The organism is Ruegeria sp. BHSC223 (assembly GCF_059613025.1).
In genome coordinates this window covers 497,910-716,441 of the sequence record NZ_JBXWRR010000002.1, presented here as the reverse complement: position 1 = coordinate 716,441, position 218,532 = coordinate 497,910, and the positions used below count along the sequence as shown (strand labels likewise).

Below are 218,532 nucleotides of genomic sequence, written 5' to 3'. Positions count from 1 at the left end.
AGAGAACCCGGGCACCGGACTGGGACTTAGCATCACCCGGCGGCTAGTCTGGGCCTTGGGGGGCGAGATTGAGGTCGAGAGTATAGAGCATGAGGGGAGCCTGTTCCTTATCCGCCTCCCGTTGGAGCCGGGTGAACCGGTCGAAAACGCAAGCGAGAACGAGAAGGAGGAAACTGGATCGCTTTCGGGAAAGCGGGTGCTTGTTGTCGAGGATAACGACATCAACGGGATGCTGCTTTTGGATATGCTGGAAGAGTTCGGTTGTCAGGTCAAGCTGGAGCGCGACGGGTTCGACGGTGTCGCCGCTGCCACAAGCACTCACTACGATCTGTTGCTGGTCGATATCAGCATGCCGGGCAAGGACGGGCTGGCGACTTTGCGAGAGATCCGCGCGCAAGAGGACCCGGCAACACATGTACCTGCCATCGCGATAACGGCCCATGTACGAGAGCAGGACAAGAAAAGATTCGTTGACGCCGGTTTCGACGGGTTTCTGGCCAAGCCGATTTCGATGGCTCAGTTGCAAAAAGAAATGAGCGCACTGCTTTTGTTGCCAGAGGAGGCAGCGGCTGCAGAACCGTCGATTGCTCAGGATTTCATCCAACGGTTCGGAGATGCAGAGTATCGCCGCTATCTGGTCGAGATGGTCGACGAACTAAGCGCCATTTCCAATGATCTCGCCCGTGGTGATCTGACAGATGCGCTCAAGGCGCATGTTCATAAACAGGCCGGATCAGCGGCGATTCTGGGCCAGATCGATCTGCACGCAGTTCTGCAAGAAATCGAAGCGGCAAGCCCGGGCGACTGGGCCGCGTGCATGGATGGTGTTCTGGGTCGGCTCAAGAGCGAACTGGCAGCTATCAGGGTCGTCGCCTCGGGCGGTTAGAGCCCCAGACCGGTCTTGCGGCCTTCGTGGATCGCGGCGGCGGCAAGCCGGGGGGCCGCGGCGTCGCCAATGCTGGTGGCTTCGATCCGCATGGTCTGCAAATCTTGCGACAAGCTGATTTCTGGGGTGTTGGCGGTGGCCAGAACGAGGCTGTCGGCGGCGATCACCTCCGCCTCTCCGGTCAGCAGCGATCGGACTTCGGCGCCCGCGCCGCTCCACTCCGTCAGGGCGCTTTCGGTGACGAAGCGCACGCCCAGACCTGCCAGCGCGGCGCGGGCAGGGAAATCGGTGGCGGACCGCACCAGTTCGCGCCCGACCATGGCGTCTGGGGTGACGATGGTGACCTTGTGCCCCTTTTCTGCCAGGTGCCAGGCGGTGCCGATACCGCGCCAGTTGCCTGCCTCGTCCAGCAGAACGACATGATCCCCCAGCCGGGCGGCGCGGGTCATCACGTCTTGGATGGACCAGACCTGCCCTCGTTCGATCCCCGGCAAGCGGGCCACATGCGGCAGCGCCTTTTGGAACCCCGTTTCCGGCGGGGCGGAGCCGGTGGCCAGTATCACGTGTTCGGCACCGATGGCGGCGACCTCTTCGGCATCCAGATAGGTGTTATAGCGGATCTCGACCTGAAGCTGGCGAAGCTGCCGTTCGTACCAGCCGATCAGGTCGGTGATCTGGGCCCGGCGCGGTTGCAGCCCGGCAAGCCTGAACTGGCCACCCAGTTCCGGCCCCGCTTCGGCCAGGATCACCCGGTGGCCGCGCTCGGCGGCCACCCGGGCGCATTCTAGCCCGGCAGGGCCGCCGCCTACCACCAGCACGGTCTTAGGAGCCTGCGCAGGTGTGAACCGGTCGCCGCCCCAGAGGTATTCATGCCCGGCCGAGGGGTTCACCAGGCAGGAGATATAGTAATCGCGCCCGCGCCGGCCCCAGCATTGCTGGTTGCACGAGAGGCATCCACGGATGTCTTCGGGTGCGCCGCGTTCGGCCTTGGCCACCAGATGCGGGTCAGCGATCTGGCCGCGCACGATCGACACCAGATCGGCCCGCCCTGCTCCCAGCACCGTATTGGCGTTGTCGGGAGTGCGGATATTCGCCTCGGCCGTGACCAGCGCGGTCAGGTTCGCCTTTTTCAGCCGTTCGGCCAGATCGGCGCCGAGGTTCTCGGCATACTGGAAGCTGGGCAGAAGCTTGTAGAAGTCGAAATAGCTGCCCGCGCCGACGGTGACATAGTCCATCAGCCCTTGCGCGTCATGCAGCGCCACGATCTCGACCATCTCATCATGGCTGAGGCACACGGGCTTGTCGGAATCGTCGTTCACCGACAGGCCGATGATGAAATCAGGGCCGCAGGCGGCGCGGATGCGCGCCATGATTTCGCGCGAAAGCCGGGTGCGGTTTTCAAGAGAGCCGCCCCATTGGTCGCTGCGCTGGTTGGAAAACGGGGTCCAGAACTGGTCAAGCAGGCAGTGATAGGCGGCCCAGACCTCGACCCCGTCGAAACCCGCTTTCTGGCACCTGATCGCGGCATCGACAAAACCCTGAATGGTTTCCTCGATCTCGTCTTCGGTCATCGCATGGCTGCCATCGTTGTCGTGATAGCTGGGCCCGCCCGAGGGCGACCAGTTGGCGTGCCAGGAATTGTCCCAGTCGCCATGCGCGCCGACATGATAGAGTTGCTGGATCATCACCGTGCCATATGCCTTGCAGGCCTGGGTGATGCGGGCGAAATGCGGAATCACGTCATCGCTGGAGTGGCGGAAATTGCCGCGCGTCAGCACGGCGGCGGCATGGACCGGCATCGGCTCGACCACGATCATCGCGGCGCCGCCCATGGCGCGTTCCTCGTAATAGGCCAGGTGCTGGTCACCCGGCAGACCGTCACGCGCCATGTTGGTGGTATGAGCACCGAACACGATCCGGTTCTTCAGCTGTTTGTGGCGCAGCTGAACCGGGGTAAAGACATGTTTGAAATTCATGCACCGGTCTCCAGGTGGTCGAGGCCCGTGCGCAGGCTTTCGCCCATGCCGGTATCCTCCATATGCAGCCGTAGCCGCTGGTTATAGCCGCCCGGCGTGTTCAGTGCGGCGATCAGGCTGGCGCAATCTGTATCGGCCAGACTCGAGGAAACCAGCGCGCGCAGAAATGCCTCGCCCTGTTCAGGGTCCGAAACGCGTTCGCCCAGCCAGCCCGCCGCGTCATGCACCATCCGGGTCACCGGTGACAGCACCGCCTGGGCGCAGAGATAGGCCGACATTTCGGCGGCATCCCTGACTGCGAAGATCCGGTTACGGGCACCAAAGAGCGCAGTGATCAGATCGGTGTCACCCTGCATCATGATAGCCGAACCACCCTGTGCGATACTCGGAAAGGGCATCATGATCGCCACCGCGCGGGCGGGGGCGACCATGCTGTCCACCTCCTCCAGCGTGGCGCCGGCCATCAGTGTGATAACTTGTTGTCCGTCACGGAAAGTGAGCGCGCCGAGGATCTCGACCGCCTGTTCGGCCATCAGACCCAGGATGATGATATCGTTCTGGTTCACGACTTCCTGATTGGCTGCGACCGAGACATCAGGATAGGCAGCGGCCAGTGCCTGAGCATTGGCCGCGTTGCGTTCCGACACGGTGATCGCATGTCCGTCGCCTGCGAGGCCGTGCACGACGGCGGTTGCGATGGTTCCGGTTCCGAGCACCCCGATCCGCATGTCAGATATCCTTCACCAACCTCAGCGCATCATAGATTGCCGCATGAGTGTTGCGGGCGCTGACCGCGTCGCCGATGCGGAACAGCTGGAATGCGCCGTCGTGGTTGGTTTCGACCCTCTGCGGGGTGCCTGCGATCAGCGCGTCATAATCGATCTCGCCCCCGTTGCGGGACAGAGGCTTGAGATCGAAATAGAGATCGGCATTCGGCATGGTGCCATAGTTGACGACCACCTGATCATAGGTCTTGTCGCTGGTGAAGCTGCTGTAATCGGTGCCGATCCTGGCGCGCAGCTGGTTGCCGTCACGGGTTACGTCCAACAGGCGGCGGGTCACCGTAAAGGTGGTGTCCTTATCCTGAAGTGCACGCATATACGGCACCAGGTTCATGCCCATGATGTCGGGCGCGAACATGCGGTCTGGGGTCATCACCTCGACCTTTGCACCGGCATTGGCAGCGACCTCGGCCGCCATCAGCGCCGGGTGGTCACCGCTCTCGTCATAGATCAGAACATTCTGCGCCGGTTTCACATCGCCCGAGATCAGGTCCCAGGCACTGACAACCAGATTATTCTCGCGTCCGGTCTCAAACAGTTCGGTATTGGGCAGACCGCCGGTGGCGATGATCACCACATTGGGGTTCAGCGCGGTTACATCCGCCGCCTCGGCCCAGGTGTTGAAGCGGAACTCGACATCGCGGGCGGCGCATTGGGCCATGCGCCAGTCGATGATCCCGATCATCTCGCGCCGGCGCGGGTTCTGCGCGGTCAGGCGGACCTGGCCGCCGGGATCGGGCTGGGCCTCGAACACGGTGACATGGTGGCCACGTTCGGCGGCGACACGGGCGGCCTCGAGCCCTGCTGGACCGGCGCCAACGACAACCACGCGTTTGGGCGTTTCGGCGCGGGCAATCGTGTGCGGCATGGTCAATTCGCGACCGGTGGCCGGGTTGTGGATGCACAGCGCCTCGCCCGCCTGATAGATACGGTCGAGGCAATAGGTGGCCCCGACACAGGGGCGAATGTCGTCCTCGCGCCCCTCGACGATCTTCTGCACGATATGGGGGTCGGCCATATGCGCACGGGTCATGCCCACCATGTCCAGCAGCCCCGAGGCGACCGCGTGGCGCGCGGTCGCCACATCGGGGATACGCGCGGCATGGAAGGTCGGCATGCCTGTCGCCTTCTTCACCTCGCCCGCGAAATCCAGATGCGGGGCGCTTTTCATGCCCTGCACCGGGATCACGTCGGTCATCGCCGGATCGGTGTGGATGCGGCCCCGGATCACGTTCAGGAAATCGACCATGCCCGTATCTGCCAGCCGTTTCGAGATTTCGATCCCCTCTTCGGGGCCGATGCCGCCCTCTGCCGCCTCGTCGGCGGTATAGCGCAGGCCGACTATGAAATCATCGCCGACCCGCGCCCGCACGGCGCGCAGCACGTCCAGCGGCATCTTCATCCGGCTCTCAAGGGATTGCCCGCCATAAGGCCCGTCCAGATCGTTGGTCAGCGGCGACCAGAACTGATCCAGCAGGTGGCCATAAACCTGCAACTCGATCCCGTCCATGCCACCCTCTTTCATCCGTTCGGCGGCGTCGGCGAAATCCGAGATGATGCGGGCGATATCCCAGTCCTCGGCCAGTTTCGGAAAGGCGCGGTGCGCCGGTTCCCGGTGCCGGGACGAGCTGACCGAGGGCAACCACTCGCCCTTGTTCCAGCCGGTGCGGCGGCCCAGATGGGTCAGCTGGATCATCACCGCGCAGCCATGGTTGTGGCAGGCATCGGTCAGTTGCCGGATCCACGGCACCACCTCGTCCTTGTAGGCCAGGATGTTGTTGAAGACCGGCGGGCTGTCGCGCGATACCGCCGCTGATCCGGCGGTCATCGCCAGCGCCACGCCCGCGCGCGCGCGTTCGGCGTGGTAGGCCGCATAGCGCTGTTTCGGCATGCCGTCTTCGGGATAGGCCGGTTCATGCGCGGTGGTCATGATCCGGTTCTTCAGGGTCAGGTGTTTCAGCTGAAAGGGTTGCAGCAGCGGATCACGGCTCATGATATGTCCTCAATACCAGGCGTCGGGCATGGATGCTTTCTTGCGGTCAATGAAATCGCGCAGCGCCTCGTCGGTGGCGTCGTCCATCGGCGGCGCCTCGTAGGTGTTCAGGATATCCTTCCACCGCTGATTGGCGCGCTGGGCATAGTCGGCGCTGCCCTGTTCCGACCAAGTTTCGTGGGTCTGGTCGTCGTTCAGGCCGCTGTCCCAATAGGCGGTTTCATAGTGGCGCAGGGTGTGGTCGGTGCCGAACAGGTGTTCGCCCGGCCCGTTCTGCGCCAGTGCCTCAAAGCCCAGCGTATCCTCGTTAACCTCGATTCCGGCAAGGTAGGAATGCAGCGCGCCGCACATGTCGGTGTCCATCACGAATTTCTCATAGGACATGCTGAGCAGACCATCGACGAATCCCGCGGAATGCAGGATGTAGTTGGCGCCGCCCTGAACCGCCGACATCATCGACATCATCGCCTGTTGCATGGCCTGCCCGTCGGGCGCCTTGGAGGTCGAGAAGTTGCCGGCGCAGCGCAGCGGCATGTTCAGGCGGCGTGCCAGCTGTCCCATTACCAGCGAGCCCAGCGCCGGTTCGGGCGTGCCAAAGGTTGGGCTGCCCGAGCGCAGGCTCATCGACGACAGGAAGCCCGCCAGGATCGCGGGTGCACCGGGGCGCACCAGCTGTGTGAGCGCGCTGGATGCCATCGATTCGGCGAGGCATTGCGCGACGGCTCCGGCCATGGTCAGCGGCGACACCGCACCCCCCAGCAGGAACGGCAGGTGGATCGACCCCTGCCCGGCCTCGGCATAGGTGCGGATACCTCCGGTGGTGACACCGTCCAGCACCAGTGGCGAAGTGGTGTTGAAGTTGCCCATGATCACGCAGTTCTGGTCGACAAACTCCGCGCCGAACAGAATGCGGCACATCTCGATACTGTCGGCGGCCCGTTCCGGTGCGGTGATCGAGCCCAGGAAGGCGCGATCGGAATAGCGCATGTGCGAATAGACCATGTCGAGGTGCCGTTTGTTCACGGCGATGTCCGTGGGCTCGCAGATGGTGCCGCCGGAATGGTGCAGCCAGGGCGAGGACTGGCCCAACTTGATCAGGTTCTGGAAATCCTGGATGGTGCCGTAGCGGCGGCCATTGTCCATATCCATAACGAAGGGCGAGCCATAGGCAGGTGCGAACACCATCGCGTCGCCGCCGATTTCGACCGTGTTGGCCGGGTTGCGTGCATGCTGGGTGAAGCGTGCAGGCGCGGTTTTCAGGATCTCGCGCAGCATCCCCGGCTCGAACCTGACATTCCAGGCATCGGCCCGCAGCTCGGTGACCTGGGCCCCGGCCTGTTTGTAGAGCCGCATCGCCTCGGCATCATCGCGCAGTTCGATCCCGATCTCGGCCAGGATACGGTCGGCGGTTGCCTCGATCTTGGCCAGCGACTCCTCGCCCAGCAGATCGTAGGTCGGGATCTTGCGGGTGATGTAGGGCACGCGCAGATGGAGGTTCTGGCCGGGCTCGGCGGAGCGGCCTGCCTTGCCAGAGGCGCGGCGGGACCGGCGGGGCCGAAGGGATGTCTGTTCGCTCATGTGAAACTACCTGCCGAAATCGGGTTGGATGGATATTCTTGGCCGAGACTCGACACATGTGTCAAGATACTTGTGCATAGGTGTCAATCCTGCTACCTCATCGGTCATGTCACTGGCACCCAAACACACCGGATCCGAAAGCGCCTGGTTGGACGCGGCCTATGAATTGTTGACCGAAAACGGCGTCGAGGCGGTCAAGATCATGCCGTTGGCGCAAAAGCTGGGTGTGTCACGCACCGGCTTCTATTGGTATTTCAAGGATCGCGAGGCCCTTCTGGAGGCGATGATCCAGCGCTGGGAAGAGAAGAACACCGGTAATCTGGTGGCCCGCGTGAACGCATTTGCCGAAAGCATTGTCGAGGCGATGTTCAACCTGTTCGACTGCTGGCTGGATGACGGGCTGTTCGATGCGCGTCTGGATCTGGCGATTCGCAACTGGGCGCGCAACGATCCCGCGTTGCAACTGCGACTGGACCGGGCCGATCAGGCCCGCCAGGACGCGGTGGCGGGTATGTTCCAGCGCTTTGGCTATCCCGAGAATCAGGCCCGGGTACGGTCGCTGACCGTGATGTATACGCAGGTCGGCTATATCTCGATGCAGATCGAGGAACATCCCGATATCCGCATCGCCAACATGCCCGATTATGTCGAAGTGTTTACCGGCGTCACTCCGGATCAGGCGGATGTGGACCGGTTCCTGTCGCGGCACGCGGCCAAATGGCGGGCTGCTGCTAACCAGATGTAAACTTGGCGGGCGATAGCCTCTGGGGAACTGGAAGAATCCCCGGACAGGCAGAATGCCCTTGAAACTGATTTACCGCTTGGCCGCGGTGGTGTGGCTCACCGCACTGCTTGCGCCAGCACCGGCACAGGCAAAGCTCGATCCCGGTGTGTCGTCCCTTTGTGACCAGGCCGCGCGCCGTGCGGCCAGCCGCCACGGAGTCCCGCTCGACGTTCTGCGTGCGATCACGCGGGTCGAGACCGGTCGCCGCAGTGACGGCCAGTTGGCGCCCTGGCCCTGGACAGTCAATATGGAGGGGGCGGGGCATTGGTTTCCAACCGAATATGCCGCCCGCAAATTCGTGTTCGAGCGGTTCAAATCCGGCGCCCGCAGCTTTGACGTGGGGTGTTTCCAGATCAATTACCGCTGGCACAGCCAGGGGTTCTCTTCGATCGAGGAGATGTTCGACCCCGAGCGGAACGCCGATTATGCTGCCCGGTTCCTGAACGACCTGTTCGGCGAACTGGGGTCCTGGTCGGCGGCGGCGGGGGCTTATCACTCGCGCACGCAATCCCTGGCCGATGCCTATGCCTCGCGGTTCGACCGGACACGCGCGGCGCTGGGTGAGGGGCCGCTGCCTGGACCAAGGCAAGGGTCTGACTCTCGCGGGCCTCAACCCTTGCTCGCCCGGCAGGATGCGTCATCTGGCCCGGCTCGGCTGGGATCGCTGTTTGCAACCGGATCGGGCGCCCGCCCCTTCATTTCGTTCAACTAGGATCGCGCCGTGCCCAAGCTTTCCACCGAAACGCTGTTCAGCCCCACGGTTCTGCTGGCGCTTGCCCTGATGGCGATCATCGTGATGATGATTCTGCCGATGCCGGCCTGGGTTCTGGATATCGGCCTCGCTGCCTCGTTTGCGCTGGCGATCCTGATCTTTACGCTGACCCTGTTTATCGAGCGGCCGCTCGATTTCTCGGCCTTTCCGACCATCCTGCTCGCCTCGCTGATGCTGCGGCTGTCGCTGAACGTGTCCTCGACCAAGCTGATCATCGGTCAGGGTCATACCGGCCCGAACGCCGCCGGAGACGTGATCGAGGGGTTTGCCCAGTTCGTGATGGGCGGCAGCGTGTTTCTGGGCTTGGTGGTCTTTGGCGTTCTCCTGATCGTCAACTTCATGGTGATCACCAAGGGCGCCGCCCGCATGGCCGAAGTTGGCGCACGCTTTGCACTCGATGGCATGCCGGGCAAGCAACTGGCCATCGACAGCGACATGTCGGCAGGCGCTATCGACCATCAGGAGGCGAAGGCGAGACGCGAGTTGGAGCAGCAGGAAACCACCTTCTTCGGCTCGCTCGACGGTGCGTCGAAATTCGTCAAGGGCGATGCCATCGCCGGGCTGCTGATCACCCTGCTGAACCTGATCATGGGCCTGATCATGGGCGTCATCGTACATGGCATGCCGATGAGCGCCGCGTTCGAGACCTATGCCATCCTCACCGTGGGCGACGGTCTGGTATCGCAGATCCCGGCCGTGATCATTTCGATCGCCTCGGCGCTGCTGCTGGCGCGCGGCGGTACCCAGGGCGCCACCGACAATGCGCTGTTCGCGCAACTGGGCAAGCACCCGGCGGCACTGGCCACGGTGGCGCTGTTGATGGTTCTGTTCGCGCTGGTGCCCGGCCTGCCGTTCCTGCCCTTCATCTCGGGCGGGGCGGTTCTGGGATATGCTGCCTGGCGGATGCGCCTGAAACAGAAACAAGAGGCTGACAGCGCCGCCCGGATCAGCGAGGAACAGACCCCGGTGGCGCGTCAGGGGATCGGCGATATCCTCGATCTTGACGATGTGCACCTGGAATTCGCCCCCGATCTGGTGGGAATGGCGCTGGATCCGGGCACCGGGCTGGACGCGCGCATCGCCAATATGCGAACTCACGTGGCTTCGATCTATGGGCTGATCCTGCCAGATATCCGCCTCACCGATCAGGCCGAACTGCCCCAAGGCACCTATGTGATCAAGGTGCAGGGGGTCGAGCAGGTGCGCGGCGTGCTGCATCCCGATCTGGTGCTGGCGTTGATGACCGACCATCCCGATGCGCTGCCCGCGGGCGAGGACGTGACCGAGCCGGTCTATGGCGCCCCCGCCCGCTGGATCCTGCCCAAGGACCAGGAGGCGGCGGCGCTGTCCGGCGCGACCATTGTCAGCCCGCCCGAGATATTGGCCACCCATCTGCTGGAAGTGATCAAACAGAACTTTGCTCGCCTGCTGTCACTGAAATCGCTGCGCCGCCTGTTGTCCGAGATGACCCGACTGTCCGATCCGGTCCGGTCCGAGGCCAATCAGAAACTCTTGGACGAACTGATCCCCGAAAAGGTGCCGATCGACACGTTGCACGCCGTTCTGCGCCTGCTGCTCGAGGAACGCGTGTCGATCCGAAACATGCCCCTGATCCTCGAAGCGGTGGCCGAGGCGCGACTGGCCACCACCCAGCCCGAGGCGATCTGTGAACATGTCCGCCAGCGGCTGGGCTTTCAACTGGTGGCCGAGATGAAACGCGCCGACGGGTCGATCCCGCTGGTTCAGCTGGCGCCGGAATGGGAGGATGCCTTTGCCACCTATCAGGTCGATGGTGCCGGCGGTGGCCTCGATATCGCGCTTCCGCCCGACCTTTTCAACAAGCTGGCCGATGGCGTTGCCAAACGCCTGTCGCAGACGGCGGGGCAGGGGATATTCGCGGCGCTGGTGACTTCGACCCGCCGCCGCCGTTTCCTGCGCACCATCCTGCGGGCGCGCGGCATTTCGAACCCGGTCCTCTCCTTCGAGGAAATCGGGATGGAAGCGCGCCCGGCGCTGGTGGGACAGGTGCCCGCATGATCGCGCTGCCGCCCGAGTTGCTGGCGCTGATCTCGGGCGAGCTGTGGCAGCTTTTTGCCGTGTTCCTGCGGGTCTCGGCCCTGGTTTCGGTTCTGCCCGCCTTTGGCGAGCAGTCGATTCCGATGCGGGTCCGCCTTGGGGTCGCCACCGCCTTTGCCATGATCGTGGCCCCAGCTGCGCCGGCTGCCCCCGAGGTCACAAATGTCCCGCAATTCACCGCACTTACCGGAACCGAGATATTGGCTGGGCTGGTCATGGGGCTGGGCATCCGCCTGTTTGCAATTGCACTTCAGGTGGCGGGCATGATCGCGGCGCAGGCCACATCGCTGTCGCAGCTGCTGGGCAATGCAGTGGCCGAGCCGACGCCCGCCATGGGCCATCTGCTGATGATGGGCGGGCTGGCGCTGGCGGTGATGTCGGGCCTGCATGTACGGGTGGCCGAATTCCTGATCCACTCCTACTCGATCTTTCCGATCGGCGAACTGCCCCATCCCGGCGATCTGAGCCAATGGGGTGTCGCCCAGGTCGGACGCATGTTCGCGCTGGCCTTCGGGCTGGCGGCGCCGTTTGTGATCGCCTCGCTGATCTATAACCTGACCCTTGGGGCGATCAACCGGGCGATGCCACAGCTTATGGTCGCCTTTGTCGGGGCGCCCGTGATCACACTTGGTGGTATGGCGCTGCTTCTTGTCGGCACACCGCTTTTGCTGTCGGTCTGGCTCGATGCGCTGTGGAGCTTCTTTCAGGATCCGGTTGGGGCACGCCCATGAGCGGACAGGACGACGACAGCGACAAGTCATTCGATCCGACCCCGCAAAAGCTCCAGAAAGCGCGGGAAAAGGGAGAGGTTGCCAAATCCGCCGACCTGTCGGTGGTGGCGGCCTATGCCGGTTTGTTGCTGGCACTGTCAGCGCTGGGCGCGGCGAGCGTGACCAAGCTGGGCACCGCGCTGACGGTGTTGATCGGCCAGGCGGATGGCCTGTCGCGCCTTGTCTTCGAGGGGCGTGCTGGTGGGCCGGTCGGCGGGCTGATCGGAACGGTGGGGGCCGCGATCCTGCCCTGGTTCCTGGTCCCGGCGGCGGCGGTGATCCTGTCGGTGGTGGCTCAGCGCGCCTTTGTCATGGCGCCCAGCAAGCTGGTGCCCAAGATCTCGCGCATTTCGATCCTGCAGAACGCCAAGAACAAGTTCGGGCGCGGCGGCCTGTTCGAGTTTGCCAAGAGCTTTGTCAAATTGCTGCTCTATTCGGTCTGCCTGGGCTTCTTCATCAAGCTGAACCTGTCCGACATCGTCTCGTCCGCAGGGATGGAGGCGCGCCAGTCGGTGCTGCTGATGGCGCGGCTGTTGATGCGGTTCATGTTTCTGGTGGCGACGGTGGCGCTGGTGATCGGGGCCATCGACTATCTGTGGCAGCATGCCGAGCATATCCGCAAGAACATGATGTCTCGCAAGGAGCTGATGGACGAGACCAAGGATGCCGAGGGCGATCCGCATATGAAGCAGAAGCGGCGCCAGAAGGGGCAGGAAATCGCGATGAACCAGATGTTGGCCGATGTGCCGGGGGCCGATGTGGTGATCGTGAACCCGACCCATTACGCGGTTGCGCTGAAATGGTCGCGTCTGCCAGGCGCGGCGCCGATCTGCGTGGCCAAGGGAGTCGACGAGGTGGCTGCCGCGATCCGCCGCAGCGCGGCCGAGGCCGGGGTGCCGATCCACTCCGATCCGCCCACCGCGCGGGCGCTGCATGCCGGTGTCGAGATCGGGCAGGAGATTTCAGAAGAGCATTATCGCCCGGTCGCAGCCGCGATCCGCTTTGCCGAGGCGATGCGCAAACGGGCCAAGGGGAGGGCATGGTGAAACGGTCGGTGCTGAACCAGATGACACGCGTGGGAGAGGCGCTCTATCTGCGCGAATACGAGCGGATTCGAGCCGTTCTGGAGGAAGAGGCGCGCATCGCCGCGCAGATCGCCCGGCTTGATGACCAGGTCGTCCGCACCCGTGCCGAAGGATCGGGAGATCATGGCTATCGCTCGGTCGGCGCCGACATCCTGTGGCAAAGCTGGGAGAGCCGGACTCGCCGCCAGCTGAACTCCGATCTGGCGCGCGCGCGCGCGAAACGGTTGTCGATGATGGATGATCTGAAACGCGCCTTTGGCCGCAAGCAGGCCATCGCGCAGATCGCGCAGGACGACAAAACGGCCCGGGCAAAGGCCCGTCGCAAGGCGCAGCTTGATGCGCTCACCCGTGACGCCACGCTGCGTTAGGCCCGTTTAACCGGTACAGACGCAGAAATGCCCCGCCAGTCGGCGGGGCTTTGGCTTCCGGTCGGGGAAAAGGTTGGCGGTTTGGGCACCGCTCAATACGAATCCTGACGGGCGATATCGACGATCAGCACGCTGACGATGTTGTCGCCAAAGGCCTTTTGCGCCGATTCAAGCAAGGCGACGCGCAGCGGGTCGAGATTGCCGGGGCGGGTGAAGGCACCGTCGAAACCGCCGATATTGGCATGGTCGAACAGGACCTGAAGGAAGCCGTCGCGCAGCTTGGGTTCCTTGGCGTAGAAATTCTCGCTGAAACCCGGCTGGACCTCGAGGCTGAGCGACACCGTGGCCAGGCCGCTGATCTGGTCCTTGTGCACCAGCGGCACCACAAAGGGTTTGTTCATCTTGACGTATTCGTTGCCTAAATCCTCGGCGCCGTGATCCTCGGACGGTTTCGATTTGGCGGAATCGGCAGGTTTGGCCTTGGACGGTTTCTCTTCGCCATGGTCACTGGCCTGATCGCTTGCCTGCGCGGCGTCCTGCGACGGTTTGGGGCCAAGGAACACCCCGGCGCCCACCCCGGCGCCAAGGCCCACAACAAGGAAAAGGACCGGAAGCAGTTTTCCCAACATGGCCGACCTCAGAACGGCAGGACCATGTCCAGCACCTGCTGGCCATAGCGCGGTTGCTGCACATCGGTGATCTGGCCGCGGCCGCCATAAGACACCCGCGCCGAGGCGATCTTGTCATAGGTGATCTCGTTCTGGCGCGAGATATCCTCGGGTCGCACATAGCCCGAGACCAGCAGCTCGCGCAGTTCGAAATTCACCCGCAGCTCCTGCGAACCGGTGATCGACAGGACGCCGTTGGGCAGCACGTCGACCACGGTTGCGGCCACCCGCAGGGTCAGCTTTTCCTTGCGCTTCACCGATCCCTTGCCGCCCGAGGCGCTGGTGGAATCCACCGCGACCGCGTTGCTCATCGACGCGCCTTCGGGGAGTTTCTCGTCGATCCGCTGCGGCAGGCCCAGAAGATGCGGCACGCCCAGGCTTTCCGAACCCGAACGCGACCGGTTGGTGTCGTTCGAGATCTCGGCCTTTTCGTCGATTTCGATGACCACGGTCAGAATGTCACCCTTCTTCATCGCCCGCTGATCGCCCAGCAGCGAGTTCTGGCCGCCGCTCCACAGCGACGCGCGATCGACCGAGCGTTGCGGCTGTGTGTGCAGCGGCAGGCCGGGCCAGAGCATGGCCACGTGCTCGGGCGACTCGGTGTTCGGGGTAAAGCTGGGCGCCTTGCCCAGATGGTCGGCGCGGCCACAGGCCGACAGCACCACCAGCGCGGCAATCAGGGTTTTGGGGGAAGGACATTTCTGCATCATTTTACCTCGATGGAGCCATTGGGCCGAATCTGGCCGGAAACGGTGGTGCGGGACGTCAGGTTCATCACCCGGATGACATCGCCCGCCGCACCGCGGCCCAGCGCGCGGCCTTCGGTGGTGATGACCAGCGGGCCATTGTCGAAAAAGAGCGTCACCAGATCATTGCGGTCGACGATGGCGGGAGGGCCGACATCGTCGTACCGGATCGGCCGCCCGGGATAGAGCGCGACGCGCGCCTCTTGCCCGACCACCTCGGCGGGGTCGGTATAGCTGCCCGGGACCTCGGCGGATTTCAGCATCAGATCCTCGGCGCCGATGATCTCCTTGGCGCGGATGGTGCGGGTGGGCACCAGCACCTCGGCTGCTGCCGTCTGCGCCAGGACAAGGGCAAGGATCGGGCCAAGATACCGCATCAGCGTACCTGCGTGGTGGCGCTCATCATCTGGTCCACCGCCGAGATGACCTTGGCGTTCATCTCATATCCGCGCTGGGCCTCGATCAGCTCGGTCACCTCGCGCACCGCGTCGACCGAACTGTCCTCCAGATATCCCTGGCGCAGGGTGCCCAGCCCGTCCTCGCCCGGGTTGCCGGTGATCGGAGAGCCCGAGGCCTCGGTCTCCTTGAACAGGTTGCTGCCGATCGCCTCCAGCCCCTTGGCGTTGGTGAAACCGGCCAGCGTGATCTGGCCCAGCAACTGGCCCTCGGCTGCATCGTCGAAATAGGCATACACCTCGCCCGATGCGTTGACCGAGAGCGACCGGGCATCGCTGGGAATGGTGATTTCGGGGGCCACCGACAGCCCGTCCGAGGTGACGACCAGCCCCTCGGCCGAGCGTTTCAACGACCCGTCACGGGTATAGGCCGATTGGCCCGAGGGCAGCGTCACCTCGAAATAGCCGCGCCCCTCGATGGCCAGGTCCAGATCGTTGCCGGTGGCCGACAGCGCACCCTGTTCCAGATGAACCGTCACTGCCGCCGGGCGGACCCCCAGGCCAAGCTGCACGCCGGTCGGCAATACGGTTCCGTCGGCGGCGTTCACCGTTCCGGCACGCGCGATCTGCTGGTAATGCAGGTCGGCAAACTCGGCGCGGCGGGCGTTGTAGCCGGTGGTGTTCATGTTGGCGAGGTTGTTCGAGATCGTCTCGACCCGCATCTGCTGGGCGGACATGCCGGTGGCGGCTATTTTCAGGGCGCGCATTCTTGGGCTCCTTCAGGTTGGGATCAGCGCAGCAGGCTGTTCACGGCGTTGCGGATGCGTTCGTCTTCGGACTGGAGGAAGCTCTGGCCCAGCTCGTAGGCGCGCTGGACCTCGACCAGCCGGGCGACCTGGTCGATCGCATTGACATTTGATCCTTCGAGGAACCCTTGCATGATGCTGGCGCCCTCTATCGGTTCGGTGCCGTCATCGGCGCGAAAGAACACGCCGCCCTCGCGGATCAGTCCGTGTGGATTGGTGGGTTTGAACAGGCCGACCTGACCCAGCAGCCGTCCGCCGCCGCTGATCGTGCCATCTGGGCCGATACGGATACCGTCAATATCTGGTGGTACAAAGATCGGCGCGCCATTGGCATCCATCAGCCGATAACCGTCCGGGTTGACCAGATCACCCTGAGCGTTTGGCGTAAAGCTGCCGGCGCGGGTCAGCCGTTCGCCGCCCGGGGTCTCGAGCATGAAGAACCCCTCGCCGTCGATGGCCAGATCGAAATCACCGCCGGTCTGGGTCAGCACCCCTTGTTCCTGCGAGGTGTTGCGCACCTGACCGCGCGCCATGGACAGCGACGAGGTTCCAAGCCCGCCGCGCACGAATTCGGAAAACACCAACCCCTGTTGGCGATAGCCCGAGGTGGCGGCATTGGCGATATTGTTGGCCACGACGCGGGTTTCGTTCAAAAGCCCCGATTGTCGCGACAGGATGGCATAGCTGGGCGTTTCCATCAGACACCTCCCGATATCAGCGGAATGAGGGTTGTGGTGAAATAGTTGATCAGCGTCTGGGTCATGAAGCCCATCGAGATCCAGAACACGATCACGATGGCGGCCAGTTTCGGCACAAAGGTCAGCGTCATTTCCTGGATCGACGTCAGGGCCTGGAACAGACCCACTGCCAGACCGGCGATCAACGCCACCGACAGGATCGGAACCGAGGTGATTACCGCGATCCACAGCCCCTGTCGAACCGTGTCATAGAACAGGCCTTCGCTCATCATGGCTCAGACCGGCATCCGAAGGATTTCCTGATAGGCCTCGACCACCTTGTTGCGAACGGTGACGGCGGTTTCGACCGCCAGTTCCGACTGCGCCAACGCCTGCACCAGCGCATGCGGGTCGGCCTTGCCGATCATCGCCGATTGGGCCAGGTCTTCGCTGTGCTGCAGGGTGGCGGCAAAATCCTGGAAGGTGCCGCGCAGGCCCAGGGCGGCGCTGTCGTCCTTGGGGTCCGCCTGGGTGGCGGGGCGGGCCGAGGCATAGGCCTGGGCTGCGGAGAGGCTGCGGATATCCATTCTAGCTGTCCTTTATTTGCGGAGAAGTTCCATCAGGCTTGCGGACATCTGCCGCGCCTGGTCGAAAAGCTTGAGATTCGCCTCGTAGCTGCGCTGTGCCTCGCGGGCGTCGGCGATCTCGATCATCAGGTCGACATTCGACCCCTTGTAGTGGCCGGTCTCATCGGCCAGCGGGTGCGAGGGGTCAAAGATGTCGGGCAATTGCCGCCGGTCGAGTTTGACCCGGCCGGTGGTGACGCGCTCGACCCCGTCGTCACGGCCGCGCTCTACCTCGAACGGGACCGTCTTGCGGCGATAGCCCGGCGTGTCGGCGTTCGAGATATTCTCGGACACATGGCGCAGGCGGGTGGCCTGGGCGCGCAGGGCGCTGGCGGTCACAGAGAGGGATTTGGAAAATTCGCTCATCTCAGCCTCCCTCACCCACGACCCAGGCCGACGCGCAGTATGTTCATCGAGGATTTGTAGATCGCGAGCGCGCGGTCATGCTGACGCTTGACCTCGACCGCCTTGAGCATCTGTTCCTCGACGCTGACATTGTTGCGGTTCGGGTCGCCCGGACCGTCGGTTTCGAAAGGTGTCCAGCTGGTGGTCGAGGCCGCGGTGCCATTCAGATGGCCCGCCCGACTGGCCTGCATGGCGGTCCCGGCGCTCTCGCGAGCAAAGGTTTCAGCAAACGGGGCGATATCGCGTTCGCGGTATCCGGGCGTATCGGCATTGGCCATGTTCTGGGCGATCACGGCCTGCCGTGTGCCTGCATGCGTTGCCATGGCGTACGCCAACTTAAAGACGTTCAAGTCCGAGAACATCGGGGCTTCTCCCTCGATCAATTTCAATCAAGGCTTAACCCCGATTCGTTTAGAAACCGTTTTCAGGAAATTGTTGGAGATATCCCGATGACGGCCCCGGACCCCCTCGCCCTGAAAGCCGAGTTCGACAGTCTCAGCCTGGTTCGACATGTCGGGCGCGTGACCGGCGTGGCAGGGGGCGTGATTCAGATCCAGGGACTCGCCAATCAGGCGAAGATCGGTGATCGCGTTGAATTAAAACGCAATTTCGGCCCGCCCTTGGGCGGCGAGGTGTTGCAGGTCGAAGGCAGCACGATCAACATGCTGCCCGACAGTGCGCCCGAGGGCGTGTCACTGGGCAACCGCGTGGTGTTGCATCCGATGCCGGGATTCGCGCCCGGACGTCATTGGCTGGGACGGGTGGTCGACCCGTTCGGTCGGCCGCTGGACGGGCGCCCCCTGATGCGGGGGGCCAAGGTGCGCGATCTGATGCGCCCGCCGCCGCCTGCCGTGCAGCGCAAACCCCTGGGTCAGCGCATGGCAACCGGGCTTTGTGCACTGAACACATTGTTGCCCATTGTCCAGGGCCAGCGGGTCGGTCTTTTTGCCGGGTCGGGGGTTGGCAAATCCAGCCTGCTCGCCACGCTGGCCAAGTCGATGCAGGCGGATGCGGTTGTGGTCGCGCTGATCGGGGAACGGGGGCGCGAGGTCAACGAGTTCGTGGCCAAGGCGCTGGGCCCCGAGGGGCTGGCGCGCTCGGTCATCGTCGCGGCCACTTCGGATCAATCCGCATTGGTTCGCCGCCGCTGCGCTTGGGCCGCGATGACAGTGGCCGAGAGCTTGCGCGACGAGGGGTTGAATGTTCTCTACCTGGCGGACTCGATCACCCGTTTCGCCGAGGCGCATCGCGAGATTTCCGCCGCCATGGGCGAGGCTCCGGCGCTCAGGGGGTATCCGCCGTCGGTCACGCCGCTGATCACCGGCCTGTGCGAACGCGCCGGTCCGGGGACCGAGAAACAGGGCGATATCACAGGTGTTTTCAGTGTCCTGGTCGCAGGGTCGGACATGGACGAACCGGTCGCCGATATCCTGCGCGGTGTTCTGGACGGCCATATCGTTTTGAACCGAGAGATCGCCGAACGTGGTCGCTTTCCCGCCATCGACATCAGCCGTTCGGTCTCGCGCAGCTTGCCGGACGCGGCCACGCCCGAGCAGAACGCACTGATCGGCGAGGCGCGGCGCCTGATTGGCGCCTACGAGCAATCCGAAGTGATGATCAAGGCAGGGCTGTATACAGAAGGAGCTGACCCGTTACTGGATCAGGCGGTGCGGGTCTGGCCCGAGCTGGATGCTTTTCTGGCCCGACCCGATGCTCAGGGGGTCGAGCACAGTTTCTCGCGCCTGCAACTGCTCTTGCGCCGCGCCAACTCCGGCCCCCGCCACTAGACGTGGGCCGGACAGGTGTCAGTCGGCGTCAGCCACGCCCTCGGCCCGCAGCCGCGCGCGGCGAGCGCGATAGCTGGGCAGCAGTACCAGAATCACCGCCAGTGCCAGAAGCCCCATAGTCATCGGCCGTTCCAGAATGAATCCCAGCCCGTCATAGAGCTGCATCGCACGGGCAAAGTTGTTTTCCAGCATTGAACCGAGAATGAAACCGATAAGAAGCGGCGCCAGCGGATAGTCCGCAAATCGCAGCACCGTGGCGCAGAGGCCGAGCCCCACCAGGATCAAGAGTTCGGTGGCGTTGTTCTGACCGATATATGCCCCCATCAGGGTAAAGAACAGGATGAACGGTATCAGAAAGGTCCGCGGCACCGTAAGGATCTTGGCGATATAGGGGATCAGCGGCAGGTTCAGGACCAACAGGATCAGGTTGCCCAGATACATTGAAATGATGACTGCCCAGAAGATCTGTGGATCGTCCACCATAAGGCGTGGTCCGGGCGTGACGTTCAGCGCGATCAATGCGCCGAGGAGAATCGCGGTGGTCCCCGACCCTGGAATGCCCAGGGTGAGAAGCGGAACGAAGGATCCGGTGCAGGCGGCGTTATTGGCGCTTTCGGGTGCAGCCAATCCCTTGAGCGACCCCTTGCCGAACTCCGCCTGCTCGGCCTTGGGGGCAATGTTGCGTTCGACCGCGTAACCGAGGAAACTGGCGATTGTCGCGCCTGCGCCGGGCAGAACACCAATCAGGAAACCCTGCACCGATTGCCGCCCGATCACTGGCGCGATGGATTTCGCCTCGGCCCTTGTGATGCGCAGGTCCTTGATCGCGTTGCCATCACCTCCCTGGCTGGACCGCGAGGGATCGAGCACGAGATAAAGCGCCTCGGGCAGGGCGAACATCGCCATAGCCAGCGTGATGAACCCAAACCCTGATTGCAGATCCATCACTCCCATGGTGAAGCGCGGCATATTGAAAAGCGCGCCCTCGCCCACGGTGGCCATGATCAGACCGAGAAGCGTCATCAACAGCGCCTTGCCGACCTGTCCTGATCCGGCAAAGGCGGCGATGGCCGACAGGCCCACCACCATCAGTGCGAAATACTCGGCCGAATGAAACAGCAGCGCGACCGAGGCCAGCGCGGGCGCGAAAACCATCAGCAGGATCGCCCCAATGGTGCCGCCGCAAAAGCTGGCGATCGCGGCTACCGTCAGCGCCTTGCCAGCCTTACCCTGCCGCGCCAGGGGATAGCCGTCGAAACTGGTCGCAACGGTCGAGGCCACGCCGGGCGCGTTGATCAGGATCGACGATGTGGACCCGCCGAAGATCGCGCCATAGTAGACGCCGGCCAGCAGGATCAAGGCCGCTGACGGATCGCCAATGGTGATCGCGACCGGGATCATGATCGCGATGATCGACATCGGACCAAGCCCAGGCAGCATGCCGATGAATGTTCCGATCAGACAGCCACCGATGACCATCAAAATATTTGTGAGCGAAAAGGCTGTCGCCAACCCGATCATCAGACCTTCGAGCATATCAGCCTCCGTTTGCCATGAATGCGGGCCAGGGGCTGAGGAAGATCCCCAGAACCACCTGGACTAGGTACCAGACCAGCCCGGCGGCGATCGCAGCCACCGGCAGCAGGATGTGAAGCCGGCGTTCGCCAAGGATCAGCGAGCCGATTGTCAGAAAGGCGAGAGTTGAAAGCAGAAACCCAAAGGGCCGCAACAGCAACGCATAGGCCACCATGAGCGCAAGCAGCATGAGCGCTTGGCCAAGTTTGTACTCGGTCAACCGACGATAATTGATCTCCATCGGTTTTGGCTCAGCCGCGCCCCTTTCGATACCCAGGAGAACAGTCAGCGCAGTCAGAACAGCAAGAACTGACAGGATCTTGGGAAAGGTGCTTGGCCAGATCGGGTTGCGTTTCATGAACGGGGCAAGGCCCGCGTCCATGGTGAAGAAGGCGGCGTAGCCATAGGCGAGGCAGATCATCAGAATGACCAGTGCGATCCAGCGGTCGAGTGCCATAAGATCCTCCGGGGCGTGTTGGGTTGAGGCTGTCAGGGGGGCGCTGCCCCTGCCGCCCGTTCCGGGCGCCTCCCCCGGGATATTTTCAGCAAGAGGAAAGACGATGTTAACCTTGTTTCCCTAGGTTTGGATCACGGTACAGGCTGGGAAGCCGATGACCGTGCAAGGGGAAGGTTATGCTTCTTCGGTGGAGGGGAGGGTCGGTCGCTCTCCCCTTTCTCTTGCTTCAAATATCCCGGGAGCGCGAGGGTGGAACCCTCGCACATCACAGACGAGCGCGGCGTAGCCGCACCTTTGGATTAGAGAAAACCCAGCTTGCGCATCAGATCCCCGATCTGCTGTTCCTGTTTTTCCAGGAAGGCACGGAAATCGTCACCGCTGTTGTGGATGTTGACCCAACCGTTGCGGGCGCGCACGGCTTCCCATTCGGGAGTGTCATACATCTTGGCAATCGCGTCCTGATAGGCGGCAAGCCGGTCCTCGGGCAGACCGGGGGCGCCGAAGAACCCACGCCAGTTCACAAAACTCGTGTCGATCCCCTGTTCCTTCATCGTCGGGGCGTCGGGATAGGCGGCGACCCGATCATCCGAGGTGACGCCGATGATCTTGACCTCGCCCGCATTCGCCAGATCCACCGCTTCGGAGAAGCCGGTGCTGAGCGCGGCGATCTCTCCCGAGAGGAGCGCCGCCATCGCCTTGCCGCCCGCGTCATAGGGGATGTATTTCACTGCCAGTGCGTCCTTGCCGGCAGCCTCCATGACCATTGCGGCGACCAGATGGTCCATGCCACCTGGCACCGAACCGCCACCGATGGCGGTGCCACCCGGGTCGGCGTCAAAAGCTGCGAGAAGGTCGTTCATCGAGTTCACCGGGCTGTCCTTGCCCACCACGATGGCGGCATAGTCGCCGATGGTTCCGGCGACCAGGGTCAGGTCGCGAAAATTCTGCGGGAACACGCCGGTCAGCGAGCGGATGATGATCGGGGTTGAATTGACCATCAGCGTGCCGTGGTTCGAGGCGGCGTTTTCGATCAGGTAGCCGATTGCCTTGCCGCCGCCGCCGCCGGACATGTTTTCATAACTGGCAGTGCCTACGAGGCCCGCTGCGGTCAGTGCCTCGCCGGTGCCGCGTGCGGTGCCGTCCCAACCGCCACCGGCGCCGCCGGGGACGAGGAAATGGATGCTGTCGACCACCGGTTCGGCCATGGTCGGCGTGGAAAAGGCAAATGCCGCCGATGCGGCGGCCATCATGACCCGGCGGGTCAGGTTCAGTTTCGTCATTGTGTCCTCCCGTTTGACAAAGCGGGTTTCGCTTGCCCATGTGAAAGGAAAGCCATGCAAAGCTGACACCAACCTGTCGCATCCGGTTGAAGAGGAGAGGTACCCCATGCGGTTCCTACTGGTCGAAGACAATCTGAGCCTGGCTGCGGCTATCCTGGATCGACTGCGCCTGGACGGACATGTGGTAGATCATGCAGAGAACATCTCGGTTGCCGAAGAGTTTGTGGTAACGGCAGATTACGATTTGATTTTGCTGGATATTATGTTGCCCGATGGGGATGGCCGCACCTTTCTCAAGACGCAGCGCGATCATCTCAGCGAGACCCCGGTCATCGTTCTGACCGCGCGATCCGAGGTGTCCGACCGGGTCGGTGTTCTGGACCTCGGCGCCGATGATTATCTGACCAAACCTTTCGACTTTGCCGAGCTGGAGGCACGCTGCCGGGCGGTTTTGCGGCGGCGCGGGGGGCGCCCATCGAACCAGAAACGAATCGGGGCGCTGATCTTTGATCCACTCTCGGGAGTTCTGGAAGTCGCTGGTGTCGATGTGCCCCTGCGAAACAAGGAACTGCGGCTGTTGGAGATCTTTCTGGCCGCGCCGGATCAGATCTTTTCCAAGGCACGATTGGTGGACCGGCTGTTTTCTTACGACGAGGAAGTGTCGGAGAATGCGATCGAGGTCTATGTGGCCCGGCTGCGCAAGAAGATCAGCGGTTCGGGGGTCGAGATTCAGACGGTGCGCGGGTTGGGGTACCGGATGCGGACGCAATGAGTGACAGTTTGCGCATCAGCGGTTCGATCCGCCGGCGGCTGACGATACAGCTGGTCGGCAGCGCGGCGGTGCTGGCGACGCTGCTGTTTCTGATCGTACAGACCTTTACCCGAGACCTGGCTGAAGAGACTCACGACCGCATCCTGCTGGCCTCGGCCACCTCGATCATGGACGCAATCTCGGTCCGGGCGGGAGAGGTGACCGTGGACCTTCCTTATGCTGCGCTGTCGATGCTGAGCAATGTCAGCGATGACAGGGTGTTCTATCGGGTCATGCTGGGGGCCGAAACACTGACCGGTTACGACGATCTGCCCGTACCCGAACCCGGGTCACGAGAAACCGGAGCAAGGTTCGACACGCTGGTCTACAAAGGCGAAACCGTGCGGATGGCGACGACGGTACGCTGGCTGTCGCGCAATGGGGTTTCCACGCCCCTTATCATCTCTGTGGCGCAGACCCGGACTGGACAGACCGAACGGCTGGCGGCCCTGACCCGGACCGCATTGTTGCTGGGGGCGGGCTTCTTTGCCGTGGCCGTTCTCTTGGCTGTCTGGACGGCGCAATCCTCGATCCGGCCGCTTCGGCAACTGGCGGGTATGGTGTCGCGTCGGGGGCCAACCGATCTGCGCCCGGTCACGCGCCCGGTTCCGGCTGAAATGGCGCCACTGGTCCGATCCCTCAACAGCTTTATCGACCGGTTGGGCCTGTCTCTCTCGAGATCCGAGGATTTCATTGCCGAAGCGGCGCACCGGGTGCGGACTCCGCTGGCAACAGTGCGGACCCAGGCAGAGAATACCCTGCACCGGATCGAGCGACCGGAAAACCGGACTGCACTGCGCGAGATGATCCGTGCCATCGACGAAAGCTCGCGTGCGGCAGGGCAACTGCTGGATCATGCTATGGTGAGCTTTCGCACTGACAGTCTTGAACGCAAACCCTTCGATCTGGCCGAGCTGACTGCCGAGCTGGTGAATCGGTTGCGGCCGGTCGCCGACCTGAAGGATATCGATCTGGAACTCGAGATGACGGGCGCGCATGCCATGGCGGGTGACCCGATCCTTGTCCAGAACGCGGTACGCAACCTGCTTGACAATGCGATCAAATATGCGCCCGAGGAAACCCGTATCACGGTATCGGTTCGGGGTGATGCGGCGGCTCATACCCTGTGCATCCGGGATGCGGCGGGCGGGTTTCCCGAGGATGAGATGGGCAGCCTGACCGAACGTTTCGTTAGAGGCCGCAATGCCGAGGGCACGGTCGGGTCCGGTTTGGGCCTGACCATCGCCCGCGAGGTGGCCGAGGCGCATGGCGGGCGGCTCGAGATCGCCAACACAAAGGATGGAACCGGCGCATGCGTCTGTCTGCACTTTCCCTCTGCTTGACCCTTTGGGCGGCTGTCGCCTGCGCTTTCGAGGTCGAGGAACACGCGCGTTTCGGTCCTGCCGAGGCGCGCGTTCTGCGCATCCTGTCAACGACGGATATCGATATCCTGCGCCCGCTGATCGATAGTTTTCTGCGGAGCCGTCCAGGGGTCGCGGTCGATTATACCGCAGCCAGCAGCGCTCAGGTGATGCAGGCCATTGTCACAGAGAATGCGCGGTTCGATCTTGTCCTGTCCTCGGCGATGGATTTGCAGATAAAGCTGGCCAATGATGGGTTTACCCGACCCCATCGTTCGGCCTGGACGCCGCTTGTCCCGGATTGGGGCAACTGGCGGGACCATGTCTTTGCCTTTTCACAGGAAACGGCCTCGGTTGTGCTGTCTCGCGCGGCCTTCGCCGGTGAAGAGCCGCCGCGCACCCGGCAGGATCTGATTGACCTGCTCAGACGCGACCCGGACCGGTTTCAGGGCCGGGTCGGCACCTATGACGTTACAGTCAGCGGTCTGGGATATCTGTTCGCGACCCAGGATGCACGAACAGCCGAGAGTTACTGGCGGCTGATGGAGGTTCTGGGCGGCTTACAGGTCAGGCTGTATTGCTGTTCTGGTGAAATGATCGAGGCGGTGGCCGAGGGCCGTATCGACCTGGCCTATAACGTGTTGGGCAGCTATGCGCGGGCACGCACCGATCTGGCCGAGCGTATTCTTGTGGTCGAGCCCGAGGAATACACAAACATGATGATGCGCACTGCGGTCATCCTTGGCGAGGCGGCCGAGCCCGATCTTGCCGGTGCATTTGTCGACCACCTGATCGCGGCGGCCTGGTCCGACCCGCCTGCGCCTGACTATCCTTTTCTGGACCCGCCCGAGACCGCTCGCCCGGTTGGAGCGTCTCTGCGTCCAATTGCGCTGGGGCCCGGATTGCTGGTGTTTCTGGATCGGCTCAAGAGGCAGCGGTTCCTGGAGGAATGGCGTAACGCGGTTCAACAACACTGATCGCCGTGGGTGTGATAACCCGACAATCTTATATGTTATGCCTCTGTTAACGCCTCGCCTGATATCCCTGATTTCGGGTGATAAGGAAGGTGGTGGAGATGGGTGCGCATTCCAATGCGGCGCCGATCATCATCAAGAAAAAGAAATCGGGTGGTGGCGACGGTCACCACGGCGGCGCGTGGAAGGTGGCCTATGCCGACTTCGTAACCGCCATGATGGCTTTTTTCATGTTGATGTGGCTGCTGAACGCAACGACGGAAAAACAACGCAAGGGTCTGGCCGACTATTTCTCGGATTCAATTCCGATCAACCCGGTTTCCGGTGGTGGTGACGGGTCCTTTGGCGGCGACAGCATGTTCTCGGAGAACGCGCTGGTCACTTCCGGGACCGGAGGTGTCAATCGCCGGCGCGCGGATGCGGACCGCTCGCGTGGGTCGACCGGGGTCGACCGCCAGGGCGGCGAGGGAGAGCCGTTCGAAGACTTCAAGACACTGGAGGCGACCTTGCAGGGGCGGGCGGGGGAAAGCCTGGTATCCGAGCAGTTGCGTAAGCATATCGTGACCCGTGTGACTGACGAGGGGCTGATCGTCGAGCTGATCTCTACAGACGAATCGCCCTTGTTCGACACCGGGTCGGACCGCCCGACCCAGTTGATGAAAGATCTGGCCAAGGTGGTGGTGCGGGCATCGGGAATGGTCACGAATGGTATCGCCGTGGGAGGGCATATTCGGGCACATCCGGTGGTGTTGGTGCGGAGCCCAGTTTGGGAACTGTCCACCGCGCGAGCCGAGCGAACTAGAGTTCTATTTGAAAGCCTGGGAATGAAAGAAGAACGTATTCAGCGCGTTACTGGATTCGCCGACCGGAAGCTCACCGATTTGAATCCGATGTCTGCGCGCAACGACCGGATCGAAATCATCTTTCTACGCAATTGAGATCACAGAGATGAATGGCATTTTATTTGTTAGCGGGCTGTTAAGCGGTCAGGCGTTAGCTGTTGCAACAGTTTTTCATGATGCAGCAGAAAGGCGTATCCATGACCATTTCATCTTCGCTCAACGCCGGGGTTGCGGCGCTGTCCGCAAATGCCAGCCGCCTGGCGACGATCTCGGACAACATCGCGAACTCGTCGACCTATGGCTACAAGCGGGTTGAAACGGATTTCCATGCACTGGTGAATGCTGGCGGACGCGGGAAATACTCGGCAGGTGGGGTTCGTACGACCACACAGCGCCTGATCGACCAACGCGGTTCACTGGTATCTACCTCGAATTCGACTGACCTTGCCGTGCGCGGGCGCGGTATGCTGCCAGTGATGCGTAGTTCGCAACTGGCCTTGCCTCAACAAGATATGCTTCTGGCGACGACAGGTTCCTTTCGCACAGATGAAGAAGGTTATCTCAAATCAGAGGCTGGCCTGGTTCTGATGGGCTGGCGGGCCAATCCCGATGGGTCGATCCCGAACTTGCCGCGCGATACCTCTGATGGGCTGGAGCCGGTGCAGTTGAGCGTTAATCAGCTATCGGGAGCCCCGACAACCGAAATGGTTCTGCGCATGAACCTACCGGCAACCGCAACGGAGGCTGGGGCAGCAGGAGACCCACAGCCCCTTTCGGTCGAGTATTATGACAATCTAGGTAAATCCGAAAACCTCCAGATCGAGCTCGTCCCAACCGTGCCTGCAACAGGCGTCAGCAACGAATGGACGTTGGTTATGCGGGACACTGCTTCTGGTGGCGCGATTGTCGGGGAGTACACGCTGACCTTTTCTGACGCGCGGACCGATGGCGGTACGCTAGCTGCTGTCTCTGCGACAACAGGCGGGGCATACGATCCGGCAACTGGTTCGGTTGTTGTCAACGTGGCTGGCGGCCCGATGGAAATCAATATCGGCCAGATCGGAGCGTCGGATGGTATCACTCAGCTGTCCGACAAATTTGCGCCGGTATCGATTACAAAGGACGGAACCGCCGTTGGTACGATGAGCCGTGTTGAGATTGACGAGAACGGCTATGTCTATGCCTTTTTCGACAATGGTGTCAGCCGAAGAGTGTTCCAGATTCCGCTCATCGACATGCCAAATCCCAACGGCCTGATGGCACTTGACAGTCAGACTTATGAACCCTCGCGCGAAAGCGGCACTTATTTCCTTTGGGATGCGGGTGATGGTCCGACCGGTGATCTTGTTTCCTTCGCACGAGAGGAATCGACTACCGATGTTGCGTCCGAACTCACCGCGATGATTCAGACCCAAAGGGCGTATTCGTCGAGTGCCAAAGTGATCCAGACAGTGGACGAGATGCTGCAAGAGACCACCAACATCAAGCGATAAACCGGTCATTCGCTGTATCTTGATCAAGGAGGCTTGTCATGACCATCTCGGCCGCACTTCACTCGGCTCTCAGCGGCTTGACCGCAGCGAGCCGTGCAACGGGGGTCACAACCGACAATATCGCAAATGCTCTGACACCTGGATATGCGCGAAGATCACTGGAAGTGACCGGCAACACGAATGGAGGAACAGGAGTTCGTATTGTTGGAGTGACTCGACACGCTGATCCGGTCCTGGTGGCGAACCGGCGCGGCGCCGATGCTGCGCGGGGTTATGCAGATACAGTATCAGACTTTCAAAACCGGTTGTTACAGTTGGTCGGAGGCACGGACGATCCTCGTTCGGTTCCAAACCTGATCGCTGAATTCGAAAGCAGCCTGATCGCAGCGGCCAGTAACCCTTCGGCCCAGACTCGTCTGGATGCCGCTGCGACCGCGGCTTCCGACCTGACGGCAGCACTCAACTTCGCATCGGATGGTTTGCGAGACGCCCGCAACGATGCGGATCGCAGTATCGGGCAGCAGGTCGATCGTCTCAACACGGTGTTGCAGAACATTGAAACTCTCAACGGGCGCATCCAGTCAGTCAAGCTTTCAGGCGGAGACACTGCTTCCCTCCTCGATCAACGACAAGAGATGATCGATGAAGTCAACACGATGGTACCGGTCAACGTAGTTACTCGCGATCATGGCAGCGTGGCACTGTTCACCGATGGCGGCGCCATCCTGCTAGACGGGCCGGCTGCTCAACTGAGTTTTTCCCCGACGACACAGACGATGCCGCATATGACATTGGACAACGGTATGTTGTCAGGTTTGGAGCTGAACGGAACGCACCTGCGAATAAGCGGCCCAACTTCGGCTATTCGGGGTGGTACACTTGCCGCAGCGTTCGATATTCGCGACGAACTTTCTGTCGAGGCGCAGAAGGACCTTGATTTGGTCGCGCGCGATCTTGTGGAACGTTTCGAGGCCCCGGCTTTGGACCCGACAGCGGCGCCAACCGACCCTGGGCTATTTACCGACAACGGTGCCCGGTTCGCAGCAACGGCGCAAACCGGGCTAGCAGGCCGATTGGAACTGAATACAATCGTCGATCCGAAACAGGGGGGGCTAAGTTGGCGCTTACGCGACGGTCTGGGGGCGGTTGCCCCCGGGGCACCTGGAAACGCAACGCAGATCAACGCGTTTCTTAAAGCTCTGACGGTCGCGCGCACGCCGCTTGATACTCGGTTCGGGACCGGCGCGATTACTGCGAGTGGTGTTGGCACGGCTCTGTTGTCCAGAGTGACGCAAAACGACAGCCTGGCGGCTGAACGGTTGGCCTTTGCATCAGCCAGCCAGACAGAGATGCAAAAGCTTGAACTGGAACAGGGCGTCGATACGGACTCTGAACTGCAGACACTGATGCAGCTCGAACAGGCATTTGCCGCAAATGCCCGCGTCATCGAGACGGTTGGCGAGATGATGGACACATTGTTGAGGTTGTAACCGATGGCTATGAATTCACTGGGAGATTTGGCTCAGAACCTGATGCTGCGCAGCTATGGCACGCGCATCCGGAACGACATCAACACCCTGACCCGTGAACTGAGTACGGGCGAGGTTGCCGATGTTTCTGGTCGTCTACGCGGAGATTTTTCGCATCTTGCCGATATGGATCGGTCCCTGCGACGGCTTTCGGCGCTTTCAGCTGCAAATGGCGAAGCCAAACTTATGGCGTCGGCAAGCCAAGCTAGCCTTGCCACTGTGGAAGAGACGGTCACCGACCTGTCGGATTCGCTGTTGTCGGTCGCGCTCTCAAACCAGGCTGTCAGCCATGCGCATGCAGGCGTCAAGGCGCGTGGGGCGCTAGGAACGATGATATCCTCGCTGAACACTTCGGTCGGCGGGCGCAGCTTGTTTGCCGGTGTTGCGACGGACCAAGCTCCACTCTCCTCGGCTGATACAATCCTTTCTGGATTGCGTACGGCCCTTTCCGGTCTGTCCACTCCCGGTGATATCATGCAGGCTGCGCGAGACTGGTTTGATGATCCCGCAGGTTTTGTCGCAACTGTCTATACCGGATCGGATCAGTCTCTAGCGCCCGTTCAGGTGTCGGAAAATACTCAGGTCTCGCTGACACGTCGTGCCGACGATTCTGCATTTCGCGATGCGTTGCGCCTTGCTTCGGTCTCTGCGCTGGCAGAGGATCCAGCACTTGGTTTGTCTGCAGATACCAAGACTGCGCTTTTCAAGCAGATCGGTGTAGACCTTTTGGGCACCAGAGACGGTATCGTCACGCTTCAGGCCGAGATCGGAGATGCAGAGGCCAGAATCGAAAAGGCCGCAGCCAGGAATGGCGCCGCCAAGAGCGGCCTTGAACGTGCGCGCGGTGAACTCGTGGGCGCCGACCCTTACGAAACCGCTATTCGCCTAGAGGCAGTGCAGTACCAGTTGGAAAGCCTCTACACGACGACCGTGCGCAATTCGCGCCTCTCATTAGTGAATTTTCTGAGATGATAATGATCCGCCTTTTTGTCTTTCTCCTTCTGCTTCCTGGCCTGGCTCAGGCAGGGGCGGTTCGTCTGAAGGATCTCGTCGAATTTGATGGAGTCAGGGGAAACGACTTGGTTGGCTACGGTCTGGTGGTAGGCCTGAACGGGACGGGCGACGGGTTGCGCAACGCCCCCTTCACCGAAGAGATCATGTCGAACATCCTCGAGCGGTTGGGTGTCAACGTAACCGGCGAGGATTTTCGGCCAAAAAATGTTGCTGCGGTTTTCGTCACCGCCGCGCTACCGCCTTTTGCCCGGGTGGGCAGTCAGATAGATATAACTGTATCCGCGATCGGTGATTCCAAAAGCCTGCTTGGTGGCACCTTGATCATGACTCCGCTGAACGCGGCGGATGGGCAAATCTATGCGGTTGCGCAGGGTACGGTTCTTGCTGGCGGCGCTTCGGCCGAAGGTCAGGCGGCTTCGGTCGTACAGGGGGTGCCGACCTCCGGAGTGATCCCAGCAGGCGCGCGGGTGGAGCGGGAGATCGAATTCGACTTGAGGTCCTTGACCCGACTGCGCCTGGCGCTGCGTGAACCTGATTTCACCACCGCTGGGCGGATTGAGGCTGCGGTGAATACGGTGTTCAACGGTCGAGTCGCGGTGATGCGCGATTCAGGTACTGTCGAGTTGGATATCACGGCCACCCAGACCAAGTCGCCAGCCCATGCGATTGTCAGAATCGAGAACATACTTGTTGAACCGGAGCGGAAGGCGAGGGTGGTAGTGGACCAGCGTTCGGGAACAATCGTTATGGGAGCAGATGTGCGGATCTCGCGCGTGGCAGTGTCGCAAGGTAGCCTGACTTTGCGGGTCGAAGAGGCGCCGATCGCGGTGCAACCCAACCCGTTTGCCGAAGGCGACACCGTGATCGTTCCAAGAACAACAGCGGAAATCGAACAGGAACCCGGGATCAAACTGGCCGAAGTGCCAGAAAGCGCCTCGCTATCGGATGTGGTGGCGGGTCTCAACGCGCTGGGCGTGTCACCGCGCGACATGATCGACATCCTCAAAACAATCAAGGCAGCCGGTGCTTTGCACGCCGAATTCGTCGTACGCTGAGCAGTCGTCGCATACAGAACTGGGGTCGCCCTGTTTTTCTACCCACCGTTTCTGAATGTTGGGTCGTTAGTACGCCGGATATCAACCATATGCTGCAAACGTTTCGCCCCGCCGAAGGGCGGGGCGGATCTGGAGAGGTGTTTCGGATACTTGCTCAGGGAATGTAGCTACGAACCAGCGCGCTAGCGATAAGTGACCAGCCATCCGCAAGCACAAAGAAGGCCAGCTTGAAAGGGAGAGAAACGGTCGCTGGCGGCACCATCATCATGCCCATCGACATCAGCACTGCGGCCACCACCAGATCGATGATCAGGAAGGGTAGAAACACCAGAAAACCTATCTGAAACGCGCGTGCAATCTCGGAGAGCATGAAGGACGGCACCAGAACCGAGAGTGGAGCGTCAGGAGTCGCCGCCATCGCCGCACCGTCAGGCCGTAAACTGGCCATGGCAAAAAAGGTGTCCGCATCTAGCCTGGCGGCCATGAACCCTTTGAAGGGCGCGATTGCGTTTTCCAGCGCTGGTTCCAGTGACAGTTCTTCGGCCATCATAGGCGCGATGCCTGTTGTCCAAGCTTCCGTGAACACGGGCTCCATTACGAAATAGGTCAAGAATAGCGCCAAGCTGACAATCAGCATGTTGGGTGGCGACTGTTGCAATCCGATTCCCTGACGCAGGATTGCCAGAACTGTTACCAGAAAGGGGAAACAGGTGATCATGATGGCCAGCCCGGGCGCCAGGCTGAGCACGGTAATCAGCAGGATTAACTGTATCGTTCGGGCGGACACCGAGCCACCTTGGTCCAGCGAAAGGGAAATGTCCTGCGCGACCGCCGGCCCCGCAAGAAATGCACCGGTCAGCAGCGTTATGACCAACAAAACAGGTATGACGGGCCTCATCCCAAGTCGTAGGCCAGATCCGAGATTTCGATCAACCGCACGGCAAGCTGACCCGCTTGTTCTCCGGTTAACTCTTCGAGCTGGCCACGCGCCACCAGCCGGTCGCCGACATAGAGATCGACCGGATCCTCCACACGTTTGTCGAGGGTGAGGACGGCATTCTCGCCAAGTCCGATCAGATCCCGGATCAGCGGTCGCGCGCGCCCGACCGAAACGGTGATCTCGATCGGTACCGAATTGAAGGGGTTCTTTGGTTCGGTCGGTTTTTGCGGGTCGCTCATGTCACGATACCTCTTTGGCCTGATGCAGGAAGGACTTTATTGCCTCGTTGATCGAACTCAGAAGTGCCGAACAGTCGATGTCGCGCTCGGCAGTCCCGATTCGTAGACAGGCCTGCCCGGCGGGAAGCGATGATTCTTCGACCAGTTGAACGGGGAAAGAGAATTCCTCTGAAAGGATTGGTTTGAGCGAAGCGCTCACCCCTGATGGAACGATGAGGAGCGCCGGTTGCGAAACCTGCTCGCGAGCCATGGCTTTCAGCTGTTCGACGATATGGTGGGTATAGCTGCGTTTCATCGTTTTCGGTAGCACCGTTCCAACCAAGCTCTCGAACATCGGTTCCAGACTGTGGGTCATCTGGCTCAGCGCTTCGTGATAGGTAAAAGACAGATCCTCGAGATTGCGCACCAGGGTGGCGTTTAGCTGATCCTGCGCCTCGGATCGGGCGGATACGGCATCGTCCCAACCGGCAGAGTAGCCTTGCTCGAAGGCCGCAAGGCGGTACTCTTCCAACGTATCCTCGTCCATAAGCCGAACTCTGCTGGGATCCATCAGATTGACTTCGAAGTCTTCTAGAAGATGCGCGATGGTCATCAGACTTTTTCCTCATTCTCTTCAAGCCAACCGCGAAGAATCTCTATCGTCTCTTCCTGTTTGTCACCGATCATCGCGCGGAGGCGCTCCACAGGAGTGTTCCCAACCCCCGCTAGGGCAGGTACCCCGCCGCGCGTCTTTGGATTCGCGTTGGAAAGCTGAGCCAGCCCTGGGCTCCCGTCGTCGATCTCGCCGGTCAGTGTAGGGATCGCAGCTTCCGCGGTGGCTCCATCCGAAGGCTGTGCCACCGCTAGAAGTTGCGGCGAACCAACAGGTTTGCTCAGGATCGGTCGAACAACGAAGAGGCCTAAAACCAGCGTGACCAATGCTAGAGTTGCCATCTGGATCAGCGACATCATGTCAAATCTCAACCCTTGCATCATCGAACTGCTGGCCAGAGTTCCCTGCGGTTCAATCTCCGGGAGTTCCATGGATTTAAGTGTGATCACGTCGCCACGAGTTTCGTCGAACCCTACCGCCGATTCCACCAATTCCCGCAGAGCGGACAGCTCTTCCTCTGGGCGTGGCGTGAACTGGCTGCTTCCATTTTCCGCGGCGCCTGGCAAACCGTTGACCAGGACAGCCACGCTCAGCCGTTTGATGGCGCCGGGCGCGCGTAGGATCTCTGTTTCGGTTTCCGAGACCTCGTAATTCACCCTTTCGCGCGTGGCGCTGGTGCTCGAGTTGGATTCGTCGCCAACCGATCCGTCTCCGTCCGGTAGATTGGAGGCAACCGTGACATCTGAGGATTGATTCTTGGACGCGTCAGATCGCTCCTCGATATCGGTACTGATGGCGATACGGCCATTGGGGTCCAGCCGGCGCTCGCGGATCGATTCCGTTTCGGTCACCGCATCAACGCTCACTTCGACAATTGCATTGCCGCGTCCGACCCGTGCTTCGACCAGTCGTAGAACCCGCTCTCGCATCTGCTGCGAGCGCTCCTCGAAGTTACTTGAGTTCGGGGTTTCAAGCGGGCCGATAACGTTTCCGTTTGAATCGATCACGGTAACCCCGTCGGCGGCCATCCCAGAAATTGCCGAGGCGACAAGATAGCGAATCGCGTTTGCCTGTGCCGGCGTCACCTCTGAGCCCGAAGGGACGATCGATACGGATGCGGTCGGTGCTATGTTGCGTTGGAACGGGCTGGACGAACTGTTGGCGATATGTACCCGCGCCTGAGCTACATGTGGGCTAGCCACGATGGTACGGGCCAATTCACCTTCCTTTGCGCGCCAATAGGCAGCATCGAACATCTGCGATGTGGTACCAAAACCGCTGAGCGAATCGAGCAACTCGTACCCTCGACCACCGTTTGCAGGTAGCCCCTCGGACGCCAGAGTCAGGCGCAACTCGTCCCTCTGTGCAACCGGTACATAGATCGATCCGCCGCGCACCTCAAATAAAACACCTTGTTGCTCCAGCGAACGCACGACCTCCCCCGCCGAGCCGTTCTCAAGCCCTGCGTAGAGCAGCTGCATGTTCGGTGTCCCGGCAATTCTGGTCAGCCCCATAACGCCGAGAAACATCGCCAGAACAGCACCGATGACGATGAATTGTCTCTTCTTGTCCAAACTTGCCCAGACATTTCTTATCTGCTGCACGTCTACCTCCGTCTCGCCGACTTTCTGCGCGGTACTCCTCCTGTTTCACCGATTGGCCTTAACAATCGGTTAGTTCCTGTCGGGCTAGTAAGGTTCTTGAACCAAGAACGAGGACGGCATGACGGACACAACCGCCGATGAAGTCGAACTAGAAAAGAAACCGGGTAAGAAAAGCCTAGTTATTGGATTAGTTCTGGCACTTGCCGGATCAGGCGCTGGGTACTTCGCCACGGCTTCGGGGACGATTCGCTTGGGCGCCCATCCTGTCGAAAGTGATACTGAGGCGGGCGTTTCCTATGGTGCCCAGTTGCCAGATCAGCTGCCGGATATCGCTTTTGTCGATTTGCAGCCGATCATGGTATCGCTGCTCAGAGAAAACGGGCAGCGGCACCTTAGATTTCATGCGCAGTTGGAAGTTCCCGAACATTATCTGGCGGATGTCGAGAAAATCAGGCCCCGCATTGTTGATGTGCTGAACGGTTATTTGCGCGCCGTTGAGATCGATGATCTTAGCGATCCGCTGGCCCTGACGCGCCTACGCGGGCACATGCAGCGGCGGATCAACATTGTCGCGGGCGAAGGGCGTGTCAACGACGTGCTCGTAATGGAATTCGTACTGAACTAGGAGAGTGCCTTGGAACTGATTGCGGATATTCTTCTGGTCGCCGGTGCGTTGGGTGCCGGTCTGTATTGCTTTGTGCTCGGTCGCCGCTTGAAACGGTTCAACAACCTTGAAAAAGGTGTTGGGGGTGCGGTTGCGGTTCTTTCGTCGCAGGTGGACGAGTTGAACAAGACCCTCGCGTCGGCCCGAGACGCGTCAGATAGTTCTGGTGCTGCCTTGAGTGCGCTCAGCGAGCGCGCCGAAGCGGTTGCACAACGGCTTGAGTTGATGATGGCGTCGTTGCATGACGTCCCGCCAGCTTCGACGGTACCTCCGCCAAAAACTGTAGAAAAGGAACTGAAACCTGTGCGTGCAGACGAGGAGAAACAGGCGCCTGCGGGGGTCATGTTCAAGCGGCATGGCCGAAACAATAGTGGAGCCGCACCATGAAACGTAAAAAACGCGAGACCTCTGGTCGCGGAAGCGCGCTGCTGCTGATTTCGGTGCTGATGATTGGATCCGCACTTATCCGGATCGGTCTCGAGGCTGGGCCCGCCCTTGCTCGCGACGTGGTTGAGGAACCAGTTCAGAATGCGGGTGTCAAAGAAAAGCGCAGCGCACTGGCCGAGTCGGATCTTCATGCGCTGCTGGCTACGCTGCGACAGCGCGAAAAAGATCTGAACCAACGTGAGTCACGCGTTTTGGAACGCATGCGCGCGCTGGAAATAGCAGAAGTGGCAATCGAGCGGAAATTGGCCAAGTTGGCCGAAGCCGAAGAAGATTTACGCGAAACTGTTGCCGCAGCAAGCGTCGCTGCCGAGAGCGATCTGAGCCGACTGACCGAAGTTTATGAAAAGATGAAACCCAAGGAATCTGCGGCATTGTTTGAAGAGATGGACGCAAGCTTTGCCGCGGGTTTTCTGGCCCGGATGCGACCTGAGGCGGCGGCGGATATCATGGCGGGTCTAACCCCCAAAGTAGCCTACACCATCAGTGTCGTTCTGGCAGGGCGAAATGCCAATGTACCTACTGAATAAAAACGAGAAATTAGGAAACTCCTGCTTGAATCGTGTTTCAACCGGAATGAGTGGAGCGCGGAAATGATCGGCATTCTTGGAATCGTTGTGATCTTTGCGATGGTTTTCGGTGGCTATTTGGCCGCCGGTGGAAAGATGACGATCATCCTCAAATCTCTGCCATTTGAGATGATGATGATTGGTGGAGCGGCGACGGGGGCGTTTCTCATTTCCAATGATATGGGTGGAGTAAAGCACACGCTCAAGGATTTAGGGAAGGTATTCAAGGGCCCGAAATGGAAACCTGAGGATTACCAGGACCTGCTATGTCTTCTTTTTTCGCTCATCCGCATCGCGCGACAGAATCCGGTCGAGGTAGAGCAACATATCGAGGATCCTGCGAATTCCACGCTGTTCTTGAAATATCCTCGCATCCAGGCCGACCGCGAAGCTGTGGATTTGATCTGCGACACAATGAGGTCGGCGGCGATGAACTATGACGATCCACACCAGGTCGAGGAAGTCCTGGAAAAACGGATGGAAGCGAACCTGCATCATGCGATGCATTCCAGCCATGCGCTTCAAACTGTTGCGGATGGGTTGCCGGCATTGGGAATCGTTGCGGCCGTGCTGGGTGTGATCAAAACCATGGGCTCGATCGATCAGCCGCCCGAGGTACTGGGTAAGCTGATCGGCGGCGCGTTGGTCGGAACATTTCTTGGGGTGTTCCTCGCCTATGGTCTCGTTGGTCCATTTGCGTCCAAGGTCAAAGCCGTCGTTGAAGAGGACAATCATTTCTATCTGCTGATCAAGGAGGTGCTGGTCGCCAATCTGCACGATCACAATGCGGCCATGTGTATCGAAGTGGGTCGGCAGAACACGCCTTCGCACATCCGCCCTGGTTTCGCCGCTCTCGAGCAGGCGTTGAAAGACGTCAAGCAGGATGCTGCCTGATGGCTAGGGTGCTGTTGGCTTTGTTGTTCTTTCTTGCGGCGTTGCCGGTGGATGCAACTGAGGTTGAAGTGCGCTCAGGAGAACATGGGGATTTCACGCGGCTCGTGTTACGCATCCCCGTTCGGACTGAATGGAACCTGAAAAATGCGGTGCGATCGTCGCAATTGACAGTCGCGCTGCCCGACCTGAAGTTTGAGTACGATACTGTTTTTGAACGCGTGCCACGCAAGCGGCTAGAAGAATTGCGCCAGTCAGAAATTGGCGCTCCTCTTGAGATGCTATTTGCCTGCGATTGTGAGGCGCGAGCCTTTGTACAGTCTGGCACATTGCTTGTGATCGATATTCGTGACCGGCCTGCCGACAGCCCCCGGCTCAGGCTTCCGTTGGTGCGGGATCAGGTGTTGGATGTACGGGCGGAGGGCGCCGTCTCCGCGCCGCAAGATCACGCTGTTGAGGATCGGGTGGCAGAAATCGCGCTTACTGAGGACACCGAACTGCTCATCGCTGACGCGCGCCGTCATCAAGCGTTCCTGGATATCCCGGTTCCACTGGCGGGAGAGAGAGCTGTGGAGAACAGGCTTTACTCTCGTATTTTGCGGGGGGTCGATCAGGAAGTGTTGGCGCTGAGGTTTCGAGACGAGCCGGGGACCGAAAGAGGGTCGACAGAAGCCCAAGCGGCGTTGACCGAAACACTTACCGAAGGACTAGGATTGCCGAACTTGCGAGTCACGACAGTTGTTGATCGTGATTTGCATGCGGCGCGTGAGGGGCACACCAGCCTGCCCGCGGTTCAACATTGCATCGAAGACGAGCAGTTGGCGGTAGGGGAGTGGGCGGATAACAGGCCGTTCAGCACCCAACATGCAGATTTGCGCGATGGGCTATTTGGTGAGTTTGACAAGGTCGATGCTCGGGCCGCGCTTGCGCTTGCGCGATTCTACCTTCATTTCGGGTTCGGCGACGAAGCCTCTGTCACCCTTGAGCTTCTGAAGCCTTCGTACTCGGAGCACAAGCTCCTTGCTGCGCTCGCCGCTGCGGTAGAAGGGCGCCAGGAACCCGAGGGAAATCCCTTGGCGGGCCTTCAGGGTTGCGACAATGATGTGGCGATGTGGTCGGTGCTCAGCGAAAAAAGTGCATCTGAGGCAACGGATACCAACGCGGTATTGCGCAGCTACGGGCGACTACCTTTGCATCTGCGAGCTTATCTGGGCCCGGTTTTGGCAGAATATCTAGCCAATGCCGGTTTTGCAGACGCTGCCCATCAATTGGTTCGTGCGGCTGAACGGATAAATGAAGGGGACCAAGCGGCCATCGCTGTTGTCGAGGCCAAGATTGCTGGGCTGAACAACAAACCCGACATACGAGAGCAGAAGCTGAAGGCGGTTATCGAGGACGCATCCGCTCCGACCCACGCCCCGCTTGCGTTGGTCGACCTGATTGAAAAGCGTTGGTCCGAAGGTGGCGATATCACCCCGCAGGAGTTGCTGTTGGCCGCCTCGTACTTGCACGAATTCCGCAGATCAGAGATCGGGCCTCGAGTTCAAACAGCATATGTGATCGCGCTCGCTCTCTCTGCGCAATTCGATGAAGCAATTGGGGCGCTAGCTGAACCCGGTCAGGATCGCAGATCCGAAATCTGGCAGGAAACGGTTGATCGTATCGTCAAGCGGATCATGTCCCATGCAAGCAATATCACGTTTCTGCGCCATGTAGTGATGCTTGATAGCGATCTATTTATCGCCGTGAAGGCGGATACCGCGACTTTGGTTGCGCAGCGATTGATCGAGTTGGGCTTTTTTGAGGATGCACTCCGATATGCCGATCGACCGCAGGACCGCAAATCTCGAGGAGCCCGTGCGGAAATCATCGCTCGCGCCACGCTTGGTATGGGACGCCCCCATCGAGCGCTGTTGGAGCTTGAAAGTACCAGCGGGGCCGAAGCCGAACGATTGCGTGCCGAAGCGATGAGCGAGGCGGGAGCGCTGGAACAGGCGGCTGAGGCGCTGTTGAGAGCTGGTGATCTTGATGCGGCGAGCCGGTACATTTGGCTGGCTGGCGCCGATGCGCCCATCGCAGGAGGTGAAGAAACTCGATTTGGCGGGATCCATCTGATGGGGCAAGCCCTGCTGGAAGAGAGAAAACCATCCGCCGCAACGCCTCTTGCCGCTGCGCGCGAACTGGTCGATGACAGTACGCGGATACGCGATCAGATTGGTATCTTGTTGGATCGCCTTCAGTGAATGCGACCGGTCGTGGATACTTGGCCCGATATCTGAGTTCTTCGCTATGCAGAGGCAGCGCCCGACAAAGCCGTGTCTTCTGGTAAATAGGTTAGCGTGCGTTTTTTCCGGGGATAAGGGTTCTCTAGTGACGTTGTTGTTGGGGGCTTGACCCCAAGAAATCTGACAGATCCCTTGAAGCATCCATAATTATTGGCGTCTCTCCAAATTGAGACATATCGTACAATGAAAGCTAGCGGCAGGGCTTGGCCTCCCTGACCTCCGGCTGCACAAAATAGCTTGGGCGTTTCACGCTGCGAAAACAATGTCTGAATTTAACCTTCCTTCTGCAGGTGGTTTAGCCAATCGGATCGAACAGATGCTTCATCACGTCGGAGAACCGGCTTTGAGGATCAGTGAGGGCGAGAGTAGCGTCGCGCAACGCCGCGGATCGCTCAGCTCCGAGGCTCGGCGCGGCGAATTCCATGAACTTGTCAACGAGCTCTGCCCGGGGCATCGGTGCTTCGGGTCCACCTCTAGCATTGATATCGCCAGATTTCAGTATGCGCCCATCGGTCGTAGTGATCTCGACATCTGCCCATCGACCGGCTGGAAACCGGCTGCTGTGACGCGGGTCTTCGCTCACCGTGATCCTTTGCATGATTTCAGCCACTAGTGGATCGGTCAAACCGGTTCCGGCGACATGTTCGGCCCCGATACGCCCATAGGCGATATGCACAGCGACCGGAAAGGGCAGGGAGTATTGCGCGATCGCGGTGGTTGGTGGCAGCCCCTGATAGAGGCAGGCCGCCTGATGAAAGCTGTTCACATGGACTTGCGCGATATCGGGGTGCGAGAGCTGGTGGTCCAGCATCACCTGCCTTACCCCGTCAATGGCCGCATGCGCCCAGCGGCAGATCGGATAGGGCTTCACATATTGGCGCTCCATCTGCCAGAATTGGCCCAGGTCCTCCCAATAGGGCGTGGCCTCAGGCGCCTCCATAGTGATCGCGGGTGCGCCGGTGAACCCGTGCTCGGCAAGGATCATCGACGACATCCCGACCATCGCGCCCCAGCCCGAGCCGTCATGCAGCATCGTGGGTGTCGCGATCTCGCGCATCATCTGGCTGCGGGGGCCATGATACTCGGCAATGCCCAGCGCCTGCCGCATCGCCTCGCGCCCCTGCCCGCGCAGCCGCGCCGCCATCGCCACCACGCCCAGGCAGTTCCACGCGCCCGAGGTGTGATAGTCGCTGACCGTGGCATGCAACGCGATGCCCGCGCGCCCGGCCACCTCGTATCCCACGGTGATTGCGGCCAGCGCCTCGGGCCCGGACAGATCAGGCAGATGCTGCGCCAATGTCGCCAGGGTCGGGATCACCACGACACCGATATGCCCCTTAGTCGGGTTGTACCCGTCATGTCCATCCAGATTGTCGGTTTGGGTGGCGGCGGCATAGGCCGCGCCCGCCAGACTGACGCGCCGCCCGTCGAACATCATGCGCGCGCTATGGGCCGGATCGGAGCTGCCATAGAGCAGGGTCGCGGTCTGCCGCGCAATCACGCCCGCCTCCATAGGGCTCGCCGCAGCAACGATCCCCAGCGTATCCAGCGCCATCAGTGCGGCGGCCTCCAGCGTGCTGGCAGGTATGTCACCGGGAGCGCGGTCAAGCGCGAAATCGGCGATCCGGTCAAAGGTAGAGAGGGGTTTGCTCGTCAGTGCGGTCATCGGGCCTCCTTCGCCCATAGGGGCGTCTCCGACGCCAAGGCTAGACGCTTGCCTGCCCCACCACACGCAAAAATGCCGGGGCCTTTGCCCCAAATATTTTATTGCCCCGTATGGTTTTGCTTTGAACACGGCCGGGCAGGACAGGGCTTGCCGCAACCGGGCCAACCGGCAATAGACTGGTGCCATGAAACACCTGCCGCATCTCACCTTCCTGCGCTCGTTCGAGGCCGCCGCCCGCCACCTGAGCTTCACCGCTGCCTCCGAGGAACTGAACTGCACCCAATCGGCAGTCAGCAACCATGTCCGCTCACTCGAGGAATATATCGGCCGCCCGCTCTTCGTCCGCCTTCCCCGCGCGCTGGCCCTGACCGAGGTGGGAGAGGCCTATCTCCCCTCGGTCCGCCACGCCCTTCAGGAAATCGACGTCGCGACGGAGGCGCTGCTGTCCCAGAAGCGGCGGCGCGAGGTGGTGATCTCCTGCCCCACCAGCCTGGCCTCGGTCTGGCTCGCCGGCGTGCTGCGCGACTTTCACCTCACCCATCCCGATATCCTGGTCACCGTGCATGGGACCGTCTGGACCGATGTGGAACAGGACGTGTCCGACATCTCGATCACGATGGACCACACCGATGACATCCCCGATGGCGCGGCGCAACTCTGGGACGAACGGCTGGCTCTCGTCTGCGCCCCCGATTTCCGGGTTGAAGGCAAGCCCCTGACCGACCCGGCGCAGCTGGTGCGCGCACGCCGGATCCAGGTGCTCGGCCGCCCGATCTACTGGGAGCTGATGGCGCGCCATTTCGGCATCAAGATCTTCGAGGCCACCGGCGGGCACAAGACCGATGTCTCCTCCCTCGCCGCCCGCCTGGCGGCCGAGGGCCTCGGCTGCGCCGCCCTGCCGCGCGTGCTTGCCCGCCCCTATCTGGATCAGGGCGAATTGATCGAACCGTTCCAGACCGACATCCGCAACCCTTGGGTCTATTGCGCCCGGTTCAAAAGCCGCACGCCAACGCCCTCGGTCCGCCTGTTCAAATCCTGGTTGCTCGACGCGGCCGCCCGGATGGAGGGCTGACCGCCGCCTGCGCAAAAACCGATCCAGCTTCTTTCTGGTCGAAAATACTCAAATTCCGACCCGGCCACTTGCGCACCGGATCGGCACAAGGCTCACCCGCGCAACCGCGCCCCCGCCGGATCGAATGGCGGTTCGGCCAGCAACACCGCCTTGTGCGGCTTGCCCAACAGGAACACTTCCAGCACGTCGCCCGGTTTCGCCACCGCCGGGTTGGCATAGCCGATGGCCAGCGACTTGCCCACCGAATAGCCATAGGCGCCCGAGGTCACCCGCCCCACCGGCCTTCCGTCTGGGGTAAAGATCGGCTCACCGCCACTCGCGTCCGCCCCATGCGCGGCCTCGATCTCGAAGACCGACAGCACCTCGCGCACCGGATTGTCCTTGATCTTCAGCCAGGCCGCCTTGTTCAGGAACTCCTTGTCCGCCTTGATCAGCCGCTCCAGTCCCACTTCCTGCGGCCAGTATTCCGGGCTGTATTCCCGGCCCCAGGACCCATAGCCCTTCTCGATGCGCAAGGACCCGAGTGCGCGGCTGCCCACCGGCCCGCCGCCGATCTCGCGCGCGGCCGCAACCAGCGCGGTGTAAAGCCTCACCTGATCCCCCTCGGCGCAATGCAGCTCCCAGCCCAGATCGCCGGTGAAACTGACCCGGATCGCCAGACAGGTCACACCCGCCACCTCGATCGTGGCCGAGCGCATGAAGGGGAAGCCCTCGTTCGATAGGTCGGCATTGGTCAGGCGCTGCAACATGTCGCGCGCCTTGGGTCCGGCCACGTTATAGCCCGCGATGCGGTTGGTCGCGACCTCGCACGTGGTGCCCGCGGGCAAATCCACCATGTTGAAGAACCGCTGGTGATAGCGTTCGGCCATGCCCGAGCCCACCATCATATAGGCATCCTCGCCCGTCATGGTGATGGTGAAATCGCCCGCGATCCCGCCCCGGACGCCGATCAAAGGCGTCAGACAGGATCTGCCCACGACAGTGGGCACCCGGTTGGCCACCAGCCGGTCCAGCCAGTCGCGGGCACCCGGCCCCTTGATCTCGTAATTGGCAAAGTTCGAGATGTCGATCACGCCCACCTGTTCGCGCAGCATGCGAACCTCGCGGCCCACCGGCTCCCACCAGTTCTGGCGGGTAAAGCCCACGGTCTCACTCACGCCGGGGCGGTCGGCGAACCACAGCGGATGCTCCCAGCCGCAGTTCAATCCAAACACCGCGCCCATCTCCTTTTGCATCTCGTATGCCGGGCGCACCCGCGCCGGGCGCCCGGCGCTGCGCTCTTCGTTGGGGAAATGGATGGCAAAGCGATGGGTATACTGGTCCTGCACCCGCGCCTTGGTGAATTTCTTGTCGGCCCAGTCGCCGAACCGCGCCAGGTCCCAGGCGAACATGTCGTATTGCGGCTCGCCCTCGATCATCCATTGCGCCGCCAAAAGGCCCAGACCCCCCGATTGCGAAAAGCCCGGAATGATGCCGCCGCAGACGAAATAGTTGCGCAGTTCCGGCACCGGTCCCCACAGGGCGCTCGAATCCGGCGACCAGATCATCGGCCCGTTGATCACCCGCTTGACCCCCGCCGTTGCCGCCACCGGAACCCGCTCGGTGGCGCGGATGACGTTTTCCATGATCCGGTCCAGATCGTCGGGGAACAGGTCATGGGCAAAATCCAGCGGCGTGCCGTTTTCGGCCCAGAACTTCATGTCCTTTTCATAGGCGCCGATCAGCAACCCGTTGCCTTCTTGCCGGAAGTAGTATTCGCCGTCCCGATCCGCGATCGACGGCAGGCGACGCCCCAGCGCCGCCACCTCGGGGATGGCCTCGGTCACGAAATACTGATGTTCGGTCGGTTGCAGCGGCAGGGTGATCCCCGCCAGCGCCGCAACCTCGCGCCCCCACAGACCCGCCGCATTGACCACCCACTGGGTGTGAATGTCATCCTTCTCGGTGCGCACGATCCAGCTGCCATCGGGCTGGGGCTCGGTGCCGATCACCGGGCAGAATCGCTCGATGGTGGCGCCCATGGCGCGGGCTCCGGCGGCATAGGCATAGGTCACGCCCGACGGGTCCACGTTGCCGCCATCGGGCTCGTACATGATGCAGCGGATATCGTCGAACTGCGCCAGCGGGTGCAGTGCCTTGGCCCGGTCCTTGTCGATCTCGTAAAAGTTCAGCCCGTAATACCGCGCCTTGGCCTCTTGCAGCCGAAGCTGATGTTCCCGCGCCTCGGTCTGCGCCAGATAGAGCGAGCCCGCCTGAAACACGCCGCAGCCCTGCCCGGTCTCCTTCTCCAGCTCCTTGTACAGGTTCATCGTGTAATGCTGGATACGGGTAATGTTGTTGTTGTCATGCAGCCCGTGGATATTCGCGGCCGCATGCCAGGTCGATCCGCTGGTCAGCTCGTCCCGCTCCAGCAAGACGACATCGCGCCATCCCAGCTTGGCCAGGTGATAAAGGATCGAGCAACCGACAAGGCCGCCGCCGATCACGACGGCCTGAGCATGGGTTTTCATGGGGCGGATCTCCGTTCTGCCAGTTCAGAAACCCTAGCCGGAGGCGACGCGCACCACCCGCCAAATTTTTGATGTGCAGGAGCCGGTTTTCGTTTTGCTTGCTCAGACAGCGGTCGCCCAAAACACCGGGCGCAGCTTTGGTGCAGGTCTATGGGCCCTTTGCAGGACGTTGAACCAAAACGATTTTTTCAGGGAAGATATGGTGCCCAGGAGAGGACTCGAACCTCCACGACCTTGCGGTCACTGGCACCTGAAGCCAGCGCGTCTACCAATTCCGCCACCTGGGCAGGTGTCGTGAGGGGGCGTTTAAGCCTAGCCGCGAGGAGCGTCAACCGGATTTTTTCGGTTTTGCAAAAGTTTTTTGAACCGCCCCCTGCAGCCCCATGCCGAAACCAGGGTGGACTCGGGTTGCGCGGCACTATTGCGCCTTGTTTGGCGCGCCTTGGGACGGTAGATCGGAGCAACAGCCAAGTCAGCAGGAGCCACTCTGATGTCCAAACTGGTCACGATTTACGGCGGATCGGGATTCGTGGGCCGCTATATCGCGCGGCGCATGGCAAAGGAGGGCTGGCGCGTGCGCGTGGCGGTGCGGCGCCCGAACGAGGCGATGCATGTCAAACCCTATGGCGCAGTGGGCCAGGTGGAACCGGTCTTGTGCAACCTGCGCGACGACAATTCGGTCGCGCAGGCAATGCGCGGCGCCGATGCGGTGGTTAACTGTGTCGGTGTCCTGAACGAGCTTGGCCGCAACAGCTTTGACGCGGTGCAGGCCGAAGGCGCCGAGCGCATCGCGCGGATCGCTGCCGAACAGGGCATCACCCGCATGGTGCACGTTTCGGCCATTGGCGCGGATGCGGACAGCGACAGCGACTATTCCCGTACCAAGGCGCTGGGCGAGACGGGCGTGTTGCGCCATATGCCCGATGCCATGATCCTGCGGCCTTCGGTGATCTTCGGATCCGAAGATCAGTTCTTCAACCGCTTTGCCGGCATGACCCGGTTCGGGCCGTTCCTGCCCGTGGTCGGGGCTGATACCCGGTTCCAGCCGGTCTATGTGGACGATGTGGCGCGTGCCGCGGTCAAGGGCGTGCTGGGCCAGGCGCCCGGCGGTGTCTACGAGCTTGGCGGGCCGGATGTCGAAACCTTCCGCGCGTTGATGCAGCGGATGCTGGGTGTCATCCATCGCAAGCGGATCATTCTGGGCTTGCCCTTCTTTGCCGCACGGATCATGGCCGGGATTCTGGATGTGGCCAAGTTCGTCAGCTTCCAGCTGTTCCCGAACGGTATCCTGACCCGCGACCAGCTGAAGAACCTGCGCCGCGACAATGTGGTGAGCGAAGGTGCCAAGGGCTTTGCGGACTTGGGTATCATGCCCGAGCCGATGGATACGATCCTGCCGACCTATCTGTGGAAATTCCGCCCCAATGGCCAGTATGACGAGATTCAGGCCTCGGCCCGGAACCTGCGTGCCTGATCAGGTATAGGCGATCGCCAGCAACACGATCCCCAGCGCCACGCGGTAGATAACATAGGGTGTAAAGCTTACGGTGCGCAGCAGGCGCATCATCAGGCTGAGCGCCAACAGGGCCGAGACAAACGCGAACACGGCGGCGATGGCGCCGTCGCGCGCCGTCTGGGCATCGGCGGTGACCGCCACTTCGGCCCCCAAGAGCACACCCGAGGCGATGATCGTCGGGATCGACATCAGCATCGAGATTCGGGCGGCGTCGCCGCGCGCATAGCCCAGCCGCCGGGCGCCGGTGATGGTAATGCCCGAGCGTGAAGTGCCGGGGATCAGCGCCAGAACCTGCCACAGACCCATGACTAGCGCGTCGCGGATACCCCAGTCGGCCGTGTGTTTGAGTTGCGGGCCGGTGCGATCCGCCCACCACAGCACGAGCCCGAAGCCCAGCATGGTCCAGCCGATCACGGCGACCGAGCGCAAGGCATCGCTGAGCCCGGTGAAGTGCAGCAGCGCGCCCGCGATCACGGTGGGAATCGTCGCCACGATCAGCCCCATGGCCAGCCGGGCGCCCGGTGTGTCGGTCTTGCCCGTCAGGGCGCGGGGCAGGCCCGAGAGGCCGTCGCGGACATCGGCCCAGAAATAAAGGACCACGGCACAGAGCGTGCCGACGTGAACCGCAACGTCGATGGTCTGTCCCTGGTCCTGCATGCCCGAGAGTTGCGGCAGCAGAATCAGGTGACCTGAGGAAGAGACCGGAAGGAACTCGGTTATGCCCTGGATGAGAGCGACCAGAATCAAGTGAAACAGGGACATGGGTGTTCGGTGATTTCCGTGCGATCCGGTTGGCCAGAATGGGTATAACTATGGTATTGGAAAAGGAAAGTTTCTATTTAGGTCCGGGTCGATACCTAAAAATCCTCGTTTCTGACCGCAGCGGCGCTACCGAAAGCAAAAAAATTAAAAATAGGTCAGCAAAAGTGACTTTTATTTCGATCCACGCTAGGATACGAAAACGCCGAATAGCGAAAACGTGGAGTCCGACCCGTGGCCAAGCAACCGATGCTCAAATTTGTGCAGATCGAACGTGACATGCCGGAAAAGCGTGCAGCCACTGTACGCAAGGAGGATTTTCACGAGATCTATGCCGAGTATGCCGCCGCCAAGGCCGCCGAACAGGCCAGCCGGTGCAGCCAGTGCGGCGTGCCCTATTGCCAATCGCATTGCCCGTTGCACAACAACATCCCCGACTGGTTGCGTCTGACGGCGATGGGGCGTCTGGAAGAGGCGTACCAGACCAGCCAGGCCACCAATACCTTTCCCGAGATCTGTGGCCGCATCTGCCCACAGGACCGCCTGTGCGAAGGCAATTGCGTGATCGAGCAGTCGGGCCATGGCACCGTGACCATCGGCGCGGTCGAGAAATACATCACCGACACCGCCTGGGACATGGGTTGGGTCAAGCCCGCCTCGCCGGTGGCCGAGCGCAGCGAAAGCGTGGGCATCATCGGGGCGGGCCCCGGTGGTCTGGCCGCCGCTGACATGCTGCGTCAGGCAGGTGTGCAGGTGACGGTTTATGACCGGTACGACCGGGCCGGGGGCCTGCTGATGTACGGCATCCCGGGCTTCAAACTGGAAAAGGACATCGTCGAGCGCCGCAACCGGTTGCTGGCCGATGGCGGGGTTCGGTTCGAACTGAACTGCGATGTGGACGCCGCCAAGTTCGCCGAGATCCGCGCCGCCCATGATGCGGTGATCATCGCAACCGGCGTCTACAAGTCGCGTGACCTGTCGCTGCCGGGCAGCGGTCTGGGCGGGATCGAAAAGGCGATCGACTATCTGGCGGCCTCGAACCGCAAGAGCTTTGGGGACGAAGTTGCCGATTTCGACAATGGCCGGTTGAATGCCGATGGCAAGCGCGTGGTGGTGATCGGCGGTGGCGATACCGCGATGGACTGTGTCCGCACCGCGATCCGTCAGGGGGCTGTCAGCGTCAAATGCCTCTATCGCCGGGACCGGGCCAACATGCCGGGCAGCCAGCGCGAGACCCAGAACGCCGAAGAGGAAGGCGTGGTCTTTGAATGGCTGTCGGCGCCCAAGGGGTTCACGGGTGATGACAAGGTCACCGGCGTCATGGTGCAGAAGATGCGCCTGGGCCAGCCCGACGCCAGCGGCCGCCAGTCGCCCGAGGTGATCGAGGGCGCCGATTATGTCGAAGAGGCCGATCTGGTGATCAAGGCGCTGGGATTCGAGCCCGAGGACCTGCCCACCCTGTTCGGTCAGCCCGACCTGCCGGTCACCCGTTGGGGCACGGTCAAGGCCGCGTTCCGCACCGGCGCCACCGACATGGAGGGCGTCTATGCGGTGGGCGACATCGTGCGCGGTGCCAGCCTTGTGGTCTGGGCGATCCGCGACGGGCGCGACTGTGCCGCGGCGATCCTGGAGGGCTTTGGCGCCAAGACCGCCATGGCGGCTGAGTAAGCCGCCGCGGCAGCAAACGAAGCGACCCATTCACGACACCTGGCGAGGCCCGCGATGACGGAACTTCACGGAGAATGCATGTGCGGCGCGGTGACCATCACCGCCACCCCCGCGCGCGACGCGCTGGGCGCCTGTCATTGCGACATGTGCCGCCGTTGGACCAGCAGCGCCTATGTCAGCTTTCCGGTCGAACCGGGTTATGCGGCGCTGGGTCCGGTCAAGGTCTACGGCTCGTCCGACTGGGCCGAGCGCGCGTTCTGCGGCAGATGCGGATCGGCGCTGTGGTACCGGATCACGCTGGCCGGAGAGATGCACGGCCAGACGCAGATGGCGGCCGGCCTGTTCGACAATGCGGGCGGCAACGCCCTGAAACTGGAACTTTATATCGACAAGAAGCCCGAGGGCTATGCGTTCGCGGGCGAACGCCGGCAGATGACCCAAGCCGAGGTCGAAGCCATGTATGCCCTTCCTGATCAAGGAGACAGCCAATGACCAAATATGACGCAGATTGGGTGCGGGCCGAAGAAGCCAAGCGCAAGTGGATGGCCGAAAACGGTCTCTATTCCGAAGAAGAGGAGCATTCCTCCTGCGGGGTGGGTCTGGTCGTTTCGGTGAACGGCAAGCGCAGCCGCAAGGTGGTCGAGGCCGGGATCGACGCGCTCAAGGCGGTCTGGCACCGTGGCGCGGTTGACGCCGATGGCAAGACCGGCGACGGCGCCGGCATTCATGTGCAGATCCCGGTTCCGTTCTTTTACGACCAGATCCGGCGCACCGGTCACGAGCCGCGCATGAACGAGCTGGTGGCCGTGGGCCAGGTTTTTCTGCCGCGTACCGATTTCGGCGCGCAGGAACGCTGCCGGACCATCGTCGAGACCGAGATCCTGCGGATGGGCTATTTCATCTATGGCTGGCGCCATGTGCCCGTCGATGTGACTTGTCTGGGCGAAAAGGCCAACGCAACCCGGCCCGAGATCGAGCAGATCCTGATCTCGAACTCCAAGGGCGTGGACGAGGAGACCTTTGAGCGCGAGCTTTACGTCATCCGCCGCCGCATCGAGAAGGCGGCGCAGGCTGCGGGTATTGCCGGGCTCTATCTGGCGTCGCTCAGCTGCCGGTCGATCATCTACAAGGGTATGATGCTGGCCGAGCAGGTGGCGGTGTTCTATCCCGACCTGATGGACGAGCGGTTCGAATCCGCCTTTGCCATCTATCACCAGCGCTACTCCACCAACACCTTCCCGCAGTGGTGGCTGGCTCAGCCGTTCCGCATGCTGGCCCATAACGGCGAGATCAACACGCTCAAGGGCAACCTGAACTGGATGAAGAGCCACGAAATCCGCATGGCCTCGTCCTATTTCGGGGAAAAGGCCGAGGATATCAAACCCATCGTTCCGGGTGGGTCGTCGGATTCGGCGGCGCTGGACGCGGTGTTCGAGGTGCTGGTGCGCGCCGGGCGCAACGCGCCCATGGCCAAGACCATGCTGGTGCCCGAGAGTTGGTCCAAGCAGGCGGTCGAACTGCCGCAGGCCTGGGTCGACATGTATTCCTATTGCAACTCGGTGATCGAACCCTGGGACGGCCCTGCCGCGCTGGCGATGACCGATGGCCGCTGGGTCTGTGGTGGTCTCGACCGCAACGGGCTGCGCCCGATGCGCTATGTTGTGACCGGTGATGGCCTGCTGATCGCAGGGTCCGAGGCGGGCATGGTGCCCACCGACGAGGCAACCGTGGTCGAAAAGGGCGCGCTGGGTCCGGGCCAGATGATCGCCGTCGACATGGCCAAGGGCAGGCTCTACCACGACCGCGAACTCAAGGACAAACTGGCGGGTTCGCGCCCGTTTGGTGATTGGGTCGGCAAGATCAACAATCTCGAAGACCAGCTTGGCGATGTCGAGGAGAAGCCGCTGTTCAGCGGTGAGGAGCTGCGCAAGCGGCAGATCGCGGCCGGTTACACCATCGAGGAACTGGAGCAGATCCTTGCGCCCATGGCCGAGGATGGCAAGGAGGCGCTCGCCTCGATGGGCGATGACACGCCCGCCGCGGTGCTGTCGAAACAGTATCGTCCGCTCAGCCATTTCTTCCGGCAGAACTTCAGCCAGGTGACCAACCCGCCCATCGACAGCCTGCGCGAATACCGGGTGATGAGCCTGAAGACGCGGTTCGGCAACCTCAAGAACGTGCTGGACGAGGATAGCAGCCAGACCGAGATCATCGTGGCCGAGAGCCCCTTTGTCGGCAACGCCCAGTGGGAGACGCTGAAAAAGAACTTCAATGCGCCGCTGGTCGAGATCGACTGTAGCTTTGCTCAAGGCTCGGGCGGGCTGGGCGATGCGCTGGCGCGCATCCGTTCCGAGGCCGAAGAGGCCGTCAGTTCCGGCGCCGGGCACCTGCTGCTGACCGACCAGTATTCCGGACCGGGCAAGGTGGCGATGCCCATGATCCTGGCCACCAGCGCGGTGCACAGCCACCTGACGCGCAAGGGTCTCAGGACCTTCTGCTCGCTCAACGTCCGGTCTGCGGAATGTATCGACCCGCATTATTTCGCGGTGCTGATCGGCTGCGGTGCAACCGTGGTCAACGCCTATCTGGCCGAGGATTCGATTGCCGACCGCATCAATCGCGGCTTGCTGGATGGCAGTTTGACCGAAAACATGGCGCGCTATCGCGAGGCGATTGACCAGGGTCTGCTGAAGATCATGGCCAAGATGGGGATCTCGGTCGTGTCGTCCTATCGTGGCGGTCTGAACTTTGAGGCCGTGGGCCTAAGCCGTGCCATGGTGGCCGAGTATTTCCCCGGCATGACCAGTCGTATTTCGGGCATCGGCATCAAGGGCATCCAGACCAAGGCCGAAGAGATCCATGCCAAGGGTTGGGACAGCGGTCTGGACGTGCTGCCCATCGGCGGGTTCTACAAGGCGCGCAAGTCGGGCGAGACCCATGCTTGGGAAGCGACCTCGATGCACATGATGCAGATGGCCTGCAACCGCGCCTCTTACGAGCTGTGGAAGCAGTATTCGGCCAAGATGCAGAGCAATCCGCCGATCCACCTTCGTGACCTGCTGGACATCAAGCCGCTGGGCAAGCCGGTGCCGATCGAAGAGGTCGAAAGCATCACCTCGATCCGCAAGCGGTTCGTGACGCCGGGCATGTCGCTGGGCGCGCTCAGCCCCGAGGCGCACAAGACGCTGAACGTGGCGATGAACCGGATCGGTGCCAAATCGGACAGCGGCGAGGGTGGCGAGGATCCGGCGCATTTCGTGCCCGAGTCCAACGGTGACAATCCGTCCGCCAAGATCAAGCAGGTGGCATCGGGCCGCTTTGGCGTGACCGCCGAATACCTCAACCATTGCGAAGAGCTGGAGATCAAGGTCGCGCAGGGGGCCAAGCCCGGCGAGGGTGGTCAGTTGCCCGGCATGAAGGTCACTGACCTGATCGCGCGGCTGCGCCATTCGACCAAGGGCGTGACGCTGATTTCGCCGCCACCGCACCACGATATCTATTCCATCGAGGATCTGGCGCAACTGATCTATGACCTGAAACAGATCAACCCGCGCGCCAAGGTGACGGTCAAGCTGGTGGCCTCGTCCGGGGTTGGCACCATCGCCGCCGGCGTGGCCAAGGCCAAGGCCGACATCATCCTGATCTCGGGCGGCAATGGCGGCACCGGTGCATCACCGGCCACCTCGATCAAGTTCGCGGGCCTGCCATGGGAGATGGGCCTGACCGAGGCGCATCAGGTTCTGTCGATGAACAACCTGCGCGACCGGATCACGTTGCGTACCGATGGCGGTCTGCGCACCGGGCGCGACATTGTCATGGCCGCGATGATGGGGGCCGAAGAATACGGCATCGGCACCGCCGCGCTGATCGCGATGGGCTGTATCATGGTGCGTCAGTGCCAGTCGAACACCTGCCCGGTGGGCGTCTGCACCCAGGACGAATCCTTGCGTGCCAAGTTCACCGGCAATGCCGACAAGGTGGTGAACCTGATCACCTTCTATGCCCAGGAAGTGCGCGAAATCCTCGCCTCGATCGGGGCGCGGAGCCTTGACGAGGTGATCGGGCGTGCCGACCTGCTGGCACAGGTGTCGCGTGGCTCGGCCCATCTGGACGATCTGGACCTGAACCCGCTGCTGATCACGGTCGATGGGGCGTCCGAGATCGTCTATGACCGGGCCAAGCCGCGCAATGCGGTGCCCGACACGCTGGATGCCGAGATCGTGCGCGATGCCGCGCGCTTCCTGGAGGATGGCGAGAAGATGCAGCTGAGCTATTCGGTGCAGAACACGCACCGGACAGTCGGCACCCGCGTGTCGAGCCATATCGTCAAGCGGTTCGGCATGCGCAACGATCTGCAACCCGACCACCTGCATGTCAAACTGCGCGGCTCGGCGGGCCAGTCGCTGGGTGCCTTCGCGGCGCCGGGCCTCAAGATCGAGGTCTCGGGCGATGCAAACGACTATGTCGGCAAGGGTCTGTCGGGCGGCACTATCGTGGTGCGCCAGCCGCAGATCAGCCCGCTCAAGGCAGACGAGAACACGATCATCGGCAACACCGTGCTGTACGGCGCGACCGATGGGTATCTCTTTGCGGCGGGTCGTGCGGGCGAGCGGTTTGCCGTGCGCAACTCGGGCGCCAAGGTGGTGATCGAGGGATGTGGAACCAATGGCTGTGAATACATGACCGGCGGTGTCGCGGTGATCCTGGGCGGCATCGGTGCCAACTTTGGCGCCGGGATGACCGGCGGTATGGCCTATCTTTATGATCCCGAGGGTCAGGCCCAGCTTCTTATGAACATGGAAACACTGGTCACCTGTCCGGTGACGGTGGCCCATTGGGAAGCGCAGCTGAAAGCGCTGATCGAGCGTCACGCCGAGGAGACCCGCAGCGCCAAGGCGGCCCATATCCTGCAACATTGGGACATCGAGAAGGGCAATTTCCTTCAGGTCTGCCCCAAGGAAATGCTGAACAAGCTGCCTCACCCGCTGAGCCTCGACAGCCTGGCGATGCCCGCCGAGTAATCGGTAAGCGGCCCTTTGGCGGGCCATACCGGAACGAAAAACGATACGACCGGGCTGTTGATGCGGCTCGGTCGTTTTTGTTTGCACCGGAGTCCTTGTTAACACTTGAGGCAGCCGGTCACATTTCCGCCCCAATTTCTCCTTAATCTTATCGGCGAGGCAGACCCGCGCTCGGGCGTGTGGTGAACAGACCCGGAAAACGGGCAGGGTGAAAATGGCGAATATCACGTTGATCGCGCAGAACGTGAACGGTGATCCGTTCATTGACGACGGTAGAATCAACATCGTGAACAACTCGACAAGCGTTTTGACCTTTGTCGACGTAGATACGCTGTTGAATGATCCGCTATCGGGTGAATACGTGTCTTTCGACGGCGGAACGACACTTTTGACCTATCAATATCTTGGGGTCGGAGACGTTCGCGGCGATCCCGGTCAGCGGGCCTCGTTCATCCGGATCGATCTGGGCGACGGCGATTTCATGACCGTGGCCATGGACATGAATGCCGATTTCGATGATCTGCCGGATCTTCAGAACGGCAATACGCAACTGACCATCGGCACGCTGGATACAACCTCGCCCAACTGGTTTCCTGGGTTTGCGTGTTTTGCGGCCGGGACGCTGATCGAGATCGAAAGTGGCCCGATTCCGGTTGAGGCCCTGCGCCCCGGCGATCTGGTGAGAACGTTGGACAGCGGCTTTCAGCCGCTGCTGCAATTGGCAAAGGCAACCGTTCGCGGTGACGGGGCCCTGGCACCTGTTCTGTTCAAGGCCGGTGTGCTGGGCAATTACCGTGATCTCTATGTCAGTCAGCAACACAGGATGCTGATCACCGGCTGGCGGGCAGAACTGGCCTGCGGCGACAGCGAGGTGTTCGTCCCGGCGCATCTGCTGGTCAATGACAGCACGATTCGCATCGTCCCTCGCCACAAGGTCACATATTATCACCTGCTGCTGGCCCGACATGAAATCGTGTTCTCAGAGGGCATGCCGACAGAGAGCTACTTCCTGGGTGCTTTCGAAGACTTTATGGGCTCAGCCGATGAAACCACCGAAGCGTCCCTGTTCCCTGATCTTTCGGTCCCCGAAGGGCATGGGTGGCAGACCGCCAGACGGGTGGCCAAGTCCTCGGAGGCACATTTCTTGTCGGCGGCATGAGCATGATGGCTTTGTGCGTTCAGATCGACACGGAACTGCGCTAAAAGGCGTTCATGGCCAAGCGGACTGCGAATTCCAGAAACAAAAAGGCCCGTAAGGCCAAGAGCGATAGAAAGCCCATGAAATGGGCGCTGCGCTGGGTTGGTCGCGTGTTTCTGGCCGGGTTTGCGCTGCTGATGGCGTTGGTGCTGCTCTTTTCGGTGATCAATCCGCCGATCACCCACACGATCTGGTCCGAGTATCGCCGCCTGGGCAAGGTGGAACGCGAATGGGTGCCGCTGGAGCGGATTGAGCCGGTGATGGCGCGGTCGGTTGTGGCGGCAGAGGACGCCAACTTTTGTCTGCATTGGGGATTCGACGTCAATGCGATCCGTGCGGCGATTGGCGAAGGGTCGGGTCGTGGCGCTTCGACCCTGTCGCAACAGGTGGTGAAGAACGTGTTTCTGTGGCAGGGTCGCAGCTGGATCCGCAAGGCGCTGGAAACCGCGATCACGCCGCTGGTGGAATTGACCTGGTCCAAGCGCCGCATCGTCGAGGTTTATCTGAACGTGGCCGAGATGGACGAGGGCGTGTTCGGCGTGGCGGCGGCGGCCGAGGGCTATTTCGGCGTAACCCCTGACAAACTGTCGGCGCAGCAGGCGGCGCGGATTGCCGCCGTTCTGCCCAACCCGCGCGAGCGTTCCGCGTCAGATCCATCACCCAGGCTGCGCAAGCGCGCGGCGGCGATCATGGATGGCGCGGCAACCATCGCGGCCGACGGACGAGCGGACTGTTTCGAATAGGGCGCGTTTGCGTCACGCGGTGTCGAGGCGGAATTTCAGAAACCGGTGCCCGGCATGATCGACTTCACCCATCGGGCGCGCACCGAGGCGACGCAGTGCGCCCAGATGGCGGCGCGAGGGCGGTAGCAGAAAGGTAACGAAGGGAATACGCGGATCGGTATGGGCAAAATCCAGTGCCTTGCGTGCAATGGGCAGGCCCAGCCCGAAATGCTCGGGACAGAGGACCAGGCCGAAATCCCATTCCCCTCCTTCGCGCTGAAAGCCGCCCCAGCCCACATATCGGCCCTGATGCAAAAACGCCCAATGGCCCAGTCCGTCCCGGTCCCAACAGGCCTCCTTTGCCTGGATGAACCCGGCGGTCTGCGCATCGCTCCAGCTGGCAGGCATCAGCGGCATGTGAACAGCCAGACGCGGATCGCGCATATGGGCGGTGATCAGATCGGGGTCGACCTGTGACAGCCGTGAAAAGGTGAATGTCTCAGGGATTGTTGCGGTCATCGGTCGGGCTCGTTCAGCGGTTCGGTATCTGCCCCCGCGTAGTGGTCGGCGTCAATCCGCGCAGCGTCACGATTGCGTGTCGCCCTGCCGCTCTTCAGGGCCTGTTTCGTCCGGGGGAACTTGCACTTGCACCGCTGCCGGGGCTATTGCTGACGGGCAAGACCTCATTTGATCCGGATCCCCATGGCGCGCCTGTTTCACGTCCCCCTGTCCCCGTTCTGCCGCAAGGTCCGTCTGTTGCTGGCCGAAAAGAAGATCGAGGTTGAACTGGTCGAGGAACGCTATTGGGAAGGCGACCCGGATTTTCTGCGCCGCAACCCGGCAGGCAAGGTGCCGGTGATCAAGCTCGACGGCAAGATGTTGGCGGAAAGCGGGGCCATTTGCGAGTATATCGAAGAAACCCGCCCCGAACCGCCGCTGATGCCCAAGGATGTTGACGGACGGTACGAGGTGCGCCGCTTGGTCAGCTGGTTCGACGACAAGTTTCATAACGAGGTGACCGCGAACCTGCTCTATGAAAGGGTTAACAAGAAGGTGACCGGGCAGGGCTATCCAGACAGCCGCAATGTCAAGGCCGGGGCCAAGGCGATCAAGTATCATCTCGACTACATGGGCTGGCTGCTGGATCATCGCCGCTGGCTGGCAGGTGATCAGATGACGCTGGCCGATTTTGCCGCCGCCGCGCATCTGTCCTCGCTCGATTACATCTCGGATGTGGACTGGAACCGCAGCCAGGTGGTCAAGGACTGGTACGCCAAGATAAAATCGCGGCCCTCGTTCCGGTCGATCCTGGCGGACCAGATCCCCGGTTTCCGTCCACCGCCGCATTATGCGGATCTCGATTTCTGACCCGGTTTGGGGGCGCTGCCCCCGTCGCGCCAAGGCGCGCCTCCCCCGGAGTATTTTGGACCAGAAAGAAGCATGAGCGGGGAGTTGAAAGACAGATTGGTCGCGCGCGCCCTGGAAGAAGGGTTCGTGGCCTGCCGCATCTGCCGCCCCTGGGATGTGCCGGAGGTGCCCGAGCGGCTGGCCGCTTTTGTCGGGGCGGGGTACCACGGGCAGATGGGCTGGATGGCCGAGCGGATGGAATGGCGCGGCGATCCGGCGGCACTCTGGCCCGAGGCGCGTTCGGTCATCATGCTCGCCGAAAGCTATACCCCTGAAACTGATCCGATGGAGGTGATAGGCCAGCCTGACCGTGCCGCGATCTCGGTCTATGCGCGGGGCAAGGACTACCATGATCTGGTCAAGAAGCGGTTGAAGCGGCTCGCACGCTGGCTGATCGAGACGGGCGGCGGCGAGGTCAAGGTGTTCGTCGACACCGCTCCGGTGCCGGAAAAGGCGCTGGGGCAGGCGGCGGGGCTGGGCTGGCAGGGCAAGCATACCAACCTGGTCAGTCGGGACTGGGGCAATTGGGCCTTTTTAGGCTCTGTTTTCAGCACGCTTGATCTGCCGGTGGATGAGGCCGGGCGCGACAATTGCGGCTCCTGCACCGCCTGCCTGACAGCTTGCCCCACCGATGCCTTTCCGGCGCCCTACCGGCTGGATGCCCGGCGCTGCATTTCCTATCTGACCATCGAGCACAAGGGACCGGTGGACGAGGAGTTGCGCAGCAAGTTGGGCAATCGCATCTATGGCTGTGACGACTGTCTGGCGGCCTGCCCATGGAACAAGTTCGCCGTGGCCGCCAGCGACCTGCGCTATGCCGGGCGCCCCGAACTGGAGGCGCCCGCCCTGGCCGATCTGGCGCGGCTGGACGATACCGGGTTCCGGGCGATGTTCTCGGGATCGCCCATCAAGCGGATCGGACGCGACCGGTTCGTGCGCAACGTGCTCTATGCCATCGGCAATTCCGGTCTGCCGGCTTTGCGCCCGGTTGCGCAGCGTTTGACCAGTGATCCCGACCCGGCGGTGGCGGACGCGGCGCGCTGGGCGGCGGCGCGGCTGGCCTGAGCGCCGCAAACAGGCGGGACATGTCGCTGCAAAGCGGTATTGAGGCACAAGCGAACAGGATGGAGGGGACCCGATGACGCTGTCCTTGGGTGTGGATACGGGCGGAACCTATACCGACGCGGTGCTGATCCGCGACGAACGCGACGTGATCGCGACCGCCAAGGCGCTGACCACGCGGTCGGACCTGGCGATCGGGGTCGGCAACGCCATTCGCGCGGTGCTGGATCAGGCGGGCGTGGCGCCCGGCGATATCGGGCTTGCCTCGCTGTCGACGACACTGGCCACCAACGCGCTGGTCGAGGGGCAGGGCGGGCGCGTGGCGCTGGTCTATGTCGGGTTCGGCGAGAGTGATCTGGACAAGCACGGGCTGCGGGAGGCGCTCAAGGGTGACCCGGCGCTGGTGATCGCGGGCGGACATAGTCATACCGGGGCCGAGGCGGCGCCGCTCGATTTGGGCGCATTGCAGTCGTTTCTTGTCTCTAACAAGGGAATTTCGGGTTTTGCGGTGGCGGGCCTTTTTGCCACCCGCAACCCCGAACACGAACTGATGGTGGCCCGCGCGATCACCGAGGCGACCGGGGCGCCGGTGACCTGTTCGCACCAATTGTCCGCCAAGTTGAACGGGCCGAAACGGGCGGTCACGGCGGTGCTCAACGCCCGCCTGATCGGCATGATCGACCGTCTGATCGGCCGGGCGCAGGATACGCTGGTCGAGATCGGTATCGACGCGCCGATGATGGTGGTGCGCGGCGATGGCGCGCTGATGAGCGCCGAGCAGGCGCGCGAGCGGCCGATCGAGACCATCCTCAGCGGTCCGGCGGCCTCGATCGTGGGCGCGCGCTGGCTGACCGGGGTCGAGAATGCGCTGGTCTCGGACATTGGCGGCACCACTACCGATGTGGCCCTGATCCGCGATGGAAGGCCCAAGATCGACCCGGCCGGCGCCCAGGTCGGCGGGTTCCGCACCATGGTCGAGGCGGTGGCGATGCGAACCTATGGGCTGGGTGGGGACAGCCAGGTGCATGTGATCACCGAGGGTTTGCAAGGCGGGGTCCATCTTGGTCCGCGCCGGGTTCTGCCCTTGTCGCTGATCGCAGCAGAGGCGGGCGAGGTTGTGCATGCGGCGCTGGACGCGCAGCTGCGCTCGGCCAGTACCGGGGAATATGACGCCCGGTTTGCCCGGCGGGTTCTGGGGGTGCCGGCAGAGGGCATCGGCCCGCGCGAGACGGTGCTGCTCGACCGGTTGGGCACTCGGGTTTTGCCCCTGTCCGATCTGCTCAGGACGCGGATGGAGCAGGGCGCGCTGACCCGGCTAGTGGACCGGGGCATCGTGCAGGTCTCTGGCCTGACCCCGTCGGATGCCAGCCATGTGTTGGGGCGTCTTCACGCGTGGGATGCGGAAGCGGCCCAAAAGGGGATGGAGCTTTTTGCGCGTAAGCGAACCGGCAATGGCGAGCGTCTGGCAAAGGATGCCGAAACACTGGCAACGATGATCATCGACCAGTTGACGGAGCAGACCGCACAGACCTTGTTAGAGACTGCATTTGCCGAAGAGGGCGCTGATTTCGGCCTGCCGCCAGAGCAGCTTGCCCGCCATGTTCTGACCCGCATGGGGCTGTCGGGGCATCGCGGCCTCTTGGCGCTGGATGCTTCGTTGAATCTGCCTGTCGTGGGGTTGGGGGCGTCGGCGGCCAGCTACTATCCGGCGGTGGGCGCGCGGCTGCGCTGCGACACGATCCTGCCGGAACATGGCGGTGTGGCCAACGCCATCGGGGCGGTGGTGGGCCGGGTGACCCTGCGCCGGGCGGGCAGCGTGACAGCCCCCGCCGAGGGGCGTTACCGCGTGCATCTGGTCGACGGGCCGCAGGATTTCGGCGATCCCGAGCAGGCCATGACCTTGTTAGAGACTGTTTTGCGGGGCGAGGCGGAGCAGGCCGCGCGTGCGGCGGGGGCCGAGGATATCCGTATTCTGGTGAACCGCGACATCCGCCAGGTACCGGTCGAAGGGCGCGAGGTGTTTATCGAGGCCGAGGTGACTGTCGAGGCCAGCGGCCGCCCCCGTATCGCGGCAGAGTGATCCGGGCGCGCAACAGGCGCACCCGGATAAGATCAGGCTCTATTCCGCGGCATCCGCGCGTTTCGGCAACACCCAGTCGGCGCGGGGGAAGTGGCAGGTATAGCCGTTGGGATGCTTTTCCAGATAGTCCTGGTGGTTCTCTTCGGCCACCCAGAAGTCACCCACCGGCTCGACCTCGGTCACCACCTTGCCGGGCCACAGGCCCGAGGCATCGACATCGGCGATGGTGTCGAGTGCGACCGCCTTTTGCGCCTCGTTCACATAGTAGATGGCCGAGCGATAGCTGGTGCCCAGATCGTTGCCTTGCCGGTTCACCGTGGTCGGGTCGTGGATCTGGAAAAAGAACTCCAGCAATTGCCGGTACGAGATGCGCGCCGGATCGAACCAGATCTCGATCCCCTCGGCGTGGGTGCCGTGATTGCGATAGGTGGCGTTGGGCACGTCACCGCCGGTATAGCCGACGCGGGTGCGGTCCACCCCGGGCATCTTGCGGATCAGATCCTGCATGCCCCAGAAACATCCTCCTGCCAGAACGGCGCGTTCAAGGCTCATGCGATATCCTCCACCTGATCGAGATAGTCAGCGTACCCCTCTGCCGCCATGTCATCACGATGGACAAACCGGAGGGAGGCCGAGTTTATGCAATAGCGCAGTCCGCCGCGATCGCGCGGACCGTCGGGAAAGACATGGCCCAGATGGCTGTCCCCATGTTTCGAGCGGACCTCGGTGCGGATCATGCCATGGGTGCGATCCTCGAATTCCAGCACATGGGCGGTTTCGATCGGCTTGGTGAAGCTGGGCCAGCCGCAGCCCGATTCGTATTTGTCCGACGACGCAAAAAGCGGTTCGCCCGATACGATGTCGACATAGATGCCCGGTTCCTTGTTGTGCAGCAGCTTGCCAGTACCGGGACGTTCCGTGCCGCTTTGCTGGGTGACATGGTATTCTTCGGGGCTTAGCGCGGCGATGGCCTCGGGAGATTTCGTGTAACGGGTCATGGAGCCTCCGTTCAGGGGTATTCATGCGCAGTATTTGAGATCGGATTGCCGAAAGCAAAGGGTTGTTTCGCAGCCCTCGCGAAGACGTGCATTGATCCGTATCACCTTGCCGTACGTAACCTGAGGGAAAGGAGAGCCAAGATGTACCGCATCGTTTTTCTGATCTTTCTACTGCTTGTCGGCCGCTCGGTGCAGGCAGGACCTGTATCCGGCGTGTTTCCTTCGATCGACGGCGGTTCGTTGTCGATGGAGGATTGGCGCGGACGACCGGTGCTGGTCGTCAACACCGCGTCGCAATGCGGGTTCACTGGCCAATATGCCGGTTTGCAAAACCTTTGGGAAACCTATCAGGATGCCGGGCTGGTTGTTCTCGCCATCCCGTCGGATGACTTTAATCAGGAATTAGCAACCGCGGCCGAGGTCAAGGAGTTCTGCGCTCTAAACTATGATCTGACGCTGCCGATGACCGATATCCTGCATGTGAAGGGGACACAGGCGCATCCGTTCTACAAAGCGGTCAAGGCCGAAACCGGGTTCGAACCGGCCTGGAACTTCAACAAGGTCCTGGTGGCGCCGGACGGATCTGTTGCGGCGACCTTCGGGTCGGCTGTCAAACCCGACTCCGCGCGGATGCAGCGTGAGATCGAGGCATTGCTGAACTAGGGTTTGCGCGCGCTTGCCTGACGCGACAGCTGGACTGCAAGGATACCAGCGGTAGTGATCGCCACGCCGATAGCGTCGAGCGCGCCCAACCGCTCGCCCAATAGGGCGGCGGCGATGGCCACGCCAAACATCGGGTTGAGAAAGTGGAAGGTGGCCGCCCGGATCGCACCGATCCTGTTGAGCAGCAGGACCCAGACAAAGGTGGCGGTTAGGCCGGGCACCAGCGTGGTATAGGCAAAGGCCAGGGCCAGCGGCAGCGTCGGCGTGACATGCACGGTCTCAAAGATCGGGGTGGCGAGAAACAGGACAGCGGAGCCAACCAGCATCTGCAAGCCCACCACCATCATGAAATTTCCGCCCGAGGTCGCCCCGCGCAGGGCGAGCGTGGCGGTGGCCAGCGCCAGCGCGCCCAGACCGCAGAGCAGCACTCCGAACAGATCGACACCCGCGCCGATGCGCGCGCCCATGATCAGGGCAACACCGACAAAGCCCGCCATCAGTCCGACGATTCCCAGCGCCGGAAGCCGCTCGCCGAACAGCAGCCAGCTGGCCAGCGCCACGAGGAGAGGCATGGTAGAAGCGATGATCGCGGCGACCGAGGCCTCGACCGTCTGCATCGCATAGAAGTTGAGGCCTAGGTAGAGCGCGTTCTGGCAGATGCCAAAGACGATGGTCGCCTTCCATTGGTTGCGGGTCAGGTTCCAGCTTTGCCCCATGGCGCGAGCGATGATGACGCCGAGAAGGCCCGAGATCAGGAAGCGGCAGGCGAGAGAGAATAGCGGCGAGGCATCCGCCACGATGATCCGGGCCGAGGTGAAGGCCGAGGACCACATGAAGGCAAAGGCCAGCCCCATGACGATGGCGCGGATATCCACGGTGTGTTCTCTCCCGTCGGTCAACGCGGCGACAGTTTCGGAAATCGCGGGCCGGTGCAAGGGGGCTCTGCCCCGTCGCCGCAGGCGGCGACTCCCCCGGGATATTTCGGGCAAAAGGAAAGAGGGTTGTGAGGTCAGTTGCAAGCAAGGGACAAAAATGCAAGGGCCGCCCTGAAAGGCGGCCCAGGAAAACGCTATCCCGTTGGGATCAGCCGTTCACGCTGTCTTTCAGTGCCTTGGCGATGGTCATCTTGACCACCTTGTCGGCTGCCTTGGTGAAGGTCTCGCCGGTGGCGGGGTTGCGCACCTGGCGCTCGGGACGCTCGCGGCAGTAGATCTTACCGACACCCGGCAGGGTCACGGCACCACCGCCCGACACTTCGCGGGTAATCAGCGCGCAGACCGCATCCAAAGCGGCACTGGCAGTTTTCTTGTCACTGCCCATCTCCTCGGCCAGTGCGGCAACGAGCTGAGTCTTGGTCATAGGCTTTGCCATTTCTTGGTCTCCTTTTTCGTGCCCGATCCATAGGGCCTCATTGCGGCAATCTAACTTTATCTTGTGAATGAACACAACGAATAGTAGCGCAAAAAAACCCAGAAATAGGGGTTTTTCGGCGTTTTTTCGCAGTCAGAGGAAGGCTGTTTCGTCAAATGACCGCAATTTGCGGCTGTGCAGCCGTTCCAGAGGCATGCCGCGCAAGGTTTCCATGGCTCGGATTCCGATGCGTAGATGACGGCTGACCTGGGTTGTATAGAAGGATGACGCCATGCCGGGAAGCTTCAATTCGCCATGCAAGGGTTTGTCGCTGACACAAAGAAGCGTGCCATAGGGCACCCGGAACCGATAGCCATTGGCAGCGATGGTGGCGCTTTCCATATCGAGCGCCACGGCGCGCGACTGGCTGAGGCGCTGCACCGGGCCGGACTGGTCGCGCAGTTCCCAGTTGCGGTTGTCGATGGTGGCGACGGTGCCGGTGCGCATGATCCTTTTCAGGTCATAACCGCTGAGTTCGGTCACTTCGGCCACGGCCTGTTCCAGCGCGATCTGGATCTCGGCCAGCGCCGGGATCGGAACCCAGACCGGCAGATCGTCATCCAGCACGTGATCCTCGCGCAGATAGGCATGGGCCAGCACGAAATCACCAAGCGCCTGGGTGTTCCTGAGGCCGGCGCAATGGCCCACCATCAGCCAGGCATGCGGACGCAGAACCGCGATATGGTCGGTCGCGGTCTTGGCGTTTGAAGGGCCCACGCCGATATTGACCAGGGTGATGCCCGAGCCGTCGGCGCGTTTCAGGTGATACGACGGCATCTGCGGCAGCTTGGCGGGCGTATCCAGCGTGGCGTCGGCCGTGGTGATCTCGACATTGCCGGTGCTGACAAAGCTGGTGTAGCCGCTGTCGGGATCGGCCAGCTGGGCGCGGGCATAGGCCTCGAACTCGGAGACATAGAACTGGTAGTTGGTGAACAGGACGTGGTTCTGGAAATGCGCCGGGTCGGTGGCGGTGTAATGCGCCAGCCGGGCCAGCGAGTAATCCACCCGCTGCGCGGTGAACAGAGACAGCGGGCCCGAGCCGTCCTCGGACACATGGGTGCCATTGACGATATCGTCATTTGTGGTGGCCAGATCCGGCACGTCGAACACGTCGCGCAGGGTAAATCCGGCGGCGCCTTCGTGTGGGACAACCAGATCGGGGGCGTTGGCCACCGCGAAATGCAGCGGGATCGGCGTGGTCGACGCGCCGATCTGCACCGGCTGGCCATGGTTGCGGATCAACAGGCCGATCTGCTGGGTCAGGTAGGACCGGAACAGGTCTGGTCGGGTGATGGTGGTCGCATGGGTGCCGGGATGCGAAACATGGCCAAAGCTGAGCCGGCTGTCCACCTGCGCATAAGACGAGGTTGAAAAGCGGATCTCGGGGTAATAGGCGCGAAATCGGGTGCCCGGGTCCAAACCCTGCATTGCGCCGGTGAACCTGTCACAGAGGAAACCGGTCGACTGGCTGTAGAGCGCTTCGAGCCGCGCGACAGCCTGGGCCGCGTCGGTGAAAAAGGCTGGTTCGGGGGTTTCGGGAGTGATCAGCTGCGTCATGCAAGCGGCTCCAGAAGGTCGATCCGCTGAAAGCTGCGCACATCGATAAGGCCAAGATCGGAAATACGCAGTTCGGGGATCACCACCAGCGCCAGCAGCGAATGCTGCATATAGGCGTTGTTGAGAGTGCAGCCGCAGGCGGCCATCGTCTCGACCATCTTCTGCGCCTTGGCGGCGACCTCGGCGGCGGGGCTGTCGGACATCAGGCCCGCGATGGGCAGTTCCACCAGCGCCAGTTCCTGGCCCTCGCGCCAGATGGTGATGCCGCCGCCGACCTCGGCCAGCCGGTTCGCGGCCAGCGCCATCTGCTCGCGATCGGTGCCGACCACTATCATGTGGTGGCTGTCATGCGCCACGGTCGAGGCCATGGCCATGCGGCCCTGATAGCCGAAACCGGAGACAAAGGCATTGGTGACACCACCGGTGGCGCGGTGGCGTTCGACCAGCGCGATCTGGCAAACATCTCCTTCGCCTTCGACCAGCCCGCCGATGATCGGCAGCTCCGCCTTGAGCGCCTTGGTGGGCGCCTGGTTTTCCACCACGCCGATCACATTGGCGCGCACCCGGTTGGCGCCGGTTGGCGCCTTGATCTCGAAATCCGTCGCGCTGAGCGTATGGCCCAGATGCACGGTGTTGCGGGCGGTGTCGGGCCAGTTGTAATGTGGGCAATCGACGGTGATCTTGCCGTTCTCGGCCACCACCTGCCCGCGTGCGATCACCAGTTCGATGGGGAGTTCCCGCAGGTCCGAGGTGAGGATCACATCGGCCCGGCGACCGGGTGCGGTTGAACCCAATTCGCGCTCCAGCCCGAAATGGGTGGCGGTGTTGATCGTTGCCATTTGCAGCGCCACCAGCGGGTCGCAGCCACAGGCGATCGCATGGCGCACGACCCGGTTCATATGCCCGTCGTTTACCAGCGTGCCCGAATGGCAATCGTCGGTACACAGGATGAAGTTGCGCGGGTCGAGCCCCTTTTCCGTCACCGCGGTGATCTGGGTTTCCACGTCATACCAGGCGCTGCCCAGCCGCATCATGCTGCGCATGCCCTGACGTACGCGGGCGATGGCATCGGCCTCGCAGGTGCCCTCGTGATCGTCGGCCGGGCCACCCGCCACATAGGCGGCAAAGGCGGGGCCAAGGTCGGGCGAGGCATAGTGCCCGCCCACCGTCTTGCCCGCGCGCTGGGTGGCGGCGATCTCGGCCAGCATCTTGGGGTCGGCATTGGTGACACCGGGAAAGTTCATCATCTCGCCCAGACCGATGATGCCGGGCCATGTCATCGCCTCGGTCACATCCTCGGGCGTGATCTCATACCCGGTGGTTTCCAACCCCGGCGCCGAGGGCGCGCAGGAGGGCATCTGGGTAAAGATGTTGACAGGCTGCATCAGCGCCTCGTCATGCATCATCCGCACACCTGCGAGGCCAAGGACATTGGCGATCTCATGCGGGTCGGTGAACATGGTGGTGGTGCCATGCGGGATGACGGCGGCGGCAAATTCCGCCGGGGTCAGCATGCCGCTTTCGATATGCATATGCCCGTCACAAAGACCGGGGATCATATAGCGGCCATTCGCCTCGATGATCTGGGTGTCGGGTCCGGTGCAATGGCTGGCATCGGGGCCGACAAAGGCGATGCGCCCTTCGGCAATGGCGATGGAGTGGCCGGGCAGTGCCTCGCGCGTGTGCACGTTGATCCAGATACCATCTCGGATGATCATGTCTGCCGGTTCGCGGCCTGCGGCGACGGCGACCAGACGGGGGGCCACATCGGCCCAATCGGGGAAAGTCTTGTGTTCCATGGCGCAGCTTTTCCGAAACCGCGACCGGGTGCAAGCCCCGCCGAAAGGGTTTCATCAAAGCTTCGTCATTGCCCGCTTGACAGCGGCAGGCGGTCGGCGTGACCCTGCCGGAATGGATTATGATACGATAGATGCAGATGGGTTCGGGCGGTCGCTCAGGGGGATCGGGCTGAACCTGTTGGTGCGGGATGTTCCCGCAGAATGTGCTTTTCTAGAGGCTGTTTTCGCGATGAGGTCGCATCAGGTGACAGCGGATTTCGCCATTGTCACCTATGGTGCGCAGGTGTTCCAGCTGCACAGCGACGGCACCTATCATGCGAACCCGCTGTTGGGGCTTTTGCCAGAGAACCCGCCGCGCGGCGGGGGCCTCGAAATCAGGCTCTATGACAGCGATCCCGATGCGTCGGTGGTGCGGGCAGCGGATTTCGGCGCGACCATCCTGCAAGCGCCGACCGACAAGCCTCATGGCCTGCGCGAGGCCTATATCCTTTGTGACAATGGCTATGCATGGGTGCCGAGCCGGCCCAAGGACAGCGCGTGACCGCAGCGCGCCCTCGGGCGCGCTGCCCGGCCCAACGGGAGGAGGGGCCGCGCCAGCGGCATCGACGACGGGCGGGAGCGCCCCTTTCCCGGATCACCCAGCCTCGCGGGCGATTTCGGCGCGGATCCAGTTGGCAAAGGCCACCGCACCGGGGGTCTCCTCGGCCTGGGGTGACAAGAGCAGGTAATAGGCCTCGGGCATCAGCACGCTGTGATCGAAAGGGGCGATCAGGCGACCCTCGGCCAACAGGCGCGACACGATCACCTTGTGCCCCATGCACAACCCGCCCCCGGCCATCGCCACGGAAAGCCCGACCATATAGGTGGTGGCATAGGTGATCGGTGGATTGGGCCAGGGCAGGCCCACGTCCTCGGCCCAGCTTGCCCAGTTCGACAGCAGGTTCGAGCAGTCGTAGAGCGGCTGTTCATGCAGGTTGTCCAGAGTGACCGGATAGCCCGGAGCACAGACCGGGAAATAGCGATCGGTTGTCAGCAATTCGGTCCGCACCGTATCCGCCGGTCGCAAGGAATAGCGGATCTCGACCGCCGCGCCCTCGGCCATCTCGCGCGGCTCCCAAAGCTCGGTGAAGATGTTCAGATGCACATCCGGGTGCAGCGCGCGGAACCGGGGCAGGCGCGGGCCCAGCCAGTTGACCGCGAAGGTGATGTTGCATTGCACCTGCACCGTGTTCTGGTGATCGCCGGTCACCGCGCGCGTGCCCCGGATCAGGGTGCGGAACGCCTCGCGCACCACCGGCAGATAGGTGATCCCGGCCTCGGTCAGTTCCAGCGCCCGGGGCCGCCGGTGAAACAGCGGCTGCCCAAGGTGCGATTCCAGCGCCTTGATCTGCTGGCTGACCGCGCTTTGCGTCATGTTCAGATCACGCGCGGCGCCGGTAAAGGACAGGTGGCGGGCGGCGGCCTCGAAGGTACGCAACCAGCCCAGCGGGGGGAGGGGGTTCTGCATCCCATAACCTTGCCATAAGTGTTTCTAATGCGAAATGGGCGAATTTTTCGTTGGTCAAACCTGATGTCTAAAGGCAGGTTTTGGACAGTCACACCGCCAGCCCGAGATCAGGAGAACCCCATGTCCGTCACCAGCCTGCGCCCCAATATCGACCATTGGCAGGAGCGCGTCGATCTGGCGGCCTCGTTCCGCTGGATCGAGCGGCTGAACATGCATGAAGGGGTTGCCAACCATTTCAGCCTGGCGGTGAACCCCGAGGGGACACAGTTCCTGATGAACCCCAACCAGATGCATTTCGCGCGCATCCGCGCCTCGGACCTGCTGCTCTTGGATGCCAATGACCCCAAGACGATGGAGATGCCCGGCGCCCCTGATCCCACCGCCTGGGGCCTGCATGGCTCGATCCACCGCCGCTGTCCGCATGCGCGCTGCGTGATGCATGTGCATTCGATCTTTGCCACCGTGCTGGCCAGCCTTGCCGACAGTTCCCTGCCGCCGATCGACCAGAACACCGCCACCTTCTACAACCGCTATGTCATCGACGATGAATTCGGCGGGCTGGCGTTCGAAAGCGAGGGCGAGCGCTGTGCCTCGATGCTGAGCGACCCGAAGAAGCGGGTGATGATCATGGGCAACCATGGCGTGCTGGTGATCGGCAGCGACGTGGGCGATACGCTCAACCGGCTCTACTATTTCGAGCGCGCCGCCGAGACCTATATCCGCGCCTTGCAGACCGGCCGCCCGCTCAGGGTGCTGAGCGACGAGATTGCCGAAAAGACGGCGCGGGAGCTTGACGACTATCCCGGCCAGGCCGAGGCGCATCTGCGCGAGGTCAAGGCGGTGCTGGACGATGAAGGCTCGACCTACGCCAGCTGACACTTTGAAAACCGCAACCTGCCTGCACCGACCCCGGGGGCGCCGGAGGATGGCGCTTGCCCAGAGACGAGGAAAGACGATGACCGATTTCAGTCAGGACGCCGAAGCGGCTCGCTGGAATTATCGCCCCGAAAATCCCGTGGGGCTGAATCCGCTGTTCAGCTGGCCGCCCCGTCCGGCGGCGGTTCTGCGCTGGTATCGCGGGGCGTGGCTGCAACTGACCTCGCTGACACTCTGTTTGGCGCTGGCCGTTGCGGCCTATGCCTGGTTCCTGCCGCCGCTTGAAGCGATGCAGAGCTTTGCGCCCGGCTGGATGTTCCGGGTGTGGCTCTTGAACATGGTGCCGCAGATCCTGGTGGCGGGCGGTCTGCACTGGTGGCTCTACATGCGCAAGGGCCAGGGCATGTACAAGAAGTTCGACCGCCGCGACCTGACCCGCGATAACGGTACCTTTACCTTTCGCAACCAGGTCTGGGACAATATCTGGTGGACGCTGGGCAGCGCGATGACCGTCTGCACGGTCTATCAGTGGCTGATCTACTGGGTCATGGCCAATGGCTGGGTGCCCACCGTCTCCTGGGCACAGGCGCCGGTTTGGTTTGTGGTCTGGATGTTCTTCATCCCGATGTGGTCGGGGCTGCATTTCTACTGGGTGCACCGGCTGGAGCATCACCCGAAGCTCTACAAGCATGTGCACGCGGTGCATCACCGCAACGTCAATATCGGCCCGTGGTCGGGCATTTCGAACCACTGGTACGAGAATATCCTCTACTTCACGACCTATTTCATTCATCTGCTGGTGCCCTCGCACCCGCTGCACCTGCTGTTTCATATCTATTTCCAGCAGGTCAGCCCGATCCTGTCGCATTCGGGGTTCGAGAAGATCAAGGCGGGCGAGACCGAGGCCGCCAAGACCGGGGATTTCTTTCACCAGCTGCATCACCGCTATTTCGAATGCAATTACGGCACCTCCGAGATCCCGTTCGACAAGTGGTTCGGCACATTTCACGACGGCAGCGCCGAGGCGACCACACGCACCCGCGCCTATAAAAAGCAGATGTATACCTGACCCGGTCGCCAGGTTTGGCAGGGCCGCCCGCTTGGGCGGCCTTTCACGTTCTTGAGGGCGCGCGCACCGGGTCTTTACCTTCCCCCCGCGCCTCTGCTACAGGCGCGGCGTCCGGATCATCCGGGCGCCGGTCGCAGCCTACCCGGCTTATGAAAACAAGGGACCCGAACGTGAAGACACTTGTCATCTGCTCCGGCGGATTGGATTCGGTATCGCTGGCTTACAAGGTGGCCGCCGAACACGATCTGATCGGCCTTATCTCTTTCGACTACGGTCAGCGCCACCGCAAGGAACTGGACTTTGCCGCGCGCTGTGCCGCGCGGCTGGGCGTGCCGCATGACCTGATCGACATGCGCCAGATCGGCGCGCATCTGTCGGGCAGTGCCCTGACCGACGATGTGGACGTACCTGACGGGCATTATGCCGAGGACACCATGAAGATCACCGTGGTGCCCAACCGCAATGCCATCATGCTGGCCATCGCATTCGGCATCGCCGCGGCCAAACAGGCCGATGCGGTGGCGACCGCCGTGCATGGCGGCGATCACTTCATCTATCCCGATTGCCGCCCCGGTTTTACCCAGGCCTTCGAGGCGATGCAGGCCCAGGCACTGGACGGCTATGCCAGCGTGCGGCTCTACACGCCCTTCGTACACGAACCGAAATCGGCCATTGTGAGCGAGGGCGCGCGCCACAACACGCCCTTTGCCGATACCTGGTCCTGCTACAAGGGGGGCGAGGTGCATTGCGGCCGCTGCGGCACCTGTGTCGAGCGGCGCGAGGCCTTCCATCTGGCCGGCGTCGAGGACCCGACCGTCTATGCCGACCCCGAGTTCTGGCGCGCGGCGGTGGAGGGGCGCTGATGTACCGGATCACCAAGGAGTTCCATTTCTCGGCCTCGCACCAGCTGTGCCACCTGCCCGACGACCACCCCTGTGCCCGGCTGCACGGGCATAACTATATCGTCGAGGTCGAACTGGCCGCTGCCGATCTGGATGCCAACGGGTTTGTCCGCGATTACCGCGAGTTGAAGCCGCTCAAGACCTGGATCGACGACGCGCTGGACCATCGACACCTGAACGAGGTGTTCGGCCATGACATGGTCACGTCCGAACGGCTGGCGAAAGAGGTCTATGACTTCTGCAAGGCGCGCTGGGCAGAGACCAGCGCCGTGCGGGTCAGCGAGACGCCCAAGACCTGGGCCGAGTACCGGCCATGACCACGCTGCGCATCGCCGAGATCTTTGGCCCCACGATACAGGGTGAGGGCGCGGTGATCGGCGCACCGACCGTATTCGTGCGGGCGGGGGGCTGTGACTATCGCTGTTCGTGGTGCGATAGCCTGCATGCGGTGGACAGCGCCTATCGTGATACATGGGCGCCTATGACCACGGAACAGGTCTGGGTCGAGGTTGAACGCCTGTCCGGTGGGGTGCCCCTGACGGTCTCGCTCTCGGGCGGCAACCCGGCAATTCAGGATTTCGGACCGCTGATCGAGATGGGCAAGGCGCAGGGCTATCGCTTTGCGCTGGAAACCCAAGGATCGGTCGCGCGCGGCTGGTTTCGCGAACTGTCGCCCCTGATCCTCAGCCCCAAGCCGCCTTCGTCCGGTGAAACGGTCGATTGGGACCGGTTCGCCGACTGTATCGCGCGGGCGCGCGATGCCGTGACGGTGATCAAGATCGTGGTGTTCGACGAGACTGATTACCTTTGGGCGCGCGAGGTGGCGGCGCGCTATCCGACCCTGCCGGTCTATCTGCAACCGGGCAACCACACGCCACCGCCGCCCGATGCCGAGGATGCCGCCATCGACATGGACGGTATCATGACACGCTATGAATGGCTGATCGGTCGGGCCCTGGCCGACCGATGGTTCACCCCCACAATCCTGCCGCAGCTGCATGTGCTGGTCTGGGGCAACAAACGCGGCGTCTGAGACGCCGAGAGGAGCAAGACAATGGCCAATCAGGACATCTATGCGAACCTGACCCAACTGGGTGGCAAGACGGAACTGCCGAACTCGCCCGAAGAGGCGGTGCTGGAAAAGGTGCCCAACCCGCAGGCGGGCACCGAATACGCGGTGCGCTTCACTGCGCCCGAGTTTACCTCGCTCTGCCCGCTGACGGCGCAGCCCGATTTCGCCCATATCGTGATCGACTATGTGCCGGGCGACTGGCTGGTGGAAAGCAAGTCGCTGAAGCTTTATCTGGGCTCGTTCCGCAATCACGGTGCGTTCCACGAGGATTGCAGCGTCTCCATCGGCAAGCGGCTGGTCGAGCTGCTAGCGCCCAAATGGCTGCGGGTCGGGGCCTATTGGTATCCGCGCGGCGGCATTCCGATCGACGTGTTCTATCAGACCGGGCCGGAATTGCCGGGTGTCTGGATCCCCGATCAGGGCGTGCCGACCTATCGCGGACGGGGCTAGGTTCAGGTCCCTAGGACTTCTCGAACAGCGCGATGAACGCCATGTCGTCCTTGTGCGGGCCTGCGGCCAGATCGCCATAGATCCGGACCTGGGGCAGTTTGAGGTTCTCGATCTGCCCCCGCTCCATCTCGCGCAGCGCGGTGGCAAAGCCTTTCTCGTCGAAATGCGCGGCGTTGATCGACAGCGCGAATTGCGCGCCGGGCCGGGCGACGCGCAAAAGCGCGGGAAAAACCTCGGGGCCGAGATGGCCATGGGTGAAGGTACCCGAGGACACGATACCGGAGTAACTCTCGCGCGGGGCGGGGATACCCTGGTTCAGGTCGGTCTCGATGGCGTCGCGATAGATGTCCTTGCGCATGGCGCGGTCCAGCATCTCGGCGCTGATATCGGCGGCGTCGATCGGGCCGACGCCAAGCCCCGCCAGAATGGCACCGCAGAGGCCGGTTCCCGCGCCCACATCCAGCACGGGGCCCTGGCCACCGGCACCCACAAAGGCGCGGGCAGTGAGCGCGGGCAGTTGATAGTCTTCGCGCGCGGCAAAGCCGTCGTCATAATCGCCCGCCCATTCGGCATAGAGCTGCCGGTTGTCCTCGGGCGATTGCAGGCGATAGGCCGCGTCCAGATCGGGTGTTTTGATGCTCATCCCCAATTGAAGGCCCAAGAGCGGATTCGAATCAAGTGCGTCGATCAAGCGCTTGCACATCGCGCATGGGCGCCGCATCTAGGATCCCATGACTGGAACACTGCTTTCTTTTGGACATGGCTATACCGCCCGGGTGCTGTCGCGGGCGCTGGCGCCGCAAGGCTGGCGCATCATCGGGACCAGCCGCAACCCCGACCAGCTGGAGGCGATCCGCGCCTCGGGCGCCGAGCCGCTGCTGTGGCCGGGCGAAGAGCCTTTGCTTGACGGTGTCACGCATCTGCTGATCTCGACCGCGCCCGATGCCGCGGGCGATCCGGTGCTGGCGGCGCTGGGGGAGCAGATCGCGGCGCGCGCGGCGCAGTTCCGCTGGGTCGGTTACCTGTCGACCACCGCCGTCTATGGCGACCATGGAGGCGCCTGGGTTGACGAGACGACGCCGCTCAGCCCCTTGGCCGCACGTGGGCGCTGGCGGGTGATGGCGGAACAGCAATGGCAGGCGATTCCGGGTCTGCCGATTCACATCTTTCGGTTGGCCGGTATTTACGGCCCGGGGCGCGGGCCGTTCTCGAAACTGGGCAAGGGCGGCATTCGCCGGATCATCAAGCCGGGACAGGTCTTCTCGCGCATCCATGTCGAGGATATCGCCCAGGTCCTGGCCGCCTCGATGGCGCGGCCCAACCCCGGATCGGTCTATAATGTCTGCGATGACGAACCGGTGCCGCCACAGGACGTAATCGCCTATGCGGCCGAGTTGCAGGGCCTGCCCCTACCGCCCGCGGTGGATTTCGACAAGGCCGACCTGACCCCGATGGCGCGCAGCTTCTACAGCGAGAACAAGCGGGTACGCAACGACCGGATCAAGGACGAACTGGGCGTGCAGCTGAAATACCCCAACTACCGGGTGGGGCTGGAGGCCTTGCAGGCCGAAAGCGGGGATTGACCGGGAAAGGGCTTGTTAGGGCCGCGTCCGTTGTCACGACCGCTCTGGCCCGTCAGCCTCTTCAGGTCCATGCAGCACGATATTGAACCCTTCCTCTGCCGTGGGTTCTGCGAAATACTTGGAAAACAGCTGAAACTGGGCTTCGGTCGCGGCAAAGGGGTGATCCCCCTTTGCATTGCGGGCATGCAGCCGTTCCAGACAGATTTCATCCGGGGTCGCCATGACGTGCAATTGGTGCGACGCATTCGATGCGGCAAGGATGCTGCGCATCCAGGCGCGGTTCTCGGTCGTGTTTGCCGGGAAATCGAGGACAACCGAAACCCCGGCTTTCAACAGCGAAACGACATGTGGTCCCATGATCGCCCGCAGCTTGGCCGCGCAGCGCATGTAGTCCTTTGGCGACGACATCTCTTCGGAAAACAAGGCGCTCAGCCAATCGTCTTCGGCAATCAGCACCGTTCCTTCGACGCGCCCCAAACGGGCAGCAAGGGTCGATTTCCCGGATCCGATCTTGCCGCAGAGCATATGCAGGGTTGGTGCAGAAGGTGGCATTCGGGTATCCATTCTTTCTAGCCGACGGATTGATCCTTCGGGCCTGACGGCGGGCAGCCAACGTCGCAGCGGAACTCAGAGAGAGACCACATTTGATAACCAGGTGGTCAAGCCCGCTTCTCCCCGATCTTCGCCACGCCCAGCACTTCGAGCACCTTGGCCTCGATCTGGGGGGCGTTCATGCCTGCGATGGCGTACATGTCCTCGGGGCTGGACTGGTCGATGAACGTATCGGGCAGGACCATCGAGCGGAACTTGAGCCCGTGGTCGAAGACGCCCTCGTCCGAGAGCAGTTGCGCCACGTGGCTGCCGAAGCCGCCGACGGCGCCTTCCTCGATGGTGATCAGCGCTTCGTGATCGGCGGCCAGTTGCAGGATCAGGTCGCGGTCCAGCGGTTTGGCAAATCGGGCGTCGGCGATGGTGGGGGCGATCCCCTTGGCCGCCAGCGCCTCGGCGGCCTTTTGCACCTCGGCCAGCCGGGTGCCGAAGGAGAGAAGGGCGACGCGGGCGCCTTGCTGGATCATCCGGCCCTTGCCGATTTCCAGCACCTTGCCCTGTTCGGGCATCTCGACGCCCACGCCTTCGCCGCGCGGATAGCGGAAGGCGATCGGACCGTCGTCATGGGCGGCGGCGGTGGCGACCATATGCACCAGTTCGGCCTCGTCGGCGGCGGCCATGACCACCATGCCGGGCAGGTTGGCCAGAAAGGCGATGTCGAAACTGCCCGCGTGGGTGGCGCCATCGGCGCCGACCAGACCAGCACGGTCGATGGCGAAGCGGACCGGCAGGCGCTGGATCGCGACGTCATGCACGACCTGATCGTAACCGCGTTGCAGGAAGGTCGAGTACATCGCGCAGAAGGGTTTCAGCCCGCCCGCCGCGAGGGCGGCGGAGAAGGTCACGCCATGCTGTTCGGCGATGCCCACGTCGAAACAGCGCGAGGGGTAGCGTTCGGCAAAGAGGTTCAGCCCGGTGCCGTCGGGCATGGCGGCGGTGACGGCGACGATCTTGTCGTCGCGGGCGGCCTGATCGACCAGCGCCTTGCCGAAGACCGAGGTATAGGAGGGCGCGTTCGAGGGCGCCTTTTTCTGCTTGCCCGTCACCACGTCGAATTTCGCGGTGGCATGGCCGCGGTCGCGGGCGCGTTCGGCGGGGGCATAGCCCTTGCCCTTTTTCGTCAGCACATGCAGCAGGATCGGGCCGGTGGCGCGGGCCTTGATGGTGCGCAGGACCGGCAGGAGCTGGTGCATGTCATGCCCGTCGATGGGGCCGATATAGGAAAACCCCAGCTCCTCGAACAAGGTGCCGCCGACAGCCATGCCCTTGAGCATTTCCTTGGCGCGCTTGGCGCCCTCGCGGAAGGGTTCGGGCAGCAGCGAGACCGCGCCCTTGGCGGCGGCTTTCAACTCCTGAAACGGGGCCTCGGCATAGAGGCGCGAGAGATAGTTCGACAGCGCGCCGACCGGCGGGGCGATCGACATTTCATTGTCGTTGAGGATGACGATGAGGCGCTTTTTCAGGTGGCCCGCGTTGTTCATCGCCTCGAACGCCATGCCGGCGGACATGGAACCGTCGCCGATCACGGCGATGGCGTCGCCCAACCCCTCGGGCGTCACGCCACCCAGGTCGCGCGCCACGGCAAAGCCGAGGGCTGCACTGATCGAGGTGGAGCTATGGGCGGCGCCGAACGGGTCGTAGGGCGACTCGGAGCGCTTGGTGAAGCCCGAAAGCCCGTCCTTCATGCGCAGGGTACGGATGCGGTCGCGGCGTTCGGTCAGGATCTTGTGCGGGTAACACTGGTGGCCGACATCCCAGATCACCTTGTCGCGCGGCGTGTCGAACACCGCGTGCAGCGCCACGGTCAGTTCCACCACGCCAAGGCCTGCGCCCAGGTGGCCGCCGGTGACCGAGACGGCCGAGACGGTCTCGGCCCGAAGCTCGCCCGCGAGCTGGGTGAGCTGCGCGTCGGAGAACCGTTTCAGGTCCGCCGGACGGGTCACCTGGTCAAGAAGCGGGGTAAGCGGGCGGTCAGACATGGCGTCCTTCGTGGTTCAGTTCTCGCGCGCAATAACGAAGCGGGCGGCTTCCTTCAAGGTTTCGGCGCGGGCGCCATAGGGTGAAAGCGCATCGCAGGCCTTGTCGACAAGGTCGCGGGCGCGGGTCCTGGCGGCGTCGAGACCCAGGAGCGAGACAAAGGTGGCCTTGCCCGCGCTGGCGTCCTTTTGCAGCCGTTTGCCCGCCTTTTCGGCATCGCCTTCTACGTCCAAGATGTCGTCGGCGATCTGGAAAGCAAGCCCCAGCGCGCGGGCATATTGGCGCAAGGGGGCCGGGTCGGCCCCGGCCAGCACGGCCCCGGCGGCGGCGGACCATTCGATCAGCGCTCCGGTCTTGCCCGCTTGCAGTTGGGTGATCTGGTCAAGTGTCAGCGGTTCGGGCGCGGTTTCGGCGGCGATGTCCAGCGCCTGGCCCAGTACCATGCCGCGCGCGCCCGCCGCCTGCGCCAGCGTGAGCGCCAGAGTGGCGCGGGTCTCGGCGCTGCCTGTCTCGGGGCGGGTACACAGCTCGAACGCCAGCGAATGCAGCGCGTCGCCTGCCAGAACGGCGGTGCCCTCGTCCCATTTCACATGAGCGGTAGGGCGGCCCCGGCGCAGGTCATCGTCGTCCATGCAGGGCAGGTCGTCATGCACCAGGCTATAGGCATGCAGCGCCTCGATGGCGGTGGCGGGCCAGATCGCGCGCGCCTCGTCCACATCATGCAACCGGGCGCTTTCCAGCACCAGAAAGCCGCGCAGGCGCTTGCCGCCCTCGGTGGTCCAGGCCATGGCGCGGGTGATGTCGAGCGGCTCCAGCGCGCCCAGCACAGTGTCGAAACTGCGCTGGATCAGCGCGGCGTCCTGCGCCAGCCTTTCGCGGAACATGGTCAGAGACCTTCGACCGGCTTGGTGCCCGTTGGCTGGCCATTGCTGTCGAGCGTGATGGCGGCAACCTTTTCCTCGGCGCGCTTCAGCTCGTCCTCGCAGCGTTTTTTCAGCGCCGCACCGCGTTCGTAAAGCGCGATGGACTGATCCAGCGCCACATCGCCGCGTTCAAGCTGACCGACCACGGTTTCCAGCTCTTTCATCGCCTGTTCAAAGCTCATCTGGTCGACGGGGGTCTCGGTCATGTCGCGGCCTTTATCAATTCCTGTACATGCGCGCGCGTTGCAGCGGCGAGCGCGTTCAGATCATAACCGCCTTCGAGAGTCGAGACGATACGGCCCTGACACAGCTCTTGCGCCAGGGTGCACAGCTCGGCGGTGAGCCAGGCGAAATCTGCGGTGGACCAGTTCAGGTTGGCCAGCGGATCATCCTGATGGGCGTCGAACCCGGCTGAGATGATGATGAGTTCAGGCATGAAGGCGCGCAGTCGCGGGAAGGCCTGGGCCGTGTAGGCCGCGCGCATCTCGGCGCCGCCGGTGCCCGGGGCCAGCGGGATGTTGAGGATCTGGCCGTGCGCGCCATCCTCGTCCGGGCGGCCCGAACCGGGCCAGAGCGGCATCTGCTGGCTGGTGATCAGAAGCGCGCGCGCCTCGTCCCACAAGAGGTCCTGGGTGCCGTTGCCGTGATGGACGTCGAAATCCACAACCGCGACGCGGTTCAGCCCGTGAAAATCGAGCGCGTGTTTCGCGGCCAGCGCGGCATTTCCGAAGAGGCAGAAGCCCATCGCGGTTTCGCGTTCGGCGTGGTGGCCCGGCGGGCGGATGGCGCAAAAGGCGTTTTGCACCTCGCCGCCCAGCACCATGTCGACGGCGCGCACCACGGCGCCCGCGGCACGGAACGCGGCATCGACCGAACCGGGCGACAGGAAGGTGTCGCCGTCGATCTGGGTGAACCCCTCGTCAGGGCGGGCATCGCGGATATCGGCGATGTAGCCCGCAGGATGGATGCGCAGCAGGTCGTCTTCGGCGGCCAGCGGCGCGGTGACGCGGCGCAGGTCGAGCGGTTCGAGGGCGTGAAGCACATGTTCCAGCCGCGCCACCCGTTCGGGATGGCCGGTCGGCGTGACATGGGTCAGGCAGTCGGCATGGGTGATCAGGGCGGTGGTCATCGGCATTCCTTTGGGCGGGCCGGGATCAGTCCGGCGCCAGCATGTAGCCCGCGCCGCGCACCGTTTGCAGATAGCGCGGCTGTTTCGGGTTGGGCTCGATCTTGCGCCGAAGGCGGGTGATCTGCACATCAACCGCGCGTTCCTGGGCCTGGCCCCGGTCGCGGCCCAGATCCTCGACCAGCTTGGTGCGGGTGATCGCCTCGCCCGGACGGGCGGCAAAGATCTTCATCAACTGGTTCTCGGTGGCGGTCAGGCGGACCAGCTGGTCGCCCTGCCACATCTCGCCGCGTTCGATGTCATAGCGGATCGGCCCCAGTTGCAGGAACTTGGGTGCCGCGTCCTGGGCGCTGGTATCGGGGACGCGGCGCAGGATTGCGTTGATCCGGAGCAGAAGCTCGCGCGGCTCAAAGGGTTTGGCCAGATAGTCGTCGGCGCCAGCCTCCAGCCCGGCGATCCGGTGCTCTGTCTCGCCACGGGCGGTCAGCAGCAGGATTGGCGTGCTCAAGCTCTTGCGCAGGGCGCGGGTCAGGCTGACACCATCCTCGCCCGGCATCATCACATCCATGACGATCAGGTCGAAATCCAGCCCCGACAGGATGCGCCGGGCATGTTCGGCGTCGCGCGCTGCGGTCACAAGGAATCCGTGCCGCATCAGGAACTTCTTCAGCAGGTCACGAATGCGTTCGTCATCGTCGACGATCAGCAGATGGGCGTCAAAAGCACTCATGAGCCGCTGTCCCGCAGTTTGACATAGGCCCGTTGCATCTCGCGATCCATCATCGCCTCCAATACCTGGCGGAACCCGGCGACCGCCTCGGGCCCGGCCTCCTTGTATGCGGCGCGCATCCGGGCGCGCTGCGCATCCGACAGTTTCGCCTCCAGCGCCGCGCCTGCCTCGGTCAGGAACAGGTGTCGCTCGCGCTTGTCCTGGGTGCCGACCCGGCTTTCGACCAGGCCGTCGGCGATGAGGGTGCGCAACACCCGGTTCAACGATTGTTTGGTGACACCCAGAATGGCCAGCAGGTTGTTCACCGTGGTCCCCGGCGCCCGGTTGATGAAGTGGATCGCCCGGTGATGGGCGCGGCCATAGGCCATCTCGGCCAGGATGCGGTCGGGGTCGGCGGTAAAGCCGCGATAGGCGAAAAACATCGCCTCGATCCCCTGTCGCAGCTGCTCGTCGGTCAGAAACAGCAGGCTTTCACCGCCAAAGACCGGTGATGGTCGCGCGTCGGACATGTGGTGCACCTTTGTCGTTCCTCGTCACTTTATGTCAGTCTTGTTGACATTCCAATACTGAACAGGTAGTGAGTCGCAGTTTTTGCGCAATATAGTGTCCGGTGCGGAACTTGCTGGCGCAATAATTGAAAATACGACCTGGTTTGGAGGGAACACAATGGCGGGTTATGATGATCGCGATGGCGTGATCTGGATGGATGGAGAACTGGTCGATTGGCGCGATGCCAAGGTCCATATCCTGACCCATGCCATGCACTATGCCTCGTCCGTGTTCGAGGGCGAGCGCGCCTATAACGGCAAGATCTTCAAGAGCCGGGAACATTCCGAGCGGCTCGTCGCCAGTGCGCAGGCGCTGGACATGCCGATGCCCTATTCGGTCGATCAGATCGAGGCCGCCAAGGAAGAGACGCTGAAGGCCAGCGGTCTGACCGATGCCTATGTGCGCGCGCTGGTCTGGCGCGGGTCGGGCGAGGATATGGGCGTGGCCTCGGCCCGCAACCCGGTGCGGATGGCGATCGCGGTCTGGCCCTGGGGCGCCTATTACGGCGACGCCAAGATGCAGGGCGCCAAACTGGACATCGCCGAGTGGAAGCGTCCCAGCCCAGAAACGATCCCGGTGCATGCCAAAGCGGCAGGTCTTTACATGATCTGCACCATCTCCAAGCACAAGGCCGAGGCCAAGGGCTGTTCGGATGCGCTGTTCATGGACTGGCGCGGCTATGTGGCCGAGGCGACCGGCGCCAACGTGTTCTTTGTCAAGGATGGCGAGGTGCATACGCCGCTGGCCGACTGCTTCCTGAACGGGATCACCCGGCAGACGGTGATCGGGATGCTCAAGGACAAGGGCATCACCGTGCACGAGCGCCGCATCAAGCCGGAGGAGATGGAAGGGTTCGAACAGTGCTGGCTGACCGGCACCGCCGCCGAGGTCACCCCGGTGGGCCAGATCGGGCCTTATACGTTCGAAGTGGGCCAGATGACCCGCGATATCGCAGCGGAGTACGAGGCGCTGGTTCGGGCCTAGGTTCTGACTCCTTTTTTAGAGAGAGGGCGCCGGTCACCCGGCGCCCTTTTTCGTTCAGACGATTTCGGTCGTGACGACGATGTTGCCACGCGTGGCGTTGGAATAGGGGCAGATGGCGTGACCTGCATCGGCGATGCGCTGCGCCTCGGCCTTGTCGACGCCCGGCATCGAGACCTTGAGCGCCACGGCCAGGCCAAACCCGCCCTCGGCGCGGGGGCCGATGCCGACCTCGGCGTCGACCGAGACATCGGCGGGCACCTTGGCCAGCGTCTTGTCTTGGGTCGTGGCGAATTGCATCGCCCCGATATAGCAGGCGGCATAACCGGCGGCGAACAGCTGTTCGGGGTTATGGCCCTTGCCGTTGCCGCCCATCGCGGGCGGGGTCGCGAGCACCAGGTCAAGGCCGGATTCGGCGACCTGCGCCTGGCCATTGCGGCCACCGGTGGCGCGGGCGTGTGCGGTATAGACGGGGGAAACGGTCATGTTGGGCTCCATTTTATCGAATGCGATTAAATCGTGTGCGATTTAAATAGGAGTGTCGTACGCGAAATGCAAGCCATTGCGAAATAATCGCGCGCGATCTATATCGTGGGCATGCTGGATCGTGCCCTCACTCTTGATGAATTGCTGTGCTTTTCGCTCTATTCCGCCAATCACGCGATGGGGCGGCTGTACCGCCCGCTGCTGGCGCGGTTCGATCTGACCTATCCGCAATACCTGGTGCTGGTGGCGCTGTGGCAGCAGGACGGCCGCAAGGTGGGCGATCTGGGTACGGTATTGCAGCTTGAATCAAACACGCTGACGCCGCTTTTGAAGCGGATGGAGGCGGCGGGGCTGATCAGACGTGCGCGCAACCCGCAGGATGAGCGCAGCGTGATCGTGACCCTGACCGACAAGGGCCAGGCGCTGGAGGGTGAGGCGGCAGAGATCTCGAACTGCATCCTGGCGGCGGCGGATGCGGATCTGGCCGAACTGGCCGAGCTGCGCGACCGGCTGCACCGGTTGACCGAACGGTTGCGCGAGGCCGGATAGCGGCCCCGCGCATCAGGTGGTTACGACCACCGATCCCCTCATATGCGGGTGGTAGGCACAGAAATAGGGATAGGTGCCTGGGGTATCGAAGCGGATCGTGGCCTGCCCGCCCTTTTCCAGTTCTTCGGTATCCCAGTTTGCCTCGTCATCGGTGGCGGTATGCGGGGCAAAATCGTGGTTGATCCAGCGCACGGTTTCCCCGGCCCGGATGGTGACCTCGGCCGGCTCAAAGGCAAAGGCGCGGATATCGACCACCACCGGGCTAGAGCCCGATGCGGGGAACGCGGAACCCACGATCGCCCCCCCCGCACCGAAGCAGACCTGCCTGCGGGTCAGCCGCATTGCAGGCCGTTCACCATCTGCTCGGCATGGCCTTCGTGCACCTTGAAGGTGACGAGCGCTTCGGACAGCAGATCCTTGAGCGGTTCGACGGTCGCGGTCGGGATGAAGACGCCTTCGACCGTCTGGTTGACCACCTGATGGTAACCGAGTTCGTTCTGGGCATAGGCGCAGTCAAAGGCCTTGCCGCTCAGCGACATCAGTTCGGCGCGCTTGTCGGCAGCACCCTTGACCAGCGTGCGGCTCAGGTCGTTGTCCTGGGGCGTGACGTTCAGCTTGGTGATCAGATCGCCGGCAGCCACGTTTACCGCAGTGTGGTCACGGATCATGGTTTCGGCAAAGGCGCGGACCTCGGCATTCTCTGACACGGCCAGCGCCAGATGCGCATAGCGGATGTCGATCTGACCGGCGGTATAGGCGGTATGTGCGATTTCCAGGTCGTTCATCTTGTCAGCTGCCTGGACGGTTTGGGCGGCAAATCCGAGGGCAAGGGCGGCGGCGAGGGTAATAGTCTTCATGTCTTGTCTCCTTAAAAGGTTTCGGTAATCCCTCAGATAATTGGTTTCCCGGTATGTTGAATGCGCGTGAAGACAAAGAACATTGCAGATCGTTCAGCTATCTGGACGAAATGAAAAAAATGGGTATGTTGGCGGTATGTTGGACCTACTCAGCGATATCCTCACCCGTCTGTCCCTGAAGGGGACGCTGTATTTCCGCACCTCGTTCACGCCGCCCTTCGGCGTGCACGTGCCCTCGTATCAGAACGTGGCCCGGTTTCACTTCGCCTATCGCGGCGAATGCATGGTGCATGTGCCGGCGGCAAACGAGACGCTGCGACTGACCCAAGGTGATCTGGTGCTGATCCCGCACGGTGCCGAACACATGCTGTTGTGCCAGCATTCGCGCCCCGATTCCGCGCTGCCGCTGGATACGGTGCTGAGCCGGTCGGGCTATCGCGGTGAGGGGGTGCTGGTCTATGGCGGCGACGAGGACGATCAGGACACGCAGCTGATCTGCGGGCATCTGACCTACGGCATGCATGGCCGGTCCTGCCCGGGACATACCCTGTTGGAGCGGCTACCGCCCTATATCCTTATCCGGGATTATGGCGAGGAGCGCGGCGCGTGGCTGGAGGCAACTTTGCGCGTGATCGCGGCCGAGGCCGGGCGCGACAGGATGGGCAGCGATCTGATCGCGCTCAAGATGACCGAGGCGCTGTTTGCTCAGGCGATCCGGGCGCATCTGGAAACCGTGAGCCCGGACGATTCCGCGCTGGCGGGGTTTGCTGATCCCAACCTGTCGCGCGCGCTCAGCGCCTTTCACCGGGATCCGGCCAAGGACTGGACTGTCGAAATGCTGGCTCGGATTGCGGGGCAGTCACGCACCGGTTTCGCGCAGCATTTCGCTGCCAAGATGGAGATGACCCCGATGCAATACCTGACCTCGTGGCGGATGCAGATCGCCTGTCAGGGTCTGGTTGACAGCCGGTTGAGCGTGGCCGATGCCGCTGAATTGGCCGGCTACGCCTCGGAAGCGGCGTTCAGCCGGGTGTTCCGCAAGCAGCTCGGGGTGTCCCCAGCGGCCTATCGGCAACAGTTCGATAGCGCGAAGAGACAGACATTGGCTGCATCCTGAACGATCTGACTTGATTCTCGAACTTTGGATCATTCAGCGTTCGATCTTCTGGCTCCATATCAGGGGTATGCCGCCGTAGGGCGGTTCAACCAACCTGATAAGGACCCCAATCATGTCTATTCGTTTTGTTACCCGCACCGTGCATGCCTATCTCGACTATCCCGTGGCGCTGGCCCTGATGGGCCTGCCCGTGATCTTGGGCCTGGGCGCCGACAACCCGATGGCGCTGTGGCTGTCGGTGATCACCGGTTTCGCGGCCTTTGTCCTGACCCTGCTGACCGATCACCATCTGGGGGTCTGGCGCGTCCTGCCCTACAAGTTCCATCTGGCCGTTGACCTGACCGTGGGCATCGTGTTCCTGCTGGCGCCCAGCTTGTTCGGGTTCACGGGGCTGGATGCGCTGTTCTACTGGGTCAACGGCGCGGCGGTTGTCACCGTGATCTCTTTGAGCACGCCCGAGGCGAAACCGGCGATGTAAGCCGGTGACGGCAGCGATCCGTCACAATAACATCGTGAGAAGTTCAAGAATCCGAGCCGTGGGTTTTACAAACCCGCGGCTCTCATGCGCCTACCAATCGCGCGGACCGGAGACTCCGGCCGCCAGACAGGAGAGCATTCGCATGACACGACTTCTTCGCCCCTCGCGCCGGGCCTTTCTGGCAGGCGGCACCGCCTTTACCGCGACGCTGGCCATGCCATCGATCAGCCGCGCCGCCTCGCGCCCGGTCTTTACCCATGGGGTGCAATCCGGTGACGTCGATACCGCATCGGGTATGATCTGGACCCGCACCGACCGTCCGGCAAAAGTGATGATGGAAGTGTCGAGCACCGAGAGCTTTGCCGAGGCGCGCCGCCTGTCGCCGATGTTCGCCACACCCGAGAGCGATCTTGCCGTCAAGCGGCTGGTCGAGGGCCTGCCCGCCGATCAGGAGGTGTTCTATCGCTTTGTCGCCGCCGACTTGGACGATATCCGCGCCGTGTCCGAGCCCATCGTCGGCCGCTTCCGTACAGCACCGACCGCGCGGCGGGATATCCGGTTTGCGTGGTCGGGCGATACCGCCGGCCAGGGTTGGGGTATCGACGACGAGGGTATGCGCACCTATGCCACCATGGCTCAACATCGGCCAGATTTCTTCATCCATTCCGGCGATACGATCTATGCCGATGGCCCGATGAAGGACGAGGTCGAAAAGGACGGCGCGGTGATCTGGAAGAACACCACCTTGATCGAGGAAAAGCGCAAGGTGGCCGAAACGCTGGCCGAGTTCCGGGGTCAGTGGAAATACAATCTGATGGACGAACATGTGCAGGCGATGAACGCGCTTTGCCCGACATTCTTCCAATGGGACGACCACGAGGTGGTCAACAACTGGTCGGATGCCAAGGACCTGAGCGCCGACGACCGCTATACCGAGAAGTCGGTGCATGTGCTGCAAAGCCGCGCCGCGCGGGCGTTTCACGAGATGACGCCGCTCAGGATCACGCCCGCCGAGCCGGGCCGGGTCTATCGCAAGATCTCTTACGGGCCGATGCTGGATGTGTTTTTCCTCGACCTGCGCAGCTATCGCGGCCCGAACGGCGCCTCGATGGAGGAGGAAATCACCGATCAGAGCCGTATCCTGGGCGCCGAGCAGCTGGCCTGGATCAAGCGGGAACTGGCGGCCTCGACCGCGACATGGAAGGTGATCGCCTCGGACATGCCGCTGGGTCTGATCGTGTGGGACAACTGGAAGGAAAAGGCAGGCGCCGAGGCGATCTCGAACGGTGATCACGGCCCCGCCAAGGGGCGCGAGTTGGAAATTGCCGATCTCCTGCGCTTTATCAAGAGCGCGGGCGTGCGCAACACGGTCTGGTTCACGGCGGATGTGCATTACACCGCCGCGCATCACTACAGCCCGGACCGGGCGCAATTCCAGGATTTCGATCCGTTCTGGGAATTTGTCTCGGGCCCGCTGCATGCCGGAACCTTCGGCCCCAACGATCTGGACCGGACCTTTGGCCCCGAGGTGAAGTTCGTCAAGGCGCCGACACCGGAGCAGGGCGCGAACCTGCCGCCCAGCATGGGGCTCCAGTTCTTCGGCCTCGTGGACATCGACGCCGCCAGCCAGCAGATGAAGGTCCGCCTGATGGATCGCGGCAATACCGAGCTGTGGTCGGTCACGCTCGACCCGGTTCTGTCGGCGCTCTGACGTTTGCCACGGGCCAGAAAATTGAAAATTTTCTGGTGACAGAATTTCTGTGAAATTCTGCGGCTGGCCCCGATGGGGCCAGTCAGCGTCGGGCGCGGCCTTCGCGCAGGATGGTGTAGATGCCGCCCGCGACGATGATGGCGCTACCCACCCAGGTGGCGGCGTCTGGCGTTTCGCCAAACACAACAATCCCGAGGATCATGGCAAAGACCAGCCGCGCATAGCGGAACGGGGCGATGACCGAGATCTCGCCGCGCCGCATTGCGCGGGTCAGGCATTCGTATGCCAGTACACCGAACAGGATCGCGGCACCCAGGTGCCGCGCCGTGCCCCAATCCGGCAGGGTGGCGCCGCCGGTCCAGCCAAGCGCCAGCACGCCCGAGACCATCAGCGCGCCAAAGCCGTAGACGCCCAGTTGCGCGTTGCTCAGCCGGGGCCGCGCGGCGCGGGTGGCCAGGTCGCGCCCGGCAAAGCCGATCATGCCGAGGACGGCAAAGATCGAGGCGGGGACAAAACCCTGCATCCCGGGGCGCAGGATCAGCAGCACGCCGGCCAGCCCGATCAGGATCGCGACCCAGCGCCGCCAGCCCACCGTTTCGCCCAGAAACAGCGCCGCCCCCATCGCCACCACCAGCGGTGTCGCCTGAAGTATGGCGGATGTGCTGGTGAGTGGGGTCAGCGCCAGCGCCAGCGTATAGCAGATGCGCCCCATCACCTCAAAGCCCGAGCGGATCGCGAGCGTCCGGTCGGGCCGGACAAAGGCGGCCTCGCCCCGCGAGCGGGCCAGCAGGGCAAAGATGCCCATGCCGCCAAGCCCGAAGAGAATCAGCACCTGCCCAACAGGCAGGACCGCGGTGGCGGATTTGACGAACATATCCTCGAGCGCAAAGGCGCCCATGGCGGCCACCATATAGAGGCTGCCGCTGAGGTTCTCGGCCTGCCGGCCCATGGGCGTCAGAAATCCACGCCGCGCTGCGCCTTGATCCCTGCTTCGAACGGGTGTTTCTCGACCGTCATCTCGGTCACCAGATCGGCATAGTCGCGCAGCGCCTGTGGCGCGTCGCGCCCCGTCAGGAACACGCTCGTTCGGTCCGAGCGGGCCTTGAGCCCCTCCAGCACCGCCTCGACCGACAGGTATTCATAGCGCAGCGCGATGTTGATCTCGTCCAGCACCACGAGGTCATACTCAGCGCTTTCCATCAGCTCCCGCGCCTTGCCAAAGGCGGCGGTGGCGGCGGCGATGTCGCGTTCGCGATCCTGGGTGTCCCAGGTGAAGCCCTCGCCCATCGTGTGCCAGGTCACCAGGTTGTGTTCCTCGAAGAAACGCCGCTCGCCGGTCTTCCACTTGCCCTTGATGAACTGGACTACGGCGACCTTTTGCCCCCAACCCAGCGCCCGGATCACCACGCCAAAGGCGGCCGAGGATTTGCCCTTGCCCTTGCCGGTGTTGATCAGCACCAGCCCGCGCCCGGGGTCGACCGCCTCGGAGACTTTCTTGCGGTGCTCGGCCTGCACGGCCTTCATCTTTTCCTTGTGGTCCTGCGCGTCGGTCATCTGTGTTCCTTTCCCGGTTGCGCGCTACCCTAGGGCGTGGCGCGGAAAGGTAAAGGTCACGCCTTGGGATTGAGCGGGCGCGTCTTCACATTGTCGAGGCCCAGCTGCCGCTCGCGCCAGATCACCACCACGTTGCCCGCGATCACCAGCAGGGCGCCGGCCAGCATCACCAGGGTCGGCAATTCGTCGAACCAGACATAGCCGATGATGATGGCGAACAGCATCGAGGCATAGTCATAGGGCGCCAGCATCGAGGCCTGGCCAAAGCGGTAGGAGGAGGTGACGAGGATCTGCGCCACCCCACCGATCAACCCGGTCAGGATCAGGATCGCGGCCTGTTCCGGGGTCGGCATGGTCCAGCCGAAAAACGCCGTCAGCGCCGACAGGAGCGTCGCGGTGAGCGAGAAGTAAAACACAATGGCGGCGGCGTGATCGACCTGCACCAGTTGCCGGATATGGATCTGCACAAAGGCGCGCGCAACGGTCGCGCCCAGCACGCAGAGCGCGCCGATGGTGGCCGCCTGATCGAGCGAGGCGCCGGTGCCCAGACGCGGCCAGAGCATGACGATCACGCCCAAAAGGCCCAAAGCGACCGCGCCGATGCGCACCAGCCGGATGGTCTCTCCCAGCATCATTGCCGCCAGGATCAGGGTAAAGATCGGGGTGGCATAGCCGATGGCCGTCACCTCGGGCAGGGGAAGCAGGCCGAGGCCGGTAAAGGTCAGCCCCATGGCGCTGGTGCCCAGGAGGCCGCGCCAGAAATGGCCCATGGGTTTCTTGACGATCAGACCCTGCCGCAACTGGCCGCGCGCGATCAGGTAGACAAGGATGACGGGGATGGCAAAGAGCGAGCGGAAGAACACCATCTCGCCCGGCGGGAAATCGGCCGACAGCGCCTTGATCATCGCCGACATCACGGTGAACAAGACCAGCGCGCTGAGTTTCAGCGTGATGGCCAGGACCGGTCGATGCGATGTTAAGGGGTTTGCCATGGCCCGACCCTGCGCCTTTGGTTGGGAAAGATCAATCGCTTGATTTCTGCTATCGGTAACAGTCATTGTGCAGGTGCAGAAAGTAAGTGGGAGCACAGGGTATGGATCAGCTATCCGCCGCATTCGGGCCGCAAGCGTTTGATGTTCAGGGCGTGGGCGCGTGGCCGTCCCGGTTCGCGGTGACCGATCTGGCAACCCGCTGCTTTGGCGCGGTGGGCGCGGCGCTGGGCGAGGTGATCGAGGCCACGGGTCTTGGGCCGCGTCCGGCGGTGACGGTTGACCGCCGGTTGGCCTCGCTATGGTATTCCTGGTCGATCCATCCGCAGGGCTGGCAGATGCCCGGCGCCTGGGATCCGATTGCGGGGGATTATGCGGCGGCGGATGGCTGGATCAGGCTGCATACCAATGCGCCGCATCACCGGGATGCGGCTTTGTCAGTGCTGGGCTGTGCGGCGGAACGGTCGGAGGTGGCCGAGGCGCTGCGTGGCTGGCAGATCGACGCGCTGGAGGCGGCGGTCGTGGGCGCGGGCGGCGCGGCGGCGGCGATGCGCAGCCGCGAAGCCTGGCTGGCGCATCCGCAGGGGGCGGCGGTGGCGGCGGAGCCGCTGGTGCATTGGGCCACGCGCGAGGGTGCCTTGCGCGATTTTGGCGGTACACGGGCGCGGCCGCTGGCGGGGCTGAGGGTGCTTGATTTGACACGGGTGCTGGCGGGGCCGATGGCGACGCGGACGCTGGCCGGATACGGGGCCGAGGTGCTGCGCATCGACCCGCCAAGCTGGTCGGAACCGGGGGTGGTGCCGGATGTGACGCTGGGCAAGACCTGTGCCCATCTGGACCTGAAGCAAGCCGCCGACCGGGCCCGGTTCGAGGCGCTGCTGGCGGAGGCGGATGTGCTGGTGCATGGCTATCGGCCCGGCGCGCTGGATGCGATGGTTTCCCCCGAGCGGCGTTTGGAGCGGGCGCCGAACCTGATCGAGGTGAGCCTGTGCGCCTATGGCTGGACCGGACCATGGGCCGGACGGCGCGGGTTCGATTCGCTGGTGCAGATGAGTTGTGGCATTGCCGAGGCAGGCATGGGCTGGGCCGGGGTCGATAAACCGCATCCGCTCCCGGTGCAGGCACTGGACCATGCGACGGGGTACCTGATGGCGGCTTCGGTCCTGTCGGCGCTGGCGCGGGCGGCGCGGGGAGAGGGCGTGTCCTCGGCCCGGTTGTCGCTGGCGCGCACGGCGGAGCTGCTTTGTGGCTTGGAGAAGGGTGAGGAGGGTCCGGCGATTACCGGCTCCACCCCCGATGACCTGTCGGATTGGGATGAACAGACACCTTGGGGACCGGCGCGGCGGTTGAAACCGGCGCTGAGTGTCGAGGGGGCGCCGATGCGCTGGGGCAGTGCGGCTTGTGATCTGGGATCGTCGCCTGCGGCGTGGCGCTGATCAGGTCAGCCAGTAGAGAAGCCCCGAGAGAGTGAAGAAGGCCAACGTTGTTGCCGTGAGCAGCGCGATCGAGGCCATGCCCTCGTGTCCCAGTTCCTGAGCCAGAACGGCGTAGATGCCGAACATCGGCATCGCCGCCGACAGGATCAGCGCGGTGCGCATGTCGGCGTCCATCGGCAGACCGATAGCGGCGACCAGCATCACCGCCAGCAGGGCCAGCGCCGGGTGCAGCAGAAGTTTCAGCGCCGAGATCTGCACCGCATGCCAGCGGCTGCCTTTCCAACTGAGACCAGCAAGCGAACCGCCGATCACCACCAGCGCCAGCGCCGAGGCGGAGGCGGCCAGCATCTGCATCAGCCTTGTCACGGTTTGCGGCACCGGCACGCCGGCGAGGCTGACCGCGAGGCCCAGCAGCAGGCCGATCACCATCGGGCGCTTCAGCACGCCCCAAAGGATGCCCGCGACCCGCTGGCCGATGCCGCCCTGACCGCGCCCGCGTGCCATATCCATCAGGATCAGGCAGGCGGGGATGATCAGCACGTTCTCGACCAACATGTTGAGCGCCAGGATCACGCCCGCCAGATCGGGAAAGGTGAGCAGCATCACCGGATAGCCGACAAAGCCGGAATTGGGACAGGAACTGCCCATCACTGCCACCGCACGGCGGTTGGCCTCGGTGCCCGACAGGGTGAACCACAGATAGCTGAGCGCGACCGTGCCAAGCCCGGCGGCGGCAAAGGCTAGCATATAGCCGGGGTGAAACACCTCGGCCACGTCGCGGCTGGCCACCGCGTTGAAGAGGAGCGCAGGCAGGGCGATGTCCATCACGTAGCGGCCCAGCACCCGCATGTCTGCGGTGCTGAACCAACCCTGTCGGACCACCAGAAACCCGATGGCAAGTGCTGCGTAGATCGGAAAGGTGATGGTCAGGATCTGGCTCATCCGTGTGTCCATTCGGCAGGCAGCGGCGTTCCGATCTCGGCCGCGAAATCGTCGAGGAAGCGCAGCATCAGCGCGATACGGGCCTGGGCCAGGGTGCGGCCCTTGTCGGTCAGCATGCCCTGCGGCAAGGTCAGCAGCTTCACCCGCCAGTGGTCCAGCGAATAGAGCGCATCGTCGGGCGCGCGGTGTTCGCAGAAGGGATCGGCGGGATCATAAAGCGCCCGGCCCAGCGAGCCGGAGACCGAGAAGTTGCGCGCGATACCGATGGCACCCAGCGCATCGAGCCGGTCGGCATCGCGCAGGATGCGCGCCTCTTCGCTCTCGGGCGGGATCCCGGCAGAGAAACTGTGCGCGGCGATGGCGTGGCCGGTCGCCGCGATCAGAGTGTCGTCAAAGCCAAGGTCGCGCAGGATCGGCGCGGCCTCCTCGGCCGAGCGGCGCGAGGCGGTGTGCCGGTCGGGGGCGTTCTTGGGCAGGTTGACCAGATCGTGCAGGTAGCTGGCCGCCAGCAGCACGTCCCGGTCTGTGCCGGGTCCGGCGATGGCCTGCACATTGACCCAGACCCGGTCCAGATGGGCGAGATCATGCGCCGGATCGGTCGCCATGCGCTGGGCGACGATGCCGCGCAGCGCCTGATGCAGGTCAGCCGATATGGCCACGATTGGCCCCGATCTGGCCCCGGTGCAGCAGCAGGTGATCGAGGATCACGCAGGCCATCATCGCCTCGCCCACCGGCACGGCGCGGATGCCGACGCAGGGGTCGTGGCGGCCCTTGGTGATGATCTCGGTCTCTTCGCCGGATTTGGTGATGGTCTTGCGGGTGGTCAGGATCGACGAGGTGGGTTTGACGGCAAAACGCACCACGATATCCTGCCCGGTCGAGATGCCGCCCAGAATGCCGCCCGCGTGGTTCGAGCTGTATTGCGGGCCGTTCTGGCCCATGAATATCTCGTCGGCATTGGCCTCGCCGGTCAGTTCGGCGGCACCCATGCCCTCGCCGATCTCGACGCCCTTGACGGCGTTGATCGACATCATCGCGGCGGCCAGATCGGTGTCGAGCTTGCCATAGACCGGCGCGCCGAGACCCGCGGGCACACCGCGCGCCACGACCTCGATCACCGCGCCAACCGAGCTGCCGGACTTGCGCAGCCCGTCGAGATAATCGGCCCAGTCAGCGGCGGCCTGCGCATCGGGCACCCAGAACGGGTTCTGTTCGATCTGCGCCCAGTCGATGCGGGCGCGCTCGATGCGGTGCGGGCCCATCTGCACCATGTAACCGGTGATCTGGACATTGGGGGCCAGGGCGCGGATGGCCTCGCGCGCGAGGCCACCGGCGGCCACCCGGGCGGCGGTTTCACGGGCCGAGCTGCGGCCGCCGCCGCGATAGTCGCGGATGCCGTATTTCTGGAAATAGGTGATGTCGGCATGGCCGGGGCGGAACTTGTCCTTGATATCCCCGTAGTCCTTGGACCGCTGGTCGGTATTCTCGATCATCAGCTGTACCGGGGTGCCGGTGGTCTGGCCCTCGAACACGCCCGAGAGGATCTTGACCTCGTCGGCTTCGCGGCGCTGGGTGGTGTATTTGTTCTGGCCGGGTTTGCGGCGGTCGAGCCAGTGTTGAATCATCGCCTCGTCGATCGGCACGCCGGGCGGGCAGCCATCGACGGTGGCGCCAAGCGCGGGACCGTGGCTTTCACCCCAAGTGGTGACGCGGAAGAGATGGCCAAAACTGTTCATTGACATGGGCGGGCTCCTTTGCGCGATGTGCTTAGCGGCGCGCGCCCCGGGTCTCAAGAGCTTTGCTGTGTGGAGACCGGGGAGGGGGCGCCGCCCCCACCTACAAAATTCGACGAATTTTGTAGGCTCCCCCGGAGTATTTGAGGCGAAATGAAGGATCAGGCCGCTTGCGCCAGTTTCGAGCGGGTCGCGGTGATCTGGAGCGCGGCGCGGGCGGCCTCGCGTCCCTTGTCCACGAAATGGGCGCGGTAAATGGCGTTGTGGTGTTCGGTTTCCTGGTATTGATGCGGGGTCAGCGAGACCGACAGGACCGGAACGCCACTGTCAAGCCCCGCGCGCATCAGCCCGTCGACCACCGCCTGGGCCACGAAATCGTGCCGGTAGATGCCGCCATCGACGACAAAGGCGGCACAGGCCACGGCGGCGTAGCGGCCGGTCTGTGCAAGGTCGCGAGCGAGGAGCGGCATCTCGAACGCGCCGGGCACGTCGTAGATGTCGACCTGTTCCGCCGGGATGAGGTCGAGGAAACCGTCGAGCGCGCGGTCGACGATATCGGCATGCCAGTTGGCCTTGATGAAGGCATAGCGGGTGTGTGTCATCATGATCTCCATTGGTTAGACACGTCACCCAAGGCGATCACGAACGGTCGGGCGCACGCGGTTGCGTGGCCTGGCCGTGCGTTCTCTTTCATCCGGACTGTGACCGTCGGCTCTGGCCTCTCACCAGATCTGCTGACACTCTTCTGCTGGCTCCACGATTTGTCCGAAAACCGGTTCCCGTTTTTCGGATCGTGGACGCGGGAAGAGCCGCTCGCGGGCTCTCGGGTCTGGCCCGCATACCGCCGGTGGGGAATTCCGCCCCGCCCTGAGAACGAGGGAGAACTTGCCAAGACGCGGTGGGCGCTGCAAGACGGAATCGACAAGAGAGGAGAAACGCAATGCATCCCAACCCGGCGTTTCGTGGCGAAAGCACCGCGCGCAATCTGGAGTTTGCCCGGGCGCGCGGGTTTGGCGTGTTGGCGGTGGCCGCCGAGGGGGCGCCGCTGATCAGTCATGTGCCGTTTTTGCTGAACCCCGACGGGGACGTGGCGGAACTGCATCTGGTGCGGTCGAACCCGATCGTGCGGCTCTTGTCCGAGCCGGTGGCGGTGCGGTTGGCGGTCAGCGGGCCGGACAGCTATGTTTCGCCCGACTGGTATGGTGTCGCGGATCAGGTGCCGACCTGGAACTATGTTGCCGTGCATCTGACCGGAGAGCTGGAGTTGTGTCCGCAGGAAGAGTTGCCGGGCTTGCTGGACCGTCTTTCGGCCTATTTCGAGGCTCGGCTTTTGCCCAAGCCTGCCTGGACCAGCGCCAAGATGACACCCGGTGCGCTTGAGCGGATGTTGCGGATGATCGTTCCCTGCCGGATGCGCGTGTCAGATGTGCAGGGTACGTGGAAGCTTGGTCAGAACAAGCCCGAGCTGGCACGGTATGGCGCGGCCGAAGGCATCGCGACCGCAGGTATCGGTGCGGAGCTGGACGCATTGGCGGCTCTGATGCGGGGGGCTTGATCCCGGTGCTGCGCGGCATACGACTAGAGATTGACGCGGATTGGTCCGCGCTGACAGGCAAAAAGGGAGACCATCGTGATGAAGCTCTATTACAGCCCGACCTCGCCCTATGTGCGCAAGGTCATGGTGCTGCTGCATGAAACCGGCAAGCTGGGCGATGTCGAGCTGGTGACCGCCAGCGGCACGCCGCTGGTCCCGGCCGAGGCGCTCTTGGCCAAGAACCCGCTGACCAAGGTGCCGGCGCTGGAACGGCCCGAGGGGCCGACCCTGTTCGACAGCCGGGTGATCACCGCCTATCTGGATGCGCGCTACAAGGGTGGGCTGTATCCCGAGGGCGACGGGCGCTGGAACACGATGACGCTGGAGGCACTGGGCGACGGTATCACCGACGCGGCGCTGTTGATGACCTATGAGGGGCGGCTGCGGCCCGAGGACAGGCGCTGGGACGCGTGGGTCGAAGGACAGTGGAACAAGATCGCCCGCGCCTGCGCCGCGCTGGAGAGCCGCTGGATGGCGCATCTGGCCGGGCCGGTGGACATGGGCCAGATCGCGGTGGCCTGTGCGCTGGCCTATGTCGACTTCCGGCATGACGTGCGCGGTTGGCGCAACGGCAACCCGGCGTTGGCCGCGTGGTTCGCCGATTTCGAATCGCGCGCCTCGATGGTCGAGACGCGCCCGCCTGCGGCCTGAGGGGGGTAAAATATCCGGGTCGAGCTTGAAATTGTGTGGCTCTGCCGCGACATGAAAGGCAAACTGCGGCGTCCTGCGCGCCTATGACCGCTGGACGAACCGATTTCTCCCGGATAGATACCCGCGTTGAGTCACCGCATTTTATTGCGGTGCACATGCATGTTTGCCCGGACCCGGGCGCTGGAATCGGAGAAAACCTCGTGTCCCACGCAGAAGATCACGAAGGCACCCGCAGAGATTTCCTCTACTACGCCACGGCTGGCGCAGGTGTCGTAACCACCGGGGCCGCTGTCTGGCCGCTGGTCAACCAGATGAACCCGTCGGCGGATGTTCAGGCGCTGTCGTCGATTCGCGTTGACATCAGCGGTGTCGAGGTCGGCACCCAGATCAGCGTCAAGTTCCTGGGCAAGCCGGTGTTCATCCGCCGCCGCACCGAGGAAGAAATCAGCGAGGCGCGTGCCGTCGAACTGGGCGATCTGATCGACCAGAGCGCCGAGAACCCCAACAAGCCGGGTGCCGATGCCAAGGACGAAAACCGTTCGCTGGACGAAAACGGCGAATGGCTGGTGATGATGGGTGTGTGTACCCACCTGGGCTGTGTGCCGCTGGGCGACGGTGCCGGCGATTTCCACGGCTGGTTCTGCCCCTGCCACGGCTCGCACTACGATACCTCCGGCCGGATCCGCAAAGGCCCCGCGCCCGAGAACCTGCACATTCCGGTTGCAGAGTTCGTCGACGAAAACACCATCAAGCTGGGATAAGGAAGCGCGCTCATGGCCGGTATTCCGCACGACCATTACGAACCGAAGACGGGCGCCGAGAAGTGGCTGAACAGCCGCTTGCCCATCGTCGGCCTGATCTATGACACCATCATGATCCCCACCCCCAAGAACCTGAACTGGTGGTGGATCTGGGGCATCGTCCTGGCCTTCTGCCTGGCGCTGCAAATCGTCACCGGCATCGTGCTGGTGATGCATTACACCCCGCATGTCGACATGGCATTTGCCAGCGTCGAGCACATCATGCGCAACGTGAACGGCGGCTATATGCTGCGGTATCTGCATGCAAACGGCGCCTCGCTGTTCTTTGTCGCCGTCTATATCCACATCTTCCGCGGCCTGTTCTACGGCTCGTACAAGGCCCCGCGCGAGATCACCTGGATCGTCGGCATGCTGATCTATCTCTGCATGATGGGCACCGCCTTCATGGGCTATGTGTTGCCGTGGGGACAGATGTCGTTCTGGGGTGCAACCGTGATCACCGGCCTGTTCGGCGCCATCCCCTTTGTGGGCGAGGCGATCCAGACCTGGCTTTTGGGCGGGCCTGCCGTGGACAATGCCACGCTGAACCGCTTCTTCTCGCTGCACTATCTGCTGCCCTTCGTCATCGCGGCGCTGGTCATCGTGCATATCTGGGCCTTCCACACCACCGGCAACAACAACCCCACGGGTGTTGAAGTTCGCCGCGGGTCGAAAGCCGAGGCCGAGAAGGACACGCTGCCGTTCTGGCCCTATTTCGTGATCAAGGACCTGGTGGGCCTGGCCATCGTGCTGGTGATCTTCTGGGCGATTGTCGGCTTCATGCCGAACTATCTGGGTCACCCCGACAACTATATCGAGGCCAACGCGCTGGTGACGCCCGCGCATATCGTGCCTGAATGGTACTTCCTGCCGTTCTACGCCATCCTGCGCGCCTTCACTTCGGAAGTTTGGGTGGTGCAGATCGCCAGCTTTGTGACCGGTGGCATTGTCGACGCCAAGTTCTTTGGCGTGCTGGCGATGTTCGGCGCGATCCTGGCCATGGCGCTGGCGCCCTGGCTCGACACCTCGTCGGTCCGTTCGGGCAAGTACCGTCCGATGTTCAAATGGTGGTTCTACCTGCTGATCATCGACTTCTTTGCCCTGATGTGGCTGGGCGCGATGCCGGCGGAAGAGCCCTATGCATCCTTCTCGCTGATCGCTTCGGCCTATTGGTTCGGCTACTTCTTCGTGATCCTGCCCATCCTGGGCGTGATCGAGAAGCCGCTGCCGCAGCCGGCCACGATCGAGGAAGACTTCAACGCGCACTACGGCACGGCGTCTGACGCCACTCCGGCCGAGTAAGAAGAGGGACCGGAACTCATGTTCAAGAAACTTGCAATCGGTGCCGCTTTTGCCCTGGCGCTTGCTCCTGTCGCATCCTTTGCGGCAGGTGGCGGCGAGCAGCATATCGAGGATTTCCAGTTCTCGTTCGAAGGCCCCTTTGGCACCTATGACCAGCATCAGCTGCAACGCGGCCTGCAGATCTACACCGAGGTCTGCTCGGCCTGCCACGGCCTGAAATATGTGCCGCTGCGCACGCTGGGCGACGACGGTGGTATCGGCTGGACCGACGATCAGGTCCGCGCCTATGCCTCGGAAACCTTCACCGTCTATGACCCGGAACTGGAAGACGATCGCCCGGCGATCCCGACCGATCATTTCCCGGCCAACACCGCCGCTGGCGCCCCGGACCTCAGCATGATGGCCAAGGCGCGCGCGGGCTTCCACGGCCCCTACGGTCTGGGCATCAACCAGCTGTTCAAGGGCATCGGCGGCGCGGAATACATCGCCTCGCTGCTGACCGGTTACACCGGCCATGAGAAGGAAGAAGCGGGTTCGATCCTGTATGAGAACACCGCCTTTCCGGGTGGCTGGATCTCGATGGCGCCGCCGCTGAGCGATGAGCAGGTGGAATTTGCCGATGGTCATGCCAACGACCTGCACCACATGGCGGCTGATGTGTCGGCCTTCCTGATGTGGGCGGCTGAGCCCAAGATGATGGCCCGCAAGCAGGCCGGTCTGGTCGGCGTGATCTTTTTGACCATCCTGGCCAGCATGCTGTACCTGACCAACAAGCGCCTGTGGGCGCCGCATAAGGGCAAGAAGCACTAAGACGCTTTTGCACTTTGGTTTCGAGAGCCCCCGCACCCCGGTGCGGGGGGTTTCTTTTGGCTTTTTGGGAGGTGATTGCCATCACGGCGAGCGTTCAAACGTATCAGCAGGCGCTTATTCCAGCAGAATAAGCCCTTGTTCGATGGCGATTGTACAGGAGCATGGCCAGTTTCGGGACAGACGGCGGATGGTCCGCCTGTCGCAATCTCAGGAGATGTTCCATGAAATCCTTTGCCCTGATCGCCGCGCTCGCCCTGGCCGCCAGTCCGGTGTTGGCTCTTGACCTGACCACCGACACACAACTGGGCACCTCGTCGGACGAGATCCGTACCAGCCTGAAAGATCTGGGCTATGACGTCCGCAAGATCGAGGATGAGGACGGCAAGATCGAGGCCTATGTGGTCAAGGACGGCAAGATGGCCGAAATCTATGTCGATCCCAAGACCGGCAAGATCAGCAAGATCGAGATGGAGTAAGGCTGGATGGCCGGGACACCGGGCGGGCGCGAAGGCGCCCGCGAGATCCGCGTCTGGGACCCATTGGTGCGGCTGACGCATTGGGGGGTGGCGCTGGGCGTGCTGATCAACAGCGCGTTGACCGATCCCGATGGCGCGTTGCACGAGCAGGTCGGCTATGCCGTACTGGCGCTGGTTGTGCTGCGGCTCTTGTGGTGTATCGTTGGGCCGAAACCGGCGCGCTTCACCGCCTTTCCGCCGAACCCGGCTGCCGCTCTGGGGCACCTATGGGCGATGCTGCGGGGAGAGCGCAGGGTTCACCTGTCGCATAATCCCCTGGGGGCGCTGATGGTCTATAACCTGTGGCTGACATTGCTGGCGCTGAGCGCCACCGGCATCATGATGGGCACTGTCACGTTCTTTGGCGTCGACTGGGTCGAGGAATTGCACGAGGCGGCCTTTGGCTGGCTGATGCTCTCGGTCGTCCTTCATGTGGGCGGTGTGCTGTTCGATCAATGGCGCACCGGGGTACCGCTGGCGCGCGCCATGGTGACAGGACGCAAGCGCATACCCGTGGTCCGCTCGGATAGATGACCACTTGGCTGCGCCCCCTGATGCGGCCCGGCGACGCGGATGAGCGCCGGGCTGCAATCCTCGCCTGGATGATCGTATTGCAGGCTCTCTGTGCCCTGTTCTTCATTGGCGACGTTCTTGCCGACCTGAGGGCGGGGGACAACGACGGCCCCACGCATCTGTGGCTGGAAGGCGGTGTGGCGCTGGTTCTGTGCACCGGGCTGGGTGTGCTGATATACGAGCTGCGCCAATTGCTCTTGCGGATGGAGCGGGTCACCACGGGCCTGCGTGCGGCACGCGGTGAGATGGCCGAGGTGATCGAGGGTTTCTTTGCCGATTGGGGGCTGACACCCGCCGAGCGCGATGTGGCACTCATGATCCTCAAGGGGCTGGATAATGACAGCATCGCTACGGTTCGGGGCCGAGCGGCGGGCACGGTCCGCGCGCAATCGGCTGCGATCTATGCCAAAGCGGGAGTCGATGGGCGAACCCAGTTCCTGAGCCTCTTCATGGAAGAGCTGCTGGTTGATCCGGAATAAGAGAGGGGCGCTGCCCCTCTTGCCCTTCGGGCAATTCACCCCGGAGTATTGCCGACCAGAAAGAAGCCCGAGGGCGCCGTCAGGCGGTCAGCACGTTGCCAGAAGTGCCGGTTATCGTGGTTGTGACGATCTGGCCTTCGGGCTGGGGCGTGTCGAAATGCACTTCGGTGAATTGCTCGGTGCGGCCCATCTGCGGGCTTTCCATCAGGATGCGGTGGCTGCGCCCGACCTGTTGGGCCAAGTGCTGCGCCACGCGCCTGTCGCCTGCGGCGCGCAAGCGGGCGGCGCGGTCCTTGATGGTCTTGCCGTTAACCTGGCTGGGGATTTTGGCGGCGGGCGTGCCCTCGCGCCGGGAATAGGGGAAGACGTGCAACCAGGTCAGGTGGCAGTCATCGACCAATTTCAGCGAGTTTTCGAAATGCGCCTCGGTCTCGGTCGGGAATCCGGCGATGATATCGGCGCCGAAGGTCATCTCGGGGCGCAGGCGGCGGGCCTCTTCGGCAAAGCGGATGGCGTCATCGCGCAGATGGCGGCGTTTCATCCGTTTCAGGATCAGGTCGTCGCCATGTTGCAGGCTGAGATGCAGATGTGGCATCAGGCGCGGTTCGGTGGCGATGGCATGCATCAGGTTCTCGTCCACCTCGATCGAGTCGATGGAGCTGATCCTGAGGCGTGGCAGGTCGGGCACCAGCCGCAGGATACGCATCACCAGGTCGCCCAGTTTGGGCTCTGCGGGCAGGTCGGCGCCCCAGGAGGTGAGGTCGACCCCGGTCAGCACCACCTCGTTATAGCCACGATCTACCAGTCGCTTGATCTGGTCCACCACCACGCCCGCCGGAACGCTGCGCGAGTTGCCGCGGCCATAGGGGATGATGCAGAAGGTGCAGCGGTGATCGCAGCCGTTCTGCACCTGGACATAGGCGCGGCTCCGGGTGCCGAACCCGTCGATCAGGTGACCGGCGGTTTCGGTCACGCTCATGATGTCGTCGACCTGCACCGACTCGGTCTCGCCGATGAAATCGGCGGCCATGCTCTTCCAGGTCTCGGGCCGCATCTTTTCAGTATTGCCGATCACCGCGTCGACCTCGGCCATGGCGGTGAAGGTCTCGGGTTCGGTCTGGGCGGCGCAGCCGGTGACGATCAGCCGCGCGGTGGGGTTCTCGCGGCGCAGGCGGCGGATCTCCTGACGCGCCTTGCGCACGGCCTCGGCCGTGACGGCGCAGGTGTTGACGATGACGGCATTGTCGAGCCCTGCCTGCGCCGACAGTTCCTTCATCGCTTCCGTCTCATAGGCGTTGAGACGGCAGCCGAGCGTGGTGAACTTGGGCGCGCTCATCCCAGGCTGGCCAGGAATTCGGGCGTTAGCGTGGCGCTGAACACATGCATGGTGGGACCGGTCATCCAGACACCATCGTCGCGCCAGTCGATCCAGAGCGTGCCGCCGTCGAGGTCGATCTGCACCTTGCGGCCCGTGAGGCCCCGGCGCGCGGCGGCCACGGCGGTGGCACAGGAGGAGGAACCGGAGGCCAGGGTGATGCCGACGCCGCGTTCCCAGACCCGCATGCGGATATGGTCGGGGCCGATTACCTGTGCGACCTGCACATTGGTGCGCTGCGGGTAGAGCGGGTGATGCTCGTAGCGCGCGCCGAACTCGGCCAAGGGGATCGCTTCGGCATCGGCGACGAAGAACGTACAGTGCGGATTGCCCATGCCGGTAGCGGTCGGTCCGCCCTCGATGGGCAGTTCCAGCGTATCCATCTCTTCGGCCAGCGGGATCTCGTGCCACAAAAGTTGCGGCGCCCCCATATTGACCGAGGTCAGCCCGTTGCCCGCGTCGCGCGCATAAAGGTCGCCGCGATCTGTGGTCAGATGCAGCTCGGTCTTGCCGGTCTCGTCCATCAGATGCCGTGCGATACAGCGGGTGGCATTGCCGCAGGCGGCTGAGGTTGAACCGTCGGCGTTCAGAAATACGAGATGGGCGTCGCCCTTGCCCTGTTCGATCAGCGCCAACTGGTCGAATCCCACGCCGAAATGGCGATGCGCGATACCCCGAGCCAATGCAGCTGTCACGTCGACCGGATGCGCCCGCGCATCGACAACGACGAAATCGTTGCCCAGCCCGTGCATCTTCATGAAGGTCATACCGGTGGTCTGCTGTGCCATGGCGGGCATATAACGCTGCCAGGGAACTTATTCCAGCCTGCTGCGCGGATTAGGCAAAAAAGGGGGTTGACCCCCCTCTGCCACCTGCCTAATTAGGCCGCCTATCGGGTCGCCGGACACGCCGGAAACGAAAGCGACACGAGGCGCAAATAAGCTCTTGAACCTGATCGGGGATTTGGCTTAGAGAGCGCCACGGGTCGAAAGACCGTACAAGAGAGTGGGCCGTTAGCTCAGTTGGTAGAGCAACTGACTTTTAATCAGTGGGTCGCAGGTTCGAATCCTGCACGGCTCACCACTTCTCATAAATTATCCTTTCCCTGCTTGGGTTTGGTGTCGGATTTGACGAACCTCTTGGGAAGGTTCGCCAAATTGCGCTCGCCATTCGGGCGGGCGACCAGTTTCTCAATCGCGGAATCGGCCATGCCTTCGCGGCCTGCGGCCTCGGTGTAGCGCTGCACGAGGGCCAGCGTTTTGTGGCCTGTGACCGCGCCGATCTCGTGCGCGGTGGCTCCGGCCTCTGCCAGACGTCGCGCGCAAGCCTTGCGCAGCCCGTGGGCGGAACACTGGGGCAGCTCGGCCTCTTCGGTCCAACGCTGCATGAGATTGCCCAGCCCACCGGCAGAGCGCATGGTGCCCTTCTGGGTAGCCAGAAAGGGCCGGTCCTTCGGCAACTTGTCCAGAACCTCCGCCAGGTCCGGGTGGATCGGCACGGACACCAGAACACCGCCAGACCGTTGCGTCTTCTGCCGCCGGTACTCAATCTTGCCGTTGCGGACATTCTTCGGCCCCAGCTTCACCGCATCGACCCGCGCCGCGCCTGTGTAGAGCATCAGCGTCACCGCCGTATGCGCCAGCGTGCCGAGCCTATGGCCTCCTCTGGCCGAAATCATGAAGCCCCTCATGCTCGACCTGTTCCCATGGGTCGAAGAATTCTCATGGGACCGTGACCTCTCAAAAGTGGCAGCCCAATGGTTGGGTTCGTGCCTTGGACTGAACAGGACATCCAACAGTACTTTAACACGCATCGTCTCGGTTCACAGGCGTACCTGGCGATGATGCTGTTCATTGAAGCGGCACCTCGACGCGCCGACATCGTTCGGTTGGGACCAAATAACATAGTCCGAGTTGATGGTCGGCCCTGCCTGAAATTCAAGCCTCAGAAGACCGAGCACTCAAGTGGTATCGAAGTTACGATCCCCATGTCCGACAAATTGATCGAGGCAATCGCGGCAACGGAAACAGGCGATACGACTTTCATGGTGACCGCATTCGGGCATCCGTTCACACCTGCTGGATTTGGTAACAAAGTGGCCGAATGGAGAGACGCCGCTGGTGTAAGACCGGAAGTTGCATCCCATGGCGTTCGGAAGTCTGTGGGCATCGATCTAGCCGAAAACGATGCATCCGATTATCAGATTATGGCCACGCTCGGACATTCTTCAACAAAGGCCACTCGTGTCTACACTGAAGCTGCAAAGCGTCCAAAGCTTTCGCTCCAGGCTTCGACCAAGACGACTCTATCCAAACTGACCGAGCCCGATACACAATGATTTCTTTACACACCTTTTCACACACCTTCAGTGTGTAGGCGTTTTTCCCAATGATATCAGCGGCGGTGGTGACCCCGGCAGGATTCGAACCTGCAACCTGCCCCTTAGGAGGGGGCTGCTCTATCCAATTGAGCCACGGGGCCGCCGCCCCCCTCTCTACCGAGGTTTGACAGGCTTGTCATCGGTCTATCGGTAGCAGTTGAACCTTGCCTGCCGTTCGCGCTAGCATCATCGCAAAACCCATTGAAGCAGGTGCCCCCTTGACAGCAGATACCAAACGCCCGCTCACCCTTCGCGATGTCTCCGAGGCGTCGGGGGTATCGGAGATGACCGTCAGCCGGGTGTTGCGCAACCGGGGCGACGTGTCAGATGCCACCCGCGAACGCGTCCTCGCCGCGGCCAAGGAGCTGGGATACGTCCCCAACAAGATCGCTGGTGCTTTGGCTTCGAACCGCGTCAACCTGGTGGCGGTGATCATCCCGTCCTTGTCGAACATGGTATTCCCAGAGGTTCTGACCGGCATCAACCAGGTGCTCGAGGATACCGAATTGCAGCCGGTGGTCGGCGTCACCGATTACCTGCCCGAAAAAGAGGAAAAGGTGCTGTACGAGATGCTCTCGTGGCGCCCCTCGGGCGTGATCATCGCGGGGCTGGAGCATTCCGAGGCGGCGCGTGCCATGCTGGATGCCGCCGGGATTCCTGTGGTCGAGATCATGGACAGCGACGGCAAGCCGGTGGATGCGATGGTGGGCATTTCGCACCGCCGCGCCGGGCGCGAGATGGCGCAGGCGATCCTGAAGGCGGGCTATCGCCGGATCGGCTTCATGGGCACCAAGATGCCGCTCGACTATCGCGCCCGCAAGCGGTTCGAAGGGTTTACCGAGGTGCTGGGCAAGAACGGGGTCGAGATCGAGGATCGCGAATTTTACTCAGGCGGCTCGGCGCTGGCCAAGGGACGCGAGATGACGCAGGCCATGCTGGAACGCTCGCCGGACCTCGATTTCCTCTATTACTCCAATGACATGATCGCGGCGGGCGGTTTGCTCTACCTGCTCGAACAGGGGATCGACATTCCCGGCCAGATCGGGCTGGCGGGCTTCAACAATGTGGAGCTTCTCCAGGGTTTGCCGCGCAAACTGGCCACGATGGATGCCTGCCGTCTGGAAATCGGGCGCAAGGCGGCCGAGATCATTGCCAAGCGGCTGGAGGATCCTGAGGCCGAGATCGAAACCCGGATCACGCTGGAGCCCAAGATCAGCTATGGCGACACGCTGAAACGGCGCTGAGGCGTGGCGCTGCAACGGCTCGACAACCGCGCGGCGCGGGCGCTGTTCCTGGATCGGCACGGGCTGGCGGAACAGCCCAGCGGCCCGGCGCGCGGGGCAGATCTGCTCGACCTGATCACCCGGCTCGGCTTTGTGCAACTCGACAGTATCAACACCGTGGCGCGGGCGCATGACCTGATCCTGTTCTCGCGCCGCCCCGCCTATCGCCCGCCCGATCTGAAACGGCTTTACGAACGTGACCGTGCGCTGTTCGAACATTGGACTCATGATGCCGCTGTTATCCCGATGGCCTTCTACCCGCATTGGCATATGCGGTTTGAGCGCGATGCAGAGATGCTGCACGCAAGGTGGAAGAACTGGCGCCGCGACGGGTTCGAGGGCAAATTCGCCGCCGTGCTTGATCATATCCGCGATCATGGGCCGGTCAGTTCGTCAGATGTCGGCAAGGACGAAGAAAAGAAATCGGGCGGCTGGTGGGACTGGCACCCCTCCAAGACCGCGCTGGAATATCTGTGGCGCTCGGGCGCGCTGACGGTGATCGGGCGCGAGGGGTTTCAGAAACGCTATGACCTGACCGAGCGGGTGATCGAAGACCATTTGCGCCCCGGTGCGCTGGATCATGATCCCAAGACAACGGTGGATTGGCTGTGCAACGCCGCCCTTGATCGGCTGGGCTTTGCCACCACCGGCGAACTGGCAGCCTTCTGGGACAGCGCCAGCCCGGCCGAAGCCCGCGACTGGGCGGCAGGGGCCGAGGCGCGGGGCGAGGTCGAAGCCATCGAGATCACCTGTGCCGATGGCAGTCTGCGCAAGGTGCTCGCCCGGCCCGATGCGTTGGGCCAGGCCACCGCCGTACCACCTGCGCCGGGCCGCATTCGGGTGCTCAGCCCGTTCGACCCGGCATTGCGCGACCGCAAACGTGCCGAGCGGCTCTTTGGCTTTCATTACCGGATCGAGGTCTTTGTACCCGAACCCAAACGGGTCTATGGATACTACGTCTTTCCCCTGCTCGAAGGCGATCGGCTGATCGGGCGGATCGACATGAAGGCGCATCGCGAGTGTGGCGAGCTTCGGGTGCGCGCGCTCTGGCCCGAACGCGGGCTGCGCTGGTCGCCCGCCCGCACCCGGCGGCTGGAGGCCGAACTGGATCGTGTCCGTCGCCTGGCCGGGGTAGATCAGGTCATCTTTGCCAAGGACTGGCTGCGTGATCCTCTCTGATCAATGCATCGCCGCTGCTTCTTTCTGGTCCGAAATACTCCCGCCGGAGGCATCCGGCAGGTCGGTACGCGCAAACGTCAGAGGAGAACTCAGGCGGATTTCCAGCGCGCCGACAGCGCCCGTGCTGTCTGTGTCAGCAGCATGACATCCAGACCCACTGCCAGGAACTGGGCGCCCATCTCCAGATAGGCCTGGGTCGCCTCCTCATTGGTGCCCAGGATCCCCGGCGCCTTGCCTGCGGCGCGGATGCGGGTCATCGCATCGGCGATAACGGCACGCACCTCGGGGGCGGCGCTGTTGCCCTGAAAGCCCATGTCGGTTGACAGATCGGCGGGGCCGATGAACACGCCATCCACGCCCTCGACCGTCAGGATATCGTCCAGCGCCGCCATGCCGGCGCGGTTCTCGACCTGTACCAGCAGGCAGATCTCCTGATCGGCGGTCTGGATGTACTCGCTGACGCCTCCGAACCGGGTGGCCCGGGCGGCGGTAGCACCCACACCGCGCACACCGGTCGGCGGATAGCGGCAGGCACGCACCAGCTGGCGGGCCTGATCGGCGCTTTCCACGATCGGAACCAGCACGGTTTGCGCGCCCGCATCCAGCACCTGCTTGATGATCCAGTCCTCGCCCACCGGCACCCGTACCACCGGATGCGAAGGGCTGGCCGCCAAAGCGGTCAGCTGATCCCGGATCGAGCGGATGTCGTTGGGCGCATGCTCACCATCCACCACCAGCCAGTCAAACCCGCATGTCCCCATGATTTCGGCCACGCTGGGTTCGGCAAAGCTCATCCAGCAACCGATCTGGCGCTTGCCCTCGGCAAGGGCCTGTTTGAACGGGTTCTTTGGCGCGGGCATGGCGGGTCTCCTATGGTCGGGTTTTTGGTGAAGAGCCTGCGTCAGCGCGCAGGCCCTGTCCAGCGTTCATGGCAGCGCGCGGGCGATTTCGGTGATCACGTCAAAGGCCATCATCACATCGGCCTCGGTGGTTTCGAACTGGCCGGCCTGGAACCGGATCACCAGTGCGCCATCGACCCGGGTCTGGGTCAGATAGATGCGCCCGTCATCGTTGATCGCGTTGACCAGCCGCTGGTTCAATTCGTCCGGATCGACCCCGTCCCGCAGATAGCGAAAGGTCCAGAGCGACCACATCGGCGGCGTCACGATCTCGAAATCCGGTTCGGCGGCAAGCCGGTCATGCAATGCGCCCGACCAGGCGATATGGTTGCGCAGCCTCTGGCGCAGCCCTTCCATCCCATAGCTGCGCATCAGGAACCAGAGTTTCAGCGCCCGGAACCGGCGGCCCAGCGGCACTGACCATTCCGAATAGTTGATGATCCCATCGCGCCCGTGGGTCTTGAGGTACTCGGGCTGGATCGCCAGCGTGCGCACCAGATCGTCGGGGTTCTTCAGGAAATGCGCCGAACAATCAAACTGAACACCCAGCCATTTATGCGGGTTGAACACGATACTGTCCGCGCGCGCGATGCCGGGCCAGTAATGGCGGAACTCGGGGCAGATCATCGCCGACCCTGCCCAGGCCGCGTCCACATGGGTATAGAGACCGTATCTCTCGGCCACATTCAGACAGCGATCCACCGGATCGGTGGCGCCCGTGCCGGTGCCGCCGACACACAGGATCAGTCCAGCGGGGTGCAGCCCCGCCGCCAAGTCGGCCTCGATGGCGGCCTCCAGCGCGTCGGGGTCCATGCCGCGCCAGTCGCCCTTGATCGGCACCCGAACCAGATTGTCCTGCCCGATCCCGGCCACCCAGATGGCGCGGTCGACCGAGGTGTGAACCTCGGACGAGCAATAGACCCGCAGCGGTTTCTGGCCGAACAGGCCCTGGTGGTTCCCCTGCCAGTCCAGCGCCTTTTCCCTGAGCGTCAGCACCGCCGCCAGCGTCGCCGACGAGGCGCTGTCCTGGATCACCCCGGCAAAGCCTTCGGGCAGGTCCAGCGCTTGGCGCAGCCAGTCCATCATCCGTGTTTCCATCTCGGTGGCGGCGGGCGAGGTCTGCCACAACATGCATTGCGGCGCGATGGCCGAGGCCAGGAATTCGGCCAGCACCGAGGGGGCGGACGCGTTCGAGTTGAAATAGGCGAAAAAGCGCGGATGCTGCCAATGGGTGATGCCGGGCATCACGATATCCTCGAAATCGCGAAAGATATCCTCCATCGCTTCGGGCGTCTCGGGTGGTGTGGCGGGCAGGGCGCTCAGCACCGCGCCCGGTTCGGTCCGGGCGCGCACGGGGCGGTTGCCCACGGTCAGGTGATAATCCTGCGTCCAGTCGGCAACCCGGCGGCCCCAATCGGCGAATTCTTCCCATTTCATCTGTCGTATCCTCGTCTGCCGTCAGGGGGCGATGATCGGTTGCGCCTTGAGGGCGCTCGGTACTGGCTCGGCGCCTTCGAAGGTCGAGCCTTCCTCGAACCAGCTTTTCGGGGCGGGTGCCCCCCACAGCGTTTGGCGCTGCGGGTCGGTCAGCGACCAGCGGATCGGTTCCAGATCCGGATCGACGGTCTGATAGTCCGAGCAATAGATCTCGATACGGTGCCCGTCGGGGTCGCGGACATACAGAAAGAAGGCGTTCGAGATCCCGTGCCGCCCTGGCCCGCGCTCGATATTGGCGACATAACCGCTGGTGCTCATCAGATCGAGCAGATCGATGATGTTGAGAGGGGTCGGTACCCAGAAGGCGGTGTGATGCAGGCGGGGACCCAGTCCGTTGGTAAAGGCCACGTCATGCACGCCGCCCTTGCGGTGCATCCACGCGGCCCAGAGGCGCCCGCTTTCGTCATCTTCTGTGTACTCGGTGACGCGAAACCCCATCTCGCCATAAAAGGCGACGCTGGCATCCACATCGGCCGAGAACATGTTGAAATGGTCGATCCTGAGCGGCTTCACCCCGTTATAGAGCCGGTAGTTCTGATGGATCGGCGGCAGCCGGTCCATCCGCACATAGAATTCCAGCGGAATACCCCAGGGGTCGCGGGTGCGCAAAGTGCGGCCCATATGGGGCCGCTCGACCCAGGCGGTGGGCAAAGATTTTTCGGCGAAAAATCTTTCGGCCCGCTCCAGATCGGGTTCGTCATAAAGCTTGAAGCCCAGCACGCCTACATCTGCCGCATCGGCCTGAACCAGAACGATGCAGTGATGCCCGCGTTCTTCCATCGCGCGCAGATAGAGCCGCCCTTCTTCCTCATGGGTGATTTGAAGTCCCAGCATGTCCACGTAAAAGGCCCGGCTAGCCGCCAGGTCCCTGACCCGGTACTCCACATGGCTGAGCCGCACAATGTTGAAGGGCGGGTAGAGATTGGGCGCGGGGACGGGCATCTGGTTCTCCTGACTGTCGAGCGAGGCCGGTTTCTCAATTTATTATTAACATGTGAAATTAATTCGAATTTGTCAAACCCGAACGCCAAAACAGGATGCGGACATTCCGCCGTTGCGGGAAGGAGCGATTTCAGCGAAATTGCCCTATGAGTTCAGATTTGCCCAACACGTCTAGATCCTTGCCCATCGCCCTGCTGCGCGCGCGTGAACGGGTTATGCGCCCTGTGCGGGCTATTCTGATGGATGTAGGCATCACCGAACAGCAATGGAGGGTTCTACGCGTTCTCGAAGAAGAGGGTCCGCAAGACCCGACCAGAATCGCCGACGGTGCCTGCCTGCTATTGCCCAGCCTGACCCGGATTTTGCAAAAGCTGGAAGAGAAGCAACTGATCTCGCGGCAACCCGATCCGGATGACGGGCGAAAGCAGATCGTCAGCATCACCGCAAACGGCACCCGGATCATTCGCGATAACTTGGGCGCCAGCCAGGCTGTGTTCGAGGGTATTCAGGCGAAGATGGGAGCGGAGCGTTACGAGTTGTTGCTCGACCTGTTGAATGAACTCTATCGCGATACGTCGAACTGATTTCAAGGTCGCATTGGAGAGCTTGGTATCTTGTCAAAGGGACCCTGCCGGAGAGGAGGGGGTTCTCTCCGGCAGGGTGGCCAGGCTAGGTGTAGCTGCGCCGCCTGACCCTTCCAGCAGCATGAGACGTGATTGGTTACCGTCCACAGTGCTGGTCAGCGGAACACGTGCGAGTTGGTAGGGGCAACTCATTGCTAAACTGTACGGAACATGGGGGTTCAGTCCGACAGCAACGCATTCCGAAGACTTGAAGACTCTCGTTAAATTTATCTTCTTCCCCAGAAGGTCCCGATATTGTTGATAGCGCAACCTGAATTGTAGTGTCTTGAGCGTCAATCGCAAGGATTGCGCGAAATTATGCCGATGCAATCCTCAGTTGCGGGCGATATGCCGCGCATCCGAGCTTGACGGTCTCGGTCGATGTCAGAGTTGCCAGAACAGATGCAGTGCCTAAGATGGCCCCGAGCGAGAAAGGGGATGCTCATGGGCGAACAGCTGGGAACGCTGTCGGAATTGCCACAGGACTATCGCGATCAAATGACCGCTGCTGGTGTTGCGCCGCTTTGGCCGATGATGCGAAATGTGCTGCCGCATGACGCACCGCGGCCTGTGACGCGGGCTGGGCACTGGTCCTTCGCCGCATTGCGCCCGCTCCTGCTGCGTGCAGGCGAACTGACGCCTGTGGAAAAGGCGGAACGCCGGGTGCTGGTTCTGTCCGATCCGGGGCGCGGCACAGGGGCGATGCAGGCGACCGCGACGATCTACCTGGGTCTGCAGCTTCTGCTACCCGGAGAGTTGGCGCCCGCGCATCGCCACACCCCGTCTGCCGTGCGGATCGTGGTCGAAGGGCGGGGCGGCTATACGGTGGTTGATGGTGAGCGCCTGCCGATGGAGCCGGGCGATCTGGTGCTGACACCGGGCGGGGAATGGCACGACCACGGCCATGACGGGGACGAGCCGGTGATCTGGCTCGACGCGCTCGATTTGCCGCTGTTCGTGCAGCTTGAAGGGTCTTATGCGATCGAAGGTGAGTTGCAGGCGCAGCGCAACCGCCCCGATGCCAGCCAGGTCGAATACAGCGCTGCCGGGCTGGCGCCATCCCGGCGACCTGGACGCGGCACTCGGCGCTACCCGATGATGCGCTATCCCTGGGCCGCGACCGAGGCGGCGCTGCGCCAGATGGCGGCCTTTGGCGAGGGGATTGCCGAGCTGGACTATATCAACCCCGAAACGGGCGAGGATGTGCTGCCCGCGCTTGGCTTCACCGCGATGATGCTGACAGCTGGGCAGGTCGAAGCGCCGCCGCTGCGCTCTTGCTCTTCGGCCTTTCATGTGATCGCTGGTTCCGGGCGCAGCGAGATTGACGGGCAAGTCATCGAATGGGGTCCAAAGGACACCTTCACCGCCCCGGTCTTTGCCCGCATTCGGCATGAGGCAGAGAGCGAGGCATTTCTGGTCCGCATCCACGACCGGCCGCTGCAAGAGAAACTTGGTTACTACGAGGAACGCGCCAGATGAGCGACAGCCTGTTCACCCTTACCCCGATCCCCGGCATTCCGGTCCGTGGCGAAAGCGGCACATATCCGATCGGGCGCATTTTCTGCGTTGGCCGCAACTATGCCGCCCATGCCGCCGAGATGGGCAACGAGGTGGACCGCGAGGCGCCGTTCTATTTCACCAAATCGCCGGCCAATGCGATCCTGACCGGGGCCACCGTTCCCTATCCGCCGGGCACAGAGAATTTTCATTACGAGATGGAGCTGGCCTTTGCCATCGGCAAGCCGGTGTTCCGCGCCAGCCGGGCCGAGGCCTGGGATGCCGTCTATGCCTATGGTTGCGCGCTCGACATGACCCGGCGCGACCAGCAGATTCGCGAGCGGGACAAGAAACGCCCCTGGGACCTGGGCAAGGATGTCGAGAACGCGGCGGTCTTTGCGCCCCTGACCCGGGTGGCCGACTGGTCGCCGCAGGACAACACGCGCATTCATCTTGAGGTGAATGGTGTGGTCAAACAGGATGCCACCCTGGCCGAGTTGATCTGGAAGATCGACGAGATCGTCAGCCATCTGTCGGGCTATTACCATCTGCGCCCGGGTGATCTGGTGATGACGGGCACACCTGCCGGGGTCGGCCCGGTCGTCGCCGGGGATGTGATCACCGGCGGTATCGTCGGGCTGGACCCCATCGCGCTGACGCTTGGCCCGGCGGAATAACCCATGACTGCCGAGACCATTCTGATTAACGGCTTGGGCAGCGGCGGGCTGGCTGCGGAACCTGGCCTCTCTTCGGCGGAGCGGGCGGAGGCACTTCGGTCTTTAAGAGATGATGATTGCCATCACCCGATTGGCGCCAATGCCGAGCTGTACAATAGAATGATGAGCGCCATGGCGGCGGAAGAGTGCTACGATTCGATGAAGTGGCGTTACGGCGGTACCGGTCTGTCCGGTTCCGTCCGAGGGGAGGTGTAAGCAATATATTGCAAATCAGCATGCTTTGCGCATTATATTGCTTAGAGAGGGTCAAAGGGAGGATATCATGACCTATCGCAGAAAGATTCTGGGCCTGATCGGCGGCGCTGCAGTTGCGGCTCTGGCCACCGGGTTCAGCGCCGGCACAGCACTGGCGCAAGAGGTTACGCTGAAACTGCACCAGTTCCTGCCGGCGCAGGCCAATGTGCCGAAACTGGTCCTGGACGTCTGGGCCGACGGCGTCGAAAAGGACTCGGGCGGCCGTATCAAGGTCGAGCGCTATCCCTCGATGCAGCTGGGCGGCAAGCCGCCGGAGCTGATGGATCAGGCGATCGACGGCGTGGCCGATGTGGTCTGGACCGTGGTCGGCTATACGCCGGGCCGCTTCCCCTCGACCGAGGTGTTCGAACTGCCCTTCATGATGACCAACGCGCGTGCGGTCAGCCATGCGTATTGGGAAATGTTCGAAAAGCACATGAAGGACGACGAGTTCAAGGACGTGCATATCCTGGGCACCTGGGTGCACGGGCCGGGCATGATCCATACCGCCGATCCGGTGGAAACCCCGGCCGATTTGCAAGGGATGAAAATCCGCGGCGGCTCGCGCTCGGTCAACTCGCTGCTGACCAAGTTGGGGGCCACCCCGGTCGGTATGCCGGTGCCGGCAGTGCCCGAGGGGCTGAGCAAGGGTGTGATCGACGGCACCACCATCCCGTGGGAAGTGACCACCGCGCTCAAGGTGCCCGAGCTGGTCGAGAACCATACCGAGTTCGAGGGCCGCGCGCTGTACACGCTGACCTTCGTGCTGGCGATGAACAAGGCCAAGTATGACAGCCTGCCCGACGATCTGAAGGCGGCGGTCGATAAGAATTCGGGCCTCGAATTCTCGGTCTTTGCCGGTGGGACACAGGCCGATTCCGATGGTCCGGCGCGTCAGGTGGCCGAGGATTTGGGCAACAACATCATCACCATCGATGCCGCAGGGGTCGAGGAATGGCGTGCCCTGGCCCAGCCCATTTATGACGAATGGCTGGCTGACATGGAATCCAAGGGCAAGGACGGTAAGGCGCTTCTCGAAGAGGCGCAGATGCTGATCGAGAAGTATACGCCGCAATATTCCAACTGATCCGGCAACTGCCAACGGATGCGGCGCGCTCTGCGCCGTATCCGCCACGCGGCCTGAAACCGACCGAGGACCGATGCATAAACTGATGACGGGGTTGGCCAGAACGTTGGCCATCATCGGCGGGATCGTTCTGAGCCTTCTGATCCTGCTGACCTGCGCCTCAATCCTGGGTCGTTTGCTGAACGGCTTCTTCCACGGTGACTTCATGCAATCTGTTGCCCACGGTCTGGCCGATTGGGCCATCGGAATAGGTATCGGCCCGGTGAACGGCGATTTCGAACTGGTCGAGGCCGGAGTGGCCTTTGCCATCTTCTGCTTTCTGCCGCTCTGCCAGATCACTGCCGGGCATGCGTCGGTCGATATTCTGGCCAACTCGTTCAGCCGCCGGGTGAACCGCATCCTGCGGATGCTGACCGAATTGACCTTTGCCGCCGTACTCGTCCTGATCGCGTGGAAACTGTTCGACGGCATGATGAGCAAACGCGCCTATGCCGAGACCACCTTTCTGCTGCAATTTCCCATCTGGTGGGCCTATGCGCTCAGCTTTGTCGCGGCCTTCGCGGCGGCGCTGGTGGGAATCTATATGGGCGCGGTGCGGACCTATGAATGCTTTACCGGCCGTATCCTGGTCTGGGACGGGGTGGAGGCGACACAGTGAGCGCGCTTGAAATCGGTATTGCCTCGTTTCCTGCCCTGATGGTGCTGATCTTTCTCAGGGTGCCCATCGGTCTGGCCATGTTCCTGGTCGGGCTTTTGGGGCTGGTGCTGGTCACCGACGGCACCCAGGTCGCCTTTGCCCGGCTCAAGAACGAAACCTATACGACCTTTTCCAGCTATTCGCTGACCATCGTGCCAATGTTCCTGCTGATGGGCCATTTCGCGACGCTGGGCGGCATGTCGACCGCTTTGTTCAAGGCCGCAGAGGGCTGGCTGGGCCATCGCAAGGGTGGTATCGCCATGGCCTCGATCGGGGCCTGCGCCGGTTTTGGTGCCATCTGCGGCTCGTCTCTGGCGACGGCGGCAACCATGGGCCGCGTCGCCCTGCCGGAGCTGCGCCAATACGGCTATGCGGGCGGGTTTTCCACCGCGACGCTGGCGGCGGGCGGTACGCTGGGTATCCTGATCCCGCCCTCGGTGGTGCTGGTGATCTATGCGATCCTGACCGAACAGAATATCGCCAAGCTGTTCCTGGCCGCCTTCATCCCCGGCATCATGGCGGCGCTGGGCTATGTCATCGCCATCTCGGTCTATGTGCGGCTTTACCCCGACAGCGCCGGTACGCGCCCGCCGGTCCCCTATGCCGAACGGTTCGCTGCCCTGTTGCAGGTCTGGCCGGTGCTGCTGGTCTTTGGTCTGGTTGTGGGCGGCATCTATCTGGGGTGGTTCACCCCGACCGAAGGCGCCGCCGTGGGTGCGCTGGGCACGGGCGTGATTGCCTGGCTGAATGGTGGGCTGACCCGCGCCAGCCTCTCTGAAAGTTTTCTGGTCACGGCGCGTTCTACCGCGATGATCTTCTTCATCGTGCTCGGCGCCGCCTTCTACAACGGGTTCCTTGCCCTGACCCAGGTGCCACAGGAGTTGTCGAATTTCGTGGTTGCCCAAGGCTACAGCCCCTGGGTGGTGCTGGCGCTGATCCTCGCCTTCTACCTTGTGTTCGGTTGTCTGATGGACAGCCTCAGCATGATCCTTTTGACGATCCCGATCTTCTTTCCGGTGATCTCGGCGATGGATTTCGATCTGGTGTCGCTGGCCGCGATGCAGGCCGATGCAGCAATGGAGGTGCTGAAGGCGGGCGTGCCCGAAGCGATGAGCGCCGAGACGCTGGCAGGCATCAAGGACGCGATTGCCAGCGGAGCCGAACTGACCCGCGAGCAGATGAAGGACCTGGGTATCCGCGTCACCCGCGGCATGGCCAACCGGGCCGAGGCCGAACATGTGGCGATCTGGTTCGGCATTCTCGTGCTGATCGTGGTCGAGGTCGGGTTGATCACACCGCCGGTGGGGATGAACCTGTTCATCATCAACGCGATGGACCGGACCACCCGCATGGCCGACACCTACAAGGCGGTGATGTTCTTTGTCGGTTCGGACATCGTGCGCGTGATCATTCTGGTCGCGTTCCCCGCGATCACTCTGTTTCTGCTGCCGGGATAGGCGACGTCGCCGCCCGGTCCGATGACACGGTTCCCGGCGACCGCCGGGCAGGATGGCTTTGGGAGGAGAGCATGACGCGATACCTGGACCATGAGGTAGATGCCGAACGGCGTGGGGACGGCACCATCCTGCTGCGCTCGGCCCACGAGCCGGTGACCCCTGCTGCGCGCACCACCGACTGGTTGCACCACTGGGCAACCCAGACCCCGGACGCGGTGTTTCTGGCGGAACGCAGTGGTGGCGCCTGGCGCACGCAATCCTATGCCGAAACCCTGGGCAGGGTCCGGGCGCTGGCCACCGGGCTGCTGGCGCGTGGGCTGGTGCCGGGTGACCGTATCCTTGTCGTCTCGGGCAACAGCGTCGATCACGGTACACTGGCGCTGGCGGCGCAATATGTGGGGCTGGTGATCGTACCAGTTGCCGAGCAATACGCCCTGATCCCCGGCGCGCTGAAACAGCTGCACTATATTCTTGGCCTGATCGACCCGGCCATGGTTTATGCCGAGGACGGCGCGCAATTCGCTGCCGCCCTGGCGATGGAGGAGATGGCCGGCCGCCGCATCGGCGTCGGGCGCAATCCCGCGCCGGGCATGACCCTGCTGACCGACCTGGAACGCGAGAGTGGCGATATCTCGGCCGCCGCTGCTGCGGTCGGTCCCGACACGGTGGCCAAGATCCTGATGACCTCGGGTTCGACCTCGCACCCAAAGGGGGTGCTGACCACCCAACAGATGCTTTGCGCCAACCAGGCGCAATATGCCCGCGCCCTGCCGTTCCTGACCCAACGCCCGCCCCGGCTGGTGGATTGGCTGCCATGGAACCATGTCTTTGGCGGGTCCAACAACTTCAACCAGATGCTGGCCTTTGGCGGCGCGCTCTATATCGACGGGGGCAAGCCCGCGCCCGCGCTGATCGGCAAGACATTCGAAAACAACAGGCTGTTGAACGGCACCATCGCCTATAACGTGCCGGTGGGCTTTGCCCAGTTGCGTGACGAGATGCATCGCGACCCCGAGTTGAAGCACCATTTCTTCGCCGATCTGGACATGTTGTTCTATGCCGGGGCGTCGCTGTCGGCGGATGTCTGGCGCGACCTCAGTGAGATGGCCGCCGAGGTGCGTGATACCCAACCGCTGATCACTACCTGCTGGGGCATGACCGAGACCGCGCCCGCCTGCATTTTCCAGCACGTGCCTGCCAATCTGCCGGGTATCATCGGTGTGCCGCTGACCGGGGTGACCGCCAAACTGGTGCCGGCGGACGGTGGCCGGTACGAACTGCGTGTCGCGGGCCCCAATGTCTTTGCCGGTTATTTTCGCGACCCAGAAAAGACCGCCGCCGCCTTTGATGACGAGGGGTATTTCTGCACTGGCGACGCGGTGGCGATGGTTGATGCGGATGACCTGTCGCAAGGGTTACGGTTCGAGGGTCGTCTTGCCGAGGATTACAAGCTGGCAACCGGCATCTGGGTACGCGCCTCAGCGCTCCGGCTCGAGGTTCTGGCCGCGCTGGCGCCGCTGGCGGCGGATGTGGTCCTGACCGGCGAGGGCGAGGCCGAGATCGGCCTGCTGATCCTGCCCACACCCGCGCTGGCCACGGGGCTGGAGGCAGAGGGTGGCTTGCTGCGCCCCGGCGCCATGGGTGACGAGATCGCAGACCGCCTGTCGCGGCTGAACGCGGATCGTGGCAGTTCCGCCCGCATCGCGCGCGCAGTGATTCTGTCAGACCCCCCGTCGATGGCTGAGGGCGAAGTCACTGCCAAGGGTAACCTCAACTTCCGCAAGGTACTGGAAAGGCGCGCGGAAATCGTATCCCGTCTGTTTGGTGAAGATGATGACGCAAGAATTGGTGTGCATTAAGTTGCATAAACTGGGGTGGCAGTTTAGCAATATCTTGCATAAATGTGTTTGGGATGCATGATGGTGCCGCCGGAGAGAGGCGCGCGCGGGAGTGGGAGAGGAGGCCCGCCCGCGCGCTGCCCCGGCCATCACCGGGAGGAGGCAGAATGAGCGCAAACGCCGCGCATTACTTTGTAGATCGCCATGTCGAAGAAGGGAGCGGCGCGCGTCCCGCCTTTCGCGAAGCCGCCGGCGCTCGGCGCAGGCAGAGCTATGGCGAGCTGGCCCACGACAGCGGTGCGGTTGCGGGTGCGCTCGCCCGTGCGGGCATCCCGCGCGAGGCGCGCGCGGCGATGCTGGTGCTGGATCAGCTGGAATTTCCCGCCCTGTTCTGGGGCTGCCTCAAGGCGGGCGTGGTGCCGGTGCCGCTGAACACGCTGCTGGCCACCTCGGTCTATGAGGTGATTCTGAACGACAGCCGCGCCTCGATCCTCTTTGTCTCGGAAGAGCTATGGCCAGTGGTGCAGCCCGCCGCGCTGGCCTCGCCGCATCTGACCCGGATCGTGGTGATCGGCGCCGCGCCCGACGGCACCCAGAGCTATGCGGATTTCGTGCAGGGTGCCGATATCCTGCCTGCGGTCGAGGTCTCGCCCGACGACGTGGCCTTTTGGCTCTATTCCTCGGGCTCCACCGGACAGCCCAAGGGGGTGCGGCACGTACATGCCAGCCTCAAGGCCACCGCCGACAGCTATGGCGCGCAGGTGCTGGGGATCGAACCGGATGACCTGGTGTTTTCAGCGGCCAAGCTGTTCTTTGCCTATGGGCTGGGCAACGGCATGACCTTTCCGATGTCGGTGGGGGCCGAGACCATCCTTTTCAACGGGCGCCCGACGCCGGACGGGGTGCGCGATATCATCGCCGCCGAGCGGCCAACCGTGTTCTGCGGGGTGCCGACGCTGTATGCGGCGATGGTTGCGATGCTAGACCGCGAGGGCGTGCCGGATGTAACGCTGCGCCGCTGCATCTCGGCAGGCGAGGCGCTGCCGGAAGAGATTGGCCGCTCTTGGCACCGGCAATGGGGGGTCGACATTCTGGACGGTGTCGGCTCGACCGAGATGCTCCATATCTTTCTGTCGAACGCGCCGGGCGACGTGGTCTATGGTACCTCTGGCCGTGCCGTACCGGGATACGAGGTGCGGCTGGTCGATGAGAGTGGCGCCGATGTCGGACCCGACGGGTTGGGAGAGCTTCTGGTGCGCGGCGCCTCGGCGGCGGACGGGTATTGGAACAAGCGCGACAAGAGCCGCGCCACCTTCGAGGGGGAATGGACCCGCACGGGTGACAAATACGAGCTGACACCCGATGGCCGCTATGTCTATTGCGGGCGCACTGACGACATGTTCAAGGTCTCGGGCATCTGGCTGTCACCGTTCGAGGTGGAGCAGGCGCTGGTGGCGCATCCCGCCGTTCTCGAAGCGGCGGTGGTGGCGGCGCGTGATGCCGACGGGCTGGAGAAACCCAAGGCCTTCATCGTGCTCAAGACGGCAGAGACCGAAGGGCTGGCCGACACGCTGCGCGATTTCGTCAAGGAGAAGGTGGGCAAGTGGAAATATCCCCGCTGGATCGAATTCGTCGAGGATTTGCCCAAGACCGCCACCGGCAAGATCCAGCGGTTCAAACTGCGCGAGGGAGGCTGAGCGATGGAGTGGAGTACAAATCCCGCCGAAAAGCTGCGCATTGATGGCGTGGCATTGGAATATGCCTGTCATGGCCCGGTGCCCGGTGACGCGCCAACCCTTGTGCTGCTGCACGAGGGGCTGGGTTGCGTGGCGATGTGGCGGGATTTTCCCGCGCAGCTTGCCGCGCGCACCGGGCTGGGGGTGCTGGTCTATTCGCGCCAGGGCTATGGTGGTTCGGACCCGATCACCCGGCCCCGGCCGCTGGATTTCCAGACCCGCGAGGCGCTGGAGGTGCTGCCCGCCCTGCTGGATGCCGCCGGTATCCGGCAGGCGATCCTGCTTGGCCATTCCGACGGCGCCACCATCGCCGCGATCCATACCGGCAGTGTGGCTGGTCACCGGATACGCGGCGTGATCCTCGAGGCGCCGCATTTCTTTACCGAACCGGGCGGGCTGGCCTCGATCACAGAGGCGCGCGCGGCCTATGAAAGTGGCGATCTGAAACAGAAACTGGCGCGCTATCACGCCGATCCCGATGGTGCTTTTCTGGGCTGGAACGATGCCTGGCTCGACCCCGGTTTCGCCACCTGGAACGTGGCCGAGGTGATCGACTATATCCGGGTGCCGATCCTGGCCATTCAGGGGCGGCACGACCAGTATGGCACGCTGGCCCAGATCGAAGAGATCGAGAACCGCGCCTATTGCCCGGTGGATACGCTGATCCTCGACTGTCGGCACGAACCGCATCGCGAGTGCGCCGACCGAGTTCTGCAAGAGATCGCGGATTTCTGTGCGAGGCTGATCCGCATCGAGGCGGCCGACGTCGTACCGGCCTGAGCGATGTCTCTGCCGCCCCTCTCGGTTCCCTATGTTCCCGGCCAGACAGCGCGGCCGCCCGAGGGTCTGTTCGAGGCCCTGCACCAGAGCGTTCCCGGCCGGATGCCACCCGAGGATTTGACCGCTTGCCCTGCCTGGACCGCAGGCTGGACATTGTTCGATCTGGGATATTTCTGGGAGGCGCATGAGGTTTGGGAGCCGGTCTGGATGGCCTTGCCCCCGAATAGCGGCGCTCGCTACCGGGTGCAGGCGGCGATACAGTTGACCAATGCGGCGTTGAAACTGCGCATGGGGCGGAGGGACGCGGCCCGGCGTCTTTGTGCCTTGGCGCGCGAGGCCGCAGCGCGGGCCGGTGGATCAGGGACGCCCGAGACATGGGGGGTGTCGTTCTGCGACCGTGTTACCAAGGTTGAGGCGCGATTCGAGTGAGATGCATTATAATGCATAGTTGCAGAAGAAATCAGAGATATGTTGCAGGATGGTGGGTAGTTTATTGATTTTTAAGGAAATCAAACATGCATTATTATGCCGCAAATTGCTTGCAAATTGACTGATGCGCACTAAAATGCATATCATCATAACTCTTGGAGCGAGGCATGACCCAGCGTATCGACTTTCAGACCGACCCGTCCCGCTATCGTCATTGGCGGGTCGCGTATGATGGAGAGATCGCCAATCTCTACATGGATGTGGATGAGCAGGGCGGCCTGTTCCCGGGCTATGAGCTGAAGCTGAATTCCTATGATCTTGGCGTCGATATCGAGCTGGCCGATATCGTCCAGCGGATGCGGTTCGAGCATCCCGAGGTCAAGGTGGTGGTGATGCAATCCGGAAAGGACCGCGTGTTCTGTGCCGGGGCGAATATCCGGATGCTGGGCGGCGCCAGCCATGCGCACAAGGTCAATTTCTGTAAATTCACCAACGAGACCCGCAACACGTTCGAGGCGGCCGAGGCCGATAGCGGCCAGAAATACATTGCGGCTGTCAAAGGTGCCTGCGCGGGTGGCGGGTACGAGTTGGCGCTGGCCTGCAACTATATCATGCTGACCAATGACAGTTCCTCGTCGGTGGCATTGCCCGAGGTGCCGCTGCTGGCGGTGCTGCCCGGCACCGGCGGGCTGACCCGGGTCACCGACAAGCGCAAGGTGCGCCGCGATCTGGCCGATGTGTTCTGCTCGGTCGAAGAGGGCGTGCGTGGCCAGCGCGCGGTCGATTGGCGGCTGGTGGACGAGATTGCCCCAAATTCGAAATTCGACGAGGTGGTGCAAGAGCGCGCGCGGGAGTTTGCGAGCGCCAGCGCCAAACCCTCGGGCCTGACCGGGATCGCGCTCACCCCGCTTGACCGCCGCTTTGCCGAGGATGGCTCGGTCACCTATTCGACCGTTGAGGTTGTCGTGGAGCGCGAGGCGGGGCGGGCGACGCTGACGATCTCCGGTCCAACGGACGCCGCTCCCGATACGGTCGACGCGTTGCAGGCGCAGGGCGCCGAGGCCTGGATCCTGCGCGCGGCGCGTGAGCTGGACGATGCCATCCTGCATCTGCGGCTGAACGAACGTCAGATCGGTACGCTGGTGATCCAGACCCAGGGCGATGGCGCGGCGGTGGTGGCGCATGAGGCATTGCTCCTCAACAATCGCGACCACTGGCTGGCCAACGAAATCCTGCAATACTGGAAGCGGGTGTTGAAGCGGGTCGACATGACCTCTCGTAGCCTGGTCGCCATTGTCGAACATGGGTCCTGTTTCGCCGGCCCACTGGCCGAACTGCTCTGGGCGGTGGACCGATCCTATATGATGCTCGAAGAGTTCGAAGGCGATAACCGCCCGCTGGCTGCGATCACGCTCAGCCCCGGCAACTTTGGCACATACCCGATGGGCAATGACCTGACCCGGCTTGCGACCCGGTTCCTGGGCACGCCCGAGGCGGTCGAAGCCGCCCGCGCGCGCATCGGCGAGGCGCTGGAAGCGGAAGAGGCCGAGGAGCTTGGTCTGGTGACCTATGTGCTGGACGATATCGACTGGGAAGATGAGGTGCGTGTTTTCCTGGAAGAGCGCGCCAGCTTTTCTCCCGATGCAATGACCGGGATGGAGGCGAACCTGCGTTTTGCCGGACCCGAGACGATGGAAACCCGCATATTCGGCCGGCTTACCGCTTGGCAGAACTGGATTTTCCAGCGCCCCAACGCGGTGGGCCCCGACGGGGCACTGCAACGCTATGGCACCGGGGTGCGCGGCGATTACGACATGGAACGTGTGTAGAGGGGGCGCAGATTTTCGCAGAAAATCTGTAGAAAAATCTTGTGCAAGATTTTTCCCCGCCAAGGAGGAAAGCGATGCTTGATCTGATCAACGTAAGTTACGACACCCAGATCCCGAACAATGTGGGTTTGAGCCAGGACAAGAAGGTGCTGAAGGCGCTGGAAAAGTGGCACCCCGGTTACATCAACTGGTGGAACGACCTGATTCCGCAGAATTTCCAGGAATCGCTGGTCTATCTGCGCACCGCCGTCAGCGTCGATCCCAAGGGTTGGGCCAAGTTCGACTATGTGAAGATGCCCGAATACCGTTGGGGCGTGCTGCTGGCGCCGCAGGTCGAGAACCGCACCATCCCGTGTGGCGAGCATTACGGGCAACCCGCCTGGCAGGAAGTGCCGGGTGAATACCGCAACCTGCTCAAGCGCCTGATCGTCATTCAGGGCGATACCGAACCGGCCTCGGTCGAGCAGCAGCGCCTGCTGGCATTGACCGCGCCCTCGCTCTACGACATGCGCAACCTGTTCCAGGTGAACGTGGAAGAGGGCCGCCATCTCTGGGCGATGGTCTATCTGCTGCACAAGTATTTCGGCCGCGACGGACGGGAAGAGGCCGATGACCTGTTGCGCCGCCAGTCGGGCAGCGAGGAAGCCCCGCGCATGCTGGGCGCCTTCAATGAAGAGACACCGGACTGGCTGTCCTTCTTCATGTTCACCTATTTCACCGACCGCGACGGCAAGATGCAGCTGGAAAGCCTGGCGCAATCCGGCTTTGACCCGCTCAGCCGCACCTGCCGTTTCATGCTGACCGAAGAGGCGCACCACATGTTCGTGGGCGAAACCGGCGTGGGCCGCACCATCGAGCGCACATGTCAGGTGATGAAGGAAAACGGAATTGACGACCCCTATGACACCGGCCGCATCCGCGACCTGGGGGTGATCGACCTGCCGCTGATCCAGAAAAAGCTGAACCTGCACTACACGCTGTCGCTCGACCTGTTCGGGCAGGAGGTGTCGACCAACGCCGCCAATGCGTTCAACGCGGGCATCAAGGGCCGTTACATGGAAAGCCGGTTGAGCGATGACCACCAGTTGCAGCAGGACACCTACACCGTGTGGGATTTCGAGGATGGCAAGGCAGTACAGAAGCAGGTACCGGCGCTTACCGCGATCAACATGCGCCTGCGCGACGACTATACCAAGGATGCCGCCGGCGGTGTCGGGCGCTGGAACAAGATCATCGAGAAACACGGCGTCGATTTCGAACTCTCGCTTCCGCACGAGGCATTCCATCGCAAGATCGGCGTCTTTGCCGACAAGCATTTCGACCCGTCGGGGCAGCCCGTCTCGGGGGCCGAATATGACGCCGGTCTGCCCAAATGGCTGCCGACGCACGCGGATGGCGATTTCATCCAGTCGCTGATGAAGCCCTGCTATGAGCCGGGTCAATACGCCCGCTGGATCGCCCCGCCCAAGGTGGGAATCGACAACCGTCCGGGCGACTTCGAATATGTGAAACTTCACATGGCCTGATGCCGGACAGGGGCCGGGGGCCGTGGGCGGTAACATTTTGTGACCCGCCCACGGATTGACGGCAGGGGTGACTCTCTTGTTCGCTGAACCCGGCCTGATCGGACAACACGAGGAACCGACCATGCAGATCGACCGTTCGAAACCCGATACGCCGCGGCTGCACGCTCTCTCTGGGCAGATATCCACATTGCAGGGACCCTGTGTCGGCTGTTCCGACTGCGTGGGCCTGTGCAAGGAGTTGATCGACACGCTTGTGGTGCCCGACCTCATCCTGACCAGGAAACGCGAGACTTCATGAACCAGCCGTTAAAGCAGCATCTGATCGATCCCGAAATCTGTATCCGCTGCTACACCTGTGAAATGACCTGCCCCGAGCAGGCGATCGAGCATGATGACCTGAATGTCGTGGTGGATGCCGCCAAATGCAATTTCTGCATGGATTGCATCCCGGTTTGTCCGACCGGTTCGATCGACAACTGGCGGGTGGTGGACACGCCCTATTCGCTCGAGGAACAATACGGATGGATGGACCTGCCGCCACAGGAAGAGGTGGCGGGCGACGAGGCGGGGCTTGAGGCGCTGGATGATGCCATGGCCGCCCTGCTGGCCGAGGCGCACAAGGGCGCGGGGGGCAAATCGCGCGCCCCTGCGACGGCCTCGAAGCCGACGATCAATCTCTATACGCTGGGCAAACCGGCCGAGGCGCGGGTGACGGGCAACTACCGCCTGACCGCCGAAAGCAGCGACAGCGATGTGCGCCACATCATCCTGGATTTCGGCGGCCAACCCTTTCCGGTGCTCGAAGGGCAAAGCATCGGGATCATTCCGCCCGGCACCGACGAGGCGGGCAACCCGCATCTGCCCCGGCTGTATTCGGTCTCCAGCCCGCGCGACGGCGAGCGGCCGAATTTCAACAACCTGTCGCTGACGGTGAAACGCGAACCGTACGGGATCTGCTCGAACCATGTCTGCGATCTGAAACCCGGTGACACGGTGCGGGTTACCGGGCCCTTTGGCGCCACTTTCCTGATGCCTTCGGACCCGGCGGCACATCTGCTGATGATCTGCACGGGTACTGGTTCCGCGCCCTTCCGCGCCTTTACCATGCGGCGGCAGCGCGAAAACCCCAAACTGCGCAATAGCCTGACCCTTGTTTTTGGCGCGCGCCGGCCACAGGAACTGCCGTATTTCGGGCCGCTCGGAAAGGTGCCGGAACAGTTCATGGCCAAGCATTTCGCCTTTTCCCGCCAGGACGGCGAGCCCAAGCACTATGTGCAGGATCGTTTGCGCGCCGAGGCGGACCGGGTGGGAGAGTTGCTGGCCGATCCCCAGACCCATATCTATGTCTGCGGTCTCAAGGCGATGGAACAGGGCGTGGAGGAGGCGTTCAAGGATATCGCCCGTGCCAAGGGCATCGACTGGACCGGCCTGCGTGACCGCATGCGCGACGAAGGGCGCTATCACGTCGAGACCTATTGATCCCGTTTCCGGCAGACAGCGCATTGCGCCACGGGCCGGGCTGTCCTAAGATTGCGCACTATTTTGCACATACCCTGCGGGCCGCATGACCGAGATCACCAATTTCCGGGGCGAAAGCACGCCCAACAGCGCGCGCGACCAGGCCGAGGCCGAGGTCGCCGATCTGATTGCGCGGGTTGGCGAACGGGTGCGCGCTGCACGTCAGCGGCGTGGTATTCCGCGCCGGGTGCTGTCCGAGATCTCGGGCGTGTCGCCGCGCTATCTGGCACAGCTCGAAGCGGGCGAGGGCAATATCTCGATCGGGCTGTTGCAGCGGGTGGCGATCGCGCTGGATCATCGGATCGAATGGCTGGTGGGCGAGGATGATCCCTGGTCTTCGGACGCGATGCGGGTGGCCGATCTTTACCGGGTCGCGGGGATGGAAACCCAGGCAGAGGTGCTGCGGCTCTTGAGCCCCGCGCCCTCGCTTGCGGCGAGGGCCGGGCGCATCTGCCTGGTGGGCCTGCGCGGGGCGGGAAAATCGACCTTGGGCCAGCGGTTGGGCGCGGCACTGGGCCTGCCTTTTGTGGAACTGAACGACGAGATCGAAGACCAGGCCGGTATGCCGGTGGCCGAGGTCATGGCGCTTTACGGTCAGGAAGGATACCGCAAGCTCGAGGCGCAGGCGGTGGCCCGGATCGTCGCCACCCATGACGCGCTGGTACTGGCGGTGGCAGGCGGGATCGTGGCCGAGCCCGAGACCTACAAGACCCTGCTGGCGCATTTCCACACGGTATGGCTGCGCGCTTCGCCGGTGGAGCATATGGAACGGGTTCGCGCCCAGGGGGATGAGCGGCCGATGGCGGGCAATCCCGAAGCGATGGAAGAGTTGCGCTCGATCCTGACCAGCCGCGAGGCGCTTTACGGCAAGGCAGAGGCGCAGATCGATACCTCGGGTCAAAGCGTCGAGGCCTCGCTTGTCCAACTCACCCGCCTTGTGCGCGAACGCGGTTATCTGAACTGACCGAGCGCCAGACGCCCCAAGATTTTTCGTCGAAAAATCTTGGCCTCCGGCGGGGATATTTCCAGCAAGAGGAAGGGGGCGGGGCGGGATACGTATTTCCTCATAATTGACCGTGATGGCGTGCCGACCTTAGCCTGAGGCGGTTCAGAGTAAGACGCGCCGCAACCCATGGCGCATATCGGGGAGGAGAGACGTGAAACGCATTCTTTGCGCAGGAGCGGTGTCGGTGCTGGCGTTGGCATCCGCCGCGGCCGCCGAGATCAAGATCGCCCATGTCTATGGCAAGACCGGTCCGTTCGAGGCCTATGCCAAACAGTCCCATGACGGGCTGATGCTGGGGCTGGAATATGCAACCGGCGGGTCGATGGAGATCAATGGCGAAAAGATCGTGGTGATCGAGAAGGACACCCAGCTCAAGCCTGAAAACGGCAAGGCCCTGCTGGAAGAGGCCTATGGCGACGACGAGGTCGATCTGGCGGTGGGGCCGGTGAGTTCCGGCGTGGCGCTGGCGATGTTGCCGGTGGCCGAGGAATACGAAAAGGTGCTGATCGTCGAGCCGGCGGTTGCGGATTCGATCACCGGGGCCAACTGGAACCGCTATATCTTCCGCACCGGGCGCAACAGCAGTCAGGACGCGGTATCGAACGCCATCGCGCTGGCGGGTGAGAACGTGCATATCGCGACGCTGGCACAGGACTATGCCTTTGGCCGTGACGGCATCGCCGCCTTCAAAGAGGCGCTGGAGGGTGCGGGCTCGGGCATCGTGCACGAGGAATATGTGCCGACCGACACCACCGACTTTACCGCCGCGGCCGAGCGTATCTTTAACGCGATGAAGGATCTGGACGGCGAAAAACGCCTGTTCATCATCTGGGCCGGGGGCGGCAACCCGATGGGCAAGATCCAGGCGATGGATCCCAGCCGTTTCGGCATCGAGATCGCGACCGGCGGCAACATCCTGGCGGCAATGGCGGCCTACAAGGATTTCCCGGGCATGCAGGGGGCGACCTATTACTATTACGAGATCCCGCAGAACCCTGTGAACGACTGGCTGGTCAAGACCCACCAGGACCGTTTCGGCACCCCGCCCGACTTCTTCACCGCGGGCGGCATGGCGGCAGGTATCGCCGTGGTCGAGGCCATCAAGAAAGCTGGCTCCACCGATACCGAGGCGCTGATCTCGGCCATGGAAGGCATGGAATGGGAGACACCCAAGGGCAAGATGATGTTCCGCCCCGAGGATCACCAGGCGCTGCAATCCATGTATCACTTCAAGATCAAGGTGGACCCGAATGTCGAATGGGCCATCCCGGAACTGGTGCGCGAGTTGACGATCGACGATCTGCCGATCCCGATCCGCAACAACTAACTCCCCGACCTGGCCGGTCCCGTGGCGCGTGACGCGCCGGGACCGGCCTTTTTGCAAGCGGAAGACAAAGCCATGACATCCCCCATCCTGGCGACCGAGGGGCTGACCGTGCGGTTTGGCGGCCATGTGGCCGTGGACGCGGTTTCCTGCGCCTTTCACACCGGGGAACTCACCGCGATCGTGGGTCCGAACGGTGCCGGCAAGACCACCTATTTCAACCTGATCTCGGGCCAGATCCCGGCCAGCGCGGGCCGCGTCCTGCTGCGCGGGCGCGATATCTCGGGTCAGTCGGTGTCACAACGTACCCGCGCCGGGATCGGACGGGCGTTTCAGCTGACCAACCTGTTTCCCAATCTCAGCGTCTTGGAAAACGTGCGCCTGGTGGTGCAGTCCAAGGCCGGGCAAGGCATGAACCTGTGGTCCATGGCCAGCCGTCATGCGGAGCTGACCGAGGCGGCCGAAGCGATCCTTACCAGGGTGCGGTTGATCGACAACCGAGATCAGATCGTTTCGGAGTTGAGCCACGGCAATCAACGCAAGCTGGAGGTCGCGCTGCTGATCGCGCTCGATCCGGCTGTCTACATGTTCGACGAACCCACTGCCGGGATGAGCGTGGACGAGGCGCCCGTGGTGCTGGACCTGATTGCCGAGCTCAAGGAGCAGCGCGACCGGACGATCCTGCTGGTGGAACACAAAATGGACGTGATCCGCACGCTGGCCGACCGCATCATCGTGCTGCATAACGGTGCGCTGGCCGCCGATGGCGACCCGGCCACGGTGATGGCCTCGGATGTGGTGCAAGAGGCCTATATGGGCCGGGAGCTGGAAGATGTCTGATCCGATCCTGCGGCTGGAGGGCGTCTGTACCAACATCGCCCAGTATCACATCCTGCAAGGCGTTGACCTCGAGGTGCCGCGTGCCGCGGTGACCATGCTCCTGGGGCGCAACGGTGTGGGCAAGACCACCACCCTGCGATCCATCATCGGCCACTGGCGCGCGCATCAGGGCCGCGTCCTGCTGGACGGGCAGGACATCACCCGGATGCCGACACCCGCCATCGCGCGGGCCGGTGTCGGGTTCGTGCCCGAGGATATGGGCATCTTTGCCAATCTCACGGTCGAGGAAAACATGGTGCTGGCCGCCGTGTCCGGCCCCATCGACAGCGCGCGGCTCGACTGGGTGTTCCAGGCCTTTCCGCCGCTCAAGACCTTTTGGAAGTCCGAGGCGGGCAACCTGTCAGGTGGGCAGAAACAGATGCTGTCGATCGCGCGCGCAATGGTCGAGGAGCGGCGGCTCTACCTGATCGACGAGCCCACCAAGGGGCTGGCGCCGGCCATCGTGTCGACCATGGCCCGCGCGCTGCGCGAGTTGAAGGCGCAGGGCGCCTCGATCCTGCTGGTGGAACAGAACTTCTCGGTCGCGCGGGCGCTGGGCGACACCGCCTGTGTGATGGATGACGGGCGCATCGTCTGGTCCGGCGAGATGCGCGAACTGGCCACTGATGCGAGTTTGCAGGAGCGGTTGATGGGTCTGAGCATGGAGGCCCATTGAGATGCGCGTGGAGAGGTTGGAATTGAGTATTTTTGACCAGAAAGAAGCAGGAGGCATGTCATGAGCATGGCCCCCGAACACGCGCCCACGATGGCGCGGCTGTCGCTGGCGCAGCGGCTGGCGCCCTGGATGCCGGTGCTGCTGGTGCCACTGCTTGTCGTGGCCGGGCTGCTGGCGATCCCGAACACGTCGTCCTGGCTGACGCTGACGGTGTCGGGGCTGGCCATGGGCATGATGATCTTTCTGATGGCCTCGGGTCTGACGCTGGTGTTTGGCCTGATGGATGTCATCAATTTTGGCCATGGCGCGTTTGTCTCGGTGGGCGCCTTTGTCGGCGTTTCGGTGCTGCTTCTCTTGGGTGGCATGACCGGCGCGCCCTCGCTGGCGCTGAACCTTGCGGCGATGGGGCTCGCGGTGATCGGCGCGATGCTGGCCACCGGCGCCATGGGCTGGGCCTTTGAAAAGGTCATCGTCGAGCCGGTCTATGGTCATCACCTGAAACAGATCCTGGTCACCATGGGCGGGCTGATCGTGGTCGAGCAACTGATCATCGTGCTCTGGGGCCCCGAGGAGATCTATATCTCGCGCCCCGAGGCGCTGAAGGGCGCGATCACATTCGCGGGCGCCGCGCTGGAGAAATACCGGCTGGTGGCGGTGGGTCTGGGTCTTGTGGTCTTTGCCGCCATGCGCTGGACGCTGAGGCGCACCAAGATCGGGCTGATCGTGCGCGCGGGCGTCGAGAATGGCGAGATGGTGCAGGCGCTGGGCTATCGGCTGCGGCTGGTCTTTGTCGGTGTGTTCATCGCCGGGTCCGCGCTGGCCGGGCTGGGGGGCGTCATGTGGGGCCTCTATCAGGAGGTCGTGAATGCCCATATGGGCAATCAGGCGATGATCCTGATCTTTATCGTCGTCATCATTGGCGGGCTGGGCAGCGTCGAGGGCTGTTTCATCGGCGCCCTGCTGGTGGGACTGATGCAGAACTATGTCGCGTTTCTGGAGCCCAAGGTGGCGCTGATTTCCAATATCGGCCTGATGGTCGCGATCCTGATGTGGCGCCCCATGGGCATGATCCCGGTGGTGAAGGCAAAATGATCAAAGCGGTTCTTTCGGGCGACATGCCCCGCTCATCGGTGCTGGCCCTGGTCCTGGGGCTGATCCTGGTCTGTCTGGCGCTGGCGCCCTTCCTGTTTCCCGGCGTGCGCACCGTCGATACGGCGGCACGGATCTGCGTGTTCATCGTGCTGGTGGCCAGCTACGATCTGCTCTTGGGCTATGGCGGCATCGTCAGTTTCGCCCATACCATGTTCTTTGGCATCGGCGCCTATGGGGTCGCACTGGCCCTGACCCATATGGGGCGCGGGTTCGACGCGATCCTTGTGGGTGCGGCTGCGGGTGCGCTGCTGGCGGCGGTGCTGGCCTTTGTCATCGGCCTCTTCAGCCTGCGGGTAAGGGCGATCTTCTTTGCCATGATCACGCTTGCGGTGGCCTCGGCAGTGGCGGTTCTGGTCAGCCAGCTGTCGGGCCTGACCGGTGGCGAGGATGGGCTGACCTTCAAGACGCCGCGCGCGCTGGGCCCGGCCTTCAAGTTTGGGGACGAGCTGTTCGGGGTGAAACTGAACGGCAAGCTGCTCTCCTATTACGTCGTGTTCATCGGCAGTCTGGTCCTGTTCCTGCTGATGCTCAGGGTGGTGAACTCTCCCTTTGGCCGGGTGTTGCAGGCCATCCGCGAGAATGATTTCCGCGCCGAGGCGATCGGCTATCGGGTGGTCTATTACCGGGTTGCGGCGACTTGTCTCTCGGCGGCGGTGGCGGCGCTGGCGGGCAGTCTTTATGCGATCTGGCTGCGCTATGTGGGGCCGGAAACCACGCTGAGCATGGAGATCATGATCGACATCCTGCTGATGGTGGTGATCGGCGGCATGGGAACCATGTATGGCGCGGTGATCGGGGCAACGCTGCTGGTCTTGGCGCAGAACTATCTGCAAAACCTGATGGGCGTTGCCGGGTCTCTGGTTGAAGGGGTGCCGGTGCTGCCGCAACTCCTGGATGCCGACCGCTGGCTCTTGTGGCTGGGCGTGCTCTTTATCCTCAGCGTCTATTTCTTTCCCACCGGCGTGGTAGGGCGGTTGCGGCGCGGTTAAGTTCCGCGGATACGCTCGGCGGCGGCGGCGTAACCGCCCGCCGCCCCGTCGATGAAATGCACGTGGTCGTCGCGCATAGCCGAGGGCACGAAACAGGTCATCATTGCCTCGTCCTGAGCAAACAGACCATAGCGGATCTTGCCACGGCGCCGGGCTTCCTCGAGGATCGTCTCTATCCGTGCGCGAGTCTCGGCATCGCAATCGAGGGTCATCTTCAGCCCGTCATCGAATTTGCGGAAATCGGCGTTGCGGCTGACCATGCGGGCATAGTGACCGGGCTGAAAGTCGCCCAGCCGCAGACCGGTACGGAACAACAGCCAGATCAGCAGGTTCTGGCCCAGGAGCTTCAGCTTGTGCAGGCCCAGATTGCGGCCCTCGCGCGAGACATGTGCATCGAGCGACAGACCCGGCGGCGGCCAGGTGACGCCCGGACCACCCGGAGGGACCGGGTGGCCGCCTCTTTCCAGCCCGTCGGCGGTGATGACGACGCGCCGGGCCAGATCGGCAAAGTCGCGCTCGCTTGCCCTGTCGGTCGGATGCACCACAAGAGAGACGATCTGCCCATTCTGGGCACGCATGTTGGACCAGCGACAGGACAGGCCGGTCAGATCAGGCTGTGCACCGGGCGGGGCCGGGTCGACAGCGAAATCGCCAGCTTTCATCCGCGCCTCGGCCCAGGCCAGCCCGCGTCCCGAAAACATGGCGTAGTCGACCCCCGGCGAGGCTGCGTAGCGTGCTACTCGCACATCGCGTCGGGCCGTGCGAATCGCAGCCACCGGAATCAGGGCAGCCCGCAAGGCGATGCCGAACTCCTCTTCCGCCCAGCGGCGCAGATCTGCCAGCACCGCGCGCACTTGCTCGGCCTTGTCACCGGGCACCGCTAAACCGGCGCCGTCGCCGCCAAACACATAGGGAAAGCGCAGGTCACCCATTGCGTTGATCGTGGCCGAGATCACCGCCGCACCCACCATGTTCACTGTCTTGTAGCGCCCGCGCGCGATCTCTCCGGTACTGTCCACGATATCGGCGGTACCCAGCACCCAGTCATCGGGAAGGGGCGTGAACCGGGACGGCTCGGAAAGCTCGGGGAAATCCATCACCGGGCGTAGGGATGCATAAAACGAATCCGGATCGTCAACCATGTGACCCTCACAACAATACCCTTCTACATAGCAGCTTGACGGCGAAATCCAGAGCCTTGCGGCATGACGGGCGCGCTTGTGCGCAGGCCGATAACATGGCAACCATCGCGCACGCGTTCATGTGGGAGGAAAGCGCATGCAGGCTGGTCTGATCATTCTGTGTCTGGCCTATGTGCTCAGCCAGTTCTTTCGTGCCTTTCTGGCGGTGCTGACCGCCGATCTGGCCCGTGATATCGGCGCGCAGCCCGACGACCTGGCCTTTGCCTCGGGTCTGTGGTTTCTCACCTTCGCCGCGATGCAGATCCCCGTTGGCTGGGCGCTGGACCGGATCGGCCCGCGCCGGACGGCCGCAGCGCTGCTGATGGTGGGTGGCGGTGGTGGCGCTGCATTGTTTGCCCTGGCCACGGCGCCCCTGCATATCAGCGCGGCGATGGTACTGATTGGTGTGGGCTGTTCCCCGGTGCTGATGGCCTCGTATTTCATCTTTGCGCGCGAATACCCGCCCGCGCGCTTTGCCACCCTGGCTGCCGTGATGCTGGGTGTCGGGTCGGTGGGCAATCTGGTGGCCTCGTACCCCACCGCGTTGGCGGTCGAACTGATGGGATGGCGCGCGACGCTGGCCGGGTTGGCGGCGGTCTCGGCGGCTGTGGCGGTCGGCATCTGGGTTTCGGTGCGTGATCCCGAGATGGTGCAACACGATACCAAAGGCTCGCTGCTCGACCTGTTGAAGCAGCCGCTTCTGTGGACGATCCTGCCGCTGATGCTGGTGGCCTATGCGCCCTCGGCGGCGCTGCGCGGGCTCTGGGCGGGTCCCTATCTGCGCGATGTGTTCGGGCTTGAGACCAGCCAGATCGGGCAGGCGACGCTGATCATGGGGGCGGCGATGATTGCCGGCACCTTTGCCTATGGTCCGCTCGATCGGGTTCTCGGCTCTCGGAAATGGGTGGTGTTCGGAGGCAATCTGGGCGGCGCGCTGGCGCTGGGTCTGCTGGTTCTGTGGATCGACCTTGGTGTCTGGTCCTCGGTGGCGCTGATGGCGGCGATCGGCTTTCTGGGCGCCTCGTTTCCGGTGATCATGGCGCATGGCCGCGCCTTTATCCCTGCGCATCTGGTTGGGCGGGGTGTGACGCTTCTCAACCTCTTTGGCATCGGCGGTGTCGGGTTGATGCAATTCGTCACCGGGCGCCTGCACGAAGGCTATGCCGCCGCCGGCCCGGCCGCGCCCTATACTGCGATCGTGACCTTTTTCGCGGTCTCGATGGCGGTTGGTCTGGTGATCTATCTGTTCAGCCGCGACAGTCTGGCCTGACAGGGGCCTTTCCTCGGCGCCACTTTCCCTGTATGGAACCGCCGCCGGTCAAGGCGACCGGGTATATCTGGAGAAACAAGAAAATGGGTTATCGCGTCGTCGTCGCTGGCGCCACGGGCAATGTGGGCCGCGAAATGCTGAACATCCTGGCCGAGCGCCAGTTCCCCGTGGATGAGATTGCCGCGTTGGCAAGCCGTAAATCCCTGGGCACCGAAGTCAGCTTTGGCGACAAGACTATCAAGACCCAGGATCTGGACACTTTTGATTTCACCGGCTGGGACATGGCGCTGTTCGCCATCGGCTCGGACGCGACCAAGGTCTATGCGCCCAAGGCGGCGGCGGCTGGGTGCGTGGTGATCGACAACAGCTCGCTCTACCGCTATGACCCCGAGATTCCGCTGATCGTGCCCGAGTGCAACCCGCAGGCGGTGCATGGCTACAAGAACAAGATGATCATCGCCAACCCCAACTGCTCGACCGCGCAGATGGTGGTGGCGCTGAAGCCGCTGCATGACCGCGCCAAGATCAAGCGCGTCGTCGTCTCGACCTATCAGTCGGTGTCGGGCGCGGGCAAGGAAGGCATGGACGAGCTGTGGGAACAGACCAAGGCGGTCTATAACCCGACCTCGGACGTGCCGCCGAAGAAGTTCCAGAAGGAGATCGCCTTCAACGTCATTCCCCATATCGACGTCTTCATGGAAGACGGCTCGACCAAGGAGGAATGGAAGATGGTCGCCGAAACCAAGAAGATCGTCGATCCGTCGATCAAGGTCACCGCGACCTGTGTGCGGGTGCCGGTCTTTGTCGGACACTCCGAGGCGGTGAACATCGAGTTCGAGGAATTCCTGGACGAGGACGAGGCCCGCGACATCCTGCGCGAAAGCCCCGGCATCATGGTGATCGACAAGCGCGAGCCCGGCGGCTACGTCACGCCCAAGGAATGCGTGGGCGATTTCGCCACCTTCATCAGCCGCATCCGGCAGGATTCGACCGTCGAGAACGGGCTGAACCTGTGGTGCGTCTCGGACAACCTGCGCAAAGGCGCGGCGTTGAATGCGGTTCAGATCGCCGAATTGCTGGGTCGCGAGGTCCTGAAAAAGGGCTGACAGCGCTTAGCCAGAGATCGTTCTACACCCCTGCTCATCTGGGCAGGGGTGTTTTTTGTTGGCTTCAGGGCGCAAATCAACTCATGATTGAGATGGCTTGGGCTTTTTGATCAAAGTTGACCTGTTTCCGAATTCTCAAAAATTCGTTTTATTCGTGGCCAATTTTGGCCAGATCGAGTACAAACTTTTGTTTTTAGTGTGATTTATCACTTTTTTGACACAATCTTGCGCGATTCCCGACCGAATCGCGGCCAAGTATTAAGTCATCAGGAAGTCGAACCTTCGGCAAACACAGCAAGGCTTACCGGCCAAAGACCCTCAAAGAGGTATCGGAAAGGTTGTGCTCAACATGTGTCGCCGAGACTGTGCGCAAGTGTAAAGAGTCCGGATCGCGGCAAGTCTCCCAAGCGGTTTGACCCGGTCGATCAAGAAAAAAACAAGGCGGTATCGCCTCTGGACATAGAGGAAAACGAAAATGGCAACCATCATCACCTTCCCGCATCGCGACATCCAAACCCCCGTTTCGGGCGTCGAACCCAATGCCGATAACATCCTGTCGCTCGCCGATTGGCGCTCGCGGGGCAGGGCGTTGCGGACCGCCAACGGCGTCTTTTTCGTTTCGAATCCCTGGGGCAGCTCCGGCGACGCCGCTTGACCTCGACCATTCAACAACATTTTTCAGGAGTGACAGAGATGACCCAGACCCTTGCCCAGAAAGCCCGCCAGAACCGTATCGCCGCGCTGCAACATCTTCGGCTGACCCGTCAGGGTGCCGAAATGGAAAGCGAGGTGATCAACCTCTTTGCACACCGCGCGAGGCAAAAGGCGAAACCGGTCTTCAGCTCGGTGCGGGGTCAGGTCGGAGAAACACAGCTCGCCGCCTGAGACCTGGTTGGATGGACATGCAGAAGGCGCCCGACGGGCGCCTTTTCCATGCGGTGACGAGCGGAGGGGTCCAGCTGGCGCCCGGTCAAAGTTACGAACAACAAGGTCCTGACCGCCTCAGACGGGTACGAAGCGTTCCTCTGCCGGCTCGTAGCATTGCAGGCCACCTTCGCCGATATCGGTCCAGAGGCCGTGCAGGCTCAGGCTGCCTTCGTCGACCGCCGAGGCGATGAAGGGGAAGGTCATCAGGTTCTCCAGCGAGGCGACGACGGCGTGTTTTTCAAGTTGTCGGACCTGCTCGTCCTCGTCCTCGATCTTGGCCACATGATCGTATTTCGGCTTGAGGATATCCATCCAGCGCCCGACAAAGCTCTCCTTGGCCTCCAACTGGGGCGCGTGACCCTTGCACATGTCCAGACACCCGCGAACACCGCCGCATTGCGAATGGCCCAAAACGATAAGGTGCGCGACCTTGAGCACGGTAACCGCGTATTCGACCGCGGCGCTGGTGCCGTGATGGTCGCCATCGGGCAGATAGGGCGGCACCAGGTTGGCGACATTGCGGTGGATAAAGAACTCTCCCTGGTCGGCCCCGAAGATCGACGTCACATGCACCCGGCTGTCACAGCATGAGATCACCATGGCACGCGGCCGCTGGCCCTCGGTCGCGAGGCGTCGGTACCAAACCTGGTTCTCGGCATAGGTTGTCGCCTTCCAGCCGTGGTAGCGCTGGACCAGATAGTTGGGCAGAGGGCGGGCGAGTTTCATTCTTGTCTTTCCTGTCGCTGACCTGTCGTGACAGCCTCCTTTAGGCCAGTTTGAAAGAAAATTCGAGGTATTTCCCGTCGCAGCGGAAACCTTTTGAAAACCTCTCGCGGAACAGGATGTCGAACGTGTCGTGGGGGCACAAGACTTTGGGGTGAGATGTGGTGGTTGAAGTAATCACGCTTGTGCAAAGCGAATCCGTGCGGCTGGACCCGGATCGGCTGGGCGGGCTGTATCGGCAATTGGGAGATGCCGGTGCCGAGGATGTCGTGTGTCGTGCGATCGAGGAATTGGCCGTGAGGTTGACCAATTGCGAAAGGCTGTGGCGGGACCGCGATTGGAAAGCGTTGCGCAAATGCGCCCGCTCGCTGATCGCGATTTCCGAACAGATCGGCATGGTGGCGCTCGCTCGTGTCGCGCGTCTGCTCACCGATGCTATCGACAACGGCGACTATGTCGCCACCAGCGCCGTGCTCTACCGGCTGATCCGCGTGGGCGAGAAATCCCTGACCGAGGTCTGGGATCAGCAGGACCTGTCGATCTGAACCTGCTATCTGAGGGCTTGCAGGTCGCGGCAGGCCCGATAGTCTGGACCTGTCACCATGTTGGAAAGGTTGCAGATGCCCCTCAGTTTCGCCCCCGCCGATGCGGATGCGCTGCCGCTTCATGTCATCGAACAGGCTGCTCTGGAGGGCTGGCTGCAAGATCAACCGGCTCCCGTCGCCGCCTGGGTCAAGGCGAGCGGGTTTACCGGCGCAATCGGCCAGGCGCTGCCGATTCCGGGCGAGGCCGGTGCGCCCGTCATGGCGCTGGCGGGTTATGGCAGTGCCCAGACCCGCGCCCGCAAACGCTTTGTCCTGGCCGCCGCGGCCGAGAAGCTGCCCGAAGGTATCTGGCGCATCGCCTCGGGTTTGCCCGAGGCGCAGGCCGAGGCCGAGTGTTTCGGCTGGCTGATGACCGGTTATGTGTTTGACCGCTACAAGGGGCAGTCGCCGGCCAAGGCCCGTCTGGTGGCCCCCGCCGGGGTCGATGTCGCCCGGATCGAGGCGATGGCGGCCGCCGAGGCGCTGACCCGCGACCTGATCAACACGCCGGCTCAGGATATGGGCCCCGATGCGCTACAAGCGGCGGTCGAAGCGCTTGCGGATGAGTTTGGCGCGACCTGCACCGCGATCGTCGGCGACGATCTGCTCAGCCACGATTTCCCGATGATCCATGCGGTCGGACGTGCCGCCGCCCGCGCGCCGCGATTGATCGAACTGCGCCGGGGCGAGAGCGGTCCGAAACTGACGCTGGTGGGCAAGGGGGTCTGTTTCGATACCGGTGGCCTGAACCTCAAGCCGGGCAACAGCATGGCTCTGATGAAAAAGGACATGGGCGGGGCGGCCAACGTCCTGGGCCTGGCGCGGATGATCATGGCGCTGGATCTGCCGGTGCAACTCAGGGTGCTGATCCCTGCGGTGGAAAACGCGGTGTCGGGCAATGCGTTGCGACCCGGCGATATCCTGACCTCGCGCAAGGGGCTGACGGTCGAGATCAACAATACCGATGCCGAGGGGCGGCTGGTGCTGGCTGATGCGCTGGCACTGGCGGACGAGGGCGCGCCCGATCTGGTGATCTCGATGGCAACGCTGACCGGTGCCGCGCGGGTCGCGGTTGGCCCCGATCTGGCGCCCTTCTACAGCGATGACGACAGCGCCGCGCAGGCCTTGGCCGAGGCGGCGGCAGGCGCGGCGGATCCGGTCTGGCGAATGCCGTTCCACACTCCTTATGAAGAGATGATCGAGCCGGGCATCGCAGATCTGGACAACGCACCCGGCGGCGGTTTCGCCGGGTCGATCACCGCCGCGCTGTTCCTGCGCCGCTTTGTCGACGCGCGCTACATGCATTTCGATATCTATGGCTGGCAGCCGGTCAAGGCGCCGGGCCATCCCAAGGGTGGCGTGGGTCAGGGGCCGCGAGCGCTGTTTGCGGCGCTGCCACGGATACTGAACCTGTGAGCGGCCCCTGCATCCTGCGCCCGGTCGTCGACCTGTTGCGCCGCCCGGAGGGGCCGCGAGAACGGCAGGTTCTGCTGGGCGCACGGGTCGAGGTGCTGGAAACCCTGGGTGACTGGGCCCGTATCCGTGCCGACAAGGACGGCTACGAGGGCTGGCTGCGCGCCGATACTCTGGGCGCAGAGGAGGAGCCGACCCATTGGGTCAGTGCGCCCGCAACCCATGCCTATGCCCGCGCCGACCTGAAAAGCCCCGACCTGATGGCGCTGAGTTTCGGGTCACGGGTCAGGGTGCGCGCGGTGTCCGGCCATTTTGCCGAAACGGCACAGGGCCATATCCCGGTGCAGCACCTGACCCCGATGGGCCAGTTTTTGACCGACCCCGTGGCGGTGGCCGAGCTGTTTCTGGGCACGCCCTATCTTTGGGGTGGGGACAGTCGGTGGGGTATCGACTGTTCAGGGCTGGTGCAGGCGGCGCTGCTGGCCTGTGGTCACCCCTGCCCCGGCGACAGCGGCCCGCAATCGCGCGCGGTCGGCACCCTGCTGGCGCCTGGCACCCAGCCTCAGCGTGGCGACCTGCTGTTCTGGAGCGGTCACGTGGCACTCGTCGCGGATGCCGACCGCATCCTGCACGCCAATGCCAATGACATGGCGGTCGCTTATGAGCCGACCGCCGCGGCAATCGCGCGTATCATCGCGCAGGGCGAAGGGCCAGTGACAGCGCATCGCAGGCCCGCCATCCCCGCTTGAACCCGTGTCTCGGGTTCGGTAGGGACAGAATGCGCGCAATCGGGAGGCATTTATGCAGGACGATCCGAAAACACTGGTTTCCACCGACTGGCTCGCCGCCCATCTGAAGGATCCCGATCTGCGGATTCTCGACGGGTCCTGGCACCTGCCGCATCTGGGACGTGACGCCAAGGCTGAATATGATGCCGCCCATATCCCCGGCGCACGGTTCTTCGATATCGACGATATCTCGGACCACCGCTCGGACCTGCCGCATATGGTGCCGCCGGTCGAGAAATTCATGTCGCGCCTGCGGGCGATGGGCGTGGGCGATGGCCATCAGGTGGTGGTCTACGACACGCTGGGCCTGCAATCGGCGGCGCGGGTGTGGTGGCTGTTCAAGCTGATGGGGCAGGACAATATCGCGGTGCTGGATGGCGGTCTGCCGAAGTGGCAGGCCGAGGGGCATCCGATCGAGGACCTGCCACCGGTGATCCGTGACCGGCACATGACTGTTCGCGTCCAGAACCACCTGTTGCGGGATGTCACGCAAGTGTCGGCGGCGGCCAAGCTCAATGATCACGAGATCGTCGATGCCCGCTCGGCCGGGCGCTTTGCCGGAACCGATCCCGAACCGCGCCCGGGTCTGCGTGGCGGCCATATCCCGGGGTCGAAGAACGTGCCCTTTGCCACGCTCTTGACCAAGAACGGTACGATGAAATCGCCCGCCGACTGCCGCGCCGTGTTCGAGGCCGCGGGTGTCGATCTGTCCAAGCCGGTGATCACCACCTGCGGCTCGGGCGTGACGGCGGCGATTCTCAGCCTGGCGCTTCAGCGCATGGGCAAGACCGATCACTCGCTTTATGACGGCTCCTGGGCTGAATGGGGTGCCTTCCCGACCCTGCCCGTCGCAACTGGAGAGAACTGATGTTCGAAAACCTCAAGGCGCAGCCTGCGGACAAGATCCTTGCATTGATGCAGATGTACAAGGACGATCCGCGCACCGACAAGATCGACCTGGGTGTTGGCGTCTACAAGAACGCCGAGGGCGTGACCCCGGTGATGCGCGCCGTGAAGGCCGCCGAAAAGATCGTGTGGGAGCAACAGGAGAGCAAATCCTATACCGGGTTGATTGGTGACCCGGCCTATTCGGATGCGATGATCAAGCTGATCCTGGGCGACGCGGTGCCGCGCGCAAATGTCGGCGCTGCGGCCACGCCGGGTGGCACCGGTGCCTGTCGGCAGGCGTTCGAGCTGATCAAGATGGCCAGCCCCGAGGCGCGCGTTTTCGTGTCGGACCCGACCTGGCCCAACCATATCTCGATCCTGAATTATCTGGGCATGACCATGGTGCCCTATCGCTATTTCGATGCCGAAAGCCGTGGCGTCGATTTCGAGGGTATGCTGGCCGATCTGGGCCAGGCGCGCGCGGGCGACGTGGTGCTGCTGCATGGCTGCTGCCATAACCCGACCGGCGCGAACCTGAACCCGAGCCAGTGGCAAGAGGTGGTGAAGCTGATCAACGCCAAGGGCCTGGTTGCGATGATCGACATCGCCTATCAGGGCTTTGGCGACGGGCTGGAGGAAGATGCGCAAGGTACCCGGTTGGTGGCCTCGTCGGTCAAGGAATGCCTGATCGCGGCGTCGTGCTCGAAGAACTTCGGTGTCTACCGCGAGCGCACCGGCCTGTTGATGGCGGTGAGCCAGGACAGCGGCCAGACCGCGCTGAACCAGGCGACCCTGGCGTTTCTGAACCGTCAGAACTACTCCTTCCCGCCCGATCACGGCGCGCGGGTGGTGACGACGATCCTCAACGACGACGTGCTGCGCGCCGACTGGATGGCCGAGCTGGAGGAAATCCGACTGTCGATGCTGGGTCTGCGTCAGCAATTGGCCGACGAGTTGCAGCGTCTGAGCGGCTCGGACCGGTTCGGCTTCATCGCGCAGCATCGCGGCATGTTCTCGCGCATCGGCGCTGCGCCCGAACTGGTCGAGAAGCTGCGGACCGAATTCGGCATCTACATGGTGGGCGACAGCCGGATGAATATCGCCGGGCTGAACGCCAAGACGGTACCGATCCTGGCCAAGGCGATCATCGACGCCGGGATCTGAACCCCAGCGCCCAATGGCAAAGGCCGCCCCGACGGGCGGCCTTTGGTCGTTTCAGGGGGTAAAGCCCGGCACGAACTGGTGCAGATAGGCCAGCCATTCGGGCGGCAGCGTGATCTCGTAGAACGCCCCCAACAACATCGCCACGATCAGCCAGGCGACGGTGATCCCTGCCAGCACGATGCCCCAGAACGCCGCGCGGGCCTGTCCCCGCGCACCCCGGCGCAGCAGGATCAGCCGCAAGGCACAACCCAGATGCACAAACAGGGCAATCACGCCCAGGCTGTAATAGGGGATGAAATACCAGGTGAAAGGCGCGCCGCTCATCACCGAGGCGGGCCAAAAGAAGTTGGTATCCAACCCGTCGACCCAGCGCGCCAACACCAGCGCGATCAGGTGTTCGGTCATGAAATAGAGCACCATCCCGCCCGAAATGACCTGTGCCCGTGCCCAAGGCTCGCGTAACCCGCGCCGGACACGGGCGATCAGCAGCTTCAAGCCCGGTCCCATCTGCACCAGCGCCGAGGCCAGAACCAGCGGCTCGACCACCGGGTTGCGATAGATCAGGCGCAGTGCATCCTGGGTGGCGTTATAGGCGTTCACGCCCCATAGCCCGGACAGGTGGGTGATGAAATGCAGCAGCAGGAAAGCGGCAAACACCGCCCCGTTCCAGCGGTGAATCTTGCGGGCGATCATTGCGCCTACTCCTTGGCGGTCGTGTCTTGCGAAAGTTTGTCTTGGAACCAGGCCAGCGCCTTGGCGGCCTGTTCCGGTGGGGTGTCCTGCATCCCCATCTTCAGGATATCGGACAGCGTCACACCGGCCAGTTCGCGCCGCCACGCCGCCTCGGCCCGCCACATGGATCGGGCGATGCCGCAGGGGCGCAGGTATTTGTCATCGGCCACGCCGCTGGGCCCGCAGCGGCGGAGTTCGGTACAGGTGAAATGCCGCGTCTCGCCGTCGATGGCCTGCACCATCTGCAACAACGTGATCTCGGCCGGGGCGCGGGCCAAGGCATAGCCGCCGCGCGGCCCGCGGCGGGTTTCGACAATGCCCGCCGCCGACAGTTTCTGCATCTGCTTGGCCAGATACGGCTCGGGCAGGTCAAAGAATTCGGCCAGCAACCGCGCGGGCAGGGATGTATCGGGGGGCAGGGCGGCGAGCAGGCTACAGGCATGCGCCGCCCATTCCAGTCCTTCGGTGTGTTTCATAAATACGGATAAAGAATATCCGTAATTGATTCGTCAAGTGTCGGGCACAAAAAAGACCCGGGCACGATGGCCCGGGCAAGGTCTCACCAATGGTGAGGAAGGAAGGTCAGCTTTTCGAGAATTCGGGATAGGCCTCCATGCCCAGTTCCGCCATGTCGAGCCCGTTGATCTCTTCCTCTTCGCTGACACGGATGCCCATGACTGCTTTGAGGATGAACCAGACCACACCCGATACGACAAAGGTGAACACACCGACCACAATGATGGCATAAAGCTGAGTGCCCAGGCTTGCGTCGCCATTGGTCAGGCAGACCGCGAGCGTGCCCCAGATACCGGCCATCAGGTGCACCGGAATGGCGCCGACCACATCGTCGATCTTGAGCCGATCAAGGAAGGGCACGGCGAACACGACGATCACGCCACCCACGACACCGATCAGGGTGGCCGAGCCCAGGCCCGGGGTCAGCGGCTCAGCGGTGATCGACACCAGGCCAGCCAGCGCGCCGTTCAGCACCATGGTCAGGTCGACCTTCTTGTAGAGCAGCTGCGTCAGCAGCAGCGCCGCAATGGCCCCACCGGCAGCGGCGGTGTTGGTGTTGGCAAAGATGCGGCTGATATCGGCGACGTTCCCAGCGGTATCCATGTACAGCTGCGAGCCACCGTTGAAGCCGAACCAACCCAGCCACAGGATGAACGTGCCCAGCGTGGCCAGCGGCAGGTTCGAGCCCATGAAGGGGATCACGCGACCGTCCTTGTACTTGCCCAGACGCGGACCCAGGATCAGGGCACCGGCAAGTGCTGCCCAGCCACCGACCGAATGCACCACGGTCGAACCGGCAAAGTCGAGGAAACCCGCACCGTCAAGGAAGCCGCCGCCCCATTTCCACGACGCCTGAATGGGATAGATCAGCCCGGTCAGTACCAGCACGAAGATCAGGAAGGGCCACAGCTTGATCCGTTCGGCCAGCGTGCCCGACACGATCGAGGCAGTAGTGGCGCAGAACATCAGCTGAAAGTAGAAATCCGATCCGACCGAGGCATAGGTCAGGTCGGTTTCGGTATCGGCCAGGCCCACCGGTTCCATCGCGGCGGGCGAGAAGGCGCCCAGAACACCGTCGATCGACCAGCCGTCGCCCGGATACATCAGGTTATAGCCGATCAGGTAATACATCAGCGCCGCCAGCGAAAACAGCGCGATATTCTTGGTCAGCTGCATGGTCACGTTCTTCTGGCGCACCAGCCCGGCCTCGAGCATGGTAAAGCCCGCGGCCATCCACATGACCAGAAAGCCCGAGACCAGGAACATGAAGGTGGTGAAGATATAGCCGATTTCCTCGTTCGGCGGGGTAGTGTCCGCTGCGGCCTCCTGGGTCAGGCCCAGCGTGGGCAGCACGATCAGCGCCGCCGCCGGAAGAAGTGTCTTGATAAGCGTCATGGCTTTGGTTCCCTTGGATGATTCTGACGTTCGGCTTACAGCGCGTCGTCGTCGGTTTCCCCGGTGCGCACGCGCAGGGCCTGCTCGACGTCGAGGACGAAAATCTTGCCATCACCGATCTTTCCGGTGCGGGCGGTGCGGGCGATGGTGTCGGCGATCTGCTCGGCCATCTGGTCGGCGACGACCAGTTCCAGCTTGATCTTGGGCACGAAGTTCACGGTGTATTCCGCGCCGCGATAAATCTCGGTATGGCCCGACTGGGTGCCGAAGCCCTTGATCTCGGTGACCATCATGCCGCGTATGCCGGCCTCGGTCAGCGCTTCGCGCACCTCGTCCAGCTTGAACGGTTTGATCGTTGCAATGATCAGTTTCACGTCTTTCCCCTTCGTTCAGCCGGCGTATCCGGCGTGTTTGCACTTGCAGAAAGACAGCGTCAGAGGCGGTTTCGGAACGAAATCTCGGCGAAATCGGGGTTGGAATCGCGGAAAGTTGCACATTTTTTGCACATCTGCGCGCAAGTGCACAAAAAATCATCGGTGATTAAAGGGGAAGATCGGGAAAAACACACCTCAACAGTACTGTCCACCCGCGCTATGGTGCGGCACAGGCAAAGACCGGGCAGAATGGGCATGACGGATTCCAATCGTCGCAAATCGCAGCTTGTCGCGGACAAGCGATATCAGACCAAGGGCAAACCGGCCGCCAAGACCGGGCCCAAGAGAAAACCCGCGCCCAAGCGCAAGGCGCCACCTCCCAAACGCCCCGGTCGCAGCGGCCCGCTGGGCTGGATCGGGCGGTTCTTTGGCTGGATCTTCGGCCTGATCTGGGGCTTTGCCTGGCGGATCGGGATGATCGTGATGCTGCTGATCGGTTTGGCCGTGGCGTTGGTTTATTCGACCCTGCCTGACGTGACCGCTTTACTGGACGGGCGCGCGCGCGGGTCGGTCACACTCCTCGACCGCGAGGGAGATGTTTTTGCCTGGCGCGGCGATCAGTTCGGCGGTGTAATCACCACAGATACTGTCTCGCCACATCTCAAGAACGCGGTCGTCGCGACCGAGGACAAGCGGTTCTACTACCATGTCGGCATCAGCCCCCGCGGGGTGGCCAGTGCGGTGCGGATCAACCTGCGCGAGGGGCGCGGTCCGCTGTCTGGGCATGGCGGATCGACCATCACCCAACAGACCGCGAAACTTCTGTGCCTGGGGGTGCCTTTTGATCCCGACGAATGGAAATCCGAAGCGGAGTACGAATCCGACTGCCGTCGCGGTTCGCTGTGGCGCAAGGTCAAAGAGGCCGTTTATGCCCTCGCGATGGAGGCCAAGTACAGCAAGGACGAGATCCTCAACATCTATCTGAACCGTGCCTTCCTGGGTGCTGGCGCGCGTGGTTTCGAGGCCGCCAGCCAGCGTTACTTCGGTAAATCATCGGCCCAGGTGGACCCGGCCGAGGCGGCTATGCTGGCCGGGCTTCTGGTGGCGCCGACCCGCTATGCGCCCACCAACAGCCTCACGCGCTCGCAGGAGCGGGCACGCGTCGTGGTGGCGCTGATGGAAGAGCAGGGATACCTGACCGCGGCTCAGGCCGATGACGCCCGCGCCAATCCGGCCCGCCTGTCCGAGGCCGCTGCCGCCCAGGCGGGGGGCTATTTCGCCGACTGGGTGATGAGCGAGCTGCCCGACTATTTCGGCGGCAACACAACCGAGGACGTGATCATCCGCACCACGCTTGATCAACGTATCCAGACCTCGGCCGAAGAGGCGATGCGTTTCGTGTTCCAGGAAAAGGTGCGCGATGGGTCCAAGGCGCAGGCCGCAATCGTGGTGATGTCCGCCGATGGTGCTGTGCGTGCCATGGTCGGGGGGCGCGACACAAAGGTCACCGGCGCATTCAACCGCGCCACTCAGGCGGCGCGCCAGACCGGGTCGTCGTTCAAGCCCTTTGTCTATGCGACCGCGCTGGAGCTGGGTCACTCACCGCTGGATACCGTGGTGGATGAACCCTATTGCATAACTATCGCCGGTTCGGGGCAATGGTGCCCCAAGAACTATACCAACAAGCATTATGGCCGGGTCACGCTGGCCGATGCGCTGAAGGACTCGCTGAACGTGCCCGCGGTCAAGGTGGCCGAGGCGATGGGGCTTGATAACGTACGCAAGGTGGCTAGCGATTTCGGCATCGAAAGCGATCTGGCGGCGGGTCCGGCGCTGGCTCTGGGTGCCTCGGAAAGCTCGCTTATCGAGATGACGGGCGCCTATGCCGGCATCCTGAACGGCGGATCTTCGGTAGAACCTTACGGTCTGACCGAGCTGCGCCTACAGGGCGAGAACGAGGTGCTGATGGCGACCGGAACCGGCATCGGTGAACGGGTGATCAACAAGGACGCCGCCGCGCAGCTGATCTGGATGATGGAAAAGGTGATCTCCGAAGGCTCGGGCCGTCGCGCCGCGTTGCCGGGGCGTCCCGCTGCGGGCAAGACCGGCACCACCCAGGCCGCCCGCGATGCCTGGTTCATCGGCTTTACTGCCGACTACGTGGCCGGTGTTTGGATGGGATATGACGACAACACGCCGCTCAAGGGGGTTACCGGCGGCGGATTGCCGGCGGAGATCTGGCACGAGACCATGATCCGTGTACACGAGGGCACCCCTGTGAATCCGCTGCCGATGCAGGCGCCGCGCCAGCCCAAGCCGATTGCCCAACCCAAGCCGCAAAAGCCCAAGGGTGGGTTGGGGCAGGCGGTCGATCAGTTGCTGCGGGATCTGTTCGGTAACTGACAGGTCCGGGCCGGGCGCGGGGTTACCCCGCGCTGGCCAGATCGCGGATCAGCGCGTTCAGGTCGCCCTTGCGTCGATCCAGCATCGAGCCGATCTCGGTGCGCTCGGTCAACAACAGGTTCACCCCTTCGATGAACATGTTGAAGAACTTGTCCTTGCCGGATTTGTCCGAAACCAGAAAGGTCACGTCAAACGGTGCCTGACCTTGCAGCTTGACCGAGGTCTTGACCTCGTAACCTGCCTTGATCTTGCGCGCGGTCTTGACGGTCACCTCACCGCCGATGAACTCGCGGAACCGTTTGCCATATTTGCGCGAGATGTACCCCTGAAACGCCTGGGTAAAGGACCGCAGCTGTGCAGGAGAGGCTGTGCGTGCGTCCGGCCCCAACGCATAGCGCGCCATGATCGGCACATCGCCGTAGCGAACAAACAGTTTCTCGAAATCGCGGATCATCGCACTTTCGGACTTTCCCGAGGCGATGACACGGTTGATCTCGTTCACCACTTCGTTGACTAGCGAGGCCGCGCGTGCCTCGGTCAGGGCCAAGGCCGGCAGCGGCAGTGCCAGCGCGGTAAGGCCGACACAGACGGTGGAAACGAAAGAGCGGCGGGAAAAGAGCTTACTCGGCATAAGGGTCCTCGTAGGGGTCGGTCACTGCGGTAGAACCGGGATCCGCATAGGGGTCGGTGTAGAGACCCAGATAGGCATCCTCGTCATCGCCTGCCAGTTCAAATCGGCGGTTTTGCAGATAGATCAGGCGAAGCTGGGCGTAACTGTCGGAGCTGCCATAGAGAATCGAATCGACTGTATCGGAGTAGAGACCGCGATCACCCAGGCGACGGACCACTTCGGCATAAAGCCCCAGGTTGTTGATCGGACGGGTCGGAGCAAAGTCGACGGGATTTGTGAACAGGTTGACCACCACACCGACCGCGTCGCGCGCCGTCGAGGGCCCATAAAGGGGCAATTCCAGATAGGGCCCCTCGGCCACGCCCCAGACATGCAGGGTTTCGCCGAAATCGGTATCGGCGCGCGGGATCTCGAAATCGCTGGCCGGATCTGCCAGTCCAGCAAAGCCGACGGTCGAGTTCACCACAAAGCGGAACAGCGTGGTGCCCATTTCCTTGGGTTTGCCCTGCAGAAGATAGTCCACCGCCTGTCCCGGCAGCGACAGGTTCTCGGCAAACATGTTGAACGAGTTCACCATCGGACGCGGCACGACGGTGACGTATCCCTTGGCCGCTGGGCGAAAAAGCGCCTTGTCGACCCCCCGGTTGAAGTTGTGTATCGAGCGATTTGTGTTTTCATAGGGGTCATGGACCCGGCTACCACCATCCGATTCCGGTGCGGGTCCTGTGCATGCGGCCAGAATCGCAATCAATGATACCAGGCTGACCCTGACAAAGGAGGTGGAGAATTTGGACATGTCGGTCTCGGTATGTAACCTACGAGTTTATTTGCGATTTGGGCTTGAAATCAGCGCGACTACGATGTGTTTCTGCGGATGCATTGGAGACACATAGTTTATCTTCCGTCGATTTGAAACAGGGTCGGTTCTACCCCGCCCTTTGGATATCGTAAATGTGTCCACAAAGGGACGCCCAAGAATTGGAACCGAGGTGACATGAAACCAAAATCACATCTGCACGGTGCCGAAGAGCTGCGCGCAGCGCGCCGGCAAAGCCGGGGCCTCTATTGGTTTGTCGCCTTGTTCAGCTTCTTTGCCAACCTTCTGATGCTGACCGGGCCGCTTTACATGTTGCAGGTCTATGACCGCGTTTTGGGCAGCCGCTCAGAACAGACCCTGGTCGCGTTGTCGCTGCTGGTGGTTTTCCTTTATGGTGTCATGGGCATACTGGATTACACGCGGGGCAGGGTGATGTCGCGCGCCGGTGCACGGTTTCAGGAGGCACTGGACCATCGTGTGTTCGATGCCATGGTGCGGCGCTCGGCGGTGGCACAGGATCCGCTGGCGCAGACCGGGTTGGCCGATCTGGAGTCTGTACAACGTTTCATCGCCTCGCCGGTTGCGATGTCGATCTTTGACTTGCCATGGACGCCGATCTTTCTGTTTGCGATCGCCATTTTTCACCCGTGGCTGGGCTTACTTGCGCTTGTAGGCGGAGTCCTGCTGATTGCGATAACCGGGATTAACCAGCTGGTTTCGCGCAAACCTGCCTTGCATGCGGCCATCGCCTCGAACCAGGCGGCCAAAATGGGCGAAGAGATAAGGACCGAGGCGGAAACCATTCAATCCATGGGCATGAGAGGGGCCGCGTTCGGCCGCTGGCGCAAATCTCGGGTCGCTTCTTTGAAGGATGGATTGAGTGCCAGTGACGTCCTGGGCAGTTTCTCGACCCTGACGAAAACGCTGCGCCTGTTCCTGCAATCCGCCATGTTGGGCCTGGGGGCCTATCTTGTGCTCCAGGGTGAAGTGACGCCGGGCGCGATGATCGCTGCCTCGATCCTGATGGGGCGCGCATTGGCGCCGGTCGAGATGATCGTAAACCAGTGGCAGGTTGTGCAGCGTGCGCTCAAAGGTTGGTCGAACTTGAGTGAGTTGCTGGAAAAGGTTCGGCCGGAAAACAAACGCATGGACCTGCCGAAACCCAAGGCCAAACTGGATGTTCAGTCGTTGACCGTCGTGCCCCCTGGGGACACGAGGGCGCAGCTCAAAACTGTCAGCTTTACGGTGCAGCCGGGGCAGGCGGTCGGGGTGATCGGCCCTTCGGGATCAGGTAAGTCGACGCTGGCGCGCGCGCTGACCGGGGTGTGGAAACCTGCGGGTGGGACAGTGCGGCTGGATGGTGCGGCGATCGAGCAATACGATCCTGACGTGCTGGGTCAGCACATCGGCTATCTACCTCAACGGGTGCAACTGTTCGAGGGTACGATCGCCGAGAATATCGCCCGTCTCAGCGGGGAACCCGACGCGAAAAAGGTAGTCGAAGCCGCGACCAAGGCCGCAGTGCATGACATGATCCTGCAGTTGCCCGATGGCTATGACACGCACATAACGGCCGGGGGCGGGCGCCTGTCGGGCGGCCAGATGCAACGCGTTGGCCTGGCTCGCGCGTTGTACGACGATCCCGTGATCGTCATTCTGGATGAGCCGAATTCGAATCTCGACAATGAAGGCTCGATAGCGCTGAACAAGGCTATAAAGACTCTGAAAGAGGCCGGGAAATCTGTGTTGATTATGGCTCATCGCCCGGCGGCGATTGCGGAATGTGACATGTTGCTGGTGCTCGATCACGGCGTCCGAACCGCATTTGGTCCCAAGGATCAGGTCCTGCGAGAGATGGTGACCAACCACCAGGCCCTCAAAACCAACAAGACAATGGGGGGCGTCCGATGAGCGCGCAAGAAATCTCTGCCCGAAAGCCGATCATCCTTGGTCTTATCGGGCTGGTGGTGCTTGTAGGAGGCTTTGGAACTTGGGCCGTACTGAGCCAGATAGCTGGAGCGGTGGTGGCCGGTGGGCAGATCGAGGTCGATCGGAATCGACAGGTGGTGCAGCATCTCGACGGTGGTGTGGTCGCAGAAATCCTGGTGGACGAGGGCGATACCGTGCCCGAGGGCCAGACCCTGATCCGGCTAGACGCCAATCTGCTGACCTCGCAACTGTTGATCACCGAGGGCCAGCTGTTCGAGCTGATGGCCCGGCGCGGTCGGCTGGAGGCCGAACGTGACAGCAATTCCGAGATCATCTTCGACGACGAATTGCTGGAGGCTGCGCGCGCGCGCGCCGAAGTCGCCGAATTGCTCGACGGGCAGGAACGCCTGTTCCGTGCCCGGCAGGAATCGGTCACCAAGGAAACCGAACAGCTTGAAAAGCGGCGCGGTCAGATCGGCAACCAGATCGAGGGGATCGTGGCGCAACAGCGCTCGCGCCGCTCGCAGCTGGAGCTGATCGAAGAGGAACTGACCAGCCAGCAATCGCTGCTGGACAAGGGGCTGGCCCAGGCCGGACGGGTGTTGAGCCTGGAGCGCACCAAGGCAGAGCTTGAGGGTTCGTTGGGCGAGCTTATTGCCTCGCAGGCGCAGCAAGAGGGTCGTATCACCGAAATCGACATCGAGATCCTGAAACTGGGGACACGCCAGCGCGAGGAGGCGATCACGCGGTTGCGTGATCTGCAATATCGCGAACTGGAACTGGCCGAACAGCGCCGCTCGCTTCTGGAGCAGCTCTCGCGGCTGGATATCAAGGCGCCGGTGTCCGGCATCGTCTATGGCTTGCAGGTGCATACGCCGCGCTCGGTAATCCGGCCCGCCGAGCCGGTGCTATTCCTGGTGCCTCAAGACCGCCCACTGGTGATCGCGGCCAAGGTTGAAACCATCCATATCGACCAGATACACGTTGACCAGCCGGTCACGCTGCGGTTCTCGGCGCTGGATCAGCGCCTGACGCCGGAACTGATCGGCACGGTCATGCAAATCTCGGCCGATGCCTTTGTCGACGAGGCCAGCCGAGCCTCCTATTACCGGGTCGAGATCGAGCTGAACGAGGGGGAGACCGACAAGCTGCCACCGGGCGCCGCCCTGATCCCGGGTATGCCGGTCGAGGCTTTTATCCGTACCGCCGACCAGTCGCCGATCTATTATTTAGTCAAGCCGCTGGCGGACTATTTCACCAAGGCGTTCCGGGAAACCTGATCTTTGGCCCTTTTCGTGGCGGACGTTCCCGGCTAGCGTCCGCGCGTCAATGCGAACAGGAGGACGCACGCCATGGGATATGAGGACAAGCTGGCCAGCCTGGGGGTGACCCTGCCCAATGCGCCGGCACCAGCGGCCAACTACGTGCCTTTCGTCAAGATCGGCAATACCGTCTATGTCTCGGGTCAGATCTCGAATGACGAGAATGGCCTGATCACCGGCAAGCTGGGCGGTGACATGGAGGTCGATGCCGGTGCCGCCGCCGCCAAGCGCTGTGCGATCAACCTGTTGGCGCAGGTCAAGGCCGCCTGTGGCGGGGATCTGGATCAGCTGGTGCGTGTTATCAAGCTGACCGGCTTTGTGAATTCGACCGCCGATTTCACCGCGCAACCGCAGGTGATCAACGGCGCCTCTGATTTCCTGGTCGAGGCGCTGGGCGATGCTGGACGGCATTCGCGTTCGGCCGTCAGCGCTGCTGCGCTGCCGTTGGGCGTTGCGGTCGAAATCGAAGGTATCTTCGAGGTCAAATGACGCCTGAACTGCCCGCCGCGCTGCTGGGGAGACCCATCGCCCATCGCGGATATCACGACATCGCCGCCGGACGGCCCGAGAACAGCCGCGCGGCCATCCGCGCGGCAATCGGGGTTGGCTATGGGATCGAGATCGACCTTCAGCTGACACGCGACGGGCAGGCGATGGTGTTCCACGACTATGACATGGACCGGCTCACAGGCCGGTCCGGCCCGATCCGCCAGATCTCCGCTGCCGAGGCCGCTGGAATTGCGCTGTTGCATGGCGATGGCGAGGGCATCCCGACGTTGACCGAAATCCTCGACCTGGTGGCGGGTCGGGTTCCGCTGCTGATCGAACTCAAGGATCAGGATGGCGGCATGGGCCCGGATGTGGGGCCGCTGGAACAGGCCACCGCCGAGGCGTTGAGCGGATATCACGGTCCGGTTGCGGTCATGTCCTTCAACCCGCACAGTATCGCGGCAATGGCGCGGTTTGCCCCTGACCTGCCGCGCGGGCTGGTGACCAGCGCCTATGACCCCGCCGAATGGCCGCTGTCGCTGGCGACCTGCGAGCGGCTGCGCGACATCCCCGATTACGACCGGGTTGGCGCCAGCTTCATCAGCCACGAGGTCGAGGACCTTGCCCGCCCTCGCGTGGCCGAGTTGAAGTCTCGTGGTGTGCCGGTTCTATGCTGGACGGTCCGCTCGGCAGAGCAAGAGGCCGAGGCGCGCCGGGTCGCCGACAATGTCACCTTCGAGGGCTACGCGGCTTGATCCCTTCGCGCGCCAGCACAGATTAACCGGCAAGGAGGCCGGCATGGATCAGGCGCAGATCGAGGTTCAGATAGTGCCGTCGCTGACAGCGATCGCGGCGGCGGACTGGGATGCCTGCGCCTGTCCCGAAAGTGCCGATGGCGGCCCGCCGCGTGACCCGTTCACGACTCACCGTTTCCTGAGCGCGCTGGAGGAGAGCGGATCGGTCGGGCGCGGCACTGGCTGGCAGCCGCAATATCTGACCGCTCATCTGGATGGCATGATGATCGCCGTCGCGCCGATGTATGTGAAATCCCACAGCCAGGGCGAATACATCTTCGACCACAGCTGGGCGCATGCCTATGAACGGGCAGGCGGGCACTATTACCCCAAGCTGCAGATTACGGTTCCGTTCACACCCGCGACCGGCCGGCGCCTGCTGGTGCGTCCGGGATATGAAGGTATCGGCCAATCGGCGCTGGTGCAGGGCGCGGTACAACTGGCGGCCAACAACAATGTCTCCAGCCTGCATGTCACCTTTTGCACCGAGGCAGAGGCCGAAGCAGGCGCCGAAATGGGGCTGATGCACCGGGTCTCGCAACAGTTTCACTGGGTCAATGACGGCTATGCCGATTTCGACGGTTTTCTGGCGGCCTTGTCGTCGCGCAAACGCAAGGCAATCCGCAAGGAACGCGCCCAGGCGCAGGGCTTCGGTGGCCAGATCCGTGCGTTGACCGGCAGTGATCTCAGACCTGAACACTGGGATGCGTTCTGGCGCTTCTACCAGGATACCGGCGCGCGCAAATGGGGCTCGCCCTATCTGACGCGGGCGTTTTTCGACATCGCTCATCAGACCATGGCCGATGACATGGTGCTGGTGCTGGCCGAACGCGACGGGGTTCCGGTGGCGGGCGCGCTGAACTTCATCGGGCGCGAGGCGCTTTTCGGCCGTTATTGGGGCTGCGTCGAACATCACCCCTGCCTGCATTTCGAACTGTGCTATTATCGCGCCATCGACTGGGCCATCGCCCATGGTCTGGCCCGGGTCGAGGCCGGGGCGCAGGGCGAGCACAAGCTGGCGCGCGGCTATCTGCCGGCGGTGACGCACAGCCTGCATTGGGTTGGCGACCCGGGCTTTGCCGATGCGGTGGCCCGGTATCTGGAGGCGGAGCGCGCGGCAGTGGATGAAGAGATCGAGATCTTGACCGATTACGGCCCATTCAGACGGGCACAAGTAGAGGAGCGGGAATGACCGAACGTTTGTCCGAAGAAACCCGGGGGCCGCTGTTGGGGCCGCTCTTTGCCAATGGCTGGACCATGGTCGATGGCCGCGATGCGATTGCCAAGACCTTTGCCTTTGACAATTTCGTCGAGGCGATGGGCTGGATGATGCGGGTGGCGATCTGGGCCGAGAAATGGAACCACCATCCCGAATGGTCCAATGTCTATGGCCGGGTCGAGGTGGTGCTGACCACCCATGATGTCGACGGGCTGAGCGCGCTGGACGCCAAGCTGGCTCGCAAGATGGACAGCCTCTGCTAGCGCGTCGCGTGTTTCCCACCCCGCGCCGCCGTCCGCTCGGCCTGGCGCATCAGCTTCTGAAAACTGGGACAGTCCAGATGTGACGGCGCCGGGCAATCGGCGACGTGTCTGAGTGTATCCTCTAACAGTTGCAGGCGCCGGATCTGGCGGCCCAGATCGTCGGCGCGCGCGTGCAACTCGTCGCGGGGCAGGTCGGGGCGTCCGTCCGCGCCCAGCATCCGGGCGATCTCGGGCAGACTGAACCCGGCCGCCTTGCCCATCGAGATCAGGGTCAGCCGCAGCAGGGTCTGTGGTCCGTATTGCCGCCGCAGTCCCTTGCGCCCGATGGGTGCAATCAGCCCCTGTTCCTCGTAATAGCGCAGCGTCGAGGGCGGCACGCCCGATTGCGCGGCAACCTCGCCGATATCCAGAATTTTCACGCTTGACCTCAAGTTGGCTTGAATTCGCAGAGTGCGCGCCTGATGCGAATGGATCAAGAGGCCGATCATGAAATCCCCTGTCGAAATCCCCCCTGCCCAAGCGATCTGGCGCGACCGGCGCGCGCAGGCGCTGCTGTTGGCGGCCACGCTGACCATCATGGCAAACGCCACGATCAGCCCGGCCCTGCCCGGGCTGGCGCGCGAGTTCGCCGATCATCCACAAGTCGATTTGTTGACCCGCCTGCTGGTGCCTGCGCCCTCGCTTGCGGTGGTGTTCGTCGCGCCGCTGGTTGGGGTGCTGTCCGACCGCATCGGGCGGCGCGGCCTGCTGGTCTGGGGCATCGCCCTCTTTGTTCTTGCGGGCAGTGCCGGGTTGGTGCTGCCGAGTTTGGAGAGCATGCTGGTAAGCCGCTTGATTCTGGGTATCGCGGTGGCCGCGATCATGACCACGCAAACCGCGCTGATCGGAGATTACTTCAGCGGTGCGGCGCGGGCGGCGTTGACCGGCTTGCAAACCTCGGCACGCAATTTTGGCGGCTTTGTCTTCATCTCGACTGCCGGGGTGCTGGCGGCGCTGTCGCCGCGATTGCCCTTTGCCATCTATGCCTTGCCGCTGCTGGTCCTGCCCTTTGTCCTGCAATCCTTGCCGCGTCCGGTCCGCCGGGTCGCCGCGCAGGTCGGTAAGGCCTCGGCGACAGACGGGCGCCGAAACTGGCTGTTGATCCTGACTGGCCTCTTGCTGTTCCAGATGGTCACAAACATGACCTTCTTCATCATGCCGACGCAGATCCCGTTCTATCTGGACGCTCTCGGCCATGACAGCGCGGTAATGACAGGCACGGTGCTGGGCCTGCTGACGCTGGCCGGGGGGCTGGCCGCGCTGGTCTATGGCCGACTGGCCGCCCGGGTGGGTGTGAGCGGGAGCTGGACGCTGGGATATGGTGTCATGGCGACGGGCATGGCCGCCATCGGGGCCCAGGCGGGGCTTCCCGCGATGCTGGCCGGGGCGGTGTGCATCGGGATCGGCTTTGCCTGGGTGCTGCCCGCATTTGTGACTGTGATGCTGGCGATTGCCCCGGCACGGCGCCGGGGGGCCGCCGGTGGTCTGCTGACCACCGCCATCTTTCTGGGCCAGGTCCTGTCACCCTTCCTGAGTCTGCCCATCATCGCCGCCATAGGCTTTGACGGTTTCTACCTGGGGGCCGGGGTGCTGCTGGCAACGATCAGCGCGCTGGCGCTGATCGGTTGTGTTTTGCAGCGCAGGCGCATTCGCGGCCACGCGGTCTGAGATGTCAGATCTGCTCCAGCAGTTCCTCGCCCACGGTCAGCTTGCAGGCGCCGGCCTCTTCTTCGAGGTTCAGCACCTTGACCACCCCATCCTCGGCCATCAGGGCAAAGCGCTGGCAGCGGTCGTAGAGGCCGACCACCGGCGCGCTGAATGCCAGCCCGATGGCCTTGGTGAACTCGGCAGTCGGGTCGGCCAGCATGGTGATACCGGCCTCGGCCGCGCCGCTTTGCTGGCCCCAGGCCGTCATCACGAACGGGTCGTTCACGGAAACGCAGATCACCTCGTCCACGCCCTTGTCGGCCAGGGCCTGACGGGTACGGATGAAGCTGGGCAGATGCGTCATGGAACAGCCACGGGTAAAGGCGCCCGGCAGGCCGAACATCACCACCTTGCGGCCCTTGAGCTTGGCGCCAAGATCGACCGTCTCGGGGCCCTTGTCGCTGAAGACCATGAATGTGGCGTCCGGCAGCGTATCTCCGACTGAAATCATCCTCGTGAACCTCTCTGTTGGATTTGCGGAACTCGTCCCTCCGGCATATAGCTGTCAGATATGACAAGGCCATGGGAAAAAGCGGGGCGGGCAGAGTGATGAGCCATATCGTTGTGATCGGTGCAGGACAGGCGGGGGCGTCTCTGGTCGCGCGGCTGCGCAAGGACGGGTTTGCGGGCGAGATCACCCTGATTGGCGCCGAAGCGGTCCCGCCCTATCAGCGCCCGCCGCTCAGCAAGGCCTATCTGCTGGGCGAGATGGAGAAAGAGCGGCTGTTCCTGCGGCCCGAGAGTTTCTATGCCGAGCAGAACATCACCTTGCGGTTGGACGCACGGGTGAGTGCCATCGACCCGGCGGCCAAGACCGTTTCGCTGGGTGACGAGGTTATCTCTTACGACCAGCTGGCGCTGACCACCGGGTCCGAACCGCGGCGCCTGCCCGCTGCCATCGGTGGCGATCTGGCGGGTGTGCATGTGGTGCGCGACCTCGCCGATATCGACGCAATGGCCCCTGCGGTGACCGAAGGCGCCCGCGCCCTGATCGTTGGGGGCGGCTATATCGGCCTTGAGGCTGCTGCCGTCTGTGCCAAGCGCGGGGTGAAGGTTACACTGGTCGAAATGGCCGACCGCATCCTGCAACGGGTCGCGGCGCCTGAGACCAGCGCCTATTTCCGCGCGCTTCATACCGGCCACGGGGTCGATATCCGCGAGGGTGTGGGCCTGACCCGACTGACCGGCGCGCAAGGCCGCGTGAGCAGCGCGGTGCTGACGGACGGAAGCGAGTTGCCGGTCGATTTCGTGGTGGTCGGCGTCGGCATCGCCCCCGCCACCGCCCTGGCCGAAGCGGCGGGTCTGGCGATCGAAAACGGCATCCGCACCGATGCGCAGGGCCGCACCTCGGACCCGTCGATCTGGGCGGCGGGCGATTGTGCCTCGTTCCCCTACAAGGGCGGGCGCATCCGGCTGGAAAGCGTGCCCAACGCCATCGACCAGGCCGAAACCGTGGCACAGAACATGCTGGGCGCGGGCAAGGATTATGTGGCGCAGCCGTGGTTCTGGTCTGACCAATATGACGTCAAGTTGCAGATCGCCGGGCTGAACACCGGCTATGACCGGGTGGTGACCCGTCCAGGCGAAGGGCAGACGGTGTCTTTCTGGTATTACACCGGTGACCAGCTGGTGGCGGTCGATGCGATGAACGACCCGCGCGCCTATATGGTGGGCAAGCGGCTGATCGACAGTGGCAAGACCGCCGATCCGGCCGTCGTGGCCGACCCGTCGGCGGACCTGAAGCCGCTGCTCAAGGCGTGAGGATCATCGCGGGCGCATTCCGGGGCCGGGCGCTGGCCTCGGTCGGCAAGGGCGATGCGGGCGCGCATCTGCGCCCCACCACCGACCGCGTCCGCGAAAGCCTGTTCAGCGTGCTGACCCATCTGGATGTGATCGAGGGCGCGCAGGTGCTCGACCTGTTTGCGGGTACCGGCGCGCTGGGGCTCGAGGCACTGTCGCGCGGGGCCGCGCATGTCACATTCGTCGATGACGGCCGGGTGGCGCAGGGGCTGATCACCAAGAACATCTCGCTGACCGGCAGCGGTGACAGCACCACGCTGATCCGCCGCGATGCCACCCGCCTTGGCCCCAATCCCGGCGAGCCCTGCGGCCTGATCTTTCTCGACCCGCCCTATGGCAAGGGAATCGGCGCGCGCGCCCTTGCGGCAGCGTTGGCTGGCGGCTGGGTGGCTGATGACGCCCTGATCGTGTGGGAGGAAAGCGCCCCCATGCCCGCGCCCCAAGGGTTCACCCTTCATGATACCCGCAAATATGGCGATACCCACATATCCCTGATGTGGAGGGATGTTTCAGGGTGAAACAGGATCGGCATGCCGTCGCTTGCTGCTGATTTGCCCCTACGCCCTGGCCGCGATAGAGCTCGTTTGGATAACTCGGAGCACCTCATGCGACATGAACTGGTGATATTCGATTGTGACGGGGTTCTGGTAGACAGCGAGCCAACGTCCAACCGGATAATGGCGGAAAACCTGACGCGGCATGGGCTGCCTCTGACCACAGAACAGTCCATGGAACTGTTCGTTGGCTGTTCCATGGCCGGGGCAAGGGAAAAGGCAATCAGCCTGGGTGCGCAACTGCCAGACAATTGGGTTGAGCAGGTCTATTCCGAGGAATACGCCTGTCTTCGAAAGGGTGTGCCGCTGGTGTCCGGTATCCCGGAATTGTTGAAAAGGTTGGATACCGCTGGCATCCGATGTTGCGTGGCCTCCAACGGCAGCGAAGGCAAAATGCGCATCACACTGGGCCAAAACGGGCTGTGGGAACGGTTCCATCCCAACGCCATGTTTTCAGCGCATGAACTTGGTGTTTCCAAGCCTGATCCGGGTCTGTTCCAGACCGCTGCCAGACAATTCCAGGTGCAGGCAAGGGATTGCGTGGTGATCGAGGACAGCACCAGCGGTGTGACCGCCGCTATTCGGGCCGGAATGCGCTGCCTTGGTTTTGCCGCCCATGATGACGGTGCGCGGCTGCGCGAACTCGGGGCCGAGGTGTTTCACGAAATGGCCGAGGTTCCGGCGCTGCTTGGACTCTGACCGGTCCGAGCGCGCGGAACCTTCCATCGGCTGCGCGCCTTGTCTTTCCTCTTGCCAAAAATATCCCGGGGGCCCGGGGGCTGGCCCCCGGTTCCGCCCTGGTCAGGCATAGGTCGGATGGAATTTGCCGCCCGGCGACAGGGTAAAGATCTCGACCCCGTCTGCCGTCACCCCCACCGAATGCTCGAACTGTGCCGAAAGCGACTTGTCGCGAGTGACCGCGGTCCAGTCATCGGCCAGCGTCTTGGTCTCGGGGCGGCCCAGGTTCACCATCGGTTCGATGGTAAAGAACATACCCTCTTCCAGTACCGCGCCGGTACCGGGACGGCCGTAATGCAGCACGTTGGGTGGGGCATGGAACACCTGTCCAAGCCCGTGCCCGCAGAAATCGCGTACCACCGACATGCGATGCGCCTCGACATAGGTCTGGATCGCGTGGCCGATGTCGCCAAACGTGTTGCCCGGCTTGACCATCTCGATGCCTTTGAACAGCGCGTCATGGGTGACCTGGATCAGCCGTTCGGCCTTGCGCGGCAGCTTTCCCGCCACATACATCCGGCTTGTGTCGCCGAACCAGCCGTCGACGATCACGGTCACGTCGATGTTCAGGATGTCGCCATCGCCCAGACGCTTGTCGCCGGGAATCCCGTGGCAGACCACATGGTTGACCGAGATGCAGCTGGCGTGCTGATAGCCCTTGTAGCCGATGGTCGCCGATTTCGCGCCGGCCGCCTCAACCATCTCGGTGATGATCCGGTCAATCTCGCCCGTGGTCTGTCCCGGAAAGACATGTTCCGCGACATCGTCCAGGATGCGCGCCGCGACTGCCCCTGCGGCATGCATGCCGGCAAAGTCCGCGGGTTCGTAGATGCGGATGCCATCCTTGGTCAGGCGGCCACGATGTTCCTTCATCGGTGCGGGGCTCCATTTGTTGCGCGCGGAACCCTATTTAGGCTGCTTGCGCAGAAAGTGCCAGAGGTCGCAGGGTCGCAATATGTCAAAGCATCTCGGCGATTTCGACCCCTTCGGGCGAGATATGGGTCGACAAGATCAGCTTTTCCACACCCTGGCTCCGGGCAGTTTCAAAGGCGCGCGCGTAGGTCGGGTCGATATCTGCGGCCAAAGAGAAGCTGTCGCAATCGGTGCGCTGCACGAGATAGAGCATGATCGCCCGATGCCCCTGCCGCGCCACCGTGGCCAGTTCCGCCAGATGCTTTGCACCGCGCGCGGTCACGCTATCGGGAAACTCTGCCAGCCCAGGCTGGCGGCATAGCGTTACGCTTTTCACTTCGACATAGGCGTCCGGCAGGCCGGGCTGGCTGAGCAGAAAGTCGATACGGCTGTTCTGGCCGTATTTAACCTCGGGCCGGACCGTTTCATAGCCGGCCAGCGCTGGAAGCGCGCGACGTTCCAGAGCAGCCTTCAGCGCCCGGTTCGGAACCGAAGTGTCGACACCGGTGAAATGGCCGTTTTCGTGATCGACCAGCCGCCAGCCGAATTTCAGCTTTTTCTTCGGGTCGTCGTTGGGCTCCAGCCAGATTTTCACACCCGGTTCGGCCAGGCCCAACATCGAGCCGGGATTGGCGCAATGGGCGGTCACCTCGCGCCCGTCCTCCAGCCGGCAATCGGCCAGAAAGCGTTTGTAGCGGCGGATCAGACGGGCGGGGACAAGCGGGGTCGCAAACTGCATGACCCCTCGCATATCGCAGCCCCGCCCGCTTGCAAAGGGTCAGGCCACGCCCGCCATCACCCCGCCATCGACATCCCAGATCGCGCCGGTGACCCAGGCGGTATTGTCCGACAGCAGATGCTGAATGGTGGCTGCCACATCTGCCGGTCGACCGACACGCCCAATGGGGTGAAAGCCGTCGAAGCCACCGGTCAGCGTCGCCTCGATCTGTTCGGGGTCGATGAAGGCGCCATAGATCGGCGTGATCACCACAGCCGGAGAGACCGCGTTTACCCGGATGCCATGCGGCGCCAGTTCCATCGCCAGGTGCTGGGTCAACGCGTGCAGACCGGCCTTGGCCATGGAATAGGCCGAGGACGGCGTGGCGCGCACGGCCTGTTTGGCCCACATCGAACCGATATTCACGATCGCGCCGCCGCCATGGGCCACCATGTTGCGCGCCACCGCCTGGGTCAGCAGGAATGTCGCCCGGTTCAGGCCCATGTAGCGGTCATAGTCGTCGGCCTCATGCTCCAGAAACGGTTTTGGCGCAAAGACACCGGCGGCGTTGACCAGACCGTGAACATGACGGGTTTCGGTTCCGATGCGCGCGATCAATGCCTCGACAGCGGCGGTGTCGGTCAGATCGGTGCGGATGATATCCGCCGCCGCGCCAAGCTCGGCCTTGGCCGCGTCGAGCTTGGCTGCCGAGGATCCGACCAGCGTGACATGGCCGCCCCGGGCCACGATGCGCCGGGCGGTTTCCAGGCCCATACCGCTGGTGCCGCCGATGATCAGGGTGGTTTTATCGTTCATGAGATGATTCCCTATCTACTGATAGGTAGGTAAATTGACATTGGCACGGGCAATTGCAACCCCTATCTATAGGTAGGTAAAATTATTCCGATCACGAGAGCGTGCGCAGATGAGCCAGCCCGACACGGTGACCCGTATTCTGGACAGTGCCGAGCGTCTGGCGCGGCAGGGCGGCTACAACGCGTTCAGCTTTCGCCAGATCGCCACCGAAATCGGCGTGAAACCGGCCAGCATCCACTATCACTTTGCCACCAAGGAGGACCTGGGCGCCGCCCTGGCGGAACGCTATGCCGACAGGTTCTTCAAGGCGCTGGGCGACCCTGAGGAGGGGGAGCCGCCGCAATTGCTGCTGCGCTATATCGACGCCTATCGCGCGGCGCTGGTCACGGACGAACTGATGTGTCTGTGCGGTATGTTCGGGGCCGAGATCGGCTCGCTGCCGGTCCCCGTGGCGCGGCAGACGCGCGGGTTCTTTGAACGCAATCTGGCATGGCTGACACGCGTTTTTACCCGTGCGAACAGGGGCGATCCGGACAGCTGCGCCGCCCGCACCATCGCCACGCTCGAAGGTGGGATGATCCTGGCGCGCGCCATGGGGGACATGGCGCTGTTCGACAAAAGTGTTCGCGCGCTGAGCGCGGAAATGCCGGTGGCGTGACGCTGCTCTCTTGCAGGCGGGCACAGGACCGATATTTTCGGTTCAGAACTCAGGGAAGGGGCCCATCATGCCAAACCCAACTGCCGCCATGCTGGTCATCGGGGACGAGATCCTGTCGGGCCGAACCCGCGACGCCAACACGCACCACCTGGCCGGGGAACTGACCAAGCACGGGATCGACCTGAAAGAGGTGCGGGTCGTCAGCGACGATGCGCCCGCCATCGAAGCGGCGGTCAAGGCTCTGTCAGACGGGTTCGACCATGTGTTCACCAGCGGTGGCATCGGTCCCACTCATGACGACATCACCGCCGACTGCATCGCTCGCGCCTTTGGCGACCATATCGACATCCGCGCCGATGCGCGCGCCCTGCTCGAGGCGCATTATGCCAAGACCGGGCTGGAGTTGAACGCGGCCCGCCTGCGCATGGCCCGTATCCCTGACAGTGCCACGTTGATCGACAATCCGGTCAGCACGGCGCCCGGTTTCACCATCCGAAATGTGCATGTCATGGCCGGTGTCCCCAGCGTGTTTCAGGCGATGGTCGCCAGTATCCTGCCGACACTGACTGGTGGTGAGCCGTTGTTGTCGCAGACCCTGCGCATCGACCGGGGCGAGGGCGACATTGCCGCCACCCTGACACAGCTTGCGGCGGACTTTCCCGATCTGACGATTGGGTGCTACCCGTTCCAGATCAACGGGGCGTTCGGTGCCAATGTCGTAGTGCGGGGCACGGATGGTGCCCGGATCGACGCGGCAGTAACCCGGCTTGCGCGGGAGACCGCGCAATGACGCCTGACTGGTTCGCGGTAGTCGATGCGACTTGGCCCGCCGCCGACAGCCGGACAGACGGCACCCTGACCCTGCGCGAGGGGAGTGGCGGCGGCAAGCGGGTCTCTGCCGCCTCTGCCTCGGGTGCGGTTTCCGAGGTTCAGATCGATGCCGCCGAGGCCGCGATGCGGCAAATGGGTCAACCGCCGCTTTTCCAACTGCGCCCCGGTGACGAGGCACTGGATGCGTCACTGGCAGGACGCGGCTACTCCATCGTCGATCCGGTCAATATCTATGCCTGTCCCGTCACCCAGCTGACCGATACCCCGATCCCGCGCGTGACCGTCTTTGCCCTGTGGGAGCCGCTGGCCATCATGCGCGAGTTGTGGGCCGAGGGCGGCATCGGACCCGGACGGCTGGCGGTGATGGACCGGGTCACCGGGCCCAAAACCGGCCTGCTGATGCGGCATCGGGACAAGCCTGGTGGGGTGGCCTTTGTCGCCATCCATGACGGCGTCGCCATGCTCCATGCGCTTGAGATTCCGCCGAACCAGCGCCGTCAGGGTCTGGGCCAATGGGCGATGCGCGGCGCGGCCTTTTGGGCGATGGACAACGGCGCGCATACTCTTAGCGTGGTCTGCACCAAGGCGAACGAGGGCGCCAATGCGCTCTACCGCTCTCTCGGCATGGAGATCGTCGGAGAGTATCACTATCGCCTGCTGGAGGAGAAAGAGACCGCATGACCGACCAGACCCGCCCCACCGCGCTGGACCTGCCAATGGTGGACCCGTTGCCGCCGGAAACGCAGAAATACTTCGATATCTGTGTCGAGAAACTGGGCATGGTGCCCAATGTCCTCAAGGCGAACGCGTTCGACATTGCCAAGCTCAATGCCTTTACCGCGATGTATAACGATCTGATGCTGGCACCCAGCGGCCTGAGCAAGCTGGAACGCGAGATGATCGCGGTTGTGGTTTCGTCGATCAACAAGTGTTTCTACTGCCTGGTCGCGCATGGCGCTGCCGTGCGGCAGTTGTCGGGCGACCCGAAACTGGGTGAGATGCTGGTGATGAACTATCGCGTGGCGCCGCTGGATGCGCGTCAGCGCGCGATGCTGGATTTCGCCGCCAAGATGACAACCGCCAGCGCCGAGATCGAGGAGGAGCATCGCCAGGCCCTGCGCGATGTGGGGTTCAGCGACCGTGACATCTGGGACATCGCCAATGTCGCCGGTTTTTATAACATGTCGAACCGGGTCGCCAGCGCCACGGCGATGGTGCCCAATGACGAGTATCATTCACAATACCGATGATCGTCAGGCTTGCCCTCTGCGCCGCACTGGCGGCGACACCTGCACTGGCGCAGGAGTTGAGCCTGACCTTGCCGCAGGGTAGCCGGCAACTGACCGAGCGTATTCGCGCGCTTGACAGCTATGCCTTGCCGACCGGTGTGCACGGGGCCGAGGGGCTGCCTTCGGTCCTGCTCGAAGGACGGATCGAAAAACGCACCTGGCGGATCAGCATCGGGTCCAAGACCACCTTGCAGGTCTTCGCCCCGCTGCGTGACCAGATACTTGAGGCCGGATACGAGATCCTCCTCGATTGCCCGGCCGAGAACTGCGGCGGCTTCGATTTCCGCTTTGCGACCGAGGTGGTGCCGAGCCCCGACATGTATGTGGCGGTGCGTGACTATCGGTTTTTGTCGGCGATGCGTGGGGACGAGGCGCTGAGCCTTTTGGTCAGCCGCAATCCGCCCGATGCATATGTACAGCTGATCCAGGTGTTTCCAGCCGGGTCGGTGGTGCTTGACCCTATCGCAGTCGAGAAACCCGCTGCAGCCGCTGTGCCGCTCGACCTTGCCGGGCGCCTTCAGACCCGTGGACGGGTGATTCTCTCTGGGCTCGACTTCGCCACCGGATCGGATGCTCTGGGCGAAGGGCCTTTTGACACGCTGGCTGAACTGGCGCAGTTGCTGCTGCGGGATGGCGGTATGCGCCTGGTTCTGGTCGGGCACACCGACAACATCGGCAGTCTGGAGACCAACATCGACCTGTCCCGCCAGCGGGCCGAGGCGGTGCGGGCCCGGCTGATCGAGCAGTACGACATCCGGCCGGAGCAGTTGCAGGCGCAAGGAGTTGGATACCTAGCGCCTGTCGCCTCGAACCTGACCCTGGAAGGGCGCGAGGCCAACCGGCGGGTCGAGGCGGTGCAACTTTCGCCGTAGGGTCCGGACTTCGGTAACGGGGGCGTCCCAGTCAAGCCATTTTGCTCAGAACAATTGATCCGCCATAGCGGTTCCTTTGATATTCTTGGTGCCCGCCCTGGCTTTTGTCGCGGCTTTCGGCTGAGACCCTTGGGGTACATGCTTCGGTTCGTGGTCAGCGCGGCGGCTGCCAACATGACGCTGGTTCGATAAATTTCCGATGTGCCCTTCTCTAGGCGTGCTTGACGGAGGCAGCGACAATCCAGACCCCGGCATCATCGGAACCACGTCCCTGCGGGTCCTCGAAAGCCTGCAATCAAGCAGGCAACTGGTGGGATATCATTCTGTCAGACAGGTTTCGATGCCGCATCTGATTGGAAGGTTGAGCCATCAACCCAAATCCGATGAAGAATGACCGCGATGCGGTGTGCGAGGGCGACCATCGCAATTTTGCTTCCACGCCGCTGTGCGAGTTGGGCTCCCCATGCTCTCAGCCATGTCGATCGGCCACGGTTCATCATGACGGTTGCCGCCTGGCACAATGCGCGCCTCAGATTGACGTCACCAGCTTTGGTGATGCCGCCTGACACGTCCCGTTCACCGGACTGGTTGCGTGAGGGCGTCAGACCAACCCAGGGGCCGACCCGCTTCGAAGAGCGAAAGCGCTTTGGATTATCGATAGCTGCACGGAGGTCAGCGCCACGACCGCGCCGGTTCCCGGCATTGTCATGAGGCGACAGCAAACTGGATCGTCCCCGGCAAACTGGCGCACGTGTTTTTCGAGACCGGTCAGTTCCTGCCGCAGGGGCGCTCGGGCCCGCAGCATCGGCTCTGTCGCGGTTTCCAGCATCGGATTACCATCAGCCAATTCCCGAATGCGTGTCTCAAACCTACCGCGGGAGATCGCACCGACCTTGAGGCCAAAGTTCCGCAGTAGTCCACGAAACGACATTTCCAGAGCGATCATGTTCTGCTGGATAGCCTTTCGAGCGCCGAGAACCGCTCGGGTTTCCTGAGCAGAGACGGATTTGCAGTGGACCGGCCGGAACCAGCCGAGATGAAGAAGGCGTGCAATCCCTTCTGCATCGCGTCGATCCGTCTTGATCGGCATCGCCTTCAGCGCTCCTTTCACCTGGCGCGTTTCCTTGAGCACCACATCAAGGCCAGCTTCGGTCAGGCCTCGGTGCAGCCATTGCGACAGTGGCCCGGCTTCCAGGCCAATTGCTGCGATGCTGCCGTTAAGTTCGACCAACCAGCGCGCCAGAGCTTCGGGTTCACTTTCAGTCTCCGCCTCCTTGACGATCTGGCCATGCTCGCTGACCACACACACTGCAGTTTTCGCCAACGACAAATCCAATCCAAAAAATAGCTCCATCCCGTCATCCTCCATCTGGGTTCAATACGGGAATGGCGACAGCGCGGTGCTGATCTGACAAGTGGCAACGGTCGTGCGTGACGCAGGCCCCGTTACAGCATCTCATAGCCAGAAAAGGACGGTGGCAGCGAGAGCGATGGCTGACAGGAAGACCTTCGGGCACCTGTCGTAGCGGGTTGCGACACGTCGCCAGTCCTTCAACCTGCCGAACATGATCTCGATCCGGTTTCGGCGTTTGTACCGACGCTTGTCGTACTTTACCGGTTTCTTTCGCTGCTTCGGGCCAGGGATGCAGGCGCGTAGCCCCTTGTCGCTCCACCGTTTCCAACGGTTGTACAGGGTCTTGTGCGGACCGTCCTCCTTGGGTGCATCCCTCCATCGCGACCCATTGCGGTTGATGAAGATAATTCCGCTCAACACACGTCGATCATCAACGCGAGGTTTGCCGTGGGACTTCGGGAAGAAGGGCACAAGGCGCGCCATCTGCGCGTCCGTAAGCCAGAAAAGGTCAGACATGGTCACCGCTCGTTTTCGAACCGTGAATCGCGCCCTTAAGCGGAAATAAATGTGTCCTGACCCTAGGCTGCTCCTTCTATCTGCCTCGATGAGGATCGTAGTTTGTCGGCCTGCCGAAAGAAACACTGACAATACCGTGCCGTTCGACTTTCTGGAGAGTACAGTTGGCAAGCTGGCGCGATCTGAACCGCAGAGCAGAGTGTCCCTCGACAGCCTACCCGGGTTGATCGTAACGCACAGCCCAGGACATGCGCGGGTTCAGGTCACGGTTGCGGTAAGAAGCGGCACACGTTTTTGGTGGTCTAAGGCGTGCTCAAATATTGCTTCTCGGGAAAGGAACCCACCGTTGTCAGAATACATCCACACAAGCGGTGGACCTTCACACCTTCGCCAAGTACCGTCTGCGGACGTAGAATCCAGACCCGACGAAAGCTAACAATGTCCGACGCGCCCTCGACCCCCTATCAGGTGCTGGCCCGCAAATATCGGCCCGAGACCTTTGCCGATCTGGTGGGTCAGGATGCGATGGTGCGGACGCTGAAAAACGCGTTTGCCGCCGACCGGATCGCGCAGGCCTTCATCATGACCGGCATCCGGGGCACCGGCAAGACGACCACCGCGCGAATCATCGCCAAGGGGATGAACTGTATCGGGCCGGATGGCGCCGGCGGCCCCACCACCGAGCCCTGCGGACAATGCGAGCATTGCGTGGCCATCATGGAAGGCCGCCATGTCGACGTGATGGAGATGGACGCCGCCAGCCGGACCGGCGTGAACGATATCCGCGAGATCATCGACAGCGTCCGCTATCGCGCCGCCAGCGCGCGCTACAAGATCTATATCATCGACGAAGTTCACATGCTGTCGACGAGCGCGTTCAACGCGCTCTTGAAAACGCTCGAAGAGCCGCCGGCGCATGTGAAGTTCATCTTTGCCACCACCGAAATCCGCAAGGTGCCGGTAACGGTGCTGAGCCGCTGCCAGCGCTTCGACCTGCGCCGGATCGAGCCCGAGGACATGATCGCGCTGATGCGCCGGATCGCCGATGCCGAAGGCGCGCAGATCGCCGAGGACGCGCTGGCGCTGATCGTGCGCGCGGCCGAAGGGTCGGCGCGGGATGCGACCTCGCTGCTCGATCAGGCGATCAGCCATGGCGCGGGCGAGACCAGCGCCGAGCAGGTGCGCGCGATGCTGGGGCTGGCCGACCGTGGCCGTGTGCTGGACCTGATGGACATGATCCTGCGCGGCGATGCGGGCGCGGCGCTGACCGAGCTTGGCGCGCAATATGCCGAAGGCGCCGACCCGATGGCGGTGCTGCGCGATCTGGCCGAGATCACCCATTGGGTGTCGGTGGTCAAGATCACGCCCGATGCCGCCGAGGATCCGACCGTATCGCCAGACGAGCGCGCGCGTGGTCGGCAGATGGCGGATGCACTGCCGATGCGGGTGCTGACCCGGATGTGGCAGATGCTGCTGAAGGCACTGGAAGAGGTGGCCGCCGCCCCCAACGCGATGATGGCCGCCGAAATGGCGGTGATCCGGCTGACCCATGTGGCCGACCTGCCCAGCCCCGAGGAACTGATCAAGCGGTTGCAGGATGCGCCGCCGCCGCCGAACCCCGGCGGCGGGGGGCGCGGCGGTCAGGCTGCCCCGGTCTCTAACGGGGTAAGCGCCAGCTATGCGCCCGCCCCGCGCGGCGGTGGCGGTGGGCCGGTGGCGGCGCTGGCACAGGATGCGCAAACCGCGCTGGCGCGGTTTCCCACGTTTGAACATGTGGTCGAGCTGATCCGCGCCAATCGCGACGGCAAGCTGTTGGCCGATATCGAGATGGATCTGCGGCTGGTCAGTTATCAGCCGGGCCGGATCGAGTTTCAGCCCACCGAGCGCGCACCCAGCGACCTGGCGCAGCGGCTGGGCAGTGCGCTGCAACGTTGGACCGGCAATCGCTGGGCGGTGAGCGTGGTGGCACAGGGCGGCGGCAAGACCATCGACGAGGTCCGCAACGCCGAGAAATACGCGCTGGAGGAAAAGGCGCGCGAACACCCGCTGGTGCAGGCGGTGCTGGCGCAGTTTCCCAAGGCGCGGATCACCCATATCGAGACCCCCGAGCAGCGCGCCGCCAAGGTGGTGACCGAGGCGCTGCCCGAGGTCGAGGATGAATGGGATCCGTTCGAAGACGGCTGAGCGCCGCCTCTCGAACGCGGAGCGCCGAGAATTTTCGACGAAAATTCTCGTGGTCGCCCGGGGCGACCGTCGGCGCGCTTCAGACGAGCGTCTTTTGCATGGTGATCGAAGTGGGACGGTCGTAACCGGGATGCGCGGTCTCTCCGGTCTGGACAAAGCCAAGCTTGGTGAAAGTGGCGTGGTTCTCTACCAGTTCCACCCGCGTTTCCAGCTCGATCACCGGTAGGCCCAGCGCACGCGCCCGGGTCTCGGCCTGCGCCACCAGCCGGCGGGCCAGCCCTTGCCCTCGTAATCCAGCGTCCACCGCAAGCTTGCCGAGATAGAGCCGCCCGGGTTTGACCGTCAGGAACACCACCGCCAGCGGGGGTGTTCCAATTGCCCAGATTTCGTGCCGCGCCGCATGGTCCGCGACTGCCTTCTCGGTGAGCCGGTGCATTGACGAGGGCGGATCGATCCGGCCATCCATGAAGGCGAAGCTCTTGCGGATCAGGCTCAGAATCGCCCCGATTTGCGGGCTATCCGGTGCGACCCGGTAGGGGGAGAGGTTCACAGCGAAGCCTCCGGGCGGAAATCCTCGGGGATGCTGTCGTGCCCCTCCAGTACCAGATCGGCCATCACCTGGGCCACCTTGGGCGCCATGCCGAAGCCGATCTTGAACCCGCCATTGGCGATGAACTGGCCGGGATAGAGCGGATGCCCCCCCAGCATCGGCGCGCGCGAGCGCGAGCGGGGGCGCACGCCCGCCCAGCGCTCGATCACCTCGGCCCCGTGCAACAGCGGCACCGCCTGCATTGCGCGGTCCAGAACCGCGTCCAGTGCCGCATCGGTGCCGGTCGGGTCGTCATAGTCGCGTTCCGAGGTGGAGCCGATTGCCAGCGTGCCATCCGCGTGGGGCACGATATGCATCGTATCGGCAAAAAGCTGCGGCGCCTGCCGCCCGGCATCGAAGCGCAACAGCGCCGCCTGGCCTTTGACCCCGGTCCCCACGATGCGACCCTGCGTGCGGTTCAACTCTTCCAGCCCGGCGATGCCGGTGGCATGGACCACCTGCCCCCGGTCGGGCGCCTCGACCAGCACCTCGACCCCGCGCACCGCCAGCGCCGCGACCAGCGCGTCACAGGCGCGGCGCGGATGCATGCGGGCGCTGAGCGTATCCTGCACCACCAGCCCGGTGGGTGAGGGCGGGCACCAGCTGCCCACCTCCGCAACCGGGCGGACCCGCCATTCGGCCTGCCCCTGCCACAGGGTGCGGGCAGTTTCGGCCCGTTCGCGCGCCAGCGCCACGGCGCGATCATCCGCCAGTGGCTGGAGGCGCCCAGTACGGCCATAGCCGGGCGACACGCCGCCTGCCGCCTCGACCCCCGCCCAGAATCCTTCGGCCATCATCAGGCTGTCGAACTGGAACGCCTTCTTGGCGTTCCAGTTTTCGGGCACATGCGGAGCCAGCGCACCAACCAGCCCGCCGGACGACCCGGCCCCCGGCCCGAACGGATCGACCACCTGCACTCGCGCCCCGCGCAGGACGCAGGCCCATGCGATGGAAAGGCCGAATATCCCCGCGCCGCGTATCGTCACATCGGCCATTGCCATCGCCCGTCCCTTTCGCCAGTGTCGCGCCGATTTCGTAGGGGATATTCGCATGGTTGACCAGCAAGCGGAACTCAGCTGGACCGAGGACCGGATACCGGTCTCGGACAGGTTCGACGATCCCTATTTCTCGCTTGAAAACGGTCTGGCCGAGACGCGCCATGTGTTTCTGGCGGGCAACAGCCTGCCAGAGCGGTTCCGGCCGGGCTTTCATATCGCCGAACTGGGCTTTGGCACCGGGCTCAACATGCTGACCGCCTGGGCCGCCTGGGAAGGCGCAGGCATGACCAGCCCGCTGCGCTTTACCAGTTTCGAAGCCTATCCAATGACGCATGACGACATGGCCCGGGCGCTGGCCGCCTTCCCCGAGCTTGCCCCCTGGGTCGAAAGGTTCCTGCCAGCCTGGACCGGGGCTCGCTGCGATCTGGGTACACTGCAACTGGATGTGGTGCAGGGCGACGCACGTCAGACCCTGCCGGAATGGACGGGCCGGGCCGATGCCTGGTTCCTCGACGGCTTCTCTCCCGCCAAGAACCCCGAGCTCTGGCAGGAGGATTTGCTGACCCATGTCGCAAACCGGACAGCGCCGGGCGGCACGGTTGCCACATACACGGCAGCAGGCTTTGTGCGGCGCGGGCTCGAGGCGGCGGGCTTCGCCGTGACGCGCGTGCAGGGATACGGCCGCAAACGGCACATGACACAAGGGGTTCTGCCATGACGCAAGGTACGGCACGGGTGCAGCAGAACAATATTCCCGCCGGTATCGCGCTGATGCTGGCCGCCACGGTGGTGTTCGCACTTCAAGACGGTATCTCGCGCCATCTCGCGTCAAGCTACAACACCTACATGGTGGTGATGATCCGATACTGGTTCTTTGCCGCTTTCGTGATTGCGCTGGCGGCCCGGTCGCGCGGCGGATTGCGGGCTGCCACCCGTACTGCACAACCGGGCCTGCAAATCTTTCGCGGGTTGCTGCTGGCGGGCGAGATCTGCGTGGCGGTATTCGGCTTTACCGTTCTGGGCCTGATCGAGAGCATGGCGGTGTTCATCTGCTATCCCCTTCTGGTGGCGGCCCTGTCCGGCCCGGTGCTGGGGGAAAAGGTCGGCTGGCGGCGCTGGGCGGCGATCGGAGTCGGGTTGGTCGGCGTGCTGATCATCCTTCAGCCGGGCATGGGTGTGTTCAACCCCTGGGCAGTGGTGCCGCTGATTTCGGCCCTGATGTTCGCGCTTTATGGTCTGCTGACCCGCTATGCCGCCCGTCAGGACAGCACCGCCACAAGCTTTTTCTGGACGGGCGTGTCGGGGGCGGTTGCGATGACTGCCGTGGGCCTGCGGTTCTGGGAGCCGATGAGTGCCGCCGACTGGCGCTGGATGGCACTGCTCTGTGTCAGCGGCGCCACTGGGCACTGGCTGTTGATCAAGTGCTACGAGATGGCCGAGGCCAGCGCGGTGCAGCCCTTTGCCTATTTCCACCTGATGTGGACCGCGATCCTGGGCATCACCGTGTTTGGCGAGACCCTGCGCAGCGCCGTCATCATCGGCGCCGCGCTGATCGTGGCCGCCGGTCTATTCACCCTGTGGCGCGAACGCGCGCAAAGTCGATCCCGCTAGTTCGGCGGAAAAGGGCAGCGGCAGCGGCTCCTTCCCAAGGCGCGCACGATAGACCGGCAGGCTCTCGGTCACCCGCATGATGTAATTGCGGGTCTCCTCGAACGGGATATGTTCGATCCAGTCGACGATATCCGGAGTGCCGCTGCGCGGATCGCCGAACCGCTCCATCCAGCTTATCGGGCGATTGGGGCCGGCATTATAGCCCGCCGCCATCATCACCACATTGCCGTCGAACTCTCCGGCCAGTTCGGCCAGGTAATTGGCGCCCAGCTTGGCGTTATACTCCCAATCGGACGTCAGACTGTCGGTCGAGTGCCCGCCCAGAATACCCAGCGTGTCGGCCACCAGCCGCGCCGTCGCGGGCATCACCTGCATCAGGCCGCGCGCGCCCGCACCCGAAATCACCACCGGGTCGAACTCGCTTTCACGGCGCGCGATTGCCAGCGTCATTTCGGGCGCCATCGGCAGGTTCAGCCGCCCGACCGGATGCAGCGGGTAATAGGCGCCGGTCAGCACCACCCCTTCTTGCGCCTTTCGCTTGGCGATCATCACCGACAGATGCGGTTCCTGCATCTCCAGCGCCATCTCGGCCAGCTGCGTCGCCTGTACCGGGTCGAGACTCTCGGCCAGATGGGTCAGGAACCGCTCGGCCAGATCCCGCTCTCCGGCACGCAGCAACAGCAGCCCGGCCTCAAGCACGCTGGAGGACATGAATGCCGCCTCGCGCCAGGGGGGCGTTGCGGGCGGGTTGGCCAGGGCCGGGTCGAACGGGCGCCCGATCCGCTCGGCAGCCAGCAGACCATAGAACGAGGTCTGATGCTCGGCCCCCATGGCATAGGCCGCATGGGCCTTGTCCACATCGCCCAGCGCCGCATAGGCGCGGCCCAGCCAATAGCCCGCCCGCCCTTTCGAAATCGGCGAGTTGACCGCCGCATCGAAGCGCTGGAAATGGGCGACGGCCGCAGCTGGGTCGCCCAGCTTGGCCAAGGCAAGATACCCTGCCAGCCATTCCAGATCGGCATAGGCATATCCCATCCCCGGTGTCATGAAATGGCGCGCGGCCATCTGATAGGCACGTTCGTTGCGGTCCTGCCGCATCATCAGCCGCGTCAGCCGCGCGCGCGCCTTGCCCCACATGCCCGGCTCGCCCAGCGCCTCGGCACTGACCGAGCGTTCCAACATCAGGTCTATGGCGCTGTCATCCAGCTCCTTTCGGTCACGCCAGACAAATCGGTCATGCGCCAGCCCCGGCGACTGCGCCAATGCCTCGGGCACAGCGGCGATCAGGGCATCAATTCCAGGCACCCGATCCTGCAATCCGATCCGCGCCTGTGCCAGCTTGCGCTGGCCCTCGTCCACCAGCAACAGCATCTGCTTGGCGCTGATGGTGTAGCCCTCCCACAGCATCCGGTCGAGCCGCGCGACATGATGCGGCGCCAGCAGTTTGCCGTAATTCTCGATATAATCGCGTTGCAGCCCGGCGCCCATCGGCAGGGTGCGCCAGGCCTTGACCAGTTCCGCTTCGGCATCGCCACGCTGTCCCGTGGCCAGCAGCGCCACAGCATAGTTCAAAACCCCCTCGGCGGTCTGCGGCGGTGCGCCCGAGTAGAACTCCAGCACCCGTTCCGGCGGGGAAAGGGTGAATTGCGGCTCGGATTGTCGGCGCAGATAGTCAAGACCCGGCCAATCGCCCCGGCGGTTCAGAAACACCAGCGCATCGCCATCGGTCCCATAGCTCCTGCGCAGCCAGTGCCAGACGATGATGTCGCGCGACACCGATCCGCGCGCGCCCGCGACCCTCAGCGCCTCGGTCCAGTTCTCGGCCCGCATTTCCCGCAGAGCAACCCGGAGATTCGCGGCAGCATCGGCCCATACAGGGCCGATTGCCGCAAAACACCAGAAAATCGCGGCCAGACTGGCGATCAGAACGCGGGACATCCCTTGCATTTCCTGCCGAACCAAGGCTAGAGCCTTTCACGTTATACCTTGCGCGGCCCGGATCAATTCACTTTCCGGACCAAGCGGGGGAACCGGCGGGCATATGCCCGCTTACCACTCTATTTAGGGAGCGTTTTCCATGTTCAAAGGCTCGATGCCTGCCCTCGTCACCCCGTTCCGCAACGGCGAGCTGGACCTGGAGGCGCTCAAACGTCTTGTCGAATGGCAGATCGGCGAAGGCTCGACCGGTCTGGTGCCCGTCGGCACCACCGGCGAAAGCCCCACGCTGAGCCACGAGGAACACGAAACCGTGGTGGCCGAGGTGGTCAAGGCAGCCGCCGGCCGGGTGCCGGTGATCGCGGGCGCGGGGTCGAACAACACCACCGAAGCGATCCGCTTTGTGCAATTCGCCCAGCAAGTCGGCGCCGATGCGGCATTGGTGGTGACGCCCTATTACAACAAGCCCACACAACGTGGACTGATCGCGCATTTCACCGCGTTGCATGACTGCGCCGAGCTCCCGATCGTGATCTACAACATCCCGGGCCGCTCGGTTGTCGACATGACGCCCGCCACCATGGGCGCGCTGGCCAAGTTGCCCCGCATCATCGGTGTCAAGGATGCCACCGGCGATCTGGCCCGGGTCAGCCAGCAGCGCGCCAGCTGCGGCGCCGATTTCATCCAGCTATCGGGCGAGGATGCCACCGCGCTGGGTTTCAACGCCCATGGCGGAGTCGGCTGCATCTCGGTCACCGCCAACGTGGCGCCGCGCCTGTGCGCCGAATTCCAGCAGGCGACGCTTGCCGGTGACTATGCCAAGGCGCTCGCCTATCAGGACCGGCTGATGCCCCTGCACGAGGCGATCTTTATCGAGCCGGGTCTGGTCGGCGCCAAGTATGCCCTGTCGAAACTGGGCCTGTGCAGCGAAGAGGTCCGCTCGCCGCTGACCGGTCTGGAAGACAGCACCAAGGCGTCGATCGACGCGGCAATGAAGCACGCCGGGCTGTTGTAACGACCCTTTCAAAAACCCGGCGTCCGATACCTGGGCGCCGGGCTCTTGCTTCTTTCTGGTCAAAAATACTCAAATCGCGGCGTTGCCGCGCAGGCTAACGTTTGCCGTAGTAGAGCCCGACCACATGTTCCGCCTGCGCAAAGAACAGCCAGCGCGACGTGGCGATGCCGATCAGATGTGCGATCACGGCAATCAGGGCGAGCAGATGCTTAAAGACAACGTCATGCATCGGCACCAGTAACAGCGCCAGCGGCAGGACAAAGCCAAAGCCCAAGGCCAGCATTCGCAGCTTTGCCGCGTGTTTGCGGCCGACGACATGCACGAATTCCCGCAGCAGATAGTTGGAACCGGTATGCGGTGGCTCAAAGGCGCGCACGGTGCCGCGCGATCCCAACCCGGTCGCGGTTCCGATATTCGTGCCGGAGTTGGCCAGGGCAGTGTCGCCCTGCTTCCAGTAGGCCAGTTGCACCGCCCCCGCGATCAGCAGCAGCAGGATTGCGGTGGTGTTCTGGCCGGCCAGCAGCGCACCGCCAGCCAGGCTGAAGGACAGGAACATCGCCGGAGTCAGGTTCATGTTCCAGCGCGGAATGGTCTTGAGCTGCGCATAGATCATCGACGTGGTGAATACCGTGCCCAACGAAAGCGCAGCGCCCAGCCAGCCAAGCACACTCCAGCGCTGGTCCAGAAAGATCACGCCAATGGCATAGAGCCCCATGACAAGCAGCGCCGCGACGGCGGCGCAGCCCTCGCGGCTAAGCCAGCTTGTGCGCCACTGGCGGAAGGCCTTCCAGGCGCGCTCGGGCCGGCCAAGGTGAAAGGTCGCGGCCAGAAGCCCGCCGACGGCCAGCCCAAAGGCGATGGCAAAGAAGACAAAGGCCACCCACCCCGAAACGTCCGGCAGGCCAAGACCGAGAAAAGCCAGCAGGCCAAAGCCGAGGCCCGACAAGGTGGTAAAGATGATGACGGAAGGAGCAGGATGCATCAGAGTTTCTCCAGGGCCTTGTCAAGCCAGGCGATGAACCCTTTGGGTTCTTCGGCCACCGGGGCCAGCAGCGGTGCCAGGATATCGATCTGATCTTCGATCCGATCCTTGGGCCGCGGCGGCAGGTACTTGTTGACGGGCTTGGTGCCCATTTCCGGCATCAGGTCCATGCCGCCGCGCTCGGCCACCAGGTGCGACACGGCGCTGTCCGGGTCGCCCAGATCGCCGAAGTGACGCGCACCGGCCGGGCAGGTGCGCACGCAGGAAGGCACCCGGTCCACCTCGGGCAGGTTCTCGTTATAGATGCGGTCGACGCAGAGGGTACATTTCTTCATCACGCCTTCGGCCAGATCCAGTTCGCGCGCGCCATAAGGACAGGACCAGGCGCAGAGGCCGCAGCCGATGCAGTCGCTTTCGTTGACCAGAACAATCCCGTCCTCCGAGCGCTTATAGCTGGCGCCGGTCGGGCAGACGGTGACACAGGGCGCGTCCTCGCAATGCAGGCAGGATTTCGGGAAATGGATCAGCTGGGCGTGCCCCTGGTCGGGTTGCACCTCGTAGGAATGCACCCGGTTCAGGAAGGTGCCCGACGGATCGGCGCCATAGGGGTTCTGATCGCTGAGCGGCGCGCCATAGTTCTCGGTGTTCCAGCCCTTGCAGGAGATCACGCAGGCATGGCAACCGACACAGGTATCTAGGTCGATCACCAGCCCCAGCTTGCGGTCGGTCGTCTTTGGTAGGCTGGTCATGTCCCGCTCCAATGGCCACAGGCGCGCGCAAGAAAATTCGCCGAATTTTCTTGGCAATTTTCTGTGCAGAAAATTGTTCCGCTCATTTTCCCACCTTCCATGTCAGCTCTTTCGGGCCGGTTCCCACGGGCGATTTCAACGCGGGGAACTCGGGCTGGCTTTCAGCTCTCTCCTCGGGACCCGCCACCTTTTCGATCTTCACCTTGAGGTCGAACCACGCCGCCTGACCGGTCACCGGGTCGGAGTTGGCCCAGCGCAGCCCGTCGCCCTTGGGTGGCAGCAATTCGTGGATCAGGTGGTTGAGCAGAAAGCCCTTTGTGGCCTCGGGTGCATCCGGTTCCAGCGCCCAGGCCCCCTTGCGCTTGCCGATCGCGTTCCAGGTCCAGACGGTGTTTTCATTGAGCGCCGCCATCTCCATCACCGGCACCACGATCTCTCCATGGGGCGAGGTCAGGCGCGCCCAGTCGCCATCCTTCATCCCCTGCTCGCGCATGATTTTCGTCGGCACATAGAGCGGATTGCGCCCGTGCAGCTGCCGCAGCCAGGCATTCTGCGTGCCCCAGCTGTGATACATCGCCATGGGTCGCTGGGTCAGCGCGTTGACGGTGAAGCCTTCGTTACCTTTCTGGTCGGTCTCGTACCAGATCGGCAGCGGGTCCAGCCGCTGACTGATCCGGTCGCGCAAGTGATCGGGCGGTTGCCGTTCGCCATGGCCTTCGGCCGCCAGCTGGAACCGGCGCATGGGTTCCGAATAGAGCTGGAACAGGTAGGGTTGCGGGCTGTCATAGAGACCCATACCGACGGCCCAGTCCTGATAGGCCGCGTTCCAGGGTTTGTAATACTGCGCCGCCTCCGGCACGTGTTCGACAAAGAAGCCGCCGTTTTCGATATACCGGTTCAGCTGATCCGGGTTGACCTCGCCGCGCCCGGCCTTGTCACCTGCCGCGCCCCGGAAACCGGCCAGCGGGCCGATGCCGGGTTTGCGCTGGTGGTTGACGATGTAATCGGCGTAATCGGCATATTTCGCCGCGCCGTTCTCATCCGTGAATCCGGGCAGTTTCAGCTTGTTGGCCAGTTGCACCAGCACCGTCTGAAAGCCGCGTACATCGCGGTCGGGTTCAATCACCGGCCAGCGGATCGCGTCGGCGGCGGCATCCGCCTCGCAGATCGGACGGTCGAGCAGCGAGATACAGTCGTGCCGCTCCAGATAGGTGGTGTCCGGCAGGATCAGGTCGGCATAGGTCACCATTTCCGAAGAATAGGCATCGGAATAGATGATCCGCGGAATGACATATTCGCCGCTTTCGTCCTTGTCGGTCAGCATGTCGATCACGCCGCGCGTGTTCATGGTCGAGTTCCACGACATGTTCGCCATGTACATGAACAGCGTGTCGATCTTGTACGGATCGCCGGCATGGGCGTTCGAGATCACCATATGCATCAGTCCGTGCGAGGACATCGGGTTTTCCCAGGTGAACGCCTTGTCGATGCGGGCCGGGCTGCCGTCGGGTTTCAGCGCCAGATCCTCGGGGCCGCGCACGAATCCCAGGTGCGGGCCGTCAAGCGGAGCGCCCGGCGTCACCTTGCAATGGGGTTTGGGATGGGCCTCGACCGGTTTGGGATAGGGCGGTTTGAAGCGGAAGCCGCCGGGCACTTCGACTGTGCCCAAAAGGATCTGCAACAGGTGCAGGGCGCGGCAGGTCTGGAAGCCGTTGGCATGGGCCGAGATGCCGCGCATGGAGTGGAAGGAGACCGGGCGGCCCTTCATCACCTTGTGGGTCTCGCCCCGGAAATCCGTCCATTCCTGTTCGATTTCGAACGCCTCGTCAAAGGCGACGCGGGCGATCTCGGCGGCCAGCGCGCGGATGCGCGACGCCGGGATGCCGCAGTGCTCGGCCACGGCCTCGGGCGCGTACTCCGCGCTCAGGTAACGCTCGGCCATGGACTGCATCACCGTGCGACAGGTGCGTCCGTTCACCTCGGTGCTGCCCGACAGATCGGGGCGCACGCCGGGACGGTCGAAGGGGGCCAGTTCGCCGTTGACCCGGTCGATCACCAGCACTTTGCCCTCCGCATCACGCAGCAACAGGCCGTGATCGTCGGCGCCGGGATTGTCGATCACCAGACAGGGCGCGTTGGTGTAGCGGGCGAGATAGTCGAGGTCGATCTTTCCCGCCTTCATCAGCACGTGGATCAGTGACAGGATCAGCAGCCCGTCGGTGCCGGGCGTGATCCCGTACCAGTCGTCGGCCACCGCATTATACCCGGTGCGGATCGGGTTGACGCCGACCACCCGCGCGCCGCGCGCCTTGATCTTGCCGATGCCCATCTTGATCGGGTTGCTGTCATGATCCTCGGCCACGCCGAAGAGAATGAACAGCTTGGTATGATCCCAGTCAGGCTGGCCGAATTCCCAGAACGCGCCGCCCATCGTATAGATGCCCGCCGCCGCCATGTTGACAGAGCAGAAGCCGCCATGCGCGGCATAGTTCGGGGTGCCGAAATTCTGTGCCCAGAAGCTGGTGAAACTTTGCGACTGGTCGCGCCCGGTAAAGAAGGCCAGTTTCGACGGATCGTTCTCGCGGATCGGTTTCAGCCAGCCGGTGGCGATCTCCAGCGCCTCGTCCCAGCTGATTTCCTGGAACTCGCCCGAGCCGCGCGGCCCCACCCGTTTCAGCGGTGCGCGCAGGCGCGAGGGGGCGTTGACCTGCATGATCCCGGCAGAGCCCTTGGCACAGAGCACGCCCTTGTTCACCGGGTGGTCGCGGTTGCCCTCGATATAGGCGACCTTGCCGCTCTTCATGTGCACGTTGATCCCGCATCGGCAGGCGCACATGTAGCACGTCGTCTTGCGGACCTCGTCCGAGACATGCGGCGAGGTGTCGATCTGCGGCTGCTGAAAGGTCATTCCCTGTTCCCTTTTTTTCGCCAACGGTACTGCGCAAGAATGGATTTGCGAACCGTTTTCTGAAATTCGTCCCATTGTCGGGACGATGTCGTTCGCTTTGTGCTCTTGATTGGTAAAGCTATCTCTTTCCGATCGGCACATAGGCCCGTGGGTCCGGACCGTCATAGAGCGTAAGCGGTCGGATCAGGATATTGCGCCGCAGTTGCTCGATGCATTGCACGATCCAGCCCGGCACGCGGCCGATGGCAAATATCGGTACATAGAGGTCCATCGGAATGCCGTGCAGCTGGTAGATCACGCCCGAATAGAAATCGACATTCACGTTCAGCCCGTGCCGCGCGTAGGGCTGCATCGCCGCGACCACGGCTTGCAGGATGGCATACCATTCCGGCGCACCCATCTCCTCGCCCAGCTTGCGCACGCCATCGCGCATGTGGCGGGCGCGCGGGTCCTCGGTGCGATAAACGCGATGGCCAAAGCCGGTGACCGGTTCCCGCGCCTTGCGCTTGGCTTTGACATAGTCGGCAGCGTTTTCCGGACTGCCGATCTCTTGCACCATCTTCATCACGTCCTCGGCGGCGCCGCCATGAGCGGGGCCGGCAAGCGTGGACAGCGCGGTCACGATGGCGCCGTGCAGATTGGCCTCGGTCCCGATGGTCACGCGGGCGGCAAAGCTGGAGGCGTTCGAGCCATGCTCGGCATGCAGGATGAAATCGACATCCGCCAGCCGGGCGGCGTCGGGTGAGGGTTTCTCGCCCTTGAGCATCCAGAGCCAGTTGGCCGCGTGCGACAGGGTGTTGTCGGGGGTCACCGGGTCGCGCCCATTGCGGATTGCCTCATGCGCGGCGACGATCATCGGGATCTGGCTGGTCAGGCGAATGCCGTTCTCGACAAAGGCCTCCTCGCTGACCGCGCGGCTGCCCGGTTCCAGCGCGGCCAGCGCCGAAACGGCGGTGCGGAGCACATCCATCGGGTGGCCATCCTTTGTGGCACGGATGATGTCGAATACCGCGGGCGGCAGGCTGCGCGCCGCTTTCAGCCGGGTATCAAAATCAGCAAGTTCCGCCACGGATGGAAGCTCGCCATGGATCAGCAGATACGCCACTTCTTCAAAGGTGGAATGGGTGGCGAGATCGTGGATCGAATAGCCACGATAGCTGAGTTCACCCTGCGATCCGTCGATATGGCTGACGCCCGAGCGTTCGAAATAGACGCCCACCAGACCACGGTTGATCTTGACCTCGTCGCTCATCGCTGTCTCCCTTCGGTGACTGAATTGGAGGGGCCCATGACCGCACAGCAGCGCGCCATCGAAAAAGCCAGAACCCGCGGGGCGCGGGTGGTGTTTCCGGAAATGGTCGACCCGCGCGTGGCGGCAGCCACGGCGGAACTGGCGCGGCAGGGCTTGTGCGAGCCGGTCGGTCTGGGCACCCCTTCGGAGGCCCATGTCGCGGCTCTGGTCGAGGCGCGCGGAGTGAAAGAGGCGGTCGCGCGCCGCATGCTGGGCAAGCCCCTGTACCTGGCCGCCGCCATGGTCGCCAGCGGTGAGGCCGAAGCGATGGTGGCAGGCGCCGACAGCCCGACCAAGCGGGTGATTGAGGCGGCCGCCATCGCAATCGGGCTGGCCGAAGGGGTCTCGGTGCCGTCGTCGTTCTTCCTGATGCGGTTTCCTGACGGGCGCGAACTGATCTTTGCCGATTGCGCGGTCAACGTGAGCCCGGATGCCGAGGCACTGGCAGCGATTGCGCGTGCGTCAGAGGTATCGGCGCGCGCGCTTCTGGGCTCTGCCCGCGTGGCGATGCTGTCATATTCAACCGGCACCTCGGGCGCGGGTGACAGCGTCGACCTTGTCAGATCGGCGGCAGAGGCCACCGGTTTCCTGGGACCGGTACAGGCGGACGCGGCGTTGAATGCGCGCATCGCCGCCAAGAAGGGGCTGGGCGCGGGCGATGCCAATGTACTGGTATTTCCCGATCTCGATGCGGGCAACATCGCGTACAAGCTGTGCCAGGAACTAGCCGGCGCACAGGCGCTGGGGCCAATCCTGCAAGGGTTCCGCAAGCCGGTCTGCGACCTGAGCCGGGGCGCCACGGTTGACGACATCGTTGCCGCAACGGCAGTGACGCTGGCGCTGGTATAGCCACGGGTCATGCGGCCTCCAGCAGGGTCTGGGCGTCGCGGGCGATCATGCGCTCTTCCTCGGCCGGGACGATCCAGATCGCGACTTTCGAATTGTCCGTGTGCAGGCGCCGCTTGCCCGCGTGATTGGCGTCGGGGTCCATACGCGCCCCCAGCCATTCAAGGCCGCGCAGGATACGGGCACGCACGCCAATGGCGTTTTCCCCGATGCCACCGGTAAAGGCGATGGCATCGAGCCCCTCCATCGCGGCGATCAGGCTCCCGGCATGGCGCAGCGTCCAGTAACAGAAATGCTCGATGGCGAAATCGCTGTCGGCTGTGTGGTCCAGCATCAGGCGGCGCATGTCGGACTTTCCGCCCGACAGGCCCAACAGCCCGCTTTCGTGGTTGAGGATCGCTTTTGTGCGCTCCAACCCATGATCCTCGACCAGGCGCAGCACGGCATTGGCGTCGATCCCGCCCGAGCGGGTACCCATCGTCAATCCATCGAGTGGGGAATAGCCCATCGTCGTCGCGATCGAGCGACCATTGCGTATGGCACAGAGCGAGGCGCCATTGCCGAGGTGAAACGCCAGCAGGCGCGCGGGCAGCGCCTCGCCCGAGATCTCGGGCAGACAGCGAACCAGCGAAGCATAGCTTAGGCCATGGAACCCGTAACGACGGATGCCCTTGGTCTCGATCATCCGGGGGATTGCGTAGCGGGTCGCAACCTCGGGGTTTGTGGCGTGGAACGAGGTGTCGAAACTGGCGAATTGCGGCAACTCCGGCGCCAGCTCGGCCAGCGTGTCTATGGCGGCAAGATTGTGCGGGTTGTGTAGCGGCGCCAGCGGTGAACAGGCGGCGATCTCGGCCCGCACTTCGGGCGTGATGCGCACGGGCGCGGTCAGCTTTCGCCCGCCATGGACAACACGATGGGCGGCGGCGCGCAGGTCCGCGACCTGCACGCCAGCGGCTTCAAGCGATTTGAGCACCGCAGCAAGGGCGGCGCGGTGGTCGATCAGCGGCAGCTCGGTCTTTTCCGAACCAACCTGAAGGAAGGACACGCCACCGATACCGGCGGCGAGTCCTGATAGCAGCTCTGTCAGGTCGGGTCCGAAAACCGCGAACTTGATCGACGAGGACCCGGCGTTGAGTACGAGAATGCTGTCTTTGGCGCCGGGTTCGTGCATGTCGCTCAGACCTGCTGTTCGCGCATGTCGGCCTTGTCGATACCGGCCACGCGAACGGGTTTCTTCATGGCGTCGCGGCGGAAGGGTTCGCCCAGTTCCTGGTTGATCATCGCCTCGATCAGGGTGGTCTTGCCTGCCTTCTGATCCTCGATGGCCTTGGCCAGCGCGGCGGTCAGCTCGTCCATGGTGCGCGCGACAACGCCTTGCAGGCCACAGGCCTTGGCGATGCCGGCATAGCTCACCTGCTCGTCCAGCTCGGTGCCGACAAAGTTGTCGTCGAACCACAGGGTGGAGTTCCGCTTTTCCGCACCCCACTGATAGTTGCGGAACACGATCTGGGTGACCGCCGGCCACTCGCCACGCCCGATTGCCGTGAGCTCGTTGACCGCGATACCAAAGGCACCGTCACCCGAAAAACCAACCACCGGCACATCCGGGCATCCGATCTTGGCGCCGACAACAGCGGGCAGGCCGTAACCGCAGGGGCCGAACAGGCCGGGGGCCAGGTACTTTCGGCCATCCTCGAACGAGGGATAGGCGTTGCCGATGGCGCAGTTGTTACCGATGTCCGACGAGATGATCGCCTCTTTCGGCAGGGCGCTCTGGATCGCGCGCCAGGCCATGCGGGGGCTCATCCATTCGGGTTTCGCATCGCGGGCGCGCTGGTTCCAGGTGGTACCCGGATCGTCATCCTCGTGGGTCATCTCGGTCAGCTGTTGCGCCCAGCGCGACTTGGTCTCGGCGATCCTGGCCTTGCGCGCGGCGCGGCCTTCGTCGCCGGCAGTGCCCGACAGCTGGTTCAGGATGCCGGTCGCCACCTTGGCCGCGTCGCCGATGATGCCCACAGTAACCTTCTTGGTCAGGCCGATCCGGTCGGGGTTGATGTCGACCTGGATGATCTTGGCATTTGCCGGCCAGTATTCCATGCCATAGCCCGGCAGGGTCGAGAACGGGTTCAGGCGGGTGCCGAGGCACAACACAACATCAGCGTCCTTGATCAGCTCCATCCCGGCTTTCGAGCCGTTATAGCCCAGCGGGCCGGCAAAGAGCGGATGCGAGCCGGGGAAAGCATCATTGTGCTGGTAGCCAACGCAGACCGGCGCATCGAGCCGCTCGGCCAGCGCCTTGGAGGCCGCGATGCCGCCCTTGGACAGAACCACGCCCGCGCCGTTCAGGATTACAGGGTTCTTTGCATCCGACAGGAGCGCGGCCGCCTGTGCTACGGCCTGCTCACCGCCCGACGGACGTTCGAACTCGACAATCGCGGGCAGTTCGATATCGACGACCTGGGTCCACATGTCGCGCGGAATGTTCAGCTGTGCCGGGGCACTGGCACGCTTGGCGTTCATGATCACGCGGTTCAGTACTTCGGCCACGCGGGTGGGGTCGCGCACCTCTTCCTGATAGGCGACCATGTCCTCGAACAGTTTCATCTGCTCGACTTCCTGGAAACCGCCCTGACCGATGGTCTTGTTGGCGGCCTGCGGGGTTACCAGCAGAAGCGGTGTATGGTTCCAGTAGGCGGTTTTGACAGCGGTCACGAAATTGGTGATGCCGGGGCCGTTCTGGGCGATCATCATCGACATCTTTCCGGTGGCACGGGTGTAACCGTCGGCCATCATGCCGGCGCTGCCCTCGTGCGCGCAGTCCCAGAAGGTGATCCCGGCCGAGGGGAACAGGTCGGAAATCGGCATCATCGCCGATCCGATGATGCCAAACGCATGCTGGATGCCATGCATCTGCAGGGTTTTGACGAAGGCTTCTTCGGTCGTCATCTTCATGAGATCGCACTCCATGGTGTTCTGATTGGCCGGCCACAGCGGGAACCGGCATCTTGGTTAAAGGTTTAGGCGCAACGGGAAGGCAGGCGTTAGGGCCAGAATGAAAACCGGGATAGGGCCAGACCCTACCCAGCATGACGGGCGATGGCGCCAGCGATGCGCTCTATCCCCGGCGCGATGCGGTTGGTCGGGATCGAGGAATAACCCAGGCGATAATAGTTCGTGGGCCGGTCCGGCCCCGAGAAGAAGGCCACTCCAGGCTCGATATGAACGCTTTCGCCGCGCAGAGCCATGGCAAGTGCGCCGCAATCCACCCCGACCGGGGCCTGCATCCAGAGCGACGAACCACCATAGACACCACGCCCGGCGATGCTGAGACCATGCTGGGCGATGGCACGCTCGATCTCTTGACGTCGTTGCAGCAGAACCGAGGACATCCGCCGGATTTGCGCGTCGTAGTGGCCCAGCGACAGAAAGTAGGCGGCGGTGCGCTGGATATGACCCGGCGGATGACGCAGCACCAGCGACCGCAGCGCGCGCGCCTCGCGGATGAACGGCTCGGACCCGACCATGTAACCCAGCCGCAACCCGGGAAAGAGCGATTTCGAGAAGCTGCCGACATAAACGACACGCCCATCGCGATCGAGCGACTTCAGCGCCGGAGAGGGCGCGCCCAGAAAGGCCAGTTCGAACTCGTAGTCGTCCTCGACGATCATCGCGTCGATCTCGCGTGCCCGCTCCAACAGTGCATGACGGCGCGACACCGGCATGGTGGCGGTGGTCGGACTTTGATGGCTGGGCGTGGTAAAGATCACGTCGGTATCGTCGGGGATGGCATCGGGCGGCAGCCCGTCCAGATCGACCCGCAGCGGCACCAGATTGCAGCGCGACTGGATCAACAATTCGCGCAGCGCGTAATAGCTGGGATCCTCGACCGCCGCCTTGCGCCTGCGGTTCAACAAGACCCGCGCCGCCAGCCAGAGCGCATTCTGGGCGCCGAGCGTGATAAGGATTTCCTCGGGCCGGGCCGAAATACCGCGCCGGGGCAAGGTATGCCGCGCGATGAATTCGATCAGCAGCGGGTCGTCCTGATCGACATAGTCGGCGGTGAGTGAGGCAAAATCCTTTTGTCCCAGCGCCCGCACCGCGCAAAGCCGCCAGTTGGCGTGATCGAACAGCGTTGGATCGGCTTGGCCATAGATGAACGGATAGCGATAGTCGCGCCAATCCGCCGGCTTCTGCAACGTGTCTCCGCCCGAAAACTTGCGGGCGATGGCGCGGGACCAGTCCACCGTTTCCTGGTCGCGTTCCATCGGGGCATAGCTGGGCGGGATCGGCGCGTTCTCGGACACGAAATAGCCCGACCGCCCGCGCGAGGTCAGGTAATCGTTCGCCAGCAACTCTGTATATGCCAGCGTCACGGTGATCCGGCTGACCCCCAGATGGGTCGCCAATCGCCGCGAAGAGGGCAATTTCTCGCCCACATGAAAACGCCCCGACAGGATGCCTTCGGCGATCATCTGCTGGATTTGCGCCTGAAGCGTGCCCTGCGCGCCCTGTTTCAGAAAGAAGGTTTCGACCGGTATCGCCATGGGCTCACAATAGATTGGACTTATGTTGCCATCAATTTGGACTTACAGGCCGCTGACAAGGGTCTTTGACGGTTGGAGATATGCATGCGAGCCATCTGGCCTTATCGCCCCAAACAGGATGCGTCTTGACGTCCGCAATAATAACTATAAAACCAGTTTTGTAGTTATTTATGGAGCAATCATGTGGGATGAAGCAGCAAGCGGATTTGCCGCCATGGGATCGGTGGCGCGGCTCAAGGTTTTGCGCACACTGGTTCGGGCCGGCCGTCCCGGTCTGACGGTGGGCGAGATCCAGCAGCGCACGGACATGGCGGCCTCGACCTTGGCCCATCACCTCAAGGCGCTGACGGCAGGGGGAGTCATCGAACAGACCCGCCAGGGCCGGCAAACCATCAACCGCGCCCGATACGACCATCTTGAGGCGCTGGCGCAATTCATCATCGCGGAATGCTGCGCCGATCAATGCGGGCACGACATACAGGAGACAGACAATGGTTGAGATCACATCTCCCCCGAGGCGCGGACCGGGCCGTCTGACGACATGGCTGAAAACGCCCTGGGCGGTGGCCGCCGGGCTGATTGGCGCGGTGGCGCTGCTGGATCCGGCGCAATTGGTCGCTGTTGTCCGTTTTGCAACTGCCGCTCTGGCGGGAACCGCGCCCTATATCCTCTTTGCCGTGCTGCTGCTGGCCTGGCTCAAGGCGACCGGCGCCGAGGTCCTGGTGGCGCGCGCCTTCGAGGGGCGGGAAACGCGGATGATCCTTCTGGCGGCGCTGTTCGGCGGGCTTGCACCGTTTTGCTCCTGCGAGGTGATCCCGTTCATCGCCGGGCTGCTGGCACTGGGAGCGCCTTTGTCGGCGGTGATGGCGTTCTGGCTCAGCTCGCCCCTCATCGACCCGCCGACACTGTTGATCACGGCGGGCGCGCTGGGCTGGCCCTTTGCCATCGGCAAGGCGGTGGCAGCGGTCGGGCTGGGCCTGTTCGGCGGCTTTGTCGTGCGGGCGTTGTCCGCTGGCGGAGCGCTGAGCGATCCGCTGCGCAACGCCAAGACCCGAGGCTGCGGCTGTGGCGCGCCGAAAACCACGGCGCCGCGGTGGCGGTTCTGGACCCAGACCGAGCGCACCCGTGTCTTTCGCGCCGAATTCCTCGGCAACGGGGTGTTCCTGCTGAAATGGATGACGCTGGCCTATGTGATCGAAGCGCTGCTGGTCACCTATGTGCCGGCGCAGGTGATCGCCGGGCTGGTTGGTGGCGAGGGGGTGGTGCCCATTGCAACCGCCGCATTGGTCGGCATGCCGGCCTATCTGAATTCCTACGTGGCGCCGCCCCTTCTGGCGGGGTTGATGGAACAGGGCATGACAGCCGGGGCAGCGATGGCCTTCATGGTGGCGGGCGCAGTCAGCTCGATCCCGGCGATGGCAGCTGTCTGGTCACTGGTAAGACCGAGTGTTTTCGCGCTCTATCTCGGACTGGGACTAACGGGCGCGGTGATCGCCGGTCTGGTTTTCCAGATGCTTTGATACGGTTACTGCCCCCCGCAATACTGGGGCAGTTTCAGCCGGTACCGCGCCGCGCCACTGGTGACATAGACGCGCTTTTCAACACAGGCGGTGGTGGTCACGCTGGCTGCCACCGGCCCCTCGGTCGAGGTGATCGAAGTGGCATGTCCATCGGGCAAACGCACCGAGACCAGCGCTCCGTTGCGCAAATCGCCGTTGAGCGCGGTCAGAGAAAGCACGTCGAGGGTCAGAAACGCCTCGTGCTCATGAGGTTCTTCTCCCCTGCCGAACAGCAGCAGCCCACCAATGATGGCGGCGAACAGGGCGCCGGCACCAAGCGCTGCGCCACGGGTGTGAAGGAAGGCATAGACGGATACCGCCCGGTGTGGGCCGATCAGTTTGGAAAGCAAAGCAAGCATGGGTCGCCGAATGTGAAAAGCCCCGGCCACAGGGCCGGGGCGGTTCCGATCAGTAACGGGGATCGTCGTCCTCGTCTTCGTCATCCTTGCCACCCTTGGGCAGGTTGAAGAAGCTGTCAGCATCGGCGACCGAACGGTGGTCTTCCTCGTCATCATCGCTGGTATTGATCGGCTCGGACAGCGAGAAGTTCTCCAGCCCCTCGATCGCAGTGGGGATGCGGGGGCCGGTGTCCATGCCCAGCGACTGTTCGGTCGAAACGAGCTTGCGGCGCTCGTCGTCGCTCATCACGCCGCCTTCGGCGGCTTTCTTGGCGGCGGCCTTTTGCACCACCGAGTCGAGTTCGGACTGGCGGCAGAGGCCCAGCGCCACCGGGTCGATGGGCTGCATGTTGGAAATGTTCCAGTGGGTCCGCTCGCGGATCGACTGGATCGTCGGCTTGGTGGTGCCGACCAGCTTGGCAATCTGGCCATCGGACAGCTCGGGATGGAACTTGACCAGCCACAGGATCGCGTTCGGGCGGTCCTGGCGTTTCGACAGCGGCGTATAGCGGGGGCCGCGGCGCTTTTCCTCGCCAGCGGCGGCGGGGTTGAACTTGAGCTTCAGCTTGTGCAGCGGATTCTGTTCGGCCTTGTCGATTTCTTCCTGGGTCAGCTGGTTGTTGGCGATGGGGTCGAACCCCTTGACGCCCGCAGCCACATCGCCATCGGCAATGCCCTGAATTTCCAGCTCGTGCATGCCGACGAAATCGGCGATCTGCTTGAAGCTGATCGTCGTGTTGTCCACCAGCCAGACGGCGGTTGCCTTGGCCATCAGAGGTTTTGCCATGGCTTGTCTCCTTGCGAATACATCTCTCCCGTCGCCGGAAATCGGCTGCCCCGGGGTTTGGGGCGGTTTCCGTTGTCGGGGAACTCCGAGCGTATATAGTCGGACGGGGCAGATAAGGAAAGAGCGAATGCGCTGGTTGATTCTCTGGATTCTGAGCGCTGTTTCGGCCTTGGCCGATGGCGAGAAAGCGGGCCAGTTCGACTATTATGTTCTTTCGCTCAGCTGGTCCCCCAACTGGTGCGAGACCACCGGAGATGCACGCGGCGAGGACCAGTGCAACCCGCGCCATGACCATGGCTGGATACTGCATGGCCTCTGGCCGCAATACCAGTATGGCTGGCCCTCCTATTGCCGCACCTCCGAGACCCCGCCCACCCGCCGGATGACAGCGGAAATGACCGATATTCAGGGCAGTTCGGGCCTGGCCTGGCATCAGTGGAAGAAACACGGCACCTGTAGCGGGCTGAGCGCGCAATCCTATTTCGATCTGTCGCGCGAGGCCTATGACAGCGTGGTCCGCCCCGAAGTGTTCCGGCGGCTGGACCGGACGGTGCAACTGCCGGCGCGGGTGGTCGAAGAGGCCTTTCTGAAGGCAAATCCGAAGCTGGAACGCGACATGCTGACAGTGACCTGTAACGGACGCTACATCGCCGAGGTGCGCATCTGCCTGTCAAACAGCCTGAAACCAGTGCCCTGCGGCCGGGACGTCGTGCGCGACTGCCGGACCGAGGACGCGTTGTTATACGCGATTCGCTGACTTCGATTCAGTTCTGTGCCTTCTGGCACTCGCGCGCGTATTCCAGCGCCTTCGAGGTGCCTTTGAGGTCGATCGCCATGACCTCCTGCCCCTCGGCGCCATAGACCGTCATCACCTTGCGTTGGGCAATGGCATGTACGAACTCGCGGTCGGTAAAGAACACCGTTGCGCCGCGCACCTTGCCCTTGTTGGCGCCGATGGCGGTGGCCTCGAACCGCTCACCATCCAGATCAAAGGTGATGGGATAGCTGCCGCCATCCTCGATGGCGCCCCAGTTCTTGTTGAACACGGTGAAATAGCCGCGATTGCCAGTCCGGTCATAACCCAGCCGCACCACCGAGAGATCCTCGTAAACTGTCTGAATCAGGCAGCCATTGCCCAGCGCCGGGTCGACCATCAGGTTCCAGCCATGCACGAACCCCTTGTCGATCAGCTCCTGCGACCAGGCGGCGGTGGCAGTGACGGCGGCGAGCGTAAAGGCAAGAATGCGGGTCATCGGGACATCTCCGGGCGGTGAGTGAGGCTCTATCCTTACCTAGCCGCAAAGCGCGCGGGAAAAAAGGAAAACCCCGTCGGGCGTTACCGATTTCATGCGACTGGTTTGGGGCATGCCCCATGATATGGCCATCGGGTTCAGCGCCGGGGAATACCCCATCAAGTCAAGCGATGACGGCGCGGTCAGGCAAAGCCAAAGCGCATGGCGCCCGCCGCTGCGAGTTCGTCATCCAGCGTGCCGGAGGTCAGCAGGTCGAGAACGGCGGTGGCACCTGAGCCCGGTGTCGGGCTGAGGAAGATCGACATGTCGATGTCGGTGGCGAAATCACCGGGAAAGACCGCAGCGGGGGCGAGACCGGGGGTCGACAGAATCGTCGACAGTGGTGCTACGGCCAGTTCGGTGTCCCCTGCCACGACCGAGGCGACCGGTTCGCCCCCGCCCATCGGGCGGCATTTGGGGCGCAGGGTGTCAGACAGCCCCAGCCGCGCAACCGCATCCAGGAAGATGTGGCCGCTGGTGCCCGCGCCGGTATAGGCGATGCTGTCCGCCCGCCGGAAAAGATCGGCGATTGCGGGCGCGTACCGGAGGGGCTCTGCCTTGGAACCTGCCCAGCAGCCGACCGCAAGCGGCACCCGGCCAAAGGGCCGGTGCGTGGTAGCATCGACATGGCGGCTGGCGATCAGGGCGGGGACATATTCGGGATTGGTCAGCCCGATATCGAAGGCTTCACCGGCTGCGATGCGCTCGGGTATCCGCGGGTTGAGGTCGATGATCTGTATCACCGGTCGGCCCGCTGCCGCGTCGAGGCGCGGGCCGAGGCGCGCCATCAACCCCCGGATCGCTGTGGGCACGAAGATGTGCAGACTGGCTGTTGTCATTGCCGGGCCCTTTTGGCGACCTACCCTCTGGGTCAAAGTACTGGCCTTTTGGAAGCCGGGCTAGAGATCCTTGCGGGCGCGCATCGCGGCCGAAATGGTGCCGTCGTCGAGATAGTCGAGTTCGCCACCGATCGGCACCCCCTGCGCCAACGAGGTCAGCCGCACCCGGCCGCCCAGCTGATCGGCGATGTAATGCGCCGTGGTCTGACCGTCGATGGTGGCGTTCAGCGCCAGGATCACCTCCGAGATCGACTCGGCGGTGACCCGATCCGCCAAGCGGGGAATACGCAATTCCTCGGGACCGACCCCATCCAGCGCCGACAGGGTGCCGCCCAGCACGTGATAGCGGCCTTTGAAGACGCCCGAACGTTCCATCGCCCACAGATCGGCCACATCCTCGACCACGCAGAGCTCGCCGGTGGCGCGCCGTTCATCGGTGCAGATTTCGCAGATGTCTGAGGTGCCGACATTGCCGCAGTTTAGGCATTCACGGGCGGTGGCCGCCACCTGCCCCATCAGATCGGCCAGCGGCGTCAACAGCAGCGCCCGCTTGCGGATCAGGTGCAGCACCGCGCGCCGGGCCGAGCGCGGGCCCAGCCCGGGCAAACGCGCCATCAGCTCGATCAGCGCGTCGATATCCTTGGTCGATCCGGCCATGTCCTGCTTCCCGTGCGCTCCCCCGCTCTGACGCGATCATGCCCGCAGTTCACCACAAAGGGAACGCCACCGTGTCAGAACGGCAGTTTGATATCCTTGGGCAGGCCCATGCCTTCGGTCAGGGCGGCCATTTCCTCTTGCGCCTTTTCGGCGGCCTTGGCCTGGGCGTCCTTGATGGCAGCCAGGATCAGGTCCTCGACCACTTCCTTGTCGTCTCCGTTGAAGATCGACGGGTCGATATCCAGCCCCTTCAGTTCGCCCTTGGCTGTGGCGGTGGCCTTGACCAGCCCGGCCCCGGATTCGCCGGTGACCAGAATGCTGTTCAGGTCCTCTTGCATCTGAGCCATCTTGGTCTGCAATTCCTGCGCCGATTTCATCATCTTGGCCATATCGCCAAGGCCGCCGAGTCCTTTGAACATTGGGTGTCTCCTGCAAATCCGGTTTGCGCCTAGATACGGGCGCCGGTCCAGCGGCACAAGCCTATCCCGGCGCGGAAGCGCAACCGGCTGTCTTTGGCCCCGCTCGGTGCTAGTCTTGCCGGCACCCGGATCGCGGGAGGAGGGCTGCCATGTTCGCGGTTGCAGATACGGACAAGCTGGTTGACGACGCGGTGATCACCCCGGAGGCCGCGCGCGAGATTGAGGCGCGATCACGGCAGGCGATGGTGACACTGGGTATCAACACGGTCCTGTGCCTGGGTATCCTGTCAGCGACGGGCGGGCTGATCCTGTGGTTGCAGGATCCGCTGGCAGTGGCGGTGGTGGGGCTTTTGTTGCTGGCGGGTGGGTTTGGCACTCTGTCGCGTGGCGGCGGCGACTTGCGGATGTTCGGCAATGCCGCGGCGCTGATCGGGGCCGGGATGCTGTGTGGCGGCGGTACGGTCGAGCTGGTGTCGAACCATCCGCAGATCGCGGGCCAGGTGCTGAGTGTTCTGGGCGGGCTGATCATGGCCGGGGCGACACTTGCCTTTGTCCGCGATCTGGTGCGGGCGCCGTTCGTCACAGGGGCAGTGGCCCTGATGGGGCTGGCGATGCATGTCGGCGGGCTGGGGTATCTGATTGCCGACAACGGGGTGTCGGGCCTGCCGGTCAGCCTGTTTTATCTTTATACGGCGGCTTTGCTGTTGGCGGGCGGATGGCTGCTGGACGTGCGGCTGATCACGGCGCTGGCCATCGTTCCCTTTGCCCAGATGCTGGATACCGGCACCTTTTACTTCCACGCGGCCTATGTGTTCTATTCGCCGGAATCGACGCTTTCGATCCTGCAAATGGCGGTGCTGCTGGCGGCCTGTCTCTGGGTCGCCGGGCGGTTTGGCGAACGCAGCGCACGGCACGCGCGCATCCTGGCAATGCTGGGCTTTGTCGTTGCCAATCTTTGTGCGCTGGTTGGCTCGCTCTGGGGCGATGTGGTGGGCGAGACGATCTGGGGTCCGGCAGAGCCGACGGTCTGGACTGAAGACGCCTGGGATGCCTATTCCAGGGCGCGCGACGCCTTTCGCGACACCACCTTGGTCATTTCCGAGGGCGTCTATTCGGTGCTGTGGGCGGGGGCGCTGGTGGCGCTGTTGTTCTGGTCGGCGCATCGCGGTAACCGGGGGCTGTTCAACGCCTCGCTCGTGTTCGGCGTGATCCACGCCTATACCCAGATGTTCGAAAGCTTTGGAGACGAACCGCTGGCCTATGTCATCGGCGGGCTGGCCCTGATCCCGATCGCCTGGGGCATGTGGCGGTTTGATCGGTGGATCAAGGCACAGGCCGCTGATCCAACCGCCTAGGCCTGCAACACCCGGTCGGCAGGCCGGTCGATCGGACCGAAATGGGCGCGACAGCTGGTGCCAGATCGCCCTGCGCCCGAAGTTCGGACAAGACCGGGCTGTCCCGTGTTCAGTGCCTAGCTAGGCTGAAAGAGCCAGACTGGCGTGGCGGCCAAAGCCGCGCCAGCCGGTAATAAGTCATATTTCGGTTCAACGCTGTGCCTCGGCCCGCAGCTTGTCCATCAGCGTCTGCAAAGTCTCGACATAGAGCGCGCGGGTCAGTTGGCCGTTCTCGTCGAACTGGTTGGAACTGTCGGCCAGATGCACCTCGGGGCCAGTCACAAGGCGCGGCTGGAACGGCACCATGAACCCGCGCAGAACCGCCTGTGCGCGCTCGCCCCCGGCCCGGCCACCTGCCGCTGACATCACTGCAACCGGCTTGTCAGCCCAGGGCTTGCCACTGGTCCGGCTGACCCAGTCGAGCGCATTCTTCAGCGCGCCGGACGGCCCCTTGTTGTATTCCGGCGTCGATATGATCACCGCGTCCGCAGCAGCGATCTGATCGGCAAGGCGCTGAACGACCTCTGGAATGCCGTCGGCGGCTTCGTTGTCGCCATCGTAGAGAGGCAGGTTCAGATCGGCCTCGGTATAGCTTGCGGGTCCGAAAAGCCGCGCCGCCTCGCGCAGCAGTTTGCGGTTGGTCGAGGCCGCGCGCAAGGCGCCGCTGAGGCCCAGCAGGGTGAGGTCGGTCATCGGGTTCTCCTGTTTCTGCGTCCCCTTTAACCTAGAGGGCAATCCCGCCGATCCAAACCCCTGACCCCGCGCAAGCGTTGTTCAAATATGCAGGGGTCCATGGGCGCGATCTGCCTTGGTTCAGCCGACGATGATCACCTTCCCGGTCAATGCGCCCTCGACGCTTTTGGCAAAGGCCCGGCCAACCCGACCGGCGGCCACCGGTTCATGCCCGGGAAACCACGCGCCATAGCGGGGAACAGAGACATCCAGCAGACCGGGACTGACCACGTTGATCCGTTGCCGGCGTGGCATTTCGATCGCCGCGCCCACGACAAATCCGCCAAGGGCGCCATTCGCGGTCGCCGCACCGGCGCCCATCGGGATCGGATCGCGGTCGAGAACGCCGCTTGTCAGCGTAAAGGACCCGCCTTCGGCCACATGGTCGAACCCACCCAGCACCAGGTTGATCTGGCCCATCACCTTGTTTCGCAATCCGATCATGAATGTCTCGCGCGTGAACTCACACAAGGCACCGAAATGTACCTCTCCGGCTGTCGAGACCATTGCATCGACCATGCCGGTCCGGGCATACATCGCGGCGACCGACTGAGGGTCGGCAATATCGACCGTCACGTCACCCCGGCTGCGCCCGGCCCGAATAAGCTCGTGCCGACTGCCCAATTCCTTGCAAACCGCCCTGCCGACGTCGCCTTCGGCCCCAACCAAAATGATCCGCATCTCATCCTCCTTCGATCTCGGAATATCTCTGCAACTTGTGCGCCAGCAGCGCGGCGCAGCGGTCAAGCGCGGCCCGGCGCAGTTCAAGGTTGGCGGCATGCTCCTGCAGCATCCGGCGCCGCTCGGGGATGGTGGCATCGCCCTGCCGGTAGAGCTCGGCAAAGCGGCGCATCGCGCGCAGTTCCATCCCGGTTTCGCGCAAGGAGGCGAGCAGTCTGAGCCAGTCCGCCGTTTCGGGTGAAAACCGCCTCATCCCGTCAGCGCCGCGCGCAATCGGGGGCAGCAGCCCCGAACGCTCGTAGAAACGGATCGTGTCGATGCTCAAACCGGATCTGGCGGCAGCCTCTGCAATCTTCATCCGCGATCTCCGCCGTTGGGGTTTCCCAAGCCTACCGCCCTTGAGCGGCTCCAGATCAAGCGGTTTCTGCGGATTGTTAGAGACACCGGCGGAAACGCGAAACCCCGCGCCTTGCGAGGCGCGGGGTTTGAGTGCCTGGGCTTGTTGCCCCGATCAGTTGCGCGGGATCACCACGATCTCGACACGCCGGTTCTGGGCCTTGCCCTCGGGCGTCAGGTTCGAGGCGATCGGGTTGTTCTCGCCCATGCCCAGGGTCGAGATCCGGTCATAGGTCACGCCACCCGCCTGCAGGATGTCGGCCACGGCGCCAGCGCGCCGCTCGGACAAACCCTGATTATAGGCGGCCTCGCCGTCGCTGTCGGTATGGCCGATGACCTGCACCGTCGATTTCGGATAGCGGACCAGATGCGCCGCGACCTTTTGCAGATCCGACCGCAGGGCCGGACGCACCGTGGCGCTGTCGGTGTCAAACGTGATGTCGTTCGGCACGCTCACAACCAGACGGTCGCCGGTATTGGTGATGGTGATGCCGTCATTGGCCAGTTCCTGACGCAGTTCGGCGGCCTGCTTGTCCAGCTGGTTGCCGATCAATCCGCCACCGGCGGCCCCGATGGCCGCACCGGCCAGTGCACCCAGGCCGGGATTGGAATCGTTGGCGATGGCACCAACACCGGCCCCGAGGATACCGCCGATCAGCGCGCCCTGCTTGGCTTGCCGATTAGGGTCGGTATTGGTGCTGAGCGAGGCCGGGTCTGTACAGGCGCCCAGCGCCAGAACGACTGCCAGCCCGGTGGCGAGTGTAAGTTTTGTCTTGGTCATGGGTTCACCTTCTGCTCCTGGTCCCGATTGCCGCGGGATTTGTTGCTTTTGCCCCAAGTATATCACTGGGCGGGCCGGTACAAACAAGCAACAAAGCGGTGAAATCGGCGATTCCTTGCGCATCGCCCTACCGCGCGTTGGCCGCGGCGGCCTCGTCCCAGCGGCTTTGATCCTGCCAGAGCTGGCGCAGGGCTGCCGCCTGCGGGGCAAAGCTGTCGGGCAGCAGGTCGCAGGCCCAGATCCGGTCGGTTCGGAAATGGCGGAACCCCTGCCGCAACTCGCACCAACCCGCCAGCATGGTGCAGTCGAGGTGTTAGATCAGCCCGACCGGGCGCAGCACGCGCAGCGTGCGGCTGCCGTCGCCGCTGCGATACTCGATCCTGAGCTTGCGTGCCTCGCGCACGGCCTGACGCAACAATGCGATGGGGGTACAGCCCCGTCCGGGATCGTCGGCGGGCGCGCCCCAGGGCGCCACCCGCAGCCAGTCGGCCGGATCGTGCAGCGCGTCGATCTTGGCGCAAACCCGTTCTGCGGCCTGTTGCAGGGCGCTGTCGCCGGTGCGGGCCAGCATCGAGAGGCCGACGCGCAGCGCCTCGACCTCTTCCTGGTCGAAGTTGAGCGGCGGCAGGTCATAGCCGCCGCGCATAACGTAACCCAGGCCTGCCGCGCCCTCGATCGGGGTGCGCATGGCCTGAAGCGCCGCGATATCGCGATAGACGGTGCGGGCCGAGACCTCGAGCCGCGCGGCCAGATCCTCGGCGGTCATGGGCGCGGTGGCGGCGCGCAGGATCTGGATGATTTCGAACAAACGGGTGGAGCGGCGCATGGGATCCTCTGGAACACTGCTGACACCTTAGCACAGCCCCCTGACAACGGGGTGTCAGCAGGGTTGCGGTCTGATGGCGGGCGTATCGACACCCATAGGAGACCGACCATGCCAAGCCGCGACCACCATGTCCTGATGGCCCTCAGACTGGAGCGTTGGAGCAAGCCCAAAACACTGCGCAATTGGGAGACCGAGAGAGGGCTTGCCGCCCGGCGCGCGGTCCCGTCGAGGCGGTTGCATCTGTTGCGCTGGATGGCGGCGCGCTGGCGCTAGGCCTCACTGCGGGCCGCTTCCCAGGCCAGCATGGCGCGTTTCACCGGCAGGCCCCAGTGATAGCCGCCCAGGCCGCCCGACTTGCGCAGAGCGCGGTGGCAGGGGATCAGCCAGCTGACCGGGTTGCGCCCCACCGCCGTGCCCACCGCGCGCACCGCGCGCGGCTGGCCGATGGATTGGGCCAGCTCGCCATAGGTGGTGACCTGGCCCGAGGGGATGCGCAGCAATGCCTCCCAGACCTTGATCTGCAAGGGCGCACCGATCAGGTAGAGCGGCACCGGTTCCAGCCGGTCGCTGGCCGCACCAAAGGCGCTGAGCGCCCAAGGGCGCAGGCGCATCGGGTCCTCGACGAAGGCGGCCTGTGGCCAGCGCGACAACAGATCCTGCATCGTGGCCTCGGCCCCCGCCTCGGCGGCAAAGCCGATGCCGCAGATGCCGCGCTCGGTCCCCATCACCAGTGCGGGGCCAAAGGGGCTTTCGAACCAGCCCCAGTAGATCGTCAGATCCGCGCCCTTGCGGGCATAATCGCCGGGGCTCATCGCCTCCCACCGGATGAAGAGGTCGTGCAGGCGCCCGGTGCCCGAGAGGCCCACGTTCTGGGCCGCCTCCAACAGCGTGAACCGTTCCGCCAGCAGCGCCTTGGCATGGCCCAGCGTCAGGTATTGCTGGTATCTCTTGGGCGAGACCCCGACCCAGCGCGAAAAGATGCGCTGGAAATGCGCAGGGCTCATGTTCATCCGGGCAGCCAAATCGTCCAGCGACATGCTCTCGCCGCCTGCGTCGATCAGTTCGATCGCGCGGCGGATGACGCCATAGTGATAGCCCTCTTCCATCGTCTGAACATTCATGTCGCACCTCTTTGTCTGAACTGGAGAGTAGCGCGCGGGCGCCGTTGTCGCGACCCGGAACCTGTGCAAATATTTGTCAACTGAGTTGACGAATCGTGCCGTCCGGTCCAGTACTACGGGCATGACACATGAACCCGATCAGCTTTATCAGGCGGTACAGGCCACGCGGCCGCTGTTGCGCAACATCACGGCAGCGGTGGAGCGGGGGAGTATGCGCGAGGGCGTAACCGTGGGACAGCGCGCCATCCTTGAAGGCCTGTCGCTGGCCCCCGGCGCCACGGCGCCGCAACTGGGCGCCACGTTGCAGATGAAGCGGCAATACATCTCGCGCATCCTGCAAGAGGTGCAGAGCGCCGGGCTGATCGAACGGCGCGCAAATCCCGAACACGCGCGGTCCCCCCGCTATTGGCTGACCCCGAGGGGGGAGGCCATCATAGCAGCGATCCGGGCGGATGAAATGGAGAAGCTGGCGCTGTTCTCCGAGGGGTTCTCACCCGCCGAGCTTGCCGCCTATCACAAGGTGCAGCTTGCCCTGACCCGGTTCTTTGCAGACTTGGCCAAGGAGGCCTGACATGTCCTTTCTCTGGATTATCCCCGCCGGGATCGTGATCGCAGTACTCTATGTCCTGCTGGAGATCCGCAAGATCGGGTCGCCAACCAAAGGGCCTGTCATCGAGCGCGCCACCCGTCCCGGAACGGCGCTGGTGGTGATCGACATGCAGACCGATTTCACCTCGCTGCCGGTGTGGCAATCCGCACAGCTGGACACCGCGATGGAGAACATCGGCACAGCGGTGGATGCGGCCCGGCAGGCTGGGATGCCGGTGATCGCGATCCGGCAGGTGTACAAGGCCGGGCTGGCCCGGCTGTTGAACGGCTGGTTCAATCAGGGGCGCGGCAACGCGGGGTCGGCAGGTATCGGGCTGGACCCGCGCCTGGGTCTGGTGCCTGATATCGAGGTCGAGAAATCCATGGGCGATGCGTTTTCCGAACCCGCGTTGGAGCGATACTTGGAGGAAAACCGGATCGGCACCCTGATCCTGACCGGTCTGGATGGCTGTCACTGTGTCAAGAACACTGCGTTTGGCGCTCTGAACCGGGGATATGCGGTGCGGATCGACCCCAAGGCAGTGCTGGCGGCCAATGATGCCGAATGGTCAAAGGTACAGCAAAACCTGACGGCAGCCGGGGCGGAATTGGGCGCGACGGCGGCCTAGGCGCTGCCTTTTCAATTGCGGGGGAGTGTCTGTCAGGGCATTAAGGCCCGGATGGCAAAGCAACTCGATTACCACACGATCCGCGAGATCTTTACCCGGTTTCAGGCCGCCGATCCCGAACCCAAGGGCGAGCTGGAGCATGTGAATGCCTATACGCTGGTGGTGGCGGTCGCGCTGAGCGCGCAGGCCACCGATGCGGGCGTGAACAAGGCCACCCGCGAATTGTTCAAGATCGCCGACACGCCGGAAAAGATGCTGGCGCTGGGCGAAGAGGGCGTGACCGAGCATATCAAGACCATTGGCCTGTTCCGTCAGAAGGCCAAGAACGTGATCAAGCTGAGCCGCATCCTTGTCGAGCAATATGGCGGCGAGGTACCCAATTCGCGCGCCGCGCTGCAATCGCTGCCCGGTGTCGGTCGCAAGACCGCCAATGTGGTGCTGAACATGTGGTGGCGCATCCCGGCGCAGGCGGTGGACACCCATATCTTTCGCGTCGGCAACCGTACCGGCATCTGTCCGGGCAAGGATGTGGACGCGGTCGAGCGCGCCATCGAGGACAATATCCCGGCCGATTTCCAGCAGCACGCGCATCACTGGCTGATCCTGCACGGCCGTTACCATTGCAAAGCCAGAAAGCCGATGTGCGGCACCTGCCTCATCCGTGATCTGTGCCAATTCGAGGACAAGACCCTATGAAGACCTACGATGTCGTTGGCATCGGCAATGCCGTTGTCGATGTGATCTCGCAAGCCGATGACAGCTTTCTCGACCTGATGGGGATCGAGAAGGGCATCATGCAACTGATCGAGCAGGAGCGCGGCGAGGTGCTCTATGCCTCGATGAAGGAGCGGGTGCAGACGCCGGGCGGTTCGGTTGCCAACACCATCGCGGGCGCGGGCGCGCTGGGTCTGGATACGGCGTTTATCGGGCGGGTGCGCGACGATGCGCTGGGTCATTTCTATGCCGACGCGATGAACGAGGGCGGTATCGACTTCGTCAACCCGCCCGTGGCGGGTGAACTGGCGACCTCGCGCTCGATGATCTTTGTCTCGCCCGATGGCGAGCGGTCGATGAACACCTATCTGGGTATCTCGACCACGCTAAGCTCGGCGGATGTGCCCGAGCAGGTGACGGGCAATGCCAAACTGATGTTCCTCGAAGGCTATCTGTTCGACCACGATGCCGGGAAATCCGCGTTTCGCGAGGCGGCGCGGGCAACCCGCGCAGCGGGCGGCAAGGCGGGGATCGCGATTTCCGACCCCTTCTGCGTCGACCGGCACCGGGCCGATTTCCTGTCACTGATCCAGCACGATCTGGATTTCGTGATCGGCAACGAGGCCGAAATCCAGTCGCTGTTCGAGACCGACCATCTGGACGATGCGCTGATGCTGACCTCGGGCATCTGCCCGCTGGTGGTCTGCACGCGCTCGGGCGACGGGGTGACGGTGATGGACGGTACGCTGCGCATCGACGTGCCGGTGGAAAGGGTGGTGCCGGTGGATGCCACCGGTGCAGGCGACCAGTTCGCTGCGGGCTTCCTGTTTGGCATGGCCACGGGCCGCGATTACGAGACCTGTGCCCGGATCGGCAATGTCTGCGCCCGCGAGGTGATCGGCCATATCGGCCCGCGCCCCGAAACGAACATGGTCGAGCTGCTGAAGGAAAACGGGCTGCTCTGAGTTCGGGCTCGGGAGGGGCGCTGCCCCTCTTGCCCTGCGGGCAATTCACCCCGGAGTATTTTCGACCAGAAAGAAGCAGAGGCTGAGGCTGGGAGTCCTCCGGAGGTCCGGCTACACCTGAGCGGCGCGCGCGTTTGCAGTCTCGGCGCTGTGAAGTGCCTTGGCCAGCAGGGTGGACAGAGCCGTTTGTTCCTCCGCCGTCAGCCCCTTGAGGAGTTGCGCCTGCGTCGTCACATGGGCGGCCATCATCTCGTTGATCAGGGTCAGCCCCCTGGGGGTGAGCGCAATGATCACGCTGCGGCTGTCTTCGGGGTTCTTGCGGCGTTCGACCAGCCCGTCCTGTTCCAGCCGGTCGATCCGGTTGGTCATGGTGCCCGAGGCGACCATGGTCGTGTCGAGCAACGCGCCGGGCGACAGCGCATAAGGCGGACCCGAGCGCAGGAGCGTGGCCAGAACGTCGAACTTGGCCGGGTTCAACCCGTATCGGGCAAAGGTTCTCTGCATCCCCTGGGTACAGGCCATGGACAGCCGCGCCACCCGGCCGATCACCGCCATGGCCCGCGTGTCGAGATCGGGGCGCTCGGCCGCCCATTGCCGGGTGATAAGGTCTACATGATCCATGCTTGGATTTATTTCGTCGATTTATCTTGACGTCAAGATAAATGATGTTATCTCGACGTCGAGATAATTTGATGAGGCCCCCCATGTCACGGACAACGGATATCGCCCTGACCGCAATCGCCCCGGCCATCTGGGGCAGTTCCTATATCGTCACCACCCAGTTCCTGCCCGCGCATTCGCCTTTTGCCGTGGCGCTTCTGAGGGCGCTGCCAGCCGGGTTGCTTTTGATGCTGCTGGTGCGCCAATTGCCGCCGCGCGGCTGGATCGGGCGGCTGCTGATCCTGGGGGCGCTCAACTTCGCGGTGTTCTGGTCGCTGCTCTTTGTTGCCGCCTATCGCCTGCCGGGCGGGGTGGCCGCGACGGTGGGCGCGGTACAGCCGCTGATCGTCGTGTTCCTGTCAGCGGTGGCGCTGGGGACGCAGATCCGGCTGGGCGCGGTGCTGTCTGCGTTGGGCGGAATTGTCGGCGTGGCGCTGCTGCTGCTGGGGCCCGAGGCGCGGCTGGATACGGTGGGGGTGCTGGCCGGGCTGGGCGGCGCACTGTCGATGGCGGTAGGCGTGGTGCTGACCCGCAAATGGCGGCCCGATGTGCCGCTGGTCACATTTACCGCCTGGCAACTGACCGCCGGTGGTCTGCTGATGATCCCGGTGGCCTGGCTGGCCGCGCCTGACTGGCCCGGCCTGAGCCTGACCAATCTGGCGGCACTTGCCTGGCTCAGCCTGATCGGCGGCGCGCTGACCTATGTTCTGTGGTTTCGCGGTCTGGCCCGGATCGAACCGGCGGCGGTGTCGCTTCTCGGCATCCTCAGCCCGTTGACGGCGGTGATCCTGGGCTGGCTGGCGCTGGGCGAATCCCTGAGCCCGGTTCAGGGGTTGGGCGCGATCATCGTGCTGGGCGCGGTGTGGATCGGACAGCGCCCGGCGGGCGCGCCCCGGCGGCTGCGGTTTGCTCAGCCCAGATGCGGGGCAAAGGCCGCAACGACGCGCTCGTAGACGTCACGCTTGAACGGTACGATCTCGGCCACCAGCCGGGCGGGATCCTGCCATTTCCAGCGGCTGAATTCGGGGGGGCCGGTTTCCAGGTCGATCTGATCGTCGCGGCCGATGAAGCGGAACAGGTACCATTTCTGCTCCTGCCCGCGATAGCGCCCCTTCCAGATGCGCGGCACCAGGTCATGCGGCAGGTCATAGGGCAGCCAGCCCTCGGTCTCGGCCACCCTCTCGACCAGATCGGCGGTCACGCCGGTCTCTTCCCACAGTTCGCGCAGAGCGGCCTCAAAGGGGTCCTCGTCTTGATCCACGCCACCCTGCGGCATCTGCCAGGCGTCGGTGTTCTGGTCCATCCGCTGGCCGACAAAGACGAACCCATCGGCATTCATCAGGACCACACCCACACAGGGGCGATAGGGGAGCGCGGCAATCTCTTCGGGTGTCATCTGGGGCCTTTCATTGCGGTTGGCCCTGTCTAACAAGCGACGTTACGGCGGCAAAGGGGGTGACGTCGGGTTTCGCGTGACAGGGGCGCGGGCTAGGGTGATCCTGCCCGTCAAATCCGAGGGAGAGTAATTCCGATGACTGCGTACCCACATATGCTTGCCCCGCTTGATCTGGGCTTTACCACGCTGAAAAACCGCGTGCTGATGGGCTCGATGCATACCGGGCTGGAGGAGACCCGCGATTGGAACCGGGTTGCCGAGTTCTATGCCGACCGCGCGCGGGGGGGCGTGGGGTTGATGGTAACGGGCGGTATCGGGCCGAACATGGAAGGGTCTGTCCTGCCGGGTGCGGCGATGATGACCAGCGACAAGGATGTCGCGAACCACTCCATCGTCACCGCCCGCGTGCACGAGGCGGGCGGCAAGATCGCGATGCAGATCCTGCATGCCGGCCGCTATGCCTATGGGCCGAAATGCGTGGCGCCCAGCCCGGTGAAATCGCCGATCTCTCCGTTCCCGCCGACCGAGCTGGACGAGGAAGGGATCGAGAAGCAGATCACCGATATCGTCAATGCCGCGGTGCTGGCGAAGCAGGCGGGCTATGACGGGGTCGAGATCATGGGGTCCGAAGGCTACTTCCTGAACCAGTTCCTGGTCACCCATACCAACAAGCGCACCGACCGCTGGGGCGGATCTTATGACAACCGGATGCGCCTGCCGATCGAGGTGGTGCGCCGCACCCGCGAGGCGGTGGGCACCGATTTCATCATCATCTATCGCCTGTCGATGATCGACCTTGTCCCCAATGGCTCGACCTTTGACGAGGTGGTGCAGCTGGCGAAAGAGATCGAAAAGGCCGGGGCCACGATCATCAATACCGGCATCGGCTGGCACGAGGCGCGGATTCCGACCATTGCCACCAGCGTGCCGCGCGCGGCCTTTGCCTGGGTCACGAAAAAGCTGATGGGGCAGGTGTCGATCCCGGTGATCACCTCGAACCGGATCAACACGCCCGAAGTGGCCGAGGAAGTACTGGCGACCGGTTGCGCCGACATGGTGTCGATGGCCCGGCCGATGCTGGCGGATGCGGATTTCGTCAACAAGGCGGCGGTGGGACAGGGCGACCGCATCGCGCCCTGCATCGCCTGCAATCAGGCCTGTCTGGACCACACGTTTGGCGGCAAGCTGACCTCGTGCCTGGTGAACCCGCGCGCCTGTCATGAAACCGAACTGGTGGTGGAGACGGCGGCGGCGCCCAAGAAGGTTGCCATCGTGGGCGCCGGTCCTGCGGGCCTGTCGACCGCGATCACCGCCGCGCAGCGCGGCCATGCGGTGACCGTGTTCGACAAGTCGGACGAGATCGGCGGTCAGTTGAACATGGCCAAGCAGGTGCCAGGCAAGGAAGAGTTCTGGGGGCTCGTGGACTGGTACCGGGTGATGCTGGCCGATCTGGGTGTGACCCTGAAACTGGGCCAGGCAGTAGGCGCCGATGATCTGAGCGGATTTGACGAGGTGGTGATCGCCACGGGCGTCAGCCCGCGCGATCCGGCGATCCCGGGACAGGACCGGGCCAATGTGCTGAGCTATGTCGACGTGCTGCGCCATAAGAAGCCGGTGGGCAAGCGGGTGGCGGTGATCGGTGCCGGAGGCATCGGGTTCGACGTGTCCGAGTTCCTGCTGGAAGAGGGCCACAGCCCGGCGACCGACCTGCCGCTGTGGATGAAGGAATGGGGTGTGACCGACCCGGGCGAGCACCGCTCGGGCCTGGCGCCCGAGGGGCCGCAGCCCGCCAAGCCCGAGCGCGAAGTGACGCTGTTGCAGCGCAAGGCCAAGGCGCATGGCAAGGACCTGGGCAAGACGACAGGCTGGATCCACCGCGCGACGCTGAAGATGAAGGGTGTCAATTTCGTGGGCGGTGTGAACTACGAGAAGATTGACGACGACGGTCTCCATATCAGCTTTGGCGAGGCGCGGGAGAACCCGACGCTGATCGCCTGCGACACCGTGGTTCTGTGTGCCGGTCAGGTCTCGGACCGGTCGTTGGCGGATGCGCTGGAGGCCAGGGGCGTGCCCTGCCATGTGATCGGCGGGGCGGACGTGGCCGCCGAACTGGACGCCAAGCGCGCGATCAATCAGGGCACCCGGCTGGCGCTGTCGTTCTGATCGGGGCGATGGAGAGATTTTTCGTCGAAAAATCTCTGCCTCCGGCGGGAGTATTTGCAGCGAAATGAAGGGGCAAAGCGCTTGGGCCTTGGCTAGGTTTCATGGTAGTGTTCAGCCATTGGTTGCAAGGATTGAACGCTCATGTCGGAAAAAGCGCTTTATGAACCTCTCTCTGCCGGTGACCCACTGTTTTCGGGCTATCGGTTCCGCACCGGCGATCCCGGTGGTCCGCAGACCGAGGGGTTAGGGCTTGGCCTGGGCGGCGAGAATGGGCTGCAACCGGGTGATCCGGTTGCGCTCGATCAGCATTATGTACGCGCGGTGGCCTTTACCCGCGAGGCCAGCGGCAAGGTCAGCTGGTTCAACAGCCTGTTCAGTGCGCAGGCCAGCGGCAAGTCGGTGGGCGTGTTGCAGGAGGCTAAATCGTTCATGGTGGGAACGGTCGATGGCCAACAGGTGGAAATCGGCGTTGCGGTTCTGTTGAAGATCGAGGCCACCAGTTTCAAATCGGAGGCTCAGGTGTCGGTGGCCAATATCGCCGCCGAGGCGCAGTTAGGCCTGTCGCGGGCAGAGATGGAGATCAGCGTAAGGGGCTATACCGGGGCGCTGGGCGACATGCTGCCCGCGCCGAGCGGGGTCGACCTGACCTCGTACACCAAATATCTCGAAGCGTTCGAGCGCATCCAGAAACATGTGTTCGGGCCGGGCGGTGCGGCGCAGTATTCGCCGGTCGTTCTGGGCAAGCTGCGGGCCGGTGCCGGGGGCGATTGACCGCCACACGGATCGGACCGCGCCCCCTGTTGGTTGAAACGTCTGTTGCGCTGGTTGTTCTAGCCGTGGCTTGCGCGGCTGTCGTCGGGGGCCTGATCGCGGTGGGTCATGCCATAGTCGCGGATCACGCCCGCCACGCGCAGGCGGTAGTCGGCGAAGAGCGCCTCGCGCCCGCGAGTCTGCGCGCCGCGATGGGCGGCAAGCCGGCGCCAGCGGGTGACGGCTTCTTCATCCTCCCAGAACGACAGCGACAAGAGCTTGCCGGGGGTGCTGAGGCTCTGGAACCGTTCGACCGAGATGAAGCCCGGCATATCGTCAAGCAGGGCGCGCATCCGGCCCGCGAGATCGAGATAGGCATCCTGTTGTTCGGGGGCGGGTTCGACTTCGAAGATGACGGCGATCATGTCGGCTCTCCATGCGGGGTGGAGACCCGTTTGAGCCATGTGCGGTCCTCGCGCAGAATGAACTTCTCGGTTTGGGCGAAGTCGTAGTTCTGGCGCCCCAGCGGATCGGCGGCAAGGCGGGCGCGATAGGTCTCGTATTCGGCCAGGCTGGGAATGTTGTAGATGCCATAGGCGAGGGTCGATGAGCCCTCGTGCGGGGCGTAGTAACCGATCAGGTCGGCGCCGCAACGCGGGATCGCCTGGCCCCAGGTCCGGGCGTAGCGTTCGAACTGCGCCCGCTTGGTCGGGTCGATATGGTAGCGGATGATGCAGGTCAGCATTGGGGTCCTTTCATCTGGACCCCTGTCTTAGGGCAAGGATCGCCGGCGAGGGTTCGCCCGCGGTCGAAGCTTACGACCTACTTCACCTCAATGGTGATCACCTCGGACACGATCGGGGTGCTGTGGGGCACATGAGTATAGTCGCCCATCACCAATTGCAGCGTATGTTTGCCCGGTTCGAGGTCGAGCGTGACCTCGGTCTGGCCCTTGCCGAAGTGGCGGTGATGCTCATCGGCGGGAAGGGCGTAGGTCAGCTCCTCGGCCCCATCTTCGCCCTGACCCATCGGCGGCCGGTCGACCAACAGGTGGTGATGGCCGGTATTCTCGGCTTTGGTCCCGGCCGGGGCGACGCCCATGCCGCTGAGGCCGAAGATCACCCTGACCGGAGAGGAGACGGTATCGCCATCGGCGAGGTTGGCGAAATAGACGCGCGCCTCGGGGTTGGCGACGGTGTCGCCACCGGCAAAGGCCGGAAGCGCGATGGCCAGAGCGACCAGACAGGCGGCTAGCTGTTTCACGTGGGTCTCCTTTGTGCAAAAACTCTGTTGCGATCCTACCGCAGATGCGCCGTTTCTCGGATCACGAAGATGTTTTCAGGCGCCGAAAACCATTGTTTCCCTGTTTCCCTGCCGCAAACGATCCGCGACAAAACCCTGATATTATCCCAGCTCTGCCCCGTTCTCGCCCAGATCTGCCCGGATAAGTGATCCTCAAGCAAGATCAATCAGCCGAGGAACCGAGCATGGACCGACTGACAGAAATGGAAGCTTTTGCCAATGTCGTGGACCAGGGCGGATTCACCGATGCGGCAAAGAAGATGGGCATCTCGAAATCCGCGGTGTCTAAGCATGTTTCCAGTCTCGAAGCGCGCCTGGGCGCCCGGCTGTTGAACCGGACCACCCGCCGGGTGTCGCCGACGGAAATCGGCCTGGCCTATTATGATCGCGCTCGTCGGGTGCTGAACGATGCCGGAGAGGCCGACGCGCTGGTGACCTCGATGCAATCAGCGCCCTCGGGGTTGCTCAGGATCTCGGTCGCGACCGATTTCGGCGTCAATCATCTGTCGCCGGTCCTGTCCGGCTTTCTGGCTGAGTTTCCCGATATCACCGTCAACATGGTTCTGAACAACCGTTATGTTGAGTTGATCTCGGAAGGGTTCGACATGGCCGTCCGTATCGGCGAGCTCGAAGACAGCACCCTGCGCGCCCGCAAGCTGAGCGAAACCACCAAACGGATGATCGCCAGCCCCAGCTACTTCGAGAAATACGGGCGACCGCAAAAGATCGACGATCTGAACGAACACAAGCTGTTGCACTATTCCAGCCAAGCCTCGGGCAATGTTTGGAAGCTAACCGCGCCGTCGGGCGAGAAACGTCAGGTACGCACCGCCGGCTGGCTGAGCGTGAACGACGGTCAGTCGCTGCTGAACGCCGCCATTTCCGGGCTGGGGATCGCCTATCTGCCCTGCTACCTGTTCGCCGATGCCATGGAACAGGGGCTCGTCGAGGATGCGATGCCGTCATTGCCCGACGAAGTACAGGGCATCTACGCTGTCTATCCACCCGGTCGGTTCACCCAACCCAAGGTGCGCGCCTTCATTGATTTCCTGGTCCATTCATTTGCGGACAAGGGGCCGATGAACTGGTAAAATTCCCGCTTGCTTCCCTGGCAAGAAGACTGCCCCGCGCCTGGCGCGGGGTTTTTTCCTTGAAATGGAAGGCGAGTAACGACAAGTCTTTGATATCTAGGTCATGTTGACAAATGGCGCACCCAAAGGCGTATTGACGTGATGTCGATGAAGCCGAGGAAGCTCTCCGCAGTCTTGTCGTAGCGGGTGGCGACGCGGCGGGCGTTCTTCAGCTTGTTGAAGCACCGTTCGACCAGGTTGCGCAGCCGGTATAGTGATCGGTCCACGCCAACGCGCTTTTTGCGCGACTTGCGCATCGGAATGACCGGTAGGACATCCCGTTTGTCCATGGTTTTCCGAATGCTGTCAGCGTCATAGCCTCGGTCGGCCAGCAGAACACTTGGTGTCGGCAAATTGTCGACCATGACCAGATCGAAGCCGAGATAGTCGGAGGTTTGCCCCGCTGTGATCTCGGTCCTCATGGGCAGCCCTGCTGCATTGACGAGGAGATGGATCTTGGTCGAGAAGCCGCCACGCGAACGGCCAAAACCCTGTCGCGGAGTCCCCCTTTTGCGCCCGCTGCCTGATGATGGGCGCGAACCACGGTGCTGTCGATCATTTGCAGTGCGTGCGGGACCACGCCGCTTTCGTTCAGGGCGTCCATGATCTGCTCCCAGAAACGCTCTCTATGCCAAAAAGGACTAACCAGAGCATGCACTCCTGCACGAGCTCGGTCATGGCGTTTACGGAAAACAGCGTATGGCTGAAAATAAAGCTCTTGAGCGATGAACAAGTATCGAGGCAGGCCCAGTCCGCTCTTTGGTGCGTTCTGACTTTGATTGACTAGGTTTTGTGCTGAGTTGACCGCGTGACGCTGGAGTTAGACTTGTCGGGCGGCCCCATTGTCTTTTTCGACATCCGACGCTATCTTTTGGATTGCCTCGGTGGAGGGACCGATCTTCGGGCCGTTCCCATCAGAATGGAAAGCCGACATCACCCACGATTCCGCCGAGGCGCCGTCTTCCAGAAACTCTACTGCCTCGAGAGCCTGCGCGCAAAGTGTTGTTTGTAGGGGGCAGCAGAAATGGTATTGATGGCGCCTCGCCAGCGACAACTCGCAAAACTGAAAGGAGGTTTGCAGATGAAATCAGAGAACAACTCGACATCGATCCAAGCGCCCTCACAGCCAGCGAAGCGGCCTATGTCCTCAACTTCCGAGATGCTGATGCCCTCCGAGATACAGGCGCTAAGGCAAGATCAGAAAGAAGCCTCCGACTGGATGAGGAAGGAACTGGCGCGCAATCCGATCCGGTAAGGGAGTTCCAGCGCCAAAGCTATCGGATCGCCGCGTTCGGTAGCTGGGCTGATCCGTCTGGCTGACAGTACGTCCCCGAACGCTAGATTTCAGGAAACCAATCGCTTGAAAATACTGGTTCTCACAGGGGCAGGACTATCCGCCGAAAGCGGTCTACCGACGTTTCGAGGAATGGGAGGCCTGTGGAACGGGCTGCGGGTGGAAGACCTCGCGACCTCAGACGCCTTGGCGCGAAATCCAGGATTGGTGCTGGACTTTTACAACACACGCAGACAGCAGATCGCCAAGGCTCACCCAAACGCAGCACATGTCGCGCTGGCGCGACCGCAGTTTGCGACAAAGCACAAAGTGATTGTCGCCACCCAGAACATCGATGATCTGCACGAAAGGGCGGGATCCAGCAAAGTCAGTCATATTCACGGTTCGATCTTTGAAGCGAAATGTAATGCGTGCTGGCGGTCATGGTCTGCATCCTACGACTTGGATCCAGAGGACACCTGCCCACATTGTGACGAACCTGCCGTTCGACCCAATATCGTTCTTTTTGGAGAGGCTCCGAAAGAGACCAGAATGATCGAACAAGCCATCAAGAAAGCCGATCTGTTCGTTGCGATTGGAACCTCGGGAACAGTGCATCCCGCGGCGGACTGGGTTCGGCAGGCGAAGGTGTCCGGAGTACGCACGCTTGAAATCAATACTGCCAAAACAATCGTTTCCGAATTCTTCGACGAGACACTGATAGGGGCAGCAAGCGAAGTTGTTCCTCGGTGGGTCGCGTCAATGATAGGTTAATCTACGTTGTTCGCCACCTACGCACCGCATACCGACATGTATCGGGTCATGAGTAGCATCGACAACAGTTTAGCCGCAATTTCGACACGCTTACGCGCGCGTACCCATAGCTGAGGCTCGGCGCACGGGTGCTCACCGAGATATTCAGCGCAATCGCGGGCGTATGTGATCTAGAGCCGGTCCATTGCTATGCGACCGAACCTGATTGCCTTTCATTCACGGCTGGTTATTTTCAGGCGCTTCTTAGGATTGCTAGTTAGGTAAGTTCCGTGAAAATCCGAGGTAAGCCGCGTCAATGTGGGGGATTTAGTGGGGGATGCATTCAACTATTTCGTCGAATTTCCATTATAATTCAATAATTTATAAAGAAATGGTGGCGGAGCCGATGGGATTCGAACCCACGAGACCCTTCCGGGCCTACTCCCTTAGCAGGGGAGCGCCTTCGACCACTCGGCCACAGCTCCGCTGACCCGTTTATGGATTTCATCACCCAAGGACAAGGCGAAATTGCGGTTTTTTTTGTACGCTCTGGCGATTTGTTCATGTCTCGGCGGAGTCAGGCGCCGCCACCGCTAGTGCGGTCATGCTGGCCGAAACCTGCTCGAGAAACTGAGCGCCGATGGCCGAAATCGGACGACCGTGCGCTGTGACGACGATGACATCCAACAGGATACGGGGTGAAAACCGGCGCAGGACATAGCCGTTGCGATCGTCGCTGGACAAGGTGAACGGGTCGACCAGCGTAACCCCAAGCCCCTGTTTCACCAGGTTGAGCGCGTTGCGGAACAGGTCTGTCTGGCAACGAATTCTCAGGTTGGCACCTTCGCGATGAAACGCCTCACGGGCGCGGCGGGTCACCATATGGTCGGCGCCCATGACGATAAAGGGCACATCGTCCAGCAGCGTGGGCGTCAGTTCATCGTGCCGGGCCAGCGGGCTGTCGGCCGGCACCGCGCATTGGATTTCAAAGAAGAACGGGATCCAGTCCAGCCCGTCGGTTCGCACGGGCTGTTCGCAGATGCCGATCTCGAACAGGCCAGCGATCACCCAGTCCTGAATCTTGGCCGAGTATTGCGACTGAAAGGCGACGGTCAGGTTAGGTTTGTCGGCAGCAAACCGCGCGATCTGTTCAGGCAGAAAGCCAAAGGCCATGGCGTGGTTGGTGGCCACCTGCAATTGCCCGGCCTTCTGGTTCTGCAGGTCGACCACCGCCTGATTGACCTGGCCCAGCCCGCGCATCACCGTGTCGACCTCGTCGAACAGAACCATTGCCTCGGGCGTAGGCAACAGGCGACCACGATTGCGTTCGAAGAGTTTGAGACGGGTTTGCCGCTCCAACTGCGCCAGAAGGTTGGAAATGGCGGGCTGTGACACGCCCAACCGTTCGGCGGCACCTGTCACGGTGCCAGTCTCGATAATGGCGTGAAACGCCTGATAGTGGCGAAAGAAACGGCTCATATCACTTAGGATATCATCAGAAATGATGCCTTGTGCAAATCTTAGTATTGGAAATGATGCAAAAGCTTCCGCACACTCTCCTTGGGTCAACGGGGATTGAAGATGGGCGATCTTGAGCAAAAGATCATGGGATTCGATCTGTGGCACCTGGCCTTGCCAGTCGTGTCCGCGCGCGACCACGGGATCGGACGGGTCGAGGGAAGCTGCGAGATCGTCGTGCTGCGCCTTGTCGCCGAAGGTGGCGCCGAGGGGTTTGGCGAGGCCTCGCCCTGGTCGGTCTTTACCGGCACGCCCGAGGCGAGCTATGCGGCGCTTGATCGCTACTTGCGTCCACTGGTGATCGGGCGGCGGGTCAGTGACAGGGTCGCGATCATGGAAGAGGCTGCCCGTGCCGTCGCCCATTGCACCGAGGCGAAGGCGGCGCTGGATAGCGCGTTGCTGGATCTGACGGGCCGCATTTCAAACCTGCCGGTCTGGGCGCTGCTTGGTGGCAAATGCCGCGACACGATCCCGCTCAGCTGTTCCATCGCCAACCCGGATTTCGACGCCGATATCGCGCTTATGGAGCGGTTGCGGGCAGATGGCGTGGGGTTGATCAAGCTAAAGACCGGCTTTCGAGACCATGCCTTTGACATCATGCGGCTGGAACGGATCGCGCGCGATTTCCCCGAGTTCCGGGTGCGCGTCGACTACAATCAGGGGCTTGGGATCGAAGAGGCGGTGCCGCGCGTGCTGGATGTGGCGCGGTTCCAGCCCGATTTCATCGAACAGCCGGTGCGGGCGCATCATTTCGAGCTGATGGCCCGGCTGCGTGGGATGAGCGATGTGCCCCTGTTGGCGGATGAGAGCGTCTATGGCCCCGAGGACATGGTGCGGGCCGCACGCGAAGGCATCTGCGACGGCGTCTCGATCAAGATCATGAAATCCGGTGGGCTGACGCGGGCCCAGACAGTGGCCCGGATTGCCGCAGCCCATGGGCTTATGGCCTATGGCGGCGACATGTTCGAGGCCGGGCTGGCGCATCTGGCCGGCACGCACATGATCGCCGCCACTCCCGAAATCACCTTGGGATGCGAATTCTATCAGGCCAGCTATTTCCTCAAGGAGGATATTCTGGAAACGCCGTTCCGGGTCGAGGCGGGCCAGGTCATCGTGCCTGACGGGCCGGGGCTGGGCGCGCGGGCCGATCCCGGCAAGCTTGACCACTATGCCGTCAGAAAATCGGGGTGACCCAATCAATGGCAACTTATCGACATTTTGTTGACGTTTTGGAAATGTGTGACATGCTGACGCTTAGGGAATCGGATATGGCCCGTGCTCTTGCCGGTTGGGGAAAAACATGACGGATACCGCAAAGACCATTGCGATCATCGGCGCTGGCATCGTCGGGGTGTCCACCGCGATCTGGTTGCAGCGCGACGGGCACAAGGTGGTGCTGATCGACCGCGCCGGACCCGCCGAAGGCACGTCATACGGTAATGGTGGCGTGCTGGCCTCTTGCGCGATCGTACCGGTGAGCACGCCGGGCCTGATCGGCAAGGCACCCAAGATGCTGTTCAACCCGAATGAACCCTTGTTTCTGAGATGGGGATATCTGCCCAAGCTGACACCTTGGCTGGTGCGGTTCCTTCGTCGGGCCAATGCAAGCGACGCGGCGCAGACCGCAGCGGCGATGGCGCCTATCATCGGCGACAGCCAGGCCGACCATCTGGCGCTGGCGCAGGGAACCGGCGCCGAGAAATGGGTCGTGCCCTCGGACTATCTGTTCCTCTACAACGACCGTGCCCACTATCAGGGGGACGCGTTCACCTGGGACCTGCGGCGGCAGAACGGCTTTGCCTGGGATGAGATGGAGGCCGATGAATTCCGCGCCTATGATCCGGCTTTCTCCACCGATCTGCGGTTTGCCATCCGCCTCAAGGATCACGGGCGCATCACCGATCCGGGCCAATACGTCAAGGATCTGGCCGCGCATGTGGTCGCCTCGGGCGGGCAGCTGATCAAGGCCGATGTCGAGGATATCACGCGGGAAAACGGCCGTGTCACCGGGGTGCGCGCCGGTGGCCAGACCATCCCCTGCGATGCTGCCGTTGTTGCCACCGGGGTCTGGTCCGGACCGCTGGCCAAGAGGCTGGGGCTTGAAGTGCCGCTCGAGGCCGAGCGCGGCTATCATATCGAGTTCTGGAACCCGAATTTCATGCCGAAATCGCCGGTCATGGTGGCCGCGCGCAAATTTGTCGCCACCCCGATGGAGGGCCGCTTGCGTCTGGCCGGGGTGGTCGAATTCGGCGGGCTTGATGCGGGGCCGTCCCGTGCCCCGATCGAGTTGCTCAAGCGCAGCGCGGCGGCGGTGTTTCCCGGCCTCAAGGCCGACGAGGTGACCGAATGGCTGGGCCACCGTCCGGCGCCCGCGGATTCGATCCCGGTGATCGGCGAACTGCCCCATCTCAAGGGCGCCTTTACCGGCTTTGGTCATCACCATGTCGGCCTGACCGGCGGCCCGAAAACCGGTCGCATCCTGGCACAGCTCATCTCGGGGCGGCAGCCCAACATTGACCTGAGCGTCTATTCACCGGCACGCTACACGAAGGCCGGACAAAACTGAGAACCTGAAAACGAACCAACCAACTAGGGAGACTATGATGAAAAAACTGACAACTCTTCTGGCCGCTACAGCGCTGACCTCGGTCGGCGCCCTGTCCGCCACTGCTGAAACGTGGGACATGCCGCTGGCCTATTCCGGCTCGAACTTCCATTCGGTGACCGCGGCAGAGTTCGGCAATTGCGTCACCACCGGCACCGGCGGCGAGATCGAGATCGTCACCCATCCGTCGGGCTCGCTGTTCAAGGGCGCCGATATCAAGCGCGCCGTGCAGACCGGTCAGGCGCCGATCGGCGAGCGTCTGCTGTCGGGCCACCAGAACGAGAACGCGCTGTTCGGTTTTGACTCGGTGCCCTTCCTCGCCACCTCGTTTGACGATGCCGACAAGCTGTGGAAGGCCGCCAAGGAACCGCTGTCCGCGCTGCTGGCCGAGCAGAACCTGACCCTGCTCTATTCGGTGCCGTGGCCGCCGCAGGGCCTGTATTTCAAGAACGAGGTGAACTCGGTCGCCGATATGAAAGGCATCAAGTTCCGCTCGTACAACAACGCCACCTCGCGGCTGGCGGAACTGACCGGCATGTTGCCGGTGACCATCGAGGCGGCCGAGATCAGCCAGGCCTTTGCCACCGGCGTGGCCGAGTCGATGGTGTCGTCCGGTTCCACCGGTTATGACCGCAAGGTCTGGGAATCGCTGAACTATTTCTACGAGGTCGATGCCTGGCTGCCGCGCAACTACGTGTTCGTGAACTCGGACGTCTGGTCGGGCGTGAGCGATCAGAACAAGAACGTGATCCAGGCCTGTGCCGGGCTGGCCGAATATGCCGGCAACTGGCGGTCCAAGGAATACACCGGTTTCACCCTTCAGGGCCTGCGCGATGGCGGCATGACCGTTGGTCCGGCCTCGGATCAGCTGGTGGGTGAGCTGAAAGAGATCGGCGTGACCATGACCAGCGAGTGGCTCGAGGCCGCTGGCGATCAGGGCAAGGCCATCGTCGACGCCTTCAAGGCCGACTGAGCGACGGGATGCGGCGCGGGCGGCGGATCAACCCGCCGCCCGCACTGATCCGGCTGATTTTTCCGAAACGGAGGATGTGTCATGGCGCTACTGAGAGGTTTGCGCAGCGGACTGGATTTGCTCTATCTCATCGCCGGCGTTCTGGCCGCGATGTGCCTGGTCGGCATATTGGGGCTGATCGTGGTGCAGATGCTGGCCCGCTGGACCGGCGAAGTGTTTCCGGGTGCGCCCGACTATGCGGGTTACGCCATGGCAGCGGCCTCGTTTCTGGCCTTTGCAAACGCGCTGAACCGGGGCAGTCATATCCGCGTTTCGATCCTGCTCAACGCGGTGCCCGACGGGCTGCGCCGCTGGATCGAGGTCTGGTGCTTCGGCATCGGCACGGCGGTGATGTGGTATTTCGTCTGGTACGCCTATCGCTTTGTCTATTGGAGCTGGAAGTTCAACGACATCAGCCAGGGACAGGACCGTACCCCGCTATGGATCCCGCAATCGGCGATGCTCTTGGGCGCCGTGATCCTGGCCATCGCGCTGACCGATCACCTGATCCACGTCATCTTCAAGGGCGATCACCGCATCACGCGGGATCTCGCCGACCAGAGCCACGGGGAGTAGGCGGCGATGGAAAACCTATCGGTCATCATTCTGTTTCTCTTCGTCCTCTTCACCCTTCTGGGCACCGGCGTCTGGGTCGGGCTGGCGCTGATGGGCGTGGCCTGGGTGGGGATGGAGCTGTTCACCACCCGCCCCGTGGGCGATGTCATGCTCACCACGATCTGGTCGGCCTCCTCCAGCTGGACCCTGACGGCGCTGCCGATGTTCATCTGGATGGGAGAGATCCTGTATCGAACGCGCTTGTCCGAGGACATGTTCAAGGGGCTATCGCCCTGGATGGCACCGCTGCCCGGTGGGCTGGTGCATACCAATATCGTCGGCTGTACCGTCTTTGCCGCCGTGTCGGGCTCGTCCGCGGCCACGCTGACCACAGTGGGCAAGATGTCGATCCCCGAATTGCGCAAGCGCAAATACCCCGAACGGATGATCATCGGCACGCTGGCCGGGGCGGCGACGCTGGGCCTGATGATCCCGCCCTCGCTGACGCTGATCGTCTATGGCGTCACCATCAACGAGTCGATTACCAAGCTGTTCTTTGCCGGTATCCTGCCGGGGCTGGTGCTGGCGGCGATGTTCATGGGCTATGTCGCGATCTATTCCCGCATTGGCAAGGATTGGAGCCCCAATCCCGAACCCAAGCTGAGCTTTGCCGAGAAAATCCGCAACTCGCGATTCCTCGCGCCGGTGATCACGCTGATCGTGGTGGTGATCGGGTCGATGTATCTGGGCTATGCCACCGCGACCGAGGCCGCCGCATTTGGTGTCATCGGCTCGCTGCTCCTGGCGCTGGGACAGGGATCGCTGAGCTGGAAGACCTTTGCAGAAAGCCTGATGGGCGCCACCCGCACCAGCGCGATGATTGCGCTGATCCTTGCCGGCGCGGCCTTTCTGTCGCTGTCGATGGGCTTTACCGGCCTGCCGCGCGGGCTGGCCAACCTGATCGCCGCCTGGGACCTGTCGCGGTTCGAGTTGCTGATGGTGCTTCTGGTCTTTTACGTCATCCTTGGCTGTTTCCTAGACGGCATCTCCTCCGTGGTGCTGACCATGGCGGTGGTCGAGCCGATGATCCGCGATGCGGGCATCGACCTGATCTGGTTCGGCATCTTCATCGTGGTGGTGGTCGAGATGGCGCAGATCACGCCGCCGATCGGCTTCAACCTCTTCGTTTTGCAGGGGATGACCAATCACGAGATGAGTTACATCGCCCGCGCCGCCATTCCGATGTTCCTGATCATGGTGCTGATGGTGTTCGTACTGATCCTGTTCCCCGATCTGGCCACCTGGTTGCCGGACAATCTGAGGGCGGGTCCGGGGCAGTAGCGCCCGGCCGGCAAGGGAGCAGGGACGATGCAACAGGCGCTGGCCTTTGTTGCCCGGCATGGCAGGCTGGGCCTGATGTTGGGGTTGGCCGCTGGCCTGGCCCTGCCGGGGCTGGCGGCGGTAATGCGGCCCTGGATCCCGCAACTGGTGGCGCTGTTGCTGTTCCTGACCGCCTTTCGCATCGGCCCGGTCGATGCGGCAGGCTCGCTGGCGGACCTGACCCGAACCGCCCGCCGGGTTCTGGTGCTGCAACTGGCGCTGCCGATCCTGTTCCTGTTGGGCCTGCACCTGCTGGGCTTGCCGGTAACGCCATTGGCGCTGGTGGCGGCGCTGGTTCTGGCTGCGCCCTCGGTCACCGGCTCGGCCAATTTCACCATCCTGCTGGGGCAGGACCCGGCGCCGGCGCTGCGGCTCTTGATCCTGGGCACGGCGCTGTTGCCGCTGACCGCGATTCCGGTGTTCTGGCTGTTGCCCGCCTTTGGCGACCCGGCCGAGGTGTTTGGCG

Annotated in this window: 223 protein-coding genes, 4 tRNA genes, 3 pseudogenes and 1 riboswitch (2 of these 231 running past the window's edge); of the genes and pseudogenes, 128 read left to right on the top strand and 102 right to left on the bottom strand. The window is 63.0% G+C overall.

Annotation, left to right across the window (positions count from 1 at the left end; genetic code table 11):
• Positions 1-886, top strand: partial view of a PAS domain-containing hybrid sensor histidine kinase/response regulator gene (locus AC2FNY_RS07590; RefSeq protein ID WP_234167718.1) — the final stretch only. 1,553 nt of this gene lie to the left of the window's left edge; 886 of the gene's 2,439 nt are visible here — the last part of the coding sequence; its start codon lies beyond the left edge, outside the window; its stop codon occupies positions 884-886.
• On the opposite strand, the gene AC2FNY_RS07585 is transcribed toward AC2FNY_RS07590, so the two are convergent.
• The 4 genes from AC2FNY_RS07585 to AC2FNY_RS07570 are packed head-to-tail and all read right to left on the bottom strand — an operon-like array spanning position 883 to position 7,215.
• Entirely contained in the window at positions 883-2,862 is a 1,980-nt protein-coding gene (locus AC2FNY_RS07585) for an oxidoreductase (protein ID WP_496802096.1), read from the bottom strand. The two genes, AC2FNY_RS07590 and AC2FNY_RS07585, sit on opposite strands and share 4 nt — an antisense overlap.
• On the bottom strand, positions 2,859-3,590 hold the full coding sequence (locus AC2FNY_RS07580; protein ID WP_496802095.1) for an NAD(P)-binding domain-containing protein: 732 nt from the start codon (positions 3,588-3,590) through the stop codon (positions 2,859-2,861). The genes AC2FNY_RS07585 and AC2FNY_RS07580 overlap by 4 nt, the downstream gene beginning before the upstream one ends.
• A 1-nt stretch (position 3,591) precedes the next feature.
• Positions 3,592-5,637: an NADH:flavin oxidoreductase gene (locus AC2FNY_RS07575; protein ID WP_234165291.1), complete on the bottom strand. Its 2,046-nt coding sequence runs from the start codon at positions 5,635-5,637 to the stop codon at positions 3,592-3,594.
• A gap of 9 nt (positions 5,638-5,646) precedes the next feature.
• Entirely contained in the window at positions 5,647-7,215 is a 1,569-nt protein-coding gene (locus tag AC2FNY_RS07570; RefSeq protein WP_496802094.1) for a trimethylamine methyltransferase family protein, read from the bottom strand.
• A 106-nt stretch (positions 7,216-7,321) separates the two neighbouring features.
• Here AC2FNY_RS07570 and AC2FNY_RS07565 point away from each other — a divergent pair, with 106 nt between their 5' ends.
• The 6 genes from AC2FNY_RS07565 to AC2FNY_RS07540 all read left to right on the top strand — a co-directional run bounded on the left by AC2FNY_RS07565 (position 7,322) and on the right by AC2FNY_RS07540 (position 13,070).
• On the top strand, positions 7,322-7,960 hold the full coding sequence (locus AC2FNY_RS07565) for a TetR/AcrR family transcriptional regulator (RefSeq protein ID WP_234139999.1): 639 nt from the start codon (positions 7,322-7,324) through the stop codon (positions 7,958-7,960).
• A 52-nt stretch (positions 7,961-8,012) separates the two neighbouring features.
• Positions 8,013-8,711, top strand: a complete 699-nt coding sequence (locus AC2FNY_RS07560) for a lytic transglycosylase domain-containing protein (protein ID WP_496802093.1) — start codon at positions 8,013-8,015, stop codon at positions 8,709-8,711.
• 69 nt (positions 8,712-8,780) lie between these two features.
• Complete coding sequence (gene flhA / locus AC2FNY_RS07555; RefSeq protein ID WP_235790002.1) at positions 8,781-10,808, top strand: flagellar biosynthesis protein FlhA; 2,028 nt, start codon at positions 8,781-8,783, stop codon at positions 10,806-10,808.
• Positions 10,805-11,578 (top strand): flagellar biosynthetic protein FliR, encoded by a 774-nt coding sequence (locus AC2FNY_RS07550; protein WP_496802092.1) that lies wholly within the window; start codon positions 10,805-10,807, stop codon positions 11,576-11,578. The genes flhA and AC2FNY_RS07550 overlap by 4 nt, the downstream gene beginning before the upstream one ends.
• Entirely contained in the window at positions 11,575-12,663 is a 1,089-nt protein-coding gene (gene flhB / locus AC2FNY_RS07545) for a flagellar type III secretion system protein FlhB (RefSeq protein WP_496802091.1), read from the top strand. Before AC2FNY_RS07550 ends, flhB begins: the two co-directional genes overlap by 4 nt.
• Entirely contained in the window at positions 12,657-13,070 is a 414-nt protein-coding gene (locus AC2FNY_RS07540; RefSeq protein WP_496802090.1) for a hypothetical protein, read from the top strand. Before flhB ends, AC2FNY_RS07540 begins: the two co-directional genes overlap by 7 nt.
• Positions 13,071-13,162: 92 nt before the next feature.
• Here the strand turns inward: AC2FNY_RS07540 and AC2FNY_RS07535 are convergent, their stop codons facing one another.
• The 9 genes from AC2FNY_RS07535 to AC2FNY_RS07495 are packed head-to-tail and all read right to left on the bottom strand — an operon-like array spanning position 13,163 to position 17,755.
• Positions 13,163-13,699, bottom strand: coding sequence for a flagellar basal body-associated protein FliL (locus AC2FNY_RS07535; RefSeq protein WP_496802089.1), 537 nt, complete (start codon positions 13,697-13,699; stop codon positions 13,163-13,165).
• 8 nt (positions 13,700-13,707) lie between these two features.
• On the bottom strand, positions 13,708-14,448 hold the full coding sequence (flgH, locus tag AC2FNY_RS07530) for a flagellar basal body L-ring protein FlgH (RefSeq protein WP_234165305.1): 741 nt from the start codon (positions 14,446-14,448) through the stop codon (positions 13,708-13,710).
• A complete protein-coding gene (gene flgA, locus AC2FNY_RS07525) occupies positions 14,445-14,861 on the bottom strand; it encodes a flagellar basal body P-ring formation chaperone FlgA (RefSeq protein ID WP_496802088.1) in 417 nt (138 codons plus the stop codon). Before flgA ends, flgH begins: the two co-directional genes overlap by 4 nt.
• Positions 14,861-15,646, bottom strand: a complete 786-nt coding sequence (gene flgG, locus AC2FNY_RS07520) for a flagellar basal-body rod protein FlgG (RefSeq protein ID WP_496802087.1) — start codon at positions 15,644-15,646, stop codon at positions 14,861-14,863. Before flgG ends, flgA begins: the two co-directional genes overlap by 1 nt.
• Positions 15,647-15,669: 23 nt before the next feature.
• Positions 15,670-16,383 carry a flagellar hook-basal body complex protein gene (locus tag AC2FNY_RS07515; protein ID WP_496802086.1) on the bottom strand — a complete coding sequence of 238 codons (714 nt, stop codon included), beginning with the start codon at positions 16,381-16,383 and terminating at the stop codon, positions 15,670-15,672.
• The gene (locus AC2FNY_RS07510) at positions 16,383-16,655 is read right to left on the bottom strand and encodes a flagellar biosynthetic protein FliQ (RefSeq protein WP_234139988.1); all 273 of its coding nucleotides are present in this window, start codon (positions 16,653-16,655) and stop codon (positions 16,383-16,385) included. The genes AC2FNY_RS07515 and AC2FNY_RS07510 overlap by 1 nt, the downstream gene beginning before the upstream one ends.
• A gap of 3 nt (positions 16,656-16,658) precedes the next feature.
• The gene (fliE, locus tag AC2FNY_RS07505; protein WP_234139987.1) at positions 16,659-16,949 is read right to left on the bottom strand and encodes a flagellar hook-basal body complex protein FliE; all 291 of its coding nucleotides are present in this window, start codon (positions 16,947-16,949) and stop codon (positions 16,659-16,661) included.
• A 12-nt stretch (positions 16,950-16,961) separates the two neighbouring features.
• A complete protein-coding gene (flgC, locus tag AC2FNY_RS07500) occupies positions 16,962-17,354 on the bottom strand; it encodes a flagellar basal body rod protein FlgC (protein ID WP_234139986.1) in 393 nt (130 codons plus the stop codon).
• A gap of 11 nt (positions 17,355-17,365) precedes the next feature.
• Positions 17,366-17,755: a FlgB family protein gene (locus AC2FNY_RS07495; protein WP_496802085.1), complete on the bottom strand. Its 390-nt coding sequence runs from the start codon at positions 17,753-17,755 to the stop codon at positions 17,366-17,368.
• Between the two features lie 87 nt (positions 17,756-17,842).
• On the opposite strand from AC2FNY_RS07495, the gene AC2FNY_RS07490 reads away from it, so the two are divergent.
• Positions 17,843-19,180: a FliI/YscN family ATPase gene (locus tag AC2FNY_RS07490; RefSeq protein ID WP_496802084.1), complete on the top strand. Its 1,338-nt coding sequence runs from the start codon at positions 17,843-17,845 to the stop codon at positions 19,178-19,180.
• Between the two features lie 18 nt (positions 19,181-19,198).
• Here the strand turns inward: AC2FNY_RS07490 and AC2FNY_RS07485 are convergent, their stop codons facing one another.
• The 3 genes from AC2FNY_RS07485 to AC2FNY_RS07475 all read right to left on the bottom strand — a co-directional run bounded on the left by AC2FNY_RS07485 (position 19,199) and on the right by AC2FNY_RS07475 (position 22,492).
• A complete protein-coding gene (locus AC2FNY_RS07485) occupies positions 19,199-20,716 on the bottom strand; it encodes a tripartite tricarboxylate transporter permease (protein ID WP_234139983.1) in 1,518 nt (505 codons plus the stop codon).
• 1 nt (position 20,717) lies between these two features.
• Positions 20,718-21,212, bottom strand: coding sequence for a tripartite tricarboxylate transporter TctB family protein (locus tag AC2FNY_RS07480; protein ID WP_496802083.1), 495 nt, complete (start codon positions 21,210-21,212; stop codon positions 20,718-20,720).
• Between the two features lie 299 nt (positions 21,213-21,511).
• Complete coding sequence (locus AC2FNY_RS07475) at positions 21,512-22,492, bottom strand: tripartite tricarboxylate transporter substrate binding protein (protein WP_496802082.1); 981 nt, start codon at positions 22,490-22,492, stop codon at positions 21,512-21,514.
• Positions 22,493-22,598: 106 nt separating this feature from the next.
• Here AC2FNY_RS07475 and AC2FNY_RS07470 point away from each other — a divergent pair, with 106 nt between their 5' ends.
• The 8 genes from AC2FNY_RS07470 to AC2FNY_RS07435 all read left to right on the top strand — a co-directional run bounded on the left by AC2FNY_RS07470 (position 22,599) and on the right by AC2FNY_RS07435 (position 31,571).
• The gene (locus tag AC2FNY_RS07470) at positions 22,599-23,264 is read left to right on the top strand and encodes a response regulator transcription factor (protein ID WP_234139980.1); all 666 of its coding nucleotides are present in this window, start codon (positions 22,599-22,601) and stop codon (positions 23,262-23,264) included.
• Positions 23,261-24,646, top strand: a complete 1,386-nt coding sequence (locus AC2FNY_RS07465) for a sensor histidine kinase (RefSeq protein WP_234139979.1) — start codon at positions 23,261-23,263, stop codon at positions 24,644-24,646. The genes AC2FNY_RS07470 and AC2FNY_RS07465 overlap by 4 nt, the downstream gene beginning before the upstream one ends.
• On the top strand, positions 24,616-25,641 hold the full coding sequence (locus AC2FNY_RS07460; RefSeq protein WP_496802081.1) for an ABC transporter substrate-binding protein: 1,026 nt from the start codon (positions 24,616-24,618) through the stop codon (positions 25,639-25,641). Before AC2FNY_RS07465 ends, AC2FNY_RS07460 begins: the two co-directional genes overlap by 31 nt.
• Positions 25,642-25,739: 98 nt before the next feature.
• Positions 25,740-26,576: a flagellar motor protein MotB gene (locus tag AC2FNY_RS07455; RefSeq protein ID WP_496802080.1), complete on the top strand. Its 837-nt coding sequence runs from the start codon at positions 25,740-25,742 to the stop codon at positions 26,574-26,576.
• Between the two features lie 77 nt (positions 26,577-26,653).
• Positions 26,654-27,973, top strand: coding sequence for a flagellar hook protein FlgE (locus AC2FNY_RS07450; RefSeq protein WP_234165323.1), 1,320 nt, complete (start codon positions 26,654-26,656; stop codon positions 27,971-27,973).
• A 38-nt stretch (positions 27,974-28,011) separates the two neighbouring features.
• Positions 28,012-29,463 carry a flagellar hook-associated protein FlgK gene (flgK, locus tag AC2FNY_RS07445; RefSeq protein WP_234139975.1) on the top strand — a complete coding sequence of 484 codons (1,452 nt, stop codon included), beginning with the start codon at positions 28,012-28,014 and terminating at the stop codon, positions 29,461-29,463.
• Positions 29,464-29,466: 3 nt separating this feature from the next.
• Entirely contained in the window at positions 29,467-30,474 is a 1,008-nt protein-coding gene (locus tag AC2FNY_RS07440; RefSeq protein WP_496802079.1) for a flagellin, read from the top strand.
• Positions 30,471-31,571, top strand: coding sequence for a flagellar basal body P-ring protein FlgI (locus AC2FNY_RS07435; RefSeq protein ID WP_234139973.1), 1,101 nt, complete (start codon positions 30,471-30,473; stop codon positions 31,569-31,571). Before AC2FNY_RS07440 ends, AC2FNY_RS07435 begins: the two co-directional genes overlap by 4 nt.
• Positions 31,572-31,725: 154 nt before the next feature.
• Here AC2FNY_RS07435 and fliP read toward each other — a convergent pair whose 3' ends face one another.
• The 4 genes from fliP to fliF are packed head-to-tail and all read right to left on the bottom strand — an operon-like array spanning position 31,726 to position 34,946.
• Positions 31,726-32,469 carry a flagellar type III secretion system pore protein FliP gene (gene fliP / locus AC2FNY_RS07430; RefSeq protein ID WP_234163575.1) on the bottom strand — a complete coding sequence of 248 codons (744 nt, stop codon included), beginning with the start codon at positions 32,467-32,469 and terminating at the stop codon, positions 31,726-31,728.
• Positions 32,466-32,750 carry a FliM/FliN family flagellar motor switch protein gene (locus AC2FNY_RS07425; RefSeq protein WP_234139971.1) on the bottom strand — a complete coding sequence of 95 codons (285 nt, stop codon included), beginning with the start codon at positions 32,748-32,750 and terminating at the stop codon, positions 32,466-32,468. The genes fliP and AC2FNY_RS07425 overlap by 4 nt, the downstream gene beginning before the upstream one ends.
• Position 32,751: 1 nt before the next feature.
• On the bottom strand, positions 32,752-33,342 hold the full coding sequence (locus AC2FNY_RS07420; protein ID WP_496802078.1) for a FliH/SctL family protein: 591 nt from the start codon (positions 33,340-33,342) through the stop codon (positions 32,752-32,754).
• Positions 33,342-34,946, bottom strand: a complete 1,605-nt coding sequence (fliF, locus tag AC2FNY_RS07415) for a flagellar basal-body MS-ring/collar protein FliF (protein WP_234177866.1) — start codon at positions 34,944-34,946, stop codon at positions 33,342-33,344. Before fliF ends, AC2FNY_RS07420 begins: the two co-directional genes overlap by 1 nt.
• Positions 34,947-35,064: 118 nt before the next feature.
• Here fliF and AC2FNY_RS07410 point away from each other — a divergent pair, with 118 nt between their 5' ends.
• From AC2FNY_RS07410 to AC2FNY_RS07390, 5 genes are all read left to right on the top strand, one after another.
• Positions 35,065-35,571 (top strand): flagellar basal body-associated FliL family protein, encoded by a 507-nt coding sequence (locus AC2FNY_RS07410; RefSeq protein WP_234139968.1) that lies wholly within the window; start codon positions 35,065-35,067, stop codon positions 35,569-35,571.
• Positions 35,572-35,580: 9 nt separating this feature from the next.
• The gene (locus AC2FNY_RS07405) at positions 35,581-35,997 is read left to right on the top strand and encodes a hypothetical protein (RefSeq protein ID WP_496802077.1); all 417 of its coding nucleotides are present in this window, start codon (positions 35,581-35,583) and stop codon (positions 35,995-35,997) included.
• Positions 35,994-36,584 (top strand): MotE family protein, encoded by a 591-nt coding sequence (locus AC2FNY_RS07400; RefSeq protein WP_496802076.1) that lies wholly within the window; start codon positions 35,994-35,996, stop codon positions 36,582-36,584. Before AC2FNY_RS07405 ends, AC2FNY_RS07400 begins: the two co-directional genes overlap by 4 nt.
• Positions 36,585-36,647: 63 nt before the next feature.
• A complete protein-coding gene (gene motA / locus AC2FNY_RS07395) occupies positions 36,648-37,517 on the top strand; it encodes a flagellar motor stator protein MotA (protein WP_234139965.1) in 870 nt (289 codons plus the stop codon).
• Positions 37,517-39,757: a hypothetical protein gene (locus AC2FNY_RS07390; protein ID WP_496802075.1), complete on the top strand. Its 2,241-nt coding sequence runs from the start codon at positions 37,517-37,519 to the stop codon at positions 39,755-39,757. The genes motA and AC2FNY_RS07390 overlap by 1 nt, the downstream gene beginning before the upstream one ends.
• Before the next feature lie 337 nt (positions 39,758-40,094).
• On the opposite strand, the gene AC2FNY_RS07385 is transcribed toward AC2FNY_RS07390, so the two are convergent.
• Positions 40,095-41,465, bottom strand: a complete 1,371-nt coding sequence (locus tag AC2FNY_RS07385; RefSeq protein WP_496802074.1) for an MmgE/PrpD family protein — start codon at positions 41,463-41,465, stop codon at positions 40,095-40,097.
• Between the two features lie 184 nt (positions 41,466-41,649).
• Here AC2FNY_RS07385 and AC2FNY_RS07380 point away from each other — a divergent pair, with 184 nt between their 5' ends.
• Positions 41,650-42,537, top strand: a complete 888-nt coding sequence (locus tag AC2FNY_RS07380) for a LysR substrate-binding domain-containing protein (RefSeq protein WP_234139962.1) — start codon at positions 41,650-41,652, stop codon at positions 42,535-42,537.
• Positions 42,538-42,629: 92 nt separating this feature from the next.
• On the opposite strand, the gene AC2FNY_RS07375 is transcribed toward AC2FNY_RS07380, so the two are convergent.
• Positions 42,630-45,047: a GcvT family protein gene (locus AC2FNY_RS07375; RefSeq protein ID WP_496802073.1), complete on the bottom strand. Its 2,418-nt coding sequence runs from the start codon at positions 45,045-45,047 to the stop codon at positions 42,630-42,632.
• Positions 45,048-45,247: 200 nt separating this feature from the next.
• Positions 45,248-45,334: transfer RNA gene (locus AC2FNY_RS07370), tRNA-Leu, on the bottom strand.
• 203 nt (positions 45,335-45,537) lie between these two features.
• Here AC2FNY_RS07370 and AC2FNY_RS07365 point away from each other — a divergent pair.
• On the top strand, positions 45,538-46,521 hold the full coding sequence (locus tag AC2FNY_RS07365; RefSeq protein ID WP_496802072.1) for a complex I NDUFA9 subunit family protein: 984 nt from the start codon (positions 45,538-45,540) through the stop codon (positions 46,519-46,521).
• On the opposite strand, the gene AC2FNY_RS07360 is transcribed toward AC2FNY_RS07365, so the two are convergent.
• A complete protein-coding gene (locus tag AC2FNY_RS07360) occupies positions 46,522-47,325 on the bottom strand; it encodes an undecaprenyl-diphosphate phosphatase (RefSeq protein WP_496802071.1) in 804 nt (267 codons plus the stop codon).
• Between the two features lie 231 nt (positions 47,326-47,556).
• On the opposite strand from AC2FNY_RS07360, the gene AC2FNY_RS07355 reads away from it, so the two are divergent.
• The 5 genes from AC2FNY_RS07355 to mtgA all read left to right on the top strand — a co-directional run bounded on the left by AC2FNY_RS07355 (position 47,557) and on the right by mtgA (position 55,952).
• Positions 47,557-48,990, top strand: coding sequence for an NAD(P)-dependent oxidoreductase (locus AC2FNY_RS07355; protein WP_496802070.1), 1,434 nt, complete (start codon positions 47,557-47,559; stop codon positions 48,988-48,990).
• 54 nt (positions 48,991-49,044) lie between these two features.
• Positions 49,045-49,482, top strand: a complete 438-nt coding sequence (locus AC2FNY_RS07350; RefSeq protein ID WP_234139957.1) for a GFA family protein — start codon at positions 49,045-49,047, stop codon at positions 49,480-49,482.
• The gene (gene gltB, locus AC2FNY_RS07345) at positions 49,479-54,011 is read left to right on the top strand and encodes a glutamate synthase large subunit (RefSeq protein ID WP_496802069.1); all 4,533 of its coding nucleotides are present in this window, start codon (positions 49,479-49,481) and stop codon (positions 54,009-54,011) included. Before AC2FNY_RS07350 ends, gltB begins: the two co-directional genes overlap by 4 nt.
• Before the next feature lie 229 nt (positions 54,012-54,240).
• Positions 54,241-55,170: a Hint domain-containing protein gene (locus AC2FNY_RS07340; protein WP_496802068.1), complete on the top strand. Its 930-nt coding sequence runs from the start codon at positions 54,241-54,243 to the stop codon at positions 55,168-55,170.
• A 119-nt stretch (positions 55,171-55,289) separates the two neighbouring features.
• A complete protein-coding gene (mtgA, locus tag AC2FNY_RS07335; RefSeq protein WP_496802067.1) occupies positions 55,290-55,952 on the top strand; it encodes a monofunctional biosynthetic peptidoglycan transglycosylase in 663 nt (220 codons plus the stop codon).
• 12 nt (positions 55,953-55,964) lie between these two features.
• Here mtgA and AC2FNY_RS07330 read toward each other — a convergent pair whose 3' ends face one another.
• Positions 55,965-56,450, bottom strand: a complete 486-nt coding sequence (locus AC2FNY_RS07330; protein ID WP_238905536.1) for a GNAT family N-acetyltransferase — start codon at positions 56,448-56,450, stop codon at positions 55,965-55,967.
• A 183-nt stretch (positions 56,451-56,633) separates the two neighbouring features.
• On the opposite strand from AC2FNY_RS07330, the gene fzlA reads away from it, so the two are divergent.
• The 3 genes from fzlA to AC2FNY_RS07315 all read left to right on the top strand — a co-directional run bounded on the left by fzlA (position 56,634) and on the right by AC2FNY_RS07315 (position 60,480).
• A complete protein-coding gene (gene fzlA / locus AC2FNY_RS07325) occupies positions 56,634-57,299 on the top strand; it encodes an FtsZ-binding protein FzlA (RefSeq protein WP_234139952.1) in 666 nt (221 codons plus the stop codon).
• A 72-nt stretch (positions 57,300-57,371) separates the two neighbouring features.
• Positions 57,372-58,403, top strand: a complete 1,032-nt coding sequence (gene queG, locus AC2FNY_RS07320) for a tRNA epoxyqueuosine(34) reductase QueG (RefSeq protein ID WP_496802066.1) — start codon at positions 57,372-57,374, stop codon at positions 58,401-58,403.
• A gap of 73 nt (positions 58,404-58,476) precedes the next feature.
• Complete coding sequence (locus tag AC2FNY_RS07315; RefSeq protein ID WP_496802065.1) at positions 58,477-60,480, top strand: hydantoinase/oxoprolinase N-terminal domain-containing protein; 2,004 nt, start codon at positions 58,477-58,479, stop codon at positions 60,478-60,480.
• Between the two features lie 39 nt (positions 60,481-60,519).
• Here AC2FNY_RS07315 and msrA read toward each other — a convergent pair whose 3' ends face one another.
• On the bottom strand, positions 60,520-61,032 hold the full coding sequence (msrA, locus tag AC2FNY_RS07310; protein ID WP_234163566.1) for a peptide-methionine (S)-S-oxide reductase MsrA: 513 nt from the start codon (positions 61,030-61,032) through the stop codon (positions 60,520-60,522).
• Positions 61,029-61,478, bottom strand: a complete 450-nt coding sequence (gene msrB / locus AC2FNY_RS07305; RefSeq protein ID WP_234139948.1) for a peptide-methionine (R)-S-oxide reductase MsrB — start codon at positions 61,476-61,478, stop codon at positions 61,029-61,031. Before msrB ends, msrA begins: the two co-directional genes overlap by 4 nt.
• A 141-nt stretch (positions 61,479-61,619) precedes the next feature.
• Here msrB and AC2FNY_RS07300 point away from each other — a divergent pair, with 141 nt between their 5' ends.
• A complete protein-coding gene (locus AC2FNY_RS07300) occupies positions 61,620-62,141 on the top strand; it encodes a glutathione peroxidase (protein WP_275671673.1) in 522 nt (173 codons plus the stop codon).
• On the opposite strand, the gene AC2FNY_RS07295 is transcribed toward AC2FNY_RS07300, so the two are convergent.
• The 4 genes from AC2FNY_RS07295 to ade all read right to left on the bottom strand — a co-directional run bounded on the left by AC2FNY_RS07295 (position 62,138) and on the right by ade (position 66,907).
• On the bottom strand, positions 62,138-63,016 hold the full coding sequence (locus AC2FNY_RS07295; RefSeq protein WP_496802064.1) for a DMT family transporter: 879 nt from the start codon (positions 63,014-63,016) through the stop codon (positions 62,138-62,140). The genes AC2FNY_RS07300 and AC2FNY_RS07295 overlap by 4 nt on opposite strands.
• Positions 63,017-63,224: 208 nt before the next feature.
• Entirely contained in the window at positions 63,225-63,512 is a 288-nt protein-coding gene (locus tag AC2FNY_RS07290; RefSeq protein WP_234139946.1) for an HU family DNA-binding protein, read from the bottom strand.
• Positions 63,513-63,644: 132 nt separating this feature from the next.
• Positions 63,645-65,108 (bottom strand): AMP nucleosidase, encoded by a 1,464-nt coding sequence (locus tag AC2FNY_RS07285; protein WP_234139945.1) that lies wholly within the window; start codon positions 65,106-65,108, stop codon positions 63,645-63,647.
• Positions 65,105-66,907, bottom strand: coding sequence for an adenine deaminase (gene ade, locus AC2FNY_RS07280; RefSeq protein ID WP_496802063.1), 1,803 nt, complete (start codon positions 66,905-66,907; stop codon positions 65,105-65,107). The genes AC2FNY_RS07285 and ade overlap by 4 nt, the downstream gene beginning before the upstream one ends.
• A gap of 112 nt (positions 66,908-67,019) precedes the next feature.
• Between ade and AC2FNY_RS07275 the strand changes: the two genes are divergently transcribed.
• Positions 67,020-67,448 (top strand): VOC family protein, encoded by a 429-nt coding sequence (locus AC2FNY_RS07275; RefSeq protein WP_496802062.1) that lies wholly within the window; start codon positions 67,020-67,022, stop codon positions 67,446-67,448.
• 93 nt (positions 67,449-67,541) lie between these two features.
• On the opposite strand, the gene AC2FNY_RS07270 is transcribed toward AC2FNY_RS07275, so the two are convergent.
• Positions 67,542-68,414: a LysR family transcriptional regulator gene (locus AC2FNY_RS07270; RefSeq protein WP_496802061.1), complete on the bottom strand. Its 873-nt coding sequence runs from the start codon at positions 68,412-68,414 to the stop codon at positions 67,542-67,544.
• A 120-nt stretch (positions 68,415-68,534) separates the two neighbouring features.
• On the opposite strand from AC2FNY_RS07270, the gene AC2FNY_RS07265 reads away from it, so the two are divergent.
• The 6 genes from AC2FNY_RS07265 to queF all read left to right on the top strand — a co-directional run bounded on the left by AC2FNY_RS07265 (position 68,535) and on the right by queF (position 72,783).
• Positions 68,535-69,290, top strand: a complete 756-nt coding sequence (locus AC2FNY_RS07265) for a class II aldolase and adducin N-terminal domain-containing protein (protein WP_496802060.1) — start codon at positions 68,535-68,537, stop codon at positions 69,288-69,290.
• A gap of 79 nt (positions 69,291-69,369) precedes the next feature.
• A complete protein-coding gene (locus tag AC2FNY_RS07260) occupies positions 69,370-70,359 on the top strand; it encodes a sterol desaturase family protein (RefSeq protein WP_496802059.1) in 990 nt (329 codons plus the stop codon).
• A 170-nt stretch (positions 70,360-70,529) separates the two neighbouring features.
• Positions 70,530-71,222, top strand: a complete 693-nt coding sequence (queC, locus tag AC2FNY_RS07255; protein ID WP_496802058.1) for a 7-cyano-7-deazaguanine synthase QueC — start codon at positions 70,530-70,532, stop codon at positions 71,220-71,222.
• A complete protein-coding gene (gene queD, locus AC2FNY_RS07250) occupies positions 71,222-71,578 on the top strand; it encodes a 6-carboxytetrahydropterin synthase QueD (protein WP_234144599.1) in 357 nt (118 codons plus the stop codon). Before queC ends, queD begins: the two co-directional genes overlap by 1 nt.
• A complete protein-coding gene (gene queE / locus AC2FNY_RS07245) occupies positions 71,575-72,294 on the top strand; it encodes a 7-carboxy-7-deazaguanine synthase QueE (protein ID WP_496802057.1) in 720 nt (239 codons plus the stop codon). Before queD ends, queE begins: the two co-directional genes overlap by 4 nt.
• A 21-nt stretch (positions 72,295-72,315) precedes the next feature.
• Entirely contained in the window at positions 72,316-72,783 is a 468-nt protein-coding gene (queF, locus tag AC2FNY_RS07240; RefSeq protein ID WP_496802056.1) for a preQ(1) synthase, read from the top strand.
• 10 nt (positions 72,784-72,793) lie between these two features.
• On the opposite strand, the gene AC2FNY_RS07235 is transcribed toward queF, so the two are convergent.
• Entirely contained in the window at positions 72,794-73,426 is a 633-nt protein-coding gene (locus AC2FNY_RS07235; protein ID WP_496802055.1) for a class I SAM-dependent DNA methyltransferase, read from the bottom strand.
• Positions 73,427-73,514: 88 nt separating this feature from the next.
• Here AC2FNY_RS07235 and AC2FNY_RS07230 point away from each other — a divergent pair, with 88 nt between their 5' ends.
• Positions 73,515-74,366, top strand: a complete 852-nt coding sequence (locus AC2FNY_RS07230; protein WP_234139933.1) for an SDR family oxidoreductase — start codon at positions 73,515-73,517, stop codon at positions 74,364-74,366.
• Positions 74,367-74,399: 33 nt separating this feature from the next.
• On the opposite strand, the gene AC2FNY_RS07225 is transcribed toward AC2FNY_RS07230, so the two are convergent.
• From AC2FNY_RS07225 to AC2FNY_RS07195, 7 genes are all read right to left on the bottom strand, one after another.
• Complete coding sequence (locus tag AC2FNY_RS07225) at positions 74,400-74,918, bottom strand: P-loop nucleotide/nucleoside kinase family protein (RefSeq protein WP_496802054.1); 519 nt, start codon at positions 74,916-74,918, stop codon at positions 74,400-74,402.
• 107 nt (positions 74,919-75,025) lie between these two features.
• Positions 75,026-76,954, bottom strand: a complete 1,929-nt coding sequence (gene dxs / locus AC2FNY_RS07220; RefSeq protein ID WP_496802053.1) for a 1-deoxy-D-xylulose-5-phosphate synthase — start codon at positions 76,952-76,954, stop codon at positions 75,026-75,028.
• A 15-nt stretch (positions 76,955-76,969) separates the two neighbouring features.
• Positions 76,970-77,836, bottom strand: coding sequence for a polyprenyl synthetase family protein (locus tag AC2FNY_RS07215; protein ID WP_496802052.1), 867 nt, complete (start codon positions 77,834-77,836; stop codon positions 76,970-76,972).
• Positions 77,837-77,838: 2 nt separating this feature from the next.
• Positions 77,839-78,081 (bottom strand): exodeoxyribonuclease VII small subunit, encoded by a 243-nt coding sequence (locus AC2FNY_RS07210; RefSeq protein ID WP_044027791.1) that lies wholly within the window; start codon positions 78,079-78,081, stop codon positions 77,839-77,841.
• On the bottom strand, positions 78,078-79,004 hold the full coding sequence (locus AC2FNY_RS07205) for a histone deacetylase family protein (protein WP_496802051.1): 927 nt from the start codon (positions 79,002-79,004) through the stop codon (positions 78,078-78,080). Before AC2FNY_RS07205 ends, AC2FNY_RS07210 begins: the two co-directional genes overlap by 4 nt.
• A gap of 25 nt (positions 79,005-79,029) precedes the next feature.
• The gene (locus AC2FNY_RS07200; RefSeq protein WP_234139928.1) at positions 79,030-79,731 is read right to left on the bottom strand and encodes a response regulator; all 702 of its coding nucleotides are present in this window, start codon (positions 79,729-79,731) and stop codon (positions 79,030-79,032) included.
• The gene (locus tag AC2FNY_RS07195; RefSeq protein WP_234170773.1) at positions 79,728-80,240 is read right to left on the bottom strand and encodes a MarR family winged helix-turn-helix transcriptional regulator; all 513 of its coding nucleotides are present in this window, start codon (positions 80,238-80,240) and stop codon (positions 79,728-79,730) included. Before AC2FNY_RS07195 ends, AC2FNY_RS07200 begins: the two co-directional genes overlap by 4 nt.
• Before the next feature lie 157 nt (positions 80,241-80,397).
• Between AC2FNY_RS07195 and AC2FNY_RS07190 the strand changes: the two genes are divergently transcribed.
• Entirely contained in the window at positions 80,398-81,264 is an 867-nt protein-coding gene (locus AC2FNY_RS07190) for a branched-chain amino acid aminotransferase (protein WP_234139926.1), read from the top strand.
• A gap of 54 nt (positions 81,265-81,318) precedes the next feature.
• Here the strand turns inward: AC2FNY_RS07190 and AC2FNY_RS07185 are convergent, their stop codons facing one another.
• Positions 81,319-81,747, bottom strand: coding sequence for an organic hydroperoxide resistance protein (locus AC2FNY_RS07185; RefSeq protein WP_496802050.1), 429 nt, complete (start codon positions 81,745-81,747; stop codon positions 81,319-81,321).
• A 111-nt stretch (positions 81,748-81,858) separates the two neighbouring features.
• Between AC2FNY_RS07185 and AC2FNY_RS07180 the strand changes: the two genes are divergently transcribed.
• Positions 81,859-82,296, top strand: coding sequence for a MarR family winged helix-turn-helix transcriptional regulator (locus tag AC2FNY_RS07180; protein WP_496802049.1), 438 nt, complete (start codon positions 81,859-81,861; stop codon positions 82,294-82,296).
• Positions 82,297-82,308: 12 nt separating this feature from the next.
• Here AC2FNY_RS07180 and AC2FNY_RS07175 read toward each other — a convergent pair whose 3' ends face one another.
• Together AC2FNY_RS07175 and AC2FNY_RS07170 are read right to left on the bottom strand one after the other, a co-directional pair.
• Positions 82,309-82,590, bottom strand: a complete 282-nt coding sequence (locus AC2FNY_RS07175; RefSeq protein WP_496802048.1) for a cupredoxin domain-containing protein — start codon at positions 82,588-82,590, stop codon at positions 82,309-82,311.
• Between the two features lie 38 nt (positions 82,591-82,628).
• Positions 82,629-83,153, bottom strand: coding sequence for a DUF4142 domain-containing protein (locus AC2FNY_RS07170; RefSeq protein ID WP_234144586.1), 525 nt, complete (start codon positions 83,151-83,153; stop codon positions 82,629-82,631).
• Between the two features lie 136 nt (positions 83,154-83,289).
• Between AC2FNY_RS07170 and AC2FNY_RS07165 the strand changes: the two genes are divergently transcribed.
• The 3 genes from AC2FNY_RS07165 (at position 83,290) to AC2FNY_RS07155 (ending at position 86,459) form a co-directional block, all read left to right on the top strand.
• Positions 83,290-84,270 carry an AraC family transcriptional regulator gene (locus AC2FNY_RS07165; RefSeq protein ID WP_496802047.1) on the top strand — a complete coding sequence of 327 codons (981 nt, stop codon included), beginning with the start codon at positions 83,290-83,292 and terminating at the stop codon, positions 84,268-84,270.
• 112 nt (positions 84,271-84,382) lie between these two features.
• Positions 84,383-84,748 (top strand): hypothetical protein, encoded by a 366-nt coding sequence (locus AC2FNY_RS07160; protein ID WP_234139920.1) that lies wholly within the window; start codon positions 84,383-84,385, stop codon positions 84,746-84,748.
• 142 nt (positions 84,749-84,890) lie between these two features.
• Positions 84,891-86,459: an alkaline phosphatase D family protein gene (locus AC2FNY_RS07155; RefSeq protein ID WP_496802046.1), complete on the top strand. Its 1,569-nt coding sequence runs from the start codon at positions 84,891-84,893 to the stop codon at positions 86,457-86,459.
• An 82-nt stretch (positions 86,460-86,541) separates the two neighbouring features.
• Here AC2FNY_RS07155 and AC2FNY_RS07150 read toward each other — a convergent pair whose 3' ends face one another.
• The 3 genes from AC2FNY_RS07150 to AC2FNY_RS07140 are packed head-to-tail and all read right to left on the bottom strand — an operon-like array spanning position 86,542 to position 89,005.
• Positions 86,542-87,408 (bottom strand): DMT family transporter, encoded by an 867-nt coding sequence (locus tag AC2FNY_RS07150; RefSeq protein WP_234165411.1) that lies wholly within the window; start codon positions 87,406-87,408, stop codon positions 86,542-86,544.
• A gap of 5 nt (positions 87,409-87,413) precedes the next feature.
• On the bottom strand, positions 87,414-88,013 hold the full coding sequence (gene cobO / locus AC2FNY_RS07145) for a cob(I)yrinic acid a,c-diamide adenosyltransferase (RefSeq protein ID WP_234170763.1): 600 nt from the start codon (positions 88,011-88,013) through the stop codon (positions 87,414-87,416).
• Positions 88,014-88,069: 56 nt separating this feature from the next.
• Positions 88,070-89,005, bottom strand: a complete 936-nt coding sequence (locus tag AC2FNY_RS07140) for a DMT family transporter (RefSeq protein WP_234177839.1) — start codon at positions 89,003-89,005, stop codon at positions 88,070-88,072.
• Positions 89,006-89,106: 101 nt separating this feature from the next.
• Here AC2FNY_RS07140 and AC2FNY_RS07135 point away from each other — a divergent pair, with 101 nt between their 5' ends.
• Positions 89,107-90,438 (top strand): CoA transferase, encoded by a 1,332-nt coding sequence (locus tag AC2FNY_RS07135; RefSeq protein WP_496802045.1) that lies wholly within the window; start codon positions 89,107-89,109, stop codon positions 90,436-90,438.
• Here AC2FNY_RS07135 and AC2FNY_RS07130 read toward each other — a convergent pair whose 3' ends face one another.
• The 4 genes from AC2FNY_RS07130 to AC2FNY_RS07115 all read right to left on the bottom strand — a co-directional run bounded on the left by AC2FNY_RS07130 (position 90,439) and on the right by AC2FNY_RS07115 (position 93,716).
• A complete protein-coding gene (locus AC2FNY_RS07130) occupies positions 90,439-91,380 on the bottom strand; it encodes an AEC family transporter (RefSeq protein ID WP_496802044.1) in 942 nt (313 codons plus the stop codon).
• Complete coding sequence (locus AC2FNY_RS07125; RefSeq protein ID WP_496802043.1) at positions 91,377-92,039, bottom strand: HD domain-containing protein; 663 nt, start codon at positions 92,037-92,039, stop codon at positions 91,377-91,379. The genes AC2FNY_RS07130 and AC2FNY_RS07125 overlap by 4 nt, the downstream gene beginning before the upstream one ends.
• Positions 92,023-93,123 (bottom strand): chorismate synthase, encoded by a 1,101-nt coding sequence (gene aroC / locus AC2FNY_RS07120; RefSeq protein ID WP_496802042.1) that lies wholly within the window; start codon positions 93,121-93,123, stop codon positions 92,023-92,025. Before aroC ends, AC2FNY_RS07125 begins: the two co-directional genes overlap by 17 nt.
• A 152-nt stretch (positions 93,124-93,275) precedes the next feature.
• Entirely contained in the window at positions 93,276-93,716 is a 441-nt protein-coding gene (locus AC2FNY_RS07115; protein WP_496802041.1) for a 6,7-dimethyl-8-ribityllumazine synthase, read from the bottom strand.
• A 76-nt stretch (positions 93,717-93,792) separates the two neighbouring features.
• Positions 93,793-93,993, bottom strand: a riboswitch (FMN riboswitch).
• Between the two features lie 61 nt (positions 93,994-94,054).
• On the opposite strand from AC2FNY_RS07115, the gene AC2FNY_RS07110 reads away from it, so the two are divergent.
• From AC2FNY_RS07110 to AC2FNY_RS07075, 8 genes are all read left to right on the top strand, one after another.
• Complete coding sequence (locus AC2FNY_RS07110) at positions 94,055-94,669, top strand: FMN-binding negative transcriptional regulator (protein ID WP_234139910.1); 615 nt, start codon at positions 94,055-94,057, stop codon at positions 94,667-94,669.
• Between the two features lie 78 nt (positions 94,670-94,747).
• Complete coding sequence (locus tag AC2FNY_RS07105) at positions 94,748-95,359, top strand: glutathione S-transferase (RefSeq protein WP_234217116.1); 612 nt, start codon at positions 94,748-94,750, stop codon at positions 95,357-95,359.
• Between the two features lie 200 nt (positions 95,360-95,559).
• A complete protein-coding gene (petA, locus tag AC2FNY_RS07100) occupies positions 95,560-96,120 on the top strand; it encodes a ubiquinol-cytochrome c reductase iron-sulfur subunit (RefSeq protein WP_234139908.1) in 561 nt (186 codons plus the stop codon).
• A gap of 12 nt (positions 96,121-96,132) precedes the next feature.
• Entirely contained in the window at positions 96,133-97,461 is a 1,329-nt protein-coding gene (gene petB / locus AC2FNY_RS07095; protein WP_496802040.1) for a cytochrome b, read from the top strand.
• Between the two features lie 18 nt (positions 97,462-97,479).
• Positions 97,480-98,271, top strand: a complete 792-nt coding sequence (locus AC2FNY_RS07090) for a cytochrome c1 (protein WP_496802039.1) — start codon at positions 97,480-97,482, stop codon at positions 98,269-98,271.
• Between the two features lie 221 nt (positions 98,272-98,492).
• Entirely contained in the window at positions 98,493-98,747 is a 255-nt protein-coding gene (locus AC2FNY_RS07085; RefSeq protein ID WP_234139906.1) for a PepSY domain-containing protein, read from the top strand.
• A gap of 6 nt (positions 98,748-98,753) precedes the next feature.
• Positions 98,754-99,320 carry a cytochrome b/b6 domain-containing protein gene (locus AC2FNY_RS07080; protein WP_234139905.1) on the top strand — a complete coding sequence of 189 codons (567 nt, stop codon included), beginning with the start codon at positions 98,754-98,756 and terminating at the stop codon, positions 99,318-99,320.
• Positions 99,317-99,838 (top strand): helix-turn-helix transcriptional regulator, encoded by a 522-nt coding sequence (locus AC2FNY_RS07075; RefSeq protein ID WP_234144572.1) that lies wholly within the window; start codon positions 99,317-99,319, stop codon positions 99,836-99,838. The genes AC2FNY_RS07080 and AC2FNY_RS07075 overlap by 4 nt, the downstream gene beginning before the upstream one ends.
• A 79-nt stretch (positions 99,839-99,917) precedes the next feature.
• On the opposite strand, the gene mtaB is transcribed toward AC2FNY_RS07075, so the two are convergent.
• Both mtaB and dapF read right to left on the bottom strand, forming a co-directional pair.
• The gene (gene mtaB, locus AC2FNY_RS07070; RefSeq protein ID WP_496802038.1) at positions 99,918-101,174 is read right to left on the bottom strand and encodes a tRNA (N(6)-L-threonylcarbamoyladenosine(37)-C(2))-methylthiotransferase MtaB; all 1,257 of its coding nucleotides are present in this window, start codon (positions 101,172-101,174) and stop codon (positions 99,918-99,920) included.
• The gene (gene dapF, locus AC2FNY_RS07065; protein ID WP_234177831.1) at positions 101,171-102,010 is read right to left on the bottom strand and encodes a diaminopimelate epimerase; all 840 of its coding nucleotides are present in this window, start codon (positions 102,008-102,010) and stop codon (positions 101,171-101,173) included. The genes mtaB and dapF overlap by 4 nt, the downstream gene beginning before the upstream one ends.
• 210 nt (positions 102,011-102,220) lie before the next feature.
• Between dapF and AC2FNY_RS07060 the strand changes: the two genes are divergently transcribed.
• A tRNA-Lys gene (locus AC2FNY_RS07060) sits at positions 102,221-102,296 on the top strand.
• Positions 102,297-102,300: 4 nt separating this feature from the next.
• Here AC2FNY_RS07060 and AC2FNY_RS07055 read toward each other — a convergent pair.
• Positions 102,301-102,891: a tyrosine-type recombinase/integrase gene (locus tag AC2FNY_RS07055; protein WP_496802037.1), complete on the bottom strand. Its 591-nt coding sequence runs from the start codon at positions 102,889-102,891 to the stop codon at positions 102,301-102,303.
• A gap of 78 nt (positions 102,892-102,969) precedes the next feature.
• Here AC2FNY_RS07055 and AC2FNY_RS07050 point away from each other — a divergent pair, with 78 nt between their 5' ends.
• A complete protein-coding gene (locus AC2FNY_RS07050) occupies positions 102,970-103,551 on the top strand; it encodes a tyrosine-type recombinase/integrase (RefSeq protein ID WP_496802036.1) in 582 nt (193 codons plus the stop codon).
• A 66-nt stretch (positions 103,552-103,617) separates the two neighbouring features.
• Here the strand turns inward: AC2FNY_RS07050 and AC2FNY_RS07045 are convergent.
• Positions 103,618-103,694 (bottom strand) — tRNA-Arg (locus AC2FNY_RS07045).
• Positions 103,695-103,811: 117 nt separating this feature from the next.
• Here AC2FNY_RS07045 and AC2FNY_RS07040 point away from each other — a divergent pair.
• Both AC2FNY_RS07040 and AC2FNY_RS07035 read left to right on the top strand, forming a co-directional pair.
• Positions 103,812-104,837, top strand: a complete 1,026-nt coding sequence (locus AC2FNY_RS07040) for a LacI family DNA-binding transcriptional regulator (protein ID WP_234165462.1) — start codon at positions 103,812-103,814, stop codon at positions 104,835-104,837.
• Positions 104,838-104,840: 3 nt separating this feature from the next.
• Positions 104,841-106,055, top strand: coding sequence for a winged helix-turn-helix domain-containing protein (locus AC2FNY_RS07035; protein ID WP_496802035.1), 1,215 nt, complete (start codon positions 104,841-104,843; stop codon positions 106,053-106,055).
• Positions 106,056-106,144: 89 nt separating this feature from the next.
• Here the strand turns inward: AC2FNY_RS07035 and AC2FNY_RS07030 are convergent, their stop codons facing one another.
• The 3 genes from AC2FNY_RS07030 to hpaD form a co-directional block, all read right to left on the bottom strand.
• On the bottom strand, positions 106,145-106,915 hold the full coding sequence (locus AC2FNY_RS07030) for an HpcH/HpaI aldolase family protein (protein WP_234137029.1): 771 nt from the start codon (positions 106,913-106,915) through the stop codon (positions 106,145-106,147).
• A 66-nt stretch (positions 106,916-106,981) separates the two neighbouring features.
• Entirely contained in the window at positions 106,982-108,391 is a 1,410-nt protein-coding gene (locus tag AC2FNY_RS07025; RefSeq protein ID WP_496802034.1) for a pyridoxal phosphate-dependent decarboxylase family protein, read from the bottom strand.
• 21 nt (positions 108,392-108,412) lie between these two features.
• Complete coding sequence (gene hpaD / locus AC2FNY_RS07020; RefSeq protein WP_496802033.1) at positions 108,413-109,393, bottom strand: 3,4-dihydroxyphenylacetate 2,3-dioxygenase; 981 nt, start codon at positions 109,391-109,393, stop codon at positions 108,413-108,415.
• A gap of 146 nt (positions 109,394-109,539) precedes the next feature.
• Here hpaD and hpaR point away from each other — a divergent pair, with 146 nt between their 5' ends.
• From hpaR to AC2FNY_RS06915, 21 genes are all read left to right on the top strand, one after another.
• Positions 109,540-109,977: a homoprotocatechuate degradation operon regulator HpaR gene (hpaR, locus tag AC2FNY_RS07015; RefSeq protein WP_234216188.1), complete on the top strand. Its 438-nt coding sequence runs from the start codon at positions 109,540-109,542 to the stop codon at positions 109,975-109,977.
• Between the two features lie 483 nt (positions 109,978-110,460).
• Positions 110,461-111,495, top strand: coding sequence for a cupin domain-containing protein (locus tag AC2FNY_RS07010; protein WP_496802032.1), 1,035 nt, complete (start codon positions 110,461-110,463; stop codon positions 111,493-111,495).
• Positions 111,492-112,190 (top strand): fumarylacetoacetate hydrolase family protein, encoded by a 699-nt coding sequence (locus AC2FNY_RS07005; RefSeq protein ID WP_496802031.1) that lies wholly within the window; start codon positions 111,492-111,494, stop codon positions 112,188-112,190. The genes AC2FNY_RS07010 and AC2FNY_RS07005 overlap by 4 nt, the downstream gene beginning before the upstream one ends.
• A gap of 3 nt (positions 112,191-112,193) precedes the next feature.
• Positions 112,194-112,445 (top strand): hypothetical protein, encoded by a 252-nt coding sequence (locus tag AC2FNY_RS07000; protein WP_496802030.1) that lies wholly within the window; start codon positions 112,194-112,196, stop codon positions 112,443-112,445.
• A 67-nt stretch (positions 112,446-112,512) separates the two neighbouring features.
• Positions 112,513-113,571 carry a TRAP transporter substrate-binding protein gene (locus AC2FNY_RS06995; RefSeq protein ID WP_234165474.1) on the top strand — a complete coding sequence of 353 codons (1,059 nt, stop codon included), beginning with the start codon at positions 112,513-112,515 and terminating at the stop codon, positions 113,569-113,571.
• 73 nt (positions 113,572-113,644) lie between these two features.
• A complete protein-coding gene (locus AC2FNY_RS06990; RefSeq protein WP_496802029.1) occupies positions 113,645-114,229 on the top strand; it encodes a TRAP transporter small permease in 585 nt (194 codons plus the stop codon).
• A complete protein-coding gene (locus tag AC2FNY_RS06985) occupies positions 114,226-115,725 on the top strand; it encodes a TRAP transporter large permease (protein ID WP_496802028.1) in 1,500 nt (499 codons plus the stop codon). Before AC2FNY_RS06990 ends, AC2FNY_RS06985 begins: the two co-directional genes overlap by 4 nt.
• Before the next feature lie 71 nt (positions 115,726-115,796).
• Positions 115,797-117,584 carry a feruloyl-CoA synthase gene (locus AC2FNY_RS06980; RefSeq protein ID WP_496802027.1) on the top strand — a complete coding sequence of 596 codons (1,788 nt, stop codon included), beginning with the start codon at positions 115,797-115,799 and terminating at the stop codon, positions 117,582-117,584.
• A 146-nt stretch (positions 117,585-117,730) separates the two neighbouring features.
• Positions 117,731-119,260, top strand: a complete 1,530-nt coding sequence (locus AC2FNY_RS06975) for a benzoate-CoA ligase family protein (protein WP_496802026.1) — start codon at positions 117,731-117,733, stop codon at positions 119,258-119,260.
• 3 nt (positions 119,261-119,263) lie between these two features.
• Positions 119,264-120,079 (top strand): alpha/beta fold hydrolase, encoded by an 816-nt coding sequence (locus AC2FNY_RS06970; RefSeq protein ID WP_234142319.1) that lies wholly within the window; start codon positions 119,264-119,266, stop codon positions 120,077-120,079.
• Between the two features lie 3 nt (positions 120,080-120,082).
• Entirely contained in the window at positions 120,083-120,508 is a 426-nt protein-coding gene (locus tag AC2FNY_RS06965; protein ID WP_496802025.1) for a DUF309 domain-containing protein, read from the top strand.
• Between the two features lie 167 nt (positions 120,509-120,675).
• The gene (gene boxC, locus AC2FNY_RS06960; RefSeq protein WP_234170622.1) at positions 120,676-122,337 is read left to right on the top strand and encodes a 2,3-epoxybenzoyl-CoA dihydrolase; all 1,662 of its coding nucleotides are present in this window, start codon (positions 120,676-120,678) and stop codon (positions 122,335-122,337) included.
• 74 nt (positions 122,338-122,411) lie between these two features.
• A complete protein-coding gene (gene boxB / locus AC2FNY_RS06955; RefSeq protein WP_234137044.1) occupies positions 122,412-123,863 on the top strand; it encodes a benzoyl-CoA 2,3-epoxidase subunit BoxB in 1,452 nt (483 codons plus the stop codon).
• A gap of 76 nt (positions 123,864-123,939) precedes the next feature.
• Positions 123,940-124,161 carry a hypothetical protein gene (locus AC2FNY_RS06950; RefSeq protein WP_234142322.1) on the top strand — a complete coding sequence of 74 codons (222 nt, stop codon included), beginning with the start codon at positions 123,940-123,942 and terminating at the stop codon, positions 124,159-124,161.
• Positions 124,158-125,342 carry a benzoyl-CoA 2,3-epoxidase subunit BoxA gene (gene boxA, locus AC2FNY_RS06945; RefSeq protein ID WP_234137046.1) on the top strand — a complete coding sequence of 395 codons (1,185 nt, stop codon included), beginning with the start codon at positions 124,158-124,160 and terminating at the stop codon, positions 125,340-125,342. Before AC2FNY_RS06950 ends, boxA begins: the two co-directional genes overlap by 4 nt.
• An 85-nt stretch (positions 125,343-125,427) precedes the next feature.
• Positions 125,428-126,345 (top strand): helix-turn-helix transcriptional regulator, encoded by a 918-nt coding sequence (locus AC2FNY_RS06940; protein WP_234142324.1) that lies wholly within the window; start codon positions 125,428-125,430, stop codon positions 126,343-126,345.
• A gap of 193 nt (positions 126,346-126,538) precedes the next feature.
• Positions 126,539-127,714, top strand: a complete 1,176-nt coding sequence (locus AC2FNY_RS06935; RefSeq protein ID WP_234137048.1) for a substrate-binding domain-containing protein — start codon at positions 126,539-126,541, stop codon at positions 127,712-127,714.
• A 72-nt stretch (positions 127,715-127,786) separates the two neighbouring features.
• Entirely contained in the window at positions 127,787-128,551 is a 765-nt protein-coding gene (locus AC2FNY_RS06930) for an ABC transporter ATP-binding protein (protein ID WP_234142325.1), read from the top strand.
• Positions 128,544-129,266, top strand: a complete 723-nt coding sequence (locus AC2FNY_RS06925; RefSeq protein WP_496802024.1) for an ABC transporter ATP-binding protein — start codon at positions 128,544-128,546, stop codon at positions 129,264-129,266. The genes AC2FNY_RS06930 and AC2FNY_RS06925 overlap by 8 nt, the downstream gene beginning before the upstream one ends.
• A gap of 60 nt (positions 129,267-129,326) precedes the next feature.
• Positions 129,327-130,358 (top strand): branched-chain amino acid ABC transporter permease, encoded by a 1,032-nt coding sequence (locus tag AC2FNY_RS06920; RefSeq protein WP_496802023.1) that lies wholly within the window; start codon positions 129,327-129,329, stop codon positions 130,356-130,358.
• A complete protein-coding gene (locus AC2FNY_RS06915) occupies positions 130,355-131,407 on the top strand; it encodes a branched-chain amino acid ABC transporter permease (RefSeq protein ID WP_496802022.1) in 1,053 nt (350 codons plus the stop codon). Before AC2FNY_RS06920 ends, AC2FNY_RS06915 begins: the two co-directional genes overlap by 4 nt.
• On the opposite strand, the gene AC2FNY_RS06910 is transcribed toward AC2FNY_RS06915, so the two are convergent.
• On the bottom strand, positions 131,404-132,549 hold the full coding sequence (locus AC2FNY_RS06910; protein WP_496802021.1) for a DUF3095 domain-containing protein: 1,146 nt from the start codon (positions 132,547-132,549) through the stop codon (positions 131,404-131,406). The genes AC2FNY_RS06915 and AC2FNY_RS06910 overlap by 4 nt on opposite strands.
• A 136-nt stretch (positions 132,550-132,685) precedes the next feature.
• Here AC2FNY_RS06910 and AC2FNY_RS06905 point away from each other — a divergent pair, with 136 nt between their 5' ends.
• The 4 genes from AC2FNY_RS06905 to AC2FNY_RS06890 all read left to right on the top strand — a co-directional run bounded on the left by AC2FNY_RS06905 (position 132,686) and on the right by AC2FNY_RS06890 (position 135,849).
• The gene (locus AC2FNY_RS06905; protein WP_496802020.1) at positions 132,686-133,858 is read left to right on the top strand and encodes an MFS transporter; all 1,173 of its coding nucleotides are present in this window, start codon (positions 132,686-132,688) and stop codon (positions 133,856-133,858) included.
• Between the two features lie 83 nt (positions 133,859-133,941).
• Positions 133,942-134,964, top strand: a complete 1,023-nt coding sequence (locus AC2FNY_RS06900; RefSeq protein WP_496802019.1) for an aspartate-semialdehyde dehydrogenase — start codon at positions 133,942-133,944, stop codon at positions 134,962-134,964.
• A gap of 475 nt (positions 134,965-135,439) precedes the next feature.
• On the top strand, positions 135,440-135,619 hold the full coding sequence (locus AC2FNY_RS06895) for a hypothetical protein (protein ID WP_234137055.1): 180 nt from the start codon (positions 135,440-135,442) through the stop codon (positions 135,617-135,619).
• A gap of 38 nt (positions 135,620-135,657) precedes the next feature.
• Positions 135,658-135,849, top strand: coding sequence for a hypothetical protein (locus AC2FNY_RS06890; protein ID WP_234137056.1), 192 nt, complete (start codon positions 135,658-135,660; stop codon positions 135,847-135,849).
• Between the two features lie 117 nt (positions 135,850-135,966).
• Here the strand turns inward: AC2FNY_RS06890 and AC2FNY_RS06885 are convergent, their stop codons facing one another.
• Positions 135,967-136,617: a carbonic anhydrase gene (locus AC2FNY_RS06885; RefSeq protein ID WP_234137057.1), complete on the bottom strand. Its 651-nt coding sequence runs from the start codon at positions 136,615-136,617 to the stop codon at positions 135,967-135,969.
• A 158-nt stretch (positions 136,618-136,775) separates the two neighbouring features.
• Here AC2FNY_RS06885 and AC2FNY_RS06880 point away from each other — a divergent pair, with 158 nt between their 5' ends.
• The 5 genes from AC2FNY_RS06880 to AC2FNY_RS06860 all read left to right on the top strand — a co-directional run bounded on the left by AC2FNY_RS06880 (position 136,776) and on the right by AC2FNY_RS06860 (position 141,451).
• Positions 136,776-137,159, top strand: coding sequence for a hypothetical protein (locus AC2FNY_RS06880; protein WP_234142333.1), 384 nt, complete (start codon positions 136,776-136,778; stop codon positions 137,157-137,159).
• Positions 137,160-137,234: 75 nt separating this feature from the next.
• A complete protein-coding gene (locus AC2FNY_RS06875; RefSeq protein ID WP_496802018.1) occupies positions 137,235-138,614 on the top strand; it encodes a leucyl aminopeptidase family protein in 1,380 nt (459 codons plus the stop codon).
• The gene (locus AC2FNY_RS06870; RefSeq protein WP_496802017.1) at positions 138,611-139,360 is read left to right on the top strand and encodes a C40 family peptidase; all 750 of its coding nucleotides are present in this window, start codon (positions 138,611-138,613) and stop codon (positions 139,358-139,360) included. Before AC2FNY_RS06875 ends, AC2FNY_RS06870 begins: the two co-directional genes overlap by 4 nt.
• Positions 139,361-139,412: 52 nt before the next feature.
• Entirely contained in the window at positions 139,413-140,267 is an 855-nt protein-coding gene (sseA, locus tag AC2FNY_RS06865; RefSeq protein ID WP_234137061.1) for a 3-mercaptopyruvate sulfurtransferase, read from the top strand.
• Complete coding sequence (locus AC2FNY_RS06860; protein ID WP_496802016.1) at positions 140,267-141,451, top strand: amino acid aminotransferase; 1,185 nt, start codon at positions 140,267-140,269, stop codon at positions 141,449-141,451. The genes sseA and AC2FNY_RS06860 overlap by 1 nt, the downstream gene beginning before the upstream one ends.
• Positions 141,452-141,502: 51 nt before the next feature.
• Here AC2FNY_RS06860 and AC2FNY_RS06855 read toward each other — a convergent pair whose 3' ends face one another.
• The 4 genes from AC2FNY_RS06855 to AC2FNY_RS06840 all read right to left on the bottom strand — a co-directional run bounded on the left by AC2FNY_RS06855 (position 141,503) and on the right by AC2FNY_RS06840 (position 144,468).
• Positions 141,503-142,144 (bottom strand): hypothetical protein, encoded by a 642-nt coding sequence (locus AC2FNY_RS06855; protein ID WP_496802015.1) that lies wholly within the window; start codon positions 142,142-142,144, stop codon positions 141,503-141,505.
• 5 nt (positions 142,145-142,149) lie between these two features.
• Positions 142,150-142,659: an RrF2 family transcriptional regulator gene (locus tag AC2FNY_RS06850; protein ID WP_234165501.1), complete on the bottom strand. Its 510-nt coding sequence runs from the start codon at positions 142,657-142,659 to the stop codon at positions 142,150-142,152.
• Positions 142,660-142,765: 106 nt separating this feature from the next.
• Positions 142,766-144,094 carry an ammonium transporter gene (locus tag AC2FNY_RS06845; protein ID WP_496802014.1) on the bottom strand — a complete coding sequence of 443 codons (1,329 nt, stop codon included), beginning with the start codon at positions 144,092-144,094 and terminating at the stop codon, positions 142,766-142,768.
• A 35-nt stretch (positions 144,095-144,129) separates the two neighbouring features.
• A complete protein-coding gene (locus AC2FNY_RS06840) occupies positions 144,130-144,468 on the bottom strand; it encodes a P-II family nitrogen regulator (RefSeq protein ID WP_234137066.1) in 339 nt (112 codons plus the stop codon).
• A gap of 255 nt (positions 144,469-144,723) precedes the next feature.
• On the opposite strand from AC2FNY_RS06840, the gene AC2FNY_RS06835 reads away from it, so the two are divergent.
• The gene (locus tag AC2FNY_RS06835; protein ID WP_496802013.1) at positions 144,724-146,871 is read left to right on the top strand and encodes a transglycosylase domain-containing protein; all 2,148 of its coding nucleotides are present in this window, start codon (positions 144,724-144,726) and stop codon (positions 146,869-146,871) included.
• A gap of 22 nt (positions 146,872-146,893) precedes the next feature.
• Here the strand turns inward: AC2FNY_RS06835 and AC2FNY_RS06830 are convergent, their stop codons facing one another.
• Both AC2FNY_RS06830 and AC2FNY_RS06825 read right to left on the bottom strand, forming a co-directional pair.
• Positions 146,894-147,502 carry an MlaC/ttg2D family ABC transporter substrate-binding protein gene (locus AC2FNY_RS06830; protein ID WP_234142341.1) on the bottom strand — a complete coding sequence of 203 codons (609 nt, stop codon included), beginning with the start codon at positions 147,500-147,502 and terminating at the stop codon, positions 146,894-146,896.
• Positions 147,492-148,298 (bottom strand): MlaA family lipoprotein, encoded by an 807-nt coding sequence (locus AC2FNY_RS06825; RefSeq protein ID WP_234137069.1) that lies wholly within the window; start codon positions 148,296-148,298, stop codon positions 147,492-147,494. Before AC2FNY_RS06825 ends, AC2FNY_RS06830 begins: the two co-directional genes overlap by 11 nt.
• Positions 148,299-148,496: 198 nt before the next feature.
• Here AC2FNY_RS06825 and AC2FNY_RS06820 point away from each other — a divergent pair, with 198 nt between their 5' ends.
• The 6 genes from AC2FNY_RS06820 (at position 148,497) to AC2FNY_RS06795 (ending at position 154,335) form a co-directional block, all read left to right on the top strand.
• Positions 148,497-150,230, top strand: coding sequence for a type I secretion system permease/ATPase (locus AC2FNY_RS06820; RefSeq protein ID WP_234137070.1), 1,734 nt, complete (start codon positions 148,497-148,499; stop codon positions 150,228-150,230).
• Entirely contained in the window at positions 150,227-151,528 is a 1,302-nt protein-coding gene (locus tag AC2FNY_RS06815; protein ID WP_234137071.1) for an HlyD family type I secretion periplasmic adaptor subunit, read from the top strand. The genes AC2FNY_RS06820 and AC2FNY_RS06815 overlap by 4 nt, the downstream gene beginning before the upstream one ends.
• 72 nt (positions 151,529-151,600) lie before the next feature.
• Entirely contained in the window at positions 151,601-152,059 is a 459-nt protein-coding gene (locus tag AC2FNY_RS06810) for a RidA family protein (RefSeq protein WP_496802012.1), read from the top strand.
• Positions 152,056-152,814 (top strand): glycerophosphodiester phosphodiesterase family protein, encoded by a 759-nt coding sequence (locus tag AC2FNY_RS06805; RefSeq protein ID WP_496802011.1) that lies wholly within the window; start codon positions 152,056-152,058, stop codon positions 152,812-152,814. Before AC2FNY_RS06810 ends, AC2FNY_RS06805 begins: the two co-directional genes overlap by 4 nt.
• Before the next feature lie 43 nt (positions 152,815-152,857).
• Positions 152,858-154,045: a GNAT family N-acetyltransferase gene (locus AC2FNY_RS06800; protein WP_496802010.1), complete on the top strand. Its 1,188-nt coding sequence runs from the start codon at positions 152,858-152,860 to the stop codon at positions 154,043-154,045.
• Positions 154,042-154,335, top strand: coding sequence for a 4a-hydroxytetrahydrobiopterin dehydratase (locus AC2FNY_RS06795; protein WP_234137075.1), 294 nt, complete (start codon positions 154,042-154,044; stop codon positions 154,333-154,335). The genes AC2FNY_RS06800 and AC2FNY_RS06795 overlap by 4 nt, the downstream gene beginning before the upstream one ends.
• On the opposite strand, the gene AC2FNY_RS06790 is transcribed toward AC2FNY_RS06795, so the two are convergent.
• Positions 154,332-154,754: a helix-turn-helix domain-containing protein gene (locus tag AC2FNY_RS06790; protein ID WP_496802009.1), complete on the bottom strand. Its 423-nt coding sequence runs from the start codon at positions 154,752-154,754 to the stop codon at positions 154,332-154,334. The two genes, AC2FNY_RS06795 and AC2FNY_RS06790, sit on opposite strands and share 4 nt — an antisense overlap.
• Before the next feature lie 67 nt (positions 154,755-154,821).
• On the opposite strand from AC2FNY_RS06790, the gene AC2FNY_RS06785 reads away from it, so the two are divergent.
• Positions 154,822-156,042, top strand: coding sequence for an MFS transporter (locus AC2FNY_RS06785; protein WP_496802008.1), 1,221 nt, complete (start codon positions 154,822-154,824; stop codon positions 156,040-156,042).
• A 4-nt stretch (positions 156,043-156,046) separates the two neighbouring features.
• On the opposite strand, the gene AC2FNY_RS06780 is transcribed toward AC2FNY_RS06785, so the two are convergent.
• Complete coding sequence (locus AC2FNY_RS06780; RefSeq protein ID WP_234142351.1) at positions 156,047-156,532, bottom strand: peroxiredoxin; 486 nt, start codon at positions 156,530-156,532, stop codon at positions 156,047-156,049.
• A gap of 98 nt (positions 156,533-156,630) precedes the next feature.
• Between AC2FNY_RS06780 and AC2FNY_RS06775 the strand changes: the two genes are divergently transcribed.
• From AC2FNY_RS06775 to AC2FNY_RS06765, 3 genes are all read left to right on the top strand, one after another.
• Positions 156,631-157,842 carry an NAD(P)/FAD-dependent oxidoreductase gene (locus tag AC2FNY_RS06775; protein WP_496802007.1) on the top strand — a complete coding sequence of 404 codons (1,212 nt, stop codon included), beginning with the start codon at positions 156,631-156,633 and terminating at the stop codon, positions 157,840-157,842.
• Complete coding sequence (rsmD, locus tag AC2FNY_RS06770) at positions 157,839-158,399, top strand: 16S rRNA (guanine(966)-N(2))-methyltransferase RsmD (protein WP_496802006.1); 561 nt, start codon at positions 157,839-157,841, stop codon at positions 158,397-158,399. Before AC2FNY_RS06775 ends, rsmD begins: the two co-directional genes overlap by 4 nt.
• Before the next feature lie 87 nt (positions 158,400-158,486).
• Positions 158,487-159,134, top strand: a complete 648-nt coding sequence (locus AC2FNY_RS06765; RefSeq protein WP_496802102.1) for an HAD family hydrolase — start codon at positions 158,487-158,489, stop codon at positions 159,132-159,134.
• A gap of 102 nt (positions 159,135-159,236) precedes the next feature.
• Here AC2FNY_RS06765 and map read toward each other — a convergent pair whose 3' ends face one another.
• The 3 genes from map to AC2FNY_RS06750 form a co-directional block, all read right to left on the bottom strand.
• Positions 159,237-160,046, bottom strand: coding sequence for a type I methionyl aminopeptidase (map, locus tag AC2FNY_RS06760; protein WP_234137082.1), 810 nt, complete (start codon positions 160,044-160,046; stop codon positions 159,237-159,239).
• An 85-nt stretch (positions 160,047-160,131) separates the two neighbouring features.
• Positions 160,132-160,824, bottom strand: a complete 693-nt coding sequence (gene sfsA, locus AC2FNY_RS06755; RefSeq protein WP_496802005.1) for a DNA/RNA nuclease SfsA — start codon at positions 160,822-160,824, stop codon at positions 160,132-160,134.
• Positions 160,825-160,863: 39 nt separating this feature from the next.
• The gene (locus AC2FNY_RS06750) at positions 160,864-161,619 is read right to left on the bottom strand and encodes an SDR family NAD(P)-dependent oxidoreductase (RefSeq protein WP_496802004.1); all 756 of its coding nucleotides are present in this window, start codon (positions 161,617-161,619) and stop codon (positions 160,864-160,866) included.
• 109 nt (positions 161,620-161,728) lie between these two features.
• Here AC2FNY_RS06750 and AC2FNY_RS06745 point away from each other — a divergent pair, with 109 nt between their 5' ends.
• The 5 genes from AC2FNY_RS06745 to AC2FNY_RS06725 all read left to right on the top strand — a co-directional run bounded on the left by AC2FNY_RS06745 (position 161,729) and on the right by AC2FNY_RS06725 (position 165,269).
• Positions 161,729-162,277 carry a TetR/AcrR family transcriptional regulator gene (locus tag AC2FNY_RS06745; protein ID WP_496802003.1) on the top strand — a complete coding sequence of 183 codons (549 nt, stop codon included), beginning with the start codon at positions 161,729-161,731 and terminating at the stop codon, positions 162,275-162,277.
• Between the two features lie 67 nt (positions 162,278-162,344).
• Positions 162,345-163,067, top strand: a complete 723-nt coding sequence (locus AC2FNY_RS06740) for a competence/damage-inducible protein A (RefSeq protein WP_234137084.1) — start codon at positions 162,345-162,347, stop codon at positions 163,065-163,067.
• Positions 163,064-163,789 carry a GNAT family N-acetyltransferase gene (locus tag AC2FNY_RS06735; protein WP_234137085.1) on the top strand — a complete coding sequence of 242 codons (726 nt, stop codon included), beginning with the start codon at positions 163,064-163,066 and terminating at the stop codon, positions 163,787-163,789. The genes AC2FNY_RS06740 and AC2FNY_RS06735 overlap by 4 nt, the downstream gene beginning before the upstream one ends.
• Positions 163,786-164,358: a peroxidase-related enzyme gene (locus AC2FNY_RS06730; protein ID WP_234137086.1), complete on the top strand. Its 573-nt coding sequence runs from the start codon at positions 163,786-163,788 to the stop codon at positions 164,356-164,358. The genes AC2FNY_RS06735 and AC2FNY_RS06730 overlap by 4 nt, the downstream gene beginning before the upstream one ends.
• On the top strand, positions 164,355-165,269 hold the full coding sequence (locus tag AC2FNY_RS06725; RefSeq protein WP_496802002.1) for an OmpA family protein: 915 nt from the start codon (positions 164,355-164,357) through the stop codon (positions 165,267-165,269). Before AC2FNY_RS06730 ends, AC2FNY_RS06725 begins: the two co-directional genes overlap by 4 nt.
• 326 nt (positions 165,270-165,595) lie before the next feature.
• Here AC2FNY_RS06725 and AC2FNY_RS06720 read toward each other — a convergent pair.
• Both AC2FNY_RS06720 and AC2FNY_RS06715 read right to left on the bottom strand, forming a co-directional pair.
• Positions 165,596-166,623 (bottom strand): annotated as a pseudogene (locus AC2FNY_RS06720) (IS110 family RNA-guided transposase).
• Positions 166,624-166,725: 102 nt separating this feature from the next.
• Entirely contained in the window at positions 166,726-167,139 is a 414-nt protein-coding gene (locus AC2FNY_RS06715; RefSeq protein WP_496802001.1) for a transposase, read from the bottom strand.
• Between the two features lie 438 nt (positions 167,140-167,577).
• Between AC2FNY_RS06715 and AC2FNY_RS06710 the strand changes: the two genes are divergently transcribed.
• Positions 167,578-169,323 carry a DNA polymerase III subunit gamma/tau gene (locus AC2FNY_RS06710; protein ID WP_496802000.1) on the top strand — a complete coding sequence of 582 codons (1,746 nt, stop codon included), beginning with the start codon at positions 167,578-167,580 and terminating at the stop codon, positions 169,321-169,323.
• 79 nt (positions 169,324-169,402) lie between these two features.
• Here the strand turns inward: AC2FNY_RS06710 and AC2FNY_RS06705 are convergent, their stop codons facing one another.
• Both AC2FNY_RS06705 and AC2FNY_RS06700 read right to left on the bottom strand, forming a co-directional pair.
• A complete protein-coding gene (locus AC2FNY_RS06705) occupies positions 169,403-169,873 on the bottom strand; it encodes a GNAT family N-acetyltransferase (RefSeq protein ID WP_496801999.1) in 471 nt (156 codons plus the stop codon).
• Positions 169,870-170,913, bottom strand: coding sequence for an NAD(P)/FAD-dependent oxidoreductase (locus AC2FNY_RS06700; protein WP_496801998.1), 1,044 nt, complete (start codon positions 170,911-170,913; stop codon positions 169,870-169,872). Before AC2FNY_RS06700 ends, AC2FNY_RS06705 begins: the two co-directional genes overlap by 4 nt.
• A 49-nt stretch (positions 170,914-170,962) precedes the next feature.
• Here AC2FNY_RS06700 and mnmC2 point away from each other — a divergent pair, with 49 nt between their 5' ends.
• Complete coding sequence (gene mnmC2 / locus AC2FNY_RS06695; RefSeq protein ID WP_496801997.1) at positions 170,963-171,628, top strand: tRNA (5-methylaminomethyl-2-thiouridine)(34)-methyltransferase MnmC2; 666 nt, start codon at positions 170,963-170,965, stop codon at positions 171,626-171,628.
• Positions 171,625-172,521, top strand: coding sequence for a DMT family transporter (locus AC2FNY_RS06690; RefSeq protein ID WP_496801996.1), 897 nt, complete (start codon positions 171,625-171,627; stop codon positions 172,519-172,521). Before mnmC2 ends, AC2FNY_RS06690 begins: the two co-directional genes overlap by 4 nt.
• On the opposite strand, the gene AC2FNY_RS06685 is transcribed toward AC2FNY_RS06690, so the two are convergent.
• Positions 172,477-174,459 carry a transglycosylase SLT domain-containing protein gene (locus AC2FNY_RS06685; protein WP_234165520.1) on the bottom strand — a complete coding sequence of 661 codons (1,983 nt, stop codon included), beginning with the start codon at positions 174,457-174,459 and terminating at the stop codon, positions 172,477-172,479. The two genes, AC2FNY_RS06690 and AC2FNY_RS06685, sit on opposite strands and share 45 nt — an antisense overlap.
• A 139-nt stretch (positions 174,460-174,598) precedes the next feature.
• Here AC2FNY_RS06685 and dapA point away from each other — a divergent pair, with 139 nt between their 5' ends.
• On the top strand, positions 174,599-175,471 hold the full coding sequence (gene dapA, locus AC2FNY_RS06680; protein ID WP_496801995.1) for a 4-hydroxy-tetrahydrodipicolinate synthase: 873 nt from the start codon (positions 174,599-174,601) through the stop codon (positions 175,469-175,471).
• A gap of 94 nt (positions 175,472-175,565) precedes the next feature.
• Here the strand turns inward: dapA and AC2FNY_RS06675 are convergent, their stop codons facing one another.
• From AC2FNY_RS06675 to AC2FNY_RS06660, 4 genes are all read right to left on the bottom strand, one after another.
• Positions 175,566-176,453, bottom strand: a complete 888-nt coding sequence (locus AC2FNY_RS06675) for a dimethyl sulfoxide reductase anchor subunit family protein (protein ID WP_496801994.1) — start codon at positions 176,451-176,453, stop codon at positions 175,566-175,568.
• Positions 176,453-177,202 carry a 4Fe-4S dicluster domain-containing protein gene (locus AC2FNY_RS06670; RefSeq protein ID WP_496801993.1) on the bottom strand — a complete coding sequence of 250 codons (750 nt, stop codon included), beginning with the start codon at positions 177,200-177,202 and terminating at the stop codon, positions 176,453-176,455. Before AC2FNY_RS06670 ends, AC2FNY_RS06675 begins: the two co-directional genes overlap by 1 nt.
• Before the next feature lie 82 nt (positions 177,203-177,284).
• Positions 177,285-180,110, bottom strand: a complete 2,826-nt coding sequence (locus tag AC2FNY_RS06665; protein ID WP_496801992.1) for a molybdopterin oxidoreductase family protein — start codon at positions 180,108-180,110, stop codon at positions 177,285-177,287.
• Positions 180,111-180,228: 118 nt separating this feature from the next.
• Complete coding sequence (locus AC2FNY_RS06660) at positions 180,229-181,362, bottom strand: citrate/2-methylcitrate synthase (RefSeq protein WP_496801991.1); 1,134 nt, start codon at positions 181,360-181,362, stop codon at positions 180,229-180,231.
• Positions 181,363-181,398: 36 nt separating this feature from the next.
• On the opposite strand from AC2FNY_RS06660, the gene AC2FNY_RS06655 reads away from it, so the two are divergent.
• Positions 181,399-182,250, top strand: coding sequence for a phosphate acyltransferase (locus AC2FNY_RS06655; RefSeq protein ID WP_496801990.1), 852 nt, complete (start codon positions 181,399-181,401; stop codon positions 182,248-182,250).
• 7 nt (positions 182,251-182,257) lie between these two features.
• Here the strand turns inward: AC2FNY_RS06655 and AC2FNY_RS06650 are convergent, their stop codons facing one another.
• The 3 genes from AC2FNY_RS06650 to pdxR all read right to left on the bottom strand — a co-directional run bounded on the left by AC2FNY_RS06650 (position 182,258) and on the right by pdxR (position 186,791).
• Positions 182,258-183,418, bottom strand: a complete 1,161-nt coding sequence (locus tag AC2FNY_RS06650; RefSeq protein WP_496801989.1) for an acetate/propionate family kinase — start codon at positions 183,416-183,418, stop codon at positions 182,258-182,260.
• Between the two features lie 5 nt (positions 183,419-183,423).
• Complete coding sequence (xsc, locus tag AC2FNY_RS06645) at positions 183,424-185,199, bottom strand: sulfoacetaldehyde acetyltransferase (protein ID WP_234137102.1); 1,776 nt, start codon at positions 185,197-185,199, stop codon at positions 183,424-183,426.
• 125 nt (positions 185,200-185,324) lie between these two features.
• Positions 185,325-186,791 carry a MocR-like pyridoxine biosynthesis transcription factor PdxR gene (pdxR, locus tag AC2FNY_RS06640; protein ID WP_496801988.1) on the bottom strand — a complete coding sequence of 489 codons (1,467 nt, stop codon included), beginning with the start codon at positions 186,789-186,791 and terminating at the stop codon, positions 185,325-185,327.
• Between the two features lie 181 nt (positions 186,792-186,972).
• Between pdxR and AC2FNY_RS06635 the strand changes: the two genes are divergently transcribed.
• The gene (locus AC2FNY_RS06635; RefSeq protein ID WP_234162861.1) at positions 186,973-187,290 is read left to right on the top strand and encodes an ArsR/SmtB family transcription factor; all 318 of its coding nucleotides are present in this window, start codon (positions 186,973-186,975) and stop codon (positions 187,288-187,290) included.
• On the top strand, positions 187,283-188,311 hold the full coding sequence (locus AC2FNY_RS06630; RefSeq protein WP_234165528.1) for a permease: 1,029 nt from the start codon (positions 187,283-187,285) through the stop codon (positions 188,309-188,311). The genes AC2FNY_RS06635 and AC2FNY_RS06630 overlap by 8 nt, the downstream gene beginning before the upstream one ends.
• A 5-nt stretch (positions 188,312-188,316) precedes the next feature.
• Here AC2FNY_RS06630 and AC2FNY_RS06625 read toward each other — a convergent pair whose 3' ends face one another.
• Together AC2FNY_RS06625 and AC2FNY_RS06620 are read right to left on the bottom strand one after the other, a co-directional pair.
• Complete coding sequence (locus tag AC2FNY_RS06625; protein WP_496801987.1) at positions 188,317-188,709, bottom strand: hypothetical protein; 393 nt, start codon at positions 188,707-188,709, stop codon at positions 188,317-188,319.
• A gap of 49 nt (positions 188,710-188,758) precedes the next feature.
• A complete protein-coding gene (locus AC2FNY_RS06620; RefSeq protein ID WP_496801986.1) occupies positions 188,759-189,535 on the bottom strand; it encodes a DUF1013 domain-containing protein in 777 nt (258 codons plus the stop codon).
• Between the two features lie 127 nt (positions 189,536-189,662).
• On the opposite strand from AC2FNY_RS06620, the gene AC2FNY_RS06615 reads away from it, so the two are divergent.
• Positions 189,663-190,292: a ribonuclease T2 family protein gene (locus tag AC2FNY_RS06615; RefSeq protein ID WP_496801985.1), complete on the top strand. Its 630-nt coding sequence runs from the start codon at positions 189,663-189,665 to the stop codon at positions 190,290-190,292.
• A 7-nt stretch (positions 190,293-190,299) separates the two neighbouring features.
• Here AC2FNY_RS06615 and AC2FNY_RS06610 read toward each other — a convergent pair whose 3' ends face one another.
• The 4 genes from AC2FNY_RS06610 to AC2FNY_RS06595 form a co-directional block, all read right to left on the bottom strand.
• Entirely contained in the window at positions 190,300-190,788 is a 489-nt protein-coding gene (locus AC2FNY_RS06610) for a hypothetical protein (RefSeq protein WP_496801984.1), read from the bottom strand.
• A 182-nt stretch (positions 190,789-190,970) separates the two neighbouring features.
• Positions 190,971-191,666, bottom strand: coding sequence for a substrate-binding domain-containing protein (locus AC2FNY_RS06605; RefSeq protein WP_496801983.1), 696 nt, complete (start codon positions 191,664-191,666; stop codon positions 190,971-190,973).
• 60 nt (positions 191,667-191,726) lie between these two features.
• Positions 191,727-192,323, bottom strand: coding sequence for a recombination mediator RecR (gene recR / locus AC2FNY_RS06600; protein WP_496801982.1), 597 nt, complete (start codon positions 192,321-192,323; stop codon positions 191,727-191,729).
• A gap of 74 nt (positions 192,324-192,397) precedes the next feature.
• A complete protein-coding gene (locus tag AC2FNY_RS06595; protein WP_234144530.1) occupies positions 192,398-192,742 on the bottom strand; it encodes a YbaB/EbfC family nucleoid-associated protein in 345 nt (114 codons plus the stop codon).
• Positions 192,743-192,891: 149 nt separating this feature from the next.
• Between AC2FNY_RS06595 and AC2FNY_RS06590 the strand changes: the two genes are divergently transcribed.
• The gene (locus AC2FNY_RS06590) at positions 192,892-194,097 is read left to right on the top strand and encodes a hypothetical protein (RefSeq protein WP_496801981.1); all 1,206 of its coding nucleotides are present in this window, start codon (positions 192,892-192,894) and stop codon (positions 194,095-194,097) included.
• Positions 194,098-194,286: 189 nt separating this feature from the next.
• Here the strand turns inward: AC2FNY_RS06590 and AC2FNY_RS06585 are convergent, their stop codons facing one another.
• The 6 genes and pseudogenes from AC2FNY_RS06585 to AC2FNY_RS06560 all read right to left on the bottom strand — a co-directional run bounded on the left by AC2FNY_RS06585 (position 194,287) and on the right by AC2FNY_RS06560 (position 198,673).
• Positions 194,287-194,829: an NADPH-dependent FMN reductase gene (locus AC2FNY_RS06585; RefSeq protein ID WP_496801980.1), complete on the bottom strand. Its 543-nt coding sequence runs from the start codon at positions 194,827-194,829 to the stop codon at positions 194,287-194,289.
• Positions 194,830-194,949: 120 nt separating this feature from the next.
• On the bottom strand, positions 194,950-195,549 hold the full coding sequence (locus AC2FNY_RS06580) for a short chain dehydrogenase (protein ID WP_496801979.1): 600 nt from the start codon (positions 195,547-195,549) through the stop codon (positions 194,950-194,952).
• A gap of 1 nt (position 195,550) precedes the next feature.
• The gene (locus AC2FNY_RS06575; protein ID WP_234144534.1) at positions 195,551-195,907 is read right to left on the bottom strand and encodes a MerR family transcriptional regulator; all 357 of its coding nucleotides are present in this window, start codon (positions 195,905-195,907) and stop codon (positions 195,551-195,553) included.
• Between the two features lie 153 nt (positions 195,908-196,060).
• Positions 196,061-196,726 (bottom strand): YiaD family glycine zipper/OmpA-like lipoprotein, encoded by a 666-nt coding sequence (locus AC2FNY_RS06570; protein ID WP_234171500.1) that lies wholly within the window; start codon positions 196,724-196,726, stop codon positions 196,061-196,063.
• A gap of 127 nt (positions 196,727-196,853) precedes the next feature.
• Positions 196,854-197,552, bottom strand: a pseudogene (locus tag AC2FNY_RS06565) (helix-turn-helix transcriptional regulator).
• A 269-nt stretch (positions 197,553-197,821) separates the two neighbouring features.
• A complete protein-coding gene (locus tag AC2FNY_RS06560) occupies positions 197,822-198,673 on the bottom strand; it encodes a methylated-DNA--[protein]-cysteine S-methyltransferase (protein ID WP_496801978.1) in 852 nt (283 codons plus the stop codon).
• 121 nt (positions 198,674-198,794) lie between these two features.
• Between AC2FNY_RS06560 and AC2FNY_RS06555 the strand changes: the two genes are divergently transcribed.
• Genes AC2FNY_RS06555 through AC2FNY_RS06540 form a run of 4 tightly spaced genes read left to right on the top strand, consistent with a single transcriptional unit; the run spans position 198,795 to position 201,569 of the window.
• The gene (locus AC2FNY_RS06555) at positions 198,795-199,244 is read left to right on the top strand and encodes a MarR family winged helix-turn-helix transcriptional regulator (RefSeq protein WP_496801977.1); all 450 of its coding nucleotides are present in this window, start codon (positions 198,795-198,797) and stop codon (positions 199,242-199,244) included.
• Between the two features lies 1 nt (position 199,245).
• Positions 199,246-199,890: a cysteine hydrolase family protein gene (locus AC2FNY_RS06550; protein ID WP_496801976.1), complete on the top strand. Its 645-nt coding sequence runs from the start codon at positions 199,246-199,248 to the stop codon at positions 199,888-199,890.
• Between the two features lie 51 nt (positions 199,891-199,941).
• A complete protein-coding gene (gene nth, locus AC2FNY_RS06545) occupies positions 199,942-200,586 on the top strand; it encodes an endonuclease III (protein WP_234137123.1) in 645 nt (214 codons plus the stop codon).
• Positions 200,583-201,569 (top strand): adenosine kinase, encoded by a 987-nt coding sequence (locus AC2FNY_RS06540; RefSeq protein ID WP_496801975.1) that lies wholly within the window; start codon positions 200,583-200,585, stop codon positions 201,567-201,569. Before nth ends, AC2FNY_RS06540 begins: the two co-directional genes overlap by 4 nt.
• Positions 201,570-201,680: 111 nt before the next feature.
• Here the strand turns inward: AC2FNY_RS06540 and AC2FNY_RS06535 are convergent, their stop codons facing one another.
• Positions 201,681-202,190, bottom strand: coding sequence for a MarR family winged helix-turn-helix transcriptional regulator (locus AC2FNY_RS06535; RefSeq protein ID WP_496801974.1), 510 nt, complete (start codon positions 202,188-202,190; stop codon positions 201,681-201,683).
• An 83-nt stretch (positions 202,191-202,273) separates the two neighbouring features.
• Between AC2FNY_RS06535 and AC2FNY_RS06530 the strand changes: the two genes are divergently transcribed.
• Complete coding sequence (locus tag AC2FNY_RS06530; protein ID WP_496801973.1) at positions 202,274-203,182, top strand: EamA family transporter; 909 nt, start codon at positions 202,274-202,276, stop codon at positions 203,180-203,182.
• Here the strand turns inward: AC2FNY_RS06530 and AC2FNY_RS06525 are convergent.
• Positions 203,140-203,625: an RNA pyrophosphohydrolase gene (locus tag AC2FNY_RS06525; protein ID WP_496801972.1), complete on the bottom strand. Its 486-nt coding sequence runs from the start codon at positions 203,623-203,625 to the stop codon at positions 203,140-203,142. The genes AC2FNY_RS06530 and AC2FNY_RS06525 overlap by 43 nt on opposite strands.
• A 135-nt stretch (positions 203,626-203,760) precedes the next feature.
• Between AC2FNY_RS06525 and AC2FNY_RS06520 the strand changes: the two genes are divergently transcribed.
• Complete coding sequence (locus AC2FNY_RS06520) at positions 203,761-205,788, top strand: FAD-dependent oxidoreductase (RefSeq protein ID WP_496801971.1); 2,028 nt, start codon at positions 203,761-203,763, stop codon at positions 205,786-205,788.
• A gap of 141 nt (positions 205,789-205,929) precedes the next feature.
• Positions 205,930-206,559: a hypothetical protein gene (locus AC2FNY_RS06515; RefSeq protein ID WP_234162856.1), complete on the top strand. Its 630-nt coding sequence runs from the start codon at positions 205,930-205,932 to the stop codon at positions 206,557-206,559.
• A gap of 59 nt (positions 206,560-206,618) precedes the next feature.
• Here AC2FNY_RS06515 and AC2FNY_RS06510 read toward each other — a convergent pair whose 3' ends face one another.
• The 3 genes from AC2FNY_RS06510 to AC2FNY_RS06500 all read right to left on the bottom strand — a co-directional run bounded on the left by AC2FNY_RS06510 (position 206,619) and on the right by AC2FNY_RS06500 (position 207,801).
• Positions 206,619-206,963, bottom strand: coding sequence for an antibiotic biosynthesis monooxygenase family protein (locus AC2FNY_RS06510; RefSeq protein WP_234137130.1), 345 nt, complete (start codon positions 206,961-206,963; stop codon positions 206,619-206,621).
• Complete coding sequence (locus AC2FNY_RS06505) at positions 206,960-207,283, bottom strand: NIPSNAP family protein (RefSeq protein WP_234137131.1); 324 nt, start codon at positions 207,281-207,283, stop codon at positions 206,960-206,962. Before AC2FNY_RS06505 ends, AC2FNY_RS06510 begins: the two co-directional genes overlap by 4 nt.
• Positions 207,284-207,360: 77 nt before the next feature.
• Complete coding sequence (locus AC2FNY_RS06500; protein WP_496801970.1) at positions 207,361-207,801, bottom strand: DUF4399 domain-containing protein; 441 nt, start codon at positions 207,799-207,801, stop codon at positions 207,361-207,363.
• 224 nt (positions 207,802-208,025) lie between these two features.
• Here AC2FNY_RS06500 and AC2FNY_RS06495 point away from each other — a divergent pair, with 224 nt between their 5' ends.
• Positions 208,026-208,931, top strand: a complete 906-nt coding sequence (locus tag AC2FNY_RS06495) for a LysR family transcriptional regulator (RefSeq protein WP_234137133.1) — start codon at positions 208,026-208,028, stop codon at positions 208,929-208,931.
• A 101-nt stretch (positions 208,932-209,032) separates the two neighbouring features.
• On the opposite strand, the pseudogene AC2FNY_RS06490 reads toward AC2FNY_RS06495, so the two are convergent.
• Positions 209,033-209,589 (bottom strand): annotated as a pseudogene (locus AC2FNY_RS06490) (IS5 family transposase); the annotation flags it as partial.
• A gap of 741 nt (positions 209,590-210,330) precedes the next feature.
• Between AC2FNY_RS06490 and AC2FNY_RS06485 the strand changes: the two are divergent.
• Positions 210,331-211,017 carry an NAD-dependent deacylase gene (locus AC2FNY_RS06485; RefSeq protein WP_496801969.1) on the top strand — a complete coding sequence of 229 codons (687 nt, stop codon included), beginning with the start codon at positions 210,331-210,333 and terminating at the stop codon, positions 211,015-211,017.
• A 374-nt stretch (positions 211,018-211,391) separates the two neighbouring features.
• On the opposite strand, the gene AC2FNY_RS06480 is transcribed toward AC2FNY_RS06485, so the two are convergent.
• Both AC2FNY_RS06480 and AC2FNY_RS06475 read right to left on the bottom strand, forming a co-directional pair.
• Positions 211,392-211,481, bottom strand: a tRNA-Ser gene (locus AC2FNY_RS06480).
• Positions 211,482-211,557: 76 nt separating this feature from the next.
• Complete coding sequence (locus AC2FNY_RS06475) at positions 211,558-212,475, bottom strand: LysR family transcriptional regulator (protein ID WP_234165548.1); 918 nt, start codon at positions 212,473-212,475, stop codon at positions 211,558-211,560.
• A 102-nt stretch (positions 212,476-212,577) separates the two neighbouring features.
• Between AC2FNY_RS06475 and AC2FNY_RS06470 the strand changes: the two genes are divergently transcribed.
• From AC2FNY_RS06470 to AC2FNY_RS06445, 6 genes are all read left to right on the top strand, one after another.
• The gene (locus AC2FNY_RS06470; protein WP_496801968.1) at positions 212,578-213,705 is read left to right on the top strand and encodes a muconate cycloisomerase family protein; all 1,128 of its coding nucleotides are present in this window, start codon (positions 212,578-212,580) and stop codon (positions 213,703-213,705) included.
• Between the two features lie 109 nt (positions 213,706-213,814).
• Positions 213,815-215,080 carry an NAD(P)/FAD-dependent oxidoreductase gene (locus AC2FNY_RS06465; protein WP_496801967.1) on the top strand — a complete coding sequence of 422 codons (1,266 nt, stop codon included), beginning with the start codon at positions 213,815-213,817 and terminating at the stop codon, positions 215,078-215,080.
• A 37-nt stretch (positions 215,081-215,117) separates the two neighbouring features.
• Complete coding sequence (locus AC2FNY_RS06460) at positions 215,118-216,092, top strand: TRAP transporter substrate-binding protein (protein WP_496801966.1); 975 nt, start codon at positions 215,118-215,120, stop codon at positions 216,090-216,092.
• Between the two features lie 81 nt (positions 216,093-216,173).
• Positions 216,174-216,707: a TRAP transporter small permease gene (locus AC2FNY_RS06455; RefSeq protein ID WP_234137140.1), complete on the top strand. Its 534-nt coding sequence runs from the start codon at positions 216,174-216,176 to the stop codon at positions 216,705-216,707.
• A 6-nt stretch (positions 216,708-216,713) separates the two neighbouring features.
• Positions 216,714-218,027, top strand: a complete 1,314-nt coding sequence (locus tag AC2FNY_RS06450) for a TRAP transporter large permease (protein ID WP_234137141.1) — start codon at positions 216,714-216,716, stop codon at positions 218,025-218,027.
• A 27-nt stretch (positions 218,028-218,054) separates the two neighbouring features.
• On the top strand, positions 218,055-218,532 hold the 5' portion of the coding sequence (locus AC2FNY_RS06445) for a hypothetical protein (RefSeq protein WP_496801965.1). The gene runs 443 nt beyond the window's last position; only the first 478 of its 921 coding nucleotides appear in the window; it begins with the start codon at positions 218,055-218,057; its stop codon lies beyond the right edge, outside the window.

What these genes read in the sequence shown, in the direction of transcription:
- AC2FNY_RS07450 (WP_234165323.1), top strand. Translation starts at nt 26,654, where the DNA reads ATGATGCAGCAGAAAGGCGTATCCATGACCATTTCATCTTCGCTCAAC.
- queE (WP_496802057.1), top strand. Translation starts at nt 71,575, where the DNA reads ATGACCACGCTGCGCATCGCCGAGATCTTTGGCCCCACGATACAGGGT.
- AC2FNY_RS06605 (WP_496801983.1), bottom strand. Translation starts at nt 191,666, where the DNA reads ATGACAACAGCCAGTCTGCACATCTTCGTGCCCACAGCGATCCGGGGG.
- AC2FNY_RS07230 (WP_234139933.1), top strand. Translation starts at nt 73,515, where the DNA reads ATGACTGGAACACTGCTTTCTTTTGGACATGGCTATACCGCCCGGGTG.
- AC2FNY_RS07155 (WP_496802046.1), top strand. Translation starts at nt 84,891, where the DNA reads ATGACACGACTTCTTCGCCCCTCGCGCCGGGCCTTTCTGGCAGGCGGC.
- AC2FNY_RS06515 (WP_234162856.1), top strand. Translation starts at nt 205,930, where the DNA reads ATGTCGGAAAAAGCGCTTTATGAACCTCTCTCTGCCGGTGACCCACTG.
- AC2FNY_RS07375 (WP_496802073.1), bottom strand. Translation starts at nt 45,047, where the DNA reads ATGAAAACCCATGCTCAGGCCGTCGTGATCGGCGGCGGCCTTGTCGGT.
- AC2FNY_RS07135 (WP_496802045.1), top strand. Translation starts at nt 89,107, where the DNA reads ATGGATCAGCTATCCGCCGCATTCGGGCCGCAAGCGTTTGATGTTCAG.
- AC2FNY_RS06475 (WP_234165548.1), bottom strand. Translation starts at nt 212,475, where the DNA reads ATGAGCCGTTTCTTTCGCCACTATCAGGCGTTTCACGCCATTATCGAG.
- AC2FNY_RS07075 (WP_234144572.1), top strand. Translation starts at nt 99,317, where the DNA reads ATGACCACTTGGCTGCGCCCCCTGATGCGGCCCGGCGACGCGGATGAG.
- AC2FNY_RS07490 (WP_496802084.1), top strand. Translation starts at nt 17,843, where the DNA reads ATGACGGCCCCGGACCCCCTCGCCCTGAAAGCCGAGTTCGACAGTCTC.
- AC2FNY_RS07390 (WP_496802075.1), top strand. Translation starts at nt 37,517, where the DNA reads ATGGCTAGGGTGCTGTTGGCTTTGTTGTTCTTTCTTGCGGCGTTGCCG.
- AC2FNY_RS07360 (WP_496802071.1), bottom strand. Translation starts at nt 47,325, where the DNA reads ATGTCCCTGTTTCACTTGATTCTGGTCGCTCTCATCCAGGGCATAACC.
- AC2FNY_RS06685 (WP_234165520.1), bottom strand. Translation starts at nt 174,459, where the DNA reads ATGTCCCGCGTTCTGATCGCCAGTCTGGCCGCGATTTTCTGGTGTTTT.
- boxB (WP_234137044.1), top strand. Translation starts at nt 122,412, where the DNA reads ATGCTTGATCTGATCAACGTAAGTTACGACACCCAGATCCCGAACAAT.
- aroC (WP_496802042.1), bottom strand. Translation starts at nt 93,123, where the DNA reads ATGTCAATGAACAGTTTTGGCCATCTCTTCCGCGTCACCACTTGGGGT.
- map (WP_234137082.1), bottom strand. Translation starts at nt 160,046, where the DNA reads ATGAAGGAACATCGTGGCCGCCTGACCAAGGATGGCATCCGCATCTAC.
- AC2FNY_RS06890 (WP_234137056.1), top strand. Translation starts at nt 135,658, where the DNA reads ATGACCCAGACCCTTGCCCAGAAAGCCCGCCAGAACCGTATCGCCGCG.
- AC2FNY_RS07225 (WP_496802054.1), bottom strand. Translation starts at nt 74,918, where the DNA reads ATGCCACCTTCTGCACCAACCCTGCATATGCTCTGCGGCAAGATCGGA.
- AC2FNY_RS07195 (WP_234170773.1), bottom strand. Translation starts at nt 80,240, where the DNA reads ATGTCCGACGCGCGACCATCACCGGTCTTTGGCGGTGAAAGCCTGCTG.
- AC2FNY_RS06750 (WP_496802004.1), bottom strand. Translation starts at nt 161,619, where the DNA reads ATGAACGATAAAACCACCCTGATCATCGGCGGCACCAGCGGTATGGGC.
- flhB (WP_496802091.1), top strand. Translation starts at nt 11,575, where the DNA reads ATGAGCGGACAGGACGACGACAGCGACAAGTCATTCGATCCGACCCCG.
- AC2FNY_RS07315 (WP_496802065.1), top strand. Translation starts at nt 58,477, where the DNA reads ATGACGCTGTCCTTGGGTGTGGATACGGGCGGAACCTATACCGACGCG.
- AC2FNY_RS07575 (WP_234165291.1), bottom strand. Translation starts at nt 5,637, where the DNA reads ATGAGCCGTGATCCGCTGCTGCAACCCTTTCAGCTGAAACACCTGACC.
- AC2FNY_RS06850 (WP_234165501.1), bottom strand. Translation starts at nt 142,659, where the DNA reads ATGAAACACACCGAAGGACTGGAATGGGCGGCGCATGCCTGTAGCCTG.
- AC2FNY_RS06805 (WP_496802011.1), top strand. Translation starts at nt 152,056, where the DNA reads ATGACGCCTGAACTGCCCGCCGCGCTGCTGGGGAGACCCATCGCCCAT.
- AC2FNY_RS06460 (WP_496801966.1), top strand. Translation starts at nt 215,118, where the DNA reads ATGAAAAAACTGACAACTCTTCTGGCCGCTACAGCGCTGACCTCGGTC.
- msrB (WP_234139948.1), bottom strand. Translation starts at nt 61,478, where the DNA reads ATGACCCGTTACACGAAATCTCCCGAGGCCATCGCCGCGCTAAGCCCC.
- flgC (WP_234139986.1), bottom strand. Translation starts at nt 17,354, where the DNA reads ATGAGCGAATTTTCCAAATCCCTCTCTGTGACCGCCAGCGCCCTGCGC.
- boxA (WP_234137046.1), top strand. Translation starts at nt 124,158, where the DNA reads ATGAACCAGCCGTTAAAGCAGCATCTGATCGATCCCGAAATCTGTATC.
- mtgA (WP_496802067.1), top strand. Translation starts at nt 55,290, where the DNA reads ATGAAATGGGCGCTGCGCTGGGTTGGTCGCGTGTTTCTGGCCGGGTTT.
- queF (WP_496802056.1), top strand. Translation starts at nt 72,316, where the DNA reads ATGGCCAATCAGGACATCTATGCGAACCTGACCCAACTGGGTGGCAAG.
- AC2FNY_RS07515 (WP_496802086.1), bottom strand. Translation starts at nt 16,383, where the DNA reads ATGGAAACGCCCAGCTATGCCATCCTGTCGCGACAATCGGGGCTTTTG.
- AC2FNY_RS07285 (WP_234139945.1), bottom strand. Translation starts at nt 65,108, where the DNA reads ATGACGCAGCTGATCACTCCCGAAACCCCCGAACCAGCCTTTTTCACC.
- AC2FNY_RS07565 (WP_234139999.1), top strand. Translation starts at nt 7,322, where the DNA reads ATGTCACTGGCACCCAAACACACCGGATCCGAAAGCGCCTGGTTGGAC.
- AC2FNY_RS06965 (WP_496802025.1), top strand. Translation starts at nt 120,083, where the DNA reads ATGTCTCTGCCGCCCCTCTCGGTTCCCTATGTTCCCGGCCAGACAGCG.
- AC2FNY_RS06660 (WP_496801991.1), bottom strand. Translation starts at nt 181,362, where the DNA reads ATGAGCGACGAGGTCAAGATCAACCGTGGTCTGGTGGGCGTCTATTTC.
- AC2FNY_RS06900 (WP_496802019.1), top strand. Translation starts at nt 133,942, where the DNA reads ATGGGTTATCGCGTCGTCGTCGCTGGCGCCACGGGCAATGTGGGCCGC.
- AC2FNY_RS06930 (WP_234142325.1), top strand. Translation starts at nt 127,787, where the DNA reads ATGACATCCCCCATCCTGGCGACCGAGGGGCTGACCGTGCGGTTTGGC.
- nth (WP_234137123.1), top strand. Translation starts at nt 199,942, where the DNA reads ATGGCAAAGCAACTCGATTACCACACGATCCGCGAGATCTTTACCCGG.
- AC2FNY_RS06925 (WP_496802024.1), top strand. Translation starts at nt 128,544, where the DNA reads ATGTCTGATCCGATCCTGCGGCTGGAGGGCGTCTGTACCAACATCGCC.
- AC2FNY_RS07470 (WP_234139980.1), top strand. Translation starts at nt 22,599, where the DNA reads ATGCGGTTCCTACTGGTCGAAGACAATCTGAGCCTGGCTGCGGCTATC.
- AC2FNY_RS07165 (WP_496802047.1), top strand. Translation starts at nt 83,290, where the DNA reads ATGTTGGACCTACTCAGCGATATCCTCACCCGTCTGTCCCTGAAGGGG.
- AC2FNY_RS06820 (WP_234137070.1), top strand. Translation starts at nt 148,497, where the DNA reads ATGAAACCAAAATCACATCTGCACGGTGCCGAAGAGCTGCGCGCAGCG.
- AC2FNY_RS07385 (WP_496802074.1), bottom strand. Translation starts at nt 41,465, where the DNA reads ATGACCGCACTGACGAGCAAACCCCTCTCTACCTTTGACCGGATCGCC.
- AC2FNY_RS07050 (WP_496802036.1), top strand. Translation starts at nt 102,970, where the DNA reads ATGGTTGGGTTCGTGCCTTGGACTGAACAGGACATCCAACAGTACTTT.
- AC2FNY_RS06465 (WP_496801967.1), top strand. Translation starts at nt 213,815, where the DNA reads ATGACGGATACCGCAAAGACCATTGCGATCATCGGCGCTGGCATCGTC.
- AC2FNY_RS07110 (WP_234139910.1), top strand. Translation starts at nt 94,055, where the DNA reads ATGCATCCCAACCCGGCGTTTCGTGGCGAAAGCACCGCGCGCAATCTG.
- flgA (WP_496802088.1), bottom strand. Translation starts at nt 14,861, where the DNA reads ATGCGGTATCTTGGCCCGATCCTTGCCCTTGTCCTGGCGCAGACGGCA.
- flgK (WP_234139975.1), top strand. Translation starts at nt 28,012, where the DNA reads ATGACCATCTCGGCCGCACTTCACTCGGCTCTCAGCGGCTTGACCGCA.
- AC2FNY_RS06620 (WP_496801986.1), bottom strand. Translation starts at nt 189,535, where the DNA reads ATGGCAAAACCTCTGATGGCCAAGGCAACCGCCGTCTGGCTGGTGGAC.
- AC2FNY_RS07185 (WP_496802050.1), bottom strand. Translation starts at nt 81,747, where the DNA reads ATGACCGTTTCCCCCGTCTATACCGCACACGCCCGCGCCACCGGTGGC.
- AC2FNY_RS06920 (WP_496802023.1), top strand. Translation starts at nt 129,327, where the DNA reads ATGAGCATGGCCCCCGAACACGCGCCCACGATGGCGCGGCTGTCGCTG.
- AC2FNY_RS06560 (WP_496801978.1), bottom strand. Translation starts at nt 198,673, where the DNA reads ATGAATGTTCAGACGATGGAAGAGGGCTATCACTATGGCGTCATCCGC.
- AC2FNY_RS06555 (WP_496801977.1), top strand. Translation starts at nt 198,795, where the DNA reads ATGACACATGAACCCGATCAGCTTTATCAGGCGGTACAGGCCACGCGG.
- AC2FNY_RS07535 (WP_496802089.1), bottom strand. Translation starts at nt 13,699, where the DNA reads ATGTTGGGAAAACTGCTTCCGGTCCTTTTCCTTGTTGTGGGCCTTGGC.
- AC2FNY_RS07350 (WP_234139957.1), top strand. Translation starts at nt 49,045, where the DNA reads ATGACGGAACTTCACGGAGAATGCATGTGCGGCGCGGTGACCATCACC.
- AC2FNY_RS06550 (WP_496801976.1), top strand. Translation starts at nt 199,246, where the DNA reads ATGTCCTTTCTCTGGATTATCCCCGCCGGGATCGTGATCGCAGTACTC.
- AC2FNY_RS06595 (WP_234144530.1), bottom strand. Translation starts at nt 192,742, where the DNA reads ATGTTCAAAGGACTCGGCGGCCTTGGCGATATGGCCAAGATGATGAAA.
- AC2FNY_RS06580 (WP_496801979.1), bottom strand. Translation starts at nt 195,549, where the DNA reads ATGCGGATCATTTTGGTTGGGGCCGAAGGCGACGTCGGCAGGGCGGTT.
- AC2FNY_RS07380 (WP_234139962.1), top strand. Translation starts at nt 41,650, where the DNA reads ATGAAACACCTGCCGCATCTCACCTTCCTGCGCTCGTTCGAGGCCGCC.
- fliE (WP_234139987.1), bottom strand. Translation starts at nt 16,949, where the DNA reads ATGGATATCCGCAGCCTCTCCGCAGCCCAGGCCTATGCCTCGGCCCGC.
- AC2FNY_RS07210 (WP_044027791.1), bottom strand. Translation starts at nt 78,081, where the DNA reads ATGACCGAGACCCCCGTCGACCAGATGAGCTTTGAACAGGCGATGAAA.
- xsc (WP_234137102.1), bottom strand. Translation starts at nt 185,199, where the DNA reads ATGAAGATGACGACCGAAGAAGCCTTCGTCAAAACCCTGCAGATGCAT.
- AC2FNY_RS06780 (WP_234142351.1), bottom strand. Translation starts at nt 156,532, where the DNA reads ATGATTTCAGTCGGAGATACGCTGCCGGACGCCACATTCATGGTCTTC.
- AC2FNY_RS07090 (WP_496802039.1), top strand. Translation starts at nt 97,480, where the DNA reads ATGTTCAAGAAACTTGCAATCGGTGCCGCTTTTGCCCTGGCGCTTGCT.
- queD (WP_234144599.1), top strand. Translation starts at nt 71,222, where the DNA reads ATGTACCGGATCACCAAGGAGTTCCATTTCTCGGCCTCGCACCAGCTG.
- AC2FNY_RS07455 (WP_496802080.1), top strand. Translation starts at nt 25,740, where the DNA reads ATGGGTGCGCATTCCAATGCGGCGCCGATCATCATCAAGAAAAAGAAA.
- AC2FNY_RS06520 (WP_496801971.1), top strand. Translation starts at nt 203,761, where the DNA reads ATGACTGCGTACCCACATATGCTTGCCCCGCTTGATCTGGGCTTTACC.
- AC2FNY_RS06725 (WP_496802002.1), top strand. Translation starts at nt 164,355, where the DNA reads ATGATCGTCAGGCTTGCCCTCTGCGCCGCACTGGCGGCGACACCTGCA.
- AC2FNY_RS07215 (WP_496802052.1), bottom strand. Translation starts at nt 77,836, where the DNA reads ATGTTCCGCGAAAGGCTGGCGCAGGACGCCGCGCTGATCCAGCGCAGT.
- flgH (WP_234165305.1), bottom strand. Translation starts at nt 14,448, where the DNA reads ATGATGCAGAAATGTCCTTCCCCCAAAACCCTGATTGCCGCGCTGGTG.
- AC2FNY_RS06470 (WP_496801968.1), top strand. Translation starts at nt 212,578, where the DNA reads ATGGGCGATCTTGAGCAAAAGATCATGGGATTCGATCTGTGGCACCTG.
- AC2FNY_RS07465 (WP_234139979.1), top strand. Translation starts at nt 23,261, where the DNA reads ATGAGTGACAGTTTGCGCATCAGCGGTTCGATCCGCCGGCGGCTGACG.
- AC2FNY_RS07115 (WP_496802041.1), bottom strand. Translation starts at nt 93,716, where the DNA reads ATGACACACACCCGCTATGCCTTCATCAAGGCCAACTGGCATGCCGAT.
- AC2FNY_RS06510 (WP_234137130.1), bottom strand. Translation starts at nt 206,963, where the DNA reads ATGATCGCCGTCATCTTCGAAGTCGAACCCGCCCCCGAACAACAGGAT.
- dxs (WP_496802053.1), bottom strand. Translation starts at nt 76,954, where the DNA reads ATGTCTGACCGCCCGCTTACCCCGCTTCTTGACCAGGTGACCCGTCCG.
- AC2FNY_RS07010 (WP_496802032.1), top strand. Translation starts at nt 110,461, where the DNA reads ATGGGCGAACAGCTGGGAACGCTGTCGGAATTGCCACAGGACTATCGC.
- AC2FNY_RS06735 (WP_234137085.1), top strand. Translation starts at nt 163,064, where the DNA reads ATGACGCCTGACTGGTTCGCGGTAGTCGATGCGACTTGGCCCGCCGCC.
- AC2FNY_RS07235 (WP_496802055.1), bottom strand. Translation starts at nt 73,426, where the DNA reads ATGAGCATCAAAACACCCGATCTGGACGCGGCCTATCGCCTGCAATCG.
- AC2FNY_RS06845 (WP_496802014.1), bottom strand. Translation starts at nt 144,094, where the DNA reads ATGACGCTTATCAAGACACTTCTTCCGGCGGCGGCGCTGATCGTGCTG.
- mtaB (WP_496802038.1), bottom strand. Translation starts at nt 101,174, where the DNA reads ATGAGCGCGCCCAAGTTCACCACGCTCGGCTGCCGTCTCAACGCCTAT.
- AC2FNY_RS07260 (WP_496802059.1), top strand. Translation starts at nt 69,370, where the DNA reads ATGACCGATTTCAGTCAGGACGCCGAAGCGGCTCGCTGGAATTATCGC.
- AC2FNY_RS06740 (WP_234137084.1), top strand. Translation starts at nt 162,345, where the DNA reads ATGCCAAACCCAACTGCCGCCATGCTGGTCATCGGGGACGAGATCCTG.
- AC2FNY_RS07025 (WP_496802034.1), bottom strand. Translation starts at nt 108,391, where the DNA reads ATGAAATGGGAAGAATTCGCCGATTGGGGCCGCCGGGTTGCCGACTGG.
- fliP (WP_234163575.1), bottom strand. Translation starts at nt 32,469, where the DNA reads ATGAGGCCCGTCATACCTGTTTTGTTGGTCATAACGCTGCTGACCGGT.
- AC2FNY_RS06970 (WP_234142319.1), top strand. Translation starts at nt 119,264, where the DNA reads ATGGAGTGGAGTACAAATCCCGCCGAAAAGCTGCGCATTGATGGCGTG.
- AC2FNY_RS07180 (WP_496802049.1), top strand. Translation starts at nt 81,859, where the DNA reads ATGCTGGATCGTGCCCTCACTCTTGATGAATTGCTGTGCTTTTCGCTC.
- AC2FNY_RS07475 (WP_496802082.1), bottom strand. Translation starts at nt 22,492, where the DNA reads ATGACGAAACTGAACCTGACCCGCCGGGTCATGATGGCCGCCGCATCG.
- recR (WP_496801982.1), bottom strand. Translation starts at nt 192,323, where the DNA reads ATGGCCGGATCGACCAAGGATATCGACGCGCTGATCGAGCTGATGGCG.
- AC2FNY_RS06635 (WP_234162861.1), top strand. Translation starts at nt 186,973, where the DNA reads ATGTGGGATGAAGCAGCAAGCGGATTTGCCGCCATGGGATCGGTGGCG.
- AC2FNY_RS07275 (WP_496802062.1), top strand. Translation starts at nt 67,020, where the DNA reads ATGGATTATGATACGATAGATGCAGATGGGTTCGGGCGGTCGCTCAGG.
- AC2FNY_RS06995 (WP_234165474.1), top strand. Translation starts at nt 112,513, where the DNA reads ATGACCTATCGCAGAAAGATTCTGGGCCTGATCGGCGGCGCTGCAGTT.
- AC2FNY_RS06665 (WP_496801992.1), bottom strand. Translation starts at nt 180,110, where the DNA reads ATGACCTTTCAGCAGCCGCAGATCGACACCTCGCCGCATGTCTCGGAC.
- flgG (WP_496802087.1), bottom strand. Translation starts at nt 15,646, where the DNA reads ATGCGCGCCCTGAAAATAGCCGCCACCGGCATGTCCGCCCAGCAGATG.
- AC2FNY_RS07085 (WP_234139906.1), top strand. Translation starts at nt 98,493, where the DNA reads ATGAAATCCTTTGCCCTGATCGCCGCGCTCGCCCTGGCCGCCAGTCCG.
- AC2FNY_RS06675 (WP_496801994.1), bottom strand. Translation starts at nt 176,453, where the DNA reads ATGCATCCTGCTCCTTCCGTCATCATCTTTACCACCTTGTCGGGCCTC.
- AC2FNY_RS06615 (WP_496801985.1), top strand. Translation starts at nt 189,663, where the DNA reads ATGCGCTGGTTGATTCTCTGGATTCTGAGCGCTGTTTCGGCCTTGGCC.
- mnmC2 (WP_496801997.1), top strand. Translation starts at nt 170,963, where the DNA reads ATGGTTGACCAGCAAGCGGAACTCAGCTGGACCGAGGACCGGATACCG.
- AC2FNY_RS07000 (WP_496802030.1), top strand. Translation starts at nt 112,194, where the DNA reads ATGACTGCCGAGACCATTCTGATTAACGGCTTGGGCAGCGGCGGGCTG.
- AC2FNY_RS06860 (WP_496802016.1), top strand. Translation starts at nt 140,267, where the DNA reads ATGTTCGAAAACCTCAAGGCGCAGCCTGCGGACAAGATCCTTGCATTG.
- AC2FNY_RS06795 (WP_234137075.1), top strand. Translation starts at nt 154,042, where the DNA reads ATGACCGAACGTTTGTCCGAAGAAACCCGGGGGCCGCTGTTGGGGCCG.
- AC2FNY_RS06905 (WP_496802020.1), top strand. Translation starts at nt 132,686, where the DNA reads ATGCAGGCTGGTCTGATCATTCTGTGTCTGGCCTATGTGCTCAGCCAG.
- queG (WP_496802066.1), top strand. Translation starts at nt 57,372, where the DNA reads ATGAGCGGGGAGTTGAAAGACAGATTGGTCGCGCGCGCCCTGGAAGAA.
- AC2FNY_RS07400 (WP_496802076.1), top strand. Translation starts at nt 35,994, where the DNA reads ATGAAACGTAAAAAACGCGAGACCTCTGGTCGCGGAAGCGCGCTGCTG.
- AC2FNY_RS07550 (WP_496802092.1), top strand. Translation starts at nt 10,805, where the DNA reads ATGATCGCGCTGCCGCCCGAGTTGCTGGCGCTGATCTCGGGCGAGCTG.
- AC2FNY_RS07160 (WP_234139920.1), top strand. Translation starts at nt 84,383, where the DNA reads ATGTCTATTCGTTTTGTTACCCGCACCGTGCATGCCTATCTCGACTAT.
- AC2FNY_RS06815 (WP_234137071.1), top strand. Translation starts at nt 150,227, where the DNA reads ATGAGCGCGCAAGAAATCTCTGCCCGAAAGCCGATCATCCTTGGTCTT.
- AC2FNY_RS07170 (WP_234144586.1), bottom strand. Translation starts at nt 83,153, where the DNA reads ATGAAGACTATTACCCTCGCCGCCGCCCTTGCCCTCGGATTTGCCGCC.
- AC2FNY_RS06630 (WP_234165528.1), top strand. Translation starts at nt 187,283, where the DNA reads ATGGTTGAGATCACATCTCCCCCGAGGCGCGGACCGGGCCGTCTGACG.
- AC2FNY_RS06655 (WP_496801990.1), top strand. Translation starts at nt 181,399, where the DNA reads ATGACCGCACAGCAGCGCGCCATCGAAAAAGCCAGAACCCGCGGGGCG.
- AC2FNY_RS07105 (WP_234217116.1), top strand. Translation starts at nt 94,748, where the DNA reads ATGAAGCTCTATTACAGCCCGACCTCGCCCTATGTGCGCAAGGTCATG.
- AC2FNY_RS07270 (WP_496802061.1), bottom strand. Translation starts at nt 68,414, where the DNA reads ATGCAGAACCCCCTCCCCCCGCTGGGCTGGTTGCGTACCTTCGAGGCC.
- AC2FNY_RS06540 (WP_496801975.1), top strand. Translation starts at nt 200,583, where the DNA reads ATGAAGACCTACGATGTCGTTGGCATCGGCAATGCCGTTGTCGATGTG.
- boxC (WP_234170622.1), top strand. Translation starts at nt 120,676, where the DNA reads ATGACCCAGCGTATCGACTTTCAGACCGACCCGTCCCGCTATCGTCAT.
- AC2FNY_RS07510 (WP_234139988.1), bottom strand. Translation starts at nt 16,655, where the DNA reads ATGATGAGCGAAGGCCTGTTCTATGACACGGTTCGACAGGGGCTGTGG.
- AC2FNY_RS06575 (WP_234144534.1), bottom strand. Translation starts at nt 195,907, where the DNA reads ATGAAGATTGCAGAGGCTGCCGCCAGATCCGGTTTGAGCATCGACACG.
- AC2FNY_RS07290 (WP_234139946.1), bottom strand. Translation starts at nt 63,512, where the DNA reads ATGGCAAAGCCTATGACCAAGACTCAGCTCGTTGCCGCACTGGCCGAG.
- AC2FNY_RS06895 (WP_234137055.1), top strand. Translation starts at nt 135,440, where the DNA reads ATGGCAACCATCATCACCTTCCCGCATCGCGACATCCAAACCCCCGTT.
- AC2FNY_RS06910 (WP_496802021.1), bottom strand. Translation starts at nt 132,549, where the DNA reads ATGGTTGACGATCCGGATTCGTTTTATGCATCCCTACGCCCGGTGATG.
- AC2FNY_RS07265 (WP_496802060.1), top strand. Translation starts at nt 68,535, where the DNA reads ATGTCCGTCACCAGCCTGCGCCCCAATATCGACCATTGGCAGGAGCGC.
- sfsA (WP_496802005.1), bottom strand. Translation starts at nt 160,824, where the DNA reads ATGCAGTTTGCGACCCCGCTTGTCCCCGCCCGTCTGATCCGCCGCTAC.
- AC2FNY_RS06785 (WP_496802008.1), top strand. Translation starts at nt 154,822, where the DNA reads ATGAAATCCCCTGTCGAAATCCCCCCTGCCCAAGCGATCTGGCGCGAC.
- AC2FNY_RS07560 (WP_496802093.1), top strand. Translation starts at nt 8,013, where the DNA reads ATGCCCTTGAAACTGATTTACCGCTTGGCCGCGGTGGTGTGGCTCACC.
- AC2FNY_RS07190 (WP_234139926.1), top strand. Translation starts at nt 80,398, where the DNA reads ATGGCGGGTTATGATGATCGCGATGGCGTGATCTGGATGGATGGAGAA.
- AC2FNY_RS07365 (WP_496802072.1), top strand. Translation starts at nt 45,538, where the DNA reads ATGTCCAAACTGGTCACGATTTACGGCGGATCGGGATTCGTGGGCCGC.
- AC2FNY_RS06610 (WP_496801984.1), bottom strand. Translation starts at nt 190,788, where the DNA reads ATGACCCGCATTCTTGCCTTTACGCTCGCCGCCGTCACTGCCACCGCC.
- petB (WP_496802040.1), top strand. Translation starts at nt 96,133, where the DNA reads ATGGCCGGTATTCCGCACGACCATTACGAACCGAAGACGGGCGCCGAG.
- AC2FNY_RS07030 (WP_234137029.1), bottom strand. Translation starts at nt 106,915, where the DNA reads ATGCCCGCGCCAAAGAACCCGTTCAAACAGGCCCTTGCCGAGGGCAAG.
- AC2FNY_RS06825 (WP_234137069.1), bottom strand. Translation starts at nt 148,298, where the DNA reads ATGTCCAAATTCTCCACCTCCTTTGTCAGGGTCAGCCTGGTATCATTG.
- AC2FNY_RS06625 (WP_496801987.1), bottom strand. Translation starts at nt 188,709, where the DNA reads ATGCTTGCTTTGCTTTCCAAACTGATCGGCCCACACCGGGCGGTATCC.
- AC2FNY_RS06585 (WP_496801980.1), bottom strand. Translation starts at nt 194,829, where the DNA reads ATGACCGACCTCACCCTGCTGGGCCTCAGCGGCGCCTTGCGCGCGGCC.
- AC2FNY_RS07460 (WP_496802081.1), top strand. Translation starts at nt 24,616, where the DNA reads ATGCGTCTGTCTGCACTTTCCCTCTGCTTGACCCTTTGGGCGGCTGTC.
- hpaD (WP_496802033.1), bottom strand. Translation starts at nt 109,393, where the DNA reads ATGCCCGTCCCCGCGCCCAATCTCTACCCGCCCTTCAACATTGTGCGG.
- pdxR (WP_496801988.1), bottom strand. Translation starts at nt 186,791, where the DNA reads ATGGCGATACCGGTCGAAACCTTCTTTCTGAAACAGGGCGCGCAGGGC.
- AC2FNY_RS07410 (WP_234139968.1), top strand. Translation starts at nt 35,065, where the DNA reads ATGACGGACACAACCGCCGATGAAGTCGAACTAGAAAAGAAACCGGGT.
- AC2FNY_RS06710 (WP_496802000.1), top strand. Translation starts at nt 167,578, where the DNA reads ATGTCCGACGCGCCCTCGACCCCCTATCAGGTGCTGGCCCGCAAATAT.
- AC2FNY_RS06915 (WP_496802022.1), top strand. Translation starts at nt 130,355, where the DNA reads ATGATCAAAGCGGTTCTTTCGGGCGACATGCCCCGCTCATCGGTGCTG.
- AC2FNY_RS06525 (WP_496801972.1), bottom strand. Translation starts at nt 203,625, where the DNA reads ATGACACCCGAAGAGATTGCCGCGCTCCCCTATCGCCCCTGTGTGGGT.
- cobO (WP_234170763.1), bottom strand. Translation starts at nt 88,013, where the DNA reads ATGACCGACGCGCAGGACCACAAGGAAAAGATGAAGGCCGTGCAGGCC.
- AC2FNY_RS06855 (WP_496802015.1), bottom strand. Translation starts at nt 142,144, where the DNA reads ATGATCGCCCGCAAGATTCACCGCTGGAACGGGGCGGTGTTTGCCGCT.
- AC2FNY_RS07080 (WP_234139905.1), top strand. Translation starts at nt 98,754, where the DNA reads ATGGCCGGGACACCGGGCGGGCGCGAAGGCGCCCGCGAGATCCGCGTC.
- AC2FNY_RS06495 (WP_234137133.1), top strand. Translation starts at nt 208,026, where the DNA reads ATGGACCGACTGACAGAAATGGAAGCTTTTGCCAATGTCGTGGACCAG.
- AC2FNY_RS07150 (WP_234165411.1), bottom strand. Translation starts at nt 87,408, where the DNA reads ATGGGCCGGCAGGCCGAGAACCTCAGCGGCAGCCTCTATATGGTGGCC.
- AC2FNY_RS06730 (WP_234137086.1), top strand. Translation starts at nt 163,786, where the DNA reads ATGACCGACCAGACCCGCCCCACCGCGCTGGACCTGCCAATGGTGGAC.
- AC2FNY_RS07005 (WP_496802031.1), top strand. Translation starts at nt 111,492, where the DNA reads ATGAGCGACAGCCTGTTCACCCTTACCCCGATCCCCGGCATTCCGGTC.
- AC2FNY_RS07585 (WP_496802096.1), bottom strand. Translation starts at nt 2,862, where the DNA reads ATGAATTTCAAACATGTCTTTACCCCGGTTCAGCTGCGCCACAAACAG.
- AC2FNY_RS06765 (WP_496802102.1), top strand. Translation starts at nt 158,487, where the DNA reads ATGCGACATGAACTGGTGATATTCGATTGTGACGGGGTTCTGGTAGAC.
- AC2FNY_RS06975 (WP_496802026.1), top strand. Translation starts at nt 117,731, where the DNA reads ATGAGCGCAAACGCCGCGCATTACTTTGTAGATCGCCATGTCGAAGAA.
- motA (WP_234139965.1), top strand. Translation starts at nt 36,648, where the DNA reads ATGATCGGCATTCTTGGAATCGTTGTGATCTTTGCGATGGTTTTCGGT.
- AC2FNY_RS07570 (WP_496802094.1), bottom strand. Translation starts at nt 7,215, where the DNA reads ATGAGCGAACAGACATCCCTTCGGCCCCGCCGGTCCCGCCGCGCCTCT.
- AC2FNY_RS07480 (WP_496802083.1), bottom strand. Translation starts at nt 21,212, where the DNA reads ATGGCACTCGACCGCTGGATCGCACTGGTCATTCTGATGATCTGCCTC.
- AC2FNY_RS06885 (WP_234137057.1), bottom strand. Translation starts at nt 136,617, where the DNA reads ATGAAACTCGCCCGCCCTCTGCCCAACTATCTGGTCCAGCGCTACCAC.
- AC2FNY_RS06530 (WP_496801973.1), top strand. Translation starts at nt 202,274, where the DNA reads ATGTCACGGACAACGGATATCGCCCTGACCGCAATCGCCCCGGCCATC.
- AC2FNY_RS07435 (WP_234139973.1), top strand. Translation starts at nt 30,471, where the DNA reads ATGATAATGATCCGCCTTTTTGTCTTTCTCCTTCTGCTTCCTGGCCTG.
- AC2FNY_RS06980 (WP_496802027.1), top strand. Translation starts at nt 115,797, where the DNA reads ATGACGCGATACCTGGACCATGAGGTAGATGCCGAACGGCGTGGGGAC.
- AC2FNY_RS06700 (WP_496801998.1), bottom strand. Translation starts at nt 170,913, where the DNA reads ATGGCAATGGCCGATGTGACGATACGCGGCGCGGGGATATTCGGCCTT.
- AC2FNY_RS06650 (WP_496801989.1), bottom strand. Translation starts at nt 183,418, where the DNA reads ATGCACGAACCCGGCGCCAAAGACAGCATTCTCGTACTCAACGCCGGG.
- AC2FNY_RS06775 (WP_496802007.1), top strand. Translation starts at nt 156,631, where the DNA reads ATGAGCCATATCGTTGTGATCGGTGCAGGACAGGCGGGGGCGTCTCTG.
- AC2FNY_RS07130 (WP_496802044.1), bottom strand. Translation starts at nt 91,380, where the DNA reads ATGAGCCAGATCCTGACCATCACCTTTCCGATCTACGCAGCACTTGCC.
- AC2FNY_RS06455 (WP_234137140.1), top strand. Translation starts at nt 216,174, where the DNA reads ATGGCGCTACTGAGAGGTTTGCGCAGCGGACTGGATTTGCTCTATCTC.
- AC2FNY_RS06690 (WP_496801996.1), top strand. Translation starts at nt 171,625, where the DNA reads ATGACGCAAGGTACGGCACGGGTGCAGCAGAACAATATTCCCGCCGGT.
- dapF (WP_234177831.1), bottom strand. Translation starts at nt 102,010, where the DNA reads ATGCCCGCCATGGCACAGCAGACCACCGGTATGACCTTCATGAAGATG.
- AC2FNY_RS06745 (WP_496802003.1), top strand. Translation starts at nt 161,729, where the DNA reads ATGAGCCAGCCCGACACGGTGACCCGTATTCTGGACAGTGCCGAGCGT.
- fzlA (WP_234139952.1), top strand. Translation starts at nt 56,634, where the DNA reads ATGGCGCGCCTGTTTCACGTCCCCCTGTCCCCGTTCTGCCGCAAGGTC.
- AC2FNY_RS07440 (WP_496802079.1), top strand. Translation starts at nt 29,467, where the DNA reads ATGGCTATGAATTCACTGGGAGATTTGGCTCAGAACCTGATGCTGCGC.
- AC2FNY_RS07140 (WP_234177839.1), bottom strand. Translation starts at nt 89,005, where the DNA reads ATGGCAAACCCCTTAACATCGCATCGACCGGTCCTGGCCATCACGCTG.
- AC2FNY_RS07495 (WP_496802085.1), bottom strand. Translation starts at nt 17,755, where the DNA reads ATGTTCTCGGACTTGAACGTCTTTAAGTTGGCGTACGCCATGGCAACG.
- AC2FNY_RS06800 (WP_496802010.1), top strand. Translation starts at nt 152,858, where the DNA reads ATGGATCAGGCGCAGATCGAGGTTCAGATAGTGCCGTCGCTGACAGCG.
- AC2FNY_RS07580 (WP_496802095.1), bottom strand. Translation starts at nt 3,590, where the DNA reads ATGCGGATCGGGGTGCTCGGAACCGGAACCATCGCAACCGCCGTCGTG.
- hpaR (WP_234216188.1), top strand. Translation starts at nt 109,540, where the DNA reads ATGAGTTCAGATTTGCCCAACACGTCTAGATCCTTGCCCATCGCCCTG.
- AC2FNY_RS06940 (WP_234142324.1), top strand. Translation starts at nt 125,428, where the DNA reads ATGACCGAGATCACCAATTTCCGGGGCGAAAGCACGCCCAACAGCGCG.
- AC2FNY_RS06670 (WP_496801993.1), bottom strand. Translation starts at nt 177,202, where the DNA reads ATGACCAGCCTACCAAAGACGACCGACCGCAAGCTGGGGCTGGTGATC.
- AC2FNY_RS06505 (WP_234137131.1), bottom strand. Translation starts at nt 207,283, where the DNA reads ATGCTGACCTGCATCATCCGCTACCATATCGACCCGACCAAGCGGGCG.
- AC2FNY_RS06570 (WP_234171500.1), bottom strand. Translation starts at nt 196,726, where the DNA reads ATGACCAAGACAAAACTTACACTCGCCACCGGGCTGGCAGTCGTTCTG.
- AC2FNY_RS07055 (WP_496802037.1), bottom strand. Translation starts at nt 102,891, where the DNA reads ATGATTTCGGCCAGAGGAGGCCATAGGCTCGGCACGCTGGCGCATACG.
- AC2FNY_RS07420 (WP_496802078.1), bottom strand. Translation starts at nt 33,342, where the DNA reads ATGACCATCGCGCATCTTCTAGAAGACTTCGAAGTCAATCTGATGGAT.
- AC2FNY_RS07330 (WP_238905536.1), bottom strand. Translation starts at nt 56,450, where the DNA reads ATGACCGCAACAATCCCTGAGACATTCACCTTTTCACGGCTGTCACAG.
- AC2FNY_RS06990 (WP_496802029.1), top strand. Translation starts at nt 113,645, where the DNA reads ATGCATAAACTGATGACGGGGTTGGCCAGAACGTTGGCCATCATCGGC.
- AC2FNY_RS06875 (WP_496802018.1), top strand. Translation starts at nt 137,235, where the DNA reads ATGCCCCTCAGTTTCGCCCCCGCCGATGCGGATGCGCTGCCGCTTCAT.
- AC2FNY_RS07425 (WP_234139971.1), bottom strand. Translation starts at nt 32,750, where the DNA reads ATGAGCGACCCGCAAAAACCGACCGAACCAAAGAACCCCTTCAATTCG.
- AC2FNY_RS06830 (WP_234142341.1), bottom strand. Translation starts at nt 147,502, where the DNA reads ATGCCGAGTAAGCTCTTTTCCCGCCGCTCTTTCGTTTCCACCGTCTGT.
- AC2FNY_RS06715 (WP_496802001.1), bottom strand. Translation starts at nt 167,139, where the DNA reads ATGTCTGACCTTTTCTGGCTTACGGACGCGCAGATGGCGCGCCTTGTG.
- AC2FNY_RS06535 (WP_496801974.1), bottom strand. Translation starts at nt 202,190, where the DNA reads ATGGATCATGTAGACCTTATCACCCGGCAATGGGCGGCCGAGCGCCCC.
- AC2FNY_RS07200 (WP_234139928.1), bottom strand. Translation starts at nt 79,731, where the DNA reads ATGAGTGCTTTTGACGCCCATCTGCTGATCGTCGACGATGACGAACGC.
- AC2FNY_RS07205 (WP_496802051.1), bottom strand. Translation starts at nt 79,004, where the DNA reads ATGACCACCGCCCTGATCACCCATGCCGACTGCCTGACCCATGTCACG.
- AC2FNY_RS06835 (WP_496802013.1), top strand. Translation starts at nt 144,724, where the DNA reads ATGACGGATTCCAATCGTCGCAAATCGCAGCTTGTCGCGGACAAGCGA.
- flhA (WP_235790002.1), top strand. Translation starts at nt 8,781, where the DNA reads ATGGCGATCATCGTGATGATGATTCTGCCGATGCCGGCCTGGGTTCTG.
- AC2FNY_RS07485 (WP_234139983.1), bottom strand. Translation starts at nt 20,716, where the DNA reads ATGCTCGAAGGTCTGATGATCGGGTTGGCGACAGCCTTTTCGCTCACA.
- AC2FNY_RS06590 (WP_496801981.1), top strand. Translation starts at nt 192,892, where the DNA reads ATGTTCGCGGTTGCAGATACGGACAAGCTGGTTGACGACGCGGTGATC.
- dapA (WP_496801995.1), top strand. Translation starts at nt 174,599, where the DNA reads ATGTTCAAAGGCTCGATGCCTGCCCTCGTCACCCCGTTCCGCAACGGC.
- sseA (WP_234137061.1), top strand. Translation starts at nt 139,413, where the DNA reads ATGCAGGACGATCCGAAAACACTGGTTTCCACCGACTGGCTCGCCGCC.
- AC2FNY_RS06810 (WP_496802012.1), top strand. Translation starts at nt 151,601, where the DNA reads ATGGGATATGAGGACAAGCTGGCCAGCCTGGGGGTGACCCTGCCCAAT.
- AC2FNY_RS07540 (WP_496802090.1), top strand. Translation starts at nt 12,657, where the DNA reads ATGGTGAAACGGTCGGTGCTGAACCAGATGACACGCGTGGGAGAGGCG.
- gltB (WP_496802069.1), top strand. Translation starts at nt 49,479, where the DNA reads ATGACCAAATATGACGCAGATTGGGTGCGGGCCGAAGAAGCCAAGCGC.
- msrA (WP_234163566.1), bottom strand. Translation starts at nt 61,032, where the DNA reads ATGAGCCTTGAACGCGCCGTTCTGGCAGGAGGATGTTTCTGGGGCATG.
- AC2FNY_RS06450 (WP_234137141.1), top strand. Translation starts at nt 216,714, where the DNA reads ATGGAAAACCTATCGGTCATCATTCTGTTTCTCTTCGTCCTCTTCACC.
- ade (WP_496802063.1), bottom strand. Translation starts at nt 66,907, where the DNA reads ATGGAACACAAGACTTTCCCCGATTGGGCCGATGTGGCCCCCCGTCTG.
- AC2FNY_RS07300 (WP_275671673.1), top strand. Translation starts at nt 61,620, where the DNA reads ATGTACCGCATCGTTTTTCTGATCTTTCTACTGCTTGTCGGCCGCTCG.